176 protein-coding genes, 1 tRNA gene and 2 pseudogenes (2 of these 179 cut by a window edge) are annotated in these 230686 nt (G+C 30.7%); 100 read left to right on the top strand and 79 right to left on the bottom strand.

The genetic code is table 11. The features are described 5' to 3' along the window. A protein-coding gene (locus BTO04_RS05605) for an MIP/aquaporin family protein (protein WP_087563566.1) crosses the window boundary here: on the top strand, positions 1-634 show its 3' portion. The gene continues 29 nt to the left of window position 1, outside the view; only the last 634 of its 663 coding nucleotides appear in the window; the start codon falls outside the window, past its left edge; its stop codon occupies positions 632-634. Beyond that, positions 621-1382, top strand: coding sequence for an NAD(P)H-binding protein (locus BTO04_RS05600; protein ID WP_087563565.1), 762 nt, complete (start codon positions 621-623; stop codon positions 1380-1382). The genes BTO04_RS05605 and BTO04_RS05600 overlap by 14 nt, the downstream gene beginning before the upstream one ends. A gap of 159 nt (positions 1383-1541) precedes the next feature. Here the strand turns inward: BTO04_RS05600 and gldG are convergent, their stop codons facing one another. From gldG to BTO04_RS05575, 5 genes are read right to left on the bottom strand one after another with little or no spacing between them, the layout of a single operon-like run. Further along, the gene (gene gldG, locus BTO04_RS05595) at positions 1542-3182 is read right to left on the bottom strand and encodes a gliding motility-associated ABC transporter substrate-binding protein GldG (RefSeq protein ID WP_087563564.1); all 1641 of its coding nucleotides are present in this window, start codon (positions 3180-3182) and stop codon (positions 1542-1544) included. Further along, positions 3175-3894 carry a gliding motility-associated ABC transporter permease subunit GldF gene (gene gldF / locus BTO04_RS05590; protein ID WP_087563563.1) on the bottom strand — a complete coding sequence of 240 codons (720 nt, stop codon included), beginning with the start codon at positions 3892-3894 and terminating at the stop codon, positions 3175-3177. Before gldF ends, gldG begins: the two co-directional genes overlap by 8 nt. 47 nt (positions 3895-3941) lie before the next feature. Continuing rightward, the gene (locus BTO04_RS05585; RefSeq protein ID WP_087563562.1) at positions 3942-4475 is read right to left on the bottom strand and encodes a GNAT family N-acetyltransferase; all 534 of its coding nucleotides are present in this window, start codon (positions 4473-4475) and stop codon (positions 3942-3944) included. Beyond that, on the bottom strand, positions 4475-4771 hold the full coding sequence (locus tag BTO04_RS05580) for a putative quinol monooxygenase (RefSeq protein WP_087563561.1): 297 nt from the start codon (positions 4769-4771) through the stop codon (positions 4475-4477). Before BTO04_RS05580 ends, BTO04_RS05585 begins: the two co-directional genes overlap by 1 nt. 4 nt (positions 4772-4775) lie before the next feature. Further along, entirely contained in the window at positions 4776-5636 is an 861-nt protein-coding gene (locus BTO04_RS05575; protein WP_087563560.1) for an S-adenosyl-l-methionine hydroxide adenosyltransferase family protein, read from the bottom strand. Between the two features lie 128 nt (positions 5637-5764). Here BTO04_RS05575 and BTO04_RS05570 point away from each other — a divergent pair, with 128 nt between their 5' ends. From BTO04_RS05570 to BTO04_RS05550, 5 genes are all read left to right on the top strand, one after another. Beyond that, on the top strand, positions 5765-6715 hold the full coding sequence (locus tag BTO04_RS05570) for a PhoH family protein (RefSeq protein WP_087563559.1): 951 nt from the start codon (positions 5765-5767) through the stop codon (positions 6713-6715). 62 nt (positions 6716-6777) lie between these two features. Beyond that, positions 6778-7725 (top strand): phosphoribosylaminoimidazolesuccinocarboxamide synthase, encoded by a 948-nt coding sequence (locus BTO04_RS05565; RefSeq protein WP_087563558.1) that lies wholly within the window; start codon positions 6778-6780, stop codon positions 7723-7725. A 10-nt stretch (positions 7726-7735) separates the two neighbouring features. Then, positions 7736-8923, top strand: coding sequence for an enoyl-ACP reductase FabV (gene fabV / locus BTO04_RS05560; RefSeq protein ID WP_087563557.1), 1188 nt, complete (start codon positions 7736-7738; stop codon positions 8921-8923). An 86-nt stretch (positions 8924-9009) separates the two neighbouring features. Continuing rightward, the gene (locus BTO04_RS05555) at positions 9010-9489 is read left to right on the top strand and encodes a hypothetical protein (protein WP_087563556.1); all 480 of its coding nucleotides are present in this window, start codon (positions 9010-9012) and stop codon (positions 9487-9489) included. Beyond that, on the top strand, positions 9482-9853 hold the full coding sequence (locus tag BTO04_RS05550; RefSeq protein WP_087563555.1) for a glyoxalase: 372 nt from the start codon (positions 9482-9484) through the stop codon (positions 9851-9853). The genes BTO04_RS05555 and BTO04_RS05550 overlap by 8 nt, the downstream gene beginning before the upstream one ends. Positions 9854-9907: 54 nt before the next feature. On the opposite strand, the gene BTO04_RS05545 is transcribed toward BTO04_RS05550, so the two are convergent. After that, entirely contained in the window at positions 9908-10708 is an 801-nt protein-coding gene (locus BTO04_RS05545; protein WP_087563554.1) for a TerC family protein, read from the bottom strand. A gap of 27 nt (positions 10709-10735) precedes the next feature. Beyond that, on the bottom strand, positions 10736-11503 hold the full coding sequence (locus tag BTO04_RS05540) for a sulfite exporter TauE/SafE family protein (RefSeq protein ID WP_232455958.1): 768 nt from the start codon (positions 11501-11503) through the stop codon (positions 10736-10738). A 233-nt stretch (positions 11504-11736) separates the two neighbouring features. Here BTO04_RS05540 and acs point away from each other — a divergent pair, with 233 nt between their 5' ends. From acs to BTO04_RS05525, 3 genes are all read left to right on the top strand, one after another. Further along, positions 11737-13644: an acetate--CoA ligase gene (gene acs, locus BTO04_RS05535; protein ID WP_087563552.1), complete on the top strand. Its 1908-nt coding sequence runs from the start codon at positions 11737-11739 to the stop codon at positions 13642-13644. A 102-nt stretch (positions 13645-13746) separates the two neighbouring features. Beyond that, complete coding sequence (locus BTO04_RS05530; RefSeq protein ID WP_087563551.1) at positions 13747-15513, top strand: ABC transporter ATP-binding protein; 1767 nt, start codon at positions 13747-13749, stop codon at positions 15511-15513. 246 nt (positions 15514-15759) lie between these two features. Beyond that, positions 15760-16524, top strand: coding sequence for a DUF6503 family protein (locus BTO04_RS05525; protein WP_087563550.1), 765 nt, complete (start codon positions 15760-15762; stop codon positions 16522-16524). A 79-nt stretch (positions 16525-16603) separates the two neighbouring features. On the opposite strand, the gene BTO04_RS05520 is transcribed toward BTO04_RS05525, so the two are convergent. The 5 genes from BTO04_RS05520 to BTO04_RS05500 form a co-directional block, all read right to left on the bottom strand. Further along, complete coding sequence (locus tag BTO04_RS05520) at positions 16604-18145, bottom strand: acyl-CoA carboxylase subunit beta (RefSeq protein ID WP_087563549.1); 1542 nt, start codon at positions 18143-18145, stop codon at positions 16604-16606. A 6-nt stretch (positions 18146-18151) separates the two neighbouring features. Continuing rightward, positions 18152-19591, bottom strand: coding sequence for an acetyl-CoA carboxylase biotin carboxylase subunit (gene accC, locus BTO04_RS05515; RefSeq protein ID WP_087563548.1), 1440 nt, complete (start codon positions 19589-19591; stop codon positions 18152-18154). Between the two features lies 1 nt (position 19592). Then, complete coding sequence (locus BTO04_RS05510) at positions 19593-20078, bottom strand: acetyl-CoA carboxylase biotin carboxyl carrier protein subunit (protein ID WP_087563547.1); 486 nt, start codon at positions 20076-20078, stop codon at positions 19593-19595. Between the two features lie 64 nt (positions 20079-20142). Further along, positions 20143-20691 carry an NUDIX domain-containing protein gene (locus tag BTO04_RS05505; protein WP_087563546.1) on the bottom strand — a complete coding sequence of 183 codons (549 nt, stop codon included), beginning with the start codon at positions 20689-20691 and terminating at the stop codon, positions 20143-20145. Positions 20692-20778: 87 nt separating this feature from the next. After that, complete coding sequence (locus BTO04_RS05500) at positions 20779-21867, bottom strand: M42 family metallopeptidase (RefSeq protein ID WP_087563545.1); 1089 nt, start codon at positions 21865-21867, stop codon at positions 20779-20781. A 132-nt stretch (positions 21868-21999) separates the two neighbouring features. On the opposite strand from BTO04_RS05500, the gene BTO04_RS05495 reads away from it, so the two are divergent. The 14 genes from BTO04_RS05495 to BTO04_RS05430 all read left to right on the top strand — a co-directional run bounded on the left by BTO04_RS05495 (position 22000) and on the right by BTO04_RS05430 (position 37889). Beyond that, positions 22000-22890: an ABC transporter ATP-binding protein gene (locus BTO04_RS05495; RefSeq protein ID WP_087563544.1), complete on the top strand. Its 891-nt coding sequence runs from the start codon at positions 22000-22002 to the stop codon at positions 22888-22890. Between the two features lie 105 nt (positions 22891-22995). Next, positions 22996-26646, top strand: a complete 3651-nt coding sequence (locus BTO04_RS05490) for a M1 family aminopeptidase (RefSeq protein WP_087563543.1) — start codon at positions 22996-22998, stop codon at positions 26644-26646. Between the two features lie 2 nt (positions 26647-26648). Next, on the top strand, positions 26649-27308 hold the full coding sequence (locus BTO04_RS05485; protein WP_087563542.1) for a lysoplasmalogenase: 660 nt from the start codon (positions 26649-26651) through the stop codon (positions 27306-27308). Positions 27309-27428: 120 nt separating this feature from the next. Beyond that, positions 27429-28517 carry an esterase-like activity of phytase family protein gene (locus tag BTO04_RS05480; RefSeq protein ID WP_087563541.1) on the top strand — a complete coding sequence of 363 codons (1089 nt, stop codon included), beginning with the start codon at positions 27429-27431 and terminating at the stop codon, positions 28515-28517. A gap of 36 nt (positions 28518-28553) precedes the next feature. After that, positions 28554-29075, top strand: coding sequence for a hypothetical protein (locus tag BTO04_RS05475; RefSeq protein WP_087563540.1), 522 nt, complete (start codon positions 28554-28556; stop codon positions 29073-29075). A 100-nt stretch (positions 29076-29175) separates the two neighbouring features. Next, positions 29176-30051, top strand: a complete 876-nt coding sequence (gene dapA, locus BTO04_RS05470) for a 4-hydroxy-tetrahydrodipicolinate synthase (RefSeq protein WP_087563539.1) — start codon at positions 29176-29178, stop codon at positions 30049-30051. An 11-nt stretch (positions 30052-30062) separates the two neighbouring features. Beyond that, on the top strand, positions 30063-30566 hold the full coding sequence (locus BTO04_RS05465; protein ID WP_087563538.1) for a ferritin: 504 nt from the start codon (positions 30063-30065) through the stop codon (positions 30564-30566). 130 nt (positions 30567-30696) lie between these two features. Continuing rightward, positions 30697-31557, top strand: a complete 861-nt coding sequence (locus BTO04_RS05460; protein WP_087563537.1) for an outer membrane protein assembly factor BamD — start codon at positions 30697-30699, stop codon at positions 31555-31557. Between the two features lie 9 nt (positions 31558-31566). Continuing rightward, positions 31567-31887 carry a DNA-directed RNA polymerase subunit omega gene (locus tag BTO04_RS05455; protein WP_087563536.1) on the top strand — a complete coding sequence of 107 codons (321 nt, stop codon included), beginning with the start codon at positions 31567-31569 and terminating at the stop codon, positions 31885-31887. A gap of 1 nt (position 31888) precedes the next feature. Next, positions 31889-33100: a bifunctional phosphopantothenoylcysteine decarboxylase/phosphopantothenate--cysteine ligase CoaBC gene (gene coaBC / locus BTO04_RS05450; protein WP_087563535.1), complete on the top strand. Its 1212-nt coding sequence runs from the start codon at positions 31889-31891 to the stop codon at positions 33098-33100. Then, on the top strand, positions 33093-33983 hold the full coding sequence (locus tag BTO04_RS05445) for a DUF4835 family protein (RefSeq protein WP_087563534.1): 891 nt from the start codon (positions 33093-33095) through the stop codon (positions 33981-33983). Before coaBC ends, BTO04_RS05445 begins: the two co-directional genes overlap by 8 nt. 78 nt (positions 33984-34061) lie before the next feature. Further along, entirely contained in the window at positions 34062-35714 is a 1653-nt protein-coding gene (gene recN / locus BTO04_RS05440) for a DNA repair protein RecN (RefSeq protein WP_087563533.1), read from the top strand. 104 nt (positions 35715-35818) lie between these two features. After that, positions 35819-36625 carry an enoyl-ACP reductase gene (locus tag BTO04_RS05435; RefSeq protein WP_087563532.1) on the top strand — a complete coding sequence of 269 codons (807 nt, stop codon included), beginning with the start codon at positions 35819-35821 and terminating at the stop codon, positions 36623-36625. A gap of 307 nt (positions 36626-36932) precedes the next feature. Continuing rightward, positions 36933-37889: a glycosyltransferase family 2 protein gene (locus tag BTO04_RS05430; RefSeq protein WP_368356343.1), complete on the top strand. Its 957-nt coding sequence runs from the start codon at positions 36933-36935 to the stop codon at positions 37887-37889. Positions 37890-37968: 79 nt separating this feature from the next. Here the strand turns inward: BTO04_RS05430 and BTO04_RS05425 are convergent, their stop codons facing one another. From BTO04_RS05425 to BTO04_RS05415, 3 genes are read right to left on the bottom strand one after another with little or no spacing between them, the layout of a single operon-like run. After that, the gene (locus BTO04_RS05425; protein ID WP_087563530.1) at positions 37969-40449 is read right to left on the bottom strand and encodes a glycoside hydrolase family 2 protein; all 2481 of its coding nucleotides are present in this window, start codon (positions 40447-40449) and stop codon (positions 37969-37971) included. Then, positions 40442-41146: a copper homeostasis protein CutC gene (locus BTO04_RS05420; RefSeq protein ID WP_087563529.1), complete on the bottom strand. Its 705-nt coding sequence runs from the start codon at positions 41144-41146 to the stop codon at positions 40442-40444. The genes BTO04_RS05425 and BTO04_RS05420 overlap by 8 nt, the downstream gene beginning before the upstream one ends. Further along, the gene (locus BTO04_RS05415) at positions 41146-43479 is read right to left on the bottom strand and encodes a beta-N-acetylhexosaminidase (protein ID WP_232455957.1); all 2334 of its coding nucleotides are present in this window, start codon (positions 43477-43479) and stop codon (positions 41146-41148) included. Before BTO04_RS05415 ends, BTO04_RS05420 begins: the two co-directional genes overlap by 1 nt. Positions 43480-43483: 4 nt before the next feature. Here BTO04_RS05415 and BTO04_RS05410 point away from each other — a divergent pair, with 4 nt between their 5' ends. From BTO04_RS05410 to BTO04_RS05395, 4 genes are read left to right on the top strand one after another with little or no spacing between them, the layout of a single operon-like run. Next, the gene (locus BTO04_RS05410) at positions 43484-46408 is read left to right on the top strand and encodes a GH92 family glycosyl hydrolase (protein WP_087563528.1); all 2925 of its coding nucleotides are present in this window, start codon (positions 43484-43486) and stop codon (positions 46406-46408) included. A gap of 47 nt (positions 46409-46455) precedes the next feature. Then, a complete protein-coding gene (locus tag BTO04_RS05405) occupies positions 46456-48774 on the top strand; it encodes a GH92 family glycosyl hydrolase (protein WP_087563527.1) in 2319 nt (772 codons plus the stop codon). Between the two features lie 5 nt (positions 48775-48779). Beyond that, positions 48780-49787 (top strand): N(4)-(beta-N-acetylglucosaminyl)-L-asparaginase, encoded by a 1008-nt coding sequence (locus tag BTO04_RS05400; protein WP_087563526.1) that lies wholly within the window; start codon positions 48780-48782, stop codon positions 49785-49787. Positions 49788-49789: 2 nt separating this feature from the next. Further along, a complete protein-coding gene (locus BTO04_RS05395; protein ID WP_087563525.1) occupies positions 49790-51109 on the top strand; it encodes a sugar MFS transporter in 1320 nt (439 codons plus the stop codon). A gap of 262 nt (positions 51110-51371) precedes the next feature. Here the strand turns inward: BTO04_RS05395 and BTO04_RS05390 are convergent, their stop codons facing one another. Both BTO04_RS05390 and BTO04_RS05385 read right to left on the bottom strand, forming a co-directional pair. Beyond that, the gene (locus BTO04_RS05390) at positions 51372-51707 is read right to left on the bottom strand and encodes an ACT domain-containing protein (RefSeq protein WP_198342121.1); all 336 of its coding nucleotides are present in this window, start codon (positions 51705-51707) and stop codon (positions 51372-51374) included. A 279-nt stretch (positions 51708-51986) separates the two neighbouring features. Then, positions 51987-52613, bottom strand: coding sequence for a hypothetical protein (locus BTO04_RS05385; protein ID WP_087563524.1), 627 nt, complete (start codon positions 52611-52613; stop codon positions 51987-51989). A gap of 948 nt (positions 52614-53561) precedes the next feature. Here BTO04_RS05385 and BTO04_RS05375 point away from each other — a divergent pair. Then, a complete protein-coding gene (locus tag BTO04_RS05375) occupies positions 53562-54554 on the top strand; it encodes an IS110 family transposase (RefSeq protein ID WP_087563522.1) in 993 nt (330 codons plus the stop codon). 165 nt (positions 54555-54719) lie between these two features. Here BTO04_RS05375 and BTO04_RS05370 read toward each other — a convergent pair whose 3' ends face one another. From BTO04_RS05370 to BTO04_RS05350, 5 genes are all read right to left on the bottom strand, one after another. Next, positions 54720-55139, bottom strand: a complete 420-nt coding sequence (locus BTO04_RS05370) for a hypothetical protein (RefSeq protein ID WP_087563521.1) — start codon at positions 55137-55139, stop codon at positions 54720-54722. 200 nt (positions 55140-55339) lie between these two features. Continuing rightward, positions 55340-56386 carry a hypothetical protein gene (locus BTO04_RS05365; protein WP_157662436.1) on the bottom strand — a complete coding sequence of 349 codons (1047 nt, stop codon included), beginning with the start codon at positions 56384-56386 and terminating at the stop codon, positions 55340-55342. A 163-nt stretch (positions 56387-56549) separates the two neighbouring features. Beyond that, complete coding sequence (locus BTO04_RS05360; RefSeq protein WP_087563519.1) at positions 56550-57434, bottom strand: haloalkane dehalogenase; 885 nt, start codon at positions 57432-57434, stop codon at positions 56550-56552. 6 nt (positions 57435-57440) lie between these two features. Then, complete coding sequence (locus BTO04_RS05355) at positions 57441-58001, bottom strand: hypothetical protein (protein ID WP_087563518.1); 561 nt, start codon at positions 57999-58001, stop codon at positions 57441-57443. 146 nt (positions 58002-58147) lie between these two features. Then, on the bottom strand, positions 58148-59020 hold the full coding sequence (locus BTO04_RS05350; protein WP_087563517.1) for an RNA polymerase sigma factor: 873 nt from the start codon (positions 59018-59020) through the stop codon (positions 58148-58150). Positions 59021-59313: 293 nt separating this feature from the next. Between BTO04_RS05350 and BTO04_RS05345 the strand changes: the two genes are divergently transcribed. The 15 genes from BTO04_RS05345 to BTO04_RS05275 all read left to right on the top strand — a co-directional run bounded on the left by BTO04_RS05345 (position 59314) and on the right by BTO04_RS05275 (position 76045). Beyond that, positions 59314-60306, top strand: a complete 993-nt coding sequence (locus BTO04_RS05345; protein ID WP_087562932.1) for an IS110 family transposase — start codon at positions 59314-59316, stop codon at positions 60304-60306. A gap of 340 nt (positions 60307-60646) precedes the next feature. Beyond that, entirely contained in the window at positions 60647-61864 is a 1218-nt protein-coding gene (locus BTO04_RS05340) for a site-specific integrase (protein WP_087563516.1), read from the top strand. 3 nt (positions 61865-61867) lie between these two features. Beyond that, the gene (locus tag BTO04_RS05335; RefSeq protein WP_087563515.1) at positions 61868-63919 is read left to right on the top strand and encodes a hypothetical protein; all 2052 of its coding nucleotides are present in this window, start codon (positions 61868-61870) and stop codon (positions 63917-63919) included. A gap of 90 nt (positions 63920-64009) precedes the next feature. Further along, complete coding sequence (locus BTO04_RS05330) at positions 64010-64294, top strand: helix-turn-helix domain-containing protein (RefSeq protein WP_087563514.1); 285 nt, start codon at positions 64010-64012, stop codon at positions 64292-64294. Positions 64295-64299: 5 nt separating this feature from the next. After that, positions 64300-65193 (top strand): hypothetical protein, encoded by an 894-nt coding sequence (locus BTO04_RS05325; RefSeq protein ID WP_087563513.1) that lies wholly within the window; start codon positions 64300-64302, stop codon positions 65191-65193. A gap of 110 nt (positions 65194-65303) precedes the next feature. Then, positions 65304-66926, top strand: a complete 1623-nt coding sequence (locus tag BTO04_RS05320; RefSeq protein ID WP_087563512.1) for a type I restriction-modification system subunit M — start codon at positions 65304-65306, stop codon at positions 66924-66926. Positions 66927-66929: 3 nt separating this feature from the next. Then, entirely contained in the window at positions 66930-68165 is a 1236-nt protein-coding gene (locus BTO04_RS05315) for a restriction endonuclease subunit S (RefSeq protein ID WP_087563511.1), read from the top strand. 10 nt (positions 68166-68175) lie between these two features. After that, positions 68176-68856: a DUF3800 domain-containing protein gene (locus tag BTO04_RS05310; RefSeq protein WP_087565339.1), complete on the top strand. Its 681-nt coding sequence runs from the start codon at positions 68176-68178 to the stop codon at positions 68854-68856. Beyond that, positions 68846-69385 (top strand): hypothetical protein, encoded by a 540-nt coding sequence (locus BTO04_RS05305; RefSeq protein ID WP_087563510.1) that lies wholly within the window; start codon positions 68846-68848, stop codon positions 69383-69385. The genes BTO04_RS05310 and BTO04_RS05305 overlap by 11 nt, the downstream gene beginning before the upstream one ends. Positions 69386-69556: 171 nt before the next feature. Continuing rightward, the gene (locus tag BTO04_RS05300) at positions 69557-72409 is read left to right on the top strand and encodes a type I restriction endonuclease subunit R (RefSeq protein ID WP_087563509.1); all 2853 of its coding nucleotides are present in this window, start codon (positions 69557-69559) and stop codon (positions 72407-72409) included. A gap of 47 nt (positions 72410-72456) precedes the next feature. Then, positions 72457-72963 carry a hypothetical protein gene (locus BTO04_RS05295; RefSeq protein WP_087563508.1) on the top strand — a complete coding sequence of 169 codons (507 nt, stop codon included), beginning with the start codon at positions 72457-72459 and terminating at the stop codon, positions 72961-72963. Beyond that, positions 72956-73387 (top strand): helix-turn-helix transcriptional regulator, encoded by a 432-nt coding sequence (locus BTO04_RS05290; protein WP_087563507.1) that lies wholly within the window; start codon positions 72956-72958, stop codon positions 73385-73387. The genes BTO04_RS05295 and BTO04_RS05290 overlap by 8 nt, the downstream gene beginning before the upstream one ends. Before the next feature lie 2 nt (positions 73388-73389). Further along, a complete protein-coding gene (locus BTO04_RS05285; protein ID WP_087563506.1) occupies positions 73390-73818 on the top strand; it encodes a hypothetical protein in 429 nt (142 codons plus the stop codon). Positions 73819-73856: 38 nt separating this feature from the next. Continuing rightward, positions 73857-74264 carry a hypothetical protein gene (locus tag BTO04_RS05280; protein ID WP_087563505.1) on the top strand — a complete coding sequence of 136 codons (408 nt, stop codon included), beginning with the start codon at positions 73857-73859 and terminating at the stop codon, positions 74262-74264. Between the two features lie 1139 nt (positions 74265-75403). Further along, positions 75404-76045 (top strand): DUF6266 family protein, encoded by a 642-nt coding sequence (locus BTO04_RS05275; RefSeq protein WP_087563504.1) that lies wholly within the window; start codon positions 75404-75406, stop codon positions 76043-76045. Between the two features lie 221 nt (positions 76046-76266). On the opposite strand, the gene BTO04_RS05270 is transcribed toward BTO04_RS05275, so the two are convergent. From BTO04_RS05270 to BTO04_RS05245, 6 genes are all read right to left on the bottom strand, one after another. Then, complete coding sequence (locus BTO04_RS05270) at positions 76267-76815, bottom strand: outer membrane beta-barrel protein (RefSeq protein WP_087563503.1); 549 nt, start codon at positions 76813-76815, stop codon at positions 76267-76269. A 97-nt stretch (positions 76816-76912) separates the two neighbouring features. Continuing rightward, positions 76913-78148, bottom strand: coding sequence for a choice-of-anchor tandem repeat GloVer-containing protein (locus BTO04_RS05265; RefSeq protein WP_087563502.1), 1236 nt, complete (start codon positions 78146-78148; stop codon positions 76913-76915). Between the two features lie 245 nt (positions 78149-78393). Continuing rightward, entirely contained in the window at positions 78394-79053 is a 660-nt protein-coding gene (locus tag BTO04_RS05260) for an ATP-binding cassette domain-containing protein (protein ID WP_087563501.1), read from the bottom strand. A 503-nt stretch (positions 79054-79556) separates the two neighbouring features. Next, positions 79557-80024, bottom strand: coding sequence for a hypothetical protein (locus BTO04_RS05255; RefSeq protein WP_157662394.1), 468 nt, complete (start codon positions 80022-80024; stop codon positions 79557-79559). Positions 80025-80044: 20 nt separating this feature from the next. Then, the gene (locus BTO04_RS05250; protein WP_157662395.1) at positions 80045-80554 is read right to left on the bottom strand and encodes a hypothetical protein; all 510 of its coding nucleotides are present in this window, start codon (positions 80552-80554) and stop codon (positions 80045-80047) included. Positions 80555-81217: 663 nt separating this feature from the next. Beyond that, a complete protein-coding gene (locus tag BTO04_RS05245; RefSeq protein WP_087563499.1) occupies positions 81218-82330 on the bottom strand; it encodes a tyrosine-type recombinase/integrase in 1113 nt (370 codons plus the stop codon). 131 nt (positions 82331-82461) lie between these two features. Here BTO04_RS05245 and BTO04_RS05240 point away from each other — a divergent pair, with 131 nt between their 5' ends. Further along, on the top strand, positions 82462-82818 hold the full coding sequence (locus BTO04_RS05240; RefSeq protein WP_087563498.1) for a hypothetical protein: 357 nt from the start codon (positions 82462-82464) through the stop codon (positions 82816-82818). A 398-nt stretch (positions 82819-83216) separates the two neighbouring features. Here the strand turns inward: BTO04_RS05240 and BTO04_RS05235 are convergent, their stop codons facing one another. Together BTO04_RS05235 and dinB are read right to left on the bottom strand one after the other, a co-directional pair. Continuing rightward, positions 83217-86294, bottom strand: coding sequence for a DNA polymerase III subunit alpha (locus BTO04_RS05235; protein WP_087563497.1), 3078 nt, complete (start codon positions 86292-86294; stop codon positions 83217-83219). Beyond that, positions 86294-87508, bottom strand: a complete 1215-nt coding sequence (dinB, locus tag BTO04_RS05230; protein ID WP_087563496.1) for a DNA polymerase IV — start codon at positions 87506-87508, stop codon at positions 86294-86296. Before dinB ends, BTO04_RS05235 begins: the two co-directional genes overlap by 1 nt. 52 nt (positions 87509-87560) lie before the next feature. Here dinB and BTO04_RS05225 point away from each other — a divergent pair, with 52 nt between their 5' ends. After that, complete coding sequence (locus BTO04_RS05225) at positions 87561-88334, top strand: LexA family transcriptional regulator (protein WP_087563495.1); 774 nt, start codon at positions 87561-87563, stop codon at positions 88332-88334. 254 nt (positions 88335-88588) lie between these two features. Continuing rightward, positions 88589-90133 carry a sugar porter family MFS transporter gene (locus BTO04_RS05220; protein ID WP_087563494.1) on the top strand — a complete coding sequence of 515 codons (1545 nt, stop codon included), beginning with the start codon at positions 88589-88591 and terminating at the stop codon, positions 90131-90133. A 274-nt stretch (positions 90134-90407) separates the two neighbouring features. Here the strand turns inward: BTO04_RS05220 and BTO04_RS05215 are convergent, their stop codons facing one another. Together BTO04_RS05215 and BTO04_RS05210 are read right to left on the bottom strand one after the other, a co-directional pair. After that, positions 90408-91361 carry a hypothetical protein gene (locus tag BTO04_RS05215; RefSeq protein WP_157662435.1) on the bottom strand — a complete coding sequence of 318 codons (954 nt, stop codon included), beginning with the start codon at positions 91359-91361 and terminating at the stop codon, positions 90408-90410. An 89-nt stretch (positions 91362-91450) separates the two neighbouring features. After that, positions 91451-92548: an MBOAT family protein gene (locus tag BTO04_RS05210; RefSeq protein ID WP_198342120.1), complete on the bottom strand. Its 1098-nt coding sequence runs from the start codon at positions 92546-92548 to the stop codon at positions 91451-91453. 481 nt (positions 92549-93029) lie between these two features. Between BTO04_RS05210 and BTO04_RS05205 the strand changes: the two genes are divergently transcribed. Further along, entirely contained in the window at positions 93030-93902 is an 873-nt protein-coding gene (locus BTO04_RS05205; RefSeq protein WP_087563491.1) for a hypothetical protein, read from the top strand. Positions 93903-94746: 844 nt separating this feature from the next. Here the strand turns inward: BTO04_RS05205 and BTO04_RS05200 are convergent. The 9 genes and pseudogenes from BTO04_RS05200 to BTO04_RS05165 all read right to left on the bottom strand — a co-directional run bounded on the left by BTO04_RS05200 (position 94747) and on the right by BTO04_RS05165 (position 104218). Continuing rightward, positions 94747-95112, bottom strand: a pseudogene (locus tag BTO04_RS05200) (HIT family protein). Then, positions 95099-95290, bottom strand: coding sequence for a hypothetical protein (locus BTO04_RS05195; RefSeq protein ID WP_087563490.1), 192 nt, complete (start codon positions 95288-95290; stop codon positions 95099-95101). The pseudogene BTO04_RS05200 and the gene BTO04_RS05195 overlap by 14 nt, the downstream one beginning before the upstream one ends. 75 nt (positions 95291-95365) lie before the next feature. Next, positions 95366-95650 (bottom strand): hypothetical protein, encoded by a 285-nt coding sequence (locus BTO04_RS05190; RefSeq protein ID WP_087563489.1) that lies wholly within the window; start codon positions 95648-95650, stop codon positions 95366-95368. A gap of 382 nt (positions 95651-96032) precedes the next feature. Then, positions 96033-97100: a formylglycine-generating enzyme family protein gene (locus tag BTO04_RS05185; protein ID WP_232455956.1), complete on the bottom strand. Its 1068-nt coding sequence runs from the start codon at positions 97098-97100 to the stop codon at positions 96033-96035. Positions 97101-97435: 335 nt separating this feature from the next. Next, positions 97436-100138: a T9SS type A sorting domain-containing protein gene (locus tag BTO04_RS05180; RefSeq protein WP_087563487.1), complete on the bottom strand. Its 2703-nt coding sequence runs from the start codon at positions 100136-100138 to the stop codon at positions 97436-97438. Positions 100139-100252: 114 nt separating this feature from the next. Beyond that, positions 100253-101041 carry a T9SS type A sorting domain-containing protein gene (locus BTO04_RS05175; RefSeq protein ID WP_087563486.1) on the bottom strand — a complete coding sequence of 263 codons (789 nt, stop codon included), beginning with the start codon at positions 101039-101041 and terminating at the stop codon, positions 100253-100255. A 122-nt stretch (positions 101042-101163) separates the two neighbouring features. Then, positions 101164-101685: a carbohydrate binding domain-containing protein gene (locus BTO04_RS05170; RefSeq protein ID WP_157662434.1), complete on the bottom strand. Its 522-nt coding sequence runs from the start codon at positions 101683-101685 to the stop codon at positions 101164-101166. A gap of 375 nt (positions 101686-102060) precedes the next feature. Then, positions 102061-102237 carry a hypothetical protein gene (locus BTO04_RS15315; RefSeq protein ID WP_198342119.1) on the bottom strand — a complete coding sequence of 59 codons (177 nt, stop codon included), beginning with the start codon at positions 102235-102237 and terminating at the stop codon, positions 102061-102063. Between the two features lie 19 nt (positions 102238-102256). Next, entirely contained in the window at positions 102257-104218 is a 1962-nt protein-coding gene (locus BTO04_RS05165) for a T9SS type A sorting domain-containing protein (RefSeq protein WP_087563484.1), read from the bottom strand. Positions 104219-104668: 450 nt separating this feature from the next. On the opposite strand from BTO04_RS05165, the gene BTO04_RS05160 reads away from it, so the two are divergent. From BTO04_RS05160 to BTO04_RS15625, 15 genes are all read left to right on the top strand, one after another. Continuing rightward, the gene (locus BTO04_RS05160) at positions 104669-105751 is read left to right on the top strand and encodes a glycosidase (protein WP_198342118.1); all 1083 of its coding nucleotides are present in this window, start codon (positions 104669-104671) and stop codon (positions 105749-105751) included. A gap of 125 nt (positions 105752-105876) precedes the next feature. Beyond that, a complete protein-coding gene (locus BTO04_RS05155; protein WP_232455955.1) occupies positions 105877-107511 on the top strand; it encodes a sodium:solute symporter in 1635 nt (544 codons plus the stop codon). A 292-nt stretch (positions 107512-107803) separates the two neighbouring features. Further along, positions 107804-111652 carry a hybrid sensor histidine kinase/response regulator transcription factor gene (locus BTO04_RS05150; RefSeq protein ID WP_087563482.1) on the top strand — a complete coding sequence of 1283 codons (3849 nt, stop codon included), beginning with the start codon at positions 107804-107806 and terminating at the stop codon, positions 111650-111652. A 451-nt stretch (positions 111653-112103) separates the two neighbouring features. Then, positions 112104-113354, top strand: coding sequence for a hypothetical protein (locus BTO04_RS05145; RefSeq protein ID WP_087563481.1), 1251 nt, complete (start codon positions 112104-112106; stop codon positions 113352-113354). A 141-nt stretch (positions 113355-113495) separates the two neighbouring features. Next, the gene (locus BTO04_RS05140) at positions 113496-116717 is read left to right on the top strand and encodes a SusC/RagA family TonB-linked outer membrane protein (protein WP_198342117.1); all 3222 of its coding nucleotides are present in this window, start codon (positions 113496-113498) and stop codon (positions 116715-116717) included. Between the two features lie 32 nt (positions 116718-116749). Beyond that, positions 116750-118309 carry a RagB/SusD family nutrient uptake outer membrane protein gene (locus BTO04_RS05135; RefSeq protein ID WP_198342116.1) on the top strand — a complete coding sequence of 520 codons (1560 nt, stop codon included), beginning with the start codon at positions 116750-116752 and terminating at the stop codon, positions 118307-118309. A gap of 315 nt (positions 118310-118624) precedes the next feature. Beyond that, entirely contained in the window at positions 118625-120205 is a 1581-nt protein-coding gene (locus BTO04_RS05130) for a sulfatase (protein WP_087563478.1), read from the top strand. Positions 120206-120311: 106 nt separating this feature from the next. Further along, positions 120312-122303 carry a sulfatase gene (locus tag BTO04_RS05125; protein WP_087563477.1) on the top strand — a complete coding sequence of 664 codons (1992 nt, stop codon included), beginning with the start codon at positions 120312-120314 and terminating at the stop codon, positions 122301-122303. Between the two features lie 213 nt (positions 122304-122516). Beyond that, positions 122517-123413 (top strand): PHB depolymerase family esterase, encoded by an 897-nt coding sequence (locus BTO04_RS05120; RefSeq protein WP_087563476.1) that lies wholly within the window; start codon positions 122517-122519, stop codon positions 123411-123413. Between the two features lie 212 nt (positions 123414-123625). Then, the gene (locus BTO04_RS05115) at positions 123626-124600 is read left to right on the top strand and encodes a type I phosphomannose isomerase catalytic subunit (RefSeq protein ID WP_087563475.1); all 975 of its coding nucleotides are present in this window, start codon (positions 123626-123628) and stop codon (positions 124598-124600) included. A 137-nt stretch (positions 124601-124737) separates the two neighbouring features. Next, on the top strand, positions 124738-126579 hold the full coding sequence (locus BTO04_RS05110) for a sulfatase (RefSeq protein ID WP_087563474.1): 1842 nt from the start codon (positions 124738-124740) through the stop codon (positions 126577-126579). 113 nt (positions 126580-126692) lie between these two features. After that, positions 126693-128171 (top strand): sulfatase, encoded by a 1479-nt coding sequence (locus BTO04_RS05105; protein ID WP_087563473.1) that lies wholly within the window; start codon positions 126693-126695, stop codon positions 128169-128171. A 20-nt stretch (positions 128172-128191) separates the two neighbouring features. Then, complete coding sequence (locus tag BTO04_RS05100) at positions 128192-130096, top strand: arylsulfatase (RefSeq protein ID WP_087563472.1); 1905 nt, start codon at positions 128192-128194, stop codon at positions 130094-130096. Positions 130097-130210: 114 nt separating this feature from the next. Beyond that, positions 130211-132679 (top strand): TonB-dependent receptor, encoded by a 2469-nt coding sequence (locus tag BTO04_RS05095; RefSeq protein WP_087563471.1) that lies wholly within the window; start codon positions 130211-130213, stop codon positions 132677-132679. A 190-nt stretch (positions 132680-132869) separates the two neighbouring features. After that, on the top strand, positions 132870-133004 hold the full coding sequence (locus BTO04_RS15625) for a hypothetical protein (RefSeq protein ID WP_302849206.1): 135 nt from the start codon (positions 132870-132872) through the stop codon (positions 133002-133004). An 885-nt stretch (positions 133005-133889) separates the two neighbouring features. Here the strand turns inward: BTO04_RS15625 and BTO04_RS05090 are convergent. The 6 genes from BTO04_RS05090 to BTO04_RS05065 all read right to left on the bottom strand — a co-directional run bounded on the left by BTO04_RS05090 (position 133890) and on the right by BTO04_RS05065 (position 138739). Beyond that, positions 133890-134759: a DUF6371 domain-containing protein gene (locus BTO04_RS05090; RefSeq protein WP_087563470.1), complete on the bottom strand. Its 870-nt coding sequence runs from the start codon at positions 134757-134759 to the stop codon at positions 133890-133892. After that, on the bottom strand, positions 134749-135006 hold the full coding sequence (locus tag BTO04_RS05085; RefSeq protein WP_087563469.1) for a hypothetical protein: 258 nt from the start codon (positions 135004-135006) through the stop codon (positions 134749-134751). Before BTO04_RS05085 ends, BTO04_RS05090 begins: the two co-directional genes overlap by 11 nt. A 1-nt stretch (position 135007) precedes the next feature. Next, entirely contained in the window at positions 135008-136042 is a 1035-nt protein-coding gene (locus BTO04_RS05080; RefSeq protein ID WP_087563468.1) for an AAA family ATPase, read from the bottom strand. Positions 136043-136052: 10 nt separating this feature from the next. Next, the gene (locus BTO04_RS05075) at positions 136053-136259 is read right to left on the bottom strand and encodes a hypothetical protein (RefSeq protein ID WP_087563467.1); all 207 of its coding nucleotides are present in this window, start codon (positions 136257-136259) and stop codon (positions 136053-136055) included. A 210-nt stretch (positions 136260-136469) separates the two neighbouring features. After that, positions 136470-137435, bottom strand: coding sequence for a hypothetical protein (locus BTO04_RS05070; RefSeq protein WP_087563466.1), 966 nt, complete (start codon positions 137433-137435; stop codon positions 136470-136472). Further along, positions 137435-138739 carry a site-specific integrase gene (locus BTO04_RS05065; protein ID WP_232455954.1) on the bottom strand — a complete coding sequence of 435 codons (1305 nt, stop codon included), beginning with the start codon at positions 138737-138739 and terminating at the stop codon, positions 137435-137437. Before BTO04_RS05065 ends, BTO04_RS05070 begins: the two co-directional genes overlap by 1 nt. 468 nt (positions 138740-139207) lie before the next feature. Here BTO04_RS05065 and BTO04_RS05060 point away from each other — a divergent pair, with 468 nt between their 5' ends. The 18 genes and pseudogenes from BTO04_RS05060 (at position 139208) to BTO04_RS04975 (ending at position 167106) form a co-directional block, all read left to right on the top strand. Further along, entirely contained in the window at positions 139208-139405 is a 198-nt protein-coding gene (locus BTO04_RS05060) for a hypothetical protein (RefSeq protein ID WP_087563464.1), read from the top strand. 239 nt (positions 139406-139644) lie between these two features. Further along, entirely contained in the window at positions 139645-140079 is a 435-nt protein-coding gene (locus BTO04_RS05055; RefSeq protein WP_087563463.1) for a hypothetical protein, read from the top strand. Positions 140080-140336: 257 nt separating this feature from the next. Continuing rightward, positions 140337-140480: pseudogene (locus BTO04_RS15480) on the top strand (ATPase); the annotation flags it as partial. A gap of 866 nt (positions 140481-141346) precedes the next feature. Continuing rightward, positions 141347-142345, top strand: coding sequence for a YafY family protein (locus BTO04_RS05045; protein WP_087563462.1), 999 nt, complete (start codon positions 141347-141349; stop codon positions 142343-142345). Between the two features lie 61 nt (positions 142346-142406). Then, on the top strand, positions 142407-143675 hold the full coding sequence (locus BTO04_RS05040) for a DUF2130 domain-containing protein (protein WP_087563461.1): 1269 nt from the start codon (positions 142407-142409) through the stop codon (positions 143673-143675). Positions 143676-143849: 174 nt separating this feature from the next. Next, entirely contained in the window at positions 143850-148463 is a 4614-nt protein-coding gene (locus BTO04_RS05035) for an AAA domain-containing protein (RefSeq protein ID WP_087563460.1), read from the top strand. A 342-nt stretch (positions 148464-148805) separates the two neighbouring features. After that, positions 148806-151193 (top strand): class I SAM-dependent DNA methyltransferase, encoded by a 2388-nt coding sequence (locus BTO04_RS05030; protein WP_087563459.1) that lies wholly within the window; start codon positions 148806-148808, stop codon positions 151191-151193. Beyond that, positions 151193-152509, top strand: coding sequence for a restriction endonuclease subunit S (locus tag BTO04_RS05025; protein ID WP_087563458.1), 1317 nt, complete (start codon positions 151193-151195; stop codon positions 152507-152509). The genes BTO04_RS05030 and BTO04_RS05025 overlap by 1 nt, the downstream gene beginning before the upstream one ends. 1 nt (position 152510) lies before the next feature. Next, positions 152511-153224, top strand: a complete 714-nt coding sequence (locus BTO04_RS05020) for a hypothetical protein (protein WP_087563457.1) — start codon at positions 152511-152513, stop codon at positions 153222-153224. A gap of 178 nt (positions 153225-153402) precedes the next feature. Then, positions 153403-157896, top strand: coding sequence for a DUF3883 domain-containing protein (locus tag BTO04_RS05015; protein WP_087563456.1), 4494 nt, complete (start codon positions 153403-153405; stop codon positions 157894-157896). A 5-nt stretch (positions 157897-157901) separates the two neighbouring features. Next, a complete protein-coding gene (locus tag BTO04_RS05010; RefSeq protein ID WP_087563455.1) occupies positions 157902-160955 on the top strand; it encodes a type I restriction endonuclease subunit R in 3054 nt (1017 codons plus the stop codon). Positions 160956-161027: 72 nt separating this feature from the next. Continuing rightward, positions 161028-161243 (top strand): hypothetical protein, encoded by a 216-nt coding sequence (locus BTO04_RS05005; RefSeq protein ID WP_087563454.1) that lies wholly within the window; start codon positions 161028-161030, stop codon positions 161241-161243. Between the two features lie 36 nt (positions 161244-161279). Continuing rightward, positions 161280-162902 (top strand): DUF3696 domain-containing protein, encoded by a 1623-nt coding sequence (locus tag BTO04_RS05000; protein WP_087563453.1) that lies wholly within the window; start codon positions 161280-161282, stop codon positions 162900-162902. A gap of 2 nt (positions 162903-162904) precedes the next feature. Next, positions 162905-163858 (top strand): hypothetical protein, encoded by a 954-nt coding sequence (locus tag BTO04_RS04995; RefSeq protein WP_087563452.1) that lies wholly within the window; start codon positions 162905-162907, stop codon positions 163856-163858. 362 nt (positions 163859-164220) lie between these two features. Beyond that, a complete protein-coding gene (locus tag BTO04_RS04990; RefSeq protein ID WP_087563451.1) occupies positions 164221-164487 on the top strand; it encodes an AAA family ATPase in 267 nt (88 codons plus the stop codon). A gap of 44 nt (positions 164488-164531) precedes the next feature. Continuing rightward, a complete protein-coding gene (locus BTO04_RS04985) occupies positions 164532-164870 on the top strand; it encodes a DUF3127 domain-containing protein (RefSeq protein ID WP_087563450.1) in 339 nt (112 codons plus the stop codon). Between the two features lie 30 nt (positions 164871-164900). Then, positions 164901-166172: an NIF family HAD-type phosphatase gene (locus BTO04_RS04980; protein ID WP_087563449.1), complete on the top strand. Its 1272-nt coding sequence runs from the start codon at positions 164901-164903 to the stop codon at positions 166170-166172. Position 166173: 1 nt separating this feature from the next. Continuing rightward, positions 166174-167106, top strand: a complete 933-nt coding sequence (locus tag BTO04_RS04975) for a DNA-processing protein DprA (RefSeq protein ID WP_087563448.1) — start codon at positions 166174-166176, stop codon at positions 167104-167106. Between the two features lie 1111 nt (positions 167107-168217). Here the strand turns inward: BTO04_RS04975 and BTO04_RS04970 are convergent. The 5 genes from BTO04_RS04970 to BTO04_RS04945 all read right to left on the bottom strand — a co-directional run bounded on the left by BTO04_RS04970 (position 168218) and on the right by BTO04_RS04945 (position 174196). Beyond that, positions 168218-169165, bottom strand: coding sequence for a restriction endonuclease (locus BTO04_RS04970; protein ID WP_087563447.1), 948 nt, complete (start codon positions 169163-169165; stop codon positions 168218-168220). 142 nt (positions 169166-169307) lie between these two features. Continuing rightward, entirely contained in the window at positions 169308-170657 is a 1350-nt protein-coding gene (locus tag BTO04_RS04965; protein WP_087563446.1) for a DUF2779 domain-containing protein, read from the bottom strand. Positions 170658-170988: 331 nt separating this feature from the next. Then, complete coding sequence (locus BTO04_RS04955) at positions 170989-172380, bottom strand: PcfJ domain-containing protein (RefSeq protein ID WP_087563444.1); 1392 nt, start codon at positions 172378-172380, stop codon at positions 170989-170991. A gap of 355 nt (positions 172381-172735) precedes the next feature. Next, a complete protein-coding gene (locus BTO04_RS04950; protein ID WP_157662433.1) occupies positions 172736-173482 on the bottom strand; it encodes a hypothetical protein in 747 nt (248 codons plus the stop codon). Positions 173483-173635: 153 nt separating this feature from the next. Next, a complete protein-coding gene (locus tag BTO04_RS04945; RefSeq protein ID WP_087563442.1) occupies positions 173636-174196 on the bottom strand; it encodes a hypothetical protein in 561 nt (186 codons plus the stop codon). A gap of 91 nt (positions 174197-174287) precedes the next feature. Between BTO04_RS04945 and BTO04_RS04940 the strand changes: the two genes are divergently transcribed. Further along, the gene (locus BTO04_RS04940; RefSeq protein ID WP_087563441.1) at positions 174288-175196 is read left to right on the top strand and encodes a YafY family protein; all 909 of its coding nucleotides are present in this window, start codon (positions 174288-174290) and stop codon (positions 175194-175196) included. A 382-nt stretch (positions 175197-175578) separates the two neighbouring features. On the opposite strand, the gene BTO04_RS04935 is transcribed toward BTO04_RS04940, so the two are convergent. The 3 genes from BTO04_RS04935 to BTO04_RS04925 all read right to left on the bottom strand — a co-directional run bounded on the left by BTO04_RS04935 (position 175579) and on the right by BTO04_RS04925 (position 177842). Next, entirely contained in the window at positions 175579-176241 is a 663-nt protein-coding gene (locus tag BTO04_RS04935) for a hypothetical protein (RefSeq protein ID WP_087563440.1), read from the bottom strand. A 3-nt stretch (positions 176242-176244) separates the two neighbouring features. After that, positions 176245-177717, bottom strand: a complete 1473-nt coding sequence (locus BTO04_RS04930) for a tyrosine-type recombinase/integrase (protein WP_087563439.1) — start codon at positions 177715-177717, stop codon at positions 176245-176247. Positions 177718-177768: 51 nt separating this feature from the next. Further along, positions 177769-177842, bottom strand: a tRNA-Met gene (locus BTO04_RS04925). A gap of 108 nt (positions 177843-177950) precedes the next feature. On the opposite strand from BTO04_RS04925, the gene BTO04_RS04920 reads away from it, so the two are divergent. Together BTO04_RS04920 and BTO04_RS04915 are read left to right on the top strand one after the other, a co-directional pair. Continuing rightward, positions 177951-178334, top strand: coding sequence for an START-like domain-containing protein (locus BTO04_RS04920; protein WP_087563438.1), 384 nt, complete (start codon positions 177951-177953; stop codon positions 178332-178334). A gap of 100 nt (positions 178335-178434) precedes the next feature. Then, on the top strand, positions 178435-179268 hold the full coding sequence (locus BTO04_RS04915) for an aminotransferase class IV (RefSeq protein ID WP_087563437.1): 834 nt from the start codon (positions 178435-178437) through the stop codon (positions 179266-179268). Positions 179269-179271: 3 nt separating this feature from the next. On the opposite strand, the gene BTO04_RS04910 is transcribed toward BTO04_RS04915, so the two are convergent. The 5 genes from BTO04_RS04910 to BTO04_RS04890 all read right to left on the bottom strand — a co-directional run bounded on the left by BTO04_RS04910 (position 179272) and on the right by BTO04_RS04890 (position 183772). Continuing rightward, entirely contained in the window at positions 179272-179829 is a 558-nt protein-coding gene (locus BTO04_RS04910; RefSeq protein WP_087563436.1) for a YqgE/AlgH family protein, read from the bottom strand. Positions 179830-179923: 94 nt separating this feature from the next. Beyond that, positions 179924-180196, bottom strand: coding sequence for an HU family DNA-binding protein (locus BTO04_RS04905; protein WP_087565337.1), 273 nt, complete (start codon positions 180194-180196; stop codon positions 179924-179926). A 188-nt stretch (positions 180197-180384) separates the two neighbouring features. Further along, on the bottom strand, positions 180385-181329 hold the full coding sequence (fmt, locus tag BTO04_RS04900; RefSeq protein ID WP_198342115.1) for a methionyl-tRNA formyltransferase: 945 nt from the start codon (positions 181327-181329) through the stop codon (positions 180385-180387). A gap of 5 nt (positions 181330-181334) precedes the next feature. Beyond that, positions 181335-183224, bottom strand: a complete 1890-nt coding sequence (locus BTO04_RS04895) for an ATP-dependent DNA helicase RecQ (protein ID WP_087563434.1) — start codon at positions 183222-183224, stop codon at positions 181335-181337. Further along, complete coding sequence (locus BTO04_RS04890) at positions 183221-183772, bottom strand: AAA family ATPase (RefSeq protein WP_087563433.1); 552 nt, start codon at positions 183770-183772, stop codon at positions 183221-183223. Before BTO04_RS04890 ends, BTO04_RS04895 begins: the two co-directional genes overlap by 4 nt. A gap of 178 nt (positions 183773-183950) precedes the next feature. Here BTO04_RS04890 and BTO04_RS04885 point away from each other — a divergent pair, with 178 nt between their 5' ends. The 5 genes from BTO04_RS04885 to BTO04_RS04865 are packed head-to-tail and all read left to right on the top strand — an operon-like array spanning position 183951 to position 189028. Beyond that, on the top strand, positions 183951-184232 hold the full coding sequence (locus tag BTO04_RS04885) for a DUF493 family protein (protein ID WP_087563432.1): 282 nt from the start codon (positions 183951-183953) through the stop codon (positions 184230-184232). 12 nt (positions 184233-184244) lie between these two features. Then, complete coding sequence (locus tag BTO04_RS04880) at positions 184245-185882, top strand: peptidylprolyl isomerase (RefSeq protein WP_087563431.1); 1638 nt, start codon at positions 184245-184247, stop codon at positions 185880-185882. Next, positions 185882-186727, top strand: coding sequence for a hypothetical protein (locus BTO04_RS04875; protein WP_087563430.1), 846 nt, complete (start codon positions 185882-185884; stop codon positions 186725-186727). Before BTO04_RS04880 ends, BTO04_RS04875 begins: the two co-directional genes overlap by 1 nt. Further along, positions 186693-188075, top strand: a complete 1383-nt coding sequence (locus tag BTO04_RS04870; RefSeq protein ID WP_087563429.1) for a peptidylprolyl isomerase — start codon at positions 186693-186695, stop codon at positions 188073-188075. Before BTO04_RS04875 ends, BTO04_RS04870 begins: the two co-directional genes overlap by 35 nt. Next, complete coding sequence (locus BTO04_RS04865) at positions 188075-189028, top strand: MoxR family ATPase (RefSeq protein ID WP_087563428.1); 954 nt, start codon at positions 188075-188077, stop codon at positions 189026-189028. The genes BTO04_RS04870 and BTO04_RS04865 overlap by 1 nt, the downstream gene beginning before the upstream one ends. A gap of 99 nt (positions 189029-189127) precedes the next feature. Here the strand turns inward: BTO04_RS04865 and BTO04_RS04860 are convergent, their stop codons facing one another. Genes BTO04_RS04860 through BTO04_RS04850 form a run of 3 tightly spaced genes read right to left on the bottom strand, consistent with a single transcriptional unit; the run spans position 189128 to position 191197 of the window. Then, the gene (locus BTO04_RS04860) at positions 189128-189664 is read right to left on the bottom strand and encodes an RsmD family RNA methyltransferase (protein ID WP_087563427.1); all 537 of its coding nucleotides are present in this window, start codon (positions 189662-189664) and stop codon (positions 189128-189130) included. Continuing rightward, on the bottom strand, positions 189661-190482 hold the full coding sequence (locus BTO04_RS04855; protein ID WP_087565336.1) for a DUF3822 family protein: 822 nt from the start codon (positions 190480-190482) through the stop codon (positions 189661-189663). Before BTO04_RS04855 ends, BTO04_RS04860 begins: the two co-directional genes overlap by 4 nt. Further along, complete coding sequence (locus BTO04_RS04850; protein ID WP_087563426.1) at positions 190463-191197, bottom strand: hypothetical protein; 735 nt, start codon at positions 191195-191197, stop codon at positions 190463-190465. Before BTO04_RS04850 ends, BTO04_RS04855 begins: the two co-directional genes overlap by 20 nt. Before the next feature lie 105 nt (positions 191198-191302). On the opposite strand from BTO04_RS04850, the gene BTO04_RS04845 reads away from it, so the two are divergent. Then, positions 191303-192727 (top strand): ATP-dependent RecD-like DNA helicase, encoded by a 1425-nt coding sequence (locus BTO04_RS04845; protein WP_087563425.1) that lies wholly within the window; start codon positions 191303-191305, stop codon positions 192725-192727. Here BTO04_RS04845 and BTO04_RS04840 read toward each other — a convergent pair. After that, positions 192724-193674 carry a lipid A deacylase LpxR family protein gene (locus BTO04_RS04840; protein ID WP_087563424.1) on the bottom strand — a complete coding sequence of 317 codons (951 nt, stop codon included), beginning with the start codon at positions 193672-193674 and terminating at the stop codon, positions 192724-192726. The two genes, BTO04_RS04845 and BTO04_RS04840, sit on opposite strands and share 4 nt — an antisense overlap. A gap of 90 nt (positions 193675-193764) precedes the next feature. On the opposite strand from BTO04_RS04840, the gene ppk2 (BTO04_RS04835) reads away from it, so the two are divergent. Together ppk2 (BTO04_RS04835) and ppk2 (BTO04_RS04830) are read left to right on the top strand one after the other, a co-directional pair. Beyond that, on the top strand, positions 193765-194622 hold the full coding sequence (ppk2, locus tag BTO04_RS04835; protein ID WP_087563423.1) for a polyphosphate kinase 2: 858 nt from the start codon (positions 193765-193767) through the stop codon (positions 194620-194622). A 5-nt stretch (positions 194623-194627) separates the two neighbouring features. Further along, on the top strand, positions 194628-195413 hold the full coding sequence (ppk2, locus tag BTO04_RS04830) for a polyphosphate kinase 2 (protein ID WP_087563422.1): 786 nt from the start codon (positions 194628-194630) through the stop codon (positions 195411-195413). On the opposite strand, the gene BTO04_RS04825 is transcribed toward ppk2 (BTO04_RS04830), so the two are convergent. Next, positions 195410-196042, bottom strand: a complete 633-nt coding sequence (locus BTO04_RS04825; protein ID WP_087563421.1) for a hypothetical protein — start codon at positions 196040-196042, stop codon at positions 195410-195412. The two genes, ppk2 (BTO04_RS04830) and BTO04_RS04825, sit on opposite strands and share 4 nt — an antisense overlap. Before the next feature lie 64 nt (positions 196043-196106). Here BTO04_RS04825 and BTO04_RS04820 point away from each other — a divergent pair, with 64 nt between their 5' ends. Together BTO04_RS04820 and BTO04_RS04815 are read left to right on the top strand one after the other, a co-directional pair. Beyond that, the gene (locus BTO04_RS04820) at positions 196107-196655 is read left to right on the top strand and encodes a DNA mismatch repair protein MutS (protein ID WP_087563420.1); all 549 of its coding nucleotides are present in this window, start codon (positions 196107-196109) and stop codon (positions 196653-196655) included. Between the two features lie 23 nt (positions 196656-196678). Then, positions 196679-197812, top strand: a complete 1134-nt coding sequence (locus tag BTO04_RS04815) for a cysteine desulfurase family protein (protein WP_087563419.1) — start codon at positions 196679-196681, stop codon at positions 197810-197812. A 22-nt stretch (positions 197813-197834) separates the two neighbouring features. Here the strand turns inward: BTO04_RS04815 and BTO04_RS04810 are convergent, their stop codons facing one another. The 3 genes from BTO04_RS04810 to mnmE all read right to left on the bottom strand — a co-directional run bounded on the left by BTO04_RS04810 (position 197835) and on the right by mnmE (position 207639). Beyond that, positions 197835-205613: a T9SS type A sorting domain-containing protein gene (locus tag BTO04_RS04810; RefSeq protein WP_087563418.1), complete on the bottom strand. Its 7779-nt coding sequence runs from the start codon at positions 205611-205613 to the stop codon at positions 197835-197837. A gap of 270 nt (positions 205614-205883) precedes the next feature. Further along, on the bottom strand, positions 205884-206243 hold the full coding sequence (locus BTO04_RS04805) for a hypothetical protein (protein ID WP_087563417.1): 360 nt from the start codon (positions 206241-206243) through the stop codon (positions 205884-205886). A gap of 1 nt (position 206244) precedes the next feature. Beyond that, on the bottom strand, positions 206245-207639 hold the full coding sequence (mnmE, locus tag BTO04_RS04800) for a tRNA uridine-5-carboxymethylaminomethyl(34) synthesis GTPase MnmE (RefSeq protein WP_087563416.1): 1395 nt from the start codon (positions 207637-207639) through the stop codon (positions 206245-206247). Positions 207640-207743: 104 nt separating this feature from the next. Between mnmE and BTO04_RS04795 the strand changes: the two genes are divergently transcribed. Further along, positions 207744-208082 (top strand): DUF4870 domain-containing protein, encoded by a 339-nt coding sequence (locus BTO04_RS04795; RefSeq protein ID WP_087563415.1) that lies wholly within the window; start codon positions 207744-207746, stop codon positions 208080-208082. Positions 208083-208358: 276 nt separating this feature from the next. On the opposite strand, the gene BTO04_RS04790 is transcribed toward BTO04_RS04795, so the two are convergent. Genes BTO04_RS04790 through BTO04_RS04775 form a run of 4 tightly spaced genes read right to left on the bottom strand, consistent with a single transcriptional unit; the run spans position 208359 to position 212461 of the window. Beyond that, a complete protein-coding gene (locus BTO04_RS04790) occupies positions 208359-208793 on the bottom strand; it encodes a DUF4268 domain-containing protein (protein ID WP_087563414.1) in 435 nt (144 codons plus the stop codon). A 57-nt stretch (positions 208794-208850) separates the two neighbouring features. Next, complete coding sequence (locus BTO04_RS04785) at positions 208851-209432, bottom strand: tRNA-(ms[2]io[6]A)-hydroxylase (protein WP_087563413.1); 582 nt, start codon at positions 209430-209432, stop codon at positions 208851-208853. Between the two features lie 5 nt (positions 209433-209437). Then, entirely contained in the window at positions 209438-211627 is a 2190-nt protein-coding gene (locus BTO04_RS04780; RefSeq protein ID WP_087563412.1) for a SulP family inorganic anion transporter, read from the bottom strand. Continuing rightward, on the bottom strand, positions 211628-212461 hold the full coding sequence (locus tag BTO04_RS04775; RefSeq protein WP_232455953.1) for a universal stress protein: 834 nt from the start codon (positions 212459-212461) through the stop codon (positions 211628-211630). Between the two features lie 124 nt (positions 212462-212585). Here BTO04_RS04775 and BTO04_RS04770 point away from each other — a divergent pair, with 124 nt between their 5' ends. Continuing rightward, complete coding sequence (locus BTO04_RS04770) at positions 212586-214415, top strand: sodium:proton antiporter (protein ID WP_087563410.1); 1830 nt, start codon at positions 212586-212588, stop codon at positions 214413-214415. Here BTO04_RS04770 and BTO04_RS04765 read toward each other — a convergent pair. After that, on the bottom strand, positions 214403-216052 hold the full coding sequence (locus BTO04_RS04765) for a DNA mismatch repair protein MutS (RefSeq protein ID WP_087563409.1): 1650 nt from the start codon (positions 216050-216052) through the stop codon (positions 214403-214405). The two genes, BTO04_RS04770 and BTO04_RS04765, sit on opposite strands and share 13 nt — an antisense overlap. A gap of 73 nt (positions 216053-216125) precedes the next feature. Continuing rightward, positions 216126-217814 (bottom strand): DNA polymerase III subunit gamma/tau, encoded by a 1689-nt coding sequence (gene dnaX, locus BTO04_RS04760; protein ID WP_087563408.1) that lies wholly within the window; start codon positions 217812-217814, stop codon positions 216126-216128. A gap of 238 nt (positions 217815-218052) precedes the next feature. Here dnaX and msrA point away from each other — a divergent pair, with 238 nt between their 5' ends. After that, positions 218053-218706, top strand: coding sequence for a peptide-methionine (S)-S-oxide reductase MsrA (gene msrA / locus BTO04_RS04755; RefSeq protein ID WP_087563407.1), 654 nt, complete (start codon positions 218053-218055; stop codon positions 218704-218706). 220 nt (positions 218707-218926) lie between these two features. Here msrA and BTO04_RS04750 read toward each other — a convergent pair whose 3' ends face one another. From BTO04_RS04750 to BTO04_RS04730, 5 genes are all read right to left on the bottom strand, one after another. Next, the gene (locus BTO04_RS04750; RefSeq protein ID WP_198342113.1) at positions 218927-220330 is read right to left on the bottom strand and encodes a sulfatase-like hydrolase/transferase; all 1404 of its coding nucleotides are present in this window, start codon (positions 220328-220330) and stop codon (positions 218927-218929) included. Between the two features lie 510 nt (positions 220331-220840). Then, complete coding sequence (locus BTO04_RS04745) at positions 220841-221425, bottom strand: class I SAM-dependent methyltransferase (RefSeq protein WP_087563405.1); 585 nt, start codon at positions 221423-221425, stop codon at positions 220841-220843. Positions 221426-221983: 558 nt separating this feature from the next. Continuing rightward, a complete protein-coding gene (locus BTO04_RS04740) occupies positions 221984-223759 on the bottom strand; it encodes a long-chain fatty acid--CoA ligase (RefSeq protein ID WP_087563404.1) in 1776 nt (591 codons plus the stop codon). A gap of 73 nt (positions 223760-223832) precedes the next feature. Further along, entirely contained in the window at positions 223833-225596 is a 1764-nt protein-coding gene (locus BTO04_RS04735; RefSeq protein WP_087563403.1) for a long-chain fatty acid--CoA ligase, read from the bottom strand. 269 nt (positions 225597-225865) lie between these two features. Continuing rightward, entirely contained in the window at positions 225866-226660 is a 795-nt protein-coding gene (locus BTO04_RS04730; protein WP_087563402.1) for a pentapeptide repeat-containing protein, read from the bottom strand. Between the two features lie 393 nt (positions 226661-227053). On the opposite strand from BTO04_RS04730, the gene pflB reads away from it, so the two are divergent. From pflB to BTO04_RS04715, 3 genes are all read left to right on the top strand, one after another. Then, a complete protein-coding gene (gene pflB, locus BTO04_RS04725) occupies positions 227054-229309 on the top strand; it encodes a formate C-acetyltransferase (protein ID WP_087563401.1) in 2256 nt (751 codons plus the stop codon). 91 nt (positions 229310-229400) lie between these two features. Then, entirely contained in the window at positions 229401-230183 is a 783-nt protein-coding gene (gene pflA / locus BTO04_RS04720) for a pyruvate formate-lyase-activating protein (RefSeq protein ID WP_368356376.1), read from the top strand. Positions 230184-230186: 3 nt separating this feature from the next. Next, positions 230187-230686, top strand: partial view of an OFA family MFS transporter gene (locus tag BTO04_RS04715; protein WP_087563399.1) — the start only. It continues 760 nt past the right edge of the window; the window shows 500 of its 1260 coding nt (coding positions 1-500); the start codon lies at positions 230187-230189; its stop codon lies beyond the right edge, outside the window.

Genomic DNA, 230686 nt, shown 5'->3' with positions numbered 1-230686 from the left:
CACATTTTCAATGATTTTCTGCGGAACAGGAGCAATGACAGTTAATGAAGTTACAGGAGGAGAAGTTACTCATGTAGGAATTGCAATTACTTGGGGATTAATTGTTATGGCAATGATTTATGCTTTTGGAGAAACTTCTGGAGCGCATTTTAATCCTGCAGTTTCAATTGCTTTTGCTTATGCAAAAAAGTTTTCATGGAAAGAAGTTCCTAAATATATTTTAGCACAAGTTTTAGGCGCAATTTTAGCGAGTTTAATTTTATGGTTCTTGTTTCCTGAAAGTGAAACTTTAGGAGCAACAATACCAACAGTAGATGTTTGGCGGGCTTTTGTATTAGAGTTATTGCTTACTTTTTTCTTAATGGTGGTTATTATAAATGTTTCTACTGGTAGTAAAGAAATTGGTGTTACTGCAGGAATTGCTATTGGTGCAGTTGTATTATTAGAAGCAATGTTTGCGGGCCCTATTACAAATGCTTCTATGAATCCTGCTAGATCTATTGCACCAGCTCTTGTTTCTGGTAATTTACAACATTTATGGATGTATATTTTAGCACCAATTTTAGGTGCTTTGTTAGCAGTGGTTTCTTGTAAATTAGTAAAAGACGATAATTGTTGTAATGAGAAGTGTTAGTGTTCTTGGTTGTGGTTGGTTAGGAAAACCAGTAGCAATCTCTTTATTAGATGAAGGTTATTCTGTAAAAGGCGCTACTACTAGAGAAGAAAAGTTAGCGCTTTTAGAAGTTAACAATATTGAACCTTTTTTGGTAGATATTACCGATTTTGAGGAGTTTGATGAATTTCTAAATTCTGAAATTTTAATAATTGCAATTACTTCTAAAGATGTTGACGCTTTTAAAAACCTGATTTCTCAAATTCAGAATTCTCCTGTTCAGAAAGTGATTTTTATAAGTGCTACTTCTGTCTATGGAAGAATAAATAAAGTGATGACGGAAGAGGATGCCGTTTTAGAAACTCCGCTTACAGAAATTGAAAATTTATTTAGAGAAAACACTTTTTTTGAAACTACAATTATTCGTTTTGCTGGTTTATTTGGAGATGAAAGACATCCTTCTAATTGGTTTAAAAATGGACGAAAAATTCCTCAACCAAAAGGGTTTGTAAATATGATTCATAAAGAAGATTGTATCGAAATTATTCATGAAATTATAGCTCAAAATTGTTGGAATGAAACTTTTAATGCATGTTCTAATCATCATCCTACAAGAAGAGAGTTTTATACAAATGCAAAATTAAGTGCCGATTTTGAGGTTCCGGAATTTGAAGAGAATGAAGTGTATGAATGGAAAATTATCAGTTCTAAAAAAGTACAAGAAGCTTTAGGTTATACTTTTATTCATGATGATTTATTAGTGATTTAAGTACTTAATGTCATTTCGAAATGAGCATTTTTTAGGCGATTTAGAAATCTTTTATGCTTACTTTATTATAAGAGATTCCTCCTCATTTATTTCGTAAGCTACTTTCAATCAAAATATATTTTGATAAAAAGTAATGTTCGGGATGCCAACTGCCAACTGTTAACTATACTTTCTTTTTCTTAAATAATTGAAAACAACTCCAAAAGAAAACAATAAAATTAAAGGTAGAACAACATTTAAAAATTGCCAATAACTTCTTTCTTTAAATGCTTTTTGTTTGTCTAGCATGCGTATTTGTAACGTTTTATTTCTAAGGTGTATTAAGCCAGAATCATCTAATAAATAAGCTACAGAATTTAATAAAAAATCTTTGTTTCCAAATTGCTCATTTGTCCATTTATCTGTAGATAAATCATGAGGTTTTTCTTTTAAAATTTGATTTTTACCAATATCTCCATCGGCAATAACAATCATTTTATTATTGGTAGCATTTTCTTTAAAAAGGGAGGTTTCAAAAGGTTTTACACGGTTTTTATAAGCAGATTTAAAATCTCCTTCTAACAAAACAGCAAACAATTGTTTTCCACTATTATAATCAGTTTCTATAGGTTCATCTGCAATAGATTGTAATTCAATAATAGTTGGAGTTCCCACTTTTTGCGTCAACAAAGAACTTACTAGTAAAGGTGTTTTTTTTATGGTGTTTTTAAGGGTATCAATCTGATTTGTAAACTGTAATCTTACAGGAGAATTGTTTTTTGTAATTGCATGATTTGGATTTCCATTTACCAATGGATGATAAAACCAATCTAAATTTTTAAACTGAGTTTGATTACCAACTTTACCCGTTGCTACAGGAATTTTTGCAGCATATAAATCTTTTACTAAATTGGTATTTATTCTAACTCCGTATGAAAATAACAAGTTTGTTAAGTTTAAATCTCTTGGATACGCTAACATTTTTCCGGTGTTAAATAAACTGTCTTGATCTGCCAAAACATTGTCTAACATCCACAAAGTTTTTCCTCCGTTTGCAATAAATTGATCTAAGGTAAACTTTTCTTCAGATGAAAATTTTTGTGTAGGTTTTGCAATAATCACCAAATCAAAAGAGGTTAAATCTTTTAATGTTTTCTGCGGATTTGTAGCAACAGAGTCTAACGTAAATTTTGCTAATTTGTATTTTTTAGAAACTTCACTTAAAAAACTGTACAAATAAATATCTTCTAATTCTCCATTTCCAGATAAAATAGCAACTTGTTTTTCTTTTTTCTGGTTGATGGAATTTATGGCATTACTAAAACTGTACTCTAAATTTTCAATGGCTTTTTGTAACTGTTCATCTTGTGAAGCCACAATTGCAGTTGGTAATAAAGAAATAATTGTGGTCTTTTTATTGTAGTCAATTTCTGCCCAAGGAAATATAATTGCTTCAGATAGTTTACCATCTTCTTCAACAGTTAATTGACTTGGCATCATTCCTTTTTTAATCAACTTTTCTCGCTGATTATTTGGATTGATAAATTGGATGTGTATGTTTGTATTTTCTGCGGCTAATTCTTCTAAATATTGGCGAGTTTCTACCTGTAAACGTTTAAATTCTGAAGGAAAATCGCCTTCTAAATAGATGTTGATAAATAGATTTTTATCAACCTTAGAAATAATAGATTTTGTAGTTTCAGAGAGGGTATAACGCTTGTCTTTAGTTAAATCAAAACGTTTGTAAAAAGACTGATTTAAAATGTTTAGTAAAACGAGTCCAGTAATTAAAAAAACAATATTTTTTATCTTCTTATTCATTATCTAAACGTGTTTTAGTGATGAATAAAAAGAAGAAACTAACACTTACAAAATAGAGAATATCTCTTGTGTCAATTACACCTCTAGAAATACTTTTAAAATGTTCATTAATTCCAATTTTCTTAATCGCTATGGCATTATTCCCAAAGGAATTTGAAATAGCATCAAAGCCATAAAACAAGAAAAAAGTGATAAAAACACCCAGAATAAATGCAACAATTTGATTTTTAGAAAGTGTAGAAGTAAACAAACCAATTGAGGTATAGGTTGCTGCTAAAAATAACAAACCGATATAAGAGCCAATTGTACTTCCAAAATCGATGTTCCCAACCGGGTTTCCTAATTGATAAACGGTATAAACATAAGTAAGCGTAGGAATTAAAGCAATAAGAACTAATAGAAGTGAGGCTATAAATTTTCCAATTACAATTTGCCAATCAGAAAGTGGTTTTGTTTTTAAAAGCTCTATGGTTCCGCTGTTAAATTCATCAGCAAAACTTTTCATTGTAATTGCAGGAATTAAGAATAGAAATACCCAAGGTGCTAAAAAGAAAAACGGATTTATATCAGCAAAACCAGCGTTTAAAATATTAAAATCATCTTTAAAAAACCAAAGAAATAAACCATTAATTAACAAGAAAACCCCAATAACCAAATAGGCTATTGGGCTTGCAAAATATGAGTTAAATTCTTTTTTTAAAATAGCAATCAATGTGTAATTGTTTAAGCGTTTAATATGAATTAAGAATGCTATTCGTTCTAGATTTTGTTTTCTAACCTATAAATACGATTATCTTCAAAATTTTCATCTTTTCTTTCTGGTTGAAAAACAAAATTTTGTTTCTCTAACAACGCAGTAGAAGCACTATTATTTTTGTGAGTAAAACCTTCTATCGTTTTTAATTCTAAATTATTAAATCCAAAATTTATAACTTCTTTTAAAGCTTCAGTCATAAAACCTTCTTGTTGATAATCAGGGTTTAATTCATAACCAACTTCTGCATAATTATCTTCAACGTCAAAGTTTCTTAAACCAATTGTACCTATTAGGTCATTACTTTGTTTAGACTCTAATACCCAAAAAACACCTTCGTTATTAGACACTAAATTAGAAATCATATCTATAAAAGCTCTCGTTTCAGCTAGATTTTTAGGAGTATCTCGTTTAATATACTTGTTAACTTCTTTATTAGTTCTTAAGCCAAAGATGGTTTTTGTATCCTCTAAGTTTAATTCTCTTAATGTTAATCTTTCTGTTTCTAAAACAGGAAAAGGACTGAAATTGAAATTCATTATTTTAAACTTGCTTTTTTATCAAGACTCCAAGCTAGAGGTTTATCGTTAAAATATTGTTTGGTTTTTGCCCAAACGGTTTTAAAAAGATCAGAATTTCTATAATTTTCTAAATCTTGTTCATTTTCCCAATAAGAATAGGTGAAAAATATTTCAGGGTTTGCTTTGTCTTGGTATAATTCTAACAAGTTACAACCATCACTATTTCTTATTTGTTCTTTTTTTTCATTAAACATTGATAAAAAAGCATCAATATCTTTTAAGTGAAAACTCATTTTTACAATTCTTACAAACATTTTTTTAGTTTAAAATAGTATAAGTTGGTTTAGAATCATTGAAAAACTCAATTACAATTGAGTCTCTATAGCCTAAACCTAATAAAGTAGATGCGCCACCTACAGTTTTTAAATTACTTCTATAAATAGCAATTTCTAAATACCCTGCAGAATTAAAAATGGCAAGTTTACTGCCATCAAATTGGCTATTATCATGAGCACTTTCACCTGTAATCTCATTATATTTTGAAAATATTTTAGTAAAAGAGTAACGTCTTGCCGTTGCTTTAAAGCTTCTTCCTTTACCAATATCGTTAAACATTTTTTTGCTAATGTTGCTAATTACGTTTCCATAATTATCTATATAAATAACACCTCCAATAATTTGGTTTTGCATTTGATTCACTTTTGGCTGAATTTCAGTCATCTTTTTAAAAGAGTGAATTTCTTTACCAATAACTGTTAAATTTCCACCACGAGCAATAAAACATGCTACTTGTACAAAAACATCTAAAACAGGGAAACTGCTTTCGATTCTGTCATGAATATTAATTTCAACAATTTTTGTAGGATGAATTTCTGAAGCAATCATTGAGATTAATCCATTATCTGGACATACAAAGAAATGATTGTCTAGCTCTAAGGCAATATGCTTGTTGTCATTACTTAATTCAGAGTCTACACCAACAATATGTATTGTTCCGTCAGGAAAGCTTTTGTAAGAGTTTTTTAAAATATAAGCGGTTTCTGTAATGTTAAATGGTGATATTTCATGAGTAATATCTACAATTTTAGCATCAGATAGTTCTGAGTAAATAGCTCCTTTTACAGCGCCAACAAAGTGGTCTTTTGTTCCGAAATCTGTTGTTAAAGTGATTAAAGACATTAAATATTGGCTGTTAATTAAATGTGTAAAAGTTGTTAACTATTTTACGCAAATCTAATCATTTTAGAAAATTTATTCGCTATTTTTAATTGAAATATAATTGTTATTAATCAACTAAAAATAAACATTTGAACGAACGCATTATAGAACTTACAGAAATTAGTCCTAAAGATTTTTTTGGGGAACATAATAGTACTGTTGAGCAACTAAAAAAGTACTTTCCCAAGATTAAAATTGTTGCTCGTGGGTCTCAACTCAAAATCTATGGAGAACCAGAAATTTTAAACGAATTTGAAATACGTTTTGAACGCCTAATAAAGTATTTTAATAAATACAATAAGCTAGATGACAATAGTATTGAACGCATTTTAACTTCAAGCGGAAAAGAAGAAAAAACAACTTCTAGAAGTACTAAAGACCTTTTGTTACATGGCGTAAACGGAAAATTGATAAGTCCTCAAACAGAAAACCAACGTAAAATGGTTGCGTTGATGGGTAAAAATGATATGTTATTTGCTGTGGGGCCTGCAGGGACAGGAAAAACATATACAGCAGTTGCTTTGGCTGTAAAAGCATTAAAAGAAAAAGAGGTTAGAAAAATTATTTTAACAAGACCGGCAGTTGAATCTGGAGAAAATTTAGGATTTCTTCCTGGAGATTTAAAAGAGAAATTAGATCCTTATATGCAACCTTTATATGATGCGTTGCGTGATATGATTCCACATGAAAAATTAGAATCTCATATGGAAAAAGGCATTATACAAATAGCTCCTTTGGCATTTATGCGTGGTAGAACATTAGACAATGCTTTTGTAATTTTAGATGAAGCACAAAATACAACTCATAATCAAATGAAGATGTTTTTAACCAGAATGGGTAAAAACGCAAAGTTTATTATTAATGGAGATCCTGGTCAAATAGATTTGCCAAGAAGACAAGTTTCTGGTTTAAAAGAATCTTTGTTGGCTTTAAAAGATATTGATGGAATTGCACAGGTATATTTTGATGAGAGTGATGTAATTAGGCATCGATTAGTGAAGCGTATTATTACGGCTTATAAGAGTATAGAAACAGAATAAATTTTTAGTTGTTATTAGATAGTCTTTAGTCTATTTTTGCAGCAACTAACAACACCATAAAAATGAATACAATTAACGAGACAAATTTTCAGTTTCAAAACTTAAAGTCTGTTTATAAAGGTAAAGTAAGGGAAGTTTATAATATTAATGATGAACTTTTAGTAATGATTGCTACAGATAGGTTATCTGCTTTCGATGTTATTTTACCGCGTCAAATTCCGTTTAAAGGACAAATTTTAAATCAGATTGCAACCAAAATGATGAATGATACAGTAGATATTGTTCCTAATTGGTTAATTGCAACTCCAGATGAAAATGTTGCAGTTGGACATTTATGTGAACCTTTTAAAGTAGAAATGGTAATTCGTGGCTATTTATCTGGTCATGCAGCAAGAGAGTATAAATTAGGTGAAAGAGTGCTGTGTGGAGTAGAAATGGCGGAAGGATTAAAAGAAAACGATCAATTTCCGAACCCATTAATTACACCATCAACAAAAGCAGATAATGGGGAACATGATGAAGATATCTCTAGAGAAGAGATTTTGTCAAAAGGGATTGTTTCTGAAGAAGATTATTTAGTTTTAGAAGATTTCACAAGAAAACTTTTTCAAAGAGGAACAGAAATAGCAGCAAAAAGAGGATTGATTTTAGTAGATACTAAATATGAATTCGGAAAAACAAAAGAAGGGAAAATTGTTTTAATTGATGAAATTCATACACCAGATTCTTCTCGTTATTTTTATGCTGATGGTTATAAAGAAAGACAAGAAAATGGAGAAATTCAAAAACAATTGTCAAAAGAATTTGTACGTCAGTGGTTAATTGAAAACGGTTTTCAAGGAAAAGACGGACAACAAATTCCAGAAATGTCTGATGAAAAAGTCATCGAAATTTCTAACAGATACATAGAATTATATGAACAAATTACTGGAGAAGCTTTTGTAAAAGCTTCCACAGAAAATGTAATGAATAGAATTGAGAAGAATGTAAATTCTTTTTTAGCAAACTAAACTAACTACAATGATTATAGAACCAAGAACAAGAGGCTTTATTTGTTTAACTGCACATCCAACAGGTTGTGATGAAAATGTAAAAAAGCAAATAGAATACGTAACATCGAAAGGAGCAATTAAGGGTGCAAAAAAAGTACTAGTAATTGGGTCATCAACAGGGTTTGGATTAGCATCTAGAATTTCTAGTGCTTTTGGATCTGATGCAGCAACTATAGGTGTCTATTTTGACAAACCTTCTGCGCCAGGAAAAACAGGATCTGCAGGATATTATAATACTGCAGCTTTTGAAAAACATGCTCATAAAGCAGGTTTGTATGCAAAAAGTATAAATGGAGATGCATTTTCAAACGAAATTAAAAGAAAGACTTTAGATTTAATAAAAGAAGATTTAGGTCAAATAGATTTAGTAATTTACAGTTTGGCTTCACCTGTAAGAACGCATCCAGATACTGGAGTTCGTTACAAATCGGTTTTAAAACCAATTGGAGGTGTTTTTTCAAATAAAACAGTAGATTTTCATACAGGAAATGTGTCAGAAATTTCTATCAATCCTGCAGAAGGAGAAGATATTGCAAACACAGTTGCTGTTATGGGTGGTGAAGATTGGAAAATGTGGATGGACGCATTAAAATCTGAAAACTTATTATCAGAAAATGCTACAACAGTTGCCTATTCTTATATTGGACCTTCACTTACAGAAGCAGTTTATAGAAAAGGAACAATTGGCGCAGCAAAAGATCATTTAGAAGCAACTGCTTTTACAATTACAGACGATTTAAAATCGATTGGTGGAAAAGCTTATGTTTCTGTTAATAAAGCTTTAGTAACACAAGCAAGTTCTGCAATTCCTGTAATTCCTTTATATATTTCTTTATTGTATAAAATAATGAAAGCGAAAGGAATTCATGAAGGTTGTATAGAACAAATTCAGCGTTTGTATAGTGAGCGTTTGTTTGGAGGTGATTTAGCTTTAGATGAAAAAGGAAGAATTAGAATTGACGATTGGGAAATGAGAGAAGATGTACAAGCTGAAGTTGCAGAACTTTGGAAAACAGCTTCATCAGAAAATTTATCTGAAATTGGAGATTTAGAAGGATATAGTAAAGACTTTTTTAATTTATTCGGATTTAAAGTTGATGGGATAAACTATGATGCAGATGTTAATGAAATGGTAGCTATACCAAGTGAAAAATAAGAGTTGTTAAAACGAATTAAAAACCTCACAAATTAATAAATCTGTGAGGTTTTATTTTTTCTTATACCTTGTAACAAAATTTAAAAATGAAAGCGGTAACACTAAAAAAACTGAAGGATGAATTGGCACATCAATCTACATCAGAATTAATTGATTTGTGTTTACAGTTATCAAAATTTAAAAAAGAAAATAAAGAGCTATTAACGTATTTGCTATTTGACTCTCATAACGAAGAAGGGTATATAGAAAGTGTAAAAGAACAGGTTGATGCACTTTTTGAGCAGATAAATACTAAAAGTTATTTTTATATTAGAAAAAGTGTTCGTAAGATTTTAACGCTCACAAAAAAGTATATTAGATATTCTAAAAAGAAAGAAACAGAAGTGGAACTATTACTTTACTTTTGTTTAAAACTAAAGAATTTTAAGCCCTCTATCAATAACAGTCCAAGATTATTGGCAACTTTAGACAGACAAGTACTTTTAATTAAAAAAGCAATTGCAACTTTTCATGAAGACTTGCAATACGATTACCTATTAGAGTTAAACGAATTATTAGATGAATAATAAAGAAAGACCCATTTTAGCAGATTTAGTAAACGAAGGAACATCAGAAAATGAAAAATTTCAAAACGAAGTGATTCGTCCTGTTATAAAAATGCAACATGCATTGTTAATTGTCCACTTAAAAAATCATCTTCAAAAAAGAAAAGTAGATTTTTCTGTTTTATCAGATAAGAAGAAGAGAAGTAAAATTTCCTCTTTCTTTAAAACAGATAACAACTATAAGAATTTTACGCTAGGTTTTATTGTTGGTCATTTTTCTATGGATGAATTTGTTTTTTATACAGATAATTCATCAGAAATTAACAGAAGAATTCTACAAATTATTTCTCAAAGAATTAAAGATAGTATTGCAGAAATAGAATAAAAAAAAGTCGCAGTAATTTAATACAACGACTTTCGTAATTTTTATGGTACCAACTTAGTGTTTACGCTGTTCTGCTATTAATTTCTTTTTATATTTTCCTTGAACAACATCTACAATTACTAAAATTCCCAATACAAAGTAGAACGTTGTTTTGCTCATAGGTACAATTTCGTTTCCAAAAAGATTTATATGAGCTAAATGGCCACCTTCTGTAACTAACATTATTCCAACAATAAAAAGAATAAATAAACCGAGTACTTCATACATTCTATTTTTTGCTAAGAAAGTTGAAATTCTATCAGCTAAAACTAACATTAATAAACCACTTATTACAATAGCAATAGCCATCACAATAAATGCCGTTGTAGCGTTTTCTATTTCACTTGTAAGACCAATTGCAGCAAGAATAGAATCAAAAGAAAAAACCAAGTTCATTAAGACAATACTTGTAATAACTGCGTTAGAAGATTTTATTTTTTTACCATTGTTTGCTATACCTGTAGATAAATCTGGATCACCAATCATGTGCCAAATTTCTCTTATGGCAGTATAAATGATAAATCCGCCACCAAGTAAAACAATAATGCTGTGTCCGTTAAATGCAAAATGGACAACATCTGTTATTCCTCCTGTTAAAAAAGAAAAAGGGTCTTGAAAAAAATCGATGATAGAAACAAGTACAAATAACAAAACAATTCTTAATACAATTGCGATTAATATCCCTGTTTTTCTAACTTTTTTTTGATCAGCTTCTGGGGCTTTTTTAGATTCTAATGAAATATATAAAAGGTTGTCAAATCCTAATACGGCTTGTAATAAGATTAACATAAGTAACGTAAAAATAACTCCTACCATTTTTTGTTTTTTTGATGTTCAAATATATCAAAAAAGATACTTCCATAAAATTCTAATACTTACAAATGCGATTAAAATAGCTGTTGCTTTTTTTAGTTGAATAGGCGTATAGTAAGTAGTACTCATTCTGCTACCAATTTGTCCGCCGATAAAAACAGTTATTAAGAGTATTGACGTTAAATTCCAATCGATAAAAAAATCAGGATTAGAATATTGACCAAGCAATCCTGCAATTGAATTTACTAAAATAAATACACTTGCTGTTGCTGCAATTTTTTTAGGAGTATCCCAATTTGTAAGATGTAAAAGCGGTGCTAAAAATACGCCTCCACCAATGCCAACCATCCCAGATATAAAACCAATTATTCCTCCGTAACTTCCATTTTTAGCTAAATTTAAATGTGTGGTTTTTTCTTTGGATGAAACAATTCGTTTAGAAATCCACATAGTTACTGCTGCAATAAACAAAGTGATTCCTAAGAGGATAAAGAAAAAATTCTGACTAATTTTTAGAAATCCGCCTAAATAAGCCATCGGAATACTGAATAAAACAAGTGGAAGTATCTTTTTCCAGTTCATTTTTTTTTGTTGATAGAATAAAAATACATTTCCAGAAACCACTACAATATTGCACAAAAGAGCGGTTGCTCTAATTTGGGTAAATACAATACCAGATAGCGCTAATATTGCTAAATAACTAGAGCCACCACCAAATCCTACAGAAGAATATAATATTGCAACTATAAAAAAAAGTAAGATAATGTACCAATTTGCTATAATAATTTCTATAATCATCTGTAAAATTATTCAAAGCAAATATATTATTCTCACCAGTATTAAACTTCTATTTATTTTAAATTTTTGTATTTCATCTATTGTTAAATGTTGTGTGTAGAGAAAATGATAAAAAGAAATCTAGATTTTATAACTTGAAGACCTTAAAAAAAACACTTAAAAATAACTTCTCAACCTACTAAAAAGAAATATAATTTCTATTTTTAGAAAATCTAAAAACAACTAACTGAATTATGAGTAACTATCACATTAAACATTTAGAAGAATATTACCAAGTCTATAGAAAATCTATTCGTAATCCTGAAGCATTTTGGGAAGAAATAGCAGAAGAGCATTTTCTTTGGCGTAAAAAATGGGACAATGTATTAGATTGGGACTTTTCTAAACCAGAAGTAAAATGGTTTGACGGAGCAAAGTTAAATATTACAGAAAACTGTATTGATAGACACTTGGTTACAAGAGGAGAAAAAACAGCTATTTTATTTGAGCCAAACGATCCAAAAGATTCAGCAGAACATATTACATATAAACAGTTGTATCATAGAGTAAATAAGTTTGCAAATGTATTAAAAGAACAAGGTATTAAGAAAGGAGATCGTGTGTGTATTTATTTACCAATGATTCCTGAGTTGGCAATCTCTGTTTTGGCTTGTGCAAGAATTGGAGCAATACATTCTGTAGTTTTTGCAGGATTTTCTGCTACAGCATTGTCAACAAGAATTAATGATAGCGATTGTAAAATGGTTATTACTTCAGACGGTTCTTATAGAGGTGCAAAAACAATAGATTTAAAAGGAATTGTAGATGAAGCTTTAGAAAGTTGTGATGGTGTAAATACTGTTTTAGTTGCAAAACGTATTCATTCTGAAATTGCGATGAAACAAGGACGTGATAAATGGTTACAACCATTATTGGATGCTGCTTCAGATCAAAATATAGCAGAAATAATGGACGCAGAAGATCCATTATTTATTTTATACACATCAGGTTCTACAGGGCAACCAAAAGGAATGGTACATACAACAGCTGGTTACATGGTGTATACCGCGTATACGTTTAAAAATGCTTTTCAATACAAAGAAAATGATGTGTATTGGTGTACAGCAGATATTGGTTGGATTACAGGTCATTCTTACATTGTTTATGGGCCATTAGCTAATGGAGCCACAACGGTTATGTTTGAAGGTGTACCAAGTTATCCCGATTTTGGACGTTTTTGGGAAATTGTAGAAAAACACAAAATCAATCAATTTTATACAGCACCAACAGCAATTAGAGCTTTAGCAAAACACGGAACCGAGTTGGTAGATAAATACGATTTATCTTCTTTAAAAGTATTAGGTTCTGTTGGAGAACCTATTAACGAAGAAGCATGGCACTGGTATAATGACAATATTGGAAAGAAAAAAAGTCCGATTATTGATACTTGGTGGCAAACAGAAACTGGTGGAATGATGATTACCCCAATCCCTTTTGTAACTCCAACAAAACCAACGTATGCAACGCTGCCATTTATAGGCGTTCAGCCCTGTCTTATGGATGAAAACGGACAAGAATTAAAAGGGAATCAAGTAGAAGGAAGGTTGTGTATTAAATTTCCTTGGCCAGGTATTGCAAGAACCATTTGGGGAAATCATCAACGGTATAAAGAAACGTATTTTTCTGCTTATGAAAACAACTATTTTACAGGTGATGGCGCTTTAAGAGATGAGGTTGGTTACTATAGAATTACAGGTAGAGTGGATGATGTAATAATTGTTTCTGGTCATAATTTAGGAACTGCGCCAATAGAAGATGCAATTAATGAACACCCTGCGGTGGCAGAATCTGCTATTGTAGGTTTTCCTCATGATATTAAGGGAAGTGCATTGTATGGTTATGTAACTTTAAAAGATACAGGTGAAGGTAGAGATCAGAATAATTTAAGAAAAGAAATCAATCAATTAATCACTGATAGAATTGGGCCTATTGCAAAATTAGATAAAATTCAGTTTTCAGAAGGATTACCAAAAACACGTTCAGGAAAAATTATGAGACGTATTTTACGTAAAATAGCTTCTAATGAAATGGATAATTTAGGGGATACAAGTACATTATTAAATCCTGAAGTTGTACAAAGTATTATTGATAATAGACTGTGATAAAAAATAGTTTTTTAAACTTTTTGTTAATATGTCATACATTGATGTATGGCATATTTTTTGACTACTAATACTACTTTATAATCATCATTAAATATACAGATGCAGCACCTAAAAGATAAAAAAGGAAATAAAAATAAACCAAAAGTTTCTATTTTAAAAGCTTTCAAAACAATAATTTGGCCAAAGAGAAAGTTGGTTTTTATAGGTTTAATATTGATCGTTTTAAGTAGATTATCTAGTTTAGTTTTACCTTGGAAAAGTAAGGAGTTGTTAGATGAGGTGATTCCTAATAAAGATTATGAACAACTTTACAATTTGTTAGGTATTGTTGGTGTCGCAATTTTAATACAATCCATCACTTCTTTTTTATTGACAAGAATTTTAAGTGTACAAGCACAATTTCTAATATCAGAATTAAGAGCCCAGGTTCAAAAAAAGGTATTGTCACTGCCTATCAGTTTTTTCGACAACACAAAATCGGGTGCTTTAGTATCTAGAATTATGAGTGATGTTGAAGGCGTTAGAAACTTAATAGGAACGGGTTTAGTTCAATTAGTTGGAGGAACCATTACAGCAGTAATTTCTATGATTTTATTGATTCAAATTAGTCCTTCCATGACGTTTTTTGTGTTAGTTCCTGTTGCAATTTTTGGAGTCGTTGCTTTAAAGGCTTTTAAATATATTCGTCCTATTTTTAGAAATAGAGGTGTTATCAATGCAGAAGTAAAAGGAAGATTAACAGAAACATTGTCTGGCGTTAGAGTTATAAAAGCATTTAATGCAGAAAATCAAGAAAATGAAGTTTTTGAAAAAGGAGTAGATAAATTATTTCAAAATGTAAAAAAGAGTTTAACAGCAACTGCTTTAATGACGAGCTCGTCAACTTTTTTACTAGGAATTGCTTCTACAGGAATTATGGGAATTGGGGGTTATAAAATTATGACTGGCGAATTGACAGTTGGAGATTTTCTTTCTTTTACGTTATTACTTGGTTTTATGATTGCACCAATTGTACAAATGAGTAATATAGGTAGTCAACTAACAGAAGCACTGGCGGGTTTAGATAGAACGGAAGAGTTAATGAATATGAATGCTGAAGAAGATGATGAAGAAAGAACAATCATTTTAGAAGATGTAAAAGGAGAAATCATTTTTGATGATGTGTCCTTTTCTTATGAAGAAGGAAAAGAAGTACTAAATAATATTAGTTTTAGTGTTCCTTCTGGCTCTGTAACCGCTTTGGTTGGGAGTTCTGGTTCTGGGAAATCTACAATAGCTGGTTTATCAGCAACATTTTTAAATCCAAAATCAGGTACAATTACGGTTGATAATATAGACATGTCCAAAGTAAAATTATCTAGTTATAGAAAACACTTAGGTGTCGTTTTACAAGATGAATTTTTATTTGAAGGAACTATTAAGGAAAATATTTTATTTCCAAGACCAAATGCTACTGAACAAGAATTACAGAATGCTGTAAAAGCGGCCTATGTAAATGAATTTACAGACAGATTTGATGATGGTTTAGATACCTTAATAGGAGAAAGAGGTGTAAAATTATCAGGCGGACAACGTCAAAGATTAGCAATTGCAAGAGCAATTTTAGCAGATCCTAAAATTATAATTTTAGATGAAGCAACCTCTAGTTTAGATACAGAAAGCGAGTCTTTAATTCAGAAAAGTTTATCAGAATTAGTAAAAGATAGAACTACTATTGTAATTGCGCACAGATTAAGTACTATAAAACAAGCAAATCAAATTTTAGTAATAGAATCTGGTAGTATTGTAGAAAGAGGTACGCATGATGAATTAATAAAATTAGAAGGAAGATATTTTGATCTATATACGTATCAAGCAAAAATTTAATTAGAAAAATTTCTTTTTTTTGGCGTTCGAGCGGGCTTTCACTACTCGCTTTTTTTCGTCCCTCAAAAAGAGCTCAAACAAACCGTTTAATCCCTAACGCGCTTACTTAACTCTAATTCAACAGCGGTAAAAAAGTTTAAACAAGAGTACTTTAGCAATAAGTTGATTTATAATTTATTCATTGTATTTTTGTAATTATCAAATTTAAAAATCGACTTTATCAAAAAGTAAAATCAAACTATAAAAATGAAAAAAATACTTTTATTATTAATTATTGTAATTACTGTTTCTTGTAAAGATGAAGCGAAAAAGGAAACAAATAAAATAGAAACTTCGATTGATAAAAAAGAAAATTTCCCAAGTGAATTAGGAAAAGTTTTTGAAAAACATGGTGGAATCAATGCGTGGAGAAAGATGAGTACTTTGTCTTTTAATAAAGGAGAAGAGGTTATTACGACTGATTTACATTCTAGAAAAATTGTAATTAATACTCCTAAATATTCATTGGGTTTCGATGGGAAAGAGGTGTGGTTAGATGAAGAAGTAGCAGATTCTTATAAAGGGAATCCGTCTTTTTATTACAATCTATATTTTTACTTTTATGCAATGCCATTTGTATTAGCGGATAATGGAATTATTTACGAAAAAGTAGCTGATTTAACTTTTGAAGGAATTGATTACCCTGGATATAAAATTTCTTATAAAGCGAATGTTGGAACTTCTCCTGATGATAATTATATTGTTTATTATAATCCTAAAACCTATCAAATGGAATGGTTAAAGTATACAGTAACTTTTAAATCTAAAGCGCCAAGTGATGCCTTTAAAATTATTAGATATAATAATTGGGAAAATATAAGTGGATTCGTTTTACCTAAAGAAATTACCTGGTATAAAAAAGATAAAAACGGAACACCAACATTACCTACTAAACCTGCAACAGTATTTACATTACCTTTAGTTAGTGAAGGTAAATTGTCAGATTTATTTTTTGAAAAACCTTTGAAATAAATAGTCTTCCTAAAATAGATAGTCGAATATTAACAGATTAAATCAAACCAGTGAATTTATTTTCACTGGTTTTTTTGTTTTATAACGGAATGTTTCCGTGTTTACGTTTTGGTCTATTTACTTCTTTGTTTTCGAGCATTGAAAATGCTTTTATTAATTTTCTTCTAGTGTCTTTTGGTAAGATAATTTCATCAATAAAACCACGTTGAGAAGCACTATATGGATTTGCAAATAATTCAGCATATTCTGCTTCTTTCTCTTTCCATTTTTCTTCAGGGTTTTTAGCAGATTTTATTTCACTTTTAAAAATAATTTCAGCAGCACCTTTTGCTCCCATAACTGCAATTTCTGCACTAGGCCATGCAAAGTTCATGTCTGCTCCAATATGTTTAGAATTCATAACATCATAAGCACCACCATAAGCTTTACGAGTAATTACAGTAACACGTGGTACAGTAGCTTCACTAAAGGCATATAGTAATTTTGCGCCATGAACAATAATACCATTCCACTCTTGATCTGTTCCTGGTAAGAAACCTGGTACATCTTCTAAAACTAATAAAGGAATATTAAAAGCATCACAAAATCGTACAAATCTGGCAGCTTTTTTAGAACTATTTACATCTAAAACTCCTGCTAAAAATTGTGGTTGATTGGCAACAATACCAATACTTCTTCCACCAAGTCTAGCGAAACCTACAATTATATTTTCTGCATAATTTTTATGGATTTCATAAAAAGAGTCTTCATCAATAATACCACTTATAACACTATGCATATCATAAGGTTTATTGGCATTATCTGGAATTATAGTTGATAAACTACCTCTAATTTCATCTTTTAATTCAAACGGAATTGGAGTAGGAGTTTCTGTGTTGTTTTGAGGTAAATAGCTAAGTAATTTTTTTATATCTTCTAAACATTCAATGTCGTTGGTAGAAGTTTTATGAGTAACACCAGATTTTGTAGAATGTGTACTTGCACCACCAAGTTCTTCAGAGGTTACTGTTTCATTAGTTACTGTTTTAACAACATTAGGTCCGGTTACAAACATATAACTTGTGTCTTCCACCATTAAAGTGAAATCTGTCATTGCTGGAGAATAAACAGCGCCACCTGCACAAGGTCCCATAATAGCAGAAATTTGCGGAATCACTCCTGAAGCCTGCACATTTCTATAAAAAATGTCTGCATAACCTCCAAGAGACCTAACCCCTTCTTGAATACGAGCGCCACCAGAATCGTTTAATCCAATTATTGGAGCGCCTACTTTTACTGCCAAATCCATAATTTTACAGATTTTTTCAGCGTGGGTTTCCGATAAAGAACCACCAAAAACAGTAAAATCTTGAGCAAATACATACACCAATCTTCCGTTTATGTTTCCATAACCTGTAACAACACCATCACCATAAAACTGCTGATTTTCCATTCCGAAATCTTTAGTTCTATGTGTTACCAAAGCGCCAATTTCTTCAAAAGAACCTTCGTCTAAAAGATAATTGACACGTTCTCTAGCTGTTAATTTCTTTTTTTCGTGTTGTTTATCAATTCTATTTTGTCCACCACCTAAATAGGCTTGGGCTAATTTTTCGTTTAAATCTTTTATTTTAGAATCCATTGTAGTCTAGTTTGGTAAACGTAATAGTTTTTGATCTTCAATATATTGTTTCACAGCTATTAACGCTGCCATTTTTGCTTCTTCTTCCTGCTTTTCTTTTAAGGCTTCAGGAGAATAGTATTGTTTTACAAAATGAGTATTGAAGTTTCCAGAGCGAAAAGCTTCATGTTCAAAAACAAAGCTTCCAAAAGGCAAAGTCGTTTTTATTCCTTCAATTTTATAATCGTTAATGGCTTTTAGCATTAATTCAATAGCTTCATTTCTTGTTTTTCCATAGGTAATTAATTTTGAAAGCATCGGGTCGTAATAAATTGGAATATCCATACCTTCTTCAAAACCATTATCAACACGAATATTTTTGCCAACAGGTAATTTATAAACGTCTAAACGTCCTACACTTGGTAAAAAGTCGTTTAAAGGATCTTCTGCATACACACGTAATTCTAAGGCGTGACCGTTTATTTTTAAGTCCTCTTGTTTTATAGGAAGTACTTCACCACGAGCAACACGAATTTGGAGTTCTACTAAATCTGTACCCGAAATCAATTCTGTAACAGGATGTTCTACCTGCAATCTGGTATTCATTTCTAGAAAATAGAAATTATGATTTTCGTCTAAAAGAAACTCAACAGTTCCAGCGCCAAGGTAATCACACGCTTTAGCTACTTTGATAGCAGCTTCCCCCATTTTATTACGCAATTCTGGCGTTAAAACACCTGAAGGTGCTTCTTCAACTACTTTTTGATGACGACGTTGAATACTGCATTCTCTTTCGAAAAGATGAATAACATTACCATGCGCATCTGCCATAACTTGAATTTCGATATGGCGTGGAGAGGCTACATATTTTTCTATAAAAACAGCACCATCACCAAAAGCATTTATTGCTTCACTGATTGCTCTTTCCATTTGCGATTCAAAATCGGCTTCTTTTTCTACAATACGCATTCCTTTTCCTCCACCTCCAGCAGAGGCTTTAATAAGAATAGGAAACCCAATTTTTGAAGCAATAGATTTTGCTTCAGCAATATTTGTAATCGCTTCATCGGTTCCCGGAACCATAGGAATATGATATGCTTTAACAGCTTCTTTTGCTGCGAGCTTACTTCCCATAATTTTTATGGCTTTCGATTTTGGTCCAATAAACGTGATGTTGTTTTGTGCTATTTTTTCTGCAAATTCAGCATTTTCACTAAGAAACCCATAACCAGGATGAATAGCATCTACATTTAATTTTTTTGCAACTTCTATTATTTTATCTCCTAATAAATAAGATTTATTTGAAGGAGCTTCCCCAATTAAAACAGCTTCATCTGCGTATTTTACATGTGGTGCATTTCTATCAGCAGTAGAATAAACAGCAACTGTTTTAATGCCCATTTTTTTTGCAGTTCGCATTACACGAATTGCAATTTCTCCTCTATTTGCAACTAATAACTTTTTCATTTTATTCAAATTCAATTAATAATTGAGCTTTATCTACTGCTTCTCCTTTTGTAACCGAAATAGCTTTAACTATTCCATCTCTAGGAGAAAGAATACTGTTTTCCATTTTCATAGCCTCTAGTATTAATAAAGAATCATCTTCTTTAACTTCATCTCCAATAGCAACATTAACAGCTAAAATTAATCCAGGCATTGGCGATTTTATTGAATTGACTAATTTTGAAGTTCCAATCGTAAACCCCATGTCTTTTATTAACAAATCCAAAGTATTAGAAATAGCTACATCATAGGTGTTGTTATTTATTTTAATAGAATATTTTTTTTGAAGAAAATCAGCATTTATAATTTCTGCGTTAAATGGAGTATTGTTTTGTAGGATATGAAATTTTGAACTTGATGTCTGAACAATATCAGCATTAATAACATCATCCGTTGTAATATCAAATTCTAAAGATTTATTGACTTTTACGTTAAATTGATTATTCATGGAAGAAATGATTTATTGTAAATATAATTAATCTGTCTGATAGAAAAGTTAAATTAAGTCTTTTCTATTTTTCTTTTACTTTTTGATAAATTTGATTGTAAACTGAAACATAATAATCATGAAACCTCGAAAGTAAAACGTTTTTATGTTTTTTTGTGTTTTTAAGAATATCTAAATCAAATAATTTAATAGCAGCAACTTCTTCCTCTTGAATGATTAAACCTTCAATTGAAGTTTTTAACTCGGCAATAAAAACATGATGATGTTCATTGTCTTGAATTCCATTTGCATGAGAAACTTGATGGATTCTTGTTCCTATTTTAATTAAATCTTCTTTTTGTAATTGTAAACCTATCTCCTCCTTAACCTCTCTTATTGCAGAGTTGAGTACGTTTTCTCCTGCTGCAATATGTCCTGCAACAGAAATATCCCATAAACCAGGAAAGACTTTTTTAGATAAAGCTCTTTTTTGCAATACTATTTTTTGATCAGAAGTAAATAGCCAAATATGAACAGTTGCATGAAATAACCCTTTTTTATGCGCTTCAGATTTTAAAGCAATTTCTCCTGTAGGTTTTCCTTCTGGAGTTAATATGTCTATAAGTTCATCCATAATAAAAGGAAAACGTCATTACGAACAAAGTGAAGTAATCTGTAATAAGGTTACTTCGTTTTTCTTTTTCGTAATGACGTTTATTATTTAATCAAAATAAGAGAAAGTTTCTCCGTCTTTAATTTTTAATAAAGTTTCATAAATCATTTTAATCACATTTTCTACATCATCTCTATGTACCATTTCTACAGTTGTGTGCATGTAACGTAATGGTAAAGAAATTAATGCAGAAGCAACGCCACCATTACTGTAAGCAAAAGCATCTGTATCTGTTCCTGTTGCTCTTGAAAGTGCAGAACGTTGAAAAGGAATTTTCTTTTCTTCGGCAGTTTCTGTAATTAAATCACGTAATTTTTGTTGTACAGCTGGCGCATAAGCAATAACAGGACCTTTACCCATTTCTAAATGACCCGCTTTTTTAGCCTCAATCATTGGTGTTGTTGTATCGTGTGTTACATCCGTTACAATTGCCACGTTTGGTTTTATGGTTTGTGTAATCATTTCTGCTCCACGCAACCCAATTTCTTCTTGTACAGAATTGGTAATATATAAGCCAAATGGTAATTCTTTTTTGTTTTCTTTTAACAAACGAGCAACTTCAGCAATCATAAAACCACCCATTCTGTTGTCTAAAGCTCTACAAACAAATTTATCTCCATTTAAAATATGAAACTCATCTGGATAGGTAATTACACAACCCACATGAACGCCTAAATCTTCTACCTCTTTTTTTGTAGCACAACCTGTATCAATAAATATATTGTCTGGTTTTGGTGCTTCTTCATTTGCTTTATCTCTTGTATGAATTGCTGGCCAACCAAAAACACCTTTTACAATTCCGTTTTTAGTATGGATATTTACAATCTTACTTGGAGCAATTTGATGATCTGAACCTCCATTTCTGATTACATAAATTAATCCGTTATCTGAAATATAGTTTACATACCAAGAAATTTCATCTGCATGACCTTCAATTACAACTTTGTATTTTGCATCAGGATTTATAATACCAACGGCAGAACCATATGTATCTGTAATAAATTCATCTACATAAGGTTTTAAATACTCCATCCAAATTTTCTGACCTTCCCATTCATAACCAGTTGGAGCAGCATTATTTAAATACTTTTCTAAAAAAGTAAGTGATTCTTTATTTAAAATTGATTTTTTCGCCATAATATCTTTTCAGTTTTGTGTAAAAATAAAAGGATTTTTTTAATTTGTACTTAAATTAATTGCAAAATCTTGTAACAAAAGTTGTTAATTGCATACTTATTCTAAAAGTAAAATCACAATAAAACCAACAAAATGAAACTAGTAATAGAGAATCTAACAAAAACATATAAAAATGGTGTAAAAGCTATTGATGATTTAAGTATAGAAATCGGAACAGGAATGTTTGGTTTGTTGGGGCCAAATGGCGCAGGAAAATCATCTTTGATGAGAACTATAGCAACATTGCAAAGTCCTGATTCTGGTACGATTACTTTTGGGGATATTGATGTTTTAGAAGACAATATGTCTTTAAGAAAAGTATTAGGGTATTTACCTCAATCTTTTGGTGTATATCCAGAAATGTCTGCTGAAGATTTGTTAGATTATTTTGCAACTTTAAAAGGAATTAGCAATAAATCTGAAAGAAAAGCAATTGTAAAAGAGGTTTTAGAAATTACTAATTTATACGATGTAAGAAAAAAACATGTAGCAGGTTATTCTGGCGGAATGAAACAGCGTTTTGGAATTGCACAGTTACTTTTAAACAATCCAAAATTGATAATTGTAGATGAACCAACGGCAGGTTTAGATCCAGCAGAGCGTCATCGTTTTTTAAATGTTTTACGTGAAGTTGGTACAAATTGTACTGTTATATTTTCTACACATATTGTAGAAGATGTAAAAGAATTGTGTAATGAAATGGCAATTTTAAATGGTGGTAGAATTTTAAAACATACCACACCAATTGAAGCTACCAAAGAAATTGAAGGAACAATTTGGACGAAAGTTATTCAAAGAGATGAATTAGAATTGGTAGAAGCCACCTATAATTTACTTTCATCAAACTATAACCAAGACAATACTTTAAATGTTCGTGTCTATGCTGCTGAGAAACCAGCTGATGATTTTGTAGCTGCAAAACCACAATTAGACGATGTGTATTTTATCGCTTTAAAACAAGATGAACCTGTTTTAACAAGTTAAGAGTTGTGAATTATAAGTTTTAAGTTAAAATTAGAAATAAATTTTAATGTAGCACTTTAAAAAAAACTCATCACTCAAAACTCATCACTCAAAACTTATTATTTTATGTTTTTAACAATATTCAAACAAGAATTAAAATATTGGTTTAATAAACCAGCATTTTATATTTACCTATCCATTTTTTTACTGTTATCGCTTTTTTTAGCAGCAACTTCTGCAGGAATTTTTGATAGCTTAACAGCAACAACAGGTTCATCAAACATCGTTAATTCACCAATTGGAATTAGTGGATTATTTAACGGGTTAACCACTTTTATTTTCTTCCTTTTTCCTTCTATTATTGGCGTTTCAGTTTATAGAGATTATCAAAGTGAAATGCATACTATTTTGTATTCCTACCCTTTTACAAAAGCAAATTATCTGTTTGCTAAATTTTTAAGTTCAATTTTAGTTGTTGTAATTATTGCAACCGTTATTGGGTTGGGAATGTTTATTGGTTTTAGATTACCAGGAACCAATGCAGAAATTGTAGGAAACTTTAATGGATTGGCATATTTACAATCGTATTTGGTTTATATAATTCCTAATATTTTATTATTTGGAGCCATTGTTTTTGGTGTAGTTACTTTTACAAGAAATATTGCAGCTGGTTTTATTACGGTTGTTTTATTAATGTTGATTCAAGGAATTATGGGTAATTTAATGGCAGACACAGACAATAGATTTATTTCTGCATTAATTGATCCTTTTGGAGCGGAAGCTGCAAATTATTACACACGTTATTGGACTGTTTCTGAACAAAACGAACAAATGTTACCTATTAAAGGAGTCATTATTTATAACAGATTATTGTGGTTAGGTATTGCAGGTTTAGTTTTTGGCTTGGTGTTTAAATTTTTTACTTTCAGCCAAAATGCAGTTACTTTTTCTTTTAGAAAGCAAAAACCGGAACGTACAACTAAATCTAATTTTGGAGGAATTACAAGAATTAACTTGCCTAAAGTAAATTATGATTTCTCTTTTATTCAGAATTTAAAAACGACGTGGAAGTTATCTAATATCGATTTTAAATATATTTTTAAAAGTTGGCCTTTTATCAGTATTGTTTTAGTTGGGTTAATTTTTATCTTGATTTCAGCAACTGCTTTGGGTGAAGTTTTTGGTACAAAAACATATCCAATGACTTGGCAAATGTTGTTAATTCCAGGAAATTTCTTTTCGCTTTTTATTAATATTTGTACTTTTTTATATGCAGGAATGTTGGTGCATAGAGCAAAAATTGCAAGAATTAATCATTTGGTAGATGCAACTCCACTTCCTAATTGGACGTTATTACTTTCAAAATTTATTGCTTTACTTAAAATGCAAGTGGTTTTATTATTTGTGATATTGGTTGGAGGAATGTTAATTCAGATTTACAACGGATATTATAATTTTGAAATTGGTCATTATTTATATGAATTATATGTTTTAAATTTTATTCATTTTGTTATTTGGGCTTTGTTGGCGTTGTTTATACAAACATTAATTGGAAATCCATATTTAGGTTTATTTGTCTTGTTGGTAATTGCAATAGGAATTCCATTTTTATCTTTTTTAGGAATAGAGCAATCAATTTTTAAATACAATCAAGGACCAAGATTTAGTTATAATGACATGAATGGTTACGGTTCTTCTGTTTCTGGATATCTTATTTATAAACTTTACTGGCTTTTAGGAGGATTGGTTTTGTTAGTTACTGCAGGCTTATTTTGGGTTCGTGGAATTCCGAATTCATTTAAAGAGCGTATGTCTATAGCTAGTGGTAGATTTAAAGGATATACAACGATAGGTTTTACTGTTTTATTGGTTTCTTTTTTAGGTTTAGGATTTTCAATTTACAAAGAAAATAATATTGATAATAATAGTATATCAGTAAAAGAAGGAGAGAAACTAAGAGTTAAGTGGGAGAAAGCGTATAAAAAATATGAAGCGTATGCACAACCAAGAATTGTATCTGTAAAAACAGCCGTAAATATTTTTCCAAAAGAACTAAATTTTGATGCTTCAGGAACCTATGTTATGGTAAATAAAACAAAAGAAGCTATAGATAGTTTGTTTTTAAACCATAATAGCTATCCAAGTACATTTGTGTTTAATAAAGAGGCTACTTTAGTTTTAGAAGATTCTATTCAGAATTTTGATATTTATCACTTAAAAGAAGCTTTAAAACCTGGCGATAGTTTAACGTTAAACTTTACTGTAAACAACAAATCTAAAACTTGGTTGCGTAAAAATTCTCCGGTAATAGAAAACGGAACATTCTTAAATAATTTTCAGTTATTTCCCTCTTTAGGATATTCAACACAAGGAGAATTAAGTGATGATAAAACGAGAAAAAAATACGATTTACCAAAAAATGATTTACGTCCTCATCCTTCAGATTCTTCGGCTTTAAATAATACCTATATTTCTAAAGATTCAGATTGGATCAATTTTGAAGCAACCGTTTCTACGTCAGAAGATCAAATTGCAATTGCTCCGGGATATTTACAAAAAGAATGGGTAAAAGACGGAAGAAAGTATTTTCATTATAAAATGGATAGTAAAATTTTAAATTTCTATGCGTTTAATTCAGCCAAATATGAAGTAAAAAAAGACAAGTGGAATGATGTGAATCTAGAAATCTATTATCATAAAGGACACGAATTTAATTTAGATAGAATGATGAAAGGGATGAAAGCGTCTTTAGATTACAATTCTAAAAACTTTAGTCCTTATCAACATAAACAATTAAGAATTGTTGAGTTTACTGGTGGCGGTTTTGCACAATCATTTCCAAATACAATTCCTTTTGCAGGAGATGCAGGTTTTATTGCAGATGTAGATGATACAGATGAAGGAGGCGTAGATTATCCTTTTGCAATTACGGTACATGAAGTTGCGCATCAATGGTGGGCGCATCAAGTAATTGGTGCAGATGTTTTAGGAGCAACAATGTTGTCTGAAAGTGTCTCTGAATATGTTGCTTTAAAGGTGTTAGAGCATCAACATGGAAAAGCTAAAATGCGTAAGTTCTTAAAAAAATCGTTAGATGGTTATTTATCACAAAGAACTATGGAGAGAAAAAGAGAAAATAGTTTAATGCTTAATGATGGTCAAGGGTACATTCACTATCAAAAAGGATCATTAGTTTTTTATGCTTTAAGCGATTATATTGGTGAAGAAAACTTAAATAATGCACTTAAAAAGTATGTAGAGAAAGTGAAGTTTCAAGAAGCACCTTATACGACATCAATAGAAATGGTAGACTTTATTAAGGCAGCAACTCCAGATTCTTTACAATATGTTATAAAGGATATGTTTGAAACAATTACTTTATATAAAAATAGCATTGTTAATGTAGCATCTACCCAATTAGAAAATGGAAAATATCAAGTAGATATAGAGTTTGAAGTTTCTAAATACAGAAATGATGAAAAAGGGAAGAAGTATTATGGAGAAAAAGTAGGAGACACTTTGTCTTATAAAACAGTTGAAATGAAAAAACCTCTTTTGTCTGTTTCTTTAGCAGATTATATAGATATTGGTATTTTTACTGAAGAAGAAATCGATGGAAAAAAGAAAGAAGTAGAAATCTATTTGAAGAAACATAAAATCACTAAAATCAATAATAAAATTACGATTATTGTAGATAAGAAACCTGTTGAAGTTGGTGTAGATCCTTATAATAAATTGATTGACACAAAATCTGACGACAATAGAAGAAAACTATAATTATGAACAAACAAAACAAAATAATAAGTGCTTCACTCGTATTTTTAGTAATTGTTATTTTACATATTTCAGGTATTTTATTTAATGAAACAATTGCGTTTTTTACAAAACCATTCTTAATGGTTTCGTTAGTAATTGTTTATTTAGTTTCATCTAAAAAATCTAGTTTTTGGGTTGTTTCTGCATTATTTTTTTCTTTTTGGGGTGATGTTTTTTTACTTTTTAAAGAAGAATTTTTCATCTACGGATTAGCTTCCTTTTTAATTGCACATATTTTATATATTAAAATAACAGCAGGCTTTTTAAAGAAAATTAGTTTTCAGAAAATAGTATTTTCTTCTATTCCTTTTGTAATGATTTTAGTGGGTTTACTCTTTTTAATAAAAGATAATTTAAGAGAAATGTTACTTCCTGTAATTGTATACGGAATTACAATTTGCACATTTGGTGCAGTTGCTTTACTAAACTATATGCAAGAAAGAACTTCAGAAAATTTGTGGTTGTTTTTAGGAGCAATAATTTTTATAATTTCAGATAGTTTAATTGCAATAAATCGATTTTATGAACCTAAAGAAATGTATGCTATTAGTATTATGATAACTTATATTGTTGCACAATATTTAATTTGTAAGGCAATGGTTGTTAAAAATGCGCATCAATAATTTTTTAGTTTTACTCTTTTTAGCGTTTTTTTTTGCAGATTATACAATTTTAATGAATACAAATACGTTTTAGCAAGTATTGATTCATAAAATTAATAATTTAGCAAAAAACAGTTATTAATGAAAAACCTTTTTTTTTACTTCTTTTTTGTTAGTGTTTTATTTTCTTGTAAAAAAAATACTCAAACTAATTTATCTTTTTTAGATGAGTATGTTTTAGCAGATTCAATCTCGTTTAAAAATACAATTATAGGAGGACTTTCTGGTGTAGATTATTCAAACGGATTTTATTATTTTGTAGTTGATGACGATAGAGTACCAAGGTTTATTAAAGCAAAAATAGATATTCAACAAAATAAAATTAAATCTGTAGATTTTAAGAATGTTGTTTTTTTAAACGATACTACAACCGCTTTTTATAATCAAAATGCTTTGGATTTAGAGTCAATTTTTATTGATAGAGAAACTCAAGAGGTTAATTTTGTTAGTGAAGGCTCTATAAATAATGGTAAAAGTCCATCCGTTTTTACAACAGATTCATTGGGTAATTTTGTTCGTAAATATACAATTCCAGATAAATTTATTCCAAATACAGTAGCAAAATTAAAGCATAATGGTGTTTTTGAAGGATCGTCTAGAAGTACAGATAATAAAGGTTTTTGGGTTGCAATGGAGTCTCCTTTAATTATTGATGGGGTAGAACCAACGTTTGAAAAAACATCGTCTCCAGTTAGAATTACGTATTTTGATAACAAAAGTAAAAAAGCCACGAAACAATTTGCATATCAATTAGAAAATATTACAAGACCAGCAAAAGGTAAGATTAACATAAACGGTCTTACAGCTATTTTAGAGTACAAGGAAAATCATTTTTTTATTATTGAAAGAGCATATCAAAGTAATTATGGTGTTCATGGTAATATTGTTAGAATATTTGATGCTTTTATAGATGCTAAAACAACGAATGTTTTAGAAGTAGCATCATTAAAAGAAACAGCGTTTATTCCGTTAAAAAAGCGTTTACTATTTAGTTTTGAAAATGTAAAAGAGCAATTAACAGAAGGAATTGTAGATAATATTGAAGGAATTACTTTTGGTCCAAAATTAGCAAATGGCAATCAATCATTAGTTTTAGTTTCCGATGATAATTTTCAGAGATTTGGTAAACAATTAAATCAATTTATTTTGTTAGAAATATCAAGTAAATAATTGCTATTTTTACACAATTAGAAGATACAATAGTTCATGAAGGTTAGTAAGTTTAAACAATATATACTTAAAAGAAAGTTTGATAAATCACTATCAAAACTAACAGAAAATACCGTTATTTCTGAAAAAAAAATACATACTATTGGTATTTTAACAACAGAAGATATCACTTCTAAAATAGATGTTCAAAGCGAAGTTGAAAAAATATTCAACATAAAAAATTCTAAAATTTATAGTTACAGGGCTTATAACAAATTAGATGAGCTTTCCTATATGCATTTTTCGGAAAATAATATAAACTGGAAAGGAGAATTTACAGATGTTAGCTTTTTAAGTTTTTTAGAGCAACCTGTTGATTTGTTAATAGGCTATTTCAATACAAATAATTTATATTTAGAAACTGCAGTATTGCAATCTAAAGCTTCCTTTAAAGTTGGTTTTTCTAGTGTGAACTCACATTTGTATCAAATTGAAATTGCAGAAAAAATTACTAATATTAAACAATATACTTTAGAACTTAAGAAGTATTTACAAATCTTAAAAAAGATAAAAAATTAAACTTTATGAATGAAGTTGTTTATTCTTTCTAAGAATTAGGTTTTTCAATTAGAAATCAATCTTTATATTGTAATTTTGTTCTTCTAAAATAGAACAAATAATGCAAAAATTTATTGGAACAGGAGTTGCGTTGATTACACCATTTAAAGAAGATTTAAATGTAGATTTTGATGCGCTTGTTAAATTAGTGAATTTTAATATTGAAAACGGAACTAATTATTTGGTAATAAATGGTACAACAGCAGAAAGTGCTACTATTACTAAAGAAGAAAAACAAGAACTTATTGACGTTATTGTTAAAACAAATAATGGAAGATTGCCTTTAGTTTTAGGAATTGGAGGAAACAATACATTAGAAGTTGTTAAGGAGTTTAAAACAAGAGATTTATCTAAGATTGATGGAATTCTATCTGTTGTACCCTATTATAGTAAGCCAACACAAGAAGGCTTTTATCAGCACTTTAAAGCCTTAGCAGAAGCAACTAAAAAACCAATTATTTTATATAATGTTCCTGGAAGAACTGCTAAAAACATGGAGCCAGCAACAACGTTACGTTTAGCAAATGATTTTAGTAACATCGTAGCAATAAAAGAAGCAGGGAATAATATTCAACAATATTTTGAGTTATTAAAGAACAAGCCAGCAGACTTTTTAATTATTTCTGGCGATGATGACTTAGCTTTACCAATTGCATTAGCAGGAGGTTCTGGAGTGATTTCTGTAATAGGACAAGCATTTCCTAAAGAATTTTCTACAATGATTCAATTAGGATTAGAAGGGAGAAACAAGGAAGCATATGATATTCACTATAAAATGATGGATGTTATAGATTATATCTTTGAAGAAAATAATCCAGCAGGAATAAAAACGGTTTTAAAAGAACTAACAATTTGTTCAAATGAAGTTCGTTTACCTTTAGTGAAAGCAAGTGCAGAACTTCAGTTAAAAATCGCTAATTTTGTAGCCAATTTTTAATCTAATAAATTATGTTATCAGCAGTAATACAAGATGCATTAAATAATCAAGTAACTATAGAAGCGCAATCTTCACAAGTATATTTATCGATGGCTTCTTGGGCAGAAACTCAAGGTTTTGAAGGTGTTTCACAATTTATGTACGCACAATCAGATGAAGAAAGAATGCACATGTTAAAGCTGGTGAAATTTATAAATGAAAGAGGCGGACATGCAAAAGTTTCTTCTTTAAAAGCTCCACCATTAGAATTTGGGTCTTTCAAAGAAATGTTTCAAGAATTATTTAATCATGAAGTGGCAGTATCTGGATATATAAATGATTTAGTTGATATTTCTTTAAAAGAAAAAGATTATGCAACGCACAATTTTCTACAATGGTATGTTTCGGAACAAATTGAAGAAGAAGCACAAGCAAGAAATATTTTAGATAAGATTAACTTAATTGGAGATGATAAAAGTGGTTTTTATTTGTTTGATAACGATATAAAACAACTAATTGGAGCAGATTCTAAATAATAATAATATTAACAAACTTTTAGTATCAAAAAAGCCTTATTTTTGCTCTTTTTTGTTGATAATTGCACTGCACAATTAACTGTGTAAAAAATCGTTTTAATATTCCATAATTTATAACTAATTTTGCCCGATGCAAAAAATTAAAAATTTAGCGTATTTATTGATGTTTAGTCTACTGTTGTTTTCATGTGGCGAGTATCAAAAAGTATTAAATAAAGGTACTGCCGAAGAGCAGTATAAAATGGCAGTAAAACTATACGAAAGTAAAGATTTTAGCAAAGCAATGCGTTTATTTGAGAAGATAACACCAACCTACAGGGGTAAACCACAAATGGAGCGTATTCAGTTTATGGTTGCTCAGTCTAATTTTAATGAAAAAAATTACACTACCGCTGGTTATTATTTTGATCGTTTTGCAAAAAATTATCCAAAGAGTTCTAAAAAAGAAGAAGCAGCATTTTTATCTGCATACGGATATAAGTTAGCTTCACCAGTTTTTAGTAAAGATCCAACAGATACAAATAAAGCATTAGCATCTTTTCAAAGTTTTATAAACACGTATCCAGATTCAGAAAAAATACCTGAAGCAAATAAGCATTACAAGGAGTTACGTTATAAATTGCAAAAGAAATCTTTTGAAATAGCGAAGACATATTATAGAACAGCAGATTACGATTTAAGAAATTATAAAGCAGCAATACAAGCTTTTGATAACTTATTGTCAGATTATTTAGGGTCTGAGTTTAAAGAGGAAGCTTTATATTACAGATTAAAAGCAGCTCATGATTTTGTTTTAAAAAGTACAGATAGGAGAAGGCAAGAAAGAATTAAAGATGCTATAGAAGCATATGAAAAGCTAGAAAGAAATTTTCCTGAATCTCAATTTATGGAAGATTCAAATATAATGTTAGCCACATTACAAGCAGAAGATAAAAGAGTTGAAGAATTAATAGCGAAACAAAAGAAAACAGTTAGTTTACAAAAGAAATAATAATAAATTATGGATTATAAAGATACAAAGGCACCATTAAGTACTATTACTTATAATAAAAATGAAATTGAAGCGGAGACTGGAAACATTTACGAAGCTATTTCTATCATTGCCAAAAGAGCAGTTCAAATAAATTCTGATTTAAAAAAGGAATTAGTAGATAAATTAGATGAATTTGCTACTTATAACGATAGTTTAGAAGAAGTTTTTGAAAACAAAGAACAAATTGAAGTTTCTAAATTTTATGAAAAATTACCAAAACCAACTGCAATGGCTGTTGAAGAATGGTTAGAAGGTAAAGTTTATCATAGAGGCCCAGAAACAGAATAATATGTCTGTTTTAAGCGGAAAAAAAATTCTTTTAGGTATTACTGCAGGAATTGCCGCTTATAAAACGGCTAGTTTAGTCCGTTTATTTATAAAATTAGGCGCAGAAGTCAAAGTTATTATGACTCCTGCGTCTAAAGATTTTATAACACCTCTTACACTTTCCACACTTTCTAAAAACCCTGTTCATTCTGCTTTTTACAATAAAGAAGATGAGAATGAGTTATGGAACAATCACGTAGATTTAGGTCTTTGGGCAGATTATATGTTAGTTGCACCTGCAACTGCAAATACAATGGCTAAAATGGCAAATGGAACATGTGATAATTTGTTGTTAGCAACCTATTTATCTGCAAAGTGTCCAGTTTATTTTGCTCCTGCAATGGATTTGGATATGTACATTCATCCATCTACAAAAGAAAGTTTAGACAAATTACAAAGTTTTGGCAATATTATTATTCCTGCAACTTCTGGCGAATTAGCTAGTGGTTTAGTTGGAGAAGGAAGAATGGCAGAACCACAAGATATTGTAACTTTTATAGAAAACGATCTCTTATCAAAATTACCTCTAAAAGGAAAAAAAGTTTTAATTACTGCTGGCCCAACTTATGAAGCTATAGATCCTGTGCGTTTTATTGGAAATCATTCTTCTGGTAAAATGGGGTTTGCTATTGCAAAAGCAGCGGCTAATTTAGGTGCTGAGGTTTATTTAATTTCAGGGCCAAGTCATCAAAAAATTCAACATTCATTTGTACAAAGAATTGATGTAGTTTCTGCGGATGAAATGTATAATGCTGCTCATACTTATTTTGAAAATGTAGATATTGCAATACTTTCAGCTGCAGTTGCAGATTATAAACCAAAAAAGAGTGCACATCAGAAAATAAAAAAGACGGATACAGCGTTACAAATAGAACTAGCACCTACAAAAGATATTTTAGCTTCTTTGGGAGCTATTAAAAAGAATCAATTTTTAGTAGGTTTTGCTTTGGAAACAAATAATGAGCTAGAAAATGCGAAAGGCAAACTAAAACATAAGAATTTAGATGCCATTGTATTAAACTCATTACAAGATAAAGGTGCAGGTTTTGCTACAGACACAAATAAAATTACTATTATTGATAAAGATTTAAATGAAAAATCATTTGAATTAAAGTCTAAAGTAGAAGTGGCTAAGGATATTATGAACGAAATAATCAATAAAATAAATGCGTAAACTTGTTTTTCTTTTTGCAGTATTATTTTCTATTTTTAACATAAATGCACAAGAGTTAAATTGTTTAATAACAGTTAATTCAGAGCAAATTTCTGGTTCTAATAAACAAGTTTTTACAACATTACAAAAGTCCTTAAATGAGTATATTAATCAGACAAAATGGACGAATCAAACAGTAAAAACAGAAGAAAGAATAGATTGTGCAATGACAATTATTATTACTTCTAGAGATGCAAATATGTTTAAAGCAACATTGCAGGTACAGTCTACAAGACCTGTTTTTGGTTCTACGTACGCATCACCAGTATTAAACCTTAAAGACAATGATTTTAGCTTTAAGTATAATGAGTTTGATCCTCTAATTTATAATAAAAACTCTTTTGATAGTAATTTAGTTTCTACCATTGTTTTTTATGTAAATGTAATTCTAGGAGCTGATGCAGATACCTTTAAAAAATACGGAGGAGAAGAATATCTAAAAGAAGCACAAAACGTAATGTTGCAAGCACAACAAAGTGGACAAGCTGCTTGGTCTAATCAAGTTGGTAAACAAAACCGTTATTTATTAATAGATAATTTAATGTCTCCTAAATTAAAGAGCTTTAGAGACGCTTTATACAACTACCATAGAAATGGTTTTGATAATTTTTCTTCAAATAAAAATAAGGCAAAACAAAATATTGAAGACGCTGCTTTATCTTTAGAAAGGATTTACAATAAAACGGTTGGTAATTACTTAATCAGATTATTTTTTGATGCCAAAGCAGATGAAATTGTTAATGTGTATTCTGATGGGCCAAATACAAGGAATACTTCAAAGTTGGTACAGACTTTAAGGAAAATTTCTCCAAACAATAATAATAAGTGGAAAGATATTGAATAGCAGTTTTAGTGTTCAACTTGCATTTTATTATTAATTCTAAATTAAAATAGTTACTTTTAAGCTCTAATTTTTAAAGATTTGCTAACACAACTATCCATAAATAATTACGCGTTAATCAATCAGTTATCTATTAATTTTTCTTCGGGATTATCAATAATAACAGGAGAAACAGGAGCAGGGAAGTCGATACTTTTAGGGGCTTTAGGTTTGGTTTTAGGAAATAGGGCAGATTTATCATCTTTAAAAGACACTTCTAGAAAATGTGTTGTAGAAGCAAGACTTGCTATTTTAAATTATAATTTAGAAGATTTTTTTAATCAAGTCGATTTAGACTTCGAAACGGAAACCATTATTAGAAGAGAGATTTTGCCATCAGGTAAATCAAGAGCCTTTGTAAATGATACGCCAGTTACGTTAGCTGTTTTAAATCAATTAAGATCTAAATTGATTGATGTACATTCACAACATCAAACAATGCAACTGTCTGATACTAGTTTTCAGTTTACAGTAATTGATGCATTAGCAAAAAATAAAGAACGAATTTCTTCTTATAAAAGAGGCTTTGTACAATTAAGTCAATTAAAAAAAGAATTGGTTGAATTAGAGAATATACAAAAAGAAGCAAATCAACAATACGATTATAATTTACACTTATTTAAAGAATTAGAAGAAGCTAAAGTTAAAGTTGATGAGCAAGCCGTTTTAGAAGAAAAGTTAGAGAAATTAAATAATATAGAAGCTATTAAAGACAATTTATCTGAAGCTTTAGAACTTACAGTTAATGAAGAAATCGGAATTCAGAATTTATTAAATACTTTAGAAAATAGACTGACTAAAATTTCATCGTTTTCTAAAGAATATCAAGAGATTTCAGCACGTGTTACTTCGGTAAAAATTGAGATTGATGATATTGTTGCTGAGTTAGAAAATGCAAATGAGAATATAGATTTTAATCCTAATGAAGCAGAAGAAATTAATGACAGACTGCAATTATTGTATAATTTACAGAAGAAACATGCAGTAAGTTCAAATAAAGAATTAGTAACTGTATTTGAAGATTTATCAGAAAAAGTAGGCGTTGTAGAATCGGCAGGTGAAGTTATCAATAAAAAGCAAAAGGAAATAGATTCAGTTTCAGAAAAGTTAGATAAAGTTGCAGGTTTAATTTCGAAAGCAAGAACTAATTCAACACCAAAGCTAACAAAAGAATTAGAAAAATTATTGGCAGATTTAGGGATGGAAAACGCCCGTTTTTCTATCAAAATAAAACCATCAAAAAACTATTTATCAAACGGAAAAGACGAATTAGAATTTTTATTTTCTGCAAATAAAGGAGGTAATTTTGGTGAGTTGAAGAAAGTAGCTTCAGGAGGAGAATTATCAAGAATAATGCTATCTGTAAAGAAAGTCTTATCAACAAATACACAATTACCAACTATTATTTTTGATGAAATTGATACCGGAGTTTCTGGTGAAGTTTCTAATAAAATTGCAGCTATAATGCAAGATATGAGTACTAATATGCAAGTAATTGCAATTACGCATTTACCTCAAATTGCAGCGAAAGGAAGCAATCACTACAAAGTTTATAAAGAAGAAATAAAAGGAATTACTACAACCAATTTAAAACAATTGTCTACCCAAGAAAGAATTGTTGAAATTGCAGAAATGTTAAGTGGAAAAGATATTTCCGATTCGGCACTTACGCACGCAAAAGAATTACTGAATTAGTTTTGATAAAACTAAAAATAAGTGAGCATGTCATTTCGAAATGAGTTTGAAAACGATTGAGAAATCTCATATAATATACAAACCAAACACGAATAATCAGCACAATGTACAACTTACTAAAAGGAAAAAAAGGAATCATTTTTGGTGCTTTAAATGAACATTCTATTGCTTGGAAAACGGCTGAAAGAGCAAAAGAAGAAGGAGCAGAATTTGTATTAACAAATGCACCAGCTTCTATTAGAATGGGGCAATTAGATGCTTTAGCAAAAAAAACAGGTGCTCAAATTATTCCAGCAGATGCAACTTCAATTGAAGATTTAGAAAACCTGGTAGAAAAATCTATGGAGATTTTGGGCGGTAAAATTGATTTTGTTTTACACTCAATTGGTATGTCTGTAAATGTTAGAAAAGGGAAATCATATACAGATCCAAATTACGATTTCACAACAAAAGGTTGGGATGTTTCTGCAGTTTCTTTTCATAAAACAATGAATGTTTTATACAACAAAAATGCCATGAAAGAATGGGGTAGTATTGTTGCATTAACTTATATGGCTGCACAAAGAGTTTTTCCAGATTATAATGATATGGCAGATAATAAAGCCTACTTAGAAAGCATTGCACGTAGTTTTGGGTACTTCTTTGGTCGTGATCATAAAGTGCGTGTAAACACCATTTCTCAGTCTCCAACACCAACTACAGCAGGAACCGGAGTAAAAGGTTTTGATGGTTTTATAGCGTATGCAGAAAAAATGAGTCCGTTAGGGAATGCAACCGCTTTAGAATGTGCAGACTATACCATTTCTCTGTTTTCAGATTTAACAAAAAAAGTTACTTTACAAAATTTATTTCATGATGGTGGCTTTTCTAATATGGGAGTTAGTGATGCCGTAATGGAAAAGTTTGAGTAATTTTTTTAGAAGCTATTTCCAGCTTTACGTTATATCTTTTTATTGCTGTCATTACGAAGTTTACTTTTTTATAAACTGTGGCAATCTCTTCACCTGAAAGAGATTACTTCGTTCCTCGTAATCACGCTTGTTAAAAAAAGAAATAAAAAGGATGCCTCTTCAATCTGCGCTAGACTTGTTGTTCGCTTTTAGAGAATTTAAAAAGCAATTATACTATTTAAAGTTGAAGATTTTTAGCAATAAGAACTTTCAACTTTTTTTATTTCTCTACATTTACATTACAAAAAATTTTAATAGTCATTCAACTTTGAAACTACTTTTTACCATCATAATCCCCGTTTATAATCGTCCAATTGAAATGGGCGAATTATTAGAAAGTCTTGTAAATCAAGATTTTTCTAATGATTTTGAAGTGCTAATAATTGAAGATGGTTCAACTAATAAAAGTGATAAAGTTATAGGTAAATATAAGGAGCAACTAAATTTAAAGTATTTCTATAAAGAAAATAGTGGCGCAGGAGCAAGCCGTAATTTCGGAATGCAAAAAGCTTTAGGAAACTATTTTATCATCTTAGATTCTGATGTTCTTCTACCAAAACAATATTTATCTGAAGTAAAGAATGCTTTAGAAAATAAGTTTACCGCTGCTTTTGGTGGCCCAGACGCTGCACATACAAGTTTTACTCCGTTGCAAAAAGCAATTAATTATTCTATGACTGCTGTTTTAACAACAGGCGGAATTAGAGGTAAGAAACAAGCAGTTGGTAAGTTTCAACCAAGAAGCTTTAATTTAGGACTGTCTAAAATTGCATTTGAAAAAACACAAGGTTTTTCTGAAATGAAAAACGGAGAAGACATCGATTTAACTTTTAGACTTTGGAAAAATGGTTTTGAAACTCAATTGATAGAAAAAGCGTTTGTATATCATAAACGTAGAAGTAGCATTCAACAATTTTTTAAACAAACTTTTGGATTTGGAACTGCAAGACCTTTATTGAATAAAAAGTATCCGGAAACTGCCAAAATCACGTATTGGTTTCCTAGTGTTTTTATTATTGGTATCGATATCAGTATTATTTTAGCAATTTTTGGTTACCATCAATTACTCTATTTCTATGGATTTTATTTCCTGCTAATTTTCTTGGATTCCTTCTTTCAAAACAAAAATATATATGTAGCTTTTTTAAGTATTTTTACTTCTCTAACCCAATTTTTAGGGTATGGTTTAGGTTTCTTAGAATCGCAGTTTTTTAATAAAAAGTAATAAATAAGAAGTAGTAATAAACCTCAAGCCTCCAACTTATTTTAAATTCTTCCTTAAACTTTGTCGTAATAATATTCCGCTAAAGTATTTTATTCAACGTTTTGATCTGTAAATCATCCAAAGAAGTTTTGGTGGTTTTAAATTCGAGAATCTTAATTTCATTAGGCATTAAATCAAAGAAGTTGTCAGAAAAGTGTCCTTTTTCTTTTGTGAATAAAAACACATCCTTTTGTAACACATCACTTTTTAAAGTAATGGAAAAACCCTCTTTTGTTTTAGAAATTTTTTGTTGAATATCTCCTTTTGGTAAGTTTAAATTTTTAGGCTTTGAAAAATAGAAGTACGATTTTTCATTGTTAAATTCAGTTATTAATACTATTTCAGATTTTATATCTTTAAAAACAGCATTGAATTCTGCTTGATGTACAGGTCTACTTTCGTTTTCTTTTACTGTAATAATAGTATCTTTTCTTAAATATTCCTTCCCATAAAAATCGATCACTCTCAGTTTTAAGTTTCCTTTTAAATACTCAAAAGTATCATTTATAACAAAGGTTTTTACATTTCCATTTTCAATTACCGATGAAATTAAAATATTTTCAAAAGCCTTTTTAGCTTTGTATTGCAAGGCTTTCCAGTTTCCAAAATAATCGATACTCGACCAAGAAATTGCTGGCCAGCAATCATTTAATTGCCAATATAAAGTACCCATATTAGTTGGTTTTGCCCTTCTATGCGCTTCAATTCCCATGACAATTCCTTTGGCTTGTAATAACTGACTTACATATATATAGTCAGCGTCATTTGTGGGAACCTTATAATCACGTTCCATATAATCAAAAATCAATTTAAGCCCTCTAGCATGTTTTTGATGAGATTTCCATGAATCTGTCATTAAAGTAACTTCTTCAGTCTGATTTATATATTTCATCGTTTCAAAACTCGGAAAAGATTGGAATCCAAATTCACTCATAAATCTTGGTACATTCTTTTCAAAATGTTCAAACGGATAGCCATCATGCCAAACCCACCAATCGTGCGCATCGCCTTCTGTTTGATATTTCGGATTTCCACGTCCATATTTGGGTGAAGTTTCCCAATAATCAGTTTCACTAAATTCAGCAACTGCATTGGGTAAAATGGTGTCAAATACTGCCAAATAATCACCCCAGATTTCTTCTTTCTCCTTTTTAGTCCTATTGTTTTGCCATCCCCAACGTTTCCAACCTTCAGAATTTTCATTATTCCCACACCACAAGGCAATCGATGCATGATTTCTTAAATTTTTAATTTGTTGTTCTGCTTCTTCTTCCACATTCGCTAAGAATTCAATATCTCCGGGATACATAGCGCAGGCAAACATGAAATCTTGCCAAACCAAAATTCCTTTTTGATCACACAAGTCATAAAAAATATCATTTTCATAAATTCCACCTCCCCAAACTCGCAACATATTCATATTAGATTCAACAACATCAGATAACAATTTTTCATAATGTTGATTGGTCACTTTATTTTGAAAACTGTTTTGCGGAATATAGTTTGCCCCTTTTACATAAACCGGTTTTCCATTCAATTCAAAATAGAAAGATTCACCAATAGTATCTTTTTTTGTGATTAGTTTTATCGTTCTAATTCCTTTTTTAATAGATTTTTCATCTTTTATTTTACCATCAGAAATCAATTGAAAATTAAAATTATACAAATATGGATTTCCTAAATTATGTGTCCACCATAATTTCGGGTTTATGATTTCGATTGGAACTTTATAGGTGTGTTTTCCTTTTTTTAGAGCAATATTAGACGAAATGATATCTGTATTAATCTTTGTAAAAAGTTGTATGTTTTTGTTAGAGGAACTTTCTATGATTATTTCAACTGATAGTAGTGCCTTTTCCTTGTCGATTTCTTTTTGCTTAATGTAAATGTTTTTAAATTTTAGATCATTCCAAGCGTTTAAAGTTATGGGTTTCCAAATCCCTGAAGTATTTAGTTTTGGTCCCCAATCCCAGCCATATTGAAATTGTGCTTTTCGGGTGTAAATTCGATTTCCTTCCGGTAATTTATAGTTTGAATTTAGTTTTGCAGAGTTTTCAAAACTTTTTGTATTCTGAAAGACTATTCTCAATTCATTTGATTTACTTATCGGAATATCTTTTAATGATATCGAATATTTTTTAAATGCGTTATCTGTGTCTAATTGATAATTTCCATTAATATAAATTTTAGCATAGGTGTCTAAGCCTTCGAAGTTTAATTCAATGTTTTGTTTTTTTAAAATTTCATCTGAAAGGGTAAACGTGGTTTTATATTCCCAACTTTTATCAGAAACCCATTGTACTCTTTCTTCATTATTTTTGATAAAAGGAGGGGCAATTATTTTGTGATCTAATAAATCAGTAAATACATTTCCAGGAACTGTTGCCTTTTTCCATTCTAAAGTATCAACACCTTTAAATTGCCAATTTTTATTCATTTTTATAACAATTGGAAGGTCGCTTTCTAATGTATTGCAACCATAAAAAAGTATAAATAAGAAACCTAAAATAATTTTATGCATTTTTAATCATTTTTAAAACTTCTTTGATCGTTCTAAAATCAGAAACAGTTTGAGTAGTATTTCCAAAGAAAATATTTTTTTCGTCCCTTATAGTTTTTGACGCTGAAGTATGGATTTCCTTAAATCCAGCTTCTTGGAAAAGGGGAGCATTCGTTGAATTAATTCCACTTCCTGGAAGAATTATAATTCTACCTTTTGCAAGATGATTTAATTCTTTCAACAATACAATTCCTTGTGCTGCTTTTTCTTGTTTACCAGAAGTTAAAATGCTGTGAACTCCTAAATTTATTAAAATTTCTACTGTTTCTTTAGGGTTTTTAACGCAATCAAAAGCGCGATGAAAAGTAAAAGTCAAAGGTGTAGAAAGTGCAATAAGTTCTTTTGTTCTTGCAATATCAATTGTATTATCAGGATTTAGAACTCCTGATACAATTCCTTTAAAATTTAGTTTTTTACAGAGTTTGATGTTTTCTTTCATTAATGAAAACTCCGTTTCAGAATAGCAAAAATCACCACTTCTTGGTCTGATTAAAACATGTGCAGGAATGGTTAATTCTTTAGAAACTTTTTTCAATAAAGCATAAGAAGGTGTAATTCCGCCAATAGAAAGTTCAGAACAAAGTTCAACTCTATGAGCTCCTGCTTCTTGAGCATTCATTGCAGATTGATACGAGTTTGCACAGATTTCTAATTTCATTATTCTACAATTATTTCATCAATAAAGGTCCATGCTTTATGGCCTGCACCTTGTTTTCCTTCTGGAATAATTCCGTAATTTTTAACTGTAACTATTATGGAGTTAACTTTTATGTTTTCAGGATTATATTCTTTAAAATTGTAATAATAAGATTTTAAAATTGAATCACTTTGGGCAATTTTATTTTTTATAAAAACGTATTTCCCATCATTTAATTTTAAAGCTATATCAACTTCTTTAGGTGCATAAATCCATTGGCCTTTTCCATTATAAAATCGTGTAGCAATAGAATTGATGTCAGTTGGTTTGTCAAATTCAATAGTAACTTCTACATCATCACCAGAAAATCCTAACCATTCTTTGTCTCCATATCGTTTATTGTTTCCAGAAATTCCATTAATTAAAGCTTGTTTTCCTCCCGCATTGTAGGCCTCATTTGGAGCAACATTTAAATAAATTTTCTTTCCAACAGCTTTATGTAAATTAATTCTTTGGGTAAATGTTTTTCCTAAGGGTTGCTTCGAATTAGCGTCAAAAACAGCGGCTCTAATTATGCTGTTTTTAGTTATTTTAATTTTCTCAGTATATAAAGTTGATGAACGATTAGGTTCAGAATCATCTCTTGTAAATCGAATATTTTTTCCTTTTGTAGTTGTTTTTAATTCGTAGTTGAATTCTCCTTTTTCATTAATTAATGTTCCTTTTACTTCATACAAATGATTTGCATAGTTCACATTCAATACATCCAATCTTTTATTAAAATGCGCTAATCTATTTATAAAATCTGAATATTTTTTATTTTTGGAAGCACTCCAAACAACCTCTGCCAAAGCAATAGCTCTTGGAAAAGCCATATATTCTACTTTTTCAGGAGTTGAAATATATTCTGTCCAAACATTGCCTTGAGCACCTAAAACATACTTGCTTTCTTCTTTTGTTAATTCTTCAGGAATAGGATTGAAATTGTATACTTTTTCCAAAGGAAGAAACCCGCCAATTGCCAAAGGTTCATTTTCGTTATCAGATTGATAATGGTCAAAATAGCAATGAGCGTTAGGGGTTAAAATTACATTATGTTTTTGTTTTGCAGCCTCAACGGCTCCATTTGTTCCGCGCCAAGACATTACGGTTGCATTTGGTGCTAAACCACCTTCTAAAATTTCATCCCAGCCAATTATTTGTTTTCCTTTGGAGTTGATGTATTTTTCCATTCTCGTAATGAAATAACTTTGTAAGCCACGTTCATCTTTTAAATCCTCTTTTTTAATCAATTGCTGACAATGAGCACACTCTTTCCATCTTGTTTTAGGAGCTTCATCTCCACCAATATGAATGTATTTTCCAGGAAATAATTCAACAACTTCATCAATTATAGCTTCTAAAAATTTAAAAGTTGTTTCTTTTGGACAATAAATATCTTCAAAAACGCCCCATTTTGTGGCGACTTCGATTTGTTTCCCCGTACACCCTAATTCTGGATATGCAGCAATCGCAGCTTGCGAATGTCCCGGCATTTCAATTTCAGGAATTATAGTAATTTGTCTTTCAGATGCATATTTTACAATTTCTTTAATATCTTCTTGTGTGTAAAAACCACCATATTTTTTTCCGTCAAATTTGTGAGGTTGATCGGAATAATGACCAATTAGAGTTTCGTTTCTATACCCTCCAATTTCTTGTAGTTTTGGATATTTTTTTATTTCAATTCTCCATCCTTGGTCTTCCGTTAAATGCCAATGAAATGTATTCATTTTTAGCAGCGCCATTAAATGGATATACTTTTTTATAAAATCTACAGAAAAAAAATGACGCGCAACATCTAAATGCATTCCTCTATAAGAAAAACGAGGTTCATCTTTTATTTCCAAACATTGTACTGCTATTGTTTTTGAACTTGTTTTTATAGGTAACAATTGTATCAAACTTTGTACAGCATAAAAAGCGCCTTTAGATGTTTTAGCTAAAATTGAGATTTTATTCTCTGTAACTTTAAGTTGATAACCTTCTTCATTTTTAATGGAATTATCAACATTTAAAACAATTTTATTTTTGCTTTTTTTTGAAGCTAGCTTTAGGTTATAGTTCTCTTCAAAATAAGAATTTAGAAATGTAGCTACATTTTTATATTTCATGCTTGACTCCAAAGAAGTATTTTTATCCAAAATAAAAACACCTTTCTCAATTTTTTGTGAAAGTGGTTTCGGAATAATATTAGGCGCAATGGATTTTGGAATTTCCTTCGTGCACCCAAATAAAATGAGAAGAATTAGGGTTTTTAAATAAAGGTGAATTTTCATTTTAGTATCTTGTGTTCGTAAATTTAATAAACTCATTTTAATGAAACTTTATAAATCACTTTTTTATCTTTTATTCTTTTTTATTCTTTCTTGTAAACAGGGGCAAATTGAAGGTGCAAAAAAAGATGTTAACCTTATTTCTTATGTAAATCCGTTTATTGGAACAGGTGGTCACGGTCATACATACCCTGGTGCAACAATGCCATTTGGAATGATGCAATTAAGTCCGGATACACGCTTAGATGGTTGGGATGGCTGTTCTGGGTATCATTATTCTGATGATGAAATTTACGGGTTTTCGCACACGCATTTAAGCGGAACAGGAGTTTCAGATTATGGAGATATCTTATTAATGCCAACCAATAAGCAAGTTTTTAACAATGGTGCAGATGGAAAAGAAGGCTATAAATCGAAATTTTCTCACGAGAAAGAAGTTGCCGAACCAGGTTTTTATAAAGTACACTTAGACGATACAAATATTGATGTTGAGTTAACCGTTTCTAAAAGAAGCGGAATTCATAAATACAATTTTCCTTCTGCTGAAAATCAATTTGTTATTTTAGATTTATTGCACAGAGATAAGGTTTTAGATGCAAAAATTAATAGCGTTTCTGATACAGAACTTTCTGGATATCGTTTTTCTGAAGCTTGGGCAACAGATCAACGTTTGTTTTTTACAATTAAAACTTCCCATTCTTTTTCTGATGTTTTGCAATCTCCACCAAAACAAGGAATGGCTGGAGGGCAAAAAATAGCGTTGAACTTTATCAATCCAAATAACGAACCTATAATTATTAAAATAGGAATTTCTGCTGTTGATATAGAAGGTGCAAAAAGGAATTTAAAGGGTGAAATTGGAAATCAAACTTTTGAACAAGTAAAAAAAACTGCACAAGATTTTTGGGAAAAACAATTAGAAAAAATTGTGGTTGAAGATACAAGTGATGACAATAAAGTTAATTTTTATTCTTCAATGTATCATGTTTCTATTGCTCCAAATTTGTATCAAGATGTTGATGGAAGATATAGAGGAATAGATATGAAAATCCACGAAGCCAAAGATTTCGATTATTATACTGTTTTCTCACTTTGGGATACTTACAGAGCTGCGCATCCTTTATACACAATTATTGAACAAGAAAAAACGAACGATTTTATAAATACCTTTTTAGCAAAATATGATGAAGGTGGCATTATGCCAATTTGGGATTTAGCAGGAAATTATACAGGTTGTATGATTGGTTATCATGCAGTTCCTGTTATTGCTGACGCGTATTTAAAAGGGATTAAAAATTATGATGTTGAAAAGGCTTTTAAAGCGATGAAACATTCTGCAACTCGTGATAAATTAGGTTTGGATTCGTATAAGAAATTTGGTTTTATTCCTGTGGAAAAAGAATCTGAATCCGTTTCTAAAACTTTAGAATATGCTTATGATGACTGGACAATTGCGCAAATGGCAAAATCTTTAGGAAAAGAAAATGATTACAAAACATATACAGAAAGAGCACAATTCTATAAGAATATTTTTGATCCATCAACTCAGTTTATGAGAGGTCGTTTTAGAAATACTTGGTTTGCGCCTTTTGACCCTTATGAGGTGAATTTTAATTACACAGAAGCCAATTCTTGGCAATATAGTTTTTATGTCCCACAAGATGTTTCTGGGTTTATAAATTTATTAGGAGGAAAGAAAAACCTAGAAAATCAATTAGATAAATTATTTACAGCAGAAGATAAAACTTCAGGAAGTCACCAGGTTGATATTACAGGTTTAATTGGGCAATATGCGCACGGAAATGAGCCAAGTCATCACATGGCATATTTGTATAATTTTGTAAATAAACCCCACAAAACGCAAGAAAAAACACGTCAGATTTTAACGGAATTGTATACAAATACGCCAGATGGAATTTCTGGAAATGAAGATTGTGGGCAAATGAGTGCTTGGTATGTTTTTTCTTCTTTAGGATTTTATCCGGTTACTCCAGGTTCAAATCAATATATAATTGGAAGTCCGCTTTTTGATAAAGCAACCATTAATTTAGAAAGTGGAAAATCATTTACAGTGAAAGCAATTAATAATTTACCAGAAAATAAATATATTAAATCTGCAAAATTGAATGGTAAAAATTATGAGTATTCTTATATCAATCATCAAGATATTTTGAATGGAGGAACTTTGGTTTTCGAAATGACAAATCAACCTTCAAACTGGGGAACTGCAGATAAAAATATTCCTAAGACGGCAATTAATAAACATTTAATAGTTGCAGCTCCATTTATAGCAAAAGGAGAAATTGCTTTTAAAGGAAGCACAGAAGTTACTTTAAAGACCGTAGAAGAAAACGCAAAAATATTCTATTCTTTAAAAGATGAATTTAAGGAATATTCTATACCATTTTTAATTTCAGATAAAGCTACTTTAAAAGTATTTGCTCAAAAAGAAGACAGAAAAAGTGCTGTAATTTCAACAGCTTTTTACAAAATTGATCCAAATATTAAAATCGATTTAAAAACGGATTATGCAAATCAGTACAATGCAGGTGGACAAAATGCATTGATTGATGGAATTGTTGGAGCAGAAGATTTTAGAACAGGAACTTGGCAAGGTTATTTTGACACAGATTTAAATGCAATTGTAGATTTAGGTAAAGAAACTTTAATATATACTTTAAAAGTATCATTTTTAAAGGACCAAAGAAGTTGGATTTTTCTTCCAAAAGAAGTTGATGTATTTACTTCTTTGGATGGGTTAAATTTTAAAAAAGAGTCAAATTGGAAATTTAATATTCCAGAAAACACAGATGAAGTAAAGGTTGAAACTGTAAAGGTATCAAAATTGGGTAAAGCTAGATTTATAAAAATCATCGCAAAAAAAATAGGTAAACTTCCAGCATGGCATTTAGGAGCTAAACATGATGGTAAAAGTTGGCTATTTGTAGATGAAATTCAAATAAATTAAAAATCTGTCATTCCTTTGTAAGCAGGAATCTTTAATAAACTAAATTAATGAGAAATAATATATTTTATATACTAATTACGATTCTAGGTATTAGTTGTAATTCTAATCCGGCTAATTTAAAACAAGTTGAAAACCGATCAAAAGACTATACGGAATTTGTAAATCCGATGATTGGAACCAGTAAAATGGGACATGTTTTTCCCGGTGCAACTGCACCTTTTGGTATGGTTCAATTGAGTCCGCAAACTAATTTTGAAGTGATGTTTAAAGACGATAAATACAATTCAAAAACGTATGAATATTGTGCTGGTTATCAATATAGAGATAGCACAATTATTGGTTTCGCCCACACAAATTTTAGCGGAACGGGACATTCAGATTTGGGTGATTCATTAGTTATGCCAACTGTTGGAGACTTAATTTTAGATCCTATCAAAACGGCAGATGGTACAAAAGGATTTTATTCAACATTTTCTCATAATGATGAAAAAGCGAAACCTGGTTATTATAAAGTTGATATAGAGGATTATAATATCAAAGCAGAATTAACAGCTTCAGATCGTGTTGGTTTTCATCAATATACCTTTCCAGAATCTACAGAATCTCATATTTTATTGGATTTGGTCTATAATGTATATCATCATGATAATAAAAATGTTTGGACATTTTTACGTGTAGAAAACGATTCTACAGTTACTGGTTACAGACAAACGAAAGGTTGGGCAAGAACTAAAAAAGTGTTTTTTGCGATGAAGTTTTCGAAAGCATTTAAAAGTTACGGACATAAAAAATATGATAAGTTAACCTATGATGGTTTTTATAGACGTTTTAATCAAAAAGAGAATTTCCCGGAAATGGCAGGAAAAGATATTCGTGCGTATTTTAATTTTGATACTGAAGAAGGAGAAAAAATAAAAATAAAATTTGCTTTATCTGGTGTGAGTTCTGCTGGAGCAATGAAAAATTTAAAAGCTGAAATTCCCCATTGGGATTTCAATAAAACCAAAGAAGAAACCCAACAAAAGTGGAATGCTGAATTGTCTAAAATAGACGTAGAGACAATTGAAGAATCTCAGAAGGAAACGTTTTATACAGCTTTGTATCATACTATGTTAAGTCCTGTTTTGTATGAAGATGTAGATGGAAAATATAGAGGTTTAGATCAAAATATTCATACATCAGAAGGGTTTGTGAATTACACAATATTCTCATTATGGGACACTTACAGAGCGTTGCATCCATTGTTTAATGTGATACAGCAAGAGCGTAATAATAATATGATAAAATCGATGTTGGCGCATCAAAAGGAAAGTGTTCATAATATGTTACCAATTTGGAGTCATTATGCAAACGAAAATTGGTGTATGATTGGCTACCATGCAACATCGGTAATTTCAGACGCCATAGTAAAAGGTGTTGGAGATTTTGATAAAAAGAAAGCGCTTAAAGCTTCTGTGACAACAGCAAATGTTCGTTATTTTGATGGCTTAGGAGATTATATAGATTATAAATATGTACCAGATGATAAAAGCCACTCTTCCGTTTCTAAAACATTAGAATTGGCTTATGATGATTGGACAATTGCACAAATTGCAGAAAGTGTTGGAGATTCCGAAACGGCAGAAACATTTTTAGAAAGATCGGAATATTACAACAATGTTTTCAATACAGAAAACGGCTATATGAGTCCGAGATTATCAAATGGAAGTTTTCGTAAAAACTTTGATCCTTTAGATACACATGGACAGGGTTTTATTGAAGTAAACGCATGGAATTATGGTTTGTATGTTCCGCATCAACTAGATAAAATGGTTAAAATGATGGGAGGAAAAGAAACTTTTAGTCATTTTTTAGATAATTTATTTACCCAAGAATTAGAAAATAAATATATAGAAAAACATGAAGATATTACCAGAGATGGAATTATAGGCAACTATGTTCATGGAAACGAACCAGGTCATCATATTCCGTATTTATATAATTGGACAGGCGATGAATATAAAACACAAGCAAGAGTTCGTATGATTATGGATACAATGTATGGTGCTGGTGTAGATGGTTTATGTGGTAATGATGATGCGGGGCAAATGAGTGCTTGGTATATATTTAGTAGTTTAGGTTTTTATCCAGTAACACCAGGTTCAAATAGATATGCATTGGGGAGTCCGTTGGTGAAAAAGGCTACTTTAAATTTGGAAAATGGAAATACTTTGATGATTTCAGCAGAAAATCAATCAAAAGAGAATGTTTATGTTAAAAGTTTGTCCATAAATGGAAAAGTAATTGATAGAAATTATATTTTGCACGATGAAATTATGAATGGTGGAGAATTTGTCTTTAAAATGTCTAATCAACCTAAAAACTAATTAAATTGAAAAGAAGAAATTTTATAAAAAAAACATCAGTAACTGGTTTAGGTTTAGTAGCAGTTTCCTCAGCATTCATAGGTTGTAATAGCGATACTAAAACATCAGATAAAAAAGGACTTTCATCAACTTTAAACCCAATAAGACCTTTGGTAATTGCGACATGGAAAACTGATTTGGCGGTTGAAACTGCTGCAAAAGTTTTAGAAAAAGGGGGGTCAGCAATAGATGCTGTAGAACAAGGTTGTAGAATTGAAGAGGCTAATGAAGAAGGACAATCTGTTGGTAAAGGAGGTTTACCAGATAGAGATGGTGATGTTACTTTAGATGCCTGTATTATGGATGAAAAAGGAAATTACGGAGCCGTTCTGGGAGTTAAGAACATTAAACATGTAATTTCTGTTGCAAGAAAGGTGATGGAAGATACACCTCATGTGATGTTAGTTGGTGATGGAGCAGAAAAATTTGCAGTTTTAAAAGGATTTGAGAGAGAAAATTTATTAACAGAAGCTTCCAAAAAAGCTTGGGAAAAATGGAAAGAAAAATCGGAATACAAACCAATTATTAACATAGAAAATCACGATACAATTGGTATGTTAGCCATTGACAAAAATGGGCATATTTCTGGTGCTTGTACCACAAGTGGATTGGCTTATAAAATGGCCGGCAGAGTAGGAGATTCGCCAATTATTGGAGGTGGTTTATTTGTTGACAATGAAATTGGAGGAGCATCTGCCACTGGTTTAGGAGAAGAAGTTTTAAAAACGGTAGGAAGTTTTTTAATTGTTGAATTAATGCGACAAGGAAAAACGCCACAAGAAGCTTGTGAAATAGCAATTGGCAGAATTGTAAACAAACCTGGTAAGGATTTTAAAAACTTCCAAGTTGGTTATATTGCAGTAAATAAACAAGGTGAAACAGGTGCTTATTCCATTCATGAATGGTTTAGCTACAATATTTATAAAGACGAAGAAAACAAAAATATTAAATCAGATTATTTTAACAAAGCATAACTATGTCAACGGTATCAATTAACAAATCTCATAAAAGTTCCTTTATATTTTTAACAACTTTATTTTTCCTTTGGGGATTTATTACGGTTCTAGTAGACAGTTTAGTGCCTAGATTAAAAGACATTTTCGAAATGTCTTATGCGAAAACAGTTTTAGTTCAGTTTGCCTTTTTTGTCGCTTTTTTCGTTTTCTCTTTACCTGCAGGTTTTATTTTATCAAAAATTGGTTACAAAAAAGGAATCGTTTTAGGTTTGTTAACAATGGCTTTAGGTTGTTTGTTGTTCTATCCTGCAGCAGAATACAGAACTTTTTCAGTTTTTCTAATCGGTTATTTCACACTTGCTGGCGGTATTACAATTTTACAAGTAGCAGCAAACCCTTATGTTGCTTTGTTAGGTAGTGAAGATGGTGCAAGTAGTAGATTAAATTTATCTCAAGCATTCAATTCTTTAGGTACCACAATTGCACCTGTAGTTGGCGCTTTATTTTTATTAAGTGATTCTGTAAAAACATCCGAAGAAATTAATCTTTTAAATGAAATTGATAAAACGAAGTATTATTTTGATGAAGCGGCAACTGTGCAAACTCCATTTATATTCATCGCTTCTTCCATCGCAATTTTAGCTGCTATTTTTGCATTTATAAACTTACCTAAAGTGATGCAAGAGACTCCAAAAGGTGGCTATATAACCTTGTTGAAAAACAAAATGATGCTGTTAGGTGCATTAGGAATTTTTGTTTATGTTGGTGCAGAAGTTGCTATTGGTAGTTTTTTGGTGAACTATTTTTCTGATATGAATTTAGCAACCATAGTTTCTCAAAATGAAACTATGATGCATATTGCGAACACTATTGCAAGTACTTTTAACAAAACATTTACAGATTCAGACCCTAAATCTTTATTAGGAATTTTTGTAATTTTCTATTGGGGAGGCGCAATGATTGGTCGTTTTGTTGGTGCATATTTAACAAAAATAATGGCTCCAGGAAAAGTCTTATCAATTTTTGCAAGTCTTGCAATTGCAATGATTTTAATTTCGATTAATACTGCAGGTTTACTTTCTATGTGGTCTATTTTGGCTGTTGGTTTATTTAATTCTATAATGTTTCCAACAATTTTTACTTTAAGCCTAGAAGGTTTAGGAGATTTAAAAGCACAAGCCTCTGGTTTATTGTGCATGGCAATTGTTGGTGGGGCAGTAATCCCTTTTATATTCGGATCTTTAATTGATGGTTTTGGTTTTAAAACTGCGTTTGTTTTAACAATTTTTTGTTATGGCTATATTTTGATTTATGGAAGATATAAGACAAAGAAAGCATAGCTAAATAACTGTTTTTATTTGAAGCTGTTTCGTGCTTTACACTGTATTCTTTTATAACTGTAATTTCTAAGTTTTATTTTTTTGTAAACGAAGGCACTCTCATTATTAAAAAGAGATTGCTTCGTAAACTCGTATTGACGCTTATTAAAATAAGCTATAAAAAGGGTGCAGTTTCAAACAGGGTTAGACTCGTTTATGAATTTTAAAAATTCGTTAATGGGATTTTATGAAGTGTTAGCAACAGGTTTTATTTGTAATTTTCTCACAACATTGTTAAAACTCTAATTGCTTTATCTGAATCTTTTTTATCAATTAAAATAAGGTCATTGTAATATCCTGCAATAACATTGCAACTTATATCATTTTTTGCTAATTCTGTTGAAAATATTGCAGTCAAACCCATGGCATCAAGAGATGAGTGAATCATTAAGGTAATCCAGGAGGCAATATATTCATAACTTAAATTTAATTCGTCTGCCTTTCTTTTATGAATCACAATAGTTGTTCTTTCCTTTTCTTTGAACTCACAAATTGTATTCTTACAATCATTTTTAGTTAAATGCTTTACATTAGAAAACACATATTCTCCGTTGTTCAACTTTGATGCATTCCTTTTATTAATTCAGATGTATTTGTTTCTAAAGCCATTTAATTAATTTTATATCAACTTGTTGCTAACGTAAACACGTTTATGTAATGTTTTATAAACGTAGTTAGCCAAGTTACCTTTTTTGAAAGAGGAAACCTATAAGTGAAAATACCTGTTTTATTGATGTCCTAAAATAGTGTCTAACTTTTTGGGGGCAGTTCAAAATCCGCGAGGATTTTCGTAAATTTGCTAAAACTAACAATAAATTATAAACGGTGTTGCCACCAGTTATTTTATTCCGATAATTTTTTCAATCTGTTCCTTTTCATAATCAAATTCGATATGTTTAGTTTTATGAATTGGGCTGTCAATTCCTTTAATCAGGTTGTTCTTAAATGATATTAAATTTAAAACTCGATACTTCTTTTTATATTTAGTCAAAGTCTGCTTTTCCAAATCTAATATTCCAATTCTCTGAAATGTTCCTTTAAAAAACGATTTTTCCCAAATAGGAATTGCTAATTTAAGTCCAGATTCATTCCATAAAGCTGGTCCACCACAATTATTTCCGATTACAATATTTTTCGTTCCTTTATTCAGTTTACAATTTCCGCTAATTGGCGCTCCCTTTCCTATTTCATTTAGGTTTGAGTATTCCAAAGTTGCATTATTCTCATTTTTCAGATTGTTATGGTTTTCATTCGGAAAATCCCAAGCATTTGGATATTGTAAACTTTCTCTTGTATGACCAACAATTAAAATTATCGAAGGTTCGTCAACTTTAAGTTCTCTTAAGATTCTGTATGCAGTATTCCTGTTATCTTTTTTAATTGCATTGTCAAACTCATCCAACTTTCCAGATAAATAGAGTCTTTCGTTTACAGTGGTTCCTTTAAAAATTTCAGGATTGTTCATTTATATACACTTTTTCTCCAATTGGTGGCAACGTGTTTGTACAAGATTAGTTGCGTTCGCAAGCACTAAATTAATAAATAAAATGCCAAGTAGAAAATCCGCGAGGATTTTCGTAAGTAAGCTAAAACAAAGCAATTAATTATGCACGGTGTTGGTGTTTCGTTTTTTATTCAATTCATTTTATTGTTTTTAGTATCTTAAATGTTTTAATTGAATGAGTCGTTTTTAGTATTCCATAAAGAAATAAAACCAAACTTAATAATGTTCTAGAAATTTCAGAAAATGATAAATCTTTAATCCGATATACAGTCAAAATTACTAAAAACAATATTGTTATGGATATTCCAATTAAGATATTAATTAGTGTAGAAATCTTAATTTTCTTCCTTTCTCTTTTGTTTAATATTCCTAAATTATTGTTGTGAAATTTATGCGATTTAGTATTATAGAAGGTTACTGATAAAAAAAGGACAATCAAAGTTATTACAAGTAGAATACTCTTGTAATCAAGAACTATAATTCCTTCATAAACATCTTTAACTGTTAAGAATATTCCAACAATAAAAAATAGTTGTAAAAAATAGGTTATAATTTTATAGACCTTGAATATTTTCATATTGTTTTTATTAAATTAAGTTTTCCTTTTTCAGTTATTTTAAAATTCAAAAAACATTAATTCAGGTTTTTTTGATTTCGAGTGAGTAATGAACACCAACGTTGTTCTTTACTTTACCTCATCAATAAAGTAGTTATTCTATTTACTAAGAAACAAGAGGAGAACTAAAACGTTGTTTTGAATATCAGTTCCTTTACACGTATCAGTCCTCTTGTTCTTCTTAGGTTGCTTTAGGACCATTTGGAATACCAGGAATTACTTTCTATTAAAGGTGATAGTCATTGCAACATTTATTAACAATTTCTTATTTACAAGAAATAATATTTAAAAATATGAAAAATTATTCAGATGTTATTGGTATTGATGTATCTAAATTAACCTTAGATGCACATATTCACAACAGAGTGGTACACCGCGTATTTTCAAATACGCCTAAAGGGTACAAAGCACTTTTGTCTTGGACAGAAACGTACTTAAAAGAACAGGTTTATTTTTTCTGTTTTGAGAATACAGGACATTACTCTACAAACCTTAGTGTTTATCTGTCAGAAAATGATTTAGATTACTTTGAAGAAAGCCCTTTAGCAATTAACCGCTCGTCAGGTGTTGTTAGAGGAAAAACAGATAAGCTTGATTCAGCTATGATTGCTAGATATGCTTGGCTTTACAAAGAAGAACTTGTTTTAAGTAGTCCAAAAGAACAAGATATTCAAGAATTAGGACGCCTGTTATCCTTTAGAGATCAGTTGGTAAGAGACCGCACGGGTAAAATGAGTAGTCTCAAAGAAATGCAAACCTTGCTTAGCAGTCCATCAACTGATGATTGCTGTAACATTATCAAAAAAACCATTCATTATCTTACAAAACAAATTATAGCATTAGAGAACCATATAAAAAACCTAATGAGTAAGGATGAATCATTACAAAAGAATTATGAGCTTTTAAATACCTTAAAAGGCGTTGGATTAGTGCTTTCTTGTCAGCTGTTATATCACACGAGTAACTTTAAACGATTTGATAGTTGGCGCCAGTTTTCAAGTTATTGTGGTGTAGCTCCTTTTGAGCACAGTTCTGGAACTAGCATACATCGAAAAAATAGAATTCATCACATAGGAGATAGGAAAATGAAAACACTGTTAACACTAGCCAGTGTTAGTGCGATACAATGCGACCAAGAATTAAAACAATATTATAATAAAAAAAATTCAGAAGGAAAACCAAAAATGGTTGCTATCAATAATGTTAGAAATAAGATTTTATCAAGAGCTTTTGCAGTAGTAAAAAGAGGAACTCCTTATGTCGTATTACAAAAATTTGTAGCTTAAAAAAAAGATTTTATTTAATTAGTATTTGACCTTGGAATACGTATAAGCTTTGTTGCGTTGATTTAGCAGTAAAGTTAGTAAATAATTACTGACCAAGAAAGTCCGCGAGGACTTTCGTAAGTACACAAGAAGCCAGCAATAAAGTTTATACGGTGTTGGGCAACGTTATTTTCTGTATAGTTTTTCAATTGTTGAGTAATTTCCGTTTACAAAATATTCAAGATATTTCATTGACTCTTCAAAGTTTAATGACCAAAAATCATCAACAACCATTTTTTCTTTTTCTCCTAATAAACCAAATAATACTTTTACTTTTTTCGGTCTATTGTACCACAATGAAAACTCTAACTTTCCATTTTTATCATAACCAGCAGTTAGACAAAAACTTTTTCCGTTCTTAATATTTGTAAAATCTAAAGACGGACTATAACACACACTTTCAGGATTTAAAGTATCAGAGAATTTCAGTTTTTCAATCCAAGCATAATTTTTAGAAATTTCCAAAACTTCTTTTTCAGAGATTGGGTTATTCTTATATTCAATATCCTCTTTTTCAGGATGACAAATAGAGTATTTAAAATTCATTTTTAGTTTTAATATTAATAATCGTTTTTATTCAGTCTTGAGTTTTTTGGTTATGTTGCACAACGGAATTGTGTATGATCTCGTTGCGCGTTTAAGCACTAAAGTTAGCAAATAAAACACAGATAGAAAGTCCGCTAGGACTTTCGCAAGTAAACACTAACTAGCAATGAATTATACACGGTGTTCTACGCAGTTTTTTCTCAATATAATGTTGGATCAGTTATATAAATTTCTTTTCCGCCAAAACTTAAATTTCGATAGAAAACATATTTAGGGTCAACAAAATCAACTCTTATTTCTCTAAAAGCTTTTTTTAGAATCCGTCTACATTTTTTATAATCTTTGTCAAATGTCCGTTCCCAAAATCCCATATCAACTTTCATATTTTTTAATTGTCCGTTTTTATTAAAAGTCAGACGATAATCATCAAAACAATCTAAATCCGCAGAATTTGGTATTAGTCTATTTAATTCAAGTTCCAAATAATTGTCAATTGTATCTTTTATGGTTTTTAAATAATCTCTCATTGGTTTGTTCTTTTCACGCCATTCAAGTTGTTTTTCGGATAGCTTAAGCATTGTTATCCAACCATCAATTTTGTAAGATGCTCCTTTAGGTAGTTTATTTGTGAAATCATCAAATGTTGTTTTCAATTCTAGAATATTCGATATTGTGTCTTTCAGGTTTTTAATTCCAGTCACATATTTAATACTGTCGTTCTGATTTTGAGGACAAGTGTAAGTTCCACTTGAGATTCTATTTTTTATCTTGTACTTAAATTTTATTGCTCCACAGTCTAACCAATTGAAATTCCAATTTGGTATTAAACTATCGGTAGGGATTTCATTTGATTTTGTATTTAATATATATTGTCCAAGTTTGGTTGCGTTTGTATCTGCAATTTTTATTTTATCAAATACATAATTAATCGGCGCTGAATTGTATCCGTAATCTGTTTTGACTTCTTTTGTTTCTTGTATAAAATTGGTTATTTGACCAGAAAAATTTTCGTCATTTTCTCTATACAAATCAATGATTTGTCCAGACTTTATATATCTGAAATGAAAATTATATTTTGAGTTTTCTAAAGGTACGAGGTTGAAATAGTATTCGGCTTGTTTATATTCAGTTAGATAAGTCGAGCCAATATTTTCATTCAAATTTTTTCGTGACAAATCATCTTGCGAGAATGCGCCCGAACTTGTCAAAAGCAAAATTGTTAATATGTAGAATGTCGTTTTTTTCAAATTGCGTAGAACGTTTAGTATAAGAGCAGTAGCGGATTTAAAGCACTTACTTTTCATGTTATAAGATACTTAATTAAACGCAAAAACGGTTCAAGTTTGCACAAGAACCGCTATTGCTTTTATACATTGTTGTGTTTAGTTTTTATGTTTCTTGAAAATTATGTTATTTAATTTTGTCGTACCATTTAGAAATTGCATTTCCTATTTCATGCGGATAATCTTCTTGTATAAAATGGAGTCCGGGGCCCAAATACACTATCTCTGTATTTTTAAATGTGTTTTTTATCACCTCAATATCTTTTTGTTTCATAATTATTCCTGGCGAAGCATAGAAGCATAGTTTTGGGATATCACTTTTTGACAACCATTTTGCCCAAGATTTAATAGCTGCGGTTGCGCTGGTAGTTTTGCCATCTTTAAATGGTACATTCATTGCCCATGCTAATAATGGCTTTCTACTCTTAGCATTAGGGTAAGGTGCTGAATAGTAATTCTTTTCATCCTTGTTTAGTTTCCGTGAGATGGTATCGGGCAGCATTTTTTTTATGAATAAATTAGCCCTCAAAACCATTAATTTTCCAAATATCGGATTACGAATCATTTTCAGTGCTATTTTTAGAGAAAATGGCATGTCAGATATAGAAGGTGCATCATACATGGCCTCCATAAAGACAATAGCTTTGATGTTTTCCTGATGTGTATTTGCATAATGAAATCCTAAACCTGAACCCCAATCATGTAGTATAAGTGTAACGTTTTTTAAGCCGAGTTGCTTAATAAATGAATCCAAATAGTCATATGAATCTTGAAAACCATAGTCTATATCAGGCTTGCTAGATTTCCCCATTCCTATTAAGTCAGGAGCGATACATCTAGCTTGTTTGCCGACGTAAGGAATAATATTCCGCCATAAATAGTTCGATGCTGGATTGCCATGTAGAAATAATATTGGATCTCCTTCACCTTCTTCGATATAATGTATTTTACTTCCATTAACCTCCAAATACTTTGATTCGAAAGGGAATTCTGCTGATATATTCTTTTCCATTTTTTCTTAGTTATTATTATTATTATTTGATTCTAATTTCCTAAGATGTGGTTTGCCATTTTCTAGATAGTATTTGAGTTCTTCTGTAATTTCAGTCGATGCGTTACTAATCTTACTGGAGATAATTGGACTCATTACAAACCCTAAAAGACCTTTTGTTTCCAATATAAAGTGAACATTCAATCTAGTTTGTTCATTACTCAATTTACTTAAACTCCAATCACCCAGCGCACTTTTCGCAATTCCTGGAACTCCTTTTGATACATGATAAGACAATTTGTAATTATCTGGGTCGAATTCATCTAACTCTTGAAAATTCTCACCCTTTTCAGTCATGGTTTCACGGTGGAGATAATCAAGACCATTCAATTTAGGTTTTCCTCCTGGCCTAGAGGATTTAAAATTTGTAGACCACAAATGAGCCTCCGTAAATTGGTTCCCAAGAACTTCCCAAGATTCATCAATGCCTTTATTTATCAACACCTCTTCTTCAAAATGCAAATCTCTTTTTACTATAACGTTGAGCATTACAAGCACTCCAACTATAACTAAAATTGTAATTAACATACCTTTATTTTTTTTTGATTTATATTAAATTTAAACCCCATTATGGCGTTTGAACATTTAGATGCATCAAAAATGGACGTGTTACACAAAAACGAATTAAATAAAGGGGATCCAGCGGCTTACCACTCATTATCAAGCAGTTTAAATTAAAGTTTAAATAAATTTTTGATGGTTTTGTCATTAATTATTTTGCTAATAACTGTTTCTGCATCAAATTTCGTTTTGGTCGGATGATCTCTAAATATTTCCACATATTTATGGTCTATCACATCTGTGATGGTATCCAGATTTTCTGTAACGAAATCACCAATTTTCTTTGTAAAGGAAGTTTTGAAGATCAGATTGTTCTCATTCAATACACCCATTTTCAAAGCGCTCTTTGCTTTTTTAGAACATCTACACGGATTAGACTTTTTTATCAATCCACATCTATACTCCATGTAATTGTGTAATTCTTTCCGTGCTCTGGACAATTTTACCCTGAAGTTTTGAGGTGTAATTCCAGAAATTTCGGCACCTACATTGTGATCGATACTGAAGGAGTCTCCTAACAAATATATTAGTCTTTGTTCTCTATCAAGGCAAATAAGCATAGCGGAAGTGCATCTGAATTTAACCTCTCGAGTATAATCTTTTAATTCCAGTTCTTCTTCTGGTGTCAGTTCTGGATCAGGAACGGCATTTAATTGTCGGTCATGTTCTTCGAAACTGGGGAAGGCTTTTTCTTTCTGTTTTCTTTTTGATTGTAAAAACTCATTAAACACAATCCGATATAACCATGTTCTAAAAGCACTTTCTTTTTTAAAAGTTGACAGTTTGGTAATTACTTTAATAAGCACTTCTTGAGTTAAGTCCAGGGCATCCTCGTTACTGTGGGTCATTTTCCATGCTACATTGTAAATAAAAGCCTGATGAATGTCTACTAGCTGGTTAAGTGCTTTCGAATCTCCTTCAAGTATTCTGTCCACTAGGATTATGTTTTCTTTTTCCGAATATTTATCTGATAATGGGTTCTTCATTGTTTTTCCTTTCGCTTAATGATTTGATGCTTTTTAAAGCGAGGTGTTACAGAAACGACAATAGTATTATTGATGGTTATTAATTAAACACAACGTGTTTCTTTAGTTTGTATTAAATATCTTTAGATAGAAAAAGAGGAGAACTATAACGTGTTTTAGATTTGAAGCTCCAGTACACGTACGAGTCCTCTCTTTCTATAAAGTTGCCAAGAACCATTTGGAATACCAGGAGTTAAATCTCCCGATAAAGGAAGTAGTTAAAGCAACATATTTATTCACTTAAATGTAAAAATATGAAAAATTACAAAGAAGTCGTAGGAATTGATGTATCAAAAAAAACAATTGATGCTTATTGTTATCAAGCTCAAGTTCACAAGGAGTTTAAGAATGATATTGTAGGTTATAAAAGCTTATTAAACTGGGTTTTAAAATCAACAAAAGGGGTTAGTGTTTTTTATTGTTTTGAGAATACGGGATATTATTCTTTAAAATTAGCACTTTATCTAAATAGTCAGAAGATTGTTTATGTAGAAGAAAGCCCATTGAAAATTAAGCGTTCCTCAGGTATTGTAAAAGAGAAAACAGATCGTTTGGATGCAAGTTTAATTGCTAGATATGGGTGGATTTATAGAGAAGAATTAATTCCAAGTACAGTTAAAAGTACAACCCATTTAGAACTTGGTAGATTATTAGCGTTAAGAGATCAACTAGTTAGAAACAATGCTGGTTTGAAAGGTACTTTAAAAGAGATGAAAGTATTTTTAACAAGTTCTACCACAGATGCAGGTTGTATCAGTTTAAAAAGAAGTATTGATTACTTATCTAAACAAGTAAAGGCAATAGAGATTAGAATAGAAGAGCTCATCTTTGATGATGTTTCAATGCAAAAAAATTATGAATTATTATCAAGTTTAAAGGGAGTTGGTTTTGTGGTTGCTTGTCAATTAATTTACCATACAGGTAATTTTACAAGATTTGATAATTGGCGTTCTTTCTCGAGTTATTGTGGAACAGCACCTTTTGCACATGAGTCGGGTACTAGTATAAAAAGAAGAAAGCAATGTCATTATTTAGGAGATAGAAAGATGAAAAGTTTATTAAGTATGGCAAGTATTTCTGCCATTCAACATGATAGTGAATTACGAATCTATTATAAGAGAAAGTTAGCGGAAGGAAAAGATAAAATGCTAGCGATAAATAATGTTAGAAATAAACTCATAGCTAGAGCATTTGCAGTAGTAAAAAGAGGAACTCCTTATGTAGTTCTTCAAAATTATGCAGCATAAAAAAAATAGTAACTTCTATTAGGATTTGATCTTGGAATACGTGTATGGTTAGTTGCGTGTTTAAGCAACTAATTTAGCAAACAAAAACGTGCCAGAGAAAATTCCGAAAGAATTTTCCAAATAAGCAACGACCAAAGCAATGAATTATACACCGTGTTGTCTTAATATTATATTCAATTTCTTTATATTTCACTTAAAGCCTTGTAAATAAAGGGTTTTGTTGTTTTAGTTAATGCAACATAATGCAATAAAATACATTAAAAAGCATTGTTTGTTATACCTAATGTTGTACCTTAGTATTGGTTTGCAGTCCATTGCACTCTCTATAAATCAATACATTATGTCTTCAATAAAATTAATTCTAAAAAAAGATAAGATAGATAAATCAGGCGAAGCACCTTTATATCTTAGATTAATAAAAGACCGTAAAACAAAATTTATTTCTTTGAGTTTAAAATTAAACCCAAATGAATGGGATGAAGATAAACAAAAAGTTAAAAAGAATCACAGTAATTCTGGAAGATTAAATGCTTATATCTCTCAAAAAGTTGCAGATGCAAAGGGAGATGTTGCGGACTTAGAAAGAAAGAATAAATCTACATCAGCACGAAAATTAAAAGAAGCAATAAAAGGCAAGCCATTAACAAACTTCTTTGAGTATTCATATAATCGTTGTGAAAAACAAAAAGACACACTTGCGCTATCAACCTATAATAATTATAAAAACTATATCAAAAAGTTTGAAACTTTTGTTGGTCATAGAGAGTTAATGTTTGAAGATATTACGGTAACAACTTTAAAAGACTATGCAGGTTACTGTAGCACTACTTTAGGTAACAATAACACAACTATAAATTTTTCTTTAAAGATTCTTAACCTAATGTTTAAAGAAGCGCAGAGAGAAGATTTAGTACCTTTAAATCATTTTCCTTTCAGTAAGTTTAAAGTAAAAAAAGCAAAGAGTACAAAACGTTATTTAACAGCAGAACAATTAGATGCTTTTATTAAATTAGAGGTTTCCGATAAGGCAAAGGCACAAATTATAAAAGATATGTTTATCTTTTCAATCTTTGCAGGTGGTTTAAGGTTTGGTGATGTAATCGAATTAAAATGGAATAACTACAATTCTAAAGAGCAAAAAGTAACAAAAAATATTCGTAAAACTAGCAGGCAGCATAGTATAAGAATAGGACAAAAAGCAATTGATATTTTAGAAAAATATAAAACATCAGAGACAAAACAAGATGATATAATATTTCCTTTTGCAAATATTGATAAAGATTATTTTATTGATAGAGAACGAAGAGCTAAAGTAGTAGGACAAGCAATTGCATTAAGTTGTATGTATTTAACAAGAATGGGTAAAAGTTTAGAATTACCTTTCTCTTTAACATTCCATATAAGTAGGCATACATTTGCTACCAGAGCGTTAAACAATGGTATGCGTATAGAACACGTTTCTAAACTTATGGACCATTCAGATATTGGAATAACACAAGTATATGCAAAAATTATAAGTAGTGAATTAGATAATGCAGTAGATAAATACATCAATTAAAATATGTTCAACAAACCCATCAATACTATTTTAAAAGCTCAATTTGAAACGATTCATTCTGATGCAGTAAAAAAAGCAGAACAAGATTTTAAAACTAACGTTTTAAATAAGGTGAAGAACCTCGAGCACTTTGACGAATTTAAGTTTCTAGTATCTGAAGAAAACAGAATTAAAGAATTAATTGATGAGAATAACCACCCATACTATGTGAAAAATCACAGTTCAGAAGATTGGTTACTTACTCAATTTTCAAGTAGGTATTTTTTACTGAATGTAGATGAATTTGTAGAATTAAAAGAAGCAGTTTATTTAGGTAAGATAAATTACTTAATACACAAAAGAGTTAGTGTTTTAAGAAAGCAAATACCAAAATTCACTTTTAATGATTTTTTATCTGGAAAAGAATGTCAGTATCTTATCACGTATGATAATCAATATAATATAGAAAAAGAGGACTATTATAAAATGGTTACTTGGCAATCTGATAGATTAATAAAAATAGTTTCTTATGAGGTTGAATTATTAGTTAAAAACCATCAAGAATATTGTTCTACAATAAATGAGCCTTTAGAGTTTATTAATGAGCAAATTCAAATTCTTGAAGAAGAGTTAATAGAATCATTAAATGATGCCAAAGAAATAAAAAGAATACTGGCTAAACTTTTTGCTTTTAAAGGTTTTGATATTGATAATTTTAATGATGAATTGTTATTATTTAATTATCCATCTTTTTTTAACGATAGAATAGAGTTTAGACGCTTAAACCCATCAACAGTAGGCAAAGTATTAACTAAGTTGTCAAGTGAGCCAAAAACGCTGTTTAGTAATGAATATATGGTGTTTTATACGCTAGACCTCTTGTTGTCTTGGTTAAAAGATATTGTTAAAGGTAAATCTATTCAAGACCCTTTTAAATATTCTGTTTGGGAAGATTTGTTAAATCAGAAAATTAATGAAGCTGAGCAAGAATTTCAATCAATAACTAAAGTAATTGGGGATTTTGCATTTAATCGAGCAAATAGTAAAAAAGTGATTCGTAATTATTTAAGAAATGAATTTGAGAAGCAAATAGATAAATACAATAAAATTAAAAAAAAGGAGGTTTTTTACTTACTTAGAGATGAAAATAAAAATCCACTTATATCAGATTTTAAGATAAATGCATTATTTAATAAAGGCGAAAAAAAGTATTTAAAGAAATTAAAAGAAGCATATATTTTACAGAATATTAGTTGGTATATTTCTGTAAATTATAATGAAATATTTGATACAAGAACTATGTATTTCAAACGTGATGCAGCTTCGCATACTATGATTCTTTCATTAACAAATCAAATGGTATTAGATAAAGAGTTGTCAATTGAACTTGAAGAAGCAATGAATGCTTTTTTAAAAGAAATGTTTAGTACTTCATTACCATTAGATATTCATTTTTATAATCATCGTGAAAAATATAGCCGAATATTTGAGAAAAGTATATCACGCTTACAAGGTGTTTTAGATAATGCAGAGCCAAACAATAAAGTATTATATATACAAAGTAGATTAAAAGAGTTAAGGCATAGAGAGTTGAAATTTAGAATCTTAGTAGATAGAAAGAAAGATTTTAAAGATAAAGAAGATAAATACCCAAATCTATTTAAGGAGTTTTTATCAATAGAAGCTGAATTTATAAAAGAAACAATTCAAATTAGCCCTATTACTTTTTTACCCAATCAAACAAAATATTTATCATTAGAAGTAGAAGGAATAGATAGTTTTAAAACATTTGTAAATCAAGAGAATCAGGATTACATACTAAAGTTACTTGAAGATTTAAGTATTACGGTTGATGGTAAGTCTGTTTTAAGTTCAAGAAAGAAAGGAGCTTTAAGAGGTGTTGTAGAAGCATTAAGAGAAGAAAATATTTTATCTCAAATAGGTATAGATAAACTGTGTAAAATAATTGCAAAAGAGATAGGTTTAGAATTAAAGTCAAAACTTGATTTTTCTGATGTTTCTCAAAAGTTTCAAAAAGATGCAAAACAATACATAAAAGACAATCCACTTCATTAAAATACAGTCAATAAAAGGTCTTATAAGGTCAGCCTTATAAGTACCTATCATTGATGCAATCTTGCGGTATAATTTAAAATATATACCAAAATGGAAGCAGTAATTTTAACATCAGAACAGTACAACAATTTAGTAAATCGTTTAGATAACTTAAACGGAAAATTAGAAGAAAACTCAAAAAACCCACAAAATGTTTTCCTTGACAATCAGGAGTTTATTCAGCTAATGAATATTAGCAAACGTACCGCCCAAACTTGGAGAGATGAAGGTAAAGTATCATTTTCTCAGATTGGTAGTAAAATTTACTACAAGATGAAAGATGTAGAAGTCTTACTAGACAAAAACTACAACAAAGCCTTTAAAAATAAAAGGTAATCGTTTTGTACGATACAATAAAGATAAAGTATCAAGTAGCTAATTTACCAATAGAAGTTTTAGAACAAAGAGAAGAATTATTTATCTGGGAAGGTTTGAAATGGTGTCCTACTTATAACGATAAAACCCAAAAAGTAAACGGTTACAAAACAAGTGTAGATAACTTAGACCTTCGTTTAAAAGGAAATACAATCTCTTGTAATAACTCACTTCAAAAATGGTATATGGGTAATAATTACGAGTCGTTTTCATACTCACAAGTCGTTAAGGCATTAAGTAAATTAAATAGTGTTTTACCTTTCAATGTGTATGATGCTAATATTCATTACTTAGCAGTTGGTACAATAATAGAAGAAGAAGCAAAACCAATTCTAGATCCTTGGTTAAGCTTAAACGGTAAACAACCAATTCCGATGTTAGGTGCTAATAAGCAATACGGTAAAAAATTCTATCTCACAGACTATAATGTAAAAGGCTATGATAAAACTTTTGAAGTAAAAACACACGAGCGTATAAAGTTAAACAAGCCATTATTTCGGTTCGAGTTAGAAATCTATACACGAAATCTAAATAAACGTAAAAATCCTATTGGAATATATACGGTTAGAGATTTAATAGATAAAGAGAAGTATCAAATGTTAGCAGATGAGTTATTAGATAAATACGATAAGATAGAAAAGAAACAGAGTATTCCTTTGTCACAGCTCAATAATAAAGAAAAAGAAGTATTAGCATTATTTCAGAATCAAGAGATACTAAGACAATATAAAATAGACCATTTTGAAACATTTGGTAATCGTAGAAAGGTGTATAATAAACTAAAAAAGTTATCAAATAATATGCATCTAATCTATATAAAACAGCAGTTAGAGACAAGTATAAAAAACACCCTATTTTAGGACTTGTAATATAACATAAAACAGGGGTAAAAAGTAAATACAGAAATCCTTATTATTAAATCAGATTATTATTATATTTTTAACACTCTTTAAAAAATTGCACACACCAAATGTCAGACGACCATAAAAAACAATTAGAACAACAACTCTGGAATATTGCGAACACCCTTAGAGGTAAAATGAATGCAGATGAGTTTCGAGATTATATATTAGGCTTTATTTTCTACAAATATCTGTCTGAAAAAATGGAAATATACGCTAACAAAATATTGAAAGAAGGTGGTGATACATTTTTATTTTCTGAAATAGACGAAAACACAGAAACAGGAAAAGAATATATAGAGGCTATAAAAGAAGAATCATTAGAGAAATTAGGTTACTTCTTAAAACCATCAGAGTTATTTTCAGCAGTTTCTAAACGTGGTAATCATAATGAAGATGAAAAAGAAAGTAATGCTGTAGCAGAAGATACTTCATTAACCTACAATACAAAAGATAATTTCATATTAGAAGATTTACAGAAAATCTTAAACAATATCCAAAACAGTACAATGGGTACGGATAGTGAAGAAGATTTTGAAGACCTTTTTGAAGATATGGATTTAAACTCTACCAAATTAGGTAAAAGTCCAGAAGCTCGAAACGAGATTATTGCTAAAGTACTCGCACACTTAGATAAAATAGATTTCAAATTAGAAAACACAGAGTTAGATGTATTGGGTGATGCTTACGAATACCTAATAGGAAAATTTGCAAGTGGCGCAGGTAAAAAAGCAGGCGAATTTTACACACCGCAAGAAGTTAGTATGGTATTGGCTAAGTTGGTAACAACAGGTAAAAAGAAACTAAAATCTGTATATGACCCAACTTGTGGCAGTGGTTCTTTACTATTGCGTGTGGCTAAAGAAGTAGATGAAGTAAATAACTTTTACGGTCAAGAATTAAACCGTACTACCTACAACTTAGCACGTATGAATATGATATTGCACGGTGTGCATTATCGTAAATTTGACATTAAACAAGAAGATACCTTAGAACACCCACAACACTTAGAACATCGTTTTGAAGCTATTGTAGCTAATCCACCATTTTCTGCAAAGTGGAGTGCTAACCAACTCTTTATGAGCGATGATAGATTTAGCCAATATGGTAAGTTAGCACCAGGTAGTAAAGCAGATTTTGCATTTGTGCAACATATGGTGCATCATATTGCTGATAATGGTGTAATGGCACTTGTTTTACCTCACGGTGCATTGTTTAGAAGTGGTGCAGAACAACATATTCGAAGATATTTAATTGAAGACCGTAATTATTTGGATGCTGTTATAGGTTTACCTGCAAACTTATTCTATGGAACACCAATTCCAACAAGTATTTTAGTGTTTAAAAAGTGTAGAGAAAACCCTGAAGATGTTTTGTTTATTGATAGTAGTATTCATTTTGAAAGAGGCACACAAAATATTTTATTAGAAGAACATATTGAAAAGATTGTTAGTACTTATAAAGAAAGAGTTGTAGTTGATAAATACAGTTATTTAGCACCTCTTAAAGAAATTCACGAAAATGAATACAATCTAAATATACCAAGGTATGTAAATACATTTGTTGAAGAAGAACCTGTTGATGTTGCTAAAGTTTCTAAAGATTTAAAAATATTAGAAAACAGTATGCAAGATACAGATAAAGAGTTGATAGCGCTATGTAAAGAATTGAATATCGACACACCTTTTTAAATTATGGATAAACAAAAAAACAAAACACCATTGGTGCGTTTTCCAGAGTTTAAGGTAGGTTGGGAGCATAAACAACTTAATGAACTATTAACGGTTTCTAAAGCTAAAAATGGAGATTTAAAATATGATAAAGAAGATGTTTTATCGGTATCGGGAGAATCAGGTATTGTTAACCAAATTGAACATTTAGGTCGTTCTTATGCAGGTGTTTCTGTTCATAATTATGGTGTAGTAGAGCTTAATCAAATTGTTTATACTAAAAGCCCATTAAAAGCAAACCCTTATGGTATTATAAAATTAAATAAGCGTAAAGCAGGTATTGTTTCTACATTGTATGCTGTTTATAAGGTTAACGATAAAACAGATGGACAGTTTATAGAATACTATTTTTCCTTAGATGCAAACTTGAATAGATATTTAAGACCATTGGTTAAAAAGGGTGCTAAAAATGATATGAAAATTAGTAACGAATACGTTTTAAATGACCGTATTTATGCACCGAAGTTGGAAGAACAAAAAAGAATTGCACATTTCTTCAATATAGTAGATATAAAATTAAGTCAGCTTCAAGAAAAACTAAATGGTTTAGAAGATTACAAAAAAGGTATGATGCAACAAATCTTTAAACAACAGTTAAGGTTTAAAGATGAAAATGCACAGGACTTTCCTGAATGGACAAAATTAAAGTTTCCTATCAAGATTGTGGCTGGAAGTGCATATGAATTAAAAAATTATGTAAAGAAGGGGGTTATTTTAATCCAAGGCGTGAATATCTCCCCAAACAAATTAAAAATTGATACCCCATATTTTATATCAGTAAATAATAATAAAAATCACATCAAGCTAACAAAAGGAGATATTCTTCTTGGTCTTAACCGACCAATTGTGTCTGGCAAACTAAAAGTTTGTATTTATGATTTAAAAGTAGAAGGTTATTTATATCAAAGGGCTGGTAAATTAGATTTTAATAAAGATAAAATTAATCCAGTTTTTTTATATCAGTTTTTAAGGTCAAATCATTTTTTGAAGGAAGTTGAAATTGAATTGGTTGGTTCTGATCAGCCATATATAAGGTCAAACTTGTTTAAAGTTGCTAAAATAGTTTTTCCAACAATAAAGGAACAAAGAAAACTAGCCAATTTTTTATCGAAAATAGATGATAAAATAAATGCTGTTAATGAACAAATAGAAACCACGAAAATTTATAAAAAAGGATTGTTACTACAAATGTTTGTTTAAAAATAAAAGTATGAGTAAAACATTTAATATTTATTGTGATGAAAGCACACATATAGAAAATGATGGGCAACCTTATATGATTCTTTCATATATAAGTACACCTTATCATTTATTAAAAATGCACAATAAAAATATAAGAGAAATGAAGTTGGCACATTTCTACAGAGGTGAAATGAAATGGAGTTCTATTTCTAAATCTCAATACCCTTTTTACAACGAAATAATAGATTATTTTTTTAGTAATGATTTAAACTTTAGAGCAATTGTTATAGATAAATCGCAATTAAGTCACACAGATCATAATCAAGACCACAATATTTTTTATGACAAAATGTATTATCAACTTTTAAACAAAAAAATATTTCCAGAAAACTACTACAATATCTATTTAGATATAAAAGATACACACTCTTATAAAAAAGCGCATAGCCTAAAAAAGTATCTTGAAAGAGATTATTGTAATATTAGAAATCTACAAATTATTAAATCTTATGAAAGTGAATTAATGCAATTAACAGATGTATTAATGGGTGCAATAAATTATAAGTTAAGAGGATTAAATAAAGTAACAGCTAAAACCAATATTATAGATAAAATCGAAAAAATTTGTGGTAAACCTTTAACAGAAAGAACCACAAAAGCAGAAAAGAAGTTTAACTTATTTTTTATCGATTTAAAGAATGGCAATTAATTATATAAAAAAATATAAAGATTTTTTAGAGTTAAATCACTTAAATGAAAGTCAAAGAAAGGTGTCTTTAAAAGCAATTTTTGATAGAGATATTGCAGATAATATGTATTTTACTTTTCAAACTAAAATCATTAGACCTTTAAAAAAAGAAGATGTTATAGATGTAGATTCTTTATTTAAACACTTAACTTATAAGACAGAAGACACAAGGGATAAAAAAGGGAAAATAATCAAGTCTAGAGATTTTTTTGATTTTGAACGTTCTAAAAGATTGCACTGGATTTTACCTCATATTAAAGAAAAGATAACAGATGATGTAAAAATATTTAGTTGCGAGAATAGAATTAGAGGCAAAGATATTATTAGAACATACATCTATAATGTAACAGAAAAATATATCATTATTTTAGAACCACAAAGAAGTAAATTAGATTACTATTTTATTACAGCATATTATCTTGAAAAGAAATATGGTGGCCCTAATATGATAAAAAATAAGTTTAAAAATAAATTAGAGGAAGTGTATTAAACCGCAAAATCCGGTACACATCTGGGCGTATCGGACTTCGTAATTCAATTCTCCTAATATGGTAGAATGAACACTGCAAATATATGATTTTATTTTAGTTATCAACAATAATCGTATCAATATTAACAATATTATAATATTTATCCTCATATCTTAAAAAAGATAAAATAAATGAGTACACAGGCAGAACAGGTATTGGAGAATAAATTAGTTGCGCAATTAGCGACTCTTGGTTATGAAAAAGTAAAACTAAAAGACGAAAAAGCATTAATTGAAAATCTAAAAAAACAATTAGAAAAACATAATAAGGTTCAGTTTTCTGAAAAAGAATTTGATCGTGTATTAAATATACTAAGCAAAGGTTCTGTATTTGAAAAAGCTAAAACACTAAGAGAAAAACAGCATATTGTTAGAGATAATGGCGATAACTTATATTTCGAGTTTTTAAATACCGAGCATTGGTGTCAAAATCAATATCAAGTAACTAATCAAGTAACTATTGAAGGGAGTTATAAGAATCGTTATGATGTAACTTTATTAGTGAATGGCTTACCGTTAGTTCAAATAGAATTAAAGCGTAGAGGCTTAGAAATGAAAGAAGCCTTTAATCAAATAAATCGCTATCAAAGACATTCGTTTGGTGCTAAATCAGCCTTATTTCAATACGTTCAAATATTTGTAATTAGTAACGGTGTAAATACCAAATACTATGCAAATAACAGGCATCAATCATTCAAGCAAACATTCTATTGGACAAATAATGAAAACAAGCGATTAACCAATATTCTAAATGGTTTTACGAGTGAGTTTTTAGACCCTTGTCATATCTCTAAAATGATATGTAAATACATTGTTTTAAACGAAACGCATAAAATATTGATGGTATTGAGACCGTATCAGTACTTTGCAGTAGAAAATATAATAGATAAAGTCAAAAATAGTACACATAACGGTTATATATGGCATACCACAGGTTCAGGTAAAACACTTACATCTTTTAAAGCAAGTCAGATTATTATGAAAATGCCACAAGTTAAAAAAGTGGTATTTGTGGTAGACAGAAAAGATTTAGATTACCAAACTACTAAAGAGTTTAATAGTTTCTCTAAAGGCAGTATAGATGGCACAGATAATACCAAAGCATTAGTAAAACAGTTTAGTGACGATACAAAAATTATTGTAACAACCATTCAAAAACTAAATACAGCAATTAGTAAAAAGAACTATTTAGCGAAAATGGATAAAATGAAAGATGAACGTATCGTCTTTATTTTCGATGAATGTCATAGAAGTCAATTTGGAGATACACATAACCGTATAAAAGCGTTCTTCAATAACTTTCAAATGTTTGGCTTTACAGGCACACCAATATTTGCAGACAATGCGGTTAAAAACGAACTAGGGAAACGTACTACTAAAGAATTATTTGGTGAATGCCTGCATAAATACGTGATTACAGATGCTATTAAAGATGAAAATGTATTAAAATTTGCAGTAGAATATGTTGGTAAATACAAACAAAAAGAATCTGCAACAGAAATAGATATTGAAGTAGAAGATATTGACCGTAAAGAGTTAATGGAGTCACCAAAACGTTTGGATAAAATAGCAGATTATATCATAGCAAATCATAATCGTAAAACACACAACAAAGAATTTACAGGAATGTTTTGTGTTGGTAGTACAGATATGTTGGTTAATTATTATGATATTTTGCATCGTAAAAAATTAGAAGGCAAACACAATCTAAAAATTGCAACCATATTTAGTTATGTGGCTAACGAAGAGGATGCAGATGCAAATGGATATATTCCAGAAGAGGTTTCGGTAATTGAAGAATCACCTGCTTTATATGGCTTGAATTTGCATAAAAGAGACAAGTTAGAAAGTTATATAGGGCATTATAATGAGATGTTTGGTTCTAATTTCTCAACAAAAGACAGTCAATCATTTTACAATTATTACAACGATATATCAAAGAAAGTAAAAGAACGTAAGATTGATATTTTGTTAGTAGTAAATATGTTTTTAACAGGTTTTGATAGTCCATCTTTAAATACTTTATATGTAGATAAAAATTTAAAATACCACGGATTAATACAAGCATATTCAAGAACAAATAGAATTATAAACGAACAGAAGTCACAAGGTAATATTGTAGTATTTCGTAATCTTAAAAAAGTAACAGATCAAGCAATAACACTCTTTAGTAACAAAGAAGCGATAGATGTTATTATAATGAAACCTTATGAAGATTATACACAAAAATTCAATGAAGGGTATATAGAATTACTTAAAGTTACACCAACTGTAAATAGCGTTAATGATTTAGTAAGTGAAGAAGATGAATTAGAGTTTATTAAGGCATTTAGAGAGTTAATGCGTTTAAAAAACACAATGACAACCTTTGCTAATTTCGATTGGGAAGATTTGGCAATGCAAGAACAGTTGTTTAATGATTTTAGAAGTAAGTATCTTGATTTATGGCAAAAAACTAAAGACGATAATGCTAAGGAAAAAGTATCAATATTAGATGATGTAGATTTTGAATTAGAATTAATTCATAGAGACGAAATCAATGTTACTTATATTTTAAAACTATTAGCTTCCTTAAAAGATGTTAAGAAAGAAGAGCAAGAAGCTAAGAAAAAAGAAGTAGTAGATTTATTAACTGGAGAAGCTAATTTAAGAAGTAAACGAGTCTTAATAGAAAAATTTATAGAAGATAATTTACCTGAAATAGAAGATTCTGAAACCATCCCACAAGAGTTTGAGAAATTTTGGTCAGAAGAACAACAAAAAGCATTTGAAGTATTTGTAAAAGAAGAAAATCTATCATCAGAAAAGACACAAAAACTTATAGAAGATTACCTCTATGCAGAAAGAGAACCATTGCGTGGTGAATTGTTAGATTTAATAGAGGGTACAAAGCCAAATGTTTTAATACGTAAATTAATAGGAGATAGAATCTTAAATAAAGTAGTAAACTTTGTAGAGACTTTTATTAATGGAATGGCTAGATAAAGATAATTTCACTTATAAGTAAAAAATGTTATATATTTGCAGACCATATGTTTTCTAAATGTCAATTAATAAAAATACCGAATTTAAGTGGCTCAAGAGGTTCAGTTTATACTATTTTAATTGATGAGGAAGAAAATACATCATTTAAAAACTTTGTAGTGAATAATCAAAATTCATTTAAAAGTGAAATAAAAGATATAGTAGCTCGTTTAAAGACTATGGGTTCTAAAACAGGTATGAGAGAAAACTTTTTTAAACTACGCGAAGGAAGTCCTGGTGATGGTGTTTGTGCACTCTATGATGAAGATAATAGCAATTTAAGATTGTATTGTGTTCGGTATGGTTCGCAATTAGTCATAGTTGGGGGTGGTGGTTATAAACCAAAATCAATTAGAACTTTTCAAGAAGACACTAATTTAGAACGCGAAAACTACATACTTAGAGAGTTATCGAAACTTATAACAGAAAAAATGCAAGACAAAGAAATCCGTTTTAGTGAAGATGGAATGGATTTTGAAGGAGACTTAACAATTGAAAACCTTAATTATGATTAAATCAGCAGAACAAGACTTTGATTTTTTAGATGATATTTTAGAAGAAATATCACCTGTAGAAATGAAGAAAACGGAACAACGTATGCTTAATGCAACAAAAATTCGTGAAGCTATGGATGCTAAAGGTTGGAATAATACCAGACTTTTAAGTGCATTAAATATGAAAAGCCCAAGTATAATTACAAAATGGCTTAGTGGTACTCATAATTTTACTCAAGACACTTTGGTTGAAATAGGTGAGGTGTTAAATATAGATTTCTTTGCAAAGGAAAAACAAGATATTACAATTAGTTTTAGTTTTCCTGTAATGGAAAATATAACAAGTGGTTTTGATAGTTATAATAGTTTAGATTATATACATAATGCTTATCAAATAGGTTTATTAGATTCTCAGCAAAGTAATTGTAGACAATATCAAGCTTAATAATGGAAGCGGAAAAACAATTTAATTTTCAAATAAAAGGTATCGAAATACTTGAAACAAGTATCACAGAACCTAAAAATCGTATAGATAATAATACCGTATTTGGTTTCGATTTACAATTAAAACAAAGTTTTAATTTAGATCGTGAATTGGTAATTGTTACTTGTATTATCAATGTGTTGGATAACGATACACAATCTAAATTAGGCTACATTAAAGTAAGTTGTTTATATTTTGTAGAGAAATTAAATAAATATTTTGATAAAGAACATAACACAATTGCACTACCTGAAGGCGCAACGGTAATGTTAAACTCTATTTCTATTTCTACTGTAAGAGGTGTAATGTATGGTGTGTTTAGAGGTACTTTTTTAAATGGTGCTATTCTTCCTGTTGTTAATCCATCTATTCCGCCTATAGAGAGTAAGTAGTCTTTGATTATTCTGTAATATTAAGTATTTGATATAATATGAAAGATAGTTTAGTGAATCTATTGTTTGAAGAATTTAAACAAGAATGTCTATTTGAGGAATTAGAGCAAAAAGGAATTGACTTAACTAAGGTGTCTGTTCAAATTTATGATATTGTATTAGACTTAGTTGGTTTTCCAAAAGATAATACAAAAGACTATGATTTTAATGTTCTTAATGGTTTAGAACATAATCCTAAATTTGGAAAATTACCAGATGATGATTTATGTTGCAGAGATTGGTTATATGATAAGTATTATGATATGATTCAAACAATAGAAAAGAAACAAAAAATTGAGGTTACTGTTAAAGGTTTAAAAATGGTAGAGTACAATGATGAAGAATTGATAAAGTCTAAGTTAAATGATTTTGTTAATTGGTTGTATTTAGAATATACTAATATTTAATAGAAATTCACTTTAAAATCCACACACCACAAAAGCCAGTTTATTGCGAAAAAGCAAAAACACTCTGTCTTTTGTGTTGTTCCGCTTTCCACTGCAAGTTTAGCGTTTTAATATTCTAAAGGTACTTGCATTTTATAGCTTGTATTTTCGCAAACTCAAATACAACTATAAAAAGCAATCTTTAATATTGTTTTCATAAAACACAAAACTCCCCAAAGCTAAGTTACATAATAGAAGTTATAATACTCTTGCGTAAACTACAGGTAGTTATAACTGCTATTATGTAAAATAGCCGCACATCCAACGCTCACATCTGAACTAATAACAATATTTTGTACTATTAATGAACATTCGTCTTTGTTGCATTGTTTTTATAAGTGCTTTTTTAGTTTCATTACAATAAGACTTTTAATTTTGAAGATTAGTTTTACATAAGATAATTTGTAAAGCACCTATAAAATCAAAAAATGCCAATAAGAGTATAAATATTTATTTGTCAGAAAATACATAAAGTTGTTTTCACTAAAAGCGGATGCTATTTCCGCTTATTAAAAAGAGTTATTTAGTTGAGGTAATTAAGTTATTCAATGATAATTATTAGCAACCACTTTTAATAAAATCAATTAAAACATTAGAACAAAACAAATAAAGAATTATACACTTATCCTCGCTGCTGCCATCGCACTATGTACTTTAATTATTTCCCTACTCATAATTCGGCATTCAATCGCCATTTGGGCTAACATTTTTAAAATTTGTGAATGCCTTTGCGCTCAAGCCATCCGCAATTCTCAATTTTTAAAAACGTTCAATGGATATTTTATCCTTACCTCATTCATCTGCACAAAAACCCTGCTAAATTCATTTAATTTCTTTATCAAAATTCTTTGTTTGTTTCATTTCGTTAAGTAAAAAATACAAGATATGTCATTGTTAAAATGGCAGTTTTAAAGAGTTTAAATATTTTTCTACACCAATTTAAAGCAAACTAAAGTAATGTAGTGTTAAGGCATCGTGACACAACAAAACAGTAACAATTTGGCATAATTTTCGTTATATTAGAAGAGTAAACAAAGTTTAAAAGCAATGTCAAGTCCGTACCAAATCCGAACGAGTATTAATTTTAAATTTAAATAGTAATGGGTAAAATTGCACAGGGTATTTTAGGAGGGTTATCAGGAAAAGTAGGTAACGTAATTGGTGGTAGTTGGAAAGGTATTGACTACATCAGAATTAAGCCATCGAGCGTGGCAAATCCTCGAACAGAGGGACAAGTAAATCAGCGTAATAAATTTACTATTACATTGGAGTATTTACAGGCGACTAAAAGCTTTATTAAAATCGGTTATAAGTCATTTGCGACCAAGAAAACAGAATTTAATGCTGCTATGTCTTACGTGCTAAATAATGCAGTAGGTGGTGTTGCACCAAACTTTACAGTAGATTATGCAAATGCTTTATTGAGTAGAGGTCCTTTATCTGGAGTGTTAAATGGTACAACCGATTTAGCAACCGCAGGACAAGTAAGTTTTGATTGGGGAGATAACTCGGCAGAAGGTAACGCTAATGCAACAGACAAAGCGATGGTGTTGGTTTACAACCCAAGTAAGAAAGAATCAATTTCTATTTTGGATGGTGCTGATAGAATTATAGGTTCGCAAGTGGTTACAATACCAAATACTTATGTAGGAGACACAGTAGAGCTATTTATGGCGTTTGTTTCTGCTGATGGTACACAAGTATCAAATAGTGTGTATTTAGGCTCTGGTACGGCTGCTTAATAACTTTAAGTTTAAATACATATTGAAAACCGTTTCTATTAATTTAGAAGCGGTTTTTTTGTGGCTATAGATCACTATATTTTCTTCACAATTCTATAGTTTAAAAAGTTGTACCTATGTTGTACCTTTTTTTAAATAATTCTTATTTAATCAATAAAATAAAGGCTTTAGGGGTATTACTTACACAACACTGTGTTGTAAAACGTTTTCAATTCGTAGTTTTAATTTAAGCTATAAACTGCTCCTGCGCTAAAAACTATTTGGTTTAAATCACTAATTATATATTTAAGTTCAGATATTAAGTCTAATTTATCTGTTATAGAAAATCCTCCTCCAAAACCTAAATTTAAACCAATAAAAGTTTCATTATTGTCAGCACTTGTCGAACCAGTGATGCTATTATGTGCTGTTACATCTGTTCCGTAAAACGAAAAGTTCAAACCACCTATACCATAAAATCTTAAGTCATTTGAGTTTGATATATTTATATTATAATGTAAATCTGTATTTAATGTTACCAAACCTGTATCAACTTCAGAACTGCTGAAATTTTGACCCATAAAACTGTTAGTCGTTGTTGTAGTAATTCCAAAAAAGTAATTTAATTCTCCTGACAAAGAAAAGTTTTCATTTAATTCATAAATTGCTTTAGCACCAATACCTAAACTTTCTATTTCCGAACCGTATGATAGTTTTCCTCCAACTTTTAACTGAGCATTTGCAACTGTTGTAATGATTAATAAAATAAGTGTAATTTTAATTGATTTCATATTTATTAATTTTATTTTGACGAATATTACACTCAGTTCTTTGTTATCATTAGTTTTTCACTCTCACTCTCAATCTCTTATAAACACTACTTTCGCCCTAAAGTGCTCCTAAGTCTACAAGGCATAGAGAGTTTCGCAGTGGGTTTACTCCATTATTCCCTATATTAAAATCATGTCTTTGAGTTATATTGCCATTTAAGGGATTATATTCAACAATGCTACCATCGGTAATAGTACCACCAGAACAGGTTATATAAAACCTTCCGTTTGATGATTCTATAAATGTTCCTATTGGTCTATACCCTTCAAAATCTAGGAAGTTAGTAAATGTAAGGTTTCCTGTTGCCAGCTCTACCTTATAAAACGCACCTGAATTGGCATCTTGTTGATTGTGTTGTGCAGTAGCTGAATATAAGAAACCATTTTTTTCTATAAAACCACCTTGTGGATCCCAACCTTCAATTGCTACAATCCATTCAAAACTCCAAAGGTTTTGATAGTTATTACCATTTTTATCAATTTTAAAAAGGTTTCCTTTATTATTAGCTCCACCTAATTTTGAAGCACCATAAAGGTAGCCATCTGAAGCTTCAAATAATGTATTATTGCTAGCCCCTTCAAATTGATTACTGTTGGGGAAACCTCCAGGCGATGCATAAACTACCTCAAGCGAGTCTGTAGCAGTGTTAAATCTAATTATTGCACCATAACCGTTTTTTGAGCCACTAGCCGTTGTGAAGTATATATGAGCATCAGATGCCTCCATTAATTTACTTTTATTTGGGCCATATATATTGGCATCTAAAGTGTCTAAAATTGAAATTGTACTCGTATTTATATCATAAGACCAAATTTTTCCATCATCACCCATACCTGTTATTTCACTAGTGGAATACAATAAACCATTAGTGTGAAGTAATGGGCTGATATTGTGCAAGTACCCTGTCGGAGATAAATCATCGAAGTATTGTATTACTTGCAGATCATTTGTTAGAGGATCAAATTCATAAAAAGAACCTGTGGCAAATACTGCTCCGGCATTAACAATTTGTCCATCAGAGTTTGTAAATCCGTAAAGTTTACCGTTACCAGCTAATGTTAAACCTGCCGTGGGATTACCTCCAGTTGTGGTTGTGAAATCAAATAGTTTCTGAATGTTTTGACCATTTTGATCAACTCTATAAATAGTTCCAAGACCATTTGCTCCTCCCTCATATGTGGTACCATACATGTACAAACCTGTTCCTAAAGGTTCTTCATATTCATATATGTTAGTAATATTTTTTTCGCATGAGCTCAATATAATAACTAAAAGTAGTAAGATTTTTTTCATAAAAAATTATTTAAAAAACAAATTTAAGGAATAAAATATTATGTTTTAATAAATTTCATTTTTTTAATTACTGCTAACGTAAGTACGTTTATTCAACGTTTTAATGTTTTACAACGGTTTGTGTATAAGAATAGTGCGGTTTTGTGTGCGAGGATTTTCCGAAGGAAAATCAGACGAAACAAAAGCGCACGGACTCTTGATTAAGCACTAAACTAAGCATTATTTTTATACGGTGTTAGCTACAGTTATTTTCTTAAGTAGCCTAACCTAATTAAATCAGTTTTTTCTTTTGTTAAATAAACCTTTTTATTAGCTACCAAGTAAATTTCATCACTTATATCCTTGATATGTTCATATAAATGGTCTGAAATTAATATTCCTTTTTTTTCTTTAGATTGAATAATTAAATTCTTGATTTTTTGAACGTGAACAGGCATAATTTGAGAAAAGGGCTCATCAAGTATTGCAAATTTTGATTCCGATTTTAAAATGAGATATGTTTCAATAATTCTTCTTTCTCCTCCCGATAATGTTCCTAAACAATTTTTTGATATGTTTTTAAATTCGGGAAAAGATTCTTCAAAATCAAAAAAATCTAATTTAAAAAAATTGAATACTGTTTTTATTTTCAGTTTTTTTGGAATAAAATTGTTTTGAGATAAATATAAGATATCTTTATTTGACGGATTTTTATTGAAAAAAGAAACGTCGTTAATCCGTAATGATTTTTCTCTTGGTTTGATAATTCCTAAAATTATTTTGAATAAAGAGGATTTTCCCGAACCATTTCTTCCTAATAAAGCTGTAATAGTTCCTGCCTCAAGTTTTAAGTATACATTGTTTAATATTTGATTCTTTTTAACTTCAAATAAAACACTATCAATTTCTAATTTATTTTTCTTCATTTAAGTTAATATTATCATTATTAAATAAATCATAAAGTCAAAACTAATAGTTGAAATCCATAAGGATTTGTTAGAGATTCCAAGGTTCTTGTAAAAAACAAATTCGTTATTATGTGAGTCATTTATGAAATAATAAATAATTCCTAAAGTAATTATTTTAAAGAAAGTTAGTAATGAAATGATGAAGCCACTTTTTTCCCAAAGATTTATTAAATAGCATAAAAATCCAGATATTATGATACTTGCTAATGCAAATGACTTATAAAAATATAATATTAAATGTATCTTTTTCACTTTTCAGAATAGCTTTTTTTTAATTTATCTATTATTAATTACTCATTTTTGGAAATGAGTGGAATTGTAGCTAACGGTTTTGTGTATGATTTTTTGCGTTGATTAAACACCTAATTTATTAAATACAAACTGAATAGAAAATCCGCGAGGATTTTCGTAAGTAGGCGAGTACTAGCAATGAATTATACACGGTGTTGTGCAACGTATTTTTATTCATTTTTCAATTTATTATATCTAATATTCATTCGTTTTATAAATTCATCTTGATAATCTTTTTCCGTTATCTCTCCATTGATTAGACTTTCAAGATTCTTAACACTTTCCAATTTATAATAGGTTCTTTTATTTTTACTATCTATTCCTAAGTCAAAACTATTTTTTGATTGCTTTAAAATATTTCCAACAAAATTTGAGTCGGTTTTTGAGTGAAAAAATAAAGAGTCGTTTTTTAAAATCATTTTTCTCGGTAACATTCTTAATATATATTCAGAGCAAATATGAACAGTGTCATTTTTTATAAAAACTTCTGTATAGTCAATTGTATTGTCTTCAAGTTTTTCAGAATTACTTGAATACCAGTTTCCATAAATATTCTTTTTCTCTTTTATTCCATTGCAACTTAAAAACAAAATAATTGTAAATAAAAAAGTCAATATTTTGATTATTTTCGTTTTCATGATTATGTTTTACTACGTATTTATAATTTCCTTTTTAATTTTTTAAAACAAAAGTCAGATTCAAATATTGGACTAATTGATTTGATCAATTCTTTCGCTTTCTTTTTATTCATTATTGGGATATATACTTGATTGAATACATCAGATTCGTCCGAGAAATTCATATTAATTACAAGTTTTGCGTCTTTCCATTCAAATTTTTCAGATGAGTTTATACTTTCATAATTATTGTTTTCCATTTCTACATATAACTTTTCTAACAGTTTTTTTGATTCAAGAATTTTAATGATTTTTGAGTTCTTTAACGAATCAGTTTTAATGTCTCCACATTGTTCTTCTGTTAAATCCTCAACTATCCAATCTGTCGTAAATATTCCAATGTAAAATTCAACATCTGGAATTATTAATGTAGTAGTTAAAATTTTTGAAGAGCTTTTAATATCAGAAAGAGTTTTTTCATACGTAATTTCATTTTGTGAAAATGAAAACGTAAAGATGAATAGAAATAATATGTTAATTGTAAACTTCATTTTCATATGTTGCACAACGTTAGGTATAAGAAAAGTAGGGAACAAGCGCAAAACGCCCTTTGGCTAAGTCTCGAGCTGATTTTTACAAATTTTACTTTTACCTTTTTTATTCAGCAAAAGTCGAATTTGTAAAAATTCGGCGGTCTTACCTGTGCGCCCAAACCATTGAATTTAAACTAAGCCACCCTATTTTTTTTATACATTGTTAGATGCCGTTATCTTTCTGCGTCCGAGTGAGAAATGATTTTTCGCGCCCGAGTGAGAAATGATTTTCTACATCACAGTGAGAAATATTTCTCAAAGTTAAAAGTACGCATTTATTTCGCTGGATTTAACTCAGATTTTGCAAAGAAGAAAAAATTCCGCAAAGCTATGTCGCTTAGTTGTCCGATTTTGTATTCCGCCACTGCGCAATCTGGCTCGAAAACACCGTTGTCCAGTCGGAAGTGCCACAAGTGCATTTTTTAAATTTAGTTTTTTATCTTTTTTTAAAACTAAATTTTAAAAATGTGCGACCCCAAAATAAGCGATGTCCCCACGCTAACATTGGTTTTTGCTTTGCCACAACCCACGTTTTACCATCCTAAAATTTTTACGGAATATATTTTATCAATGGCATCTAACAATTGTATATGCGTATTGTTGATATATCACATATATGTTTTATGTTTTAAAATTAACGTTTTTCAGCATATTGTCCAAAGGACTTTCGATATTTTTATTATTAATATGAATTGTTTTGGTATAGATTTCTGTAGTTTTCGGAGAGTTATGCCCTAGCATATTCTGTAAATACCTTAAATTTACATTGTTTTCTATACAATGTGTAGCAAACGAATGACGCAAGGTATGCACCGTTGCCCAAGGATTAGAGTTCGTTTCTGCTACTGCTTTTCTAAAAATAGCGCGTACACTTGTAGTACTGTATTTTCCGCCTGTTTGTCCTTCAAACAACCAGTAAGATGGTTTTTCTTTCTTAAAATAGGTACGTAATAACACTACTAAATGATTTGATAAAATAGTTTTTCGATCTTTTTTTCCTTTACTATCCTTTACAAATAAGTATCCTTCTTTAGAATGAATATCTATAATTCTCAAATTTAAGACCTCAGAAATTCGAAGTCCAGCACTATAAATAGTCCATAAAATGGCTTTGTGCTTAATGTTTTTAGGATGCTGTATAATTTTTAAAACTTCTTCTTTACTTAATACGTTTGGTATGCTTACCGCTTTTTTTGGACGTTGTATTTCATAATACTCTCTAGGTAGTTTTAAAACGTGTTCATAATACGCTTTAATAGCGTTTATAAGTTGATTTTGATAACTCTCTCCAATTTTATTTTTTGTAATTAATTCATAAACAAAACCCTCTATTTCCTCTTTGGTTATTATGCTAATATCTTTGTTAGAAAATTTTGTTAAAAAAACACTAAACATATTCTTGTAGGTTCGCACACTCGAGGCACTATACTTTTTTAAAACTAACGCTTTTTCCAATCTAAAAAGCTGTTCGATTGCATATTGGTTAAGCGGTCTTTTTTCAATAGGGGTAGGCGTTACCTCATTTACTGTTTTATAGTTTTTACCAAAAATATTTTTTATCAGTGCCACGTTTTCTTCTGTATACATAATAGACCATAATTTTTGATTGGGATGCCAAAAAGTGGTGTTAATTTTCTTAAAAACATCGCGTAGTTCCTTTAGTTCATAAGGGATATGAATTTTAATGCGTTTTGCATTCTTTAAAGGCTGATAAATAATTGGTGTATTATCCAAAGTGTTACTATTTATAGCTCAAATATAAAAGATAATAGTAGCATTATAAAGTTGATTTAAATATAGGTGTGTACTAACCGTTAAAAACGAATAGCGTGTAAAGACAGATAAAACGTACCTTTGTTAGGTATATGAAATATAAAATATGTAATAACGTAGTAAAAGGACGAAGCGATAAGAAATTTTGTTCGCAGCGCTGTAAAAATTATTATCATGTTAATTTACGAAAAGTAACAGCCATTGCTGTCAAAGATATCGATATCATTTTACACAGAAATCGATCCATATTATTAGAAGTTTTAGGAAAAAATTTGCTACAAAAAAAAGTACCTAGAATACTGCTAGAAAAAAAGAAATTTAATTTTAAGTACAATACACATTGGCATATTAATAGCAAAAATAAAACCTTTTTTTGGGTATATGATTTTGGTTGGATGTCTTTCTCCGATGATGAAATATTGATTGTTAGAAAAAGAACAATGTCTTAATACTGGTGCCTGTTTTCTCCTAACTTCAACTTTTAAAGGACCTCCATTTAAAAGTCTTTTTTATCTCAGTTCTTTGTTCGAAAATGTATTACCTAGGTATCAATTTCTAACGAATCAGTATAAATTCAGGGTAAATTTAACCTATTAATTAAAACTGAATAATGATATTATTAGTCCGCTTTATTATCCTAAAAAGGTACTTTATATTTCAATAGCAATTTATTATAAAGAGCCATAAACACTATTGTGAAGGTTTTTTTAATTATTTCGTTAAACTCAGTATTCAAAGGTCTGTAATGCTCAATGCAATCGGGTTCCAAGAATAGCTATTCTGAACTTTTATTAGGATGACTTTTTTAATTTTTCGGAAAAATATTTTTTCTCAATTTTTAATCTTATCAACATCTCGGATCTACAACAATACCCATCTTCTTAGAGGTAATAATATGCATACTACAAAAATCATATCGATTTGTAATTTTACCATAACAAGCGTAAATACCAATTCCATTTATAGGATACAAGTCTAGCACATCGGTAAAATGAACTGCATCAAAATAATGGCCCTCTTGATCAACAAACGTGCTTAATCGCATTAATTTACCCTGTGAAGTTTTGTTGTATCTCGTAGTAACCAACAAACCATATATTAAAACATTCTCATTCGTATAAGCAATCATTTCTCTTGCTTTTATACTCGGTAAATAAGGGGCTGCAACTAGTTTAAAGTAATCGTGAATTGTAAATCCTAATAATTCCATTTCGTCATACACATTTTCAATCCAATGAGATGCTAATTTTGGCAACTCATATTTTGTATGCTCAATTTTAAAAAGCTGTGCTTGTTTTGTCTTTTGTTTGGTGGCATTTAATTTAAATATCGCTTCCCATAATAATTGCGTTTTCGATTTTCCTGTAAATCGAAATCCATCTATTCTAATTAAAATAGTAAGCTGTTCTATGCTGATAACAACACGCTCTATAAAATTATCTAGCGATGTAAATTCTCCATACAATTGCCGTTCTGTTAAGAACCGTTTAATAACCAAATATTCTAAACTTTTTAAATACCCAAACCCTAAATAAATAGAGGTATCAATAACGCTATTTGGATGATTGCTTTTATTAATGCAAGGCAACGCTATAATAGCACCTTTCATTCTGGCTTCATGAATATAATGCGCAGCAGAATAAAAACCGCCGCCATTGTTTAAAACTGCTACCATAAATTCTATAGGATAATAGCATTTTAAAAATAAACTCTGATAACTTTCTACAGCATACGATGCAGAATGCCCTTTTGCAAAAGCATATCCTGCAAAACTTTTAATCTGATTCCAAACTTCAAAAATTAGTGCCTCTTTATGTCCTTTTTTCTTACAATTTGAAACAAACTTATCTTCCACTGCTTTAAATTCTTCAAGAGAACGATATTTTCCACTCATTCCCCGTCTTAAAATATCGGCTTCACCCAATGTTAAATCTGCAAACTTGCTAGCCACTTTCATAACATCTTCTTGATACACCATTACACCATAAGTTTCTGGCATAATCGCTAATAAAATAGGGTTTGCTTCTTTTCTTTTTTCTGGATAGCGATGTCTTTTAATAAACTCATCTTTCATTCCAGATCCAGAAACGCCAGGTCTAATAATTGAACTCGCAGCCACCAAACCCAAATAATCTTGTGTTTGTAATTTCTGCATCAAACCCCGCATTGCAGGAGACTCCACATAATAAGCACCAATGGCACCACCCGTTTTTAATAAGTGATTAATATTTGCATCCTTTTTAAATTTTTCTACATCTGTAATATCTATTGGAGGGGCATTGGGTCTGTTCTTTTTTATAATCTCAAGTGCTTCTTTAATTTTTGCCAAACCCCGTTGCCCTAAAATATCAAATTTAAAAACACCTACATCGTCTGCAATGTTCATATCAAACTGCACAGTAGGATATCCTTTTGGCGGAAGATTTGTTGCAGAATAATAATGAATGGGTTTGTCTAAAATTAAGATGCCTGCCGAATGCACACTTACATAATTTGGAAACCCTTCTATGAACTTTCCATACGTTAAAACCAACTTTGCAATGCTGTCTATTTCTTGTTGTTGATACACTGTAGCACTGCTATTCGACTGCGCTGGCACTGTCTTCTTATGAGTAGTAGACGCCTGTTTAAGAAGCATTTTTTGTTGTTTTGATGCGGTACTCAGCTTGTCAATTTCTTCTTTTGGAAGCCCAAAAACCTTTCCTAACTCTCTAATTACAGCTCTGTATTTAAAAGTATTGTAAGTCGCTAAAAGTGCGGTGTTTTTAAAACGTTTAAAAATATAACTGGTAACATCATCTCTGTCTTTCCATGAAAAATCAATATCAAAATCGGGTGGAGATGCTCTAAATGGATTTATAAATCGCTCGAAATACAAATCTAATTCAATAGGATCTACATCTGTAATGCCAATAATATAGGCAACAATACTATTGGCACCACTGCCCCTACCCACATGAAAATATCCTTTACTTTTTGCATAATTGACAATGTCATAATTGATTAAAAAAAAGGAAACAAATTTTAATTCAATAATAACTTTCAATTCTTTTTGAAGTCTATCTGTAACTTTTTGTGTTACCTTTTTATATCTTCTGTTGATCTTTGTATGGCAAAGCTCTAATAACATTGTGCAATCTTCTTCAAAGCTATCGCAATAGTATTGCTTATTTTGATTTTCCCGATCACTGCCAAACCCAAATTGAACACCGCTGCAATGCGCGGCTGTAGTGCTGTGTGGTGTATTATTACAGTGCTCTAAAAGTGTACTGGTATTTTCAATTATAGAAGGAAACTCTTTAAAATAGTCATGCAAAACAGCTGCAGTGTACATCTTATCTGTTTCTAGGCACTGCGCTGATGTTCGTAGTTTACTTAATAAGGTATTGTTATCTATTGCACGTAACAATCTGTGTGCATTAAAATCCTTTTTATTTCGAATGGTAACTTGTTGTTGTACCACCAATTTATCCGTATATTTTTTTAAATATGAAAATCGGAGTTTATTAATTTCAGCAACAGAAATACCAACAAATTCATTTTCCTTAAAAGACGTTAAGTTTAATTCTAATGTTTTTTCAAAAGGATAAATAATAAAAACATCTTCTAAAAATTCTGGTTGATCTGGAATGGGGTTTTTAGATGCTAAAAAGGTAGACAAATACCTATTTATGTTTTCAAAACCTTTGTTACTTTTTGCTAATGCAATAAACTGTTGGGTATTGCCATTTCTAAAATCGACTCCAACAACAGGTTTTATATTGAATTTTTGAGCTTGTTGAATAAAATTTAAACATGCAGATGTATTGTTGATATCTGTAAGTGCAATCGTATCAACATGATTTTCTTTTGCAAGCTTTAACAATTCTACCTCAGAAAAGGTACCATAGCGTAAAGAGTAATATGAGTGACAGTTTAAATACATTATTGTTTTCTATGTGCTAAAAGCGCTGGTGGTTCCCCATTAAAAGGATTGCTAAAACGCCCAATAGATTTTGCGCCCATAGCCGCAGCTCTTGTAACACTTAACGCTCCATACTTATTTCTAATGGCATCCATAGCATTATATAAATCGAGCATTTGCTCTGAATCATCAAATAAATTAATTTGATAACTACCACTAACAATATCTGTAATCTTTACCCCTACCAACCGAATTAACAAGCGTCTTTGATACAACTTTTTAAAAAGCGCTACAACTGTTGGGATAATAATGTGATCTGCACTTGTATACGGTATTTTAACTTGTTTTGTATAGGTGTTAAAATCTGAATATCTAATTTTTATAACAATCACAGCTGCTAATTTATCTCCCTTTCTAAGTTGGTATGCTAAATTTTCTGCCATTGCAAAAATAGTTTGAGACAGCTTTTTCATATCAATAGTATCTTTATTAAAAGTGCGTTCTGTAGAAATAGATTTTCTTTCATGAAACGGAATTAAAGGAGGATTGTCAATTCCGTTGGCACGCTTCCAAATTGTTCTTCCATTTAAACCCAGAACACTAACCAACATTTCTACTGGCATTTCTTGAATTACTTTTACTTTTTCGATCCCTAAATTTCTTAAAATTTGATATGTTTTTTCTCCAACAGAAGGTATTTTTCTAATTGATAAAGGTGCCATAAATTCTTTTTCAAACCCTTCATTAATTAATAATTGATTATTTGGTTTTGCTTCACCAGTAGCAACTTTTGAAACAATTTTATTGCCAGACAATCCAAAAGAAATGGGAAGTCCGCTTTCTTTTATAATTCGCTGTCTTAATTCTGATGCATATTTATAGCTTCCAAAAAAAGTATCCATTCCTGTCAAATCAGCATAAAATTCATCAATGCTTGCTTTTTCAAAAAGAGGCACTTTTTCTTTGACTATTTCAGTAACAATCTGAGAATATTTTGAATAAATACTTGTGTTTCCTCTTATGGTTACTGCTTCAGGACACAAACGTTTTGCAACTTTCATAGACATGCCAGAATGCACCCCAAAAAGTCTCGTTTCATAGCTACAAGCGGCAACTACACCACGATCTCCTGTTCCACCAACCAGCAGCGGTCTCTTTTGTAAACGGCTATCAATCAATCGTTCACAAGACACAAAAAAAGTATCTAAATCTAGATGTAAAATATTTTTCTTCACATCGCAAAATTAGCTACAAAAACAAACATTTATTGCTTACATTTGTAGTATTATGAAAATTATATCAAAAAACATTAAACACTTAAGAACATTAAAAAAATTTTCTCAAGAAGGTTTAGCAGAAGAATTAAAGGTGACTAGATCTCGTATTGGTTCTTATGAAGAGAATCGCTCTTCGCCAACATTAGAGTTTTTAATAGACTTATCCAATTACTTTAAAATACCCATTGATATTTTATTGAGAAATGATTTAACAAAAACCAAAGATATCTCATTCATACAAGTTGGAGATAAAAGAGTTTTATTCCCAATAATTGTAGATGAACATAATGAAAACTTAATAGAAGTGGTTTCTGCAAAAGCATCTGCAGGATATTTATTAGGGTATGATGATCCAGAATATATTGAACAATTAGAGAAAATTAAACTCCCTTTTTTACCTACAGGAAAACACAGAGCATTTCCCATAAAAGGAGATTCTATGTTACCAATGAAAGATGGTTCTTATGTAGTTGCAGAATTTGTAGAAGACATAAAAGAGGTTAAAAACGGAACTTCTTACATTATCGTTACTAAAAATGACGGAATGACCTATAAACGAGTATATGACCAAATTGAAGAAAAAGGAAGCTTACTCTTAAAGCCAGATAACAGAGAATATCAATCTTATGAAGTTCCAATTTCAGAAGTCTTAGAACTTTGGAAATTTACATGTAGCATAAATACACAAGAATATGATGAACATGAATTAAAACTGAGTAGCATAATACAAATGTTTAATGGGTTAGGAGTGGAGTTAGAGGTTTTGAAAAAGTCTTTGGTGTAAATTCTTGTTTTGTAAAATACTGTTTGTTTTTTTACTAAAATTAATTAGAAATCAGCGTACACACTTTTGTACATGATTTAGTTGAAATAAAGTATATAAGTGTAAAATTCGGGTGTTTTTGTAGGGTTCATAAAACAGATGTTAAAATTGCATATAAATTAATAGTTGGTAATGATGAAACACTTTAGAAATTGCACCTCCTGCAATGCAAACAATAATTCACTAAATTTACTTTTTTAAAATTAAAATAGATTATGAATAATAAGACGTACACTGTTTTTATAAGTTTTATAGTAGCATTAGGAGGGTTCCTTTTTGGTTTTGATGCCGGAATTATTTCTGGAGTCATGTCTTTTGCAGGGCCTGAATTTGATTTAAGTGAAATACAATCAGGCTGGGTGGTAAGTGCACCTTCATTTGCAGCGATGTTTGCGATGTTGTTTTCTGGAAGATTAAGTGATCTTATCGGAAGAAAAAAAACGCTCATTTTTGTTGCTTTTTTATATGCTATTTCTGCGGTTTTATCCGCCATGGCATCTTCTTATGAAATGCTGTATATCGCAAGAATTATTGGAGGTATCGCTTTTGGTGCAGCGTTGGTTTTAGCACCAATTTATATTGCAGAAATTTCTACAGCAGAAAATAGAGGGAAGTTAGTCTCTTTGCAACAACTGAATATCGTTTTTGGTTTTTTTGCGGCATTTTTAAGTAATTATTTTTTCAATAAATACAATACATCAGAAAGTACATTTTTAACGGACGAAAACGTTTGGAGATGGATGTTAGGGGTAGAGTTTATTCCTGCAGTATGTTATTTTGTCTTCTTGTTTTTTATTCCTAAAAGTCCACGTTGGTTGTATTTGAAAGAAAATTTTGAAGAAGCAAAAAAAGTTTTAAATAAGATTCATGGTACTGAAAGAGGAGGTATAGAAATTGCTGCTATCGAAAAAAATATACATGCTGATAAAAATAAATCTGCAATAAAAATTAAAGATTTATTAAAACCATCATTGCGTTTTATTTTAGTTGTTGGTCTAATTGTAGGAGTTTTGCAACAAATTACAGGTATTAACGCAGTGTATTTTTATGCAACTTCAATATTTGAGCAAACAGGAATAGGAACAGATGCTGCTTTTTCATCCGGCGTTTTATTAAGTACAATTTCAGTTATATTTACGTTTGTTGCCATTTATTTAATTGATAGAATGGGCAGAAGGCCTTTATTATTATTTGGTACAGCAGGTATTGCAGTTAGTTTATTGTTGTGTGCTTATGGTTTTAACCAAGCAACATATCAATTAACATCAGAAAAAATTAATCAATTAGAATTTTCTGCATCCCAGAAATTATTGCCTTTGGCAGATAAAGTGTATGAAAATGATATTGACTTTAAAAATGATGTAAAAGCGGCTTTAGGAAATAAAATATATAGTAAAAATGATGGCGCTATTCTGGAAGCAGCAACAACGATAAATGCGGATTTAATATTAATAGGTATTCTAGGTTTTATAGCTTGTTTTGCCTTTTCATTAGGTCCTGTAATGTGGGTGCTATTATCAGAATTATACCCATTAAAATATAGAGGTTTAGCAATTGGTATTATCGCTTTTGTAAACTCGTTAATAAGTTCTTTAGTGCAACTAATTTTTCCTTGGGAGTTATCTAATTTAGGAAATGCACTTACCTTTTTTATCTTTGGAATAATTGCTTTACTAGGATTCTTTATGCTGGTAAAAATATTACCAGAAACGAAAGGAAAATCATTAGAAGAGTTGGAATTGGAGTTGGTTAAAAAATAGATTTTAAGACAAAGCTATTTATAAGGTTGGAAAGCTTTTATATTGTTAGTTGTTATTAAGAGATGATTTAATGGTATTTTATTTTATGAAAACAAGTAAGAAAAATCACTAAATCTCAATAATAAAATTATAATCCGATCTAAATTAAACACGTTTTAGAACACGATTTAAATAATAAAAAACTTAAAACGCAATAAATCAGTAATTTACTTTAACTTGTGATGCGAAGGTGAGGTGACTGGTTTGAGTCTGGTTTCCGCTACTACAAGAGTAATCAGAAATGGGTACTCTTTTTTGTTTTTGATAGAAGTTTGAGTTGTACAATCTTATTTGCAAGTACTTTAGCTACGGCATCTCCTCCCTCAGAAGTTAAATGCTGGTTATTTTCTTTCGTATCCTGAAAATAATTAGGATTTCTAGTTAACGAAGGCTCTAGGTTTAGATTTACAAAGGGAACATTAAGTTGTTTGCAAAAAGAAGCTAACTGTATATTACGCTTTTTTTGATCTGCAAAGTGTTTATAATACATGGGAGATTCGTAAATAAGAACCTTGATGCCTTTAGATTGACAATCTTTAATTAGTTTTTTAACAATTGGCAATACTGTTAAGTCTACTGGGGTGTCAGGAAATGAATTCCAACCATTGCGATATTGATTCATTAGACTATCTGAAATTGGTAAATACTGACTTTTTCTAAACCCTTTTAATTGCTTCTTTTCGGAGGGGAATAGACCTTCATATAATTGACCTGGTGAATAATCAATTAAAGAATAATTTCTTGTGAACGGATTAAATAAATCAGTAAGTGCATCTTTATTATTATAAACTTGACCTGGGAAGTCTATAAATTTTGTTTTTGACCAAGGGATAAAACGAGGAGGGGCATTCTGCCATCTTTTATACCTGGTAGAATCAAGCTTTGTTCTTGCAGTGGATAGGGTTGATTTGAAAGAATGTGTTTCTAAAACGATCAATTCAGGATTTAAATAGTCCCAAGAATTTAAAAAAAACCACGAAAGTGGCTCTATACCAGCACCTGGAAATCCAAAAAATTGAGATGATTTTTCAGTTATAGAGTCTAAAATAATTGGGTTCATTGTATAAGATTGTGAGTTTCCGGAAAATATAATTTTTGCTGTATTCACTGAATCTCTTTTTACCAATGAACGCCACATGAGTTCGGGTTTTAAACTAACCACTCTATCATCGTCGAATACACCGCTCATGTTACATAAAAAAAGTATGAACACTAAAGTAAATAACCCGAGAGCTATATCATGTAAAAATAGTTTAAAATCAGTTTTATTCATCTGTCCTAAAATTCTTCATAAATAAATTCTTCTTGCTTGTTTTTATTAGCTTTAGAGGTTTCAGCACCTTTTCTTCCACTGTGAAAACCAAAAAACAGGATACTTAGGGAGAGGGCTAGGCTAATAGTCCACCTCTTTAATCCATGGCCAGTATAAAAAGAATGAATTCGCTCTTTATGATATTCTTGATGGTATTCAACGATAAAAACAATAAGTATAAATAGTAGTCCAAACATTATCTCATTTTTATTCAAACCTATCTGAATTTGATTTGCGAGCTCTTCGATATTCCACATTGAGAATTCCCAACGCGATAGCCCCTGGAATATAGCTTTGGCTTGATCTAAGTTTTTACTTCTAAAAAAAATGAGCGATAGACCAACGGCCGTATGAGCCAAAATACGTGTTGCAGAAATCAATAGTAAATTTCCTGTTTCTAAAGCTTTATCAATAACTGGGTCATAAAGTATAATTAAGAGACCATTTATTATACCCCAAAGAAGAAAATTCCATCCAGAGCCATGCCAAAGACCTGCCAAACCAAAAACAATAAGAACATTCAGCACCTTTCTTGATGCCTTTCTTGGTGCTGTTTTTGGGAGTTTGAGTTGAAAATACACATAATCACGAAACCATTTATGAATTGTAATGTGCCAACGTTGATAAAGTGTTTTAATATTTTTTGCTAACAAAGGGCGCGTAAAGTTTTCACTTAGTTTAAAACCTAATAAGCGAGCACTACCAATTGCGATATCGCAGTAACCAGAGAAATCACAATACAATTGAATCACAAAAAAGACAATAACCAATATGGTGGTTAAACCTGTCAACTGGTCAGGGTTTGCATAGCCTTCATTTACATAAAAAGCCAACCTATTTGCAATTACAATTTTTTTAAAAGCCCCCCATAATATCCGTAAAACTGCTTTTTTTGCTTCTTGAAGCTCAAAGGAGTGAATTTTTTCAAATTGTGGAATTAAATCTTTAGCTCGCTCAATTGGTCCTGCCAGCAACTGAGGGAAAAATGCGATATAGGTAAAGAAGACAAAGGGGTCTTTAGTTGAAGTTATTTCTTTTCTATAAACGTCAATAGTGTAACTCATTGTCTGGAACGTATAAAAACTAATACCAACAGGTAGTACCCAGTTAAGATATAGAAGATCATGATTTACTCCAATAGAGTTAAGGGCTAACTGAGCGGATTCAATAAAAAAATTATGATATTTAAAGACCGATAAAAATCCTAGGTTTACAAAAATACTCAGGAATAAAAGCCCTTTTCGTTTCCTGATATTTGTTAAGGTATCTAATTTTAGTCCTATAATGTAGTCTAGAACAGAGCTGAAAACAATGATTCCAAGAAATCTCCAATCCCAACTAGCATAAAAAAGATAACTTACTATTAATAGACTAATATTCCTTAACCTGAGTCGATCTGGTCGGTTTAAGATAGTCCAGTATATTAGAAAATATCCGCTAAATGCAAGCCAAAAAAATAAATTTACAAAACCCATTTAATTATTTACGGTAAATGTATATTATATGTCTTGAACTATTAGTATTTTTATAGAAATTATTAAAACATTGATTAGATTTTTTTTTATCTTATTTTTTATACTTTTTTTTGGCCCTCTTTCTTGGGTGCTTCCAGAAATATATTTAACCATACTTGTTTTAGGTACTGGAATTCCTCATATATTACTAGGAGCTAAAAATTCTCAAAGAGGCCTTTCCTCTTCTTTTCGTGTGTATTGGAAAAAAGTTACAATAATGATACTAATTCCAATAAGTTTGATTTTAGGCCTTAAATTTGGGGCTTTAGGGTTGGTTTTCTACTTTGCTTTACACCATGCTATTTCCGAAACGTATTCATACAAATCCTTCTTTGAAAAAAACATCTTCTTCAATTTTCTCTATTTTTTAATTGTTTTGAGCTCATTTTTAATTGCTTGCAGAGGTGATTTTAATGCGTATGATTCTTTGATTTTATGTTGTTATGTTGTGTTTTTTCTGTCATTATTATCATTACTATTTATTTCCAAAAAACACTTTTATAAATTGGAGTCAATTAAGGGGTTGTTAGTTTCTAATCCATGGTTAGTTTTAGCACCAGTTTTATGTTTATTGACGATTTTTAAACCGATTAGTTGGATGGTATTAATTTTATACCATTTTGCGTTTTGGGGAATGCTACCGCTTTTTCGAAGCGACATATTTAAAGGAAACAAAGAGCGTTTGAATGTATTTTGGAAAGACGCTATTATATGGAATGGTTTAGGATTATTAGGAATTGGACTGATCGTTTTTTTGAGTTCACAATTTGTCGATTTTAGGGTGTTTCAAATGATTGTCTTGTTGTTTTATATTGCAACATATTGGCATATTAGCATTTCGTTTATTATATCAGGATCTAATCCTGAATTCATAAAACGGGTATTTTTAAATAAAGGAAACTAAAGTACCTACTTACAAGAACTCTCTTAAAAATTCAGATTTATACTCTATCTTTTAAATCAGCTATATCTAAACCTCTTATATACGTTAAACCTACATTTATAGACAAGTGTCCCATCGCTTTCTGTAGTTTGGATAAGGAGCCCGCTCTTTTAAAGATTTTTATAGCTCCTGAGTCTCTAAATGAGTAAAGTGTTTGTTGCTTGTTTAAGTGTATTTTATTTTCTCTTAAAACGACTCCAAAGGTTCTTAAAGTAATCCTGATTTAGTGGTTGAGGTGTTCCTGAATAGATATTATGATGCGGTTCTCCTTTTACAAGTATATCCTTTACATAGAAGGGTACTGGAACAATTCTACTTCCCCCAGATTTATTTCTGTTTCCTTGTAAATGAATGTAATTAAAGTCCTCAGAAAAGCCTCTCCAAGTAATTTTTTTTATCTTTCGGAGCTAGTTTAGACCATGAGGCAACATCAACACCAACTGTGTAAATTTTTGGTTCTGAATAATTCAATTTCATAGCTGAATCGTGTACCTTATCTTGTACTCTTTGTAAAAGCAAGAAAAATGAAGGCATAAAAAAAACGAATTGTGAGACACAATTCGTTGATTTAATTTAAGTTTATACTTGTAGCGAAAACGGGATTTGAACCCGTGACCTCAGGGTTATGAATTTGATTTAAATATTCAAATTTTACCCTTTTATGCTTTATTTTAATGAAATCGTGTACCGAATAGTGTACTCTGATTTATAATGAATTTCTACTCAAATGTAATATTTTTTTTGATACAAAAAGAAAGCGACAACCTAAGTTACCATTTCTAACTTAGTTTTTCTAATGTATATTTTAATAATTTCCTTTTCCTTCAACATAATGTCTCACTCCTCCTTTTGGATTTTGCATATCTCCTTTAAATCTTGGAATAATATGGCAATGAAAATGCATTATCGATTGTCCTGCAACTTTTCCACAATTCATTCCTATATTATAACCATCTGGTTTAGATTCAATTTCTATTATTTATTTTGCTTTATAAATTAGTTCTGTTAACTCTTTAAGTTCATTTTTGTTTAACTCAAAATAGTCTAATTTTTCTTTATTTGAAATAATTAAAATATGTCCTGGTGAAACTGGATATACATCTTTTATTAAGAAAAAATGTTTTCCTTGATATATTATTCTATTTTCTTCAATGTTACTAAATACGCTCATTAAAAATTCCATTTAATTCAAATTCTGGTTTCCAATTAATAATTGCAGAATTTAATGCTAATTGATATTGTGTACTTAAAAAATCTATTCTTTTTTGTTTTGTCTTACCTGTTTGATTAATAATTGTTTCAGCTAAAAGGTGTTTACTTTGAAAGTAAAACTCATTTCTATTAAACAATCTGAGTAATTTTTTTTTATCTGGAATTCTATCAGATTTATTTCTGTTAAAATCTTTATCTGCTAAAACAAGATTTCATACATCATTTATATTTGCTCTAAAATGATTGCGAACTGATTTATTAAGGTGAGGTATAAAAGGTGCAACTTGACATAAATTAAATGAACCACTTACAACTGAAATATATTGAAAACTATAAAAATATTTACCTTTCTGATATCCATTTAAAGAATCTCTAATGGAAGTTATGTCAGTTCTTCTTATAAAATCATTTTCTAAAAAGAAGAAGGATTTATCTTCGTCATATTTAATTTCAAGAAGTTTAGGACTTAGATTAAGGTTCCAAGCAGTTTCAACCAAATTCCAACGAGCTTCAACTTCTTGATTAAAGTTTTGGAAATGAAAAGATTCTTTTAGCTTTAAAAGATTGTCTTTAATAATTATTTCTTTATTACCTGATTTATATTTTTTTAATAAAAAATATCAGGAACCTTTGATCCGTTTAGATTTTGAAAAGCATCTACTACATTTACAAAACCTAATTTTTCTGTTTTTGACCATAATTCGATATCTGAAACTTCTCCTTTTATGTAACTCCTGCAAACATTTAAAAAACAACTTTATTTTAGGCTATTAATTATAAAAACAAAAAAAAAACATACTGATCATTAATGATTTAAGTTTTTTAAAATGCATTTAAAGGAAGTGAAATCGAACTATTTTAGGGAGGATTTATATAAAGTTAATCCTTTACGTTGACCATTTCTGGAGTTGCAACTGTTCTAAATCCTAAATGTTCTAAGGATGTAGATGGGTCTGTAGCCATTCTAGATGATACTCGGTAACTCGCGCAATAAGAAGCATTACATAAAAACGATCCACCTCTAATAACTTTCTCACTAATTTTGGGGTTGTTGGGATTGTAGGCAGTATCCGCCCCTATAGGATTTGTAGAAATTTCGGTTTTAGAAGCTAATGTTGAATAGTAATAGATATTGTACCAATCACTGGTCCATTCCCATACATTTCCAGAAATTTCATACAAACCAAAATCATTTGGAGGAAATGTTTTTACAGGGGCACTTTTTTCATACCCATCTGCTTGTGTGTTAGAAACTGGAAATTCGCCTTCCCAGCTATTCACATTAGACGAAAGGTTTTCAACAAAATCGCCCCAAAAATAGATTTTATCTTTTTTACCACCTCTTGCTGCGTATTCCCATTCTGCTTCTGTAGGAAGGCGTCTTCTTGCCCATGTGCAATAGGCTTGGGCGTCTTCAAAAGATACATGCACTACAGGGTGATTTTCTTTACCAACAATAGAACTTCCTTTTCCATTAGGCTGTTTCCAATTGGCGCCAATACTCCATTTCCACCATTGAGAAAAATCATATAAATTGGGTACAGACATTTTTGTTTTTTTAAATAATAAAGATCCGGGTTGAAGTATAGAATCGTGTGGTTTTGCGGTGCCTTCGGGTAGTTGTGACGCGATTAATGCCCATTCTATTGGTTGTTCAGCAGTGGTCATATACTTAGTGGCTTTTACAAATCTTGAAAATTGGTCATTGGTGACTTCAGTGATGTCCATATAAAATCCGTCAACCCGCACACTGTGTTTTGGTTTTTCATGAGGCAATGCCATTTTATCCTTATTAGAAGCTCCTTGGTCATAAACACCCCCAGGAATCCATACCATGCCTTCAATTATAAGTTTATTTTTTGCTTTATTTGTTTCTGGTTTAGGTATGCAACTGCCCAACAAGCAAATTAAAGTACAGTAGAAAATCTTACAGTAAATTTTGTTCATTTTTTTTGATAAATTCATTTTTTTCTTCTGAAAATCTTCAGTTTTTTTATGACATATTTATAGGTCGCGTATTTAAAACTGACTACGCAAACTAAAATTTATCAATTGTTGATATTTAGAGAGTTATTTTTAATAATCGTATATATTCGTTTTAAATTTTTGAATATGTAATGTTTTGCCTCATTTGTAGTTTATATTAACTCAAAAATGATATTATGTGTTTCTATAATTAAATATTTTTGTTACTATATTAGTACATATTCTACTTTTCTGTTTTACTTTTTTATTTCATTAGAACTGTTCGTTCATTCTTAGCAATGAGCCAGACCTAATATTTACTTTTTAAAAAACTTAAAAGCTTTTGTATTACCTTTACTGTCGCTTAAGCTTAGAACATAAATTCCTAATCGCATACGTTGTGTATCAATTATTATTGAGTTACCGGTTATTTTAAGTCTGCGGTTATAGTTTTTCCTTCCATGCAAATCATAAACTACAAAGTTATAAACGCCATTAGTTAAACCATGTATGGTAACAGCTTCATAATTATTACTGTAAGACAGGTAAATGCCCTTATCGCTAGTAAGCTCTGGCGTCGAAAGATTTTTTCTAAGCGCGTCCCAATTTATCAATGGCCATGCAGCAGCGCACCAATTTATGAGTCGCTCTAGGATAGTATCATCTAAACCAAGATCATAAAACTTGGGAATTAAATAGTAAAACTGATCTACCCACATTCCTACTACATTGCTGTCAAATATATCATCTCCCTTACGTATTTCAGATTCTAGAATATCTTTTGGTTCAATTTTGTTACTCGCATCATTATTACCCGTATATCTTTCCCAGTAAATACTTCCATCCGATTTATTATATAGTTTGTTAAGACCTTCATTGTATAAATTGCCATCGGTGTCGGCATCACCATCCTCAACTTCTGTTAAAAATTGCAGTAATAATGCGTTGGTGACTCGTGCACGTAAATTAGGGGAAAATTCGTTTAATAGATTAGGGAACTCTTCTTCTTCAAATCCTTCAAAATTTCTTCTGAAAGTCATACCATAGAAAAACCACGGACCCATCACCCGTATTCTAAAACCGTTACTCGTATTTGGTCCGCCTCCGCCAGACCAAGTTTTTGTTCTGTACATTGTATTAAGAGCCTGATAATATCGCAGAGGTTCGTAAAAACCCGAAGAGCTACTAGCTTTTAAAATAAACATATTTTGGTAATTATAATCTACGGGACTATTCTGTCGCATCATACCTTCACCACCATTAACAATAGATTGTAAATGATACCAATTTGTGGACTCATATTTTCCAGTAAAATCTTCTTGGCCCTTAAAAGAATTGCCATTTCCAATAGCCCCCTCTAGTGCAACAGAGGCCTGAAAATGTGGAGGAACTTCATATACTTGGTAGCTTTCACCAAACCATTGTCGGGCTTGCGGATGATCTTCTTCATCAACTTGTGTAAACCAATGTGCTTTATCTTGAAAATTAAATTCATTCATAACTTCAAAATACTGAACAGCCATTAGTCTCGCTAAACTGGTAGCTGCTAGTTCTCTTGGAATATCATCTGCAATTTTTGAGGTTGCAGTGCCATCTTCAGTTCTCCATTGTTTTATGTTAGAACTCCCGTCTTCAAGAAACCGTCTATATTCACTATGAAAAGCAGAATTAGCTTTCATTAAATTACTAGCTTGTTGGGCTGTAATGTTTTGCTGTTGATAGGTGCTTAAATTATCAAGGATATGTTTTCTGAATTTTTTATATCCTTCTTTAGGATCATAATTTTTTGATGCATCGTTCCAATAATCATCTTTAATATAGGCATCCATGGGGTGAACAATGGGTAACCAATGTTTCCAGTCTGGGAATTGGATAGCAACCGGAATTTCTGTTCGATCGCTGGTAGCATCTGAATCGAATACCTTATACAATTCTTCTTGGCTTACACCATTAGGGAAAAGGTATGGAAACATGTCAGCATCTTCTTCTAACACAGCATCAAGCCCTGCTCCAGCGGCCCACTGCTCAATAGGCTTTCTCGCCAATTGCGGCCCTGGTTGATAAGGAGGATTCCAAGGACGCCCATAGCGACCAATGCTACCAGATGTTGGATCTTCTTCAGATAAAGACCTAATATAAGTAGCAATTAACTTTCCCTCTTCTTCAGTAAGATCATGAAATTTTGAACGTTCAATAATAGATATATTTGAATATGAAAATATTTCTAGGTCTCTACCATCTTGCAAATGACAGCTAGTACATTTCGCCTTTATTTCTTTACCACTGCTTAAATTAGTATAGCCATACCAAAAGCCTTTTTCAGTAGTTGGTAAATAATTATTTAGTAGCGGGTCTCCCTCAACACTGGGAGCTCCATTCCTTCCATAGTACCAGAGATTTTTACCTTGAAACACTTTATCAAACAAATCGTCTGGCTCGCCATCAGTCTCAGTATAATATGGCGATTTCCAATCTTCTGGAGCATCCATAATAAAGTAACTAGTTTCATAATCACGAGTTGTAGTTCCGGGTAAAACGTAATAGGAACTATTTTTTAATATTCTTTCAGAAGTAGCATCTAATACATCAAGATCAATGACTCGGTAACCATTAGAAATTCCATCAGAATAATTAAAACGCAAAGCAATGGTATTTACACCCACCTGAAAATTTGAAATTGAAACGGTAAAACGAATCGTATTATAACCACCATTGGTCATCCCGCCTCGCTCTTTTTCAGGGCTGTAAATTTTCACTGAATTATTAGTTAGCAAAATCCAGTTCCCACCATTTACTTGAACAGAGGCCTTTCCTTGATACCCGAGATTATTCGCTCTTAGATATAAATTATCGGTACTGTTAATTTTGTTAAGTTGCTCTTGATCAATTGTAAATGACGACGACACGGTAAGCCCTTCATCTCCAAGTACTTCAATAGGGAATTCAATTTGTTGTGAAAAAACTGAATTAAATGAAAAAAGAGTTAAAACAAAAAGTAAAAAATTGATTTTCAATTTCATATAGAATTATTAGGCGTAAACACAAAGTAAACTTTTAAGGGTTATTAAGCTAAGAGATAGATTTAATAACCTTTAAAAGCAAACCAGGTGTTATAAACAAATATAACGGTAAAATTATCTGATCACTACCTTTTTAGTTGCGGTTTTGCCAGCTTCAGTTACTTTTAAAATGTAAATTCCATCAGAAATACTAGATACATCAACATTTGATTGTACACCAGAAAAACTTGATGAAAGTACTTGTTTTCCTAAAAGGTTAAAAAGTGTTAAATTTTTCAAAGAGTCACTAGCAGAAGAAATATTTAAAATTCCGTTAGAAACTGGGTTTGGGTAAGCTGCAAAACCTACGATAGCCTTATTTTTTACAGTGGATAATGTAGCATTATCGAAAAATGAAAAATCATCCCAATAAACTTTTGTATTATCAAATGTTCTTAGCTCAAACCAGAACTTCACCGATGTAGCTGGTGCAATAACAGTTTCCTCATATTTTGTCCAAGCATTGCCATTAACATCCAAATTAGTTCTTATTACATCAGAATCATTCCCACCTATAAAGCCACCAGTATCATCTCTAAAATTAGACCACATTTTAACAGGTTTTTCAGCTCCAGGGGCTATTTTATACCAAAAACTTATAGTATAACTCTCTCCTATTACAGTATTTGGAATATTTTGAGTTAAATTTATTCTACCTCCTGAACCATCTTTTGTTTGCTTAGCTGAAAAAGACCCTGTGTTAGCATCTGTAGACTTTGTTACTCCCTCTGCCTTTGTCCAATCTGTTGGGGCTGTATCTGTAGTCCAATTTTCTAACCCTCCGTTTAGCATCAGTTCTTGTCCAGAAGAAGCAACAGTTACACAAAGAGTCATTAATAAAGTTAAAATATAATTTTTTTTCATCTTTTTACGTTTTTTATATTAGTGATCCCAAATTCCGAAAGTTCAACCAAATATGGGTTTGAGAACTGTTCAGATGAGTTTAAATGCTAATCAACATATGGTACGCACTTAATAATGGGTGCTTAATCTTGGTGAAATGAAAAATCATCCCAATAAACTGTTGTATTACTATACGTTCTTACTTCAAACCAAAACTTTACTGCTGTAGCTGGTGCAGTAACAGTCGCCTCGTATTTTGTCCAAGAATTACCATTAACATCCAAATTAGCTCTTAGTATATCAGGATCATTTCCGCCTATAAAACCGCCATTGTTATCTCTAAAATTACACCATATTTTAACAGGTTTTCCTGCAACCGCTATTTTATACCAAAAAGTGATAGTATACATTTTTCCTACAGTAATCTTCGGAATATTTTGAGTTAAATTTACTCTACCTTTTGAAGCATCTTTTGTTTGCTTAGCTGAAAAAGAACCGGTGTTAGCATCTGTAGATTTTACTAATCCCTCTGCCTTTGTCCAATCTGTGGGATTTGTATCTGTAGTCCAATTTTCCAACCCTCCGTTTAGCATTAGTTCTTGTCCAAAAGTAGTAACTGTTAGACAAAGGGTCATTAATAAAGTTAAAATGTATTTTCTTTTCATTATTTTTATATTTGTAATTGCAATTTGCAATATTAAAACTAAATATGTGTTTGAAAACTGTACAAATAAGTTTGAAGGCTAACCAATACATATTAACTGATGATTACAAACTACCAAAATGATCATCTACAAAAAGAAAATTTGAATAACTGGAAGAAACTGCCAAAAAGACTTTACTTTAGAACACAATACTGTTTTTATAAAATGAAAAAGATTACCCCAGTTACAAGAAGCCCACCCTTTTGGGGTGGGAATTCTTGAGCCTTCTTTCTCACTATTCTTCTAATATAAACAATTCTTGTAGTTGCTATTTTACGTATATCTCTTTAATAATAGTCACTTGCATGCAGTAACCAGCTAAAGTTACATAACTACTTAAAAATCTAACCCTGGATCTATAGGGCTCATAGCTTGCGCTTTTTGTGGGTTTAATATCATATAAGTACCTAGTGCAGTTAAAGCCGCATACTTACTGTAAGATCCAATCTTTTTTAAAGCATCTTTACGTGAAATATCTTGAGAATTATTCTCTATTTTTTTTTTTATTTTCATTGTGATTTATATTTACTAATTATTCTAAAATTATTTTCTTGTTTAATGTACCCTCTGCTGTTTCTAACTGAACAATGTAAATACCTTTTGCTACTCTTGGTAAAGAAATATCTTTCATACCATTAAATTCAAAAGCAGAATTTAAAACTTGTTTTCCAAGTACATTAAATAATTTAACAGAAGCTTTCCCTTGTTGTAAACCACTTATTCTTAAAGAATTATGTACTTTAAGAATACTTACATTATCTAAAGTAGCATCAGAAATACTAAGAACACTTTTAGCTGTATGAAGATAAAAACGTCCAACACTATTTATAATTGATGTTGTAGTAATTTTATGAGATGCATTTAACTCGTCTAAGCGTGTAAATGTATTTTCTTCTTTGTCTTCTAAGAATACTTTAATACCTTCTGGTAAATTTTCTAATCTTGCAGAGAACTCTAAAGCACTGCCAGATTCAGCAATTACTCCTACAGGTACAATCATGTTCTCAAAATTGTTATCTGGTAAAGACTGAGTTCCTAAGTTTCTTCCAGAACCATTGGCAACTGCATGTGTGAATATTGAAAATTCATTACCCAAACCGCCAAAGATAGAACTGTCATATCCATTGTCAAAACCTGTTGTAGCTCCATCAATATAAAAAACAGATGCTGTTCTGCTTGCCGCTCCGTTACTCAAGGTAAGGGCTAATTCTGGTCTTGTAGTTATTTTTTGGAAAGTATCTGAACTATGACTTTGCATACTCTCATTAATACTAAAACTACCTGTTTGTGCTGCTGAGACAAAAAAGGCTTGACCAGGCGCAATTTCCATATCATCTGCTATGTTCTTTAAATCATAAGTTCCTAATGCTTGATCCCATAACCACACCGTTTGTTCCAATAGTAAGTTTGCATTATTAGCTTCTTCTAACATTTCTTTTACTGACACAGATGTCAAATAAGGATTTCCTATTAGGTTATATCCAGGAGTACTTGATACTGCAATACTCTCAGCATCATTAAAAGTTCCTGTAAAAACGACATCACCTGCTGTATTTAATTTTACTGCATGGCCTTCTCCTAAACCAAAGTTTCCTGTTCCACTTGCGCCAGATTGGTAATAAGACCAATCCCCTGTACTATTCTCGTAATCAGCAAAACCAACATTAATTCCACTTATTGCCAGGCTTGAAGCGCTTACAAAAGCGTCCTTATCTTGGTCAGCTACTGGTGAAGAAATTAAGTACCAGTTATCGGTAGGGATATTTCTTGTATAACTAATTGAGCCCGTAATAGTTCCAGTAGAAATGATAGAAGCACCAGCCGCAATAGACATGCTATTAACAGTTAATGTTGCTGGCATATTTATCGTTGCACTTGAAGGAATTATAATATCATAATTTTCGCTAGGGACAGTATTCGTAGACCAGTTTGCAGCGTCGTTATAATTATTGTTAGCAGCTCCCGTCCATGTAAAAGGGTTGCGGACAAATGAAAAATCATCAAAATAAACTGTTGTATTGCTATATGTTCTTACCTCAAACCAAAACTTCACCGACGTAGCTGGTGCAATTACAGTTTCCTCATATTTTGTCCAAGCATTATCATTAACAGGCAAAGTTATATCAGCTGTAGTCCCGTCTAAAAAAGCGCCACTGGCATCTCTAAAATTAGACCACATTTTAACAACACTTCCAGCGTCAGGCGCTATTTTATACCAAAAAGATACAGTATAACTTTCTCCTACGGTCGTATTTGGAATATTTTGAATTAATTTTTTATAACCACCTGTAGCATCTTTTGTTTGTTTAGCTGAAAAAGAACCTCCGTGTTTTTCTGATGATTCTTGAGTTATATTCTGGTAGGTGGTCCAATCAGTTGGACGTGTGTTTGAAATCCAATTTTCCAACCCTCCGTTTAGCATCATTTCTTGTCCAAAAGAAGTAACAGTTAAACAAAGCATCATTAATAACGTTAAAATGTAATTTTTTTTCATCTTGTTATATTGTTAATTTATCAATCACAATCTCCAAATGAAAAATCAAATATAGGTTTGAGAACTGTTCAGATAAGTTTAAAGACTAATCAATAGGCGACATTGAATCGATTATGGATGCCTTTATTAATCTTCTCAAATGAAAATCGACTATCTAAAGTATCTTTTTTGGTTTTGGTGAAAAATAAATCTTTACAATTAATAGTATCTTTTGATACACAAAACAACTTTTATTTTATGAGTTCTCTCGTTTTTGTATTCTCGTCGTTCAATTAGCTTTAGTAGTTCAATTACAAAGCCGTCAGAATCAAGCTACATTTTCAGGTAAGGCCATAAAATCTTATATTTTGAGAATAAAAATTATGTTTAAAAGTCATAATATCAGAACATTATAATTTTTTGAACATCTTTTAATACTACTTGACCAGTTATAAAACCTTGCCTTCTTTAATGTCTAATATATTTGACTCAACCATTTGTAGAGTATTTAAATGGAATGCAGAATTAAAGAAGACAAAGATGAAGCTAAAGAAATTTGAAGGAAACCCTATTTTATCACCTAACCCTGAAAATGAATGGGAAAGCTTGGTGACAACTAATCCAGCCGCATGGTATGAAGATGGTACATTTTATTTATTTTATAGAGCTGCAGGAGAAGACAAAGAACACAATATACACATAGGCTTAGCCACAAGTACCGATGGATTCAATTTTAAGCGTGTACAAGATAAGCCTGTATTAACACCAGACCCAAACGGATTTGATGCTGGTTCTGTTGAAGATCCACGAGTCGTTAAATTTGGCGATGAGTATTATATGACTTATGCCTTTCGTCCGTATCCTCCCGGACAGTATTGGAAAAATGAATATGATCAGATTGAAGCACCAAAACTTAGTGAGTTTGCACCAAAGTGTTTAAGAGAGAATGTTGGAAATACTGCATTAGCTGTCTCAAAAGATCTTGTTAATTTTAAAAAAGTAGGTAGGTTAACCGAGCCTAGTCTAGATGATCGTGATGTTATTTTATTTCCTGAAAAAGTAAATAGTAAGTTTTTTATGTTGCATCGTCCTAAGAACTATGTTGGCCCGAAATACAATACAGAAACACCTGCTATATGGATTAAGTCTTCTGAAGATATGATGACCTGGAATGTAGAGAGTACGCTTTTACTGAAAGGTGAAGAATGGTGGGAGTACAAAGTAGGCGGTAACACGCCGCCATTGCGCACAACTGAGGGTTGGTTAATGCTGTATCATGGGGTAGATAAAAATTTCACGTACCGATTAGGTGCTTGTTTGCTCGATCTAGAAGACCCTACCAAAATTTTGTATCGCACAAAAGATTTTATCCTAGAACCAGAAACGGATATTGAAAAGAATGGACTGTATAAGTGGGGTGTAGTTTTTCCAACTGGAAATGTTATTGTTGATGATACCTTATATGTTTACTATGGTGCATCAGACCAGTGGTGTTGTGTGGCAACTGCAAATATTCATGAATTGGTACAGTTTATAAAGCAAAACACAAAATAAGTACAATGTTAGAAATGAAATATAAAATTTTCATTGAAACAGGAATTAATCAGACAAGAGTATTTTGAGCATAGAGGATAATCTCTTACATAAAGTCTCAGAGCCTTTTATTAAATTTTTATATTATGAATATTAGTATAATTGACATTACCATCCTTGTTGTATTTTTGGCGGGAATAATTTGGTGGGCATTAAAAAATGGTAAAAGTTCGGATTCAGATTCTTACTTTTTGGCAGGTAGAAGTATGACTTGGCCTGTCATCGGTCTTTCCTTATTTGCAGCAAGTGTTTCCAGTTCTACCTTAATGGGACATTCTGGCGAAGGGTTTATAAGTGGGATTGCCGTATTTAATTATAACTGGATTTCGGTTTTAGTGATGGTGTTTTTCGCCCTGTTTTTTCTTCCTTTTTATATAAAATCAGGTATTTTCACGATACCAGAATTCTTAGAGAGACGTTTTGATAAAAAATCGAAATATTATTTTTCCTTCATCACCATTTTTGGAAATATATTTTTAGATGCTGCGGCAACACTCTATACAGGCGCATTAATTATTAAGCTTATTTTTCCCGATTTTGAGTTGTTTACGATTATCGTTATAATGGCTGCTATTGCAGGCAGCTATACTATTATTGGAGGATTGTCTTCAGCTATTTATGCAGATATGATTCAGGCAGCAGTACTCATAATTGGATCAGCTATATTGTATTTTTTCGCGCTTGACTCGATAGGAGGATGGGAAGAGTTATACACACGTTTTAATGATGGTGTTTGGTTAAAATTAACGCGTCCAATGAGCGATCCAACGGTGCCTTGGTTAGGTATGTGGATTGGAATTCCCATCTTAGGGTTTTACTTCTGGGGAAACAACCAGGTGATGGTGCAGCGCGTTTTGTCTGCTAAAACAATCGATCATGGTCGAAAAGGGGTTTTATTTGTTGGTTTCTTATATCTATTCACCTTGTTTATTTTTATACTACCTGGATTAATTGCCCGAGGTACAAATCTTTTTGGTGTAGATAATTTGCCATTTGACATGATAAGTGGAAGCTCCCTAAAATCAAACTTTGGTATTAATACCGACCAAGTATATCCACGTATGATTGTAAAGTTACTTCCTGTTGGATTGATTGGATTAATATTAGCAGCTATGATTTCAGCACTTACATCTACTTTAAGTGCTACATTAAGTTCTGTAGCTACTTTATTTACTATGGATTTTTACAAACCCTTTCATCCAAATGCAGATGGAAAAAAACTAGTTTTGGTAGGTCGTATAACCTCTTTTTTAGTGTTGGTATTTGCCGTTCTTTGGGCGCCAATAATTGAACAATTTGATTCGCTGGTTTCCTATTATCAGGAAATTACGTCGTATTTAGCACCACCTATTGTAGGTACATTTTTCTTAGGTTTGTTTTGGAAGCGTTCTAACGAAAAAGGTGCTTTTGCCGGTTTGATGTCTGGTTTGTTATTAGCAGCCATTATTATGATATCAAAGTATGTGCTTGATGTGGAAATTAGTATGCATTTCCTTCTTTTAGCTCCAATTATCCTCGTTCTAAGCGTCGCTGTTAATGTAATCGTTAGTATTTTCTCTCATTTGCCTGATGAACAGAAAGTCAAGCAAAATACATGGACGTTGGAAATTTGGAAACAAGAGACGGAAGAGCTTAAAAATGTGGTGTGGTACAAAAATTTTAGAGTATTATCCTTACTGCTTGTGATGGCTTGTTTCACGATGTACTTTATTTTTTATTAAATAGAAAAATAATAGAATGAATTAGATACTACTTATTTTACGAGTAGCTTTTATATTTTGCATCTTTCCAAGTACTACTTAATAATACAAAATAACAGCCCAGCTTATTTTTTGTATTGGTTGATGATCAATCTTGTGATGCCTTAGGAATTTATGTTCATTACCTTTTTTTCCAAACGCTTATTATGGAGCATTTTATCAATAGAAGTGAAAAAGAAAGGAAGAATAATAAGCTTTATAAAGTTGTAGATTAAGGTTATTATATCTAAATTAGAAATTAATTTTTTATTAAATGTTAATAAATATTGTGAAGGCATTTACGAATAGGTTTCTACAGTTGTTTGTAGTTTTGTTTGTTTTATATTCATTGAATGCAAGGGCTTATCAAGTAAAACATCTTAGTATTGAAGATGGTTTGAGTAATGGTACAGTGAATGCCTTTGCAACAGATTCGTTGGGATATATGTGGCTCGGTACATCTATAGGATTAAACAGGTATTCTGGGTATGAAATAGAGCAGTATTCTTTATCCGAATTTTCAAACACTAAAAACAATGACATTAAAGAGGTCATTAACTATAATGGAGAACTCTACATTGTTGGCCGTGATGGAGTTCTTTTAAAATATAGATATCATCTGGATGACTTTGTTGAATTGTTTTATCAGCCTGCCTTTCAGTTTATATCTGCTTGTGTTATAGATAATAAAATCATTTTTGGATTGACCCATGGTCTCCTAATGTACGATCTGGATAAAAAAAAATTAGGGGAGGTTATGTATTCTGACTTTACATTTAACCGTCGTTTAATATTAAAGGAGCAATCTGTATACTCGGCTACCTCAAAAGGGGTTGTTGTGTTCGATTATGAACAAGGAAACCTGAATGTTGTTGATACCCTGCTCAGGGATAAGGATATTACAGCACTTTCTGTTGACGATAAAAATAGAGTTTGGATAGGTACAGAAAGAGATGGCCTTTTTGTTAAGGACAATGATAAAACAATCCTTGTTCCATTATTTAATTCATCATTAAAAACATATTCAGTTCGGGATATAGCGTTTAACGCTAATAAAGATGCGGTAATTGCTGTTGATAGATTAGGCTTGTACGTTGTAGATAAATCGCTTAAGGTTCGGCATCATTTTATGAATGATCCAGACCAAAAAAATACGTTAAGACAAAATAATATAAATCGAATATTTATAGATAAAACAGACGTTTATTGGCTTGCGGTTGGTGAAATCGGTGTTGATTTACTTTATTCAAAAGACAATCCTTTCGATAATATTTCACACGTTTTAAATGAGAAAAATAGTATCCATAATAATATCATACGAAGTATTTATGAAGATGAGGAGAATAATTTGTGGTTTGGAACAGAGGATGGTGTTGGCAGACTTAGTAAAGATGGAAGGTGGTCGCATTTTAATAAATCCCTGAAACTAGAAAAAACATCTGTTTTAAGTATTAATGAATATCAAGGAGAATTGATATTCGGTACCTACGGAGAAGGGCTGTTGACTATAAATAGCGCATCGGGCGATGTAACTGAGTTATTAAGAAATCAGCAAAAAAAATTGAATCTTATATTTTCTACTTTTACAAAAGACGATGAGCTTTGGGTTGGAGGTAATGATGGACCTTTGAGCTTGTATAATAAAGGTGAGTTTGTTCAGCGATTTCCCAGTGGAATAATAAAGTGTATACTTGAAGGAGCTGATGATTTTATGTATGTTGCCTCGGCTGCAGGAGTTTATCGTTTAAATAAACGGAATTATAGTTTTCAAAAACTAGAGGATCCTCAATATCTTAATCAAAATGTTTTAGGCAGTGCTCATGCCTTATATCTAGATTCAAACCAGAAAATATTATGGATTGGTAATGATGCAGGTATTCATAGTTATGATTTAAAGGAGAATGAGTTTAAGCACTTTGATTCACAAGATGCAAGAAAGTTAGGAATCGTATATTCTATTCAGCAAGATAATGATGGTTTGCTTTGGATGGGAACTTCTACAGGTTTGTGGCGATTTAACTTGCAAGACTCTTTTTTTAGGCAATATGGTCAAGAAGAGGGCGTGGAGGCTAATGAGTTTGGTTTTGGTGCATCCACTAAACTTAGGGATGGAAGGTTGGCTTTTGGTGGTCCTGATGGAGCGGTTATTTTTGATCCGGAGGAACTAGAGCAAGATGCGTTTGCATCAAACTTGTTTGTAAGTGATTTTAAAATAAATGGAGTTCAGTCTAATTCAATTATAAATACTGGTGATATCAATTACCAGAACAAATTAGAATTAGATTATGACCAAAATTCGTTAAGTTTTACAGCGGAGGTCTTGAAATTTCATGGACCTAAAAAAGATGTGTTTCAATGGCAATTGATAGGGTCTGATGAAAATCCGATTTTGTCAGAAGATAGTAGAACTGTTTCTTATTCTAATTTACCGTCAGGAACTTATATTTTAAACATTACATCTTTTAATGCAGACGGAGTGCTGTCTCCTCATGTGTATCGTAAGGATATTGTTATTAAAAAACCTTTTTGGAAAACGTGGTGGGCTTATATAGTGTATTTCGTCATTTTAGGGGTTTTAGGCGTACTTATTATTTTAACTGGTCGCGCCAAGAATCAGCAACGCTTTAGCGACGAAAAAATAAAATTCTTTGTAGATGTAGCTCATGATATTCGAACACCAGTTACGCTTATTCAATTACTGATAAACCAACTTCCACCTACAGATAGTAACAAAGATGCCTTTGAGTTAATAAAAAGGAATGCCAATAGTCTAAGTGAGTATGTGTCTCAGTTGTTGGAGTTTCAGAAATCTGAACGGCAGAAATTAAAGCTAAGTGTGGAGGAAGTGAAAATTAAAAGCTTACTTAAATTGCTTGTCTCGGACTTTCAGCCTTTGCTGGAAAAGAAATTTATGGACTTGGAAGTTAAATCCCCAGATGTGAATATTTGGGTTGATAAAAATAAAATGAGTAGTGTTATTAATAATTTAATATCTAATGCCATTAAATATGGAGAGGAAGGTGGATCAATAAAAATCCTCGTAAAATCAAATGAAGAAAATATTAAAATAAAATTTTCGGATAATGGACTAGGTGTGCCAGAAAAGCAACAAAAACAAATATTCACCAGGTTTACTCGTGGTGATAATGTTAATCATACTGGTATTTCGGGCAGTGGTATAGGTCTTATGTTGGCAAAACGAATTGTAGAATTGCATCAGGGTAAAATATCTTTACAAAGTAAAGAGAACATTGGTTCAACATTTATTGTTGAACTGCAGAAAGGTTCCAAGCACTTTAAAAAGGATGAAATTAAAATTATTGAAACTATTGATATTGATTACGATAAGATTCCTGATATAATTGGAGAAAACAAATTGGCACTGCTGGTTGAAGATAACGAAGATCTTAGAGCAATCATTAAAGCAGAACTGGATAAAAGTTATCGTGTAATCGAAGCTCCTAATGGCAAGGAAGGATTGGTTTTAGCGGTTGAAAAGAATCCAGATATAATTATTACTGATGTAATGATGCCAATAATGAACGGTAAAGAATTGTGCAAAATTATAAAAAGCAATATTAAAACCAGCCATATTCCTGTAGTGATGGTTACTGCTTTGGGAGACGTTGAAGATAAAGTAGAAGGTCTTGATGTTGGAGCTGATGCTTATGTTGAGAAGCCATTTAGTATTGAGGTTTTAAAAGCCACAATAAATAATCTATTGCGCACACGCCAGGCACTGGGTAATATTGCAGGTAAAGAAAATATTAAGAAAGCCAATTATACTTCACCTGATGAGGAATTTCTTTCTACAGCGGTAGAACTAATTAAGGAAAATATAACTGAGCGGAATTTCACCATCGATGTGCTTTGTGAAAAATTAGGATTTAGTCGTTCAAATCTTTTTAGAAAGTTAAAAGGTCTAACAGGTATGACACCCTCTGATTTAATCATAAAGATTAAATTGAATCATGCCGTAGAATTATTCAAATCGAATCAAAATATGCGCATTGCCGATATTGCTTATGAGTCGGGTTTTCATGATCCGAAATACTTCAGCACAGTTTTCAAAAAGTTTTACGGTAAAACACCAAAGCAATTTATGAAAAGTCAGGAAAATTGATTTTCATCCCTTTGATCGCATTCCTAAAATCTGTTAGCGCGATACTGAAACTGTGAAATAAGAGTTAATAATATAAAAATAGAGAGCAGCAATTAAAAATAAGTGTAGCTCTCTTTTTTATTATAAGGGTTTGTAATTCGTTTATTAGGAACAGGCTCTACCTCGAAGGTGAGTAGTTGATTTACATGGTTGTTTTTAACCTTTTTTCAGTATTTATATACGATTTTGTTTTTGTGTATTATGATTTCGGTGGTTTGTAATCATCATACAATGAGTGTGTAATGCATCTTGATTAGACTTTAAACTCATCTGAACAGTTCTTAAACCCATATTTGGTTTTACTTTTGCATTTTGCGATTGCGATTGTTTTGATTTAGTTAATTCTAAAAGAAGGAGTCAGCAGATAAGCTTATTAGATATAAGATATAAAAGCAAAATAAAATCAAGTTGTATGAAGAGTACCTGTGTTATTATTGGATTACTAGTAATTAATTGTTTATGGGCGCAGACTCAGCCAAAAGAGGATGCTACTAAAAGAATGATTGAGGATTATAATTATATAGTCGGCACCCAAACTGTGGGGCCTAAATATAAATTTACGAATGAGTCGATGTTGGTAGAAACAGCTAAACAAATTAAAGACATGGGTTCTAATCTACTTAAATTCTCCATGCATCCAAGATATTGTAGCGAGAATTATGGTCTTATTGAGAATAAGGAAATTACCTCATTAAAAAGATTAGCCCAATTAGAACCTTCAGTTAAAAAAGTTCTTAATATGGATTTTAAGTTTTATCACATCTGGGTGTATGGTTTTTCGCAATATTCACCTGAACCAAAAGGTCAGAAAAATGATACGAATCAAATTAAATTTATAGGAGGCTATCCTGATTTATATGCCGAGGCATTATATGAAGAGTTATATGAGTTGACAAGCTATTTGTTAAAGGAATTCAATAACTCAGGCAAGGTATTTTATCTAGGAAACTGGGAAGGAGATTGGCATTTGCGTTGGGACTATGATCGTACTAAGCCAGCTGATGAGGCTACACTAAAAGGCATGCTGAAGTGGGCGAAGGTACGTCAGAAAGCCATTGACGATGCTAAAAGAGATACCGAATATAAGAATGTTAATATCTATCACTATGTGGAAGTGAACCTAGTGCGACGTGGCATTGAATTAGGCGATAAGGTAGTAACCAATACGATCATTAAAGAGGTGAACCCAGACTATGTTTCCTATTCTTCTTATGACGCAACAAACCCACCTAAAACAGAGCAAGAGTTACATGTTTCTTTGAGCGAATCTTTGGATTATATCGAATCGCACCTTCAACCTAAAAAAGGATTGCCGGCAGGTAAGCGTGTATGGATTGGGGAATATGGAAGTCCTTTTATCAGGTATGGTGAGAAAGTGCAAAATGAGCGTGCAAAATGGGTGATTAATGCGGGTTTAAAATGGAACGCTCCTTTTATTCTTTTTTGGGAAATGTATAATAATGAAATCAAAAAGGAAACAGGAGAGCAAGTAGGTTTCTGGATGATAGATGATAAGGGTAGAAAACAGGAAATATGGCACACGCACAATAAGTTTTATAAGGATAGTAAACGCTTTTTAAAGCAGTATTTTAAGGAAAATAAAAAGATGCCGTCTTTATCTGTGTTTCAGGAGAAAGCTTTAAATTTTAGTAGTTTAAATTAAGAAGTATTAGTACACACAACGTATTTAGTTGATAAGGTGGCTATAAGTGATATCCCCAATGGGTTATTACCTAATGATTAGAAGTAAAGAGAAAGTATATTTGAAATATAATTAATAATGAAACCATCAAACTATAATAAAATGAAAATATTATTATTATTATTAGTTGTAATGCCTCTTGGCCTTTTGGCGCAACAAAAGAATATCTCGGGAGTTGTAACCGATAGTATCACAGGAGCTCAATTACCCTATGTTACAGTTCTAATAAAAGGAACTAAACAAGGCACTATTAGCGACGAAAAAGGAAAATTTAATATTAAGGCTAATGGCAATGACATTCTAGTGTTTTCATATCTTGGATCAAAAAGGAGGGAGATAGCAGTCCAGATGAGATCTATTATAAATGTAAGTTTGGAGGAGGATATAGCCCAAATGGATGAAATAACTATTAGTGTAGGCTATTATGATGTCAGAAAAGATGATTTGACCGGCTCCATTTCTCAGGTAACTTCGGAAGTATTGGATAAAAACAGAACAAATTCCGTTGAAAAGATGCTGCAGGGGCAAGTGGCAGGACTTGTGGTAAGCGAAAACTCTGAACCTGGGGGAGGTATTGGTATCTCCATAAGGGGTACAAACTCTATGCTGGGAGGAACTCAACCGCTATATGTTGTGGATGGTATTCCCATTAGCCCATTGATGGATGCTCAAGGAAACAGTGGTTCCGGTCAGTCTCAAAGTTCGCTGAGTTTTCTTAACCCTAACGATATTGAAAAAATGGAAGTGTTAAAAGATGCTTCTGCAACTGCTATTTATGGAGCGAGAGGTGCTAATGGTGTCGTGGTGATTACCACAAAAAGCGCTGATAATATAAGGGGGACTGATAAAATTTCAGTGACAGTTGAAACTACGATTACAGATGTAATTAAAAATATAGATGTATTTGATGGTCCAGAATTCGAGAATTTCATGAACCAGAGAGTTGTGAACCAGTTGTACATAGACATCACAAACCCGAATAGATCAGGGGCTGTGTTTAACGGCACCCAGCCAATTACAGCCGAGAACTTTGATGAAGTGGCTGCATTTGAACTTCCATATCCTGAATCAACAGGTATTAATACAAATTGGCAGGATCAAGTGTTTCGTAAGGCATATTCTAAAAATTATAATATAGCATACCGTGGAGGGTCAAAAAGTAATAATCTATCAATAAGTCTTGGCTTGTTAGACAACGAGGGTGTTATTATTAACTCTGATTTTAAGAGGGCTACCTTTAATATGAATGCCAAAAGGAAGGCCTTTGATGATAGAATTACACTTTTATCCCAAACAAATGCTTCTTATTCGAACGGGAATGCAGCTTCTACTGGTAATGGGGAAATATTTCAGCAAAGAGGCGTTGTGTCCCATTCCCTTAGTTTTCAACCTATATTTCCGCTTCTTGAATTGGGACAAGGGGATGAGATTTATGCCGAATTGAACGACGATGAACCAATTTCAAACCCATACACCCTGGCCAAGTATGTAGTAGATAGAAAAAAAGCGGTGTCTTTTATTCAGTCACTTACTATCAAAGGTGAAATTACATCAAATTTGAGTGCTACCCTAAAAGGAGCTTTGAACTACCAAAAAAGTTTTCGTGATAGTTATTACCCAACCAACACTACCAGGGGTAGGAGAAATAATGGAGAAGCTACACAGGCTTTTTTGCAAAATATAAAGACTTATGCTGAAGCTAACCTTCATTATAAAAATAACTTTAACGGACATCGTTTAGATGCTATTGTTGTTGGAACATACGAAAATAACAATATCCGTAGTATGTTTAACAAGGCATACGGTTATGGGAGCGATCTAACATCATACTACACCTTCGAGTCGGCAACAGATATTCAGGTGCCAATAGCAGGATTTAGAGAACAGAGTTTGCTTTCTGGTTTAATGCGGGTAGCATACAATTTTAAAGGAAAATATTATATTGATGTGAATGCAAGAATGGATGCTTCTTCGAAGTTTGCAGCGAATAAAAAGAGCGCAATCTTTCCATCTATAGGCTTGGCTTGGAGAGTTTCCGAAGAACCTTTCTTAAAGGAAGTTGAGGTTATATCAAATTTAAAACTACGTTTTTCATATGGGAAAACAGGTAGTAACCCCATCCAGCCTTTTCAATCATTGGCATTGACTTCGCCGATTAGGTATAATTTTAATGACCAGGTAGTGACGGGATATTATGAAGAGAACTTGAGTAACCCTGACTTAACTTGGGAAACAACGGATCAGTTTGATGTTGGTGTAGATTTTAGCATGTTTAATTCGAGGTTGAATTTGATTGTAGATGCCTATTATAAAAAAACGCATGACTTGCTTCAATACATTAATTTACCTGCTTCAAACGGCTACGAGAGCAGGGTAGATAATTTTGGTAAAGTTGAAAATAAGGGTTTAGAGTTTAGTTTAGGAGTAGATCTTATTCGAAAAAGTGATTTTAGTTGGAGTGTTTTAGGAATCCTGAGCATAAACAAAAACAAACTGGTTGAACTAAACTCTAACCTGAAATACCAATTAGGGCCTTCTGTAGGTTATAATAACACTTTTCCATCTATGTTTATGGAGGGTAAACCTTTAGGTGTTTTTTGGGGAGCGGAAACCGAAGGTATCTATGCGAATTGGGAGGAAGCCAATGACAGTGGTATAGCGGGTGCTGCACCAGGTGAGATAAAATATGTAAACAATTATGTGGATACTGATCAAGATGGAAATCCAAGTGCTTTACAGCAGATTAATTTTAATGATTATGTGCAGATAGGAGATCCAAATCCTGACTTTACAGCATCGTTAAGCAATACTGTTACTTTTAAAAATTGGGATCTGAGCGTTTTATTCACAGGCCAAAAAGGAGGTGATATACTTTGGGTAGATTCATGGGCATTAGCAGCTTTTCAGAGAGGTGCCAACGGTTTAGCTTCCGCCTATAATAATGCATGGATAGCTCCGCTTACAGTAGATAAAGCTTCAGGGCAAATTAGTTACGATGAAGCCGCTGGAAGGCTGTCAGATGTTAACAATCCGGCTCCATCAATAACTTCTGGAGACAGGTTCAGTGTGTCGGATCGACAGATCTTTGATGGTTCTTTTATCAGGTTGAAAAATGTAAACCTAGGCTATACCTATAATATTAAAGGAACAGGAAGAAGCCTTAGATTGTATGCTTCGGCACAGAATTTATTTACCTGGACTGATTATCCGGGGTTTGATCCTGAAGTGCAATCTTATAACAAGGATCCGCAAAGAAGGGGAATTGATTTTGGATCGTATCCTGGTACAAAAAGCTATGTATTTGGTTTGAAATTTAATTATTAATGAATAAGATAACCTTAAAAAAATATACTAAAATGAAAAACATTGCATATATACTAATGGTTTTGGTAATCCTTACTTCTTGTGAAAGCTTGCTCGAAGAACAACCTAAGACACAGACGGGAACTGACTTTTTTTATCAGAATGAACAAGATGCAATCAATGCATTGACAGCTGCTTACGCTCAAATGAAAGGTGGATTTGGTTATTACAGCCAGCAGTTTCTTTCCAATGTTTTTGCTTCTTCCGACCAAGGAAGATCAAGTTGGAAACATAATGATTACTACAACGGGGTATTAACGTCATCTAATAGAACTTTACCTGATACCTGGAACCAAATTTATAAAGCCATCCGGGATGCAAATAATGTGATATATAATGTTCCTGGAATAGATATGGACGAAAGCTTGAGAGCTCGTATAGTTGGTGAAGCAAAGTTTTTGAGAGCATTACATTATTTCAATTTGGTTCGTTGTTTTGGTGAGGTACCTCTAAGAATAATACCTGTGCAACCGGGAGAGGAAAATGGTCTACCTGTTTCACCTCTAACTGATATTTATGATGTCATTATTAGTGATTTAAAATATGCATCGGAAAACTGTTGGGGACGCCTGGATGTGGAGTTGGGTAGAGCTACCAATGCATCTGCCCAGGCCTTGCTGGCGCGTGTTTATCTTCATATTGCTTCTTCTTCCCGATCTGCATCAGAGGGTAGTGAAGGGTGTGCTCCATATGCCGCTTTTGGTGCGGACTACACAGCTTATTATGAGGCGTGTAAAATGTATTGTGATTTAGCTTTAAATCAGCCTGGTTATCAACTGGTTTCTACTTTGGATGATTGGGTTAAAATTTTTGACCCTACAAAAGGAAATAATTCTGAGATATTGTTTGATGTCCAGAGTAGTTCTGCAACGGAACAAGGATCAACAGTATCTAATCTCTTTTCTCCGCGTAATGCTGGATTAAGTGGAGGTGGCTGGGGTGGCACCAATTGGACAATTGCTGGGTTTGTTAAAAATAATGTAGATTTTACCGATCCAAGGTATGTGAATGGCATTATTCATGAATTTGAGACAGAGACGCTTCGTTATGAGCTAAACCCAAAAATGGACGGTTATGTGAGGTTTGATGTTGAAACAGGTGATTCCAAGGGTAAATTGAATAGGGTTTATACTTCAAAGTACATTGATAGCGATGCAACGACTGAAACTACGAGCCAGCAAAACTGGCATGTCATTCGTTTGTCTGATGTTTACTTGATGCGAGCTGAAGCACTTGCGGAAATTAACCAAGCTCCTCAACTTGCAAATGCAGATGTGAATACATTAAGAACTGCAGTAGGGATGGCCGATTTTGACGGTACAGGAATGACTATGTCAGATTTTAGGGATGCATTGTTAAGAGAGCGAGCGGCTGAGCTATTTATGGAGGGTAATCGTTGGTTTGATCTAACGCGTATGGGCGTGTATGAAGAGAAAATTAAACTTGCATTTGATCCTAAAAATAGAGGTTTACAAGCAGGGATTAGAGGCCCTGAAGATTATAACTGGCCCATTCCTATCACTGAAGTTTCGGCCAATAGCAACATTGATTAATATTTAAATATAATACTTCTAAGAGGTTATTAAAATCAAAATAAAAATGGCAAAAATGGTGAAAATGGTAAAGTCGTTAAAAAGTGAGTTGTAAAATAGTCTGGGTTATCTATTTTCTATAAAAAATTCAGATTCAGTTAAAATTAACTATAAACCTCAGGAAGTAATAACTTTAACCCTGTACCTCAATTTTAGCATTTATAATTTGTTAAATGTTGTAACCACAAGAAAATAACTCACTGATAAATACATAAATTTAATTACGAGAGTTATACCCACTAAAATAATAAATAATAAAACTATAATTATAATCAAATGAAAATAACAATTGGAAAATTAACCATCGCCATCTTAATGGTTTGCCTATCCTCGTGTTCTTCAAAAAAGATATCGAAGAAGCATAGTAACCAAAATAAACCAAATGTGTTGGTTATTATGGTCGATCAATTAAATGTCAATGCATTGAGTTGTTATGGGGGTGAAATGCAGACTCCTAATATTGATCGCCTTGCAAATGAGGGCGTTCTATTCGATAGAGCATACTGTACAACACCATTCTGTTCACCTTCCCGAGCTTCAATTGTAACAGGACAGTATCTTCATGAACATGGAATTGTTCAAAATATGGGATGGAGACAGAAAGAGGGTATTACGATTGATGATGAAACTACCGAAAAAATCCTGTCAGAAAATGGGTATGAAACACACCATTATGGGAAATGGCATGTGGAAAGTGATTCCCTTCCTTATTTACCCTATTATCCAGACCAATATGATTTTGGATACCAGTACAAAAAGGAAGCTAATGAATCTGGGGTAACTCTTAAAAAAGCGGACTCTGATGAATATATGAATTTTTACGGGCAAAGTTTTCCCGTTGAAGGCACTCCTTACATGAAAGGAAAGCGAGAACACCTAGACTCAATATGGAGCTCCATTGAGTATAGGGACTTTGTGACTAAAATGGGACGATTGAAAATTAAACCCGAAGAATGGATTGATGGTATTCTTGCTAAAAAAACGATTGCAAGGATTAAAGAAAGCGGAGAGACAAATGATCCTTTTATGCTAACCTGTTCATTTATCTGGCCACATGATCCAAACTTTGCTCCTTCACCATATTATGAAATGTTCAATCCAGATTCATTAAAGATTCCTGAATTCAATACTCCTGAACAAAAATTCGAGAATTCGTGGTCAAGACGAATGGTAAATGGGTATGGGGATAAAGGACTCAAGGAATTTCTAAGAATATATCATGCTAATGTGAAATATTTAGATGATAGAGTTGGTGAAATATTAGGTGAACTGGAAGCACAAGGTAAACTGGATGAAACCTTGATTATTTTTACCGCAGACCATGGGGATATGATGGGTGAACATGGGATGACATGGAAATCGAACGAGTCATTTTACGAAGCTATAGCCAATATACCTTTTATTATTCGTTATCCTAAATTGTTCAAACCTGGTGTTTCATCTATGCCTATTAGTTTAGTAGATATAAAACCAACAATATTGTCGGTAGTGGGTGAAGAATACAAAGCAAAAGTAAGTGGAACGAACATTGTACCATTCTTTACAGGAGAGAAAAGCATGACCGACGCACCAAAATATTCATTTTGCGAACGAATTCAATACCACCCTGAGGGGAAACGTGAAATTTTAAGCACTGCAAAAGGAGCTTTCATGGTAAGAAACGATCGATATAAATTGAATATATATCCAGATGGTGATGTATTTCTGTATGACTTAGAAAACGATCCAAACGAAATGAAGAATGTTATTGATAACCCAAAGTTTACCCAAGATGTACTTGAGCTTGAAAAAGCTCTATCAGAATGGCTAAAGACAACAAACTGGAAAGGAGTACCTGTTAAGTTTAAATACTTATAAAGCGCCTCTTTAATGAAATTAATAGTAGGTGTAAGCCTTCAAATTTTAAACAAATAAAAAGCATTAAAATGCTGATTTTTAGAGTATATTATTTAAAGTTGAGATTATGAAAAAGATTATAACTATAGTATTGTTATGTGTTATTTCGTTAAACACAAAATTGGTTTCCGGCCAGGAGTCGAATGAAAAACCAAATATTTTGTTCATCTACACTGATCAGCAAACAGTTGGATTAACCAGCGTAGAAGGAAATAAATTAATTCAAACTCCAAATATAGACAGGATAGCTAGAGAAGGTGCAATGTTTCCAAACGCCTTCGTTAATTTGCCTTCTTGCTCTCCATCTCGAGCAAGTCTTGTAACCGGCACCTTCAGTTGGAAGCATAAAGTATATGATAATGAACATCCTAACCGAGGTATAATGGGGATTGTTCCAGAATTCAGTCAATTGTCGGACAGAATATTGCATGACGATGGCTATGTGGTCGGGCATCGAGGTAAATGGCATATTGGTAATAAAAAATTGTTTTTTGATAATAATACGACACCACCCGAATTCGACTTTCCATATGCAGGGAAAAATTATCCATACAAAGACGAGATGCAAGCGCAATATCCCTGGGATTTTGCAAACCCTGATTATTCTAAAAAGTCCTATTTTGAACGAAGTGAAGGAGGCTGGGTAAAAGGGAAAGCTATTTTGCCAACGCAGTTAACCGCTGATTGGCAAAAATATTTTTTTAATTCTATTAAACCAATTAAATGGGGTGATGTAGGAAAGAATTTAGTACCGTTAGAAAAATGGTATGAATGGAATATTGTAAAAGAAGTGTGTGAATTTATAGATGAAAACAAATCTAATACTTGGGCTATGACAATGAGTATTAGTCCACCTCATGACCCATGGAGTGTTCCGGACCCTTACTATACTAAGATAGCAAAACACCTGTTGGATAATAATCTAATAAAACTGGAGGGAGATGAGCTTAGTCCTAAACAAGATACTGGACTATCAACAAGGATTGGGCGTAAACTTAAAGAACTGAATGGAGGGTACAGAGGTGTTGAAGAATATGTAGCTAATTATTTAGCTTTGGTGGCAATGACAGATGTTCTTGTTGGAAAAGTGCTCGACAAATTGGATGACCTTGGACTTGCTAATAACACTATTGTCGTTTTTACTTCCGATCATGGCGATATGAAAGGAATGCATTACAATGTTGGAAAAATTAATGAAAAAATGTACAATCGCCTTTTTAATGTTCCTTTGTTTTTTAGGTATCCAGACAAAATACCTGCTGGCCAAATCTACAAGCAAAGAGTATCTAATGTTGACATAATGCCTACCATTTTGGATTTCTCAGAACTCGCTTTCTCAAGATCAAATATTGACGGAAAATCATTTAAAACTCTACTTGAAGGGGAAGAACAGGAATGGAGAGACCTTAATTTTATAGAAGATTATCACAATGCAAATCTTGATACTGACTTCAATATTTCTACAGACATTCCTGATTCTTCAGATAAGGAAAGCGCGCGTTTTTCTTATACTTTAGGTATTGTAGATGACGATTACAAATATTGCTTTTCAAGGTTTTCAAACGGAAGATACCCTGTAAAATACACCTCTTCAAGGTTTATAGATTATAAAGAAGATCTAACGGAAGTTAACAACCTAATAAATTCTGCTGATAAATATTTAATTTATCAGTATCAGTATCGACTGAAAAAATATTTAGAGGGGAAAAACTTCCCATATATAGATGAAATTGATAGAAGCCCTTTTGCACCTCGCGATCATAAAAGAGACTTTATTCAGGATGGCTTAAATGAAATAGTGATAGCCCTAAAAGCTAATAATGTGCAGGAAGGTATAAATTTAAAATGGGAATTTTTGCAAGGTGCGCAAATTACCAAAGAGCTTAAATTGTACAGAATAAATAAGTCAGGAGCACCTAATGGTGTTGAACTCGGAATATTTGATGCATCGATTCGTACTTTTACGGATACGACTGCTGCACCCGATAGAAATTATGTTTACTTAATTGAAGCGTATGATTCATTAGGTATCTCAGGGAGTTCGAGATTTGTAGAATAGAATATCTATTATCAGCGTAATTTTAGTATTTATTGTATAATTAAAGCTAAAACCATTATCCTTAGTGTTAATTAGAGCTGTGCGTAAAAAGGGAAGAGAAAAATTGACATAAACACACGAATCGATTCCTGAGTGTTTTGGATTTGAATATAAGGGAGTCTATTTTACACTATATATCCCCCCTATGTTGTAAATATAAAAAAAGGACAAAAAATGAAAAAAATAATTATCATAACTTTTTGTATTTCCTTAATTCAAAGCTGCAGCAATGTCGACAATATAACAGATACAACAGGTATTTTAAATTTAATAGGCGGAACAAATGAAATGACGATTAATCAAATAATTGATGGAAATTCTGTTCCAAGATTAGTGTACATAAAAACACCACAAAATTTAAATAGTTCGTTATCTTACCCAATTGTATTCTTTTTTCATGGAGCAGGAGGTTCTGGACAAAATTTCTTGCAAAATAACAACATAACGGAACTAATAAATTCTGAAGAATTTATTGGAATTTTCCCTAATGGACATTCAAATAATGGAAGTAATGGTGGGTTTTGGAATTTAGGATCTGAACCTACTACAGCTAATGATGTAGAATATGTAGATTTAATTATCGACCAGTTAGCAACCTCTACTTTAATAGACACATCCAAAGCATATGCCGTAGGATTTTCAAATGGTTCGGGTATGGTAAACCTGTTAGGTAAATCTACAAGTCATTTTAATGCTATTGCTCCGCTTTTTAGTCAACAAATCATAAGTGTAGGCGATCTAACACCTTCTAAAGCAATGTCTGTTTTTCAGGTTAACGGAGACGTTGATGGGCTAATTCCCTTAAATGGAGGGGTAAGTTCTGTTGGCACATTTATGTTAGCGCAGAATAGTGCACTTAATTGGGCTAATCATTTCAACTGCAATTCAAGTACAACTCAAGAAGATCTCAATTGGGGAAACACAGTTTTAAGTTCATTCACATACTCTAATTGTGATAATAGTCATGAAATAAAATATATGATAGCCTTAAATACAGGTCATGGTTTTTCCGATGCACAAACAGAGCGCGTTGCTTATACTCAAATATGGGAGTTTTTTAAGCAATATTAAGAAGTTAAAATACGTGTTACAAGAATGTGTAAAAACAATAGGTGCTTCAGTGCTAGATTCAAAGTTCAGAGAATTGTACAAAAACTGCAAAATTCTCAATTTTACATAATTATTAAAAAATTCACTAAGTGTTAAACTGAAAAGTTCGTGTTTAAAAATCTCTTACTATTCTTACACGAAACGCTGTCTAATAATAAATAATAAAAATAAAAATGAATCTATACCCATTAAAATTCACCCCTTTATCTAAGTATAGAATCTGGGGAGGTAACAAACTAAATACACTATTAAATAAAGGGTTTCAAGCTGACAATATTGGAGAGTCTTGGGAGATTTCTGATGTAGAAGGTGGTAAAACTAAAGTTTGTAACGGAGCTTTAATAGGCTATTCCTTGCAACAACTAGCAGCCGAATATAAAGATGCATTTGTAGGAAAAAATGTTTATGATTTTTTTGGTACTGATTTTCCATTACTCATAAAATTTATTGATGCTAAAACACCACTATCTATTCAGGTACATCCTAATGATGCCGTTGCTAAAGAAAGACATGCATCTTTTGGTAAAAACGAAATGTGGTATGTGATGCAGGGGGATGAAAATGCGGAACTTATTGTTGGTTTTGACAAAGCATTAAACAAAAAGAGTTATCAAGAATACTTAGACTCGAATAAAATTTTAGATGTTATGCATCATGAAACAGTGCAAAAGGGAGACACTTTTTATATTCCCGCAGGTAGAGTTCATGCTATTGGAGCAGGGGTGTTATTAACTGAAATCCAACAGACTTCTGATGTTACCTATCGAATCTATGACTATGAACGTGTGGACAAACAAACAGGTAAAACAAGAGAATTACACAACGATTTAGCGCTAGATATAATAGATTTTGAAGTACATGAGAACTACAAAACTGATTATTCAAAAGAAAAGAACTATTCGAACACATTGGTACACACTCCTTACTTTACATCCAATTATCTAAACATTGAAGGAGCTTTAGAAAAAGACTATTCAGGAATCGATTCCTTTATAATTTATATATGTATCAGTGGCTCTTTGACGCTCATAGAAAACGAAATTAGTTATTCTTTGGTGCAAGGTGAAACTATTCTCATCCCTGCTTCTATACATAAAATTAATGTACATGCGGCAAGTAATGCCGAGATTTTAGAAGTTTACTATTAAACTCTTTCCTACCTATCCTAACTCTAATTATAAAATCAAGTTAAAAAAGTAGATATATGCCCACTAAAAAACTAAAAGTAATTTCAAGAGAAAACCTAATTCCTTTTGTAATTCGTAATCAAATATAAAAACGTATAATGATGAAACATTTTTTTTATCAAAAAATAGTAGTGATAATTCTAATAATCATTGGCCCAACCATTTCTTCAAATGCACAAAAAATAGACTATAAGAATCCTAATGTGGTTTTTATTATTTCAGATCAGCATAAAAAAAAGGCTTCAGGATGTTATGGGAGTGATATGGCCATAACACCCAATATTGATAAGTTGGCAGTGACCGGGATAAAGCTTAATAATTGTTATGCGGCTGCTCCGGTATGTGCACCATCTCGCGCTGCGTTGACGACAGGAATGTACCCTGAAGCATGCGGTGCCCCCTTCCATAAAGCTCCTGTTTTGAATAAAAAGGGGGAAATGAAGGATTATGGGTCCGGGGAGCTTCGTAAAACAAGTTATCATGAAGGCATTGTTACTTTGGGGGAAATATTCCGAAACAATGGGTATGTGACTGCTGGTATTGGAAAGATGCACGTGCATGGTGAACTTCAGAAAAATGTAGACCCCAGCCTTCCGGAAGGGAACGATATGGGTTTTGATGAAGCAAGCGTGCGCTATTACACAAACTTTCCGGGAGGGCATTATGAAGACGAAGTGGGGCGGGATACGTATGAGCGTTACCGTGTTTTTGGGGCTTATAGTTCATATAGAAAAGATTTGAAGTGGAATTCAGATTATAAGCCTTCTCTTGTTAAGAATGATGAGGATAACTTTGATATGGTGGTAACTCAAAAATCTATCAAATTTATCAAAGAGCGAAGCAAGGATGGAAAAAATTTCTTTTTACATGTTGGTCTTGAAAAACCACATCCAGCTTTAACAACCACAAAGAAATATTTGGATATGTACAACCCCAAAGATTTCGAGTTACCAGAAACTTTAGACGATTCTCATAAAAAAGGCAAATATCCATGGGTACCAAATTGGTCTAATAGTAGCTTGAGCCAACAGCCCGAAAAAGCAAAAAATGTAATGGCTTCTTATCATGCAAGTGTTTCTGAAATGGATGCTATGGTGGGGCGCATCGTTCAGTCATTAAAAGAGAATAACTTGTATGAGAACACTATTATTATCTATACCACAGATCACGGAGAACATCTTTTTGAACATGGGTTTACAGGAAAACATAATATGTATGAGGCTGCGGTAAACATACCATTTATCATCTCTTATCCAAAATTGTTACCGGCAAATCAAAGCAATAATTCACTAGTAAGTTTAATCGATGTCATGCCCACATTATGTGATTTAATGGGCTGGGAGGTACCTGAAACGGCCCAGGGAAGATCAATCGTTAAATATCTGAAAAGTGGCACAGTATCAACAAATAGGAGCGTATTTTCAGAATTCAGGGGGAGCATTAATGGCTTTCGTGACATTAAGAATCTGCCATCAAGAATGATGCGACTAGGTGATTATAAATTAGTGTATACACACGGTGTAATTAACCAGTTGTACAACGTAACTGAAGATCCGAACGAAATGAATAATCTAGTTTTGGATAAAAATTATCAGGAGATGCAACGTGATTTATGTTTCCAAACTTTAGCTGAATGGCGTCCTCAGGAATATAACGCATTGAAAATTACGCGTAATTCCGACATTATAAGTTGGGATTCTTTTGAGGGAGTTAAAAATTATGTACTTTATTTTTCAGAAACCAATACCCCTATTGAAGCCAAACTTATGGCTACTGAAATAGAAGGAACATCTTATAAAGTAACGAAAAACGGTTATTATTGGGTTATGGCCATTCCTCAACTTACAAGAACGACGAAACGTTTGGGGGATATTCCTGTATATATGGCAGATTATACAATGAAGTTGCCAGTTTCGGATGTTATTAATATGAATAAATAAATTTAGGCTCATGAACACCTTATTTTGGATACTCTTCCTGTGGGCGGATATCTTAAACTGACAGTAATCAATTAAATACGTGTATAAATATTGTAACAATTAAAATTTTTACGATGACTAAAAAAATTCACTTTGTAGTACTTCTGTTACTATTAATACCATTTGATTCGATAGCACAATCAAACAAACAGAAATTGCCGCCAAATTTTTTATTTGTTATGGTTGATGATCAAGCCTATGATGCCTTGGGTTTTTATGACCGGTATCCATTTCTTCAAACTCCAAATATGGATCGATTGGCAAGAGAAGGGGCTAATTTTACAAATTTTTTTGTTACACAGTCGCTTTGTTCTCCTTCAAGGGCAAGTTTTCTAACCGGAACATATCCCCATGTTCATGGTGCGACTCAAAATAAGGGTCAGCTTGATCCCAACTGGAAAAAATATCCATCTTATACTTCTATTCTTCAGCAGCAGGGCTACGAAACAGCAATGGTTGGTAAAATTCACATGGCTCATTATCGCGGTAAAAAACACGTTCGCCCAGGGTTTGACTATTGGTTTAGTTTTATTGGTCAAGGAAAATATTTTGATCCAATGGTAAATGAAAATGGAAAGGATTATCGTGAAAAAGGATATATGACGGACATCCTTACAAATAAAGCAATAGAATGGCTTAAAGAAAAAAGAAATGTAAACAAGCCTTTTAATCTTTGTCTTTGGCATAAAGCTGTTCATGGACCTCATAGTCCTGCACCGCGACATTCAAATATTTATAAAAAGGAAGATATTCCAAAACCGCCTTTTAATACGCACGAAGAGAATTTTTCAGGAAAGCCTGAATGGCAAAGAATTAAAGCTTATAGCTCAAAACACGAAAAATATCAACGGGTAGATTCTCTTCCGAGAAAAAGCTGGCCTATCCGGGAAGAAAAAATAAAAAAGATGCTGGAAACTTTAATCGCTGTAGATGAATCTTTGGGAAAAGTTTTGGAAACTCTTGAAGAAATTGGAGAGCTTGAAAACACCGTTGTCGTTTTTACAAGTGACAATGGATATTTTATGGGTGAGCATACATATTCGGATAAACGCATTGCATATGAACCCTCTATGCGGATTCCAATGTTGATAAGATACCCGAAAATGATTAAGCCAGGTATTGAAATTAAAGAAATGTGTTTAAATATCGATATGGCACCTACCTTTCTTGATCTAAGTAATAGCAACATTCCCAGTTATATGCAGGGAGAATCGATGGTCCCTCTTTTAAAAGATAACAAGGAGGTAGCGTGGCGGGACGCTGCCATGTTTGAATATTATGTAGACGATAAATATCCTGATGCAGGGCCAAACATGCTCGCTGTCAGAACAGAGAGATATAAACTGGTGGATAATTTTCTTAAAGATGATATTGACGAATTATACGATTTAAAGAAGGATCCTGGAGAGATGAATAATTTAATCAATGACTCTGAATTTGATGATGTTGAGAAAAATCTTCGCAATAAGTTGGAAAAGCTACGGGATAAATACAAGTATAATGTGGATAGGGACTGGTGGTTAAGGCAAGTAGTTAACCAATCTCCAAAATAGATGATAAAAAAAGTTATAAGATGAAAAAAAGACCACAAAAATCATTTAGCTACTTCATAATCTTGACCGTTTTCTGCTTCCAACAATCGGTTTTTTCACAGAATTATAATTTGAATTTTGGATTGCGTCAACCGCAGGATTCTTCAATTTCTCCAGTACCGCAAGCTAAAGCTCAACTAACGGAACTTAGACAAAAAAATGAAGTTCAAGCGACCTTGGAACAAGTAAGTGAAAAGACAACACCACCCAACATTATTCTGATTTTAACTGATGATCAGGGTTGGGGGGATCTAAGCATGACCGGAAACACAAACCTCTCTACTCCAAACATTGATCAACTAGCTAGTGACGGAGTTTTCTTGGAGAGGTTTTATGTGAGCCCAGTTTGCTCGCCAACCCGCGCCGAATTATTAACCGGTCGTTATCATGTTCGTGGTGGTGTTTGGTCTACCGGAGCAGGTGGCGAACGATTGGATTTAGATGAAACAACCATTGCCGAAATTTTCAAAAATGCTGGGTACTCAACTGCTGCCTATGGGAAATGGCACAATGGAATGCAGGCACCTTACCATCCCAACTCAAGAGGCTTCGACGATTATTATGGATTTTGTTCAGGTCACTGGGGAAATTATTACAACCCGATGTTGGAGCACAATGGGGAAATTGTAAAAGGAAATGGTTTTATAATAGACGATTTCACGCAACACGGAATCGAGTTTATGGAAAAAAACAGAAACAAGCCTTTCTTTTTGTATTTACCTTTTAATACGCCCCACTCGCCCATGCAGGTTCCCGATAGATTTTGGGAGAATTTCAAAGACAAAGAATTAGAAATGTTTAATCGTGATAAAGGCAAAGAAGACATACCATTTACAAAGGCTGCCTTAGCCATGTGCGAAAATATCGATTGGAATGTGGGACGAATTACAAAAAAAGTGGAGGAATTAGGTTTGTCTGAAAACACCATCATTATTTATTTATCGGATAATGGCCCAAACGGAGTGCGTTGGAACGATGGAATGAAAGGCAAAAAAGGTTCAACCGATGAAGGAGGGGTGCGCTCGCCAATGATAATGAAATGGCAAGGCACTCTTAAAGCTGGTAAAAAAGTAAGACAAATTACCAGTGCAATTGACCTTTTACCAACTTTAGCTGATTTAGCCGGAATTCAGTTTGAAACACAAAAACCAATTGATGGAATTAGTATAAAACCATTACTATTAGATGAAAACCCAAATTGGGACGAACGAATTATTTACAATTACTGGAAAGGAAAAACCAGCCTTCGAACTCAGAAATTTCGTTTAGATTCTCAAAACAAATTATACGATATGGAAAACGATCTGGGACAATGCACCGATGTCTCCGATAAATTTCCCGAAATTCATAAGAACTTGTTCGCTGCAAAAGAAAAATGGGTAAACAATGTGGCTTCGGAGTTAGACGAAAAAGCCGTTCGCTCGTTTCCAATTGGTCATCCCAGCGTGTTTCAAACTCAACTTCCAGCGCGCGATGCCATTGGCCACGGGAAAATAAAACGTTCAAATATTTGGCCTAATAGTTCGTATCTATTAAACTGGACTTCAATAAACGATAAGATTACTTTCGATGCTGAAGTTTTAACGGAAGGCGTCTATGAAGTTGATCTTTTTTATACGTGTTCTCAAAAGGATATTGGTTCTACTGTCGAATTAAGTTTCAAAAGCTCTAAAATTAACTTTAAAATTAATGAGGTATTCGATCCTCCACTACTAAAAAATGACGATGTTTATCCGCGTGGCGAAGGATTTGTGAAAGAATTTAAGCGTATAAAAGTTGGCGCTATTCATCTTGAAAAAGGAACTGGAATATTGACATTAAAAGCTACTGACGTTCCTGGTTCTCAGGTAATGGATTTTAGGTTATTGTTGCTAAAGAAGCTGTAATAAAATATAACTACTCATGATAATAGATATAGATTTAATTCTCTTAAGTTTTATAAAATATAAAGAAGACTTATTAATAACGGAGCTGGAGACTCCTACTAAAACATATAAATCATGATAAAAAATATTTCATTAATTTTATTAATAATGTATAACTGTTTAAGTGCTTTATCACAAGTAACAGGGAAAATTGTTGACAAAACAAATTTTGCATTAGAATATGCTACTGCTGCTATTTACAATCAAGAAACCAATGAGTTGGTAACTGGAGTTATAACTGATATTAACGGTGTTTTCGTTTTTGATAATTTAAAAAAAGGAACATATTACCTTGAAGCTTCTTTTATTGGTTACGAAGTTAAAACAATTCAAGGTATTGCAGTTGTTAGCACAAATAAAACAACAGACTTGGGTATATTAAGATTAACATTAGGTAATACATTAAATGAACTTGTAATACAAGGAGAACGCGCTACAGTTATAAATAAAATAGACCGCCAAGTTTTTGATGCTGACAAGTTTAAAAACGCTCAAGGAGGTTCAGGTATCGATGTTATTCGAAATTTGCCATCCGTAAGTATTGATGGTCAAGGCGAAATTAACGTAAGAGGTAGTTCTGGTTTTGTGGTATTACTTAATGGAAAACCAGTACAAGGAAATGCCAGTACATTAATGGCACAACTACCCGCAAATGCGATAGCGCGTGTAGAGGTAATTACGGCGCCATCAGCAAAATACGACCCAGAGGGAAAAGCAGGGATTTTGAATATTATAACGAAAAAAGGAGCTGTAGATGGTGCTTTTGGACAAATAAACTTCAAAGGAGGTTTCCCTTCTATTGAAACTTATGGTAACGATAAAGTTCATCAACGTTATGGAATAGACGCTACATACAATATTAGAAATGATCAATGGAATGTATCATTAGGTGCAAATTACCAACGTAATGATTTAGGTGGTAGGCGAGAAGGAGATGTCTTTACCATAATAGATGACGTAAAAACACAGTTTCCATCAACTGGCGAGCGTAGTTTTGATGAAATTAACTATAGTGGTCGTTTTAATATCGACTTTACACCAGGTTCTACCAATGTATTTTCGTTTGGGCTTTTTGCAGGTAAACGTAGTAAGGATAGGTTGGCAGATATCGTTTATTTTGACAATCACGCTGTTTTCCCTGCAGAAAGTGATAATAGGCTTTATACGTTTCAATATTTTAACCATAACCTAAGAGAAAGAAAAAGTGATTTTGCGCTAGGAAGTTTTGATTATGAGCACACTTTTTCAAATAACTCAAAGCTATCTACATCATTTTTGTATGAGTACACACTTTTAGGTGGTCCCACAGTAAATCAAAACTTTGGGTTTCCCGATAATTCAATACTTTATCAAGATGAATTCAATACAAATGAAAACCCTTTGCACGGCGTTCGTTTACAGATAGATTATACTTTCAAGCCATTTAAATCAGGCGTATTAGATGCAGGTTATCAATATAGGAATTTAGACCATACTGGCGATTTTGTGTATGAAAGACGAACCGATTTTAATGATGATTTTGAATTAGTGCCAGAGTTTTCAAGTGAGGTTAACTTAAAAAGAAATATTCACGCTTTTTACGGTCAATTTTCAGGAAAAAATGGCAAATGGGATTATACTGCTGGCGCAAGAGTTGAGGTTATGGATAGAACCTTGGAACTGAAAGATAAAGCAAATACAATAGATGAAACATTCAAATTTGATTTCACAAAACTTTACCCATCGGCATCTGTACAATATAGTATCAATGAAAAAACAAACATAAAAGCAGCTTATAGCAAACGTGTAGAAAGGACATCTACTTTTCAAATGAATCCTTTTCCAGAACGTGAACATTCTGAAACTTTAGAACAAGGAGACCCAGAACTTAGACCCGAATTTATCGATTTGGTCGAATTGAGCATAAATAAAAAATTAAAAAGAGGTAATTCTATTTTTGCGACTGGTTATTATAGAAATGTGAAAAATGTAGTAAATAGAGTAAACACCATATTTAACGACACTATTTTAAATAGAATTTACTCAAATGTAGGTGATGCCAAAACCATTGGACTAGAATTAGGAGCGCAATTAAAACCTACTAAAAACTGGAGCAATTTTATTGGAACTAATATCTATAGCTATCAAATTGACGGAGAATTTGATAATAGACCAATCAACGCTAAGGCAACTGTATATTCAATCAATTTAAATTCAACTTACAGTTTTTGGGAAAATGCATCATTGCAATTTACGTTTAACTACCTCTCTGAAAGAATAACAGCTCAAGGAGAAGATTCTAGGTTTTATTCCCCAAATTTGACTTTTCAAAAATCATTTCTGGAGAGTAGATTAACAGCGACCCTACAATGGCAAAATATTGATTTGGGAATGCTAAATACGAACGAACAGCGCATTACTACATTTAGAACAAATGAATTCTTTACAACCACGAATTATATTTATGAAGTGGATATGGTATTCCTAAATCTTTCATACACGTTTAAAAATGGAAAAAATAAATCAAAATTTATTGATAGTGAATTTAGTAAAAGAGAGTTTTAAAAGAGAATAAAAAAGGCCTTTATTGAAAAGAAGATAATAGACAATTAGGTAGAATATGGTAAAGCCTTTGTGTATGCTGATTATAATAAGATTGCTTCATACTTTGCCTATCCAGTAACATTTTCTTTATTCGAAAATCAAACGTAGTTCCAGTAAAAGTAACAACGAAAAACAATAAAAAACAGCTAAATTGAAGAAAAAAGATATGCCTATAGATTTAATTTTACATAAAGACAGAAGTTTTTATCCATACGCCACTTTTCACAGTTCTGAACAAAACATAGAGCTAATAACAACGTTAATCCTTTTTTTATTAGGGTTATAAGGGGTTTAGAGGTGTTGGACAATAGGCTTAGGGTGAATTTTTTTTATAAATTTTCTTCTTGAATTCATGTGATATGAAGTCGTTTTTTATTAAAATAAAGTAGATATGATAACTTTATGTAATATAATTCTCGCTAAATACTAAAGATATTATTTTATTATTGGTTTACTGATTATAAAATCACACTTTTTGATGAATTTCACGAACCTTAACTTTAAAAAGTACAATTATAATAAAATATCTTACACTAAGAGACAATGGGGTACCCCTGCTCGAAGTTTTACAACCCTAAACAAAACATAGGAAAAATAGAATGCTTCATCTCTTGTATGTAGTGTTAATGAGGTTATTATTTGATAGCTAGTGAGTTAGTGATTTTTTTATTCAGATTTAAAGAACCTTAGGGTTATACCCCATCTCACGAAGATTCCCCCCTAAAAGAAAACCGATATATTTAAGAGTATAAGCTTATAAATTCAATAATGTTCTCGGATTTTTTCAGGTTTTTATTAGTTATTGCTCCAGTTTATTTTTATTTAGTTCTCTAGATCTGGTGCTTGTTGATTAAAATATAGCATGCAAATAGATAATTAACAAGAGCGGAAGCTGCTCCTTCCATAATAATAATAATAATAATGTAGGAAATGCACGAAATGAAGTTTAAAAAACAACTTTATTTTACGATATTTATTATGAAATAATAGATTAAAACAAGTTAGTCGTACAAAAATCGTACAAATATTAAAATAAAAAAAAACTCAACTAATTGATTAACAATTTATTGAAATTTTATAAAGTGGAGGTGCTGATAATAGAACTTTGGTCTTACTTGTGACTACTCACGTAAAAATTCAATTTGAAATCAATTCGCAATAAAATAAAAGACTAATTATTGTATAAAAAATCTACTAAATCACCTCCATCTTCAAGATCTATATTTTCTGTTAAATTACTACATTCAATTTTATAACCTTGTCTAATTAATGAATTTGCAATTTTACACCAATTATGATATTCTGTTTTATCTGGATAAGCTACAATTTTATACTCTTTTATCGGTTGTAACATTTTCTCTTTAAAACCAGTTTTACTACCATTAGCTAGCCAAAGAAAATTTGGTAATACAATGCTCATTATTATTGCAGTTTTTTCGGATTCGACGATACAAACTATATCTCCTTTTCTAATAACGTGAGTCAAATTATGTAACCCAAAAAGGCATTGTTGTAATACAAAATTGTCTAATTTGAATTGTTTGTGTATCCAACTTACATGCTTGAAAGGTACTTGTACCCTTTTTCCTGTATCACAATTGTATTGCATTATCTTACCACCTCGTATTACATTTTTTGCGTCTATTTGCCAAAATACTGTTGCTCCATGCCAATAGTTTGTTGTGCCAATGTGATACCTATTTATTGCTTGTATCACGTCTTTTCTATCAAAATGTTGTAATAAATAGGTTACAAAATTATTTTGTTGCTTTGTGTTACAAAACTCTTGCAGTATTGTTGGTTTGTGATATGTAGGTTGTATTACATCTGTGATACAATTATTGCTTGTAGTTGCAATAAAATTGTTGTCTGGTTTTTTAAAATAGCCACATTTACTTTCTCTATCACATCTGCCATCGGCATCATTTAAATGATGTTCTGTATCATTATCAATAAATTTCACAAAAGTTTTCTTATTGCAATTAGGACAAATAAATTTTCTACTGGTTTTATCTAAACTGTATTTGTATTTATGATTCATTTTGTTTTAATTCGTACCATTCGTACTTATTTTTAGGTACGAATGGTACGATTATTTTTTTGCCTTTTCTAATATGATTTTCTAATAAATAACGCAAACCATCTTCTCTTTTGAAGTCAGGTAGTACGTTTTTCTTTTTTAATTTCACATCACTTTTATTAACATCGCTTCTGAGCATATTGGATAGCTTGATAAACTCTTCTTTATGAAGAGATTTTGCTATCGTATAAACATCAGCTGCAATCATCTTAAAGACCTATGGTTTTTCTTCTTTTTCTTATAGCTCCTTCTGACAAGTTTAATCTATCAGCAATCTTTACATTAGACAAACCTTCTGAAATAAATAGTTTCATTTGCTCATCTCTTTTTTCTAAATCTGAAGTGTCATAAGTTTTAAGATGATCCTTCTCAAACCCAAACTCTATAAACTGAAACTCTAAAAAGTTAGTATCCTTTTCAACACTGCATATTATTACATTATCAGTATGGTATAAATGCTCTGTGTTACGTTGCTTAATTTGTTTTATGTATCTCAATGATGTTTCTTGAGAACTGGTGCCAATTGCAAATGAACTATCACAAAAGTTCATTAACATTTTACTTCCTGCTAAATCATTTATACTAATAGGTTTAGATTCATCTCTTTTAGGTGTATGAGCCAATACAAGTATTGATAAATTCTCTAATTTTGATAATTTTTTAAGAGTTTTCATTAATACTAAAGCATCTTTTGCCTTCTCATTTTCACTGCTTAAAAAAGTAAGATTATCAATTATTAAAACTGAGACATCATCATTTTTAATAATTACATCTAGTGTAGCACATAAATAATCTTCAATACCTTTATACTCTTTAGGAATTTCAAGCTCAGTATTAATTTCAGCTCTTAAAAAGTTAGCACTAAATTGATAATGGTTTTGATATTCTTCTGAGCAACGGTTTTCAAATTGTTTATCAGACAACTCAAAATCTAAATACAATACTTTTTTAGGTTTACTTTCTAGTTTAAAGCCTGGAATAGCAATTCCTCTACTAATACTATCTGCAATTTGGACCGCTAAAATTGACTTACCTAAGTTTGTATCAGCAAAGAGAATACAAACTTCTTTTTCATACCACAATTCATTAAATAACATATTAGGAATGGGTCTGTTTTTAGCTTCTTCAATCCAAGTATTGGCTTTTTTTACAACCAAACAACTACTCTCTTGATTTTTGTTTTCGAGTAGTTTTTGATTGTCTGCTAAATCTTTAGTTATGACATCGATTTTATTTTGAAACATAAAGTCGACTTTAATTATTTGGATAATTATTCGCAGGAATATAGAGAATTATCTCTTCAGGAATTTCTAAATCTTGATTCTCATTATCAAGTTGCTCCAAATAATCTGTTATTATCTTTCTTACTATAACCGACACTTTTACGCCCTTTTCTTCTGCTAAAATTTGAAGATGTTTCTTGTGTTCATCTGCAATTCTGAAATTGATTGTTGTACTCATTTTACGTTTGTTTAAGTATTATTAATAAATAATAAATGCTTGCTAAAAAGTGTTATGAATTACATGAATAATGTAACGTCTTAATTAACAGCGTTTAATTAACTGCAATTACGTGATACATTGAATGTGTTACAAGGGAAGAAAAAGGGGTAATGTGTGGGGGATGTGTGGGGAATTTTAAAATTTACGGGAAATGTTTAAAAAGAGCTGCTAATTTGTGAAGCTTTCCCATTCATTTTTAAAATTTTCGATTCTTGTGTAATGTCTATTACCTTCTGATCCATTCAATCCAATCTCACCAAAATCGCAGCCAAAGTAATTGTTTATAATTTCTCCAAAAATTTTACCAGAAGGTGTTTTTATTTTTAATTTATTGCTAAAAAAATGAAAAAGGCTAACAATAAAAGCTCTGTTTACTTTCTCATTCGAGGTAATTTGATTCTCTATAAATTTAACTTGTTTTAAACAATGAAATTGATCTGAATATTCTTCATAAATGATTTTTGATATTGGAGGAGGAGTAAAAATATCATCTTCTTCAAATTTATACTCATTATTAATTTTAATAAGTATTTTGAGTATATTTTCAAAATGAAAAATTTTTGTTATTGTTGTGTTTGTTTCAAAAAGTTCTCGATTAAAAAAACTTAATTCTCCTGCTAGGTATGGTAGAAGTAGATCAATATTTTTTGTGAGATTACCTTTTAATTCATCACGTACCCTTTTTAGTTTTTGAAAATTGGTTGCTGGTATAATATTTCTGTCATCATCAAAAGTAAACGAAAACTGTATAGGAATTGAAATTTCACCAAAATAAAGATTAAAATATTTCAAAGCTATATTTCTTTTATCTTTATAAGGCATGCCGAAAGTTTCTTTTGATAAATTTAAATCTACCATTATGTAATCTCCAAGTCCTCGTGTATAATGGGTTAAGAGAAATCTATAAAGTTCATTTATTAAATTATCTTCAAAATTAAGGCTGCTATAGGCTTCTTTATGATTAATTTTTGAAGAATCTACTCCTAAATCGTTGGTTTTTTTGTGTTCAACAATATAACTTACACCTGCCGTTTTCGTACATACTTTATTCTCGGATAAATAGTCTATAATTTCTTCTAGTTTTTTGTTCTCATATAGTTCCAAAGGAAGTTTTCCAAAATATTTATTTTCCATTACTTTAATAGTTTTGAATAATCTTCAGGTAATACTGCATCAATATCACGTAGATATAATTCTAGTGCATCCATTGTTCTGTGACCTGTGATTAATTTTAATTTACTTTTTACTTCAAAAGGAGTTGCTGTTTTTGCCATTTCCTTATATAATTTGGTAATAAATGTGTGTCTAAAACTATATAAGCCATAATCTTTACCTAAACCAAAATGGTCTTTTACTTTCTTAAACTGTTTTGTAAAGTAATCTCTTTTATTATTTTCTTTTGTATCCCATATACCTCCAATTTTATCAGGTGTAAATAAAAAATCATCTTTATTTAGTTTTGAAATGTCAGGAAGTTGCTCAATTAATATGTTAGGGATTATTTTAATTTTAACAGGTTTGTTTTTAGCTCTCACATATATTTTTTTATCTATTAAATCGATATCCCTAACTTTAAGACGACAAACTTCAACAGGTCTTAAATAATTAAATGATACAAATTGAACAAATAAAAACAAAATTGTATCACGCTCTTTTAAGTATTTAAAAATATTATTTTGTTCACTGGTAGTATATGTTTTATTTCTTTCTGGTACAGATTTTAAGACATTTATCTTTTTTATAATGTTATCTTGTATCATTTCATTATCCTCTAATGTTTGAAATAATGAACTGATATCTGTTCGTGTATTATTTCTATTTCGAGGGCTAGTAGCTTGTAATACAGTATTCAAATATTGTATTACAAGTTTCTTGTTTATTGTTGAAATGTCATTTTTTAATTCAATTTTCTCTAAAACTAACCATTTACTAAATCTATTAATTCGACTGCTAAAGTTTTGATAAGAAATTGGATTTAAAACTTTTGACTTTGTTTTTAGAGCTAAGTCAAAAGACTCTTTAATAGAGCAGAAGGGGAGTTGTTCTTTTTTACTTTTAACTGTAACAAATGAAGGATTTACAGTAGCTTTTTTTTTGGTTTTTGTATCACTTTCTTTATCTGAAAGAAGTTGCTCAATAAATTGATCTAAGGAAGAATTATCTTCATAAGGGTTAAAACCTTTTGATAAAACATACACCAAACTCTCTTTTAATTGAGTCAATATATAATACCTACTTTTTTTGTCTTTATAAAGGTTGGCTCCAGCTTTAATACTTGTTTGTCTTACTAATTTCCCTGTAGCTGGGTTTCTAAATGAATAATAAATGTACCAACTTTTGGATAATGCTATTTTTTTTTCTTTGGCAGGTAATTTAGACCAAGAAGTAATATCAATACCTCCAGTAAATATTTTTGGTTCTGAATAATTCAATTTCATAGCTGAATCGTGTACCTTATCGTGTACTCTTTGTAAAAGTAAGAAAAATGAAGGCATAAAAAAAACGAATTGTGAGACACAATTCGTTGATTTAATTTAAGTTTATACTTGTAGCGAAAACGGGATTTGAACCCGTGACCTCAGGGTTATGAATTCAAGTTAAAGTGCTTAAAACGTGATAAATAACCTTTTTTTTATTTTAAATCGTGTTCAAAAACGTGTTCAGTTTAGACCAGATTATTATTATAAATTTCTGTATGCAATTTACTCATTTTTTTAACAAGTTGGATATACTATTTAAAGATTGAATTATCTTTTATTATTATCCAATTTAAAGACACTCTTCAATTGTTTTAGACGAAAATTTATTCGATTTAATAGAGTTTCAAATAAAGTTAGAACCAGCACAGTTTTCGTTTCTGATAAAGAAGTATCAAGAACATTTATTTGTGATGCATTATATTAATAATGAATGATGTGAATGGGGGAGTTGATGAAAGATTTAAAAAATATATTGGTCATTTTATATTACAAGAAGAAGCTTTAAGGAAACATAAAAGAAGTGTTGCTGATGATTTTCCAGACTTTAGAAAAACACAAGAAGAAGAAGAAGAAGATTATATGAGAGTCAATATTATTAAAAATTTCAAACTTCCAATATTATAACAAGAAGAAATTATTCCTCTAAAAGTTTAAAAAAAAAGAGAAATTAATTACAGATTTTGAGGCACAAGATTTCCTGCTGGAAAGTGTATTCAAAATTAAAAAATAATAATTATTTTCCTGAATAATTTTTTATTCAGTTAGTTAATCTTTTATTTGGTATAAGATTAAAGTATAATTATTGTGTATTAATTAATTTATGCGTTAATTGTACGTACAATTAACGCGTAAATTAATTAAATATGGAAAATCACTGCTACACGTGCCAATATTGTAAAAAAGAATTTATCCCCAAAAGAAGAAAAATTCAGAAGTTTTGTAGTGATTCCTGTCGGGTATCCTTTCATCGTTTTAAAAATGTTGGGCTAGCATTAAAGTCCACTAATCTTCAAATAAAAGAAGAAGAGCAGGTGACAAGTAAGATGCAAGTAGATCAAATAAGTACGGCTGGAGTTGCAAACGCTGCAATTGGAACAGGTATAGTTGAGTTTGCTAAAAATATTTTTACACGTGAGGAAGATAAACCAGCAACAAAGGGAGATTTTTTAAAATTAGCTGCTAGTGTAAAAAGGTATCATAAAATTAAAAATTTACCTCCAAACCACATGGGACAGATTCCATATTTTGATTTGACTCAAGGTATAGTGGTCTATCTTTCGAGTACTTTTCAGTTTTAAACTTAAATAATCCTTGAATTATTAATATTTGTACATTTTTTTTTAGAAATCGAAATGTTTTTCACATTATTAGCTTGGTTCTTTAATGCATTAATTAAGTAGATTTCATGACTTTAGTCTTTATCTATTTTCACCAATTAAAATTAGTGCTCTCCATTGCGATTCTAAACTTGGGTTATTTTTCTGAAAATTTATTATTTTTTCTTTTTCACAATATTCACAAAGTTTTTGTAAAAGATCAGATGTATGGTTTGGCAACGAATAAAATCAAAACACATAGCATTGCAAACGGCAACGCAGATGAAATAGAAGAGAGGTATGGGAATCGTGTACGATCAAGAATGCGTGAACTATTTAACTTAATTGCGTTCGATAAAAATTGTAGAGATAAAAGAAAATAGATTTTTAAAAATATTATCTCTAGGAGTTTACAGCTTTTACTGCGTGTAGGCCAAGTAAGGCAATCTCATCAATAGAAAGTTGCTAAATTTTATAAAAAATAAAAACGCCACTTCTATAGAGAGGTGGAGGAAATTGCTGTGAAAAAGAAAAATAATACGTTTACTTACAATAACACTACGATAAATAAGCGAAGTGAAAACTGCTAAAAAGTATTTTTACATTTATTCAAATTTAAATCAAACATTCTATGTAAAAAGGATTTAATCAGTCAACATTCTTATTGATGTTGTTATTTCTAATTTCTTGCTCCCCACAATCAAAAGAAAGTGAGTAAAGAGATTAAAAGGAGGTAAGGAAATTTTGTTTGTGGATAATTATTTTTTCATCTTTTTTATTGCGGTAATCCACAGGCTAAACTGCGGTTTCCCGCAAGATCGAAATGTTTTAGCCAACTATCTTTGACGGACACCTTAAAAAGTAAGGTCTTCAATTACAGAAAAAAAAATAGTTAAAGTTTAAAACACCCCATAAATACTAAGTCCACATGAAAAAAAGCATAATTAAATTTTTAATAACATCTGTTTTTGCTTGAAAATTAAGATACGTTTATATGCATATCCAATAGACAGACATCAATAAAGGGCTGAAATTTCTATTTATAAGCACGTATAAACAAATAAACCTATTTTTTAAAAAAATGGGTATTAATACGTAAGAGAATGTTAAAATTTAACACTAATTTCACTAAGTTTTGGCTTAAAAAAATGGAAGAACTCCGGTTGGCGTGACTATTAATAGTAACACATGGCACAAGAAAGCTCAATGCAGATGAATGGAATCAATCTATTGAAAAAGAGAAAAGTTAATGGCAAACAGTAAGCATGCACATATAAGATATAATTTTCTAGACTATTGTTTCCGCAATAAATCTTTTACATTTAACGAGCTATTAAGTTTTTTAAATGAGAAGATTGCAGAACTATATCCAGGAGAAGGCATCTCTATTAGAACATTAAGAGACGATATAAAAGTTTTCAGAGATAAAAACAATGGATTCTCTGCACCACTTCCAGAAAATATTCGAATTCTAAGATATACAGATACTAATTTTTCAATTGCACAAAAACCGTTATTGGGGTATGAGCAGTATTTAATTACTGCTGCGCAACAATTATTAGAAAGGTTTGAAAATCATCCAAAATACAACAAACTTTCAGAAGCTTTAATAAAATTTCAAGATGATGAGGAAGAAAATGACATTTCTAAAACCTTATTTTACGACAGTAATGAAGAGTATAAAGGAATTAAGCATTTAAAACCTTTATATCTTGCTATTAAAAAGAAACAAGTATTACAAATAACTTTTAAGGGTTTTCAAGATGATATTGCTACTACTTTTCAATTCCATCCACATATCTTAAAGCAATATAATAATAGGTGGTTTGTTTTTGGATTGAATAAAACCAACGAAATTAAAGAATGGAGCATCCCTTTAGATGAAAGACTAATAAAGTTTGAGGTAATTGAAGATGCAGCTTATATAGAGACAAAAGTCGATTGGGAAACTTTTTTCAGAATCATGGTAGGTGTGGTAAGACCTAAGGATGCTGAAATAGTAAAAGTAGTTTTACGTTTTTATAATGGTAGAGAAAACTATTTTAAAACAAAACCGTTTCAGCCAGATTATGAGGAGTATTTTGAGGAAGATAAACAAGATCAAGTTTGGTTTGAAACAATTATCAATAAAGAATTGGTGCAACAGTTACTATCTTATGGTCAAGACATAGAGGTACTGGGGCCAAGAGTTTTAAAAGAGCAAATGTTAGAACAAGCAAATACAATGAATAAATATTATTTGAAATAACCCTGCAATCACCCTGCACACATCAATCCTAAATTTGTAGAATAATTACAAATAAAAAGTTATGAAAGACAATACTGTAAAATGCCCCAATTGTAAAGAAGTTTTTAAAGTAGACGATTCTGTATATACAGACATTGTAAAACAAGTGCGTGACCAGCAATTTCAGGATGAGTTAACGAATCGTTTAGAAACTGCAAACAATGAGAAAAAATCAGCATTGCAATTAAAAGAAGCTGAATTAAAAAATGCGTTTCAACAACAATTAGCAGCTAAAGAGAGCGAGATAAATGCCTTAAAATTCAAAAGTAAATCAGACTTGGTTGATGAGGTTTCTAAAAAAGACGCAAAGATTCAAGAGTTACAATCTAAAATCAATCAAGGAGAAGCAGAAAAGAAACTAGAACTTTCTAATGCAGTCCGAGATCTCGAAAGAAAAAAAGATCAGTTGGAAAACGATGTAAAAGCAAAAGATACGGAAAGAGAATTGTTAGAAAAATCCTTGCAAGCAGATTTTAAAAGAGAATTAGAGCACGTAGCAAAAGATTTGCAATTAAAAGATGAAGAAATTGAACGTCTAAATGATTACAAGCAAAAACTATCTACCAAAATGTCTGGTGAAACTTTAGAGTTGCATTGCGAAAATGAGTTTAATAAACTTAGAGCAACGGCATTCCAAAATGCCTATTTTGAGAAAGACAATGATGCTTCTAGTGGTACAAAAGGCGATTATATTTACAAAGAAGCCGATCAAAATGATAACGAAATCATTTCAATAATGTTTGAGATGAAAAGTGAAAATGACCTAACCGTATCTAAAAAGAAGAATGAAGATTTCTTTGCAAAACTAGATAAAGACCGCACAGCCAAAGGTTGTGAGTATGCTGTGTTAGTATCTATATTAGAAGCAGATAATGCCTTTTACAATACTGGTATTGTAGATGTTTCCTACAAATACCCAAAAATGTATGTAATTCGTCCACAATTTTTCATCCCAATGATTACCTTGTTGCGAAATGCAGGAATGAAGTCTTTAGAGTATAAGGCAGAATTGAGCATCATGAAAAATCAAAATATAGACATTACCAATTTTGAAGATAAGATTGATGATTTTAAAACTGGGTTTGCCCGTAATTATGATTTAGCAAGCCGCCAGTTTAAAACGGCTATGGATGAGATAGATAAAACAATAGATCACTTACAAAAAACGAAAGACGCTTTATTGGCTTCAGTTAATAATTTACGTTTAGCGAACAATAAAGCAGACGATTTAACGATTAAAAAATTAACGCATAGCAACCCAACGATGAAAGCGAAGTTTGATGGGCTTTAGGATGAGGTGGAATAAAACCAACACTTTAAACAAGTACGCGATATTTTGGCAGCACTTTTATTTAGTGATGTTATAGATGTTAATGAGATAGAAATGAATGAAGGATTAAATATTGTTGTAGAAGGAGATGGGGATTATAAATAAGAAAGCCTATTCGTTGAATAAACAAATACTATGATGACAGTTATTCAAAAATATATTGAGTTTTTAAGAGAGTACAATAAGTTACTCGAAAGAGGATCTAAAAACATATTGCGTTTAAAAAACACCTTATGGAAAGAAGATATTGAAGGGTCTTCTATTGTAGTTAAAAATAAATTTGGTGACCTGTTTGCTGTTGGGGAAGAAAATGTAACGTCGACAATATTATTAGATGTTAAGCGGCCTTTACCAAAAAATGATAATGACGATGAAGATGAAGAAACATTTCAAGAAAAATTTGATAGAGAGACATATTCTTATTTATACCAAGCTGCCAGGGATTCTGGTAAAAATAGTAGCTTAGAATTTGTCTATTCTTTTGGGCTGTTTCATTTAAAACTAGGTGACGCTATGGTTAAAGTACACCTTTTCCATATCCCACTTACAGCAATTATAAAAGGCAGTACTGTTGTCTTTAAATTACATATAAGTGAAGATCCTTATATAGATGCTTTTTTTCTAAATCATCCTCAAATAGATAGAAACCAGCTTTTAGAACTTATTAGCGCATTCGAAAAAGGAATTGCCGAGCTTGGCATAGACTATTTAAAAACAGCTGCTTTTAAAAAAATGATGAGTAATGATGTATTGGCATTACATCCAAGTTTGGTTTTTGATCCTGGCACTTCAAAGCCAATAGATACGTTAACGACTAATTTTGTCAGGTTCGCACCATGTTTTGTTTTAAGACATAAGCGTCCAAGACATTTTCAAAGGTTGATGGACAAAATCATTAATTATTCTGCTGATAATAATGTGAGTCCGCCTGTATTAGATATTTTATTGGGAAAAAAAATTAATTTGGCTCAAGGGGAGTCACATTATTTCTCTAATATGTATGAATCCATAAAGGATAAATTCACCAGTTTGGAGGCATCTGATTTCGAACAATTTTTTCCATTACCATATAACAGGGAACAGTTAGAAATATATAAAAATTATAAAACCCACGAATTATCTGTGGTAACTGGGCCACCTGGAACAGGGAAATCTCACAGTATTGTGAATTTACTTTGCGCAATGCTTGCTGAAGGTAAACGCATCTTAATTACTGCTAAAACAGATAAAGCTTTAGAATCTTTATTAGACAAGATACCGTATCAATTTAATGGGTTGATAATGGCGGATATAAAACAACAAAATCATTCTGACTATACACTCTCTAATAGTATAGATAATATTCGTCGATTATTGTTAGATAGAAACAGTTACAACCTTAATGAAGATTTAGGGCGATTAAATAATCATAAAGAAAACTATAATGCGGAAAAAGCAAAGCTAGCACAGTTGCTATCTCAAGAATATACTGAAATAAGTATTCCATATTTTGAGAAATCTTTTAGTATCTATGAATTATACACATTTGTTGAAAAGCAGAAAGCAAATTGGGATTTTATAAAAGACACCATTGATGAAGAAACCTTAGCGCATTCTAATGTTATTACTAAGGCGCTGCAAAAGTATATACAATTACAAGCTGAAGATAAACAGCTTTCTGCTATAGATTTTAAGGAAACTTTAGGGTTATTAGATTTAGTTGATTTTGAAACACATGATAACTTAGAAATAGAATTAAAAAGTAAGCTTGAAGTTTTAAAAGTAGAAGACTTAAAAGATTTTAATAGTGATAGAGTTAATGGATTATTAAAAAGTTTAGAGCCTTTTAAAAATGAAGACTTAATTAATAAGGATAAGGAGCTTCTTGAGACCTTATTGCTCAAGCGCTCTATTGTTGAGACGGTTGTTGAAGATTACCAGATTAATAGATCTGCCATAGATATAAAGACAGACAGAGCAAAATATTTAAGAGATATCTCTACGTATTTGGCCTCATTGCCAGAAGGGAAAGATAAACTTTCATTTCTTCAGAAAAAATTTAATTCACTTTATAAAAATGTAAAATATATAGATCAAATTTCTGTTAACGACGTGTTTTGTAATAACAGAAAAACGTTGCTAGAATTTAGGACATTTCTAAATACGTTTTCTAAATTAAATGAACTTATAGAATTATTGAGTGAAAACGATTTTATTGATTATACCCTTAATGAACAATGCAGTTTAAAAGAAATGCAACGTGCTACTGAAAAAGGATTAACCAAGGTTGGTATTAATTTAGAAGTTTTAAATAAGTTAAATGCAGATGCTGTAAAGGGGTTTGTAAAAAAGTATAATATAGATTATATAAACAGTGAGAGCATTTCATTAAAAGCGAAGGAGTTGGTAGCTGTTTTTGAAGCATCAGTTATTATTATAAATAAGAAAGAACAAGTAGGAGAGGCTATCAAGGAAATCAAAAAGGTGGTTTCAAAAATTGATATCAGTTCATTTAAAAATGCGGAAGATGTAGTTTTTGTAAAGGATAGGTTGATAGTCTTAGAAAAGGCGCATTTGGCGCAACAAGAATTTGATAGGACAAAAAAGACATTAGAAAATTATATTCCAAAAACTTTAGATAATCTAAAGCCTGATTCATCCTTAATTTTAGGTAATATTATTAAAGATTCTTTTTACTTAAAGTATAGTGTACAACAAGTAGAACAAGCAACATCTATAGACCTTCAAAAAACAAGCGAACGCCTGCGTTATGCGACTGAGGAAATTAAAAATTGTAAATCTGATGTTTTAAGTGGTCTGGCTAAGGATAATTTTAAAAAGCGCTTTAACGAGAACGAAAAAAATACTTTCATCAATTTACTTTCAAAGTTTGAACACGAATTTAAACAGAGTAAACGCGGTATAGCAGATAAAGATAAATTCAGAAGAAATGCACAGCAAACTGCAAAAGCAATTGCACCAAATATTGCGTGTTGGGTAATGAAATTTGATGATGTGTTAAAAACCGTAGATACTGTGCCAGAGGTTTTTGATTGTATTATTACAGATGAAGCGAGTCAGCTCAATTTTAATAGTCTTTTGTTGGGCTATTATGGTAAAAAGATGATTGTTGTTGGTGATGAAAAACAGACGTCACCAGAAGATATAGCAATCACAAATGAAGCTTTTGATTCTCTAAGAATAAACAATCTTGATTTTATGGGAGCAGAAGCCATAAATATAAGGGCAGACGCAAGTTTATTCTCATTAGCAAATTTGGTTTCAGGAACAACAAATCAAATGTTGAGAGAGCATTTCAGATGTGTACCAGAATTGATTGATTTTTCAAAAAAACACTTTTATGAAAATAAGTTAGTCCCTTTAAAAGTAATAAGTGCAGATAGACTGCTACCTAAGAAAAGGATTTTTATAAAAAACGCTTATCTACAAGATAAAATAGTAAAAGAAGAAATTGCGGCAGTATCTCAAAAGTTACATGAGATGCTAGAAGATCCAATGTATAACAATAAAACGATAGGCGTCATTAGTCTAGGTTTAACAAAACATACACAAGAGCTGAAAGGCATAGTTGAAGAGTTTTCAATTAAAGATTTAGAAAAACACAATATAATTGTTGATAGTCCTGCACAGTTTCAAGGCGATGAAAGAGATGTCATATTAGTTTCGTTAGGGGTGGCAAATACTGTAAATGATGACAATTCTATGAGCGCACCAACGTCTATTGTAGACAATATTGAAAATAACCTTACTTCAAAATTAAGAGGAATAAATGTAGGTTTAAGTAGGGCTAAAGAGCAGATGATTCTATTTCATTCCATAGAATTAGAGCAGTTAAGAGCCACAGATTTTCGGCGTAAAATTATATCATTTTTTGATGAAAAGTTCAGTCCTGTGTTAGCGATAGAATTACCCCAAGATTTAGAAAAAAGATACAGAATTCCTGAAAATCGACCAAAACCATTTGATAGTTGGTTTGAATATGATGTTGCAAGTTTGCTTTTTGATAGAGGGTATCAATTTATCGTACCTCAATATGAAATAAAGAAAAAAGAATTGTTTCACAATCCACGTCTAGGAAGAGAAACATACGTGCATTTTATATTAGATCTTGTGGTTTATAATAACGGTACGCCTTTGGCGATAGAGTGTGATGGTGATGCTTTTCATTCTTCAATTGATGATGTAGCTTACGATATTGAACGACAAGAATTTTTAGAAAGAATTGGCTGGAAAATACATAGAGTCACCTACTCAAGTTTTAAGATTGATCCAGATAGAGAACTGGAGAAGCTTGTTAGTTTTATTGAAAGAAATTCACAAAAACAAACAGAAGTACTTCCAGAGATCGAAGAGGAGCAAATTGAAGATATTGAACTTGAAGACGAGCAAGAATTAAAACAAAATGGTAGTGGAGAATATACCAATACCCACAATGCTGATAAATTAGCATCAGAGCAACACGTTGCAATTGATTTGTTTTCCAGTGCATATTTAGAAACAAACATTTCAAATGGTGCCTTTATAAAAGTTAATAGTAAATGCAAAATTATAATGCTTGACATGCAAAACAAAGTACAAGAAGTGTTATTAATGGATATACCTAGAAATCAGCAACCTTTAAGCAGAGACGGTATTCAGATATTATCAATATATAGTGATTTAGGCAAATTATTATTAGGTAACAAAGAAGGTGTAACCGTTAAATTTCCTGAAAGAAATCAAAGAGTTAAAATTGATAAAGTATACTAATGAAATTAGAACGAAACTTATAAGATGAGATAGATATATTGCCATCATTGTTCAATTAGTGAAATGACAGATTAGGGTTTTACTATGGCTGCTGAGAGGCTTGAAAAGTATAATACTGGTGTATGACTATAAAATAGAAAATAATCGAAATAAGACAATCGTAAAAAAAACGAAAGACTAAATAAAAATTTACAGCTAGGCGAATATTTAATAAACTAAATGTGTTTTTAGAAATAGGCAAAATTCAAAAGGCTCAAAATGGATAGTTTACCCTGAATCTTTAGCCGAATTGTTATAGATTTAAAGCTTAATTAAGAACAAAAATAATTTTCTGAATATATTATGAACAAATCATCACACAATAAATTAGTATCCTTCATTTGGTCGATTGCAGACGATTGCCTTAGAGACGTGTACGTGCGTGGAAAATACAGAGATGTTATTTTACCAATGATTGTTTTACGCAGATTAGACGCACTATTAGAACCTACCAAAGATGCCGTTTTAGAAGAGTTGGCCTTTCAACGTGACGAAGCTAAGTTTACAGAATGGGATGAGTCTGGTTTGCGAGATGCATCTGGATATGTGTTTTACAATACTAGTAAGTGGACACTTCAAAAAATAAAAGATACAGCTACCAACAGCGCACAAATCTTGCAAGCCAATTTTGAAGATTACTTAAACGGTTTCAGCCCTAATGTGAAGGAAATTATCGAGAAATTCAAATTGAGAAGTCAAGTTGCACACATGGCTAGTAAAGATGTATTGTTAGATGTGTTAGAAAAATTTACATCATCGAATATCAACCTTACTCCTTTTGAAAAAGAAGATTCAGAAGGTAGAAAATTACCTGCACTTTCTAATTTAGGAATGGGCTACGTATTTGAAGAACTGATCCGTAAATTCAACGAAGAAAATAACGAAGAAGCTGGAGAACACTTTACACCGCGTGAAGTAATCGATTTAATGACACACATTATCTTCGACCCTATAAAAGACAACTTGCCTCCTGTAATGACTATTTATGATCCTGCCTGTGGTTCTGGTGGAATGTTAACCGAAGCTCAGAACTTTATTAAAGATGAAGAGGGCGAAATTAAAGCAACTGGTGATGTATATCTCTACGGAAAAGAAATAAACGATGAAACCTATGCTATTTGTAAGAGTGATATGATGATTAAGGGAAATAACCCTGAAAACATTAGAGTAGGTTCTACTTTGTCTACAGATGAATTTGCAGGCACTACTTTCGATTTTATGCTCTCTAATCCGCCTTATGGAAAGTCTTGGAGTAGCGAACAGAAATTCATTAAAGATGGCAAAGATGTTATTGATACACGTTTCCAAATTCAATTAAAAAATTATTTTGATGTTTTAGAAGATGCAGATGCCATTCCACGCTCGTCAGACGGACAATTATTGTTTCTAATGGAAATGGTTTCAAAAATGAAATCCTTAAGCCAAAGTCCATCAGGTACGCGTATTGCTTCTGTACATAACGGAAGTAGCTTATTTACAGGAGATGCTGGTGGAGGTGAAAGCAACATTCGTAGGTATATTATAGAAAACGATTGGTTAGAAGCGATTGTGCAATTGCCAAACAACCTATTTTACAATACAGGCATTACCACGTATATCTGGATTCTAAGCAACAACAAACCTGCTAATCGAAAAGGGAAAGTACAATTGATTGATGCAGGACAATTATATAGAAAACTACGTAAAAACTTAGGAAACAAAAACTGCGAGTTTTCTCCAGAACACATTACCGAAATTGTAGAAACCTATACCAAAATGAGCGCTGCAGAACGCGAAGGCGAACAAGGTATTTCTGCTCAGGTATTTGATAATGATGACTTTGGTTATTACAAAGCCACTATTGAAAGACCAAAACGACTAAAAGCACAATTTTCTGCAGATCGAATTGAAACGTTGCGTTACGACCGTGTATTGCAAGAGCCAATGCAATATGCGTTTGAAACTTTTGGAGAAAGTATGTATACCAAAAGTAAAGAACATGCAACTGAATTATTAGATTGGTGTGAGAAAAATGAGTTAAACCTTTCTTCTGCTAATAAAACAAAACTCACCAAAGCAGACACTTGGAAAAAACATTTGCGCCTTGTAACAGCAGCAAAAGCGCTACAGAATGTATTTGGAGACAAACTATACACCAACTTTAATGACTTTAAGAAAGATATAGATGATGAGGTAAAAGCTCAAAAACTAAACCTTTCTGCCAGCGATAAAAAAGCCATTTTAAATGCCGTAAGTTGGTACGATGCTGATGCTGAAAAAGTAATTAAAAAGGTAGAAAAAATTTCTGGTGATAAACTAGTAAAACTATTACAACATTTAGATTGTGCAGAAACTGATTTATCAGACTTTGGCTATTACTCAAATAATAATTCTAATGTCACCTCGAGCGCAGTCGAGAAGTCTCTAAAAAAAGGCGATTACATTACTTATGAAACCGAAAGCGACTTACGTGATACCGAAAACGTACCTCTAAAAGATAATATACATTCTTACTTTTTACGCGAAGTACAACCACACGTTCCAGAAGCGTGGATTAACCTAGATGCCACCAAAATTGGTTATGAAATTAGCTTTAACAAATACTTTTACAAGCATACACCTTTGCGCAAGATAGAAGCTGTTACCAAAGATATTTTAGAGTTGGAAACCTTAAGTGATGGTTTAATTTCAGAAATTTTAAACTTGGCGTAATGGTAGAAACGGAAACAAAAGTGCAACGTTACGAACGCTATAAAGAGTCTGGTGTGGAATGGTTGGGGAAGATTCCTGAGCATTGGGAAGCTTTGGCAAATAAGTTTATTTTTAATTTGAAGAAAAATCAGGTTGGGAAGAAATCTGCTGATTACGATTTATTGTCATTGACTCTAAAAGGTATTGTAATAAGAAATCTAGATAATGGTGGAAAATTCCCTGCTGAATTTGATACATACCAAGAAGTTAAAAAAGGTGACTTTGTTTTTTGCCTTTTTGATGTTGAAGAAACACCTCGTTGTGTAGGTTTATCTGATTATAACGGAATGATTACAGGAGCATATACTGTAATGGAGCCGAATGAAAATTTCGATAGAAGCTTTCTTTATTATTTTTATTTGAATTTAGATGCAGATAAAAGAATGAAACCTCTATACACAGGTTTAAGAAATACGATTTCTAAAGATAATTTCTTTGCTTTTAAAACCTTTGTTCCACCGCTTTCAGAACAAACCGCAATCGCACAATTTTTAGACGATAAAACCACAAAAATAGACGAAGCCATTACCATTAAAGAGCAACAAATAAGCTTGCTAAAAGAACGCAAACAAATACTCATACACAAAGCTGTTACACGTGGTTTAAACCCAAATGTAAAACTAAAAGACTCTGGTGTGGAGTGGATTGGTGATATACCTAAGCATTGGGAGGTGAAGCGGTTGAAGTATTTTGCAAATATCCAAGGCGGTTTCGCTTTTAACTCTAGTGATTTTAAAGATGAAGGTATACAGATTATTAAAATTGCTAATACTTATATGAATTGTCTAAGTTTGGATAGACAACCAACTTTTGTTGATGCTTCATATTTACAATCACATAAAGATTGGGTTGTTTCCAAAAATGACATATTAATGTCTTTAACCGGAACTCTAGGGAAAAAGGATTATGGTTTCGCAATTTTAATTGATGATGATACTAAATATTTATTGAATCAAAGGGTTGCTAAAATTACAGCCAAAAATAATTTCGAACCTGAATATCTTGTTATGTTATTACAAAGTGATAGTTATCTAAATCAGCTGTATTGTCTGCCAGCTGGAACTAAACAAGCAAATCTAAGCAATAATAATGTTGTCAATATAAAAATGCCAATACCTCCACGAAATGAAAGAACTGAGATTTCAAAATATATAGAAAATGGTTGTGGTAAAATAGAAACCGCCATTAGCCTAAAACAGCAAGAAATTGCAAAGTTAAAAGAGTATAAGAGCAGTTTAATAAATAGTGTGGTAACTGGTAAGGTAAAGGTATGTTAGTATGAGTATACAAATTGAAGAAACATTACGATGCAAATTATTTGATGGGATAGCCTCTAAAGTTTGGAATGACATAAATCATCATCATAAAGTTAAAATAGATATGCCAGAGATTGGTATTACCTCACAGATAATTGCTGATATTTTAACATACAGAATCAACTTTGAAAAGAACTTTGATGTATATACAAACAAAGCATATGATGAGAATACTTACGGAGGAGATATTGATGTCTTTGTAGAAACAGATCCAAACCGTTACAGATGGTTTGCACTTCAAGCCAAAGCGTTAAAACATAATAAAAAATACGATACTATTAGATATAATGGCAAGTCTAGGCAACAATGGGAATCGCTGAGAATACTTGAGAATATGACAGGCTGTAAAGGATACTATTTACTCTATAATGGAATGCATACAGCACATTCTTTAAAATTAAATACAGACAGTTGCTATAGAATGTTTGCAGACGAGCAATTTGGTTGCTCATTAGTTAAGCTAAATAAAGTAGAAGAGGTTGCAAATAAAAAACACCCTAACGGAAACTATAAAACACCAAGTTATGATGATTTTCATCCATATAATGCGCAACCATGGCGAACTCTTGTGTGTTGTTATTTAGATAAAGGAGAAGAGAGGCAGACACTTTATGCTTTAGAAGATATTGAAAGGATTGTAAAAATTATTATCCAGCGCAAGAAGACTTTAACTTAGAAAAAGAAAAAGCTTCAAAAGAAGATATAAACTCTGAAAGCTATAATCTACAAAATGAAATTTCTGTTGCTAGAAGAGAGGCTAAATGGAATCCTGCTTATAGAGTTATTATTAAGAGAACAGACAACAATGAAAATGACAAATTTTAAATTGTCACAGATAATAAGATTGATTTAGTATGGAGCAACATTTAGATAATTTAATAAAATCCACAAAAAAACAATATGCTGACAATTATAGCTATATGTTACGTGACTATAACCAAGAAAATGAAACGGTTAAAGGTTACAACGGACGGCAATTATTAGAATTATTACAAAATTGTGATGATGAGGGCTCTAAAGAGGTACTCATTAAACTAGACCAAGATAAAAAACAAGTGTCTATTCATAATATTGGTACTCCTTTTTCTAAAAAGGGGTATCGCTCATTATTTATCTCCAATTTATCATCTAAAACTGAGCAAAAAAAATACATTGGTAATAAAGGTTTAGGTTTTAGGTCTATTATCAATTGGAGTCATGCTATAGAAATTCAAAGCAATAATTTTTCATTAAAATATTCTGAGAATACTCGTAAAGCAAATTTTAATGCATTATTTGAAAAGGAAATACAGCAAACAATACAAAAAGAACAGAATTTAAAAGAACACGTTATACCCATGCCGTTTCTTACTTTACCAAATATTGGTAAAATACAGCAAAACGGCTATGTTACAAGTATTATTATTGACTATAAAATTAAATTTTTAAAAGATATAGTAAAACAGATTAGAGCCATAACACCAGAAACTATATTGTTTTTAAACAATATAGAAACAATAAAATTTGAAGGGTTGGATGGGCAACAAGATATCTCTTGTACTAGAGAAACTATGCAACCAAATTCAGATGTATTTCAACCTTTAACCAAAATTCGTTTTGAGAACGGGACTAATTGGCAAATCTTTGAAAAAGAAGCGCTTTTACCTGAAAAATATTGGGATGAAATAAAACAAGATGAAGAGCTCTATCAAACAAAAATTGCTATTGAAGAAAATTTCGAGGTGTCATCAACCTATTTATATTCTTTTTTTCCTACCAAAATACAATTAAAGCAACCCTATATATTGCATGCTACCTTTGATTTGGATGCAACCAGAAATCAAATAAATGATTCTGAAAAGAATAGGTTTATTTTGCAGGAAATAGTTGAATTTACCACTAAAGTTGCGAAGTATTTTTCTCAAGAAGAGGTGTCTTATAAACCTTTAGACATACTGCATCATTCTCATAAGGCTGACACATTGGATGATTTAGGTTATTATGAATTGATTGATAAGGCTGTTCATACAGAGCCCATACTACCTTGTATAGATAATATCTATAAAACGCTTGAAGAATCAATTTTTATTTCTAATGAATTTGGGCAAATGCTACTAAATATTGATGCCCAAAACGAGATAGATTGCCATTTGATTCCACTTACAGATAAAAGCCTTAAAGATTATTATTTAGAAGATCATATTGACCAAGATTTATCTGTTTTAAAGGATGTTGTAAAAATTTTAAACGGCATCGCTATCAAGGAGCTTACAATGCACCAAAGATCCGAATTTATTTATCAGATTGTAAAGAATTGTCATTTTATCACAACTGATTTCCAAAACAAAATGACTTTTTTGGTGAATGATGCAATGACTAATATACAAGAAGGGGAATACGTTTATACACCAATTACCAAAGATAATCTGCTTAAAACACCGGCTTTTGCCAATATTCAGTTTATAAACAAAATTTTATACGAGGCATTATTAGAAAAGTTTGCGTTTAATGTTGATGATAATTCTAATAAGTCTAGGTTTATCTATGATCAATTAAAAGGATTTTGTAACATACATAGTTATGAGCCCGCTACTCTCGCTCAAAAAATAATTAGTGAATCAAGAATCCGTTTAAAAGAATCTCCTTCATTGATAAATCAAACGGTTATAGAAATGAATCAATGTTTATTTCATAATTTCTTACAACTCAATGATGGTACCAAATTACCTGATGCCATTAGGGTTCCTGGCCTAAACAAAAATGGCAATGTTAAGTTGGTAGATGAAATGGTGTTCTCAGGTTATTATCCAATTGGAAAAATAACTGAAACCATCTTTAACGATATTTATACTGCCAATGACTTCATTGGGTCGCCCGCAAGCCTTGGGTTGCCAGAGCAAGATGCGCACGAAGTTCAAGAATATCTTAAATGGATAGGACTAAATGAATATGCCATTTATGAGTCTATAACAGAGGAGGATAAAAATTTTCAAGACTATCGACTTTATCTAGCACAAGAATTAAATGAAAATATTGATGAACGCTTTAAGGCAAGTGTTATGGTTATTAAGGGGCTTAGTTCAATACTGGGTTTAATATCCATTGAAAAGCTAATTCTATGGATACATTTTGATGGTACTTTAAGACGTCAACTAAATGATAGTGAAAATAATGACTTTGTTCAGTATTTCTTTAGGACATGGAATCCTATTCAGATCAAATCGTCATATATTAAATATGAAATTAACAAATTAAGTCCTTATGGATTTATGGATTATTTAGTTGATGAAAGATATGGCTGGGTTAACAATTTTGCAATAGATTATAGAAAATATTTTTTTAAAGAACATGAAGTTTCAAAAAGTCGCATAGATTCTATATTAATCATGTTAGGTGCTAAGGATGATTTTTGCGATTTATCAATTGACAAGGTTGCCGAGATAATCAATATCCTTCCTGATAGATATCCAAATGGTAAAAAAACGCAAACTATTTACAAAAGAGCATTGGCACATTACAAACAAAACCAGATTGGTTTTGAGAAAGATATTCTACTTTTTGCAGATGACGGTGAAAGCTTAAAACCATATAAAAAAAATGATATTTATTTCAGTGATAATATAAAACTGCCAAAGCAGTTAATGAAGAATTTTCCGGTATTTAACTTTCCTGCCAGATCTGGAGGCGTTGAAGCCATAGCTTTTTTTGGTATTAATGATCTTTCTACGATTCAAATAGAACTGGCATCTTCAAGTATATTACCCGAATTAAATCAGAGATTTAGCGAATTCTTAGAATTGTTAAAACCTATAATTTTAACGTATAGGTTAAATGTGATTGACGAAAGTAAAATTCAAAAAGTGCAAGCTTCTATTTGTAACAAAATTGAGATTATTTTATGTTCAGAAATAACCTATAAAATAGGAGATAACCTATATGAAGTATTAGACTATGAATTTATTCATCATAAGGACCAAAATTATTATGTAAAAGTAAATAATGGAGACTCATTAACAAGATTAAAAACGAATAGGATATTTACAAATAGTTGTGCCGATATTGTATCTCTCTCTTTCGATGTTAGAGGAGATAAAAATGAATTTAGGCATTTGTTTAGCGGACAGTATGATGACATATTGAAAAATATTAAAGCTGATTTTGGTGCCGATACCTTTAATGAAGCTAGAGAACTACTTGGTTTAGCTGATTACAAACAAGCTTTTTGGCAAGCCATATTTGTTTCTAAAGGGATTGAATATCAAAAACATATGGATGACTTGAGTCTGGAAGCTCAAATAAAAAATCAGTTTGCGATAGACATTGATTTGGGTTTTTTGGATTATGAAACCATCAACGAACCGAAGCAAATTCTTAAAATAAAGAATCTATTTGACCAGATTGCTCTTGATCTAGAAATATTTTCTAAAAACTATCCCTACAGCATCGATTTAAAAGAAATTCATTATTCGAGCATAAAAAACAGATTATTAACAAAGAAAACTTTGATAAAATCTGCTGTTTGGAAAAAATATAATAAGCTTCCTATTGAGGAGCAATCTGATTATTTGAACCGGATAAATACTTTTGAAAACATTCATGATTTTGCTGAAATGATTGCAGAAAGTAATAAATTGAAATTTGACATTGATCTCGAGGTTTTATTCAAAGAATATGTGAATGGTTTATATGAGAACCTAGATTTGTCTTTTGAAAAAGATGTTTCAGAACTTAGGGATATAAATGCACAACTATTCAATGAGGAAGAGTTACATAAAATAAATCAGAGTGAAAGATTAAAGAGTTTACTGTATTTTCAAAATGCTATAGAAACCATCAAAAGTGAAATTATAGAAGTTGATGAGTCTATTGATTTAGAAAGTGCCAATTCTGAAAATGAAACAATTCATGATGCGCCAGAACCAATCATTATTAGCAGTGAAAAGTTACAAAGTAAAAAAAGAGGACGAAGCGCCAAAATGAATGGAAGAGGTGTTTTTACGCCAAAGGAATCTGAAGAGAGAAAATTGAAAGAAATGGGTAATACATCTGAAGAATTTGTTTTTAATTACCTGAAGAATAATAATTTCAAAAATGTTGATTGGGTTGCTAGAGATAATGAAGGCCTTCATTGTGACCTCCGTTTTACAGATGAAAATGATAACCTAAAGTATATTGAAGTAAAGACCTTTGATGGTGGCCGTTTCTTTTTATCAAGGTCTGAATTTGAGTTTGGAAAAGTAGAGGATGAAAATTATGAAATTTGGCTGGTAAGGAATAAAAATGAAATTATCAAAATAAAGGATTTCTTTACAAACGGGAAATATGATCCGATCACATCAGAGTATGAAATTTCGCTTAATATTAAATAGTAAATATGGTAAGTAAAACAAACGAACAAGCCCTAGAAGCAGCTATAGAAAAGCATTTAACAGGCACTTGCCTTGAAGAATTAAAAATGCAAGGCATAGCTATTGACTCTGTAAATGAAAATGCAGACTTCTATAGAACAGGGAAAGGCTACTATATTGGGCAGGCAGCAAATTTTAATGCACGTTTTGCTATAGACGAACAATTCTTTTGGTCTTTCTTAGAAAATACACAAAGAAAAGAATTAGAAAAACTACAAAAACAAAGCGACTGGAAATTGAAAATTCTAAATCGTTTTGACCGTATGATTAAAAAGTATGGAGTGCTGCATTTGCTTAAAAAAGGTTTGGAAGTTGATGATGCACATTTTACATTGTTTTATCAAAACCCACTAGCAAGTAGCAGCCAACAAGTAAAAGACAATTTTCAGAGTAACTGTTTTAGTGAAACCAGACAAGTACGCTATAGTATAGACAACCCACGAGAAGAGATAGACATGGTGTTGTTTATTAATGGATTGCCAATTGTAACCATGGAATTAAAAAACCAATGGACAGGTCAAAACGCTAGAGTGCATGGACAGCACCAATACAGAACCCAACGAGACACCAAACAACCTTTATTAAACTTTGCACGTTGTGTGGTACATTTTGCCGTAGACACAGACGAAGCTTATATGACTACCAAATTAGATGGTAAAAACACTTTTTTCTTGCCATTTAATAAAGGAAACAAGCACGGAAAGGGCAATCCAGAACTTCCAGCCGGTACTAGCGGCCATAGAACCAATTATTTGTGGAATGAAGTGTTTGCAAGAGAAAGTTTAGCCAATATCATTCAGCATTTTGTGCGTTTAGATGGTAAAAAGAAAGACCCAATTCAGACTAAAACTTTATTTTTTCCGAGATACCATCAACTAGATGTGGTACGTAAAATAATAGCAGATGCAAGTGCAAAAGGCGTTGGTCAAACCTATTTAATACAGCATTCAGCAGGTTCAGGAAAATCCAACTCTATTACTTGGGCTGCCTATCAACTAATTGAAGCGTATCCAGAAAATAGTAATGTTCCAGGCGTCAAAGACTTAGAAAAGCCCTTATTTGATTCGGTTATCGTGGTAACAGACAGACGTTTGTTGGACAAACAAATACGTGATAATATTGCAGATTTTTCAGAAATAAAAAACATCATTGCACCTGCTTACTCTTCTAAAGAATTAAGAGAAAGTTTAGAGCAAGGCAAGAAAATAATCATTACCACTATTCAGAAGTTCCCATTTATTATAGAAGGCATAGCAGATTTAAGCGACAAGCGTTTTGCAGTTATTATTGATGAAGCACACAGTAGTCAGAGTGGTTCAGCGCATGATAATATGAACAGAGCCATGGGGCAACAGGTAAATGAAGATGAAGAGTTTGATGCACAAGATAAAATAGTGCAAGCAATGCAGTCTCGTAAAATGCGAGGTAATGCTTCTTACTTGGCGTTTACAGCGACACCAAAGCCGATTACTTTAGAAAAATTTGGCGTAAAAAATGAAGACGGTAGTTTTAAACCGTTTCATTTGTATTCTATGAAACAAGCCATTGAGGAAGGCTTTATATTAGATGTATTGGCAAATTATACAACACTAAAAAGTTATTACGAAATAGAAAAATCTACAGAAGACAATCCGTTGTTTGATTCAACGAAAGCTCAGAAAAAATTAAGAGCTTATGTAGAACAGCATCAACAAACCATAAATACAAAAGCAGAAATTGTACTTGACCATTTTATTCCTAAAATAGTAAATCAAAAAAAGCTGAAAGGAAAAGCAAAAGCAATGATGGTAACTCAAAGTATAGAATCTGCGATACGTTATTACAAAGCTCTGCAAAACAGCTTAAATGATAAAGGCAATCCTTTTAAAATTGCAATTGCATTTTCTGGTACTAAAACGGTAGACGGAATCGAATATACTGAAGCAGAAATGAATGGCTTTGCAGAAAAAGACACACGACACAAGTTTGATGAAGATGAATATAGAATATTAGTGGTTGCTAATAAATACTTAACAGGCTTTGATCAACCTAAATTGTGTGCCATGTACGTAGATAAAAAATTACAAGGCGTAATGGCTGTTCAGGCTTTATCACGTTTAAACAGGGCTGCAACGAAATTAGGGAAGAAAACAGAAGATGTGTTTGTGTTGGATTTTTTCAACTCTACAGATGATATTAAAGCATCATTTGACCCCTTTTACACTGCAACATCATTAAGTGAAGCTACAGATGTAAATGTATTGCACGAGTTAAAAGATGTGTTAGATGAAGTTGGCGTTTACGAATGGAGTGAGGTAGAAGATTTTAATGAGAAGTTCTTTAATAAAGAAGATGCACAAGTATTAAGTCCGATTATTGAAAGAGCAGCAGAACGTTTTGTTCATGAATTAGAATTGGAAGATGATGAGAAGGCAGATTTTAAAATTAAAGCAAAACAGTTTGTCAAAATTTATGGTCAAATGGCTTCTATTTTGCCTTTTGAAGTTTTGAATTGGGAAAAGATCTATTGGTTTTTAAAGTTTCTAATTCCGAAATTACCAATTAACAATCCAGATATAGATGCCCTAGATGAACTTTTAAGTTCAATAGATTTATCTACCTACGGTTTAGAACGCGTTCGTTTAAATGAAACGATTGGTTTAGATGATTCAGCAAGTAGTGTAGACCCACAAAACCCAAACCCTAGAGGTGCTCACGGAACAGATGAAGATTTAGACCCTTTAGACTTGATTATTAATAGTTTTAATGAAAAATGGTTTCAAGGTTGGGAAGCAACACCAGATGACCAACGTGTTAAGTTTATCAGCTTAACTAAATCGATTCAAACGCATCCCGATTTTCAATCTAAAGTTGCAGAAAATTTAGATGAACAAAATAAAAATTTAGCGTTTCAAAAAATCTTAGATGATGTTATGTCTAAGCAGCGTAAGCAAGAATTAGATTTATACCGTCTATATGCTAAAGACGAGGCGTTTAAAACAGCGTTTTTTGATACCATGAAAAGGATGTCACAAACTTAAACAAAGCTAAATGATATAGTGCAATTACATTGCACTATATCAAATTATATTTGGAAGCTAAAAGGAAAAAACATGGGTGCAATAAACGTTGGTGAATTTAGATTAAACACTTATTCGCCTTTAATAGCAGATATTAAAAGAACTGGTAATAATCCATTAAATTTAGCAAGCACTGCTACTTTAGTAAAATTAATTAGAGACACTGCGTATTTTAATACAATGGTAAATGGTATTGGTGATCAGGTAAAATATTTTGCAGATACGTATCATAAATTGTTTGATTCATAAAATATTAAAAATAAAAAAAAAGAATTAAGAAAATCTATGAAAAATAAAATAGGAATCAAAAGTTTTAGAGTTTTTGAAGAGATGACGGAGTTTGAAATTCGCCCTTTAACACTTCTTACGGGACCTAATAATAGCGGTAAAAGCTCATTTACAAAATTAATATTAGCCTTTAAAAATAATTTAAAGGGTATAAAATTTATGGAGAGTGAAGAGCATAATTTAGAGTCCTATGAAAAGATTTTAAATTGGTCATCTTCTTCAAACGAATTAGTCGTTAGACCCGCTGCCGCCGTCCCTGGCTTAAGTAGTGATTTTTGCTATCAAATTACCTATGTAGATAATTCTATGCAAGTAATAGATATTGTTAATGTATTGGATGGTAGTAAATTGATTTCTTTGCAATCGGTGAACGGAGAGAAAATAATATATGACGATGATAATCATGGGATGATTGGAACGACACATAAAAATGAAGCAAGCTTTTATTTTGATATAATAGGTTTAATTGAATTATTTTATTCAAAACAAATAGATGTAAATAATGGTTTATTTAAAACTTCGGTATATGAAAATGAAAATAAATATTACAAGCATGAAATCAATCATTTAAAGCAAGATTATTTGCTTTTTGATATTTTTGATGGGGATACTAATATCACCGCATACTGGAAAGAAGATCTTTTAAAATATCAAACGCAATTATTTGGAAGTGGTATCATGTTTAAACAAGGAATCTATTTGTATGCTTCTTTTCAAAATTTAAATGAATTTATCAAGAAATCTGCTGGTATTGTAAAAGAAAAATTAAAAGATGTTTTACAAAAAGAATTGGAGTTAAAGAATGTCAAAATAGAATTTAGTGCACTAGGTTCTTTAATGTTTGTTAATTCTAAATTTGATTTTATTAAACCTTTTAGCAATCATAAAGCAATTAACGCTTTAGGCAGCAGGGCAATTCATTATGTTTCTGCTAACCGTGGCAGTCAAAAGCGAGTTTTACAAAATAAAGCGGATAGTCAAATTAACGAGCTCGTAGCTAGTTATTCATCTCTTCAACAACCAGATTTTAAATACTTACAACAAGTATTGGCCTTGTTTGAAATAGAGGGGGAATTGGTCATTGAGCGCCATGAAAATACTATTTCTTGTGTGTACCTTAAACGGGATAATAATAAAATAAATTTAGCAGATTTAGGTTTTGGTTATTCACAGGTTATTCCTATTATTCTAAAAATATTAATAGAGATTGGTGATACTGCTGGTGAAAAAAGATGGGGGATGGGCGATTTTATTGGAAGAACTTTCATTATAGAAGAACCGGAAGCTAATTTGCACCCCAATTTACAATCTAAATTTGCAGACTTTTTGGCTTTAACTTTAAAAAAGCACCCTAAATTCCATTTTATTATTGAAACACATAGTGAATACCTTTTAAGAAAATTACAATTTTTAACAGCAAAGGGTGCCTTAAATACAAACGATACGATTATTCATTATTTTAATAATGATAAATACGTGTCTATTAATGAACCTAAAGTAAAACATATTGACATATTAGCAGACGGAAATTTGTCTGATTCTTTTGGTCCAGGTTTTTATGATGAAACTACAAAGTTGCAATTTGATTTATATAAGATCAATCAAGCTCAAAATAATTAAGCATGGAACTTTATATTGAAAAGGCATTTTTGGATGATTTTTATATTTCCATAGATATAGATGCCCTCACAAAAACACAAGAAATATTGGTAGCTATATTTAAAGAGTATGGTGCCGTAAAAAAATATATTGATATTGAGTTTCTCTCTACAGAAAAACTAGATATGTATAAGAAGGAACATGAGTTAATGTCCTATTTATGGTTGCATGGGGCACCTAATTCAATAAAATCTGTAAAGGAACATTTTTTTAAAAGCGAGATGCTATGTAAGCAAACAATCATTTTTACACATCAAACACAAGATTGGTTTGAAGATGCTGAGAATAAAGGGGCCCTGTGTTTTTCAATGGAAAATTATCATAATAAAATTAATACAATTCTTACAGAATGTCATATTAAAATTGATCTTAGTGAGGGTTTTAAGGGGTGGGATTTGTTGTCAAATTTCGGAAAACTACCGGTTAGTGAGGTTATAATAAGTGATAATTACGTGTTATTAAATAAAGAAAGACAAAAAATTACTGATAATTTAATTCCTTTATTAGAAAACATTCTCAATAGAAATGCGTCTTCAATAAAAACAAATATTTTTACATTAGACTTAAACCCTTTGAAAGATAATTTCGATAAAAACAAAGAAAAAGCTAAAAAAGCATCTGTTTTACTGAATAGTTCTTTAGCGCACTACAAAAATAAATATACAATTTGGAGCAGCAAACAAAGTAATAAAATTAAAATGCATGATCGTATATTATTGTCTGATTTTTATATAATTGATAGCGGTATCGGTTTCAATTTAATGCCTTCAAAAAATTCTAATTCTCAAATTATTGGTGAAACTATTTTTAGTAAATATACCTATGATCGTTTAAGGAATTTAAAAAATAAATATATAGAATATCAAGAGAAACTAAAAAGATTAGAGACCTCTGAGTTTAAATATTATCCTAGTTAAGTAAAGGGTTCTATTTTATAAAATCAGATAAAAAAAGTAAAAATACTTTGGCGAAAGACTACCAGTCATAGAAAACTAAAAACAGCAAGCACAAGAATCTTTAAAAAAAAGTGAAGACTTGTTTAATAGTTTGTCTGAAAAAGCATTTAAAGGAAAGCTGATTAAAGAATAAAAAATTATATTTAAAGTAAATTAAAAAAATAGAGAATCGCTATGAAAAATTTCAATTATAACTTCAATAATTAAATTTAAGAAAACAATTTTTATGTTTATTTAATCATTTAGTTTTTTACTCATTTAAACTATGTAAATACCTTACACACCTCAACTTTATATTTGTATAAAATAATAAACCATAAAGGATGCAAAATCACTTTCAATATATTAAAATAAATCAAGAGCAACAGAATGCTGCTAATCAAATAAATGATTTTTTAGAAAGTGATACAAGTATTTTTATACTGGAAGGATACGCTGGTACAGGGAAAACAACTTTAATTAAAGGAATTGTTAAATTCTTAGAGAATGATAGGAAGCCATTCAATGTTATGACGTCTAAAGGGAGAGCGGCTAAAATATATAAGAGGGTATGTCTTCTTAAGCTCAAACAATCATTACAATGCAAATAGTCTACATACCTTCATTGTAAATTTGCCTCATAAAATAAATAAATATGGAAATATCTGGGATAATAAAAAAGATAAATAAAATACAAGCTATTGGTAGCAATGGTTTTCAAAAGAGAGAACTAGTAATTGTAACGAATGAGCAATATCCCCAAATGTTATTAATTGAATTTATTCAAGAGAAATGCAATTTATTAAATAATTTTTCAATTGATGATGAAGTAGTAATTTCTATAAATTTAAGAGGCAGAGAGTGGCAAAGTAATTCAGGTGAAATTAAATATTTTAATACAATTCAAGGCTGGAAAATAACATCTAAAAATAATTCAAATATTCCACCACCAGAACCAAGATCAATAGCTATTGAAGAAGACCTTCCTTTCTAACAAAAAAATAAATTTTAAATAAAATTAGCTATGATTATATTTTTAGATTTAGATGGAACATTAACCCATACAGCCCATTCCTATTTTAAAAAGATGAAGGATGGTATTGCAAATACTGATGTAGAGTTAATTAAAAGATATGTGTTTCCGGGAGCTCTCAGTTTTATAAAGGAACAGCTTTTATTAGGAAATAAATTATATATTATTTCAGATAGTCATCCAAACTACGTCAAAGCAATTGCGGAGCAAATTTTCGACTTACCTTATTTAAGTTTAGCTGATAAACCAAATGACAAGAAAACTAGGGCTTTTATCCAATCTACCCCAAACTTAAAGGAAGCATTTCATAATAAAGATAATTTTATTTTAGTAGGTGATAGTTGGCTTGATGTTGCACTTGGTCGTTTGTTAAATATTCGTACAGTATTAACAAAACTATATACTTCAACTGAAGTGGAGTTAAGAGATGGTATTGGTGATGATTGGAAACCAATGAAACAAGGTCCAACATACTATGCTAATAATTTTAATGAATTAGCCAATATTATTTCAAATCCGTTAAAGAATTTATTAGCGCTAGAAGCTGTTTTTCAAGGTGTAATATCTTCAAAAGTGGTGAAGTTTAAATTTCATAAACATACTAATGGATTTACAGCTTTTCGCTGTTTAGCAAGACAAGATGATGGCGAATGTGACAGGTTTGCAAGTGCAGACAAGTATTTTCAAATTGATAACCCGGCAAGAACAATCGATTTTTTAGATAACCTAGCCCTATCAGTTTCAAACTATTTAAAAAGCGTTGAAGCTCAAAATACATTTAAGTGGGATTATCTTTCATATGTTTCCGATAAAAAGACAACGAAACCTCCAAATAAAATGAAACAGATATTTGATTTGGTTAAAAGTAATATTCCCAAAGTAGAACTTTTTGAATGGGATCCAAATGTTGAGGGAAAATTAAGGTATCAACCCGATTATAAATCTCGTAGAGAATTTATTGCGAAGTATCTATCAACCCATAAATATTATGATTTAAAAGATAAAAGCATTATAGTTATTGATGATCAGTTTACCTCATCTGCCACAGCTTACGAAATTTCCACTCAATTGCGTAATAGAGGCGCCAAAAACATTCTATTTATAGCGCTATTTTATTTAATTTTACCACTATCAAATAAAACCTGTCCAAAATGTGGTAAGAGTATGCAAATAAAAATAAATCGAGATAATGGAAATAAATTTTATTCCTGCATCCCTCCCAAATATAGAGGAGAAGGCTGTGGCAACATTATAAATATTTAGAATGAATAATAAAATACAACACATTCTTGCCTTGTCTTTGATTAAAGGTGTTGGCGATGCATTTGTGAAAAGACGGTTAATTGAAATTGAAACATATATAGATGATGTTGATTTGCTAGGAAACATGCTCGGTGGTAAGGTTACAATAGATGGGATTAATGAAAATTTGCCTTTAGCAAATAAAATAATTGAAGACTGTTTTGTTAATAATATTAAATTGATACCTATTATATCTATTCAATACCCAGCATTGTTAAAAGAAATTAAAAACCCTCCTACTATTTTATATTTAAAAGGAAATATAGGGAATCTAGAAAAATGTTTGGCAATTATTGGGTCTAGGAAGTCAGATGTTCTGGGGAATACAATTGCATCAAAAATAGGTGCACATTTTTCTGCAAAATGGTCAATTTGTAATGGTTTAGTAGAAGGGATTGATAAAAATGCTATCCTACAAAATGAATCAGTTTTTTCAAATGTAACTGGTGTACTTTCTGGTGGGTTAAATTATCATAAAACATCGTCAAAAATAACACAAGATCTTGCTGATAAAGTATTAAACAATAATGGATTGTTAGTCTCTGAAAACCCTCCAAATAAACGTGAAGATCAATTTTCTGGAAGCAAAGCTAGTAGGATACAGGCAGGGTTATCAAAAGGTGTTATCTTAATTCAAAGCAGTGATACTGGAGGCTCAAAGTATACTTTAAAAGCATTTTCAGAATTAAGTAGAGTACTAGGCGTAATAAGTTATCAAGGAAATAAAAAATTTGACACTGAAGATCATTTTTCTGGGAATAGATTACTTTTAGAGAAGGGGCTTGATGGTTTAGCTGAAATGTGTGAGATTAAAAAAATGAATAATATAAAAGTTAAAAACATTATTCCCTTGATGGGTAAGGATGATTATATTTTATTTGATAAAGCTTTATAAAATTAAAGAAAATAGTTCTGATAGCTAAAAAATTCGATTTTTTAAAGGTTAATTATATATCACCAGATTTTATAAAAAAAATATAATTTAAATGATGCTGAGGTTAATTACAAGATGATAGTACTATTTTAGAAAGAGATAAAGTTGGTTTTATAACGTAGTTAAACAAGTTGTTTTTGAATTACAATGGTGCGATAAAGTAAGAGAAAATAGAATATATAAGAATCTTATTTTAAGCAATTAGAATAGTTTTTTATACTCTTAAGACTTCATATTGTTTAAGTTATTATATGAAATTTTTAGTATCATTTTTTTTACCATAAAGCCATACGATTTAGCTATGAATCCCCACAACCCAAAACCCAATTTTTTTGAAAGAGCAAAAACCCGTTGTCTTTTCTGTTGTGAGTTTATCTTGAGCAAAGCCGAAAGGCAAACCTCTCCAAGTTTAGAGTTTTAAACTCTATAGGTACTTGCACTTTAAAGCTTGTCTTTTCGCATACTCAAATACAACTATAAAAAGCAATCTTTAATATTGTTTCATAAAACACAAAACTCTCCAAAGCTAAGTAACATAATGCGCATTCATAGTCCTCTTTCGTAAAACTCCAGGTTCCAATCGCCATTATTTAAAATACAGCGGCTCAATGCAACTTAAAATAGGAGCTGTAAGCTTACTAGTACGTTTCATGAACGGCTCTAAAATAAAAAAGGGCCGAACTAATTAGTCTCTTCAATTTTATGGATGAATACCTTTTCAACCACCATTTTAAGGTTTTTTTTGGTATGTATGCTGCCTTTTTTTAACTCGTTCATCATCACAGTAAGTTGGTTTTAATCTTTTATGATTTTAAGTTCTTGTAACCAATGTTAAAGTTCTATAAGACCTCCTTTTCGATGGCAATAAACACAACCCCACTGATCATTAGTTATTACAATTTGTATAAAGTGCTTGCCTCCATAAGGACAGCTTGTAGTCCAACTATTTTCATTGAAACCTGTTGGTTTCGTGCATAATTGTTATTGCTTTATGAAAGAAATTCATGAAGAAGATTTTCAATTGATTAAGAATAACCTTGATGATTATATGAAAAAACTATACTATTTATTTCTAGTTACCCAGTAATAATTCAGGAGCATAACGTAGAACAAATTTAGCAACATCTATCCCTGCAATTACATCAATAGTTTTTTGTGTTTTTTCAGACATCTCTCTTACATAATCTTCCAATGCTTCAGTTTCTGTTGCAGTAGTAATTAAAAGACCTGCATCCGCACCATATTCCTCCATGTCAGTTACAATTTGGTCTATGGCATTTTTATCGAAATGGGCACCTTCATAAGATTTTGCTTGTACTATTAATTTTGTAGTAATATTTATGCCAATAATAGGGTTTTCAAATTCAACAATTAAATCCGCACCATTATCTGTTTTCCAACCAAAACCATTTTGTATAGATATTGTGTTGGGCATTTTATCAAAAATTCTATGCAAAAAACGTTCAAACTCTTTACTTTTATTCATTTTATGGATAGAAGCTGTAATAGTTGGTAGTACATCATTTATATTTTCTCGTAAATGAGTTATAGAACGATCTTGTATACTGACATCTGTATATTTTTTATTTTTTAAATTATCTAAGGATTTAAAAAAATCTTCTACATCTAATATTCTTTGTGCTCTTCTTCTTGGGGCATTATCCACAAAAGGTAGTATGTCAACTTCATTTCTATCAAATTCGATAATTGAATTTGGGTTTACTGGAATATAATTATTAAAATCAATACCCCAAGAGCATACAATACCATCATCAAAACTGTAGGTTCCAGTTGTTTCGATAGCAACACATTTTCCATAAGAAGGCATATTTATATGTACAATCCAATCATTAGCATTTATGTTTAATAAAAATGCAATTTTTCCATACCAATTATCTATTAACGATTCTTCTGGATCCCACATTCCAAAACGAGATTTTCCTTCTTTTATAGACCGATAGACTAACTCTCTGGCATTATTATCATCAATTTTTGCAAATGAATATATTTCTTTTTTCATATTTAATATTTTTATTATTTCCTAATATGAGTACTTAATTTGTCTCTTAGTTTCACTTCTAACTATTAGATATTTTTTTTTAATCGATTTAGGGTAATTATTGGGGTATCGTTAAGAGCTTGTATAAAGAAGTTGGCTAACTTTAGCCTTCACACAACAATTTATACAATTCCAAAACCGCCAAAGTATCCAACTTACAATACTCCAACATATTCTTACGAGCTACTAAAAGTTCTGATTTCGATAAATTAGAAAGGTTTCTATAGACATCCATTGTTGCCATGCCATTTTGAATATCTAAATCGTCATATGAAAATTGAGTTAAAAAAGTAGGCAAAACATTTTTTAAAGAAGCATTTTTTTGAGTAGCTTCAGTTTTTAAGTGCTTTTTAAAAACGGGTAATAAATCGACCAACCTATCAATTAAATGTTCTAATGGAATCGTATATTTAGGAAAATCTCTTATTAAACCATTTATAATCGTTTTTTCAAAATGAGAATACATTAAAATTGTTCCATGAGATCCACAAGCTGTAATCATACTTTTTATAAGTTCCTCTCTTGGATCTTCCCTTCCATTTCCTAAAAACTCAAAATGTTCTGGTTTAGAAGTTGCATTTTTTTGAATATGTAAACTATATTGAAAAGGAATTTGTTGATAAGGTCTTGAGTCATCATGTTCAGGAATTCCGTACATAATCGATTCAAAATCCAAAGAATAAATTGGATATGGATTTGAGTTTAAAAAATCTTGAATAGCAATTGTATTTCTATAATTAACCTCAGTAGATAGAACTTTTTGGGCTATTTTATTTTCTAACAACTCTTTGTTTTCAATAAGCTGATGGCAGTAATTTGCAAACTCACAAGGATATGGATTGTCACAATGCGTACCAATAGTAACTGTAGGTTCTTCTTGTTGATAAACTTCTAAAAAGGCTTCAATATTTTTTGGAATTTCGTTTAAATAATTTTGCATCCTTCTAAAAACACTCTCATAAGTAAATAATTGAGTGGGGATAATTGCTCCTTTACGAACATAGTTTCTATCAAAATGCATGATAGAAATATCTTCAATTTCAATGCCTGCATTTGTCATCACATAATACTGAATAGCAGCATCTCTAACATGTTCTTCTTTTACAGAACTGGTGCTTTTTACTTCAAAGGCATGCCATTTTCCTTTAATTTTATGTAATATATCTAAAGCTATCAAGGTGTTTTCGGTAGCAAAAGTAGCTTCGTAAATGGTAGTTACTCCATTTGCAATTAATTCTTTAGTTCTTGCAATGGCTTTTGAGTCTGGATAATTAGAAACCAAAGCCAATTCACCATTTGGAAAATACTGCTGCGCTAAATCTCCAGCAGTATTTCCTTGGCTAAAAATAGCTTTTGTGTTTTCCGAGTAATAAACTTCATCTTTTTTGAACTTGTTTAGCCACAATGCTTTACTGCATTTGAGCCCTTTTAAATATCTCGATTTTGATAACATACTTTTTCTTTTTCACAGTTTTTAATTAAGCAACTAAAGTTAACCAATTTTAACAATCCAATGAATGCTTTTTAGTTGGACTATGTGTACAATGTCTTCCTGCTTGGAACTTATTACCACAGTGCACACAATTATCACCATCGGTTAATGCTTTGTGCTTTTTAGTAGGACTATGAAGGCAAAGTCTCCCTGCATAAAAGTCTTTTCCACAATGTTTACATTTTAACTTACTCATATCTTTATTTTTAATTAATTATACTACAAAAGTAAAACCTCGCTACGTCAAACCTTGACGGCTCTTTGATAATTCTAGGTTCTTTTTTAATACAACTTAAGGCAATACTAACATTTTATAACCCAAATTTTCAGCCCATTCATTTAGTATAAATAATTCCTCTTTGTTAAGAACCCTATTATATTTGCCTCTTGCTTGAATAATATTTTTTCCTCTTAACTCTATAGTAATACATCGCTCATATTTTTTTTTAGTTAATTTTTTCAAGCTAAAAATTCTAATTCGTTTAGAAATACAAGCGTCTAAATAAAGGTAAACACAGTGTTTCAAAGTGGCGGCTTCTTGGTAAAGTGTAGTTGCATCACAAATCTCATTTACACTATATTTTTTGTTGGCAATTTCATAAGTCCACTCTGCTGTTTTAAGATCCATCCAAGAAGTGTTTTCCACTGGGTAACTACTTATCTTGTAAGAATAAAAATCCCATTCTTGTACAGTACTACAAAGATTTGAAAGCGAACGGTTTTTCATAAATACAACGTTTTGTTCTGTATACTTCTTGTACATTAGGTAATCTAAAATATCTCGTATAGATATATTACCGATTGTATTTAGGTTGTATTTCTCTAATTCTTCTTCGTTTTGAGTAAAAAAAATATAAACCTCTAGCCAATAAGAAAAATCATGAATAAACAGCGTACTAATTTTATATTCTAATTTTAAACCATAATAAAAATCTAGAAAAAATTGTTCATTATTATTATAAGTTAGCAATTTTGTCAAATACCATCCCTCTTTAAAAAAGTCACCTTTAATTTTTAAAAAATTAGGCAAACCATGAAGTAAAAGATGTGCTTGTTTTTTAGAATAAAGCAAAGGGATTGTATCTATTTTACGAATGCTTTTACCATTAATTATTTTCAAAAATAGATGCATATCATTCATGCTCATAAATAGTAAATTTTGATAAAATACAATATCACATGCATTTGGATAACGGCTAAAAAGTGTTTTAAAAAATAGGGATTGATTTTCTACATTAGAACTAAAGCGTAATAATTCTGTAGTTTTAATAATCGAGACAGAAATGATATCATAATAGTAACTATAAACAATACTAGTTTTTAAGAAATAAATCGCATCATTCTCATCTTGAAAATGGGGTAAATTTCCTGAATTAAAAACGAAATGGTAAAATTTTTTGCTAAGATTAAATTCGTGATGAGTCTGTGAAAACCACTCTTCTTCCAAAGCCAGTTTTAAAATTACATTTACAGAATCATTAAAAAAGCTACGAGTTTGAGAATCAAAATATTTTATTTTTGAAGAATCAATATTTTTAAAAAATAAGATCCAGTCGTAGATTCTTTTTTTATAATTTTCAGTAAAAAATTCCTTTAATTCTACCCACTTTTCAACTAAATTAGGAGCACATTTATGCGCGTATATTATATCTAAAACAGGGTCTTTTTCAATGGTTTGTAACATTAATGATGAATTAAAAATTATTGGTTATCCTAAATGGTATATAAAATAGCTACTGCTACTAAAGTATTTTCTGCTGCAAAAGTAGCTTCATAAATGGTAGTTGTTTCGTTCGCAATAAGTACGTGTGTTTTCGTAATTACTTTAGAATTTGGGTATTGTCTACCAAAGCCAATCCTCCTCCTGGAAAATAATGTGGTGTCAATTCTTCAGCAGTAGTTCCTTTATTAAATAGTTGTAGGGTCCTTTCAGTATAAAAAGATTCTTCTTTTCTAACTCTTTTTGGTGTTTTTAAGTGATTTTACACTGTTTAATAACTTAGGAGGTTCTTTTTCCTTTAATATCATTTTCTTCTTTTTTATTTTTTTTTCTCTATAAAATCACTACAATAACTCCAAATATGAGTAATTGCTTCATTAAATTCCGATGACTTTGCTTTTTGTTTAATCAACATACATTCATGTAAACTATTAGTTGTCCCAAAAGGAAATTGATCTTGCTTTTTAAAATAGCCACAATTAAAACAAGATAAAAGTTTAATTGGTTTACATTTTTCTTCAAATCTTTTTGAAACCACTAATAAGTCATTTGTATAAAACTCAATTATTTTTTTACGGTTTATTTGAATGTATATTCCTATATTATTCTCAACAAAAGTTTCAATAAAATTATTTTCAGAATGACCTATTAATACTTTACGCTTCTGATTTTTTATGGAAAGAATTTCATAAATTTCCTTTTCTAAACTTTCTTGAAGCGTATATTTTTTAAAAGAAATATCTACATCATAAATTTCACGAGTAGGTAAGTTTTCTCCAAAATAATGTTCAAATTTATTGACATTATAATGAATGCCTAATTCGTGAAACACACCCTCTTTTCTATAAGAAACTATTTTCTCTCCATTGGTAAAGTAACATATACTGTCATATATATGATTATACGCTTTTTTATGAAAGGCCTCTTGCTGTTTCTGAATAGTAAATAATTGACGAATAAAAAGTGTTTTTTTATCGCATTCTTGAATTTCGAATTTAAAAATAAAATCACACAGAAATTGTTCTGGAAAAATTTTAAACTTCCCAAGTTTTTGTTCCTTTTTCATCATATTCATTTTTTATTTAAACAAATTAATAAATCACTAATAACTACATAATCTTCAATTTTTGCTTCTATTAATTTTGTATTCATATCATTTGTATTTTGAAGCAAAGGAACAAATCAGGTTCGTCAATTAGTGTCGTACAGAAAATAGGTTTTACAAAATGATAATTTTTTGTTGTTTTGTCAAGCAGTCTTCTTTTACTTTTTTGAAAGACGTATCGTTGTAAGTAAAATTTATTAATAATGGCAGTTCTGTAAATGATGAATGCAGAATAGTGAAAGAAAATAAATCGATACTAAAAATATTTACAGGTAACCTATAAACACCGATGCAGCCAATAACAGTTTCTTTTAAATAAATTCCTTTATCAAATTGATGATTTTTAAAGTTTATAATTGCTACTTTATAAAGAGGAAATAATGTGGTTATGCTAATCAATTCTTGAAGATTTATTTTAGCTACTTTTTTTTGATTAAACGAAATTTCTATATAAGCTGGATAAACTGGAAGTAATCCTCCAAAAGAATCTATAATTAGTTGGTGAATACTCTGAATGTCTGAATTCATTTTCAAGAAAAAACCAATGTCTAAAAGAGCCTCATTTAAAGGAACACGCATTTTATTTGCAATTTTTTGGTAAGTATTTACAGTCTTATCACTTGAGTCTAACAAATGTATATAACAACCTTCTCCAAATAATTTTACAGTTATCATTTGCACTAAATTTAAATACAAAAATATTGAACAGGTTCGCCATTATGTGTCGCACATTTTTGTTATCTTTAAAAAAATAATATAAAAACCGATGTCTAGTTATATAATTTCTTTAAGAATTCAATTGTTAATACAGTATGTATATGATAATAAATATCCTACAAAAGAGGCTATTTTAAAGTATCTAAAAGAAAAAGATCTTGCAGTTGCTTCAAGGACAATAGAACGATATCTAGAAAAGATTAGAGCAGATTTTGGAATTGAAATTGAGTATGATTCAAAAGAAAGAGGGTATTTTATAAATGAAGAAAAAAGTGTAAAAGTAGATTCATTTTTTAAATTTTTAGAAATAGTTCAAGTAGCAGATATATTTACCAAGAGTTTAAAAGACAGTAATAATATATTAGAATATGTAAGTTTCGATGATTCTAAGTCTTTTAAAGGAATAGACAATTTAAAAGATTTCTTATTAGCTATTAAAGATAATAGAGAAATTACTTTTCAGCATGAAAACTATTCGAAAATCGCTATAAAAAAATATACAGTAACTCCATTAATTCTAAAAGAATACTTAAATAGATGGTATGTAGTTTGTGCGTTAAATAAGAATGAAATCAAAACTTTTGGAATTGATAGAGTCTTTGATATTCAAATTAATAAACCCTCAAATACTAGGAGGGAAGATTATGCTCAAAAGTTGGATAAATTTCAACATACAGTTGGCTTAGTTTATGGTGAAGGTGAGCCAGAAAAAGTTGTTTTAATGGTCAATGAATTACATGCTAAGTATATGCGAAGCTTGCCTTTACATGAATCTCAAGTTATTTTATCAAAGGACAAAAACAACAAACACGAAGTTCATTTTCAAGTATATCCTAATTACGAATTTAAAACTCAAATTTTAAAAATAGGCGCACAAGTAGAGGTTTTGAGTCCACAATATTTGAGGGATGAGATTATAGGGGAGTTAAAAGCGAGTTTAAAAAATTATTTAATTTGAAAAACGAGAGCTATAGAAAAGAAACGATGCATCAATTTTATATTTTAAAAGCGATTACTTAACACCCAAAGCTAAGTAACATAACGGTCTGTTATAGTCCTCTTTCGTAAAAAACTCCAGTGTCTATAACGCCATTATGTAAAATAGCCGCACCCAGCCGCATAAAATAGAACTACATTATAATTTAAGGCTATTCATGAACTCGCGTAAAATAGAAAAGTCGTTAACTAAATAGCCGCTCACTCAACGCGTACATAGGATATCTAAATAACATGTAGGCTATTTCTCATTGTTTTTATAAGTGCTTATTTAGTTTTTTAGAATTAGTAGCTAATAGTATATAATATGGTTTGTGTTGTCCCCTTTATGTAAAATACTACTTTTAATTTACTATCTTAAAAACAATTTCCAATAGAAAATCTTGAGCTTCTAAGTCTGTAATTAATTTCTCTTTCTTTTTTTTGATGTTTACTTCTGGTGGAATAATTTCTTCTTGTTCAATTATTGGAAGTTTGAAATTATCAATAATATTGGCTCTCATATAATCTTCTTCCTCTTGCGTTTTTCTATGCTCAGGAAAATCATCACCAACACTTCTTTTATGATGTCCTAAAGCTTCTTCTTGTAATATAAAAAAAGCTAGGTGTTTTTTATAGCTTCCATCAGTCCTTTTATTGACCTCAATCAGCATTAATTCAGCGATATGATGCATCACAAATAAATGCACTTGATATTTGTCTATTAGAAAAGAAAATTGAGCTGGTTTGAGTTCTATTTTATAGTCTACCAAATCAAACAAGTTTTCATTTAAAACACTTCGTTTGTTTAAAATTTCTTGTGATTCATCTTGTTTATCAATAAAAATAATATCCATTTCTTTCCTTGCTAATATCAATACATCAAAAGCCCAATGCAATTGATTGACCTGCTCTTCTTCTAGAAAGTATGCAAAATATTTTTTAGGGATGTATAATAAAAAAGGATAGACTGTTCTATCTCTTAATTCTTCATAAATTACATTTACTTTTCTGGTTTCCTTAGGCATCTTTTACTTAAATAATTTTGAGTAATCTTCTGGTAATTCTGCATCAATTTCTCTTAAATACTTTTCTAAAGCACTCATTGATTTATGTCCTGTAATCAGCATTAAATTACTTTTAGCTTCAAAAGGAGAAGCTTTTTCTCTCAGTTTTCTATATAACTTTGAGATAAAAGTATGTCTAAAACTATAAATTCCATAATCTTCATTCAATTCAAAATGGTCTTTTACAACTTTTCTAAATCTTTTAGAAAAATGATCTCTTCTATTGGTTTCATTTGCATCCCAGAAAGCTCCAATTTTATCTGGAGTAAATAAAAAGGATTCTTTATCTAACTTTGATAAGTCAGGTAACTCATCAAATAAAATACTAGGAATAATTTTCGTTTTTAAAGGGCTATTCTTTGCTTTAAATTGAACAGTTTTGGTTTCTAAATTAATGTCTTTAATTCTTAATCTACAAACCTCAATAGGTCTTATAAAACTATAGGAAACGAATTTTATGAATAGTAATAAAAGTTGATCTTGTTTTTCTAAATATTCAAATATATTTTGTTGCTCTTTTAATGTGTAAACCTTATTTCTTTCTGTTTTGGATTTTAAAATAGGAATCGATTGAATATAGTTTTCAGCAACCAATTCATTATTTTTTAATACTTGGAAGATGCTTCCTAGTTCTGTTCTGTAATTATTACGATTTCTTGCACTTGTTTTTAAAACAATTCCATTAAAATAATCTAATAGATTTTTTCTAGAAATATCTCTTATATTTTTCTTTGTTGGATGTGTTTCTTCCATCCATGCTATAAATAGTTTTATCTTTCTTCTATAATCTCTTATTGTTTGAACACTTACCACCTTTTCTTTTAAGTTTAATGCAAAGTCAAAAGCTCTTAAAATGGACACTTCTTCTTCTTGATTTTTATTCTCAGTATTTTGTTCTTTTATGGGAATCGTTTTTTGGGTGTTTTCTATAGTGCTTTTCGTTGTTTTAGTTAATTGTCCCTTTTCAAGCACGTTTTGTAATAGTGAAGTAATCGTATTTTCATTTAAGGCTTCCTTAACAGCAATCTTTATAGCTTCGTTTATTGTTGTAGTTGAGATTACTTCTTCTTTAGGAGTTTCTTCTATTTCTTTTTCAGTAACAGGATTTTTCAACTGCTGATACAATTCTGTATTATCTATAAAAGGATTGAAGCCTTGTTTTAATAAAAACATCAAGTTCTTTCTGTAGGAAGATAAGACACTCATTCTAGACTCCTTGGTTTTGTATTGGTTTACTTTACCGTATATATTTGCAATTCGTTGAAGTTTTCCTGTTTGTGGATTTCTGAAAGAAAAATAGACATACCATCGTTTAGATAAGTCTCCTTTTGCTGTATAAATTTTGGGTGCTGAAAATTGGGGTAAAACTTTCGAATCGTGTTCCAAATCGTGTTCAATTTTTGTTGTAAAGATAAGGTATTCGTAAATTGATTGCATAAAAAAACAGTTTAGAAGCCTAAACTGTTGTTTTATACTGATTTAAAATCGTAGCGAAAACGGGATTTGAACCCGTGACCTCAGGGTTATGAATCCTGCGCTCTAACCAACTGAGCTACCTCGCCTTTTTCTTTGAGGGTGCAAATATAATAGAATTTTACATACTCGCAACATGTCTTCTAATTTTTTTTAAATAGAATTAATACCTATATTGTCGCCCTAAGAAAAAAAAAATGGATAAAGTAAAATTTGAACTAGAAATTCCTGTACATGCATCTCCAAGTATGTTATACCAATATATTTCATCTCCTTCTAATTTACAAGAATGGTTTGCAGATAAAGTAAATTCTCGAGGAAAAATTTTTAGTTTTTTCTGGGAGGGTGAAGAAGAAAAAGCTGAATTGATTACAAAAAAAAATGGTGAGAGAATTAGATTTAAATGGCTTGAAAGTGACGATGATGAAAGCTTTTTTGAAATTAAAATAGAAGTAGATGCGATTACAAAAGATGTTTCTATAATAATTACTGATTTTGCAGATGATGAGGATGAAGTTGAAGAATCTAAACAATTATGGGAGAATCAAATAGAAGAATTAAAACATACTATTGGAGCATAATTCTTTATAAATATTGTAAAAAAAAACTCAGCAAATTTGCTGAGTTTTTTTATGTTTAAACCTTTCAAAATGTATAGTTTTGCAACTCTAAATTCTTACTATGATTAATTTTAATGGCAATTTATTATTTCAAGAAAATATTAAACTATCAACTGAAAATAGAGGTTTTAAATATGGTGACACAATTTTTGAAACTGTAAAAGTTCTTAATAATAAGGTTGTCTTTTGGGAAGATCATTATTTTAGATTAATGGCTTCTATGAGAATGTTGCGTATGAAAATTCCTATGGAATTTACATTAGAGTTTTTAGAACAAGAGATTTTGAAAACAGTTAAAGTGCAAAATGAAGCAAGTTCTTTTAGAGTTAGATTATCTATTTATAGAAAAGATGGAGGTTTATATACTCCTAAAACAAATGAAGTAGATTATTTAATTGAGGCGAATGAGAATGCATATCAAACAAAGAAAATTTATTCAATAGATTTATTTAAAGATTTTTATAATTTTTCTGGACTTTTATCAACGATAAAAACCAACAACAGAATGGTAAATACATTGGCAAGTATTTTTGCTGATGAAAATGATTTAGATAATTGTATTTTATTAAACGAAAGAAAAGGGGTTGTAGAAGTAAGTAATGGAAATGTTTTTGTTGTAAAAGGTACTATTATTAAAACACCTGCTTTAACTGAAGGTTGTATTAAAGGAATTATTAGAAAAAAAGTAATAGAAATTCTTGCTAAAAATAAAGAATACACATTAGAAGAAACAATAATTTCTCCATTTGAAATTCAAAAAGCGGATGAAGTTTTTATTACAAATGCTATTATTGGTATTCAGCCAATTACAAATTATAAAAAGAAAGTTTTTACTACAGAAATAGGAGAGAAGTTAGCTAGTAATTTAAAAGTGTTGCAATTTGTGGGTAATTAATCTTTAATTTAGGTTAAAGTCACTTGGTGCATTTGCCCAAATTTTATAATTACCACCTTTTTGTAATAATTTATTTTTCCAAAGATTTTCTTCATCAATAGAAAGAATATTATCAAAATCATTCTCGGCAACAAACCAAGAATTTAGTTCTATTTCTTCTTCAAGTTGTTTTACTTGCCAACCAGAATACCCTAAGAAAAAACGAATATCTGCTTCTTTTAAGATGTTCTTATTCAATAATTCTTTTAAGGATTCAAAATTTCCTCCCCAAAAAACCCCATTAGCTACTTCCATGCTTTCAGGAATTAAACCTGGAATATTGTGTATAAAGTATAAATTATCTTGCTCTACAGGTCCTCCTTGATAAATTGTAAAATCACAATTTAAGTCAGGTAGCAAATCATTAATAGTATAATTTAAAGGTCTGTTCAATATAAAGCCAACAGAATTGTTTTCTGTATGTTCAGTTAATAAGATAATAGCTCTATTAAAAGAGTTGTCATTTAATATAGAAGGTTCAGCAATTAATAGTTTTCCTTTGTTTGGTTTAATAAACGTCATTAAGATTTATTATTTTTTTAAATATAAGTAAAATTTATAAATAAAAAAAACTCTCTTAAAAAGAGAGTTTTTATATAATTGAAAACTGTAATCCTTAGTTTACAGCTTCACTTAATCCAGCTCCAGCTTTAAATTTTGCTACATTTTTAGCAGCGATTTGGATAGTTTTACCAGTTTGTGGGTTTCTACCACTTCTTGCAGCTCTGTTAGAAACTGAAAAAGTTCCAAAACCAACTAAAGCAACTTTATTACCACCTTTTAAAGCAGCAGTTACATTACCTGTAAAAGATTCTAGTGCTGCTTTAGCAGCTACTTTAGAAATTCCTGCATCAGCAGCCATTGCATCGATTAAATCAGACTTGTTCATAATAAATAAATTTTTAAAATTAATTGAATATTCTTTTTTGCTTAAATAGCTTAACAAATATAGCAGGATTAAGGGCTTACGCAAATTTGGAGGGGTAAAATGTGTCTTTTTGTTAATAAAATGAAGTAAATTGTTAATAAAGGTGGCTTGAAAATTAAAAAACACTAAAAACCTTATAAATAAAGGGCTTACATCATTTTTGCATTTAAAGAAAATTTATAGCCATTTAGTAAACTTTTAGTGTTCATTTTTTTCTTTCCAGAAAGTTTTATTTCATCAATAAGAATAAACCCTCCATTAACAGCTACTTTAAGCTCTTTTTTAGAACTAATTATTGTTCCGGCTTTAATTTGATGTTCTTCTCCTTCTTTTTTTACTGCGTATATTTTTGCTGATATTTCTTCATCATCATTATTTATTAGGGTCCAAGCAGCAGGAAAAGGATTTAAACCTCTTATTTTATTATATATATTGTCTAATGAATCAGACCAATCAATTTTACAATTTTCAGGATTCAATTTTGATGCAGATTTTTCTTCTAATTCGGGTTGCTTTGTTGTAGCTATATCACCTTCCTTAATTAAGTCGATCGTTTTTGAAACTAATTTTGCTCCTAAGAACATTAATTTATCATGCAAAGTACCAACAATTTCATCTTCTGCAATATCAATTTCTTCTTGTAATATAATTTCACCAGTATCAATCTTATCATCAATAAAAAAGGTAGTAGCTCCTGTTTTTGTTTCCCCGTTAATAATAGACCAATGTATTGGCGCTGCTCCACGATATTCTGGTAATAAAGAAGCATGTAAATTAAAGGTTCCAAATTCTGGCATTTGCCAAACCGCTTTTGGTAACATTCTAAAAGCGACTACAATTTGTAAGTTGGCATTTAAACTTTTTAAAGCCGTCTGAAATTCTTCACTTTTTAAATTTATAGGTTGAAGAATAGGTAAGTTTTGTGAAGCTGCATATTTTTTTACTGCAGACTCATTTAATTTTCTTCCTCTACCTGCAGGTTTGTCTGCAGCAGTAACTACACCAACTATAGTATAATTATTTTCTACTAAATGTTTTAAAATGGTGACAGCAAAATCTGGAGTTCCCATAAAAACGATGCGTAAATCTCTCATAATTATTATTTTAGTTGGAATTTATTTTGATTATTTATTGCAATTTTATCGTTAGATAATAAGTAACGCAAATGTATTAAAATGTCTTGTTCCTTGTAGTTTAAAAATTGACTAATTTCTTGTGATGTTAACTTTTTACCCTCTTTTAAAAGGTGTAAAATTTCTACTATAATAGCTGTGGGTTTTGTTTTTTTTTCTGAAAGACAAACATCACATATTCCGCATTTAGTTGAAGTTGTTTCATCAAAATAATTTAAAATTTGTATGTTTCTACAAAGGGTATCTTGTTTAATAAAATTGATAAAATCTACCGCTTTTTTCTGTTTCTGATGAATAAACTGTACAATATCTTTAGAAAACCTATTGATGGTTTTATCATCTTCTCTAGGAACTAAAAATGTAATTTCAGCATCGGATTTTACAGGATTATAAATCACCAAATTATCTGCTTGTAAACGTTCTAAATTAAGAATAACTTGCTTTGATGTAATTCCAGATTTTTTAGCAATAAGAAACTCATTAATTTTTATTTCTTGATCAAAAAGACCTCCATAAGTTCTTAGTAACGAATTAATAAAAGTTTTGAGGAAACTATTTTTATCAGCATATATTAAAATACTTTTACTGCTTGTTGTAAATTGTAAAGTAGATTTTTGATTGTAATTATTGCTAATTTCTATGACTCCGTTGTTTGATATAATTTTAAGTGTTGCATCCACTTTTAAAACTGAAAAATTATATTTCTTACAAAATTCTAGCAAATGAAAATTAAAAGATTCTTCAAGTAACTCTCCATTTGCAATTCTAAAATGTTGATATAGTTTTTTATGTATTTGTTTAATTTCTAAAAGACTAGGTAAAGATTTTTTTGTTTGCTCTTTAAACAATAAAATGTCGTTTTCATTTTGAAAAAGTACCGCAAAAGATTTTTTTCCATTTCTTCCTGCTCTACCCGCCTCTTGTACATAATTTTCTATACTAGAGGGTAAATTAAAATGAATAACCAGCCCTACATTGGGTTTGTCTATTCCCATTCCAAATGCATTGGTAGCAACAATTATGGGTGTTTTCTCGGTCATCCAATTATCAAAAGAAATTTTCTTTTCTACAACAGATAATCCTCCATGATAAAAACTGCTTTTAAAACTATTTGCATTTAAAAAAGCAGCGATTTCCTCTGTTTTCTTTCTTGAATTTACGTAAACAATTGTAGGTTTTTTTGTTTTGTTAAAAATCTGAATTAAACGCTGTAATTTATCTTCAACTTTAAAAATTTGATACGCTAAGTTTTTTCTAGAAAAAGATTTTTTGAAAATTTCTGGAGTTTTTAACTCAAGATTATTTTCAATATCATTTAATACTTTTTTATTTGCAGTTGCTGTTAGCGCAATAAAATTTATAGTTGGTTGTAAGTCTCTTAAAATTTTTATATTCCTGTAAGAAGGCCTAAAATCATGACCCCATTCAGAAATACAATGGGCTTCATCAATTGCAATTAGATTAATATTTAATGCGGCTATTTTTTGCTGAATAAAAGCAGATTGTAATCTTTCTGGTGAAATATATAAAAACTTAAAATTTCCGAATTTTATATTATCAAAAAGTGTAATAATTTCATTTTGTGAAGCTCCAGAAGGAATTGAAGTAGCTTTGATACCAAGGTTTTTTAAGCTTTCTACTTGGTCTTGCATCAATGCAATTAGTGGTGAAATTACCAAACACGTTCCTTCTTTTACTAATGCAGGAACTTGAAAACAAATAGATTTTCCTCCACCAGTTGGTAATAAAGCAATAATATCTTTATTGTCTAAAGATGCAGCAATAATTTCTTCTTGCGGATTTCTAAATTCTAAAAATCCCCAATATTGTTTTAATATTTCTTTAGAAGAAATCATAAATCGCAAGCATGCGAATGAATTACAAAATCGGTTCTCTCTTCTATGGTTCCAAATGGGATATTAATTATAGGATAGCCAAGATCTGTGTATGCTTTTGTTAAAAATTTATCTATAGTTATAGACTGTTCAAAGGTTTCGTAACGCTCATTATCTGTTGTATGAATTTCATCCCAAGGAGAAAAATGGAAAATCTTATCATATTTATAAAAAGCACTTTTCTCTGTAAAAAAACTTGGATAATCTGATTTAAAATATTCCATGTAAGCAATTACATCAGGAATTCCTCTGTCAAAAAAAACTAATTTTTCATCACTTTTATCTGCGGTAATAAATTGTTGTTCTCTACCTTCTAATAACATTTTACTAAACAATAAAGGTTCCGTTAAAAATAATTGATCGATTCCTTTTTCTTTTGCTTTTAATGTAACTTGCCTAGATATTTCTGGCATACAGAAATAACCTCTTTTAATAAGCTCATTTATTACAGAAGTTTTTCCTGTTCCAGGACCTCCAATTAATACAATTTTGTTTTGACTTTTTTGCAAGTAGATAGACTTTAAATTAGTGTTTTTAATAGGTTGTAATATAGTAGAAATATAAGTTAGTTTATTAAATCTCTTATTAGGTTTTCACAAAAATAAATCATTCCCTTTATAAAACTAATTTTTAATGTAGTTTTGTGGCTTGCTATTTGTAAATAGTTTTAAAAAATTAGTTGAAATTATGGATGATAAAAAAGCATTTTACACAAAGTTAAAAGGTCAATTAGAAGATACAACTACTTTTCCTGCAGATTATTTGTACAAATTTATTGTACCAACGGATGAAAATCAAGAGAATGAAGTTAAAGATTTATTTAATGACACAGGAGCTGTTATAAATACAAAAAAATCAAAAACAGGAAAATATATTAGTATTTCTATCGTATTAAAAATAGAAACCTCAGAAGGGGTAATTACATATTATAGAAAAGTAGAGAAAATTAAAGGAATCATTTCATTATAATTAAATAAGTTTATGAGAAAATCAGTTTTATTAGCAGTGTTTTTATGTTTATCAATATCAGTTCTTTCACAAAAGAAAGAAAAAATATTACTAACAATAGATGATGAAAATATTTCAGTTTCTGAATTTAAAAGAGTTTATGAAAAAAATTTAGACGCAATAGACAATGAAGAAGCAAAAAATGTAACTAATAATTTAGAGCTTTATATTAACTATAAATTAAAAGTTAAAGAGGCCTATAGTATTAAGTTAGATACTTTAAAATCTTATATAAGAGAGATGGCTACCTATAGACATCAGCTTTCTGTACCTTATTTACAAGATACTACATTTATAGATCAGTTAGTGAAAGACGCTTATTTTAGAACAAAAAATGAAGTAAAAGCAAAACATATTTTAATAAGAATGTCTAGAGAAGCAACTCCAAAAGATACATTAATTGCTTACAATAAAATTATAAAAATTAGAAATAGAATTTTAAACAATGGTGATTTTGAAAAGATAGCAGCTGAAGTTTCTGAAGACAAATCTGCACAAGGTGACCCTAAAACTGGTAGAAAAGGAAATAATGGAAATTTAGGGTATTTTAGTGCTTTTAGAATGGTGTATCCTTTTGAAAAAGCTGCTTACAATACTCAAGTAGGTGCTATTTCTATGCCTTTTAAAACGCAATTTGGTTATCATATTCTTAAAGTTGATGAGCTTAGAGCTTCTAAAGGAGAAATTGAGGCTGCACATATTTTAATTGCTGATACAACTGCTGCAGGAAAAATAAAAATTGATGAAGTGTATGCTAAACTTAACAATAATGAAAAGTTTGAAGAGTTAGCAAAGCAATATTCAGATGATCCAGGGAGTAAAGGAAAAGGAGGAAGCTTAAATAAGTTTGGCCCAGGTAGAATGGTAAAGCCTTTTGAGGATGCCGCTTTTGGATTAAAGGAAGTTAATAGTTTTTCAAAACCATTTAAAACTCGTTTTGGTTGGCATATTGTAAAACTTTTAAAGAAGTATCCTATAGCATCTTTTGATGAGATTAAAAAAGAACTTAGAGCTAAAGTGAAGAAAAGTTCTAGAATGCAATTATCTGATAAAGCTGTAATTAATAGACTAAAAAGTGAATATAAAATTGTAGAAAATGAAGAGGCCAAAAAGATTTTAGATTTAAAAAATATTAGAGCAATACATAAAGATTCATTGCAAAAAACTATTATTAGTATAAATGATAAAAATATCAAACAAGAAGCGTTTGTGAAATATATTAGAAATAGAAGACACCTGGCGGTTTTTGTTTTGTTTGATATGTTTAAAGAGGAACAAATCTTAAACTATTATAAAGAAAATTTAATCTACACAGAACCTGAGTATGCGTATACTTTAAAAGAGTATGAAGATGGTTTGTTGTTGTTTGAGCTAATGCAAGAAAAAATTTGGAATAAATCTGCAAAAGACACAATTGGGTTAAAAAAATATTTCGAAGCAAATACAGCTACTTATAAATCAAAAAAATTAAAAGAGGTAAAAGGAGAGGTGATGAATGATTATCAGCGTTTTTTAGAAAACAACTGGATTGCAGAATTAAGAGAGAAAAGCTCAATAAAAATTGAAAATAGACAGCTAAAGAAATTAATTAAATCTTATCAGAATAAATAATGAGATTTTTAGCTATTATTTTATGTATTACACTTTTATCCTCATGCGATTATTTTAATATAAAAGAGAAAGAAAAAGGAACATCAGAAATAGTAGCAATTGTTAATACAGAAAAACTATTTAGAAGCGATTTAGAATCCTTTTTACCTAAAAAAATTAATAAGCAAGACAGTATTGTTTTAGTAAAAAGTTACATTCAAGATTGGGCAATTAAGCAATTGCTTCTCAAACAAGCAGAGAAAAATAGTTCTTTAGAAGAGGTAAATAAAATAGATAACTTAGTAAAAGATTACAAAGAAAGTTTATTAATAAATAATTATAAAGAACAACTTATAAAGCAAAAATTAGATACTATTATTTCTGAAGAAGAAATTGAAAAGTATTATAATTTAAACAAAGAGAACTTTAAGTTAAATGTAGAATTAGTTAAAGTAAAATATCTTCATTTTAACAGGAATATTAAAGATAAAAAAGAAATTATAGATTTATTTAAATCTGATAATATTGAAGATTTAGAAGAGTTAGAAAAACAAGAATTAAGTTTCATTTTTCATCAGTTTAACGATTCTATTTGGAGACAATTAGATAACATTTTGTTAAAAGTGCCTTTTTCTAAAGAAAAACTGTTAAAAAAAACAAAATTGACTCAAGAACAAGATTCATTAGGTTTATATTTGGTGGCTATAAAAGATGTTTTACAACGGAATTCAATAGCGCCATTAAGTTATATAAAGCCTACTATAAAACAAATGATTTTACACAGACGTAAAATAGAATTAATTAGAGATATAGAAAAAATAATAGTTAAAGATGCTACACAAAACAACAATTTTAAAATATATTAAACTTCCTATAGTAGTTGCCATAATTGGTTGTATTAGTTTACAAACTACAGCCCAAAAAATAAAAATAGATGGAGTTGCAGTTGTAATAGGAAAAAATATTGTACTAGATTCTGATATAGATAAATTTAAGCAAGAAGTAGAATTACGAAGCGAAGGAAAAGTGACAATTACTGATTGCGAAATGCTTGAGGAATTGATGCAACAAAAACTTTTAGCGCACCATGCAGTTATTGATAGTATGGTAGTTTCAGATGAAGAGATTTCTGGGAGAGTAGATAGAAGTGTAGCGTATTTTACACAGCAATATGGTTCTTTAGAAAAAGTTGTTAAAGCTTATGGGTTTAATGATTTAGAGGATCTAAAAAAAGAACTTAGTGTTGTTCAAAAAGAAAATATTTTAATCGAAAAAGAACAACAAAACCTTACAGAAAAAATAGATGTAACTCCAGAAGAAGTTCGTTTATATTATAATGGGTTAAAAGAAAAAGGTGAGTTACCTCAATTTCCTGCAGAAATAGAGTTAGCACAAATTGTCTTAAACGCTGTGCCTACTAAAGAAGAGAATGAGCGCATTGTTGCTAAGTTAAATGAAATAAAAGAGCAAATTGAAGAGGGTGCAAGTTTTAAAATGAAAGCCATTATAAATTCTGATGATCCAGGAGTAACACAAAATGGAGGAAGATATACGGTAACTAAAGAATCTCAATTTATAAAGGAGTTTAAAGAAATGGCATTTACATTGGATATTGGTCAAGTTTCTAAACCATTTAAGTCTGAATTTGGATATCATTTAATGCAATTGCATGATGTAAAAGGAGATACAAGAATTGCGTCTCATATTTTAATGCAGCCAGAAATTCCTGAAGAAAAAATAAAGGAAACAAAAGAAAAGGTAGAAGAAATAATTCTTGAAATTAGAGAAGGGAAAATTACTTTTGATGAAGCTGTAAAAAAATATTCTCAAGATAAAGAAACCAAAAATAATGGAGGTTCAATTGTAAATCCACAAACTGGAGAGTCAAAATTTGATTTAACAAGAATGGATCCTGCTTTTTATGCAAGAGTTAGTGATCTTAAAAAAGGTGAAATGACAGAGCCTTTTTACGATGAAGCTCGCAGTGGAGATAAGATGTTTAAGTTTATTTTAATGAAAGGAAGAACAGATACTCACATTGCTAATTTAGTAGAAGATTATGTTAAAGTTCAGCAATTAGCACTTCAAAAAAAGAAAGAAGAAACCATTGAAAAATGGTCTAAAGAAAAAATAAAAGATACTTATATAAAATTAGGAGACGATCATAGTAAATGTGATTTTAAGAAAAATTGGAAAAAAGAAACCGCTAAATAATGTCTGATGTTGAAGCTGTAAAGGAATTAGTAAATAAATATAATTTACTAAAATCTGAAATAGGGAAAGTAATTATTGGACAAAATGAAGCAGTTAAATTCACGCTTTTATCTGTTTTTTGTGGCGGACATTCTTTATTAATTGGAGTTCCTGGTTTAGCAAAAACATTATTGGTAAATACTGTTTCTGATGCTTTGGGTTTAAATTTTAAAAGAATCCAGTTTACACCAGACTTAATGCCTTCAGATATTTTAGGTAGTGAGATTTTAGATGAAAACAGGCATTTTAAATTTATAAAAGGGCCTATTTTTTCTAATATTATTTTAGCTGATGAAATTAATAGAACACCACCAAAAACGCAAGCAGCTTTGTTAGAAGCAATGCAAGAACGTTCTGTTACTGTTTCTGGAAATCACTATAAATTAGAATTACCATTTTTTGTATTGGCTACGCAGAATCCTATTGAACAAGAAGGAACATATCCTTTGCCAGAAGCTCAATTAGACCGATTTATGTTTTCTATTAACTTGGAATACCCTTCTTTTAAAGAGGAGGTAGAGGTGGTGAAAAGTACTACTAGTGCTTATACTAATACGGTAAACCCATTGTTTAATGGACAACAAATAATTGAAATTCAAAAATTAATAAGAAAAATTCCGGTTACAGACAATGTAATTGAATATGCTGTTAGTTTGGTTGGTAAAACAAGACCAAATTCTAAAGAAGCTACAGAGTTAGTAAAGTCTTATTTAGATTGGGGAGCAGGACCAAGAGCTTCTCAGAACTTAATTTTAGCTGCAAAAGCGCATGCAGTTATTAATGGTAAATATTCTCCAGACATAGAAGATGTAAAAGCTGTTGCAATTCCTATTTTATCTCATAGAATTGTAAAAAATTATAAAGCTGAAGCAGAAGGGATAACAATTTCTGATATTATTAAATCGCTATTATAACAGTGTATTTAATTCATATAATATAAAATACGGCAAAAGCCGTATTTTTTTTTGTTATAACACGCACCCTTTTGTTGTGTGATTTTAAATAGCTAAGAATTAATTTTCGAAAAAACTAAAAACATTTCCACCATAACGTTTATCATAAATATGGTTTTCATGAGTCGTTAAATCGGTATGCTTAGAATGTTCTATAATCAAAATTCCTTCTTCTTTTAGTAGTTTTCTTGTGAATACTAAATCTACAATTTTTAAAAATTGTTCAGCTTCAAAATCATAAGGAGGATCCGCAAAAATAACATCAGCTGATAATGAAGTTTTTTCTAAAAATTTATAAACATCATTTTTATAGGTGTTTATGTTTAGATCTAATTCTTTAGCGGTAGCATTAATATATTTAATGCATCCAAAATGTGCATCAATTGCATAAATTTCTTTCGTTCCTCTAGACGCAAATTCGTAGCTAATATTACCTGTTCCAGAGAACAAATCAATCACAGAAATGTTATCAAAATAATACGTGTTATTTAAAATATTAAAAAGTGATTCTTTTGCCATGTCTGTTGTTGGGCGGACAGGTAAATTTTTAGGAGCTTTTAAGCGTCTTGACTTTAATTTTCCGGAAATTATTCTCATGAACCTAGTAGTATGAAATTTGAATGTTTAGAACTATCTAAATGATTAAATATAGTGTTTTCACTTTCTAAAAAAGAGATGTTTCTTATATATTGATGAACAATAGTATACATTTCAGAACCTGTTTCTATATCTCCTATAAAATGAAGTTTAAATTCTTCTGTATTTAGTTGTAATTGTTCTGCTGTAAATAAAATATAGTAAATAAAATCTTCTTTAGTCTCAAAAGAAAAAGAATTAGAAAGTAATACTTTTTTATTCTGAAGTACAACAATATCAAAATTGTTATTAGAAACGTTTACAAACATTTCTTTTTCTTCAGATTTTTGTGTGTTAATTAATTTTTCTATTAAAATAGAAAGGTGATGCTTGTAGTCAAAGGTACCAAAATTTTGAAATAAATAATTATTGATGTTCACATAAGGAACATAAATATTTTTAGCTTCAAGGATTTTAAGATCATCAAAAGCAATAAAATCTGTAGCTAATGTTTTTATATTATAATTTAAATAGGACTCTAATTTGTCTTCTTCAAAATATTTATTAGGAACTAATGTAGATAAGTTATTTTGATGAATAACTAAAACTGATGAAAAATCATGTTGTAAGTGACTATCTGTATTAAAAATTTCTTTAATTTTTAATAATAATTTTTCTGGTGTTTTTTGTGTTTGATTAAAAAGATATTCAGAAAAGTAAATATCTTTTTTGGAAGAAATAGTAGAGATACAAAAAGAAAATCCATCCAAATTAAAATGGATGGATAACCTTGTATCTACTGTGTTTTTTAAAGAGGTATTACTCGTCTTCTTTTGCACTGTTTTTATCATAAGAAGGTGGCCAATTTCCACCAGATGTTACTTCTTGTAAAGATCCAGCAGAAACGAATTCTCCTTTAATCTGATCTGAAGCATTCGCTTCTAATTCCTGTTTTACTAAAGATTGATCCATACCTTTTAAGATATCTATCTTAGCTGTTTTTACCAAAAAAGTTGGTACAACTAATCCGGGTACTTTTTCTACAGTCCCTATTTCAACCTCAAATTCTTTTCCTTTAACTCCAGGAATTTTAAACATCGTTTTATAAGCTCTATCTTTAAAGTATTTTAAAACGGGTTCATAACCAGTTGTATCTGTTACTCTTTTTTCTACTTCTTTTGTTACACCACCACCAGTATTAACTACTTCTACAACTGTTTTTGTAACTGTTAATGCTAATTGAGCCGAGTCAATAAATTTAATTAAACCCGCTTTATCTTTAGTATAAATTCCATTTACTTCATAATATTTAACTTCAGCATCTCTAATGATTTTTAAACTTTCAATAACTTTAGCATATTTAGCAACTTTATTTTTGTTAAATATTATAGGTTGCATAATTCCATAATATATTTTGTAACCTAAAAATATTGTTAATACCAATAATAATACAGAAGCAATCCATCTTAATTTTAGTGGTAGATATTTTACTACTACAATAGCTAAAAGTACTGCAACCAATACAGCTGCTAAAATCATTCCTAATAATCCCATTTTTAATGTTTTTTTTATATAGTCTATTCGCAAATCTACAATTTTTTTTTAATGATAAAAACTTTTATTCATAAATCAATGTATCTTTGATACTTTAATTTATTTATGATAAAAATACCTGCTGATTTTTACAAGGAACTCGTTAAAAATTTCCCGCATTCTCCAACCACAAAACAGAATCTTCTATTAAGACTTTTAAGCGACTTTATTTTTAACGAAGATAAAGATGCGCTGTTTTTGTTAAAAGGGTATGCAGGAACAGGAAAAACAACTACAATAAGCACCTTTGTAAATAGTTTATGGTCTTCTGGGAGAAAAGCCGTTTTATTGGCACCAACAGGTAGAGCCGCTAAAGTAATAGCACTTTATTCTAAAAAACAAGCATTTACAATTCATAAGAAAATTTATTTTCCTAAAAAACAAACAAATGGTTCTGTAGATTTTGTTTTGCAACCAAACAAGCATAGAAACACTATTTTTATTGTTGATGAAGCTTCTATGATTCCAGATAGCAAGCAAAATCAGAAATTTTTTGAATCGGGTTCTTTGCTAGACGATTTAATTTCTTATGTATATTCTGGTCATCAGTGTAAGTTGATTTTTATTGGAGACACGGCTCAACTTCCGCCAGTAAAATTAAATGTGAGTCCAGCTTTAGAATCAGACACTTTACAGTATGATTATCATAAAAATGTAACAGAAATTGAGTTAGATGAAGTGATGCGTCAACATGAAAACTCTGGAATTCTTGCAAATGCAACTTTGCTACGATTATTAATTCAAAATAATGCAACTAATTTTCAGTTTGATGTTAATTATCCGGATATTATAAGATTAGTGGATGGGTATGATATTGAAGATGCTATAGTTTCTGCTTATGATAATGATGGCGTAGAAGACACTGCTTTTATTGTAAGGTCTAATAAAAGAGCTAATCAATACAACGAACAAATTAGATTGCAGATTCGCGGTCAAGAAAATGAAATTTCTGCAGGAGATTATATAATGATTGTAAAAAACAATTATTTCTGGTTAAAAGAATCTTCAGCAGCTGGTTTTATTGCTAATGGTGATATTTGCGAAGTGCTAAATATTTATTCTATAAAAGAACTGTATGGTTTTAAATTTGCAGAAATTGAAATGCGAATGATTGATTATCCAGAAATGAAACCTTTTGAAACCGTTATTTTATTAGATACTTTAACCAGTGAAAGTCCTTCCTTACCCTATGAAGAATCTAATAAATTATACCAAGCTGTAAAAGAAGATTTTGCACATGAAAAATCTAAGTACAAACAATTTTTAGCAATTAAACAGAATAAATATTTTAATGCGTTGCAGGTGAAATTTTCATACGCAATGACGTGTCATAAATCTCAAGGAGGACAATGGAAAACTGTTTTTATAGAACAACCTTATTTGCCAGAAGGTGTTTCTAAAGAATATTTTAGGTGGCTTTATACAGCAATTACAAGAGCACAAGAAAAGCTCTATTTAATAGGTTTTAAAGATGATTTTTTTACAGACTAACGTAATAAGTAATTTATTATAATTGTTCCGTATTTGTTCCCATTGTTATATCTTAAGCCTTTGGATTTGTTTGTGTTGTAATGAAAAGAATAACCAAAATTAAAACGGTTTGCAGTAAATCTTAATCCCAATTCTATGTCAAAAACTAAAGGGACTAACTCTTTAGTAACATCACTGCTTTTATTTAAAAAACTGCCTTGTATTGTTGCGTCATAAAATGCGTAACGTAACATTGGTTTTATGTAGATAAAAGACTCAACTTCTCTTACGTAATTTGTGTTTGTATTATTTATACTTGTATTAAAAGCAATAGAATTTGCTAGTTTTTGTAAAGGTTTAAAACCAATTCGCCCATAAAAACCTGAAGAAATAGTATTGTAAATAGTTCCTATTTTACCAGCGTTAACCCAAGAGAGATCAAAATAGTTAGAATTGCTTTTTGCTAAATGTTTAATATATTCAATATTTATATTTAAAGCAAAAGCACTTTTAATTTGATGTTTCCAGCCTACAGCTTTTTTAAATCCATATATATTATGAATTAAATCTTGCAATTCTTCCGCATAAGAAGCTGGTCCTAGAACACCAACCTGTATAGAAGTACTTAAATTTTGATTGTTTTTATAGATGCTATTAACATTAAAACTACCATACAAATACCCTGCAAAAGGTCTGTCATGTTGGCTTATATTTTCTACAGCAGCTCTATAAGGTGTATACATTTCATGACCAATTCGCCATTCTAAAATTTTCTTATCTAAGTTATCTTTTTTATTATTAGATAGATACCTGTAAGATAAAAATAAACCATCAGTATAATACCGATCTCTAAATGTAGAAGTATACAGGTCATTATCATTAATGAAACTTATTTCTTTTGAAAATTTTTCTTGGGAAAAGGTTGAAAAAACGACTGAAAATAAAATTATAAAAGGAAAGTATTTCATTATAGACAAATATAAAATAACTTTTTTAAATAGTGTTTTTTCTTTAAATTAATAAAAAAAAAGCTATTTTTAGACCTATAATTAGAAGAGATGGATAACAGCCAAGAAATAACAGCAGAAGAATTTGAGAACATACAAAATAATGAGGAATTACTTGTGTTAGTAAAGCAAAAAAATGGTTCTTATAATAAAGTAAAAAAAACTCTTTTATATAACAAAGAGCTACGTTTACTGCAAATAGAACTTGTAAAATTACAAAGATGGGCCTCTAAAGAAAATAAGCGAATTGCGGTTGTTTTTGAAGGAAGAGATGCTGCAGGGAAAGGTGGAAATATTAGAAGGTTTATGGAACATTTAAATCCACGTTCTAGCAGGTTGGTGGCTTTAAATAAACCTACTGAAATTGAAAAAGGGCAATGGTATTTTCAACGTTATATTAAAGAACTACCAAATCCTGGAGAAATTGTTTTTTTTGATAGAAGTTGGTACAATAGAGCAGTTGTAGAACCTGTTATGGGTTTTTGTTCTGAACAACAATATAAAGAGTTTTTAGTACAAGTACCAGAATTTGAACACATGATGTATGAAGATGGTTTAATTATTATAAAATTTTGGTTATCAATATCTAAAGATGAGCAATTAAAACGATTTGAAGGACGAAAAGAAAACCCTTTAAAGCGTTGGAAATTTAGCCCTGTAGATAAAAAAGGGCAAACACTTTGGGATAGGTACACCCATTATAAAGGTGAAATGTTTTCAAAAACACACACTTCATATAGTCCTTGGATGATTATAAAAACAAATGATAAAAAAGTGGCAAGATTAGAAGCAATGAGGCATGTTTTATCCCAATTTAATTATGATGGAAAAGCAGATGCTAAAACAATTTTAAATCCAGATCCTAACGTAGTAATGCGTTATTATCGCTCTAATATTCAGATAGATTAAACTTTATGGAAAATAAACTTACAGCAAGAGATGTTAGGAAACTGAATTCTAAAAAAGGACTATTAGCGCTTTTATCTAAAGAACCTTTAAATATAGAAAGATCAATTAGATATGTAGATTATCAAAAGAAACTAGAAAAATTACAAATAGAACTTATTAGGTTACAAAACTGGGCAATTAATAAAAATGAACGTATCATCATTATTTTTCAAGGAAGAGATGCTGCAGGAAAAGGCGGAGCAATTAGAAGGCTTTCAGAACGTATAAATCCTCGTCATATGAGAATTGTTGCTTTACCAAAACCAACAAAAGATGAAAATTCTCAATGGTATTTTCAAAGATATGTAGAGCAATTTCCTAAAGCAGGAGAAATTGTTTTTTTTGACAGAAGTTGGTATAATAGAGCAGTTGTAGAACCTGTAAATGGATTTTGTACTCAAGAAGAATATGATATTTTTATGAATCAGGTTAATGATTTTGAACGTATGATTTTAGAATCTGGTATTCACTTGGTAAAAATCTATATGTCTATCTCTAAAAAGGAACAAGCAAAACGTTTTGATGAAATTAAAAGTGATCCATTAAAACAATGGAAAATGACTAAGCTAGATGAGAAAGCGCAAGTGCTATGGGATCAATATACAGAATATAAAAGAGCAATGTTTAGCAAAACAAATACAGAAATTTCTCCTTGGAAAGTTATCCGAGCAAACAGAAAAACGGAAGCCCGTGTTAATGTAATTAATCACATTTTAGAAAGTATCCCTTATGATAAGGATTTAGAAATTTAAGCAATTAAGTTTTTAACTTCAGAAAAAATATAAAATACCTCTGCAGCTATTTGTTGATTTGTTTTAAGGTAGGTTTCATCTTGTAAATCCGTTCCATCAGAAGTTTTTGGATCTACAAAAGGCAAATGAAACCGATGACTTGCAGTTGGTATAAAAGGGCAGTTAGTATCTGCGTTATTACAAGTTGTAATTGCAATAAATGGTGCTGTATTTATAGGATGGTCATATCTTTTAGAAAACCCTAAAATAAATGTATTAGTACCTTCAAAAGAGATTTTATATGTAGGGTTTTGATGAGAAAATTCTTCAATATCAAAAGTAAAACCTACTTTTTGCAACGTTTTTACAGTATTTCTAAAAAATGCGGTTACTTCTGTTCCTCCAGAAAAAGCATTTATGTTTAAGTTAAAATAATTAGCAGCAAAAAAGGTCCAAACTTGCCCCAATTGGCTTCTTCTTGAATTATGAGTACAAATAAAGTTAAGGTTTACAAGGTCATTTTTAGAATATTCATTTGCAATTCCTTCAGAAATTTTATGCAATAAGGCTTTTCTTTCATCACTTAATAGTACTTTATGTATAGCTTCTTTAAAGAAGTTTTCTGTAGAAATAGTAGAAGTCTTATTCATCTTGTTATTTTTGCAGTAAATATAAGGTTTAAACAAATCAATTTAAATTAAGATAAAGTTAAGAATGCATTTAGAAATTGGTAATAAAGTAGCCGTTTTAGACGATGTTTTAAAAGGAAAAGTAATTGCAGTAAATGGTGATGAAATTTCTGTGCAAACTAATGATGGAATGATTTTTAATTTTTCGAAATCAGAATTAGTAAAAATGGATGTAGATCAACATGAATTAACAAAGTTTTCTGATATTCATAATTCACTTTTTCAAGAAAAAGTAGCTCAGAATAAACCTAAAAAAAGTCTTTTTAAGAAAGAAAAACAGGAAGTAACTTTAGAGGTAGATTTACATATTAGTAAACTAGCAAAGTCTACAAGAGGAATGGATAACTATGATATGCTAAATCTTCAATTAGATACAGCAAAAAGAAAAGTTGAGTTTGCAATTAGCAAAAGGATACCTAAAATTGTCTTTATTCACGGAGTAGGAGAAGGGGTTTTAAAATCTGAACTTCAATTTTTATTGAATAAATATCCTGTAAAACATTATGATGCTTCTTATAAAAAATATGGATTAGGAGCAACAGAAGTTTATTTTTTTCAAAATATAGTAGAATAAATAATAAAACATATTTTTGCCAAATGAGTCCCATTTATTTAGATAACGCTGCAACTACACCAATAGACAAAGAAGTTTTAGAAGTAATGTATACTTCTATGCAAGAAAATTTTGGTAATCCATCTTCTACACATCAATTTGGTCGAAAAGCAAAATCAGCAGTAGAAACTGCAAGAAAAAATATAGCAAAACATTTTAATGTTTCTGCGAGTGAAATCATTTTTACAGCGGGAGGAACGGAAGCAGATAATTTAATTTTGCACAATGCAATTTTAAATTTAAATGTAAAGCGAATTATTACTTCTAAGATAGAACATCATGCCGTTTTACACATGTGTAGTTACTTAAAAAAGACTTATAATATTAGTGTAGATTATGTTACTGTTGATAAATTTGGAAGTATTAATTTAAGTCATTTAGAAGAACTTTTATCAAATACAAATGATAAAACGTTGGTAAGCTTAATGCATATTAATAATGAAATTGGTACTATTTTACCTATTGATGAAGTTGCCGTTTTATGTAAAAAACAGGATGCTTTATTTCATTCAGATACCGTACAAGCAATTGGGCATTATACGATTGATTTACAAAAAACATCTTTAGACTTTATAGCTGCTAGCGCACATAAATTTCATGGACCAAAAGGAGTAGGGTTTGCTTTTTTTAGAAAAGGGTTTGGTATTTTACCAATGTTACATGGTGGTAATCAGGAAAATGGAGCAAGGTCTAGTACAGAAAATGTGCATGCTATTTTAGGAATGGAAAAAGGGTTAGAAATTGCAATTTCTAATTTAGAAAAAGATAGAAATTATATAGAAAGCTTAAAATTATATTTTATTTCTGAATTGCAGAAAATTTCTGATAATATTCAGTTTAACGGGCTTTCTTCTGATTTAGAGAAAAGCAGTTATACTATTTTAAGTGTTCGTTTTCCTGTTATAAATGAGATGTTGTTGTTTAGTTTAGATTTAGCAGGCATAGCGGTTTCTGGAGGTAGTGCTTGCCAAAGTGGAAGTAATAAAGGTTCTCATGTTTTATCGGAAATTCTTGTTGATAAAGAAGCTGATAAGACTTCAATTCGGTTTTCTTTTTCTAAATACACTACTAAAGAAGACATAGATGTTACTATTTTAAAACTAAAAGAGCTACTTTAATAAAGTAGCTCTTTTAGTTTTGTTAGTTATTATTGACAATTACTTTCTTGGAGAAAATACCTTTATTAGTAAACACTTTTACAATATAAATGGAGGATGCTAAATTTCTAGTAGATAATCTATTTTCAAATTTAGTTTCAACATTTTTCCAAGTTGCTACTTTTTGTCCTAATAAACTATAAAGCGCTATTTTATGAATACTTTGATTGTTGTTTTTAATAACGAGCTCATTGTTTTCATTATCAGAATAAACAATTATTTTATTTAAAAGAGATTGATTATCAGTGTTTAAAGTTCTACCGCCAAAGATTAAAACGTATCTGTCATTATAAGTTCCTTTTGCTAAATTGAATACTTTTGGAGTGTTTAAATTAAAGATTTGACCTGTTAGTAAATCTACCAAATAGATGGTATAATCTCCCATGTTTTCTTTTTCATCAATCATTAATGTAACAGGCTTATCTGTATCAATTACAATTCCTAATGGTATTTGTAACTGTGCACTTATTTCGCCTACACCAGCAATTATTAAATTACTTTCTATTTCTGGAAAACTCCAAAACACATCCGTTTCTTGTAAATCAAATGTATGACTATCAAATCCACTTTCATACTTAAAAGTATTACCTGCTTTAAAATTAATTCCTAATTGTCTATGTATTTCAGTGTTTGAATTATTTACATAGTCAAAACCTAATTTAAAATTCGGAAGAACTTTTTCAGTTTGCCCTTTAAAAAACACATTGCTTGCGCTATACTCTCTTTGAGAATTTTTAAAACTAAAAGTACCCCCTTTATTAGCGGGAGCAGAGACAAAGAACCCTTGACCAACAGCAACGTATTGTAATGGAGCAGTATAAGAATCTTGTCCAAGACCTGCAGTACCTGTTGTTAATGAATTGGCAGCAACACCCATAGCTTCATTTCGTTGAGAGTATCCTCCAATATATCCAAACTCACCATGCCCTTCTACTTGTACATCAGTAGTTGTACTCTCTCCTTTATGTTCCCAGAAGTATAAAGTACCGTCTAGAACAGCGCTATTATCTTGAATAAATTTCTGAGTATTCATAACACTAGGATATGGGTTACCAACTAAAGATGAGGTACCAGCTTCAACAGTTTTCGTATAGGTTCCATCATTTGGAGTACCAATGAATGTATAATTTTGTGGAGTTCTACCCGTACTTTTCATAATATAACCTTCAGCTACATTAATGTTGGTTGTATGTCCTTTTTGCATCCAATCATCTCTAGTAGTACCATTAAAATAAGAGTATATCCAATAACTAGCAATTTTAATTGGATCTGTTTGTTCACCATTTAAATCGCTAAGTTGTGTGTATGGTTTATATACAATACTTTTTGCCAAAGAAGTTTCAGTTGTTGGAGCAGTTCCATCATGCATTACTTCACCAACTTTAAAACGAATGTCACCTAACGTTTTTACCACTGGTGATGTCCAATAGTTATATCGATATACATTTGGTAAATTCGATTTCTGATCTCTATATAGTTTTCCGTTTCCTTCTACATTAGAAACCCCAGTATGCGTTTGTACTAATTGAGCATCACCAACTAATTTGATTTCTCCATCTAAAATTAGTTTCCCACCAAATTTTATAAATTTATTGTTGTTAACAACCAATTTAGAATTTGCTTTAACCCAAACACAACCTACAGTTGCGCTACTTGTTAAAATTGCACTTCTACCAATTGTTTCTCCGTCAATGACTAAAACTCTTGATGAGTCATCACTGCCATTAACTGCAGTTGGAGCGTTATTAGTTCCGTCACCACCAGTCCAAGCATTTGCATCACCATTCCAAAAGATACCATCAATTTCTGAGTAGGTAAAATATTTAGTACCATTAAAATCAAAATTAGCAACAGAAAGAGTACCACTAACTGTTAAAGGTATTTGTTTTACGTTTATAGTAAAGTTAGCATCATCTGCAACTTTTAAAAATTTAGTAGCTGTAGCATTATTCAAAACACTTAAAGTTGATGTTGTAATACCAATTTGTACATTACCAATAGCTCCAGTTTCAACAATTTTCCAAACTCTATCTAGTTGTTTTTCTGCAGTACAAACTATTGTTTTAGAGTTGGTGTTTGTTATTGGAGCACTGTTATTCCCCCACATTAAAAAGGATTTGTTAGCAGCAATTGTTCCTGTGTTAAGCTTATTAGTTGTGGCAATACTATTGATACCAATAGTTATTACTGCATCGCTATTAATAGATTTAGATTGTTTTTGAGTTAACAACATTGCATCACTTCTTCCAATACCAGCAACATCATTATGATACGCATTGTTTGCGGTCTTATTCCAAACTGTTAAATATGTTGGAGTAGCAGTATTATCGAGCACTATATAATCACCTTCTGTAATGGTAGCATCTGTATCAACAATATTATCTAAGGTAATTCCATATTTAATAGCTAAATAACTCTGTATTTGCTGTTGTTGTTTAGCAGTTGGTACACTTGTATATACCATTAGTTCTGCTACTTCACCATTCATATAGGTACTTCCGTTTCTACCAATGTATGCAATTCCATTATCACCACCAAAACTACCTGTTGTGGTATTGTTAGCCAATCTACGCCCACCTCTGTAAATGACTGTTGTAGCTCCTGAAGGTTGAGTAGCACCATTATCAAATCCAGCATTCCATAAATTGAAATTGTTATTTGTTCCTCCCCAAGCAGCAGTTAATGTATTTCCTCCAGTACCTGAATTAAAATTAAGGTTAGAAGCTGCGCTTGGTGTTCTTAAAGACATCACATTAGTACCATCTGCATCATGAGAAAATAGATACGCATCTCCAGTACCTGTTGTTCTTTTACTTACACCATAAATCCAAACAGAAGTATATGCAGTTGTAGCTGTATTACCAAAAATTCCGTTTGCAATTTGTAAATTTTGATTGCTTCCATTTAAAACGACTGTTGGATTAAAGTTTAACCCACTTGCTTTTATGGATGGAGCATTGTTTGGAGTTGCATTTTGAGGTGTTCCGGCTTGGTCATTCCAACCTGTAACCGTTGTTGTACCATTTAATCCAATGTCTGAACGCAACCATAAAACATGACCAGGAGTGATTGTTGCTACTCTATCATCATCAATATCTCTATAATCCAAATCGTTAAAGTTTACTGGTGTGTCATTTGTGCCCACAATAGCTGCATCAGAATCTTCATCTGGTAAGCTAGAAACAGGCGTGTTAATACCCTCGTTAACAACAAAACCATCTGTTGTAGAACCATGCTCAAATACATCATCTAAACCATCGTTGTCTGCATCAAATCCACTGGCAGCTGAGCCAAATCCAGCTTCTAAATAGTCAAATGTACCATCATTATCAGAATCTGTGTCTAAATAATCGGGTGTTCCGTCTCCACTATTTCCTATTAAAATATCTGTATTTACAGGGGTTAATCCGCCTGCATACACATCATTTACACCATCACTATTGTTGTCAGTGAAAACTCCTGGAGCAATATATCCAGTTGTAGATTGAGCTTCTATATTATCTGGAATTCCGTCATTATCTGAGTCTATGTCAAAAGAATCTTTAATTCCGTCACCATCGCTATCTAAATCTCCTTCAACAATATCTAATATTCCATCATTATCATCATCTAAATCTATAGAATCTATAATACCATCGTTATCATTATCTAATACAACAGAAATGTCTCTGTAATCTGAATCTCCTATAGAATTAGCATCACCATCAGCATCTAATAAATTATTTATAGGGTCATTAATGTCATCGTTTACATCGTATGTTTCTCCCGCTGTAGCATCAGAACTTTCATAAGTATCTATAAGCCCATCACTATCTGAATCTGTAGCAATAACAGCACCGTTTGGAACTATACCACTCTCTGTACTGTCTAAAGTTCCATCACCATCTGCATCTGTATCTCTATAATCTGGAATGCTATCTCCATTATTATTTAATGTTGTATCTGTATTTGGAAGTGTTATTCCAGTAGGATTAAATGTATCGTTACTTTCATAAGCAGCATCAACTCCATTTAAACCAACATTACCTGTAGGCACTATATATCCTTGTGTAGATTGTGCTTCTATATTATCAGGAATCCCATCATCATCTGCATCAATGTCTAAATAATCTGGAGTTGTATCTACAGCAGTAGTTATTGTTGGAGTAGTTCCATTTGACCCTGAAGCTCCGCCATTTGCTGTAGCATCAAAATTATCATCAAGACCATCATTATCTGCATCATTACCTGATAAAACAACAGCTCCAGTATTTGGTTGCGATTCTATAATATCTAAAATTCCGTCACCGTCTGAATCTAAATCTAAACTGTTGATTATTCCATCTCCATCCATGTCGCTGCCTGAAACACACGGGTTTGCTGTAAATACAATTTCTTCTATATAAGGATCCCAAGAAATACCCCCGCCACCAATCCAAAGAATTCTATAACTTGTGTAAGAAGATGTATTAGCGCTTATATCAAAAATTTCTTCTCTGCTGCCAGGATATTCAGTAGATACAGGTGCGCTATTATCCGCCGCTGTTCCAGCTGAGCCTGTAATGAGTGTGTACGCTCCACCAGAAGCCCCTTCAACTCTATATTGCAAACCTGATTGAATAAAGGAATCAGGGTAAGTTCCATTTGCAGCCGTCATTATTACTTTTAATTCAGTTACAACAAGAGATTCATTAAATGTAATGTTAAATATTTCTATATTATTAGAGTATGTTTGGTTGTTTGAAAAATACAAATCTGTTTGTCCAGTTATATTGTTATCATTCAAGGCGTTAGTGCTGCCGATACCTATTTGTAATTGAGTTGTAATAGAGGTGATAGCCTGTGTATTACCGCTACATACACCAACACCACCAACATTCTCAATAGTGTCTAATATTCCATCATTATCATCATCAATATCAATAGAATTTATAATTCCATCACCATCTGAATCAGTTCCTGCCAATCCATCTCTGTAGTCTAAATCTCCACCAGTAAGTACATCACCATCAGCATCTATGAAGCCAGAACCTTTTGGGTTTGAATAACTTTCGTTTACATCCCAAGTAGCATCATTAGGAGAATTTATTTCATAAATATCATCCAAACCATCGCTGTCTGAATCTGTTCCAAAAGAACCAGCAGTTATAGAACTTAATCCTTCCGCAGAATCTAAAGTTCCATCACCATCAGCATCTTGATCTCTATAATCATTTTCTCCATCTCCATCAGTATTTACTAATGTGTTAGATAAACCAACAGCCGTAAAATTATCTGAAAAATCATAAGCACTACTTAGCCCATTTTTATCTGTTCCAGAAATGGCAACAAAGTTTACATAAGTTGTTGTTGGTTGTGCTTCTATATTGTCTGGAATACCATCGTTATCTGAATCAATGTCTAAATAATCTGGTTTGTCATCTTTGTTTGTAAATGTTGCTCCGTTGTCTGTGTTTACAGGAGATAAACCTGATAAATATGCCGAGTTTACACCATTGTTAGTAATATAAGTAGCAAAACTATCTGCGTTTGGAGCAATATAGCCGGCAGTTGTTTGTGCTTCTACATTGTCTATAATACCATCGTTATCAGAATCGATATCTAAACGGTTTACAATTCCATCTCCATCTGTGTCAAACTCTGCACAGATTGTTTCACCAGGTATGGTAACCATGTGGAATTGAGCCTCACCATTACCATCTTCTGTTTGCATACTTATTCTTAAGTATTGTGTATTAACATTTAATGTGTAATTGTAATTTGTTGCTGTTGTAGTTGGAGTAAAAGTTTGTGTGTTTGGTATTGCAGCTGCACTACCATCAGCATTGGCTTGTTGAACTCTAAACACTTTATTGTTATTATTACTTTTACTCATCCTAAGTATTAATGTTGTTCCAGAACCAACAAGACTTGCTCCTAACCTAAGGCCTAATACATCATTAAGATTATTAAATTCACCAAATGTGTTAGGTGTATTTCCTGTTGTATTTGATTCATCACGAATAGAACCATCTAATATTACTTGATCAGCATAGGTATCAGGTAAATTTTGAGGTGTACATTCATTAACATCTAAAATACCATCATTATCATCATCTAAATCGATAGCATCTGGCACTTTATCTCCATCTGTATCTAATCCGTTTACATCATCTCTAAAATCTACATCACCACCAGTTGTAACATCATTTGGTGTTTCTGTTTCAGCTAAATCTGTTTCTGTATTCGTCAACTCATTTGTGGCATCAAAAGTTGAATTACCACTTACAAATGCCGTATCTGTATTATCATAGGCGTCGTCTAAACCGTCACCATCTAAATCACTATTATCTGGTGCAACAAATCCACTTTCATTAATATCATCTGAATTATCATTATCAGAATTAGTATCTCTGTAATCTGGAATTGCATCTAAATCTGTATCAACAGTAGTGATACCAACTGGTGAGTACGTGTCTACGTTTTCATATCTAGAATCTACACCATTATTGCCAACAGTACCTGTTGGTAGGTTATTTTTATAATCTACTGTTGAATGTGCTTCTACGATATCTGGAATTCCATCGTTATCTGAATCGATGTCTAAAAAATCTGGTTTAAATAAAGCTGCAGTATCACCATCAGTATTAATAGCTGTTATCCCTAAAGACCCTGTATCATCTTGTGTTGGTGTTGCATCGTACACATTTACCAAACCATCTCCATCTGTATCAGTTGCAGAAAAAGTTATAAAGCCTGCACCAGAAACTTGTGCTTCTATATTATCTAAAAGACCATCGTTATCAGCATCTAAATCTAAGTGATTAGAAATTCCGTCTCGATCAAAATCATAGGCATCTGGAATACCATTTCCATCTTCATCTGCATAGCTTGTATTTGATCCATCACCAGTAACAGTAACTCCATTACCATCTACAAGGTTTTGTACAGCATCTAAATAGTTTGGAACTCCATCACCATCTGCATCCCCATCAAAATCTAATGTAGCTGGGTATTCTGCTGTATCTAGAACGCCATCATTATCATCATCTATATCTACATCATCAGGAACACCATCACCATCAGTATCTACCCTTGAGATAGGAAAAATAGTATTATCTATTGATACTAATACGGTTTCTAAAAGTTGTGAACTTGCTCCAGAATTATTATAACCACCATCTCTTCTTGGGTATAAAGTTATAGTAACTTCATCACTATTAACACCCTCTAAAACACTAGGTGTTTTAAATACAAAGTAGGTTGCATTCCATTGACTATCAGATATAACTGATAAGCTTTGTCTGGCTTGCTCATCAATTTGATAATCAAATTGATCCATTTTAGTACCAGCATAATATTCTCCTCCATTACCATCGTTATTAGATAATGGTGAAATGGTAAACATTGTCAAACGATATAATTTATTTGGTAATAAACCAGAAATTTGTGTTCTAACAGATTCTTCAGTAAAATCTGGACCAACATCTCTTAAAGAAATAAATGTAGCGTGGTTTGTTGGTGCGGAAGGTAGTGGGTTTATGACCCATGTTGCTCCATAACCAAGACTACCACCAGTTGCAGGAGGTAAATAGTTTCCGCCAGCTTGGTTTCTGTTAGATACATCTGGTGTAGCAGGAGCAGTATAAGCCCATCCTATTGGTGTGCAAATACCACAAATAGCATTTTGAGTATTTGAAGATGCAATTGTAGGAGTTTGCGCATTTACAGCGTAAATACTAACAAATAAAAAAAATATAGACAGTATTATTTTCCCCACATTATTAATTAAAACTTTATTCATAGCTTAGTTTTATTAATTAAAAATTTATGAGAAAATCTTGTACGAGAATATATAGGACATATAGTCTCAAAAAAATGCACGAAAAAAAGCATGTAAAAAGAATAGTTAATTTTCCCCAAAATTAATTATTAGATTATTTTTTGGTAAAATTACTATATTATAGGTTAATAATAAAGTAAAAAAAAGTAATTAAAAGGGTTGTTTGTAGATGAATACAAACTGAAACCTAAGCTAGGGTTAAATAATTAATGCTAATTAAAAGTAGGTTTTTTAATTTAAAAGGGGTAGTTTATTTTTAATTCTAAAACAATTTTCTATGCCAATAAATTTTGGATTTCCTTGTTCTTCAGACCAAAAACCTTCTAGAATATTTTTATTTAAACATTTGTAAACAACAACGCCGTTGTACGTTTTATCTTCAAAACCTTTGTAATTAAAGTTGATAACTAAAGTGTTATCTTTAAAAAAACCTGTTCCAAATTGTTCTTGAGAATTGTTAATCATCCATTTAGCAATAATTCTATCATTTTCATTTAAAGAGATATTGAGTTCTCCTTTATAAGAATTTTTATCAGCATCTTGATTGCTTCCAATAATAGCATACGTTCCAACTAAATCTTGTACAGTCATTTTACTTTCCAATACAAAAATTAGAAAAAATATGACCTAGAATGTCTTTATCAACATCATAATCTCCAGTAATTGCCCCTAAGTGACGCAAACATTCTCTAATATCAATAGAAAATAAATCGGTAGAAATTTCTAAATCAATTCCTTGTTGCACAGAAGTAATTGCTATTAAAGCGTTATTTAGCGCTTCAAAATGACGAGAATTAGTAACAATCGTTTCATTATTACTTAAAGCACCAATATTTACCAAAGAAGTTAATTGATTTTTAAGTTCGTCAATTCCGGTTTTATTTTTTGCAGAAAGTAAAATTAAATCTTCAATTTCTGACTGTAAAATAGAAGCGTCGTGACAAGATAATGTATCCACTTTATTAGCAATTACAAGTACTCTTTTGTTTGGAAAACGCTCTTTAATCGTTTTAATTTCCTGTAAAAAATCTTCGCTTGAATACGCAAATTTATTTGAATCTATTAAGAAAATAATCAACTGCGCATTTTCTGCTTTTTCGTAGGCTTTTTTAATTCCGATACTTTCTATAATATCTTTAGTTTCTCTAATTCCTGCAGTATCAATAAATCTAAAAGCAACGCCATCAATAATAATTTCATCTTCAATAGCATCTCTTGTTGTACCTGCAATTTCAGAAACGATGGCTTTTTCTTCATTTAAAAGTGTGTTTAAAAGTGTAGATTTTCCAACATTTGGCTCACCAATAATGGCAACAGGAATTCCGTTTTTCATGGCATTTCCAAAAGAAAAAGAATCTATTAAACGCTTTAAAACAAAGGTAATTTTTGCTACTAGTTCTTTAAATTTTGTTCTGTCTGCAAACTCAACATCTTCACCAGAAAAATCTAGTTCTAATTCTATTAAAGCAGCAAAATCTAATAATTGCGCACGTAATTCTTTTAACTCATTTGTAATACCACCGCGCATTTGCTGAATTGCCATTTGATGACTTGCAGCAGAATTAGAAGCAATAACATCAGCTACCGCTTCAGCCTGAGATAAATCCATTTTACCGTTCAAAAAAGCACGCATTGTAAACTCCCCATTATCTGCCATTCTGCACTCTTTTTGCAAGAATAACTGAATAATTTCTTGCTGAATAAAACTTGATCCATGACAAGAAATTTCAATAACATTTTCGCCAGTGTAGGAGCGAGGATTTTTAAAAATAGAGACCAAAACTTCATCTATAATTGTATCTTTATCAATAATATGACCTAAATGAATTGTATGCGATTTCTGATTTTTTAAAACCTTAGATTTCTTTATAGACTTAAAGTTAGCATCAACAATATCAATAGCTTTTTCACCAGAAAGTCTAATTACAGAAATTGCGCCAACACCAGAAGGCGTTGCTAAAGCGATAATTGTGTCTTGTTGCATCATTTTGCAAAGATACGCAGGTTAATCTAGTTATTAAAAGCAAAAACTGTAACAAAACAACAAATTAAGCGTCAAATTAATACAGAACTAAATTTATTAAAAATAACATGAAAGAAGATAAACAACTATTGGTATTAACACATTTAAGTCAATTATTAGATTTTGTAACAGGAATTGGTGGCTTTATTGTTCCATTAGTTTTATGGCTCACAAAAAAAGACGAAATAATAGGAATGGATTTACACGGAAAAGCAATTTTAAACTTTAGAATTTCTATGTTTATTTATATTTTAATCTGTATTCCGTTAATTATTTTCTTTGGATTAGGTATCATCGGATTAATTGTAATTGGATTCTTCTATTTAATATTTCCAATTATAAACGCAATAAAAGCGAGTAATGACGAGGCTCCTAGTTATCCATTTAGTATTACTTTTATAAAATAAAAAACTAAATAAGTTCAATTTTAAAATCGCTCTTTTTGGGCGATTTTTTACTTCGAATTTTTTTAAAAATTGTTTCGATAAGTTGGGCTTCCCCTTTCAGGTCAGGCTTTACGCACTCGCTTTTTTTTCGTTCCTCAAAAAAGAGCTCAAACAATTGCTTCAATCCTTAACGCAGGCATATTTTGCCAGAGCTTATCATTTATGCGAAGTCAGGAATTTTAAACTAGCTTAAATAGGGATTCCTATTTTCATAAGAACAGCAAAAAGCACTATTTATTAAGTAGCTTGTTTAATAAAATCTTCATATTCGTAGAAAAAGAGTTCAAATTTTGGCATTGTTTCTACAAAAAACTCATAACAATCTCGCCACGTATTTTTATTATGAATGCTAAACTGCCCTTCAAAAGGAACATAAATTCTATGAATCAATTTTCTGCTTTCTAGCTCATAGGAATCATTAAAAATAATTTCAGGAATTTCAGCTTCTAACAACGCTTTTAAAGAAACCATTTGATCAAACAAAAGCTCATTTGCAATATCTTCTGGATGTTCAATGTCTAAACAAACCATTGCTTTTTTTCTGTCTGCAGCAAACTTAAAAGAGAACCCTTTTATTTTGGTGTTATACAACAACCATTTCCTTGGAAAAGACTTCCCAAAACTAGTCCAGAACTCTTTACGTAATAATGCAGCTTCTTCTTTAGAGAACATATATTCAGTTATCGGTTATCATTGGGTTTATTGATACTTGTTTGTTGTTCACTGTTTTTAACCGTGAATTGTTGCCTTATTCCCACGCTCTTTCATCATTTCAGCTTCAAAAGCTAAAAGAGCATTCCATTTTTCATCAACAATAGTTCTGTCTTGGTATTGGCGTGCAAATTGTAAAAAAGTAGTATAATGTGCTGCTTCAGAAATCATTAAATTATTATAGAATTTAGACAATTCTTCATCTTCCATGTTTTCAGAAAACACTTTAAAACGCTCACAACTTCTTGCTTCAATTAGAGCAGCAATAAGTAAACGTTGCACTAAAGCGTTGGTTCTGTCTTTTGTTTTATTAAAGAATTTTTGCAATCTAATAGCGTAATCATTCTTTTGTTCTCTTCCTAAAACCATTCCACGTTTTACCATTAATAAATGCACCATTTTAAAATGTTGCATTTCTTCAATAGCAATATTGCTCATTTCTTTTACCAACTCAGTTTCTTCAGAATAATTAATAATTATAGAAACAGCATTAGAAGCTGCTTTTTGCTCTAAAAAAGCGTGATCTGTAAGTATTTGTTGTAAATTATCTTTGGCAATTTCTGCCCAAGAAGTTTCTGTATCAAATTGTAAACCTAACATTGTAATTATATTGTTTTTTGTAGTCCCATACCAAAATAAGCAAGTGCTTTAATTTCTTTAACACTAGACAAACGTTCATTACCAATTACTAAAATTCCGTTTTCTGTTGCTTCTATATGAAATTGCTTATTACTTTCAAAGAACAAAACTAATTCATCTGTAAAAAATGCTCTAATTTTTGCCTTATTTTTTCCAGCTAAATAAAAACGTTTGCTAAAATCTGGATGCTTCACTATATTTATATCTTTATAACCTGCAAAATCTAAAATATATTCAAAAATTCCTTCTTTATCCAACGTAAAATTAGGAACTGGTTTTAATGTATGAATATGTAACATTGTTGCTTTAATAACTTGTTTGGCAATCATTTCACCTTCAGAAAATTGAACATCAAAAATGGTGCAATCTTCATTAGAAAGTACATTAGAAACTTTGTCTATTTTACGTGTTTTAAAATAACCAAAAGTTGGTAACTCTTCCATTTCTTGTGCAGAAAACGCATCATATTTCCAATGCATTTTTTCACTAATATTCTGAATCGATTTTTGTCTTTTTGTTAAAACGCCTACTTTAGGAATTACTTGTTTTGGTAATGTTTTGCGCAAAGCAAAAGGATGTTCGCTTCCAGATTTAGAGTCATCTAAACCAATTACTTCAAAATGCCCCCCTTTTCTGGTAAAGGATGCTGTATAATTACTCATGTTTTCCATCACAGAATGATCTACAAAATCGCACAGAGAAAAATCAATAATTGCTTCTTCTGTTTCCGGAATTTGATCGAGCTTTGATTTTAGTTTGGTATAGTTTAAGAAACTTGCAAAATTCTTAACACTTACATAGTATTTATCATCTTCTTTAAACATTAAAACATTTGGTTTTAATACGTTTTTTATAAATAAAAGAATGTTTTTATTGATGATAACATGTATGAAAAAGGTGATTAAAATACCAACAATAATACCCGTTATTAAACTTGTTGCAATGGTTGTAAGTAGGGTAACTAAAAATATAATTAATTGCTCAGAACCAATATTAAATACCTTTTTTAGATTCTCTGGAGACGCTAATTTATAACCTGTAAATACTAAAATAGCAGCCAAAGCAGGCAATGGAATTTTACGTAATTCAGTAGCAAATAGTAAGATAAAGGCAACTAAAAAAGCGGCATGAAAAAAGTTTGCAGATCTGTTTGTTCCTTTATTATTAACGTTTACAGAACTTCTTGCAATTACTGTTACCACATTTAACCCTCCTAAGAAACCACTAATAACAGTAGCCAAACCTAAGGCACGAATATCTTTATTTACGTTAGACCTTCTTTTTAAAGGGTCTAACTTATCAACAGCTTTAATGCTTAGTAAACTTTCTATACTGGCAATTAACGTAATTGCAATTACTGCATTTATAAAGTTGCCATGATATATTTTACTAAAATCTGGAAATGCAAAATTAGATAAAATATCATCTGGCAAAGCAATTAGTAAACTTTTATCAATTGGATAAGGTGCTGCAGAAACCAACTCAAAATAATAATACATACCTACACTTATAACCACAATCCACATTGGAGCAGGAATTAATTGAAAATAGCGATTTCTTATTTTGCTGTAAAAAATCATAATCAATAAACTTATTATCCCCACTAATCCTGCATAAAACATACTTGAGTTGTCTGTTTTAATCAAGTTTATAATTCCTTCAGGAATCTGTATTAATAGTTCTATAATGCTTCCTTTGGCTTCTAAATTACCAAACATAACATGTATCTGTTTCGCGAAAATTCCAATTCCAATGGCAGCTAACATTCCTTGTATTGCAGAAGCAGGAAAGAAATCTCCTAAAGCACCCATTCTTAGAAAACCTAGAATAATCATGATAATTCCAGAGATTACAATTGCAGCCAGCGTGTATAAAAAACCTTGTTGCATGTCTCCTTCACCTAAAGTGGTGATTGCTCCTAAAATAACAACGACCAAACCATTTCCTGGTCCAGTAATAGTAACGTTAGAACCACCAATTATAGCCACTACAATACCACCAACAATGGCAGCAATAATTCCAGAAATAGGAGGTGCGCCAGATGCTAAAGCCAACCCTAAACCTAAAGGAAGTGCAATTAATGAAACAACAAAACCAGAAAATAGATTTTTTGGAATGTCACTGACAAACGTTTTAAAAGTATTTATTTTCGGCATCTATTTTACAATTAAAACATCAGTTGGTAATTCAGATAAAATATATTCTAAATCATGAGGAAAAATCCGATCGAAGAAACCGAGTTTGTTAGGCGCATTCATAATTAATAAATCGGCTCTTTTTACTTTTGCATAATGCCCAATAGAGTATCCTCTTTTTCCAAAAATACTTTGCATTTTTACGGTAATATCTTTATTATTAATAGTTTCTAAAATATGTTTTACACGTTGATCTTCTCTTGTACTTAATCTTTCTCGTGCAATATTTGCTTTACGTAAAGTCTTATCATCACTTACTTTAACATGTAATTCATTTTGACTAACTTCTTCTACAATTGTAATTTTATTACAATTTAAATGTTCAGAGAAAACAAAAGCTGTTTTTATAGTTTCTTCTGTTCTGTCGTCTTTTAAACCATTTACTACAATGTGCTTACAAGCAACTCTTTTTGTAGATGGTTTAATTAGTAATAACACAGAACAAGGTGCTTTTCTTGTAATTTTTCTGGCAATGGAACCTACGTAATATTTTAATAAATTTTCTTTCTGAATTGCTCCTAAAATAAGCAAGTTTATTTCTTCTTTAGAACAAGTTTCTAAAATAACAGCTACAGGTTTTCCTTCTTTCCAAATAGTTTTAAAAGGTTTATTTAGAGGATCTGCTTCCGATAAGAGTGCTTTTAAATCTGATTTCTTTTTGTCTGACTTAGGTCCAACATGGACTCCAACTAATTCAGCATCAAACATATTTGCAAGCCTAACGGCTTCAAATATATTTGCCTTTAAGTTTGGAGAAAAGGCAATTCCTATTAATATTTTATCAATTTTCTGCAATAAATGTCTTTTAAGGGTCTGATACTGGCACAATATAGGAAACTTTAGAAGAAAGAAAAAAACATTAAATTTATTTTTATGAAGCTCAAACATCCTTAAATTTACGTCCTTAATAAAAAAATATATGTTAGAGTTAGCAGGAATTGTTATTTTAGGAATTTTAGCCCAATGGGTTGCATGGAAATTTAAAATTCCAGCAATTTTACCATTAATTTTGATTGGCTTACTCGTAGGACCAATAGCTGCAGAGTTTTTAAGTGAGGATGGTACAAAATGGATAGAACCAATTTGGAATGGTGAAAAAGGACTTTTTCCTGGAGATGGATTGTATTACTTTGTTTCTCTTGCCATTAGTATTATTCTTTTTGAAGGTGGTTTAACTTTAAAACTCAATGAAATTAAAAATGTAGGTCCGGTGATTACTAAGATAATTACATTGGGTTCTGCAATTACTTTTTTTGGAGCTGGAGTTGTTGCTCACTTTCTTTTTAATTTAAATTGGGAACTTTCTTTTCTGTTTTCAGGATTAATCATTGTTACAGGACCCACAGTTATAACACCAATTTTAAGAAATATTCCACTTAAAAAAGATGTTTCTACCGTTTTAAAATGGGAAGGAATTTTAATAGATCCAATAGGTGCTTTGGTTGCCGTTTTAGTTTTTGAGTTTATAAGTGTTGGAGGAGGAAGTGGTTTTACAAAAACGGCATTAATAGAATTCGGAAAAATTGTGCTTTTTGGTACAACTTTTGGGTTCACTTTTGCACACGGTTTGGCTTTTGTGATCAATAAAAAAATGATTCCACATTATTTATTAAATGTAGCTTCATTATCTACAGTTTTATTGGTTTTTGTAGCTTCAGATGTTTTTGCACATGAATCTGGTTTATTGGCGGTTGTTGTAATGGGAATGGTACTTGGTAATGGTAAACTTAGCAACCTTAAAGAGTTGTTATATTTTAAAGAATCTTTAAGCGTTTTACTAATCTCTATTCTATTTATTTTATTGGCTGCAAATATTAATATTGAAGACCTACTATTATTATATACTTGGAAAACTGCAGTTCTTTTTGCAGTAGTTGTTTTTGTAATTAGACCAATAGCTGTTTTTTTAAGTACAAGAAAATCGAACTTAAAATTAAATGAAAAACTCTTTATAAGTTGGGTGGGGCCAAGAGGAATTGTAGCAGCAGGAATCGCTTCCTTATTTGGAAGTAAGCTATTAAGACAAGGAGTAGAAGGAGCAGAATATATAACACCTTTGGTGTTTATGATTGTTTTAGGAACCGTTTTATTAAACGCTACAACGGCTAGATTATTTGCAAAAATGGTAGGTGTTTTTCTAAAAAGTTCAGACGCTATTTTATTTGTTGGTGCTTCAAGCCCTGCAAGATTAATTGCGAATTATTTAAAAGAAAACGGTAAAAGAGTCATATTAATAGACTCTAATAAGGAGTATGTAGAAGATGCTAAAAAAGCAGATTTAGAAGCTTTTACAGTTGATGTTTATGGAAACGATTTATCTGATAATATTGAATTAAATGATGTTGGTTATTTAATAGCAATGACGGGTAGTGAAGCTGTAAATGAGTTTGCAGTAAAAAGTTTTTCTGAAGCTTTTGGAGAACAAGGTTCTTATAGATTGGCAACTTCTAAAGAGATTTTGAATCCAGCTTTAGAAGATCAAAACAAATTTTTTACACCTAAAGATGACTATATAAATTTAAGTGAAGCTTATAGAGATAATCCTAAAATCCATGAAGTAGCAATTACTTCAGAAGAAGAGTACAGCGCGATTTTATCTAAACTATTTAACGAGGTAAAGTCAATTCCTTTATTTGTTAAAAAAGAGGATAAATTATTCTTACTGCCAGAATTTGAAAAGTTGGAAGAAAATAAAGATAATTGTACGTTAATCTATTTAGGAAAAACATTGGTGTTTCAAGAAAAATAAGTGGATTCTATTTCTTTTGCATCTTTAATTATTTCAGATGGATAGTTATAGATTTCTAAAATTTTAATCGCATTTCTAGTTTTTAATTTTCCTTTTTTAATTTTATGATCAAAGAGCAATTTGTTGTTTTCAATTTGTTCACTAAAGTGGAATAAAATATAATTATCTTTTTCTAATAAATCAGTCAATTCTATATCGTGAGTAGATACTAAAACAGTGTGATTTCTTTTATTTAAATAAGATAATATTGCCTTTCCTCCAGAAATTCTCTCGATAGTATTTGTGCCTTTAAAAATTTCATCTAAAACAAATAAACACGGGTTATTATCATAAGAAACTTTAATTAATTCCTTAACGGTCAGTACTTCTTGTAAATAATAGCTTGTGTTATCAAGTAAATCATCCGTAATTCTAATAGATGAATATACCTTATAAAAAGGCGCAGAATAGGATGCTGCAAAGCATAAATTTAATGTTTGAGCCAGCATACTATTTATAGCAACTGTTCTAATAAAAGTAGTTTTACCAGACATGTTAGAGCCTGTTAAGAGCATACTTTTTTCATCTAGGTCAAAACTATTGGCAATACATTTTTCTATTAAAGGGTGATAAATTTCTTTAGCTGTTAACTTGTTTTTATTATTAAAAGTAGGGGTACAGATCTTGAGATTTCCAGACTTTAAGGATGCTGTAGAAATAGCAGCATCAATTTCACCAATAAATAGAAACAAGTCTTCTATACTTTTTTTCTCTTTATTAATGGAGTCTAAAAAACTATAAAAAACAAGATATTCCACATTATATAGAATTTTTATTATTTCAGCAATAAACCAAAAAATAAATAAAAATTCATCATTAATATTTTTCTCAAAAGCAATAAACTCTGTTTTAAATTTTATGGATTGTATCTTTTTAATGAATGAAACATCTTTAAAATAAGATGAAATTTCTTTATTGGCACTTAATTTTTTACTTACTCTTAAAGCTTTAGATAATTGAGCTACACCATTTAAATAATAGGTTACGCTATGTTTGTTTTTGTAGTGAAAAAACATATTTATAGCTAAAACAGGAACTAAAACAAAACCAAATATAGGATTAAAAAAAGCGAATATAGTTGCTAAAACAGCAATTATAGTCAGTGTAATTATTAACCATAAGTGTTTTGGTTTTTCTAGCTGTTTGTCATTAATTAGCTCTTCTAAATAATAAGAATTGTTGGTATTTAATTTAGATAATTCTACTTGACAAGAAATGCTTAACGCTTTATTTTTCTCAAATATTTTTGTTAAAGAGTCAAATTTGAATAAATTGTCAACGTTGCTAATCGTTCGTAACTTAAAGTATAAATATTGTTGCCCAATTTTAGAAGAAGTCCTGTCAATAAATTTAAAAATATCATCAACATCTAAATCAATACTACTTTTTTCTGAAATTAAATGATACGCTTTTTCTCTATGAGAATTGTTATGAAAGTATTTACCAATTACAAAGAAATTATAATATTCTTTCTTTTTTTCTTTTCCCCAATTGGTATTTAATTTTTCTTTAAATTTTCTTATTTTTTTTTTATGAAGAAACCTTTTTCCTAACAAAAAAAGTATAAGAATGAATAGTAATCCTAAAATATAATTCATAATTTAGTTAAAAAGAGCGTTTTATTCAACTTAATTTAAAGCGTACTTATAAGTAGAATAAAATAGTAGAATGTTACAAATCCAAATCAAAAATTCTATGCAATTTTTCTAATAACGGATTTAGTTCTTTCATTTTATTAAATTTTTCTTGAGGGGTATAAGCAAACTTTTTTTCTATGGTTTCATTTACTTTTGTTTCAATAGAAAGGCCGTAATTATTTAATTTCTCTCTTAAAAATTTAGTTATTGGTGTTCTTCCTTTTAGAAACTGATCTTGCATCAATTTATTAGGAAGTGTAAAAGAAACTAAGAACTTTTCTAACAACTTTGGTGCATCTGTACCTACAATAGAAGCCATACTTCTTTCTCCTTTTGCCTGAAGAATTGCCACATATTCTTTCCACAAATCTTGCAATTGTTTTTCAGTAAAAATATCTTTAGGATGATGGTCGAAATTTTCTTCTACAACTGCCTTTTTTAATTCTTTTTTCTGATGAATGCTTTTTAAAGAAAGTGAAGAAGTACGTTTTTCTGCAGATTTTAAAACAGGAGTTTTAAACTTTGGCTTTGGTTCTTCTACTTTTTGAGGTTGCGCAACAATAGCCTTTTTTTGAATCGGTTTTGCAATCTCTTTTACAGCAGGAGAAAGTGCTTGAAAAAATGTAGCAGGAATTATGTAGTTAGCTGGCTTTTTTTTTTCTCCATCAAAAGTGATAGAGGCAATTTGCATAATAGTTAATTCCACCAGCAATCGTTGATTTTTACTAGCTCTGTAGTTTAAATCGCAATCATTTGCTTTGTTAATTGCTTGCATTAAAAACGGAATACTCGCTTTTGTTGCTTGGGTTAAATATTTCTTTTTTGCATTGTCACCAACTTCTAATAACTCTAAAGTGGCTTTGTCTTTTGCAACTAATAAATCTCTAAAATGACTTGCTAATCCGTTTATAAAATGATGTCCTTCAAAACCTTTTGCTAAAACAGTATTAAATGCTAATAAAACATCAGGAATTTTGTTTTCTAATAACAAATCTGTCATAGAAAAATACGTTTCATAATCTAAAACGTTTAAATTTTCTGTTACAGCTTCACGCGTTAAATTACTTCCAGAGAAACTTACAACTCTATCAAAAATGGACAAAGCATCACGCATTGCGCCATCTGCTTTTTGAGCAATAATATGCAATGCATCATCTTCTGCTGTAATATTTTCTTTTTCACAGATCGTTTTTAGATAATTTTTAGCATCTAAAACACCAATTCTCTTAAAATCGAAAATTTGACAACGAGATAAAATAGTAGGAATAATTTTATGCTTTTCCGTAGTTGCTAAAATAAAAATAGCATGTGCAGGAGGTTCTTCTAACGTCTTTAAGAAGGCATTAAATGCAGCTTGAGACAACATGTGTACCTCATCTATAATATAAACCTTATATTTTCCTGTTTGTGGCGGAATTCTAACTTGATCTGTTAAACTTCTAATATCATCTACAGAGTTATTAGAAGCAGCATCTAACTCGAAAATATTAAATGCAAAATCCTCATCTCCAGCTAATTCTACGTCTTGCTGATTTATCTTTTTAGCCAAAATTCTAGCACAAGATGTTTTACCAACTCCTCTAGGTCCTGTAAATAATAAAGCTTGTGCTAAATGGTTATTTTTAATAGCGTTCTCTAACGTATTTGTAATTGATTTTTGCCCAATTACATCCTCAAAATTTTGAGGACGATATTTACGTGCAGAAACTACAAAATGCTCCATTTATCTTATAATTTAGAAGAACAAAAATAGGTATCTACTTCATTTTTTACAAGAATGATTCTTAAAAAAATGCTAAAGTTGTAAACAATTGTATATTGTAGCCCTTTTTAACGACCAATAAATTATAGTTCGAATTTTCGAATTTAACGTTCAAAAGAAATGTACCAATCAAGAATTAATTTTGTTCTTGTTACATTTCAAAAATCAATAATTAATTAACAGCCTATAGTATTAGACAATGAAGTATTTAAAACCTTTTTTAATTTTAAGTTTTGCTTTTTTATTAATTTCTTGTTTTGGTTTTACTGATAAAAAGGAAACCCTAAAAAGTCAGCAGTATATTCCACAAGAAAACACCAAAGTTGCCTATTTTGCAAGCGGCTGTTTTTGGTGTGTAGAAGCTATTTTCGAAAGTGTAATTGGAGTAGAAGAAGCGGTTTCTGGTTATGCTGGTGGTACTACTTTAAACCCAACGTATAAGAAAATAGGAACGGGTACAACAGGGCATTCAGAAACTGTTGCAGTGTATTACAATCCTGATAAAGTGAGTTTTGAAACCTTGGTTACTGTCTTTTTTGGTTCTCATGATCCAACCACTTTAAATGAACAACATCCAGATTATGGATCGCAATATAGATCTATTGCATTTTATACTTCTAATGAAGAAAAAACGATTATAGAAAAAGCAGTTAAAAGTTTGAATGAAACAGTCTATAATAATAAAGTTGTAACTGAAGTAACCAAATTAAAGAAGTTTTATAAAGCCGAAGAGTACCACCAAGATTTTGAAAGAAGAAATCCAAACCAAGGCTATGTAAAAGCAGTTTCTGTGCCTAGATTAAATAAGTTTAAAAAGAAGTTTCCTGGTTTATTGAAAAAAGGAAAGCACTAATATTAAATGAGGATTCGCTAACTGTTTGTATAAGAATAGTAGCCGATCTCAGGCTTAATTCCAATCAAGTTACACAAAAGTTAGATTTGGGTTACAACCTTTGAACTTACGAATAAACTGGCTATTGTTTTTATACATCTTAAGTTTGGCTGTCATTATATACTTCAAATCAATAGAAGGATAAAAAAAGATTCATAACAAGTTTGATAAATTATGACTTTTATTTAAATGGTTTTAAACGAAATTGATTAGTCAACTGATTCCTTAGGCTATTTAAATATTTTATCTTCATTGAGTCAATTATATTATTTGTTTCATATAAATCGGTCTTTAACTCAAAAAGCTCTTCTTCTTGTGTTTTGTTATTATATACATATTTAAATCGAAAATTATCTTTTGTATGTATAATAGCATAATTCTCACTCATTTGATGAAATGTGAATTCTCTGTTTTCTTTACTAAATAATGAATTACCTTCCCAAGACTCAGGGATTGGTAAGCCCAATCGATCAACAATCGTTGGAGCAATATCCACAGAGGTTGCATAGTCAGTGTTCTTGTATTGAACGGTATCTGTATCATAAATAAGTGTTGGGATTAGAATCTTGTCAGTATACACGTTTCTACCATGACCAAACTCACCTCTTTCACCCAACGCTTCTCCATGATCTGCCGTTATGACAACAATACTGTTTTCAAGATAACCTTTTGAAGATAACCTTTTAAAAACCTCCTTTATATAATTATCAGCTTGGGATATGCCATTATCATACCTATTAGTATAGTTTTCAATATTTAATCGGTTTGCGTTAGCTGGTAGGTGTTTTTTATATTTGTCAAGTTTTAAACCTATAGAATGTGCCGACATAAGGTGAAAATAGAAAAATGAAGGATTGTTATTGTATTCATATATTTTATTTAGTCCTTCGAATATAATCCTGTCATCATTAGGGTCTGAATATTTATTAGTAGTTGTGCCATCTAAAAAATAATTAAAATCTGAATTATTTCCATAAAATGATTTAAGGCCATAAAAATTAGTATGGTCTCCTGAAAGAATAAAATTAATATCGTATCCTTGGTCTTTTAGAAGTTGTTGCAAAGAAAAGTTATTATAGCCCATATTTGACCATATCTTAGATCTTAAAATGCCATTGATACCAGCAAAAGAAGCTCCAGCAACGGAAAAAGATAATTCTATTTTTTTTAGATTACCTGAAGAATAAATGCTGTCTAAAAATGGAGATGTCTTTCTCTTATATCCATAAAGCCCCAAATGATCCGAACGTAATGCATCAACTACAATTACAATTATGTTTTTTTTCTGGAAATCTATGTTTTTTGGATAATCATATCTTATTGTAATGTCTTCGTTATTATTAGATATGGTTTGACCATTAAAAGGATTGTTATTTTTAAAAAAAAAAGAGACAAGTGGTTCTTCCATCGCAAAAAGTCGATTTGAGATTGATTGGTGCTTTAATAAAACCGTTGCCGAAGCAAATCCAAATAGAAATAAAAAGATAATTATATTAAATATGATGTATTTAGGTGGGTTATTAAAATTATGTCTAAGAATGAATTTATTAAAATGAAATATTCTTTGATATATGAATTTAGTCATCGATAAAATTGCAATAAAAATAAAAAATGGAATGATAAACAATCCGCTATAAACTAATATGGGACTTAAAGAAAGGTTGTTTACCAATACATTAAGGTGCCTCAGATACCCTAGAACGATCTGTGAAGTAAATATTTGTCCATTAAAACTTTTTCCTAAAAACGAAAAAAGGTATGTATAATAGAGTAAAACAATAAAAACACCATATAAACTTGAAACAATATATTTTGTAATTTTCTCGTAATTAATGAACCGCCTTGAAAACAATAAGAGCCCCAATACAATTATCAATAAGTTAATACAACAGATTACGAATAAATGTGCAATGATAATTATTGGTTTTAAAAGAAAAATTTGTTGGAATAAAACAATTACTATTGTAGATATAATTATTTGAAAGAAAATGAGTAGAGAAAAGTAGGTCGGTTTATTGTTGCTCATATATAAAGTTGATGTTGTATTTCATGTTTTTATATTTGCTCTTTACGATCTATTTAAAAGCGGTATAATTTATGAAAGGTTAGCCAAGTTTGATAATTTGATTTTGTCGCTTTGCTTTTGACAATGATAAATATATTCAGTTGGAAAATTAGGAAACTTTATTATTTCAGAATTATCAAAAATTGCTTGAAATTTCTTAAAGTTAAATTTTGTTAACAAAACTTGACTGTAATAAGTTTCATTTGACAAATAATCATAGGCATCTTGTAAAATACCCAATCCTTTTTCTTTAGAAAAAAATGAAAATGGGATTGAAGAAATTACACAATCAACTTTTTGATTGATACGCCTTTTCATATTTTCGGCTCCATCATTTATTATAATTAATCTATCATCTTTAATTAATGTTTTAACATGGTCACAAAATTCTTCATTAACTTCAAAAGTATACAATTTAGAATTTGGTGAAATATTATTAAGTATCTCTTTTGTGATATTTCCATGCCCCATACCAAATTCTACAACTACAACATCTTTGTTTTTTGGAATATATCTACAAATCTCTATTTCAACTTTTCGACTTGTTTCAGTAATTGCTCCTGTCACAAATAGGTTTTTTGTAAACTCTATCTTGGTTTTTAATTTTTGATTCAATTTTTTTTTGTACAATGGTAGAAAATAATTATGACAAAACAAAATATAATAAATATCAGGATTGAACCCTGAATGAGATAAAGTTTTTTTAGGCTACCAACTACTCCAACTACTCCAGCTCTTTATAGAATCATCAAAAAAATTTAAACCGATTATTTAGTTGAAAGGGCAATTATAAAACCAAAATATGGCCATACGAACAAAAATTAAGTAGAAGATTCGTTATAAATCCTTGCGAGAAATCGAAGAACATTTTTTTTCAGTATGCTATTTTAAGTATGATAGATAGAACTTAAAATAGAATCATTATAGAATTACCCTTGTCTTCAATGGTAATATATATATATATGGCACTGTTAAAAAAGTATCAAACAGATGTCTGCAAGTCTGTAATTAACTTACCCACAACTTAAAACGATTACATATCATTTTAATCATTTATTATCGGTGTTAGCAAATTTTTCTTTTTTAAATAAGAAAATAAAGAGTATAAACATCTGTTTATTAACGATAAAAAGCTCTCGAATTTCGAGAGCTTTTTTTTTAATTTAAATAAAGTTAATTTCTATAAATTTTTTCAAATAAATCTTTATATTTTTCTAAAATAATATTTCGTTTCATTTTCATTGTAGGTGTTAAATGACCAGAATCGATACCCCAAACTTCAGGAGTAAGTTCAAAACGTTTTATTTGCTCCCATTTACCAAACTGCTCATTACATTTATCTACTTCTTCTTGTATGCGATCAGTAACAATTTTAGAACTTGCAATGTCTTGATTTGTGCTTCCTATTTCTAAATTTTTATGCTTAATCCATTCTCTAATAAACTCAAAATTAGGTTGTATAAAAGCAGCAGGCATTTTTTCACCTTCTCCAATTACCATTACTTGTTCTATAAAAAGAGATTGTTTTAACTCGCCTTCTAATAATGGTGGAACAACATATTTACCACCAGAAGTTTTAAACATTTCTTTTGTTCTACCTGTGATTTTTAAGAATCCATTTATATCAACTTCCCCTTTATCACCAGAATAAAAATAGCCATCTTTTATAACGGCAGCCGTTTTTTCTGGATCTTTATAATAGCCCAGCATTACGTTTGGTCCTTTTATTAAAATTTCTCCGGTTTCTGCAATTTTTATTTCTACACCCTCAATTACTTTACCAACAGTACCTACTTTAAAACCGCCATTTCTTTCATCGTTAACAGAAGTTACAGGAGAGGTTTCTGTTAAACCATAACCTTCCATAATTGGCATATCTGCAGCAGCAAAAATTCTTGTTAGCCTTGGTTGTAAAGCTGCACTGCCAGAAACCATTAATTTTAATTCGCCTCCTAAAGCAGCTTGCCATTTAGAAAAAATTAATTTACGCGCTAAACCTAATTGTTTTTCATACCACCAACCATTTGCTCCATAAGGTTCATATCTTAAACCAAGTCTTACTGCCCAAAAGAAGATTCCTTTTTTTATTCCTTTTAATTCTTCTCCTTTTAAAATAATTTTATCATAAATTTTTTCATACAACCTAGGAACAGCTGTCATTACTTGCGGTTTTATTTCTTGTGCATTTTCAGTAAGTTTTTCTAATGATTCTGCAAAATAGATAGAAACGCCACAATATTGATAGAGATATAAAATCATTCTTTCAAAAATATGACAAACAGGTAAAAAACTTAACCCTTTTGAGTTCCCATAATCTAAAGGAACCCTTTTAAATGAGCTTAAAACATTGCTAACAATATTTTTATGAGACAACATTACGCCTTTTGGTCTACCTGTTGTACCAGAAGTATATATTAAAGTAGCTAAATCATCTGGTTGTACAGCCTCTTTTCTAGCTTCAACTTCTTCTTGATTACTTTTGTCTTTTCCTAATTCTAAAATTTCATTCCAACTTTTTTCATTGGCAATATCATCAAAAGTAAAAACACCTTTAAGGCTTGTGTTTTCTTTAATTTGATTTACCTTTTCTAAAACGTCAACATCAGAAACAAAACAATAAATTGATTCAGAGTGGTTTAAAACATACTCATAATCTTCTTTAGAAATTGTTGGGTAAATAGGTACATTCTGAGCACCTGTTTGCAAAACACCGATATCACAAATATTCCATTCTGTTCTATTTGTTGTAGAAATAACAGCAATTTTATCATTAGGTTTTATACCTAAACGCAGTAAACCTCTACTAATTTGGTTTGCTTTATCTATATATTCTTTCGTTGTTATAGAAGACCATTCACCGTTGTATTTTGTAGTAAAAGCTTTTTCTAAGTTATAGGTTTCTAATTGATAATAGGGAAAATCAAATAAGCGTGTAATTTCTATAGACATAAGTTATAATTTCAATATTGCAAAGTATGAATTTTACATTGATTTCACAAATACTTATTATTTGACTTTTTTATTAAGAATTATATATTTTTTGATAGAGATTTTTGTATTTTTCTTTAATTATCTTTCTTCTCATTTTCATGGTAGGTGTTAAGTGTCCAGATGCTACAGACCATTCATCCTTAGTGATTTCGAACTTTTTAATTTGCTCCCATTTACCAAATTTCTTATTATAAAAATCAACCTCTCTTTGAATTCTAGCAATCAATTTTTCATCAGTAGAAACATCTTCTATAACATGATTGTGTCTTTTTGCCCATTCATAAACGAAATCAAAATGAAGTTGAATGAACGCAGCAGGCATTTTTTCTCCTTCGCCAATAACTAAAATTTGTTCTATAAAACGAGATTGTTTAAACTCGCTTTCTAAAGCAGCAGGAGCAATGTATTTACCGCCAGATGTTTTAAAAATTTCTTTTTTTCTATCAGTAATCTTTAAAAAACCATCAGTATCAATTTCTCCAATATCTCCAGTATGCAAATACCCATCAATAATAGTTTTATTTGTTAGTGCTTCATTTTTGTAATAACCTAACATTACGTTTTCTCCTTTTATTAAGATTTCTCCGTCTTCAGCAATTTTAATTTCTATGCCTTCTAAAGGTTTTCCTACAGTTCCAATTTTTAAACCATTATTTCTAACGTCGTTTATGGTTCCTGCAGGAGAAGATTCTGTCATTCCATAACCTTCAAAAACAGGAATTTCTGCTGCAGTAAAAATTCTTACTAATCTATCTTGTAAAGGAGCGCTACCAGAAACCATAAATTTTAAGTTACCACCTAAAGCTTCTCTCCATTTAGAGAAAATTAATTTATTAGCTATTTTTAGTTTAAAATGATACCAAGACCCATTTTTATGATAAGGTTCATATTTTTCTGCTAATGCTAATGCCCAAAAAAAGAGTTGTCTTTTTATACCTATCAGCATACTTCCTTTGTCAATAATTTTATCGAAAATTTTTTCTAATAATCTTGGGACAACTGCTAAATAGTGAGGTTTAACTTCTCTAATATTGTCACCAATTTTTTCAATACTTTCTGCAAAATAGATTTCAATACCTAAATATTGATTTAAGTAAGTTGCTGTTCTTTCAAAAATATGACTGATGGGTAAATAACTTAAAACGCGTTTGTCATTTTTGTTTAAGTTAAGAGATTTTGTTGTTGTAAATACTGTGAATACGATGTTTTTATGACTTAGCATAACGCCTTTTGGAGTACCAGTTGTGCCAGAAGTATAAATTATAGTAGCTAGATCTTCTGGTGTAACCGCTTTTTTAAGTTTAGCTATTTCAGCTTCATAATCATCATTTTCGCCTAAGCTTAAAAAAGAATTCCAATCATATGTTGTGTTTAATTCCTCAAGAGAAAAAACTCCTTTTAGTTGTGTTTTAACTTTTATAGCATCTATTTTTTGATATAAATCACCATTTGACACAAAACAATACTTTGCATCAGAATGATTTAAAATATATTCGTAATCTTTTTCTGCAAGTGTTGCATATAAAGGTACATTTTGAGCGCCAATTTGTAAAATTCCTATATCTAAAATATTCCAATTAGGGTTATTGTTTACAGTTATTACTGCTATTTTATCACCCGGTCTTACACCTAATTTTAGAAGAGAACTACTTACTTTATTTGCTAAATTAATATATTCTTGCGTAGAAATACTTTTCCAAATACTCTCTTCTTTGTAGTTGAAACATTTTTTTTGAGGTTGATTTTCTAATTGATAGTAAGGAAAATCAAAAATGCGAGAAATATTTGTTGACATGAACGTATATTTCTTGACAAGATAGTAAAAGATTTTTTTAACTAAAAAAAGGCTAGTATTTAAACTAACCTTTTTTTGATATCAATTATTCATAAAAACAATTGGGGGAAATATAAATTAATAATTTTTTTTGCTTTGTAAAAATAGCTAGCTTCTTTAACTTATAAAGAAGCTAGTCATAGTTTATAAAATAGCTAGCCCCTAATCCAACTATTCTAATATGATTGCAAGGTATAAATTATCATAGAATTAATAATACGTATTAATACCTATTTTTTGTCTAACATGTATTTGTTAAAGTTTTTTCCGTTGATTTTAGTGTATTTAGAATCTATTTCATAAGCAACAAGCATACCCGTAATATCAAATTCACCAGAAACTGCTGTATATTTTATAATTAAATCTTCTTCAAATTTTGTGTTTTTAAATGAAACACCATCGTTAAACTTCGCATATTTAAAGGTTGCAGTTTCTTCAAAAACGGAATTAGAAAAGCTACTATTCCCAATGAATTTTGCATATTTAAAGGTTGCAGGTTCTTTAAAAATAGTATTTTGAAAGGAGCTATTATGCTCAAATTTAGCGTATTTAAAAGTACTATTATCTTCAAATTTAGAGCCTTTAAAGTTGGAGTTTTTTTCAAAATGAGAATATTTAAACATTGCTTTTCTTTTGAAAGTACATTCTTTAAATAAAACTTTATCTTTAAAACTAGCAGTAAAAGTGTAGCCAGAATCTTCATCTGGTATGTATGCTAAAACATCCTCTTTAAAAGTGCAATTTGTAAATGAAATTTTAACGGCTATCATTTTTTTAATTTCATTTGTAGTGTTTCCAGAATTCCAATTAAACCAATTGTTTTTCTTTTTTCTGGGTAATTTTTCGATAGCTTCATCCATATAAGTAAAGTCTAAAGTACCAACTATAGTTGCATTTTTATAAGATATTGATTTTCCGTTTCTGATATCTTTCATAATATCTGATGCTTCTATCGTTTTCTGAGCATACGTAATTGAAGTTATAAAAAAGAAGCTTAAAGCGAATAAAGTAATTTTATGTTTCATGATTGTTAAAGTTTAAATCTATAATAAAGACAATAGAAAAAATAATATGTTACAGTTTTAATTAATTATTTAAAAAAATAAGAGCTTTAAAAAGTAGAATTAATAAACCAATAGTACTGATTTTAATAAGAATAATAGATAAGATTATTTTTTTTTAAAAAGTAATTTTATAATATGATAATAAAAAACAAAATTTATTAATATTTATGCTATAAATTAAACATAATATAAAGGATAACCTTTCTTTTTTTAATGTTTAAAACAGATTCAGGAAAAATACATCAAAGCTTGTTTTTCGGTTGTTTACTGACATTTGTCATATTTTAAAATTCTTCTTGCGTGTAAATTTGCTTTATAAATGTGAATACATAAAACATTAAACACATAGAAGTAATGGAATTAGAAGAATTAATTTTAGAAAAACCAAAAGAAGTAGGCTTCAAGAATGGAGTTTGGAACACATCCATTAATGTTAGAGATTTTGTAATTAAAAACATTATTTCTTATTATGGAGATGACCAATTTTTAGCAGGTGCAAGTGAGAAAACTCAAAAACTTTGGGAAGTTTGTAAAAAAGAAACTCAAATTGAAAGAGAAAACAATGGAGTACACTCTGTTGATACTGACACTATTTCTGGAGTAGCTAGTTTTAAAGCGGGTTATATAGACAGAGAAAACGAGGTAATTGTTGGTTTACAAACAGATGAACTTCTTAAAAGAGGGATGAAACCTTTTGGAGGTTACAAAGTTGTACAAAAAGCATTAGAAGAGCATGGTTTAAAGCCGAGTGAAGAGATTAACACTTTATTTACTAAATATGTAAAAACACACAATGATGGTGTTTTTGATGTGTATACTGCAGAAATTAAAAAATTTAGATCTTTAGGTTTCTTAACAGGTTTGCCAGATAATTATGCACGTGGTAGAATTATTGGTGATTACAGACGTGTTGCTTTATATGGAATTGATAAACTTATTGCAGTTAAAAAAGCAGATTTAGCAAATATTGAAGGACCAATGACAGATGCTGTTATTCGTTTAAGAGAAGAAGTTGCTGAGCAAATTAAAGCATTAAAAGACATGATTGTAATGGGGAACTATTATAATCTTGAATTAAATCGTCCTGCTGTAAATGCTCAAGAAGCAGTACAATGGACTTATATGGGGTATTTAGCTGCTGTAAAAGAGCAAGATGGAGCTGCAATGTCTTTAGGTAATGTTTCTACTTTCTTAGATATTTATATTGAAAAAGATATACAAAATGGTGTTATTACAGAAGTAGAAGCACAAGAATATATAGACCAATTTGTAATGAAACTAAGAATGGTGCGCCACTTACGTATGGCGGCTTATGATGAAATATTTGCTGGAGATCCTACTTGGGTAACAGAAGCAATTGGTGGTATGTTAAATGACGGAAGAACAAAAGTGACTAAAACATCCTACCGTTTCTTACATACATTATATAACTTAGGTCCATCACCAGAACCAAATATTACAGTTTTATGGTCTCCTTTATTACCACAAAATTTTAAAAATTACTGTGCAAAAGTAGCTATTGATACTTCATCTATTCAGTTTGAAAATGATGACTTAATGAGAACTTTAAGAGGTTCTGATGATTATGGGATTGCATGTTGTGTTTCATATCAAGAAATAGGAAAACAAATTCAGTTTTTTGGAGCTAGAACAAACCTTGCAAAAACATTACTATTAGCTGTTAATGGAGGTAAATGTGAAATTACTGGAACTCAAATGGTAGATAATATTGCCCCTTATACTGATGAGTATTTAGATTTTGATAAAGTAATGGCTAACTTTAAAGTTGCTATGACTAAAGTTGCAAAAGTATATAATGATGCAATGAACATTATTCATTACATGCATGATAAATATTACTATGAAAAAGCTCAAATGGCTTTAATTGATACAAATCCACAAATTAATATCGCTTATGGTATTGCAGGATTATCAATTGTAGCAGATTCTTTATCAGCAATTAAATATGCAAAAGTAAAACCTGTTAGAAATGAAGACGGTTTAACGGTAGACTTTATTGTTGAAGGAGAGTTTCCTAAATATGGAAATGATGATGATAGGGTAGATGTTTTTGCTCATAATGGTGTAGAAGACTTTAACAACGAATTAAAGAAATTAAGAGTTTATAAAGATGCAGAACCAACAATGTCTGTATTAACAATTACATCTAACGTTGTATATGGTAAGAAAACGGGTGCAACTCCAGATGGTAGAGCTTTAGGTGTTGCTTTTGCTCCTGGTGCAAACCCAATGCATGGTAGAGATAATAATGGTGCAATTGCTTCATTAAACTCTGTTGCTAAAATAGATTATAAAGATTCTTTAGACGGTATTTCTAATACATTTTCAATTGTTCCTAAATCTTTAGGAGCTACTCAAGAAGAACGAATAGACAACTTAGTAGCAACTTTAAACGGTTATTTTGAACACGGAGCACAACATTTAAATGTAAATGTATTAGACAAAGAAACCTTAATAGATGCTATGGAGCATCCAGAAAATCACCCTCAATTAACAATTAGAGTTTCTGGATACGCTGTTAATTTTATTAGACTAACTAAAGAACAGCAAATGGAAGTAATTTCACGCTCTTTCCACGGTTCTATGTAGTCCTTTTATATATTTATTTAGGGATTCAAAAAATAATAAAGACGCTTATTGTATCTGCTTTTAACACAAAAAGATTATTAGTATTTTTTGAATCCCTTTTTTATTCACTTTAAATTTTACGAAAATTAAAACTTTAGAAAATAGATTAAATGTTCATTCTATAGAATCTTTTGGGACTCATGATGGTCCAGGAATTCGAATGGTTATCTTTTTACAAGGATGCAAACTCAAATGCCAATATTGTCATAATCCAGATACTATAGATACTCGTGGAGGTCAAGAATATCAGATAGAAGAACTTGTACAAAGAGCTATTAAGATGAAATCTTACTTTGGCGACAAGGGAGGTGTAACCGTTTCTGGCGGTGAACCTTTGTTACAAGCAAATAACCTTATTTCTTTCTTTAAACGTTTAAAAGAAGAAGGAATTCATACAAATATTGATACTAACGGGCGAATGTTAAACCATCCCGTTATTGAGTTAATAGATGATTATGCAGATTTAGTTATGTTAGATATTAAGCATATGACTGAAGAAGGTTTCCAAAAAATTACAGGTAAAAAAAACAAAGAAACTACGTTCACTTTTGCAAAACACAGAGAAGCATCAGGAAAAAAAATGTGGCTGCGATATGTGTTAATACCCGGAATAACAAATACACCAGAACTATTACATCAATTAGGAGATTATTTTAAAGACTATACAACCATAGAGCAAATAGAGTTACAACCTTACCACAAATTGGGCATCCACAAATGGGAAGCTTTGGGTTGGGAATATGAATTGCATGATGCAAGAGAAAATACTCAAGAAGAGCTAGATACTGCTTCAAAAATTTTGAGTACTTATTTTAAAAAAGTAAAAATTAATTAAAAAATGAGTTCACAAAAGTTAAAAAACAGGTGGTTAATTGCGGCTTCTGCAGTAGGTATTCATATTTCTATAGGATCTGTGTATGCATATTCTGTAATGACAAACCCTGTAAAAGATATTTTTGAAGTTGAAGGAAGTGTCATTAAATGGGCCTTTAAAATCGCAATTTTATTATTAGGTTTATCAGCAGCGTTTTTAGGGCGTTGGGTAGAAAAAGTGGGTCCAAAAATTAGTGGAACTACAGCAGGAATTTTATATGGAGTTGGTATTTTTGGGTCTGGTTTTGCAGTTCAAATAGAATCTCTATGGCTATTTTATCTTTGTTATGGAGTTATTGGAGGTATTGGTTTAGGGTTAGGTTATATTACACCAGTAAGTACATTGGTAAAATGGTTTCCAGACAGTAGAGGATTGGCAACAGGAATGGCAATTATGGGCTTTGGTTTTGCAGCCTTAATATTTGGACCTCTAATGGCAAAATTATTTGAAATAGTAGGTGTTTC

It is taken from the genome of Polaribacter sp. SA4-10 (genome assembly GCF_002163835.1).
Lineage (GTDB): Bacteria > Bacteroidota > Bacteroidia > Flavobacteriales > Flavobacteriaceae > Polaribacter.
The sequence above is the reverse complement of the archived record's forward strand: the minus strand, read 5'-3'. Positions and strand labels throughout refer to the sequence as shown.

What these genes read in the sequence shown, in the direction of transcription:
- BTO04_RS05600 (WP_087563565.1), top strand. Translation starts at nt 621, where the DNA reads ATGAGAAGTGTTAGTGTTCTTGGTTGTGGTTGGTTAGGAAAACCAGTA.
- gldG (WP_087563564.1), bottom strand. Translation starts at nt 3,182, where the DNA reads ATGAATAAGAAGATAAAAAATATTGTTTTTTTAATTACTGGACTCGTT.
- BTO04_RS05585 (WP_087563562.1), bottom strand. Translation starts at nt 4,475, where the DNA reads ATGAATTTCAATTTCAGTCCTTTTCCTGTTTTAGAAACAGAAAGATTA.
- BTO04_RS05580 (WP_087563561.1), bottom strand. Translation starts at nt 4,771, where the DNA reads ATGTTTGTAAGAATTGTAAAAATGAGTTTTCACTTAAAAGATATTGAT.
- BTO04_RS05575 (WP_087563560.1), bottom strand. Translation starts at nt 5,636, where the DNA reads ATGTCTTTAATCACTTTAACAACAGATTTCGGAACAAAAGACCACTTT.
- BTO04_RS05565 (WP_087563558.1), top strand. Translation starts at nt 6,778, where the DNA reads ATGAATACAATTAACGAGACAAATTTTCAGTTTCAAAACTTAAAGTCT.
- fabV (WP_087563557.1), top strand. Translation starts at nt 7,736, where the DNA reads ATGATTATAGAACCAAGAACAAGAGGCTTTATTTGTTTAACTGCACAT.
- BTO04_RS05555 (WP_087563556.1), top strand. Translation starts at nt 9,010, where the DNA reads ATGAAAGCGGTAACACTAAAAAAACTGAAGGATGAATTGGCACATCAA.
- BTO04_RS05550 (WP_087563555.1), top strand. Translation starts at nt 9,482, where the DNA reads ATGAATAATAAAGAAAGACCCATTTTAGCAGATTTAGTAAACGAAGGA.
- BTO04_RS05545 (WP_087563554.1), bottom strand. Translation starts at nt 10,708, where the DNA reads ATGGTAGGAGTTATTTTTACGTTACTTATGTTAATCTTATTACAAGCC.
- BTO04_RS05540 (WP_232455958.1), bottom strand. Translation starts at nt 11,503, where the DNA reads ATGATTATAGAAATTATTATAGCAAATTGGTACATTATCTTACTTTTT.
- acs (WP_087563552.1), top strand. Translation starts at nt 11,737, where the DNA reads ATGAGTAACTATCACATTAAACATTTAGAAGAATATTACCAAGTCTAT.
- BTO04_RS05530 (WP_087563551.1), top strand. Translation starts at nt 13,747, where the DNA reads ATGCAGCACCTAAAAGATAAAAAAGGAAATAAAAATAAACCAAAAGTT.
- BTO04_RS05525 (WP_087563550.1), top strand. Translation starts at nt 15,760, where the DNA reads ATGAAAAAAATACTTTTATTATTAATTATTGTAATTACTGTTTCTTGT.
- BTO04_RS05520 (WP_087563549.1), bottom strand. Translation starts at nt 18,145, where the DNA reads ATGGATTCTAAAATAAAAGATTTAAACGAAAAATTAGCCCAAGCCTAT.
- accC (WP_087563548.1), bottom strand. Translation starts at nt 19,591, where the DNA reads ATGAAAAAGTTATTAGTTGCAAATAGAGGAGAAATTGCAATTCGTGTA.
- BTO04_RS05510 (WP_087563547.1), bottom strand. Translation starts at nt 20,078, where the DNA reads ATGAATAATCAATTTAACGTAAAAGTCAATAAATCTTTAGAATTTGAT.
- BTO04_RS05505 (WP_087563546.1), bottom strand. Translation starts at nt 20,691, where the DNA reads ATGGATGAACTTATAGACATATTAACTCCAGAAGGAAAACCTACAGGA.
- BTO04_RS05500 (WP_087563545.1), bottom strand. Translation starts at nt 21,867, where the DNA reads ATGGCGAAAAAATCAATTTTAAATAAAGAATCACTTACTTTTTTAGAA.
- BTO04_RS05495 (WP_087563544.1), top strand. Translation starts at nt 22,000, where the DNA reads ATGAAACTAGTAATAGAGAATCTAACAAAAACATATAAAAATGGTGTA.
- BTO04_RS05490 (WP_087563543.1), top strand. Translation starts at nt 22,996, where the DNA reads ATGTTTTTAACAATATTCAAACAAGAATTAAAATATTGGTTTAATAAA.
- BTO04_RS05485 (WP_087563542.1), top strand. Translation starts at nt 26,649, where the DNA reads ATGAACAAACAAAACAAAATAATAAGTGCTTCACTCGTATTTTTAGTA.
- BTO04_RS05480 (WP_087563541.1), top strand. Translation starts at nt 27,429, where the DNA reads ATGAAAAACCTTTTTTTTTACTTCTTTTTTGTTAGTGTTTTATTTTCT.
- BTO04_RS05475 (WP_087563540.1), top strand. Translation starts at nt 28,554, where the DNA reads ATGAAGGTTAGTAAGTTTAAACAATATATACTTAAAAGAAAGTTTGAT.
- dapA (WP_087563539.1), top strand. Translation starts at nt 29,176, where the DNA reads ATGCAAAAATTTATTGGAACAGGAGTTGCGTTGATTACACCATTTAAA.
- BTO04_RS05465 (WP_087563538.1), top strand. Translation starts at nt 30,063, where the DNA reads ATGTTATCAGCAGTAATACAAGATGCATTAAATAATCAAGTAACTATA.
- BTO04_RS05460 (WP_087563537.1), top strand. Translation starts at nt 30,697, where the DNA reads ATGCAAAAAATTAAAAATTTAGCGTATTTATTGATGTTTAGTCTACTG.
- BTO04_RS05455 (WP_087563536.1), top strand. Translation starts at nt 31,567, where the DNA reads ATGGATTATAAAGATACAAAGGCACCATTAAGTACTATTACTTATAAT.
- coaBC (WP_087563535.1), top strand. Translation starts at nt 31,889, where the DNA reads ATGTCTGTTTTAAGCGGAAAAAAAATTCTTTTAGGTATTACTGCAGGA.
- BTO04_RS05445 (WP_087563534.1), top strand. Translation starts at nt 33,093, where the DNA reads ATGCGTAAACTTGTTTTTCTTTTTGCAGTATTATTTTCTATTTTTAAC.
- BTO04_RS05435 (WP_087563532.1), top strand. Translation starts at nt 35,819, where the DNA reads ATGTACAACTTACTAAAAGGAAAAAAAGGAATCATTTTTGGTGCTTTA.
- BTO04_RS05425 (WP_087563530.1), bottom strand. Translation starts at nt 40,449, where the DNA reads ATGCATAAAATTATTTTAGGTTTCTTATTTATACTTTTTTATGGTTGC.
- BTO04_RS05420 (WP_087563529.1), bottom strand. Translation starts at nt 41,146, where the DNA reads ATGAAATTAGAAATCTGTGCAAACTCGTATCAATCTGCAATGAATGCT.
- BTO04_RS05415 (WP_232455957.1), bottom strand. Translation starts at nt 43,479, where the DNA reads ATGAGTTTATTAAATTTACGAACACAAGATACTAAAATGAAAATTCAC.
- BTO04_RS05410 (WP_087563528.1), top strand. Translation starts at nt 43,484, where the DNA reads ATGAAACTTTATAAATCACTTTTTTATCTTTTATTCTTTTTTATTCTT.
- BTO04_RS05405 (WP_087563527.1), top strand. Translation starts at nt 46,456, where the DNA reads ATGAGAAATAATATATTTTATATACTAATTACGATTCTAGGTATTAGT.
- BTO04_RS05395 (WP_087563525.1), top strand. Translation starts at nt 49,790, where the DNA reads ATGTCAACGGTATCAATTAACAAATCTCATAAAAGTTCCTTTATATTT.
- BTO04_RS05385 (WP_087563524.1), bottom strand. Translation starts at nt 52,613, where the DNA reads ATGAACAATCCTGAAATTTTTAAAGGAACCACTGTAAACGAAAGACTC.
- BTO04_RS05375 (WP_087563522.1), top strand. Translation starts at nt 53,562, where the DNA reads ATGAAAAATTATTCAGATGTTATTGGTATTGATGTATCTAAATTAACC.
- BTO04_RS05370 (WP_087563521.1), bottom strand. Translation starts at nt 55,139, where the DNA reads ATGAATTTTAAATACTCTATTTGTCATCCTGAAAAAGAGGATATTGAA.
- BTO04_RS05360 (WP_087563519.1), bottom strand. Translation starts at nt 57,434, where the DNA reads ATGGAAAAGAATATATCAGCAGAATTCCCTTTCGAATCAAAGTATTTG.
- BTO04_RS05355 (WP_087563518.1), bottom strand. Translation starts at nt 58,001, where the DNA reads ATGTTAATTACAATTTTAGTTATAGTTGGAGTGCTTGTAATGCTCAAC.
- BTO04_RS05350 (WP_087563517.1), bottom strand. Translation starts at nt 59,020, where the DNA reads ATGAAGAACCCATTATCAGATAAATATTCGGAAAAAGAAAACATAATC.
- BTO04_RS05345 (WP_087562932.1), top strand. Translation starts at nt 59,314, where the DNA reads ATGAAAAATTACAAAGAAGTCGTAGGAATTGATGTATCAAAAAAAACA.
- BTO04_RS05340 (WP_087563516.1), top strand. Translation starts at nt 60,647, where the DNA reads ATGTCTTCAATAAAATTAATTCTAAAAAAAGATAAGATAGATAAATCA.
- BTO04_RS05335 (WP_087563515.1), top strand. Translation starts at nt 61,868, where the DNA reads ATGTTCAACAAACCCATCAATACTATTTTAAAAGCTCAATTTGAAACG.
- BTO04_RS05330 (WP_087563514.1), top strand. Translation starts at nt 64,010, where the DNA reads ATGGAAGCAGTAATTTTAACATCAGAACAGTACAACAATTTAGTAAAT.
- BTO04_RS05320 (WP_087563512.1), top strand. Translation starts at nt 65,304, where the DNA reads ATGTCAGACGACCATAAAAAACAATTAGAACAACAACTCTGGAATATT.
- BTO04_RS05315 (WP_087563511.1), top strand. Translation starts at nt 66,930, where the DNA reads ATGGATAAACAAAAAAACAAAACACCATTGGTGCGTTTTCCAGAGTTT.
- BTO04_RS05310 (WP_087565339.1), top strand. Translation starts at nt 68,176, where the DNA reads ATGAGTAAAACATTTAATATTTATTGTGATGAAAGCACACATATAGAA.
- BTO04_RS05305 (WP_087563510.1), top strand. Translation starts at nt 68,846, where the DNA reads ATGGCAATTAATTATATAAAAAAATATAAAGATTTTTTAGAGTTAAAT.
- BTO04_RS05300 (WP_087563509.1), top strand. Translation starts at nt 69,557, where the DNA reads ATGAGTACACAGGCAGAACAGGTATTGGAGAATAAATTAGTTGCGCAA.
- BTO04_RS05295 (WP_087563508.1), top strand. Translation starts at nt 72,457, where the DNA reads ATGTTTTCTAAATGTCAATTAATAAAAATACCGAATTTAAGTGGCTCA.
- BTO04_RS05290 (WP_087563507.1), top strand. Translation starts at nt 72,956, where the DNA reads ATGATTAAATCAGCAGAACAAGACTTTGATTTTTTAGATGATATTTTA.
- BTO04_RS05285 (WP_087563506.1), top strand. Translation starts at nt 73,390, where the DNA reads ATGGAAGCGGAAAAACAATTTAATTTTCAAATAAAAGGTATCGAAATA.
- BTO04_RS05280 (WP_087563505.1), top strand. Translation starts at nt 73,857, where the DNA reads ATGAAAGATAGTTTAGTGAATCTATTGTTTGAAGAATTTAAACAAGAA.
- BTO04_RS05275 (WP_087563504.1), top strand. Translation starts at nt 75,404, where the DNA reads ATGGGTAAAATTGCACAGGGTATTTTAGGAGGGTTATCAGGAAAAGTA.
- BTO04_RS05270 (WP_087563503.1), bottom strand. Translation starts at nt 76,815, where the DNA reads ATGAAATCAATTAAAATTACACTTATTTTATTAATCATTACAACAGTT.
- BTO04_RS05265 (WP_087563502.1), bottom strand. Translation starts at nt 78,148, where the DNA reads ATGAAAAAAATCTTACTACTTTTAGTTATTATATTGAGCTCATGCGAA.
- BTO04_RS05260 (WP_087563501.1), bottom strand. Translation starts at nt 79,053, where the DNA reads ATGAAGAAAAATAAATTAGAAATTGATAGTGTTTTATTTGAAGTTAAA.
- BTO04_RS05255 (WP_157662394.1), bottom strand. Translation starts at nt 80,024, where the DNA reads ATGAAAACGAAAATAATCAAAATATTGACTTTTTTATTTACAATTATT.
- BTO04_RS05250 (WP_157662395.1), bottom strand. Translation starts at nt 80,554, where the DNA reads ATGAAGTTTACAATTAACATATTATTTCTATTCATCTTTACGTTTTCA.
- BTO04_RS05240 (WP_087563498.1), top strand. Translation starts at nt 82,462, where the DNA reads ATGAAATATAAAATATGTAATAACGTAGTAAAAGGACGAAGCGATAAG.
- BTO04_RS05235 (WP_087563497.1), bottom strand. Translation starts at nt 86,294, where the DNA reads ATGTATTTAAACTGTCACTCATATTACTCTTTACGCTATGGTACCTTT.
- BTO04_RS05225 (WP_087563495.1), top strand. Translation starts at nt 87,561, where the DNA reads ATGAAAATTATATCAAAAAACATTAAACACTTAAGAACATTAAAAAAA.
- BTO04_RS05220 (WP_087563494.1), top strand. Translation starts at nt 88,589, where the DNA reads ATGAATAATAAGACGTACACTGTTTTTATAAGTTTTATAGTAGCATTA.
- BTO04_RS05215 (WP_157662435.1), bottom strand. Translation starts at nt 91,361, where the DNA reads ATGAGCGGTGTATTCGACGATGATAGAGTGGTTAGTTTAAAACCCGAA.
- BTO04_RS05210 (WP_198342120.1), bottom strand. Translation starts at nt 92,548, where the DNA reads ATGAGTTACACTATTGACGTTTATAGAAAAGAAATAACTTCAACTAAA.
- BTO04_RS05185 (WP_232455956.1), bottom strand. Translation starts at nt 97,100, where the DNA reads ATGAACAAAATTTACTGTAAGATTTTCTACTGTACTTTAATTTGCTTG.
- BTO04_RS05180 (WP_087563487.1), bottom strand. Translation starts at nt 100,138, where the DNA reads ATGAAATTGAAAATCAATTTTTTACTTTTTGTTTTAACTCTTTTTTCA.
- BTO04_RS05175 (WP_087563486.1), bottom strand. Translation starts at nt 101,041, where the DNA reads ATGAAAAAAAATTATATTTTAACTTTATTAATGACTCTTTGTGTAACT.
- BTO04_RS05170 (WP_157662434.1), bottom strand. Translation starts at nt 101,685, where the DNA reads ATGAAAAGAAAATACATTTTAACTTTATTAATGACCCTTTGTCTAACA.
- BTO04_RS15315 (WP_198342119.1), bottom strand. Translation starts at nt 102,237, where the DNA reads ATGAAAATAAAAAAAAAAATAGAGAATAATTCTCAAGATATTTCACGT.
- BTO04_RS05165 (WP_087563484.1), bottom strand. Translation starts at nt 104,218, where the DNA reads ATGAAAAAAAATTACATTTTAACGTTATTAATGATGCTTTGTTTAACT.
- BTO04_RS05160 (WP_198342118.1), top strand. Translation starts at nt 104,669, where the DNA reads ATGTCTAATATATTTGACTCAACCATTTGTAGAGTATTTAAATGGAAT.
- BTO04_RS05155 (WP_232455955.1), top strand. Translation starts at nt 105,877, where the DNA reads ATGAATATTAGTATAATTGACATTACCATCCTTGTTGTATTTTTGGCG.
- BTO04_RS05150 (WP_087563482.1), top strand. Translation starts at nt 107,804, where the DNA reads ATGTTAATAAATATTGTGAAGGCATTTACGAATAGGTTTCTACAGTTG.
- BTO04_RS05145 (WP_087563481.1), top strand. Translation starts at nt 112,104, where the DNA reads ATGAAGAGTACCTGTGTTATTATTGGATTACTAGTAATTAATTGTTTA.
- BTO04_RS05140 (WP_198342117.1), top strand. Translation starts at nt 113,496, where the DNA reads ATGAAAATATTATTATTATTATTAGTTGTAATGCCTCTTGGCCTTTTG.
- BTO04_RS05135 (WP_198342116.1), top strand. Translation starts at nt 116,750, where the DNA reads ATGAAAAACATTGCATATATACTAATGGTTTTGGTAATCCTTACTTCT.
- BTO04_RS05130 (WP_087563478.1), top strand. Translation starts at nt 118,625, where the DNA reads ATGAAAATAACAATTGGAAAATTAACCATCGCCATCTTAATGGTTTGC.
- BTO04_RS05125 (WP_087563477.1), top strand. Translation starts at nt 120,312, where the DNA reads ATGAAAAAGATTATAACTATAGTATTGTTATGTGTTATTTCGTTAAAC.
- BTO04_RS05120 (WP_087563476.1), top strand. Translation starts at nt 122,517, where the DNA reads ATGAAAAAAATAATTATCATAACTTTTTGTATTTCCTTAATTCAAAGC.
- BTO04_RS05115 (WP_087563475.1), top strand. Translation starts at nt 123,626, where the DNA reads ATGAATCTATACCCATTAAAATTCACCCCTTTATCTAAGTATAGAATC.
- BTO04_RS05110 (WP_087563474.1), top strand. Translation starts at nt 124,738, where the DNA reads ATGATGAAACATTTTTTTTATCAAAAAATAGTAGTGATAATTCTAATA.
- BTO04_RS05105 (WP_087563473.1), top strand. Translation starts at nt 126,693, where the DNA reads ATGACTAAAAAAATTCACTTTGTAGTACTTCTGTTACTATTAATACCA.
- BTO04_RS05100 (WP_087563472.1), top strand. Translation starts at nt 128,192, where the DNA reads ATGAAAAAAAGACCACAAAAATCATTTAGCTACTTCATAATCTTGACC.
- BTO04_RS05095 (WP_087563471.1), top strand. Translation starts at nt 130,211, where the DNA reads ATGATAAAAAATATTTCATTAATTTTATTAATAATGTATAACTGTTTA.
- BTO04_RS05090 (WP_087563470.1), bottom strand. Translation starts at nt 134,759, where the DNA reads ATGAATCATAAATACAAATACAGTTTAGATAAAACCAGTAGAAAATTT.
- BTO04_RS05085 (WP_087563469.1), bottom strand. Translation starts at nt 135,006, where the DNA reads ATGATTGCAGCTGATGTTTATACGATAGCAAAATCTCTTCATAAAGAA.
- BTO04_RS05080 (WP_087563468.1), bottom strand. Translation starts at nt 136,042, where the DNA reads ATGTTTCAAAATAAAATCGATGTCATAACTAAAGATTTAGCAGACAAT.
- BTO04_RS05075 (WP_087563467.1), bottom strand. Translation starts at nt 136,259, where the DNA reads ATGAGTACAACAATCAATTTCAGAATTGCAGATGAACACAAGAAACAT.
- BTO04_RS05070 (WP_087563466.1), bottom strand. Translation starts at nt 137,435, where the DNA reads ATGGAAAATAAATATTTTGGAAAACTTCCTTTGGAACTATATGAGAAC.
- BTO04_RS05065 (WP_232455954.1), bottom strand. Translation starts at nt 138,739, where the DNA reads ATGAAATTGAATTATTCAGAACCAAAAATATTTACTGGAGGTATTGAT.
- BTO04_RS05060 (WP_087563464.1), top strand. Translation starts at nt 139,208, where the DNA reads ATGAATGATGTGAATGGGGGAGTTGATGAAAGATTTAAAAAATATATT.
- BTO04_RS05055 (WP_087563463.1), top strand. Translation starts at nt 139,645, where the DNA reads ATGGAAAATCACTGCTACACGTGCCAATATTGTAAAAAAGAATTTATC.
- BTO04_RS05045 (WP_087563462.1), top strand. Translation starts at nt 141,347, where the DNA reads ATGGCAAACAGTAAGCATGCACATATAAGATATAATTTTCTAGACTAT.
- BTO04_RS05040 (WP_087563461.1), top strand. Translation starts at nt 142,407, where the DNA reads ATGAAAGACAATACTGTAAAATGCCCCAATTGTAAAGAAGTTTTTAAA.
- BTO04_RS05035 (WP_087563460.1), top strand. Translation starts at nt 143,850, where the DNA reads ATGATGACAGTTATTCAAAAATATATTGAGTTTTTAAGAGAGTACAAT.
- BTO04_RS05030 (WP_087563459.1), top strand. Translation starts at nt 148,806, where the DNA reads ATGAACAAATCATCACACAATAAATTAGTATCCTTCATTTGGTCGATT.
- BTO04_RS05025 (WP_087563458.1), top strand. Translation starts at nt 151,193, where the DNA reads ATGGTAGAAACGGAAACAAAAGTGCAACGTTACGAACGCTATAAAGAG.
- BTO04_RS05020 (WP_087563457.1), top strand. Translation starts at nt 152,511, where the DNA reads ATGAGTATACAAATTGAAGAAACATTACGATGCAAATTATTTGATGGG.
- BTO04_RS05015 (WP_087563456.1), top strand. Translation starts at nt 153,403, where the DNA reads ATGGAGCAACATTTAGATAATTTAATAAAATCCACAAAAAAACAATAT.
- BTO04_RS05010 (WP_087563455.1), top strand. Translation starts at nt 157,902, where the DNA reads ATGGTAAGTAAAACAAACGAACAAGCCCTAGAAGCAGCTATAGAAAAG.
- BTO04_RS05005 (WP_087563454.1), top strand. Translation starts at nt 161,028, where the DNA reads ATGGGTGCAATAAACGTTGGTGAATTTAGATTAAACACTTATTCGCCT.
- BTO04_RS05000 (WP_087563453.1), top strand. Translation starts at nt 161,280, where the DNA reads ATGAAAAATAAAATAGGAATCAAAAGTTTTAGAGTTTTTGAAGAGATG.
- BTO04_RS04995 (WP_087563452.1), top strand. Translation starts at nt 162,905, where the DNA reads ATGGAACTTTATATTGAAAAGGCATTTTTGGATGATTTTTATATTTCC.
- BTO04_RS04990 (WP_087563451.1), top strand. Translation starts at nt 164,221, where the DNA reads ATGCAAAATCACTTTCAATATATTAAAATAAATCAAGAGCAACAGAAT.
- BTO04_RS04985 (WP_087563450.1), top strand. Translation starts at nt 164,532, where the DNA reads ATGGAAATATCTGGGATAATAAAAAAGATAAATAAAATACAAGCTATT.
- BTO04_RS04980 (WP_087563449.1), top strand. Translation starts at nt 164,901, where the DNA reads ATGATTATATTTTTAGATTTAGATGGAACATTAACCCATACAGCCCAT.
- BTO04_RS04975 (WP_087563448.1), top strand. Translation starts at nt 166,174, where the DNA reads ATGAATAATAAAATACAACACATTCTTGCCTTGTCTTTGATTAAAGGT.
- BTO04_RS04970 (WP_087563447.1), bottom strand. Translation starts at nt 169,165, where the DNA reads ATGAAAAAAGAAATATATTCATTTGCAAAAATTGATGATAATAATGCC.
- BTO04_RS04965 (WP_087563446.1), bottom strand. Translation starts at nt 170,657, where the DNA reads ATGTTATCAAAATCGAGATATTTAAAAGGGCTCAAATGCAGTAAAGCA.
- BTO04_RS04955 (WP_087563444.1), bottom strand. Translation starts at nt 172,380, where the DNA reads ATGTTACAAACCATTGAAAAAGACCCTGTTTTAGATATAATATACGCG.
- BTO04_RS04950 (WP_157662433.1), bottom strand. Translation starts at nt 173,482, where the DNA reads ATGAAAAAGGAACAAAAACTTGGGAAGTTTAAAATTTTTCCAGAACAA.
- BTO04_RS04945 (WP_087563442.1), bottom strand. Translation starts at nt 174,196, where the DNA reads ATGATAACTGTAAAATTATTTGGAGAAGGTTGTTATATACATTTGTTA.
- BTO04_RS04940 (WP_087563441.1), top strand. Translation starts at nt 174,288, where the DNA reads ATGTCTAGTTATATAATTTCTTTAAGAATTCAATTGTTAATACAGTAT.
- BTO04_RS04935 (WP_087563440.1), bottom strand. Translation starts at nt 176,241, where the DNA reads ATGCCTAAGGAAACCAGAAAAGTAAATGTAATTTATGAAGAATTAAGA.
- BTO04_RS04930 (WP_087563439.1), bottom strand. Translation starts at nt 177,717, where the DNA reads ATGCAATCAATTTACGAATACCTTATCTTTACAACAAAAATTGAACAC.
- BTO04_RS04920 (WP_087563438.1), top strand. Translation starts at nt 177,951, where the DNA reads ATGGATAAAGTAAAATTTGAACTAGAAATTCCTGTACATGCATCTCCA.
- BTO04_RS04915 (WP_087563437.1), top strand. Translation starts at nt 178,435, where the DNA reads ATGATTAATTTTAATGGCAATTTATTATTTCAAGAAAATATTAAACTA.
- BTO04_RS04910 (WP_087563436.1), bottom strand. Translation starts at nt 179,829, where the DNA reads ATGACGTTTATTAAACCAAACAAAGGAAAACTATTAATTGCTGAACCT.
- BTO04_RS04905 (WP_087565337.1), bottom strand. Translation starts at nt 180,196, where the DNA reads ATGAACAAGTCTGATTTAATCGATGCAATGGCTGCTGATGCAGGAATT.
- fmt (WP_198342115.1), bottom strand. Translation starts at nt 181,329, where the DNA reads ATGAGAGATTTACGCATCGTTTTTATGGGAACTCCAGATTTTGCTGTC.
- BTO04_RS04895 (WP_087563434.1), bottom strand. Translation starts at nt 183,224, where the DNA reads ATGATTTCTTCTAAAGAAATATTAAAACAATATTGGGGATTTTTAGAA.
- BTO04_RS04885 (WP_087563432.1), top strand. Translation starts at nt 183,951, where the DNA reads ATGGATGATAAAAAAGCATTTTACACAAAGTTAAAAGGTCAATTAGAA.
- BTO04_RS04880 (WP_087563431.1), top strand. Translation starts at nt 184,245, where the DNA reads ATGAGAAAATCAGTTTTATTAGCAGTGTTTTTATGTTTATCAATATCA.
- BTO04_RS04875 (WP_087563430.1), top strand. Translation starts at nt 185,882, where the DNA reads ATGAGATTTTTAGCTATTATTTTATGTATTACACTTTTATCCTCATGC.
- BTO04_RS04870 (WP_087563429.1), top strand. Translation starts at nt 186,693, where the DNA reads ATGCTACACAAAACAACAATTTTAAAATATATTAAACTTCCTATAGTA.
- BTO04_RS04865 (WP_087563428.1), top strand. Translation starts at nt 188,075, where the DNA reads ATGTCTGATGTTGAAGCTGTAAAGGAATTAGTAAATAAATATAATTTA.
- BTO04_RS04860 (WP_087563427.1), bottom strand. Translation starts at nt 189,664, where the DNA reads ATGAGAATAATTTCCGGAAAATTAAAGTCAAGACGCTTAAAAGCTCCT.
- BTO04_RS04850 (WP_087563426.1), bottom strand. Translation starts at nt 191,197, where the DNA reads ATGGGATTATTAGGAATGATTTTAGCAGCTGTATTGGTTGCAGTACTT.
- BTO04_RS04845 (WP_087563425.1), top strand. Translation starts at nt 191,303, where the DNA reads ATGATAAAAATACCTGCTGATTTTTACAAGGAACTCGTTAAAAATTTC.
- BTO04_RS04840 (WP_087563424.1), bottom strand. Translation starts at nt 193,674, where the DNA reads ATGAAATACTTTCCTTTTATAATTTTATTTTCAGTCGTTTTTTCAACC.
- ppk2 (WP_087563423.1), top strand. Translation starts at nt 193,765, where the DNA reads ATGGATAACAGCCAAGAAATAACAGCAGAAGAATTTGAGAACATACAA.
- ppk2 (WP_087563422.1), top strand. Translation starts at nt 194,628, where the DNA reads ATGGAAAATAAACTTACAGCAAGAGATGTTAGGAAACTGAATTCTAAA.
- BTO04_RS04825 (WP_087563421.1), bottom strand. Translation starts at nt 196,042, where the DNA reads ATGAATAAGACTTCTACTATTTCTACAGAAAACTTCTTTAAAGAAGCT.
- BTO04_RS04820 (WP_087563420.1), top strand. Translation starts at nt 196,107, where the DNA reads ATGCATTTAGAAATTGGTAATAAAGTAGCCGTTTTAGACGATGTTTTA.
- BTO04_RS04815 (WP_087563419.1), top strand. Translation starts at nt 196,679, where the DNA reads ATGAGTCCCATTTATTTAGATAACGCTGCAACTACACCAATAGACAAA.
- BTO04_RS04810 (WP_087563418.1), bottom strand. Translation starts at nt 205,613, where the DNA reads ATGAATAAAGTTTTAATTAATAATGTGGGGAAAATAATACTGTCTATA.
- BTO04_RS04805 (WP_087563417.1), bottom strand. Translation starts at nt 206,243, where the DNA reads ATGACTGTACAAGATTTAGTTGGAACGTATGCTATTATTGGAAGCAAT.
- mnmE (WP_087563416.1), bottom strand. Translation starts at nt 207,639, where the DNA reads ATGATGCAACAAGACACAATTATCGCTTTAGCAACGCCTTCTGGTGTT.
- BTO04_RS04795 (WP_087563415.1), top strand. Translation starts at nt 207,744, where the DNA reads ATGAAAGAAGATAAACAACTATTGGTATTAACACATTTAAGTCAATTA.
- BTO04_RS04790 (WP_087563414.1), bottom strand. Translation starts at nt 208,793, where the DNA reads ATGTTCTCTAAAGAAGAAGCTGCATTATTACGTAAAGAGTTCTGGACT.
- BTO04_RS04785 (WP_087563413.1), bottom strand. Translation starts at nt 209,432, where the DNA reads ATGTTAGGTTTACAATTTGATACAGAAACTTCTTGGGCAGAAATTGCC.
- BTO04_RS04780 (WP_087563412.1), bottom strand. Translation starts at nt 211,627, where the DNA reads ATGCCGAAAATAAATACTTTTAAAACGTTTGTCAGTGACATTCCAAAA.
- BTO04_RS04770 (WP_087563410.1), top strand. Translation starts at nt 212,586, where the DNA reads ATGTTAGAGTTAGCAGGAATTGTTATTTTAGGAATTTTAGCCCAATGG.
- BTO04_RS04765 (WP_087563409.1), bottom strand. Translation starts at nt 216,052, where the DNA reads ATGAATTATATTTTAGGATTACTATTCATTCTTATACTTTTTTTGTTA.
- dnaX (WP_087563408.1), bottom strand. Translation starts at nt 217,814, where the DNA reads ATGGAGCATTTTGTAGTTTCTGCACGTAAATATCGTCCTCAAAATTTT.
- msrA (WP_087563407.1), top strand. Translation starts at nt 218,053, where the DNA reads ATGAAGTATTTAAAACCTTTTTTAATTTTAAGTTTTGCTTTTTTATTA.
- BTO04_RS04750 (WP_198342113.1), bottom strand. Translation starts at nt 220,330, where the DNA reads ATGACTAAATTCATATATCAAAGAATATTTCATTTTAATAAATTCATT.
- BTO04_RS04740 (WP_087563404.1), bottom strand. Translation starts at nt 223,759, where the DNA reads ATGTCTATAGAAATTACACGCTTATTTGATTTTCCCTATTATCAATTA.
- BTO04_RS04735 (WP_087563403.1), bottom strand. Translation starts at nt 225,596, where the DNA reads ATGTCAACAAATATTTCTCGCATTTTTGATTTTCCTTACTATCAATTA.
- BTO04_RS04730 (WP_087563402.1), bottom strand. Translation starts at nt 226,660, where the DNA reads ATGAAACATAAAATTACTTTATTCGCTTTAAGCTTCTTTTTTATAACT.
- pflB (WP_087563401.1), top strand. Translation starts at nt 227,054, where the DNA reads ATGGAATTAGAAGAATTAATTTTAGAAAAACCAAAAGAAGTAGGCTTC.